Here is a 230,686-nt window from a genome sequence, read left to right as displayed (position 1 = left end):
GGTCACCACGGTCGTGATCGGAGTGTTCAGCAGTCCGCCGCCGATCGCGATCAGGATCCCCGGCCCGAGCAGCCCGAGCACGTAACCGGAGTCCGGCGTCAGCAGGCTCTGCCAGCCGAACCCGGCCGCGCTGATCGACGCACCCGTCGCGATCAGCGCGCGCGTGCCGACGTGGCGCATCAGCCTCGGCACCACGTTCACGCCCAGCAGGATGCTCACCAGCGTGTGCGGCAGGAATCCGAGCCCGGTCGCCAATGGCCCGTAGTGCAGGAGTTCCTGCATGGCCAGCGACAGGAAGTACCACATGGGATTCAGGCACGCCCCGGCCAGCAACAGCACGACATTGCCCGCCGACACCGCGCGCAGCCGGAACAGCCGCACCGGAATCAGGGCGGCATCGCTGTGGCGCGCTTCGTGCGCTGCGAACAGCGCGAGCAGGGTCAGGCCCGCGAACGCCGCCGCAACGGCGAGCGAATCCGCGTCGCGCAGTTGCGTGATCCCGTACGTGAGCGTGATCAGACCGGCCGTGGCGGTGAGCGCTCCGGGCACGTCCAGGCGTGCAGCCGTTGAGGCCCGGTCGCGCGCCAGCAGGCTCAGCGCCAGCGGCGCGGCAACGACCCCGATCGGCACGTTGATCAGCAGCGTCGCCCGCCAGGAGAGGTACTCGGTGAGCACTCCGCCCGCGAGATTTCCGGCCGTGCCACCGGCCATTCCGACGGCGGCCCAGATCGCCAGCGCTCGGGTCCGGTCGTTCCCCTCGGGGAACGTGGTGGTCAGCAGCGTCAGCGTGGCCGGGGCGAGCACGGCCGCGCCGAGCCCCTGCACAGCCCGCGCCGCGATCAGCGCGCCAGGCTCGACCGCCGTCCCGCCCACCAGGCTGGCCACGCAGAACAACGCGAGCCCGGCGAGGAACGCGCGCCTGCGCCCGATCACGTCGGCGAGCCGCCCGCCCATCAGCAGGAAACCGGCGAAGACCAGCGCGTAGGCGTTGACCACCCAGGGCAGCACCGTTTCGTCGAGACCCAGTGAAGCGCTGATCGACGGCAACGCCACGTTCACCACGGACACGTCCAGCACGACGATGAACTGCGCCGCGCAGGCCAGGGCGAGCAGGAGCCTCCGGCGATCCAAGATTCCCCCTTTTTGATACAGCAGTATCATATACAGCAGTATCACGTAGGAGAAGCTAGGAGAAGCATTGCCGAAGACCGTCGATCACGCCCAGCGCCGAGCCGCGATCGCGGACGGCCTCGTGCGGGTGGCCGCGCGGGAAGGGCTGCACGCGGTCACGATGCGCGCCGTCGCCGCCGAGGCCGGCGTCTCGTTGCGGCTGGTGCAGTACTACTTCCACAGCAAAGCCCAGCTCATGCACTCCGCTCTGCTGCACCTGGAAGAACGCAGCCACCAGCGGTGGGCGGAGCGGATGCGCGCTCGCGGCGGGTCGACCCGCGAGCTGGTCGCGGAACTGCTCGCCGAAGCGCTGCCCACCGACGAGGCGAGCCGGGCGTTCCACCTGGTGTGGACTTCGTTCGCGGCGCTGGCGATGACCGACGCCGAGCTGTCCGCGCAGCCGTTCGTCGAGGGCCCGCAACGGCTGGAGGAGCAGCTCACCGGCCTGCTTACGCGGGCGCGGGAGAACGGCGAACTGCTCGCGAGCGCCGACCCGGCGATCGAATCCGCCCGGCTGTTGGCCCTCGGCCACGGCCTCGGAACCACGGTCCTGGTCGGCCAGCGCACCGCCGACTCCGCCCGAACCGTGCTGAACTACCACCTGAACGCGCTGTTCGGGTAGAGCCTCGGCCTGTCGCGGATGCCGCCTGTCGCTCTACTCGCGTTGATGTGTATTGTTGGTGTATGAGCCGCACAAACATCGATATAGACGATGAACTGGTCGAAGCCGCGATGCACCGGTACGGCCTGACGACCAAGCGCGAAGCGGTCGACGTCGCGTTGCGCAGACTTGTCGGTCCTAAAGTGACCAGCGAGGAGTTCTTCGCGCTGGAAGGGATCGGCTGGGATGGCGATCTCAACGAGATCCGCGACGATGCTCCGGAGCAGGTATGAAGCAGTATCTCGTCGATACGTCGGTCTGGATCGACTTTCTTCGCGGGATTCCCGGTGGATCCCACGACGTCATGAAGGACTTGGGGCAGGACACCGACTGCATCGCCACCACAGAGCCTGTGATCATGGAACTGCGAGCCGGAGCCGTGGGAACTCGGCTGGCTCGGATCGAAGGGACGTTGAACCGCTTCGCGCAGCTTGGCGTTCAGCCGACCACAGATTTCTTCGTGGCGGCCGACCTCTACAGGCAGGTGCGCCGCAACGGGAACACTGTCCGCTCCATGGTCGACTGCCTGATCGCTGCGGTCGCCATCCGAACTGGCGCAACGCTGGTTCATCGAGACCGTGACTACGCGTTGCTGGCGGATATCGCTACCGAGCTTCGGGTGCGGTCTGCACTGGACTGATCAGTCGTCCAGGACCACCGAGACGATGCCCGCCAGGTGCGCGAGGCGCGCGACCTCGGCGGCGCGGAACATCGGGCCACCGGGGCGTCCGGCCAGCAGCACGCGATCCGGTTTGCCGATCGGGGTCGCCGCCAGTTCGGTGCCGAGTTCCTGCCAGGTTTCCGGCACCCAGCCCTCGTCGCCGTCCAGGATCGTGGCGCGCGGCAGCGGCAGCCACGGCAGCTCCAGGTAGCCCTGCTGCGGTGCGGACGAACTCGCGGCCAGTTGTTCGGCACCGCCCGAGTGGTGCCCGAACACGATCGCCCAGCCGGAGCGGATGATCTTCGGCACGCCCTCGGCGAAGATCTGCAGGCCGTTGCCGGGCTCGGCGGCGATGTCCTCGACCAGCTCCAGCTCGCGGTGGGTGTCCAGCACGCCCGCGTACGGCCGGACCGCGTCGACCTCGACCCCGTCGATGGACTCCGCGGCGGTGATCAGGATGTCCGGCAGGCGACCGGACGGCAGTTCCACCACCATGTCGTCGATGGCCACGTCCGAGGCCCGCTCGACCACGTCGACGCTGAGTATGTCTGCTCCGATCTCGCCCAGCGCACTCGCCACCGCCCCGAGGATCCCCGGGCGGTCCGGTATCTGAACCCGGATCAGGAAGGACACCGGACTCAACGCCTCCAGCTTCGTGCGCGGCACCTCGCCGTCCGCGCTCCCCGCGACGCACGGCCGCTCACCAGGGCCGCCGTGCGAGCAGCAGGCGGGCCAAATTGTGGCAGACACCGCACCCTAGCGGTGCGCCCGCCGTTCGTGTAGTGCAACGCGAGGTCGTCGTTGCACCTTCCCGCGCTGCCCGGCTTACCCGCGAAGGCCGCATTGACCCCGATGAAGCGGTCCGCCGCTGCTGTTCCGGAGAGGGCGGCCGACACGCGCGGCCGTCAGCCGAGGGGGGCCGATGCGGCGAAGTGGCGAGCAGGCGGAAGGGGCCTGCGCTGCCGCTCCGCGGCGCAGCGGTGACACGGGGTGACGACCGGGTTCGCCCCCTGGCCGGGGCCATGCGGGCTCGGCAATAGACTGAGGACAACCCGTGATACCGGACATGACCAGGGAGCCTTCGCAGTGTCCAAGATCTCCCGCGACGAGGTCGCGCACCTCGCCGGCCTGGCCAGGCTGGCGGTCACCGAGCAGGAGCTCGACACCTTCGCCGGTCAGCTCGACGTGATCCTCGAATCGGTGGCCCGCGTCGGGGAGGTCGCCGCGCAGGACATCCCCCCGACTTCGCACGCGGTGCCGGTGACCAACGTGTTCCGCGAAGACGTGGTGCGGCCCAGCCTGCCGCGCGAGGCCGCGCTGGACGGCGCGCCCGCGGCCGAGGAGAACCGGTTCCGCGTCCCGCGGATCTTGAACGAGGAGGCGTGATGACCCAGACCGCGACCGGCGGCGACTCGGCCCTGACCGGCCTGACCGCCGCGGAGCTGGCAGCCGAGCTGGCCGCCGGCGAGGTGAGTTCGGTCGAGGCCACCCGCGCCCACCTGGACCGCATCTCCGGCGTGGACGGCAACGTGCACGCCTTCCTGCACGTGGACGCCGACGGTGCGCTCGATGCCGCGAACAAGGCCGACGAGGACCGCGCCGCCGGCCGGTCGGCTTCCCCGCTGGCTGGCGTGCCGCTGGCGCTCAAGGACGTGTTCGCCACCGGCGACATGCCCACCACCTGCGGCTCGAAGATGCTGGAGGGCTGGGTCCCGCCGTACGACTCCACGGTGGCGCAGCGGCTGCGCGAGGCCGGTGTGGTGGTGCTCGGCAAGACCAACATGGACGAGTTCGCGATGGGCTCGTCCACCGAGAACTCCGCCTACGGCCCCACCCGCAACCCGTGGAACACCGAGCGCATCCCCGGCGGCTCGGGCGGCGGTTCGGCGGCGGCGCTGGCCGCGTTCGAGGCGCCGCTGGCGATCGGCACCGACACCGGCGGCTCGATCCGCCAGCCGGGCGCGGTGACCGGCACGGTCGGCGTGAAACCGACCTACGGCGGCGTTTCCCGCTACGGCCTGGTGGCGTTCTCGTCCTCGCTGGACCAGCCAGGGCCGTGCGCGCGCACGGTGCTGGACGCGGCGATGCTGCACGAGGTGATCGCCGGGCACGACCCGATGGACTCGACCTCGATCAACGCCCCGGTGCCGCAGGTCGCGGCGGCCGCCCGCGAAGGCGCGGCCGGGGACCTGACCGGCGTGAAGGTCGGCGTGGTGCGCGAGTTCGCCGGTGAGGGCTACCAGCCCGGGGTGGAGCGTTCGTTCCGCGCCGCGGTGGAGCAGCTGTCGAAGCTGGGCGCTGAGGTCGTGGAGATCTCCTGCCCGCACTTCGACTACGCGCTCGGCGCCTACTACCTGATCGCGCCGAGCGAGGCGTCGTCCAACCTGGCCCGGTTCGACGCGATGCGCTACGGCCTGCGCGTCGGCGACGACGGGGAGCGCAGCGCCGAGCAAGTCATGTCGCTGACCCGCGAAGCCGGGTTCGGTGCCGAGGTCAAGCGCCGGATCATGCTCGGCACCTACGCGCTGTCGTCCGGCTACTACGACGCCTACTACGGCCAGGCGCAGAAGGTCCGCACGCTGATCTCCCGCGACTTCACCGCCGCGTTCGAGCAGGTGGACGTGCTGGTCTCGCCGACCACGCCGACCACCGCGTTCGAGATCGGTGAGCGCTCCGACGATCCGCTGGCGATGTACCTGGCGGACCTGTGCACGATTCCGGTGAACCTGGCGGGCAACGCCGCCATGAGCGTCCCCAGTGGACTGTCCGATGAGGACGGAATGCCGGTGGGACTGCAGATCATGGCCCCGGCGCTGGCCGACGACCGGCTCTACCGGGTCGGCGCGGCCTACGAGACCGCCCGCGACGCCGCCCAGGGCGGCCCGCTGATCGACCGCATTCCCGCCCTGGAGGTGGCGTGATGAACTCGAAGATCAAGGCAGTGATCCAGCTCGCGTCGGTGCTGTCGGCGGCCTTCGGGCTGCGCGCGAGCATCCGCGACGCCAAGGCCAACAACGACAAGCTGGCGATGGCCGACTCGATCATCACCGCGCTCGGCCTGGTCACCGGCACCGCGCTGGCGATCCGCACGCTGCGCAAGGGGGAGGACGCGAAGTGACCGCGGTCGCCGAGATCATGGACTACGAGGAGGTCCTGGAGCGGTTCGACCCGGTGCTGGGCCTCGAGGTGCACGTGGAGCTGTCCACGGCCACCAAGATGTTCTGCGGCTGCGCCAACGCCTTCGGCGCCGAACCGAACACCCAGGTCTGCCCGGTGTGCCTGGGCCTGCCCGGTGCGCTGCCGGTGGTCAACGGCAAAGCGGTGGAATCGGCGATCCGGATCGGGCTCGCGCTGAACTGCCAGGTCGCCGAGTGGTGCCGGTTCGCGCGGAAGAACTACTTCTACCCGGACATGCCGAAGAACTTCCAGACCTCGCAGTACGACGAGCCGATCGTCTTCGACGGCCACCTCGACGTGGCGCTCGACGACGGGGAGACCTTCCGCGTCGAGATCGAGCGCGCGCACATGGAGGAGGACACCGGCAAGTCGCTGCACGTCGGCGGTGCCACCGGGCGGATCCACGGCGCCGAGCACTCGCTGCTGGACTACAACCGGGCCGGGGTGCCGCTGATCGAGATCGTCACCAAGCCGATCACCGGCGCAGGCGAACGCGCGCCCGAGGTGGCGCGGGCCTACGTGGCCGCGCTGCGGGACCTGCTGCGCTCGCTGGAGGTCTCCGACGTGCGGATGGACCAGGGCTCGCTGCGCTGCGACGCGAACGTGTCGCTGATGGCCAAGGACGCGGCGGAGTTCGGCACCCGCACCGAGACGAAGAACGTGAACTCGCTGCGCAGCGTCGAGCGGGCGGTGCGCTACGAGATGCGGCGGCACGCGGCGGTGCTGGTCTCCGGCGGCGAGATCAAGCAGGAGACGCGGCACTTCGACGAGGCTTCCGCGGCGACTTCGGCCGGTCGGCCGAAGGAGACCTCGGAGGACTACCGCTACTTCCCGGAGCCGGACCTGGTGCCGATCGCCCCGTCCCGCGAGTGGGTCGGCGAGCTGTCCCAGACGCTGCCGGAACTGCCCTGGGAGCGGCGCAAGCGCATCCAGCAGGAGTGGTCGCTGTCCGATGAGGAACTGCGCGACCTGGTCAACGCGGGCGCGCTGGACCTGGTCGCATCCACTGTGGACGCCGGTGCGGCGCCGTCCGAGGCGCGGTCCTGGTGGGTGGCCTACCTGTCCCAGCAGGCCAACACCCGCGGCGTCGAGCTCGGCGAGCTGCCGATCCAGCCCGCGCAGGTCGCGCGGGTGGTCGAGCTGGTCACCGAAGGAAAGCTGACGCACAAGCTGGCGCGCCAGGTCGTCGACGGCGTGCTCGACGGGCAGGGCGAGCCGGACGAGGTCGTGGCCGCCCAAGGGCTGGAGGTCGTCTCCGACGACTCCGAGCTGCAGGCCGCGGTGGACGAGGCGCTGGCCGCGCAGCCGGACGTGGTCGAGAAGATCCGCGGCGGCAAGGTGCAGGCCGCGGGTGCGGTCGTCGGCGCGGTCATGAAGGCGACCGGCGGCAAGGCCGACGCCAAGCGCGTCCGCGAACTCATCCTCGCCGCCTGCGGGCAGTGAGCCGCCACTCCGGCGCTCCCGCACCGGTGACTTTTTCCGAGTGAACGGCCTGTTGGTCCGACCAGATTGGACCAACGGGCCGTTCACTCATTGCGGACCCGCGCACGCGCTACCCGGCCGGCGGAGAGCGGTTCCGAGCGAGCGGCTCGTTGGTCCGGCTGGAGTCCGTTCACTCGTCGAGGGACCGGGTCAGTCGGGGTCGCCGTATTCGCCGAACCAGTGGGCCAGGCGGCCGCGGCGGCCCACCGCGCGCAGTCGGCGCTCGGTCGCGGTGCGGACCGCGGCCGTCGTCATGATCAGCAGTTCGTCGCCGGTGGACAGGCGGGTTTCCGGGCTCGGCACGAACGAGGTCTCGCCGCGGATGACCAGCGTGATCACGCTCGGCTCGGGCAGCCGCAGCTCCAGCACCGTCACGTAGTGCAGCTGCGAGCCCGGCGGGATCGACACCGTCAGCAGCTCCGCGTCGAGCACGTCCAGCGGCGCCACCTCGACCTGGATCTCCTGCGCCGCGTCCGCCCGGATCAGCCCCAGCAACCGCGCCAGCCGCAGCAGTCCCGGCCCCTGCACCAGCGTGAACACCGCGACCAGCACGAACACCAGGCCGAGCACCCGGCTGCTGCCCGGCACCCCGGCCACCACCGGGAACGTCGCCAGCACGATCGGCACCGCGCCGCGCAGGCCCGCCCACGACACGAAGACCTGCTCGCGCCACGGCAGCTTGAACAGCACCAGCGACACCGCCACCGACAGCGGCCGCGCCACCAGCAGCAGCACCAGGCCCACGACCAGTGCGGGCAGCAGCTCCGGCAGCAGCTCGTGCGGCGTGACCAGCAGTCCCAGCAGCACGAACAGGCCGATCTGCGCCAGCCAGCCGAGCCCTTCGGCGAACGAGCGCAGCGAAGCCCGATGCGGCAGGCCGGAGTTCGCCAGCACCAATCCCGCGACGTAGGCGGCGAGGAAACCGGAAGCGGCGATCGCTCCGGACGTGGCGAACGCGACCACTCCCAGCCCGAACATCGCCAGCGGGTACAGCCCCGAAGCGGGCAGCTCGATCCGCCGCAGCCCCCAGGCGCCGAGCTTGCCGACGGCGAACCCGACCACGGCGCCGACGACGAGCTGGTAGAGCAGGTTCGCGGCCACCCCGACCGGTTCGATGCTCAACGGGATGCTGCTGAACAGCAGCACCAGGATCACCGTCGGCGCGTCGTTGAACCCGGACTCCGCCTCCAGCAGGCCCGCCACGCGCCGCGGCACCGGCAGCGTGCGCAGCACGGAGAACACCGCGGCGGCGTCGGTGGACGACACGATCGCCCCGAGCAGCAGCGCGGGCTGCCAGTCCAGCCCGATCAGCAGATGCGCGCCGGTCGCGGTGACCGCCACGCTCACGCCGACGCCGACCGTGGCCAGCATCCCGGAAGGCGCCAGCAGCGCGCGCACGTCCGCCCACCTGGTGGTGAGCCCGCCTTCGACCAGGATCACCGCCAGCGCGGCGGTGCCGAGGTTCTGCGCGAGCTGGGCGTCGTCGAAGCGCAGCCCGAGCCCGTCCTCGCCGATCGCGAGCCCGACGACGAGGAACAGCAGCAGCGCGGGCAGTCCGACCCGGGAAGCCGCGCGGGTGGCCACGATGCTCGCCAGCAGCACGAGTCCACCTGCCAGCAGCGCCACGTACAGCTGCTGCAAGTCCATCGCGGGTCCCCGTCCGGCATCGCGCCGCGGTCCCGATCACGCGCGGCGGAGTGTCCTGAGTGGACCACGAGCGGCGCGGCCGCGTCAGGTGCGCCACGCATGGCGGCGCGAGCTCGCTGCCTGCCGGGTGAACGACGGGGGAGCCTTCCGCTGCGGTGGCCCGTCAGCGAGGACGGTGATTCCGCCGGGTAGCCGAATCTTCGGCGAAGACCTCGAACGCTCAGTCCTTGCCCGCGGTGCCGCCGCTCGGCGGGTCGATGCGCAGCACCCGGTCGTCGCTGGGTACCGGGCGGCCACCGGATTTGTTCGCGGTGCCCAGCCAGAGCTGCCCGTCCTTGCTCATCGCCGCGGCGGAGAACCGGCCGTAGGTGTTCTCCATGACCTTGGCGGGTTCCCCGGTGATCGAACCGCCGGGCCCGGGCGTGAGCGTGTACAGCGCCGCGGCCTCGCGCAACGCCACCACGATCCCGTTCGGCGCCGCGGCGCATCCGGCGACTCCGGGCCGGTCCGGCCAGCTCCACACCGCCGACCCCACCGGCTGACCCGGTTGCACGCGGTGCAGCGAGTCGCGGGAGGCGTCCCGGTCGGTCAGCCAGATCCCGGCCGCGGCCGATCCGCACAGCCCGCCGGGACTGGTCACCCCGGAGGCCACCACCGGCGACGCCGGATCGGGGTTGCCGGGCGCTGGCGCGCCGAACGCGTCGATGCGCAGCACCTTGCCCGCCAGCGAAGCCGGGTCCGCGGCGTTCGCCGGATCGCCCGCATCGCCGGTGGCCACCAGCAGCCCGCCCTGGCCGTCGTCGAGCAGCGCGCCGGAATTGCCGGAGCCGCCCTTCGGGATGCCGGTCAGCACCGGTTTCGGCCGGTCGCCCGGCGCCACGCGCAGGACCTGGTTGCCGCCGCCGGTGCTGGCGTAGGCGTAGAAGAGCTCGTCCTCCTGGTAACTGGGGGACAGCGCGAGCCCGGTCAGCCCTCCGTCGCCGGACGAGTCGACCGGGACGCGGGCGACCTCCACCGGTTCGCTGTCCTTGCGCACTCGCAGCACCCGGCCGGTGTCGCGTTCGGCGACCAGCGCGCTCTGCCCGTCCGGCAGCACCGCGACCGCGCCGACCGGGGACAAGCAGGTAGCGACGACCGACGGATCAGGGTCCACGCAGCCTTCCGGAACGGCCGGTTCCTCGGGCACCGGCTGCCCGGGCGGTGGCGGTGGTGGCGGCGGTTGCTCGATCGACGGCTGCGGTCCGGCCTGCGGTTCCAGCGACGGCTGGTCTTTCCAGGCGTTCGGGTGCTCGTTCGGGAACTGGGCGCAACCGGCGAACGCGGCCGCGACGAGCAGCGCACCCGCGGCCGTCCGCAGGCGGCGGGTCGTGCGGTTCGCGCGGTTCGAGGCTGCCACGGGGCACGAGGGTATCGGCCGGTCCGTGAACGTCCGGTGAGCAGCCCCGGCGTTCCGCCTCCCGGAAACCGAATGGAATTCGTCCGCGCTCTGCCCGGCCGCCGGGTTAGGGCCGAATGCAGCAAATACACCTGGTGGCGGGTTGCAACCTTCTACGGCGGGAATGCGAACCGATACGAGCAGTGCGCGGGCGCGCTGCGGAATGCGGCGAATGCGGAGGCTTTCGGCGGGATTCCGCCAAGCGTCGGAACCCGGCGCAAGGACGTCGCGAAATCTTCACTCGAAAGGGTCGCTTTTTGTGCTTGGGATGGCTTAACCTCCAGCGCCGTGAGCATTCACGACGAGCGCCCGAGCGGCGGGGGCGCACACCGCGACGATCGCGTGCGGGACACCGAAGGTTCGGGTCCCGGAACGTACAACTACTACGACGACGCCGCCTACAGCGACGGCACGGCAACGTCGGTGGTCGACCGCCGCTACGAGGACGACTACTACGAGCCGCTGCCGCCGCAGCGAAAGCAGTTCGGCTGGAACGCGGGCGCGGACTTCGGCCTGCTGGTCATCCGGCTGGTGCTCGGCGGGATCTTCGCCGCGCACGGCGCGCAGAAACTGTTCGGCGTGCTCGGCGGCAGCGGCCCCGAGGCATTCGCGCAGTCGCTGGCGAAATCCGGATTCCAGCAGAGCCAGATCCTCTCGCTGGTCACCGGCGGCACCGAACTCGGTGCGGGCGCGCTGCTGGTGCTCGGCCTGTTCACCCCGCTGGCCGCGGCCGGCATCGCAGGGGTGATGGCCAGCGCGGTGATCGGCACCAGACTCGGCGACGGATTCTTCTCGCCGGACGGTTACGAGTACAACGTGGTGCTGGCCGCGCTCGCGGTCGGCCTGATGTTCATCGGACCGGGCAGGGCCGCGCTGGACAACGGCCGTTCCTGGTTCCGGCACCCGGTGGTCAGCGGAATCATCTGCCTGCTGATCGCGGCCGGTTCTTCCGCCGGAGTGCTGTTCTTCCTGCACTGAGGCGCCGTACGCACCGAGTGAACGGACCGTTCGACCGATCTTCCCCGGACGAGCGGTCCGTTCACTGCCGGCGGAGTTACTTGCTGATGTCGCGGACCGCGCCGTAGGACGCCGAAGTCGCGAGCTTCGCGTAGGCCCGCAGCGCGGTGGTCACCGAGCGCTCCCGGGCGACCGGCTGCCACGGGTGCTCGGCGGCGTCCATCTTCGCCCGCCGCTCGGCCAGCACCTCGTCGTCGACCAGCAGCTCCAGGCCGCGCTCGCGCACGTCGATGCGGATCGGGTCGCCGTCCTGCACCAGCCCGATCACGCCGCCGTTGGCCGCCTCCGGCGAGATGTGCCCGATCGACAGTCCCGAAGAACCGCCGGAGAACCGGCCGTCGGTGATCAGCGCGCACTTCTTGCCGAGGCCGGAGCCCTTCAGGAACGCGGTCGGGTGCAGCATCTCCTGCATCCCGGGCCCGCCCGCGGGGCCTTCGTAGCGGATCACCAGCACGTCACCGGCCTGGATCTCCTTGTTCAGGATCGCCGAGACCGCCTGCTCCTGGCTCTCCAGCACCCGCGCCGGGCCCTCGAACAGCCACAGCTCCTCCTCGACACCGGCGGTTTTGACCACCGCGCCGTCCTCGGCGAGGTTGCCGCGCAGCACCGCCAGCCCGCCGTCGGCGGTGTAGGCGTGCTCGACGCTGCGGATGCAGCCGTTCGCCGCATCGGTGTCCAAAGAGGACCAGCGGTTCTCGGTGGAGAACGCCTGCGTGGTGCGCACTCCGCCGGGCGCGGCGTGGAACAGCTCCACGGCCTGCTCGGACGGCGACTCGCCGCGGACGTCCCATGTGGACAGCCAGTCGGTGAGGCTGGGGCTGTGCACCGAGGAGACCTCGCGGTGCAGCATCCCGCCGCGGTCCAGCTCGCCGAGGATCGCGGTGATCCCGCCCGCCCGGTGCACGTCCTCCATGTGGAAATCGGAGTTCGGCGCGACCTTCGACAGGCAAGGCACCTGCCTGCTGATCCGCTCGATGTCCTCCAGGGCGAAGTCGATGCCGCCCTCCTGCGCAGCGGCCAGCGTGTGCAGCACCGTGTTCGTCGAGCCGCCCATCGCCATGTCCAGCGCCATCGCGTTCTCGAACGCCTGCTTGTTCGCGACCGAGCGGGGCAGCACCGAGTCGTCGTCCTGCTGGTACCAGCGCTCGGCGGCGCGCACCACGGTGCGCCCGGCCTCCTGGAACAGCGCGCGGCGGGCGGCGTGCGTGGCCAGCGTCGAGCCGTTGCCGGGCAGCGCCAGGCCGAGCGCCTCGGTCAGGCAGTTCATCGAGTTCGCGGTGAACATGCCCGAGCAGGACCCGCAGGTCGGGCAGGCGGAGCGCTCCACCTCGGACAGGCCCGCGTCGTCCACCGCGGCGTTGGCCGATGCCGAGATGGTGGTGATCAGGTCGGTCGGTGCCTGCGCGACACCGTCCACGACCACCGCCTTGCCCGCTTCCATCGGGCCACCGGAGACGAACACCGTCGGCACGTTCAGCCGCATCGCCGCGTTGAGCATCCCGGGCGTGATCTTGTCGCAGTTCGAGATGCACACCAGCGCGTCGGCCTGGTGCGCGTTGACCATGTACTCCACCGAGTCCGCGATCAGCTCGCGGGACGGCAGCGAGTAGAGCATCCCGCTGTGGCCCATCGCGATGCCGTCGTCCACGGCGATGGTGTGGAATTCCCGCGGCACGCCGCCGGATTCGCGGATCGTGTCGGCCACCACGTCGCCGAGGTCGCGCAGGTGCACGTGCCCTGGCACGAACTGGGTGTAGGAGTTGGCGATGGCCACGATCGGCTTGCCGAAGTCGTCGTCGGTCATGCCGGTGGCACGCCACAGCGAACGGGCGCCTGCGGCGTTGCGGCCGTGCGTGGTGGTGCGGGAGCGCAACTGGGGCATGGTCTTCTCGGTTCCTCTGCGAGACCCGCGTCGGGGCGGGGAGAACGGCACCTTTTGGGTGCGAGCACAGCGCGGTGACCGCGACGTTACTCCTGCCGCGGTGCTGGTCGTGCGCCCGGTTCGCGCCGTTCGCGCGAGGTGTTCAGCCGCGGCGGTCGTCCGGGGAGTCCTCGCCCGGAGCGGATTCGCTTGCGGCGGCCGAGGGATCCTGCTGCGCGGCGGTGGATTTCCCGGTGTCGTCCGCGGATTCGGCGGCGGAGTCCGATTCGGAGTTCGCGGATCCGGTGCCCTGCTCGCCGTCCGACACCGCGCCGGTCTCCGCCGGGCGTTCCAGCGGCTCGTTCGGGTCCGGCAGCCGGCCGCCGCTCATCAGCGCCAGGTGGGACAGGTCGCGCACCCGCACCGCCGAGAGCCGGACTTCCCGCGTCCGGCCTTCGCCGCCGGACTCCAGCACCGCGCGCACCCAGCGGCGTTCGTTCAGCCGCACCGAGGCCAGCTCGTCCCAGCCGAACGAGGTCTCGCCCGCCAGCAACCGGGTGCGGATCCCTTCGTCCGTGGCGATCGTCCGCGGCCACAGCACGGCGTAAGCCAGTGCCGCGGGGATCAGGAAGGCGGGCAGCAGGTAGGGGAACGGCTGCGCGAACGCGATCGGCGTCGTGCAGACCGCCACCACGGCCACCGCCAGCAGCGAGGTTCGGGTGAGGTGGAAGGTGAGCGACTTCGGGACCGCCTTCGCGGTCGGGCGGGCCGCGCCGCCATCCGGAGTCCGCGCGGTGTTCTCCGAGTCCGGCGCCGTGCTTTCCGGCGCGGCCTGCGGCTGCTCGGTCGTGCCCGGCTCCCGCACGGCGGTCGAGCCTTGGTCCTCGGTCGTGCTCACTTCGGGGGTCCCCTCGTCGTTCGGGCTCTCTGCGGCCGGGCGTTCGCCGGTCTGCCGCCGCGAGCCCTCGGCCGCCGCGTGCGCTTCGTTCGCGCCGGCGCCGTCCGGTCCGGAGGACTTGGGGGACTCGCTCACGTCCCGATGGTCTCACCCGCGTGCGCGACGGATCGCGGGGCAGGTGAGAACCGGCGAGCGGCCCGCTCCGCGGACATCGGACACGCGGGATGCGCGACGTACGCCACAAATTCGCCCGCCCGAAGGCGAATGCGGGATCGGTAAGCTGCGGAAACGCACTGCCGATCGACGTGCGAGCGGGGCGCAGCGCGTCCACTGGCTGGGAAATCCTTCCCGCATGGTTTGACCCGGCGACATGGCTGCCGTTAACGTCCTGGCCATGCTGCGAATCGACGACATTCTCGTACTTCCCCGGCGCGTCCACGCCTGAGGAAGCTCGCAGCGTCGACGCGCCAACCCTCGTACGGTCCTGTGTTGACCGGCGGGGGTTTTTTCGTGCCCAACGCATCGACAGTCCACTCACCGATCAACACCGCTCGGACAGAGGCGAACCGATGACCAGCGCCAACACCAGGCAGAACCCCGTCCCGGCGCCGCCGCCGGGGCACCGTCCCAAGCCCGCCCCGCCAAGCGGCGCCCCGGTGCAGGCCACCGGCGCGCAGTCGCTCGTGCGCTCGCTCGAGGCGGTAGGCGCCGAGGTCGTGTTCGGCATTCCCGGCGGCACGATCCTGCCGTCCTACGATCCGCTGCTGGACTCCACGAAGGTCCGCCACGTGCTGGTCCGCCACGAGCAGGGCGCCGGGCACGCGGCGACCGGCTACGCGCAGGCCACCGGCAACGTCGGGGTGTGCATGGCGACCTCGGGGCCGGGGGCGACGAACCTGGTCACCGCGCTGGCCGACGCGCAGATGGACTCGGTGCCGGTGGTGGCGATCACCGGCCAGCAGGCCACCACCCTGATCGGCACCGACGCCTTCCAAGAAGCCGACATCTGCGGCATCACGCTGCCGGTCACCAAGCACAACTTCCTGGTCACCAAGGCCGAGGACATCCCGCGCACGATCGCGGAAGCGTTCTACATCGCCAACAGCGGCAGGCCCGGCCCGGTGCTGGTGGACATCCCGAAGGACGTCCAAACGGCTACCACCTCGTTCTCCTGGCCGCCGGAGATGAAGCTGCCCGGCTACCGGCCCACCAGCAAGCCGCACGGCAAGCAGGTCCGGGAGGCCGCGAAGCTGATCACCGCGGCGCGGCGCCCGGTGCTCTACGTCGGCGGCGGCGTGCTCAAGGCCGAGGCGACCGAGCAGTTGCGCAAGCTCGCCGAGAGCAGCGGCATCCCGGTCGTCACCACGCTGATGGCGCGCGGCGCGTTCCCCGACTCGCACCCGCAGCACCTGGGGATGCCCGGGATGCACGGCACCGTCTCGGCGGTCGCGGCGATGCAGCGCTCCGACCTGCTGATCGCGCTCGGCACCCGGTTCGACGACCGGGTCACCGGCCAGCTGTCCTCGTTCGCCCCGGAGGCGAAGGTGGTGCACGCCGACATCGACCCGGCCGAGATCTCCAAGAACCGCAACGCCGACGTGCCGATCGTGGGCGACTGCAAGGACGTCATCACGGAGCTCATCGACGCGCTGGCGACCGCCACCGGAGAGGACGGCACCGCCGACCTCGGCCCGTGGTGGGACCAGCTCCGGCAGTGGCGCGACACCTTCCCGCTGGGCTACGAGTGGCCGTCGGACGGCAGCCTCGCGCCCGAGTACGTGATCGAACGGCTCGGCAACATCGTCGGCCCGGAAGCCTGCTACGTCGCCGGTGTCGGCCAGCACCAGATGTGGGCCGCGCAGTTCATCGGCTACGAGCACCCGCGGACCTGGCTGAACTCCGGCGGCCTGGGCACGATGGGCTACGCGGTGCCCGCCGCGCTGGGCGCCAAGGCCGGGGTGCCGGACAAGCCGGTGTGGGCCATCGACGGCGACGGCTGCTTCCAGATGACCAACCAGGAGCTGGCGACCAGCGCCATCGAGGAACTGCCCATCAAGGTCGCCGTCATCAACAACGGCAACCTCGGTATGGTCCGGCAGTGGCAGAACCTCTTCTACGCCGAGCGCTACTCACACAGTGACCTCGGCACCCACAAGCACCGCATCCCGGACTTCAAGCTGCTCGCCGAGGCGCTGGGCTGCGCAGGCCTGCGGTGCGAGTCCCGCGAGGACGTCGACAGCGTCATCCAGCGGGCGATGGAGATCAACGACCGACCCGTCGTGATCGACTTCGTGGTGGGCAAGGACGCGCAGGTGTGGCCGATGGTGGCCGCGGGCACCGGCAACGACGAGATCATGGCGGCGCGCGGCATCCGCCCGCTGTTCGACGAGGACGAGGGGTGAGCGCCTCCATGAGCCGACACACGCTGAGCGTGCTGGTGGAGAACGTGCCGGGCGTGCTGGCCCGCGTTTCGGGCCTGTTCTCCCGCCGCAGCTTCAACATCGAGTCGCTGGCGGTCGGGCCGACCGAGCACCCGGAGATCTCCCGGATGACCATCGTGGTCGCGGTCGGCGAGCAGCCGCTGGAGCAGGTCACCAAGCAGCTCAACAAGCTGGTCAACGTGATCAAGATCGTGGAGCTGGACCCGGAGTCCTCGGTGCAGCGCGAGCTGCTGATGGTCAAGGTCCGCGCGGACGCCTCGGTGCGCAGCCAGGTGCTGGAGACGGTGCAGCTGTTCCGGGCCAAGGTCGTCGACGTCTCGCCGGAGGCGCTGACCATCGAGGCCACCGGTGACGGCGAGAAGCTGGGCGCGCTGCTGCGGATGCTGGAGCCCTACGGTGTCCGGGAGATGGTGCAGTCCGGGTCGATCGCCATCGGCCGCGGCCCGCGCTCGATCACCGCGACCGCGGTTCGCTGAACCCGGCCGTCCGCCGCCCGCCCGCGCGTGCCGGGCAGGACGAACGAATCAAGTCCGAAAGGAAGACCGAACACATGGCTACTGAGATCTTCTACGACGCCGACGCCGACCTGGGCATCGCGCAGGGCCGCAAGGTCGCGATCATCGGCTACGGCAGCCAGGGCCACGCGCACGCGCTGAGCCTGCGCGACTCCGGTGTGGACGTGCGCATCGGCCTGCCCGAGGGGTCGAAGTCCCGCGCCAAGGCCGCGGACGAGGGCCTGCGGGTGGTCACCCCGGCGGAGGCTTCCGCCGAGGCCGACCTGATCATGATCCTCGCCCCGGACACCAAGCAGCGGGAGATCTACGCCAACGACATCGCGCCGAACCTCAAGTCCGGCGACGCGCTGTTCTTCGGGCACGGCTTCAACATCCGCTACGGCCTGGTCCAGCCGCCGTCCGATGTGGACGTCGCGATGGTCGCCCCGAAGGGCCCGGGCCACCTGGTGCGCCGCCAGTTCGTCGACGGCAAGGGCGTGCCGTGCTTGATCGCGGTCGAGCAGGACGCCTCCGGCAACGCTCAGGCGCTGGCGCTGTCCTACGCCGCGGGCATCGGCGGGGCGCGCGCCGGGGTCATCAAGACCACCTTCACCGAGGAGACCGAGACCGACCTCTTCGGTGAGCAGGCGGTGCTCTGCGGCGGCGCCAGCGCGCTGGTGCAGACCGGCTTCGAGGTGCTGGTGGAGGCCGGCTACCAGCCGGAGATCGCCTACTTCGAGGTGCTGCACGAGCTGAAGCTGATCGTGGACCTGATGTTCGAGGGCGGCATCGCCGGGCAGCGCTACTCCTGCTCGGACACCGCCGAGTACGGCGACCTCACCCGCGGCCCGCGGATCATCGACGCGCACGTCAAGGACAACATGCGCAAGATCCTCGGCGAGATCCAGGACGGCTCGTTCGCCAAGGAGTGGGTCTCCGAGGACGAGGGCGGCCGCCCGAACTTCAACAAGCTGCAGCAGGCGGGCAACGACCACCAGATCGAGGAGGTCGGCAAGAAGCTGCGCGCCCTGATGTCCTGGACGAAGTGAGGGACGGACTGGACGAGGCAAGGAACGGTCCTGGCGAAGCAAGGAACGGTCCGGGCGAAGCAAGGCACGGCCCGGACGAAGTGAGCGCCCTGCGCTGCGCATGATCTCCCGCGCAGGCCCGCCCGACCGGCGGTCCGCGTGGTCGGAAGGCCCGGTTGTCCCCACGAGGGATCGCCGGGCCTTCGGCGTGTTGTCCCTGCCGGTCGCTTGGATGGCAGCTGACGCCGCTCGGAGTGGACGCGGTCCCTTCCCGGCGCGGTTTCCCAGCGTTCTCCTTGCACCGCAGGAAGTTTCCGCGCGAATCGATGCCCGGCCACCCGTTCACGCGATCGAGTCGCGGGCGCTGCCGCGGGTATCGTGCCGGTCGTGAACGACGAAGCCAGCACGACAACGCAGACCGGCGGCGATACCACGCGGACCGCGGACGCCCCGGTGGACGACAAGGCGCACATCCGCCACGAGCTCGACTTCACCGACGCGGAGTGGATCACCAGCACCGAGGACGACGACGAACCGGGCGTGGAGATCGCTTTCGTGGACGGCTACATCGGGATGCGCAACGGCGCCGAGCCGGAAGGCCCGGTGCTGGTGTTCACGCCCGAGGAATGGGACGCGTTCGTGGCCGGGGCGAAGGACGGCGAGTTCGACGAACCCTGATCCGCGAGCTTCGGGATGCTTCGCGTGGGCGGCCGGGCGGTGGAACCTCAGTCAGGCGTCCGCTCGCTCCGGGAGATCCTCGGAGGCGTAGTGCCCTACGCGCGTCGGAGCCGTCCTCGCGAGCGAACGGCTGAGAGCCCGCGGCGGTGCCGTTGCTCAGGCGTTCGGCGCAAGCGGCTTCGCCGCTGCACGCAGGCGAACCGAAGTCCGAGCGATTGTTCGCTGCGCAATCATCGCGCTGACCTGCGACGAAGGGCCCGGAAACGGGCCTTTCCGACTTCTGCGGCGGGTTTGTCGTGCGTCACACCCTTGTGAACGAGTTCTCAAACTCCGGTTAAACTGCCTCACCGTCCGGGTACAACGCCGTGCCCTGCTACGACCGTGATCCCTCTCAATGGAGCGCGCCCGTGACCAATCGTCCTGTCGTCCTGATCGCCGAGAAGCTGGCCCCCTCCGTGCTCGAAGCGCTCGGAGCCGAGGTCGAGATCCGTCACGTCGACGGCACGGACCGCCCGGCGCTGCTGGAGGCCGTCGCCGACGCAGACGCGCTGCTGGTCCGCTCCGCCACCAAGGTCGACGCCGAGGTGCTGGCCGCGACCAGCAAGCTCAAGGTCGTCGCCCGGGCCGGGGTAGGACTGGACAACGTCGAAGTGCCCGCGGCCACCGAGCGCGGCGTGATGGTGGTCAACGCCCCCACGTCCAACATCGTCTCCGCCGCCGAGCACGCCCTGGCGCTGCTGCTGTCGGTGGCCCGCAACGTGGCCGCCGCCGACGCGAGCCTGCGCGCAGGGGAGTGGAAGCGCAGCTCCTACAGCGGCGTCGAGCTCAACGGCAAGACCGTCGGCGTGGTCGGCCTCGGCAAGATCGGCCAGCTGTTCGCGCAGCGCATCGCCGCCTTCGGCACCAAGCTGATCGCCTACGACCCGTACGTGTCCGCCTCCCGCGCCGCGCAGCTGGGCATCGAGCTGGTCAGCCTCGAAGACCTGCTGGCGCGCGCGGACGCGGTGTCGATCCACCTGCCCAAGACCGCCGAGACGCTGGGCCTGATCGGCGCCGAGGAGCTGAAGAAGGCCAAGCAGGGCCAGCTGATCGTCAACGCCGCGCGCGGCGGGCTGATCGACGAGGAGGCGCTGGCCGAATCGATCCGCTCCGGGCACATCGGCGGCGCGGGCATCGACGTCTACAAGTCCGAGCCGACCACCGAGAGCCCGCTGTTCGAGCTGGAGAACGTGGTCGCCACCCCGCACCTGGGTGCCTCCACCGCGGAGGCGCAGGACCGCGCGGGCACCGACGTGGCCAAGTCGGTGCTGCTGGCGCTGGCAGGCGACTTCGTGCCGGACGCGGTCAACGTGCAGGGCGGCGCGGTCGGCGAGGAGGTCCGCCCGTACCTGCCGCTGACCCAGAAGCTGGGCCAGCTGCTGGCGGCGGTGCTGGGCAGCACGCCGACCTCGGTGACCATCGAGGCGCGCGGCGAACTCGCCGACGAGGACGTCTCGGTGCTGCAGCTCGCGGCGCTGCGCGGGGTGTTCTCCGGAGCGGTGGAGAACCAGGTGACCTTCGTCAACGCCCCGCAGCTGGCCGAGGACCTCGGAGTCAGCGTCGAGGTGCAGAAGGCATCGGAGAGCCAGAACCACCGCAGCGTGGTGTCGGTGCGCGCGGGCCTGGCCGACGGGCGCCGCGCCGTGGTCTCCGGCGCGCTCACCGGCGCGAACCTGGTGGAGAAGCTGATCGAGGTCAACGGCAGGCACTTCGACCTGCGCGCCGAGGGCAACGTGCTGCTGCTGGAGTACCCGGACCGCCCTGGCGTGATGGGCAAGGTCGGCACGCTGCTCGGCGAGGTCGGCGTGAACATCGATGCCGCCACGGTCAGCCAGACCACCGAGCGCTCCGACGCGATCATGCTGCTGCGGGTGGACCGGCCGGTCGACACCGGTGTGCTGGAGCCGATCGGCGCTGCGGTGGGCGCGACCACCGTCCGCACCGTCAGCTTCGAGTGAGCCGCATCAGGCGTGCTTGAGCGGATTGCGTAGTGGGTCACCCAGCGGAACCTCGGACGTCTTCTGGCTCCGGGATCTCGTCCTGACGTAGCGTCCTACGCGGCGTCTTTATAGGTCCGGGCCGCTGTCCTCGCCAGAAGACGCCTGAGAACCCGCCGGTGGTCCGGCTGCGTCCTCGGGCGCCGCAAGCGGCTGACGCCGCTCATGAAACGGCCTCGTAAGCACCGCTGATGATCCCCCGGCCGGGCATCGCGTGATCCGCTGGATCGTGGCAGGCTGCGGGGGATCCAACGGATCATGGGGAGCTCGCCGTGATCCGCCGGGTCGTGGCACTCGGCGAAGGACCGCCGCGCGCGCCGCGGCGGTCCTTTTTCGTCGTCCCGCCCGTCGTCGTTCACCCCTATGGGTGTCCCGCCGGCCGGGATGGTTGGACCACTTGGTGGGTGCGGCGTGCCTGCCCGCGAAGGCTTGCCGGTAGCCTTCGCCGCAACAGATCGAGCCCCGCGGTTTCGGGGTCGCCTAGTCGGGAGGTGTGTTCATGCGGCTCGCTGTGATCCCCGGTGACGGGATCGGGCCGGAGGTGGTCGCCGAGGCGCTCAAAGTCCTCGGAGAGGTCGTTCCCGATACCGAGATCACCCGGTACGACCTGGGAGCCGCGCGCTGGCACGCCACCGGCGAGCTGCTGCCCGAGTCGGTGCTGACCGAGCTGCGCCAGCACGACGCGATCCTGCTCGGCGCGGTCGGCGACCCCTCGGTGCCCAGCGGGATCCTGGAGCGCGGGCTGCTGCTGCGGCTGCGCTTCGAGCTCGACCACCACGTCAACCTGCGTCCCGGCAGGCTCTACCCCGGGGTGAAGAGCCCGGTGGCCGATCCCGGCGACGTGGACATGGTCGTGGTGCGCGAAGGCACCGAAGGGCCGTACGCGGGCAACGGCGGTCTGCTGCGCAAGGACACGACGCACGAGATCGCGACCGAGGTCAGCATCAACACGGCCTTCGGCGTGGAGCGGGTCGTGCGCGATGCCTTCGCCCGCGCCGCGGCCCGCCCGCGCAAGCACCTGACGCTGGTGCACAAGACCAACGTGCTCACCCACGCCGGCTCGTTGTGGTCCCGGGTCGTCGAAGAGGTCTCGCTGCAGCACCCCGACGTCACGGTCGCCTACCAGCACGTGGACGCCACGACGATCCACATGCTCACCGACCCGAGCCGGTTCGACGTGATCGTCACGGACAACCTGTTCGGCGACATCATCACCGACCTGGCCGGGGCGGTCACCGGCGGCATCGGGCTCGCCGCCAGCGGCAACATCGACGCCACCCGGCGCAACCCGAGCATGTTCGAGCCGGTGCACGGCAGCGCCCCGGACATCGCCGGGCACGGTGCGGCCGACCCGACGGCCGCGGTGCTGTCGGTGGCGCTGCTGCTGGACCACGTCGGGCAGGCCGAGGCGGCCCGCCGGGTGGAGGCTTCGGTGGCGTTCGACCTGGCCACCCGGGACCACTCGGCGCCGGGTGCGACCTTCGCCATCGGCGACCGGCTGGCGGCGCTGGTGTCCTCCCGCGAGGTCGCCCAGCAAGCCTGACAGTCCAAGCGTGACCGGCCGGCAAGCCTGGTCGACTTCGAGTTTCCTGCGCTGCGGGCGCCTTCCTGCCGGGAGGGCGCCCGTTTCGCATGTCGGGACCGCGCGCCCGTCCGGCAGCTGGGAATGGCAGCCCACCTGGTGGCGCCGCGAGCGGTTGTGGCAGCATACGGGCGTGGCCATCAGCTTCCGCATTATTGGACGGCGCGCCGGGTGACGACTCGCACCCCCGGCGCGCAGACCTCTCGCATTCGCGGGGGGTCTTTTTTGTGCCCGGAGGAACCCGCCACCAGCGCGGCGAGACGGCCGCTTCGAGGCATCGATACCGAAGCCGACAGGAGAATCCAGTGACTCGCACGACCCCGGCCGGGACCCCCCTGGGCGACGACTTCCACGTCTACGACACCACGCTGCGCGACGGCGCCCAGCGGGAAGGGATCTCCTACTCGGTCCCGGACAAGATCGCGGTGGCGAAGCTGCTGGACTCGCTCGGGGTCGGTTTCATCGAAGGCGGCTGGCCGGGCGCGCTGCCGAAGGACACCGAGTTCTTCGCCCGCGCCGCCGCGGGCGAGCTGCGGCTCGACCACGCCGCGCTGGTCGCGTTCGGCTCCACCCGCCGCGCGGGCGCGCAAGCGCACGAAGATCCGCAGGTGCGGGCGCTGGTCGATTCGCAGGCGCCGGTCGTCACGCTGGTCGCCAAGTCCGACCGCAGGCACGTGGAGCGGGCGCTGCGCACCACGGTCGAAGAGAACTGCGCGATGGTCGCAGACACCGTGCGCTACCTGGTGGGGGAGGGGCGCCGGGTGTTCGTGGACGCCGAGCACTTCTTCGACGGCTACGCCCACGACCCGGACGCCTCGCTGCGGGTGCTGGAGGCCGCGATGACCGCGGGCGCCGACGTGTCGGTGCTGTGCGACACCAACGGCGGGCAGCTGCCGATGCAGCTCGCGTCCACGGTCGAGGAGATCGTCGCGCGCACCGGGTTCCGGGTGGGCATCCACTGCCAGGACGACACCAGCTGCGCGGTCGCCAACTCGATCGCGGCGGTGCAGGCCGGTGCCACGCACGTGCAATGCACCGCCAACGGATACGGCGAGCGCGCGGGCAACGCCGACCTGTTCGCGGTCCTCGGCAACCTGGCGACCAAGCTGGACATGCCGGTGCTGCCGGAGGGCAAGCTGACCGAGCTCACAACCGTCTCGCACGCGCTGTCCGAGATCGCCAACCTCGCCCCGGACACCCACCAGCCCTACGTCGGGTCGTCGGCGTTCGCGCACAAGGCCGGGCTGCACGCCAGCGCGATCAAGGTGGACCCCGAGCTCTACAACCACCTGGACCCCGACGTGGTCGGCAACCGGATGCGGGTGCTGGTCACCGAGATGGCCGGGCGGGCGAGCCTGGAGCTCAAGGGCGCCGAGCTCGGGCTGGACCTGTCCGACTCGCCGGAGGCGGTCTCCGGCGCGGTGCGCAAGGTCAAGGAGCTGGAGGCCCGCGGCTGGTCGTTCGAGGGCTCGGACGCTTCGCTGGAACTGCTGCTGCGCCGCGAGATGGATGCCGCGGGGGAGGCCGAAGCAGGCGCCGTGGACGCCCCGTTCGAGCTGGAGTCCTACCGGGTGCTGCTGGATCACCGCCCGGACGGGACGGTCGTTTCCGAGGCGACGGTGAAGATCCACGTGGACGGGGAGCGCGTCATCGCCACGGCGGAGGGCAACGGCCCGGTCAACGCCCTCGACGCCGCGTTGCGCAAGGCGCTGGTTCCGCACCTGCCTTGGGTGGACTCGGTGGAACTGGTGGACTACAAGGTCCGCATCCTCACCGACGCCGCGGGTACGGACGCGGTCACGCGGGTGCTGGTGGAGTCCCGCGACGATCAGGACGAGTGGACCACCGTCGGGGTGCACGGCAACATCGTCGAGGCGAGCTGGCTGGCGCTGTGCGACGCGCTCGCCTACAAGGCGCTGCGCCGCACCGTCCTCAGCGGCGCTGACTGACGGCTCTTTCCGAGCGGACGGCCTGTTGGCCCGATCTGTTCGGACGAACAGTCCGTTCACTCCTCGCTAAACCGCGCTCCGCAAGCCCGCGGGCCCGGAGGCTTAGGGTGGCCGGGGAAAGCAACGCCGCAACGAAAAGAGGTCGTCGTGCGCCTGGCCCGAGTCGCCCACTCCGACGGGGTGTCGTTCGTCGCGCTGGAACCCGACCCGTCCGCCCCGCAGGAGAAGGTGCTGGCCATCGAGATCGACCAGCACCCCTTCGGCGAACCGACGTTCACCGGGCGCAAGTGGCCGATGGCCGACGTCCGGCTGCTGGGGCCGATCCTGCCCAGCAAGGTGATCTGCGTCGGCAAGAACTACGCCGAGCACGCCAGGGAGATGGGCGGCGAGGTGCCGCAGAACCCGATCATCTTCATGAAGCCGTCCACCTCGGTCACCGGCCCGAACGCGGCGATCAAGCTGCCGCCGAACTCCGAGCGGGTCGACTACGAGGGCGAGCTGGCCGCGGTCGTCGGCCAGCCGTGCAGGGACGTCCCGGAGGCGCGCGGCGCCGACGTGCTGCTCGGCTACACCGTCGCCAACGACGTGACCGCCCGCGACCAGCAGCAGGCCGACGGGCAGTGGACGCGGGCGAAGGGCTACGACACGTTCTGCCCGCTGGGCCCGTGGATCGACACCGAGCTCGATCCCGGTGACCTGGGACTGCGCACCGAACTGGACGGCGAGCTCAAGCAGGAGTCGCGGACTTCGCTGCTGCTGCACGACGTTCCGGCGCTGGTGTCGTACATCTCGCGGATCATGACGCTGCTGCCGGGCGACGTGATCCTCACCGGCACGCCCGCCGGGGTCGGGCCGATGCAGGCGGGCCAGCAGGTCTCGGTGTCCATCGACGGGCTCGGCACCCTGACCAACCCGGTGCAGGACCGCTGAGTCCCTGTCTTCGAGCTCGTCTTGCGCAGGTGGTTCGGGCAATGGCGCCGCAGGCGCCTGCTCGCTGCCGGATCTCCTCGGAGACGCAGCTCCGTGGTCGCTGCTGGAGCGGCTGCGCCGCTGGCCCGGGCCGAGACCGGGTGCAGCGGCGCGCTCAGCGCAGCGCCTCCTGCGGCGGGCGTTCCCGCAGCGCGCCGTAGGCGAGCACGTACGGCGGCACGACCCGCAGCGCCGGCGCGTTGGTGACCAGCCGGACCGGAGCGGGCAGGCTCTTGTAGAAGTCCACCTCGCCGCGCAGCGCCGGGGCGACGGCGTTGCGGTGCAGCACCCGCTGGAGCTGCTGGATCAGCACCGTCGTGGGCCACCGCCGCCGCTGGATCGCCGCGACGTGCTTGCGCCGCAACCGCCCCTCGCGCAGCGGCGTCGCCAGGTACCGCGCGGCGGCGACGCCGTCCTGCACGGCCAGGTTGATGCCGATCCCGCCGACCGGTGACATCGCGTGCGCGGCGTCTCCGATGCACAGCAGCCCCGGCACGTGCCACTTGCGCAACCGGTCCAGCTTGACGCTGAGCAGCCGCACGTCGTCCCAGTCGCGCACCAGGTCGCGGCCGTCGTCGAGCCACGGCAGGAACCGGCGCAGCCGTTCGTTGAACTCCGCCACCGGCCGGGCGCGGCGTTCCGCGTCGGTGCCCTTCCCGATGATCGAGGCGGCCTGGTAGTAGTCGCCGCGGTCGATCAGCGCCTGGAAGGTGCGGTCCGCGATCAGACCGAGCAGCCCGGCCGGGTCGTCCGCGCGGCGCGGGATCTTGAACCACTGCACGTCCATCGGCGTGGCGAAGTCCCGCAGCCCCAGCTCCGGAAGCTGCCGCACCAGCGAGTCCCGCCCGTCGCAGGCGACCGTGATGGTGGCGCGCAGCTCGCCGGTGCTGCCGTCGGATTCGCGGTAGCGCACCCCGTTCACCCGGCCGCCCTCCCGGACGAGCCCGGTGACTTCGGTGTTCATCCGCAGGTCGAAACCGGGTTGCTGCTTGGCCTCGTCCGCGAGCAGGTCCAGCAGATCCCACTGCGGCACCAGCGCGATGTAGTTGTACTTGATCGGCAGCCTGGTGAAGTCGGCGATCGTCAGGAACTGGTCCTCGCGCTGCCCGACCGGCAGCCGCACCCGGTCCACCCTGCGGTGCGGCAGCTCGGCGAACCGCTCGGCCAGGCCCAGGTCGTCGAGCAGTTGCAGCGTCGTGGGGTGCACGGTGTCGCCGCGGAAGTCGCGGAGGAAGTCGCCGTGCTTCTCCAGCACGGTCACCTGCACACCGGAGCGGGCCAGCAGCAGGCCCAGGACCATCCCGGCGGGGCCGCCGCCGACGATGCAGCACGTCGTGCGTTCCGTTCGCGTCATCGCGATCCCCTCCCGAGCGAGTATTCAACGTCTGTTGAATAACCTCACCATCCTCCTACCGGAGTCGCTGGTCAACCACGGAACCGGGCTCGCTAAGCTGGACCGCGTCATGAGCACGTCAGAGGTCACCGCCACGCCGCACAGCACCGTCCGCGCCCGGTTCTGCCCGTCGCCGACCGGCACACCGCACGTCGGGCTGATCCGCACCGCCCTGTTCAACTGGGCCTTCGCCCGGCACCACGAAGGCACCCTGGTGTTCCGCATCGAGGACACCGACGCCAGCCGGGACAGCCAGGAGTCCTACGACGCGCTGCTGGACGCGCTGCGCTGGCTCGGGCTGGACTGGGACGAAGGCCCCGGGGCCGGGGGTGAGCACGGCCCGTACCGGCAGAGCGAGCGCAAGGACATCTACGCCGACATCGCGCAGCGCCTGCTCGCCGCCGGTGAGCTCTACGAAGCCTTCTCCAGCCCGGAAGAGGTCGAAGCCCGGCACAAAGCCGCCGGCCGCGACCCCAAGCTCGGCTACGACAACCACGACCGGCACCTCACCGAGGACCAGAAGGCCGAATTCCGCGCCGAAGGCCGCAACCCCGTGCTGCGGCTGAAGATGCCCGAGCACGACCTCGCGTTCACCGACCTCGTCCGCGGCGAGATCACCTTCCCCGCGGGCAGCGTGCCCGACCCGGTCCTGGTGCGCGGCAACGGCGAACCCCTCTACACCCTCACCAACCCCGTCGACGACGCGCTGATGCGGATCACCCACGTGCTGCGCGGCGAAGACCTGCTGTCCTCGACGCCCCGCCAGATCGCGCTGTACGAATCGCTGCGGCGCATCGGCGTCACCGACTTCACCCCCGAATTCGGCCACCTGCCGTTCGTCATGGGCGAGGGCAACAAGAAGCTGTCCAAGCGCGACCCGCAATCCGACCTCTTCCACCACCGCGCACGCGGATTCCTGCCGGAAGGGCTGCTGAACTACCTCGCGCTGCTGGGCTGGTCCATCGCCGACGACCGCGACGTGTTCACCCTCGACGAGATGGTCGAAGCCTTCGACATCGGGCGGGTCAGCGCCAACCCCGCCCGGTTCGACCAGAAGAAGGCCGACGCGATCAACTCCGCGCACCTGCGGGCGCTCGCACCCGACGACTTCGTGCAGCGCGTGGTGCCGTACCTGATCGACGGCGGCGTGCTGCCCGCGGAACCCACCGGCGAGCAGCTCGAAACCGTGCGCGCCGCCGCGCCGCTGGTGCAGGAACGGCTGATCGTGCTCTCCGACGCGGTGAACATGATGGGATTCCTGTTCGCCGGCGAAGACTTCGAGCCCGACGAAGCCTCCGCGCAGAAAGCGCTCGGCGAAGACGCGCGCCCGGTGCTCGAAGCGAGCATCGGCGCGCTCGAGCAGCTGCCCGAATGGGACACCGACTCCATCGAAGCGGCGCTGCGGGCCGCCGTCGTCGACGGGCTCGGCATCAAACCGCGCAAAGCCTTCGCGCCCGTGCGGGTCGCCGTCACCGGCCGCACCGTGTCCCCGCCGCTGTACGAATCGATGGAACTGCTGGGCCGCGAAGTGTCCCTTAGCAGACTCCACCGCGCACTGGACGGGAACACCGCGGAAATGCGCTGAACGGGTGGCGGTCGGAGCGCCGCCACCCCCAACGGCCCCAGCGGCACTAAACCGTGCCAGGGAACCGAGTATCACCGGCTTGGTCGAGTCGGGTACGCCCGGTGATCACCTAGCCTCTCGGGGTGACAACCGCGCCTGAACCGCCGAACGCACCCCCGCCCGGCCCGATCAAGGCCGTGTGCCTGGACATCGACGACACCCTGCTGGACAACGCCACCTCGTCCCGGATGGGCCTGCGCGCCCTCATCGGCAACGACGCCGCCTGGCCGGTGTGGCGCAGCACCACCGAGCAGCACTACGCGCGCTTCGTCGCCGGCGAGTACGACTTCGCCACCATGTGCCGAGAACGCACCCGGGACTTCTTCGCCGCCTTCGGCGAACAACTCGGCGACACCGAAGTCGCCGCCCGCGAGGACTACCGGATGGCCGCCATGCAACGCGCCTGGCAACTGTTCGACGACGCGCGCCCCTGCCTCGACTGGATGCGCGCCAGCGGCCTGCGGCTCGCCGTGATCACCAACGCGGACAGCGCCTACCAGCGCAAGAAGATCAGCGACACCGGGCTCGCCGGAACCTTCGACGACCTGGTCATCTCCGGAGAACTCGGCGTCGCCAAACCCGACCCGCAGATCTTCCACGCTGCCTGCACCGCCGTCGGCGCCGAACCGCACGAAACCGTGCACGTCGGCGACCGGCTCGACACCGACGCGCTCGGCGCCGCCAACGCCGGAATGCACGGCGTTTGGCTCAACCGCAACGGAACCGAACACGCCCCGCCGGACGGGGTGTCGATGATCACCAGTCTCGCCGAGCTGCCCGAACTGCTCGTCTGCGACCTGCCCGGCATCCCCGAAGCAGCGGCCCCGCAGGACGAAACGAGACACGAGCGCGCCCTCGCCTGAGCCCCGGCCGGGCCGCCACCGGACCCGGCCCGGCCACCACCGCGCCCACCAGCGAAAACGACCCGAGCAGGGGGTGCCTTACAGCGCCCCCGCGAGGATGTTCTAGTATTTAACACCAGCAAGACGGACAGCGGCCGCCGAGCCGGACTTTCCCCAGAAGCCCGGACGAACAACGCTGAACGTCAAAGCCCTTGGGGTATGGTGTAATCGGCAGCACGACTGATTCTGGTTCAGTTAGTCTAGGTTCGAGTCCTGGTACCCCAGCGCGAGGATCAAGACCGAGTGCGTTGATCACGATCAGCGCGAAGGTCGCGATCGTTCGCCGAGGCCCCGTCGTCTAGCGGCCTAGGACACCGGCCTCTCACGCCGGCGGCGCGGGTTCGAATCCCGTCGGGGCTACACGCGCGTGTTCAAGGCCCGCCCCTTTGGGGGCGGGCCTTTTCCCGTTTTTGTCTGTCTATCTGGGGGGCGACCCCCCAGACCCCCACGGTGCGGTGGTTGCGTGGGGAGGGCTCCTCGCCATAGGTGTGTGGAGGGGCTGGGTGGGGACCAGCACTTGTGTGGGGCCACTCGCGTGTGTGGTCGCCTCCGCATGTGTGGTTGCCACTGCTTGTTTGGGGCCTCCGCATGTGTGGTCGCCACCGGCGCTTGTTTTGAGCCACCGCAGGTGTGGTCGGCCACTGCTGTGTGGGCGCTCGTGCTTCGCACATTGAGTTGTGGGGTCGGCTTTGTGTGGTGGCGGGGAGTGCGTGGCTCGTGCTTCGCACATCGAGGTGAGTGGGGGCTCGTGCTTCGCACGTCGAGGTGAGTGGGGGCTCGTGCTTCGCACGTCGAGGTGAAGTTGGGGCTCGTGCTTCGCACGTCGAGTGTGGGAATGGGGGTGGGGGTCTTGGTGGTGTGGGGGTGTTGTAGAGTTCTCGGTGTAGCGCGGTCCCGTCGTCTAGCGGCCTAGGACACCGGCCTCTCACGCCGGCGGCGCGGGTTCGAATCCCGTCGGGACTACCAAAGCAAACATTGTGCGAACCGCTCCTTCCGAGGTCGTTCCCGCTGGTGAGGTGGGGGCGGCCTCGTTTTGTCGCGGGGCTGGGGGAGTGGGACCGGGACGAGCCGGCTCGGGTCGGTGATCTCGGTCCGGGGCGCTAGGGCTTCGGTGCGAGCCTTGCGCTCGTCGGGTGTGCCGCTGTTGGTGGTCTCGTCGATGTGGTCGGCGACCTGTCGATGCGGTTGGACAGGGCACGACGGACTTGACGGACTGAGCACCTCCGTCGGAGGTGCGGTGTCCGTGTTCGTTGCGCAGGTCGGCGACGGTGTTCGCGCTGGAAAACGGATGCTCGGTCACCAGCGGGCGTGTCCGTGATCGAGCGTCGTGTCGACGGAGTGGTCGCCGCACGGCGACCCCGGACTCCTGCGGGACGCCGTTGCCGAGGGCTGGACCAGGGCAGGACGTCGTCGATTCCGGTCGGCGAACTCCATCCGCCGGAGTGTCTGATCGGCTCGCATCCCGCGATGCCGAAAATTGTCGGAATTTGTGCAAATCCTGCGCATCATTTCACCCGAACGGGAATGGCGGCTGCAGGTATCGTGCCAGGACATGGAATCATCGGGAAAAGAGTCCATTGCTGCGCGGTCCGCGGAAGTCGGCGCGCTTTTCGACGACGTGGCCGAACACTTCGACCGGATGGCCACCCGGATGATCGACGCGGAAGGCCCGTTCCGCACCTGGCTGGACGCCCAACTGCCCGGCGGTGACCGAGCGCTCGACGTCGGGTGCGGTACCGGCAGGCACTGCCCGCTGCTCGCGGAACGCTACGCGCAGGTGCTCGGCGTCGACCTGTCCGAAGCGCTGATCCACATCGCGCGGCGGACCCGGCCGGCCGCGAACATCCGCTACGAGGCGCGCAGCGCCTACGACGTCGAGCCCGCGGCGGATGGCGTGTTCGACGTCGTTTTCGCCTTCAGCGCCGTGTTCCACATGCGTCCCTACGAACAGATCCTGCCGCACCTGCGCTCGCTGGTCGCCCCGGGCGGGCGGCTGGTCGTGCTGGAACCGCAGCGGACCGACCTGCACGCCCGGAAGGGCCGGGACGCGGACTGGCACATCCCGGTCGCGTTCCAGAACGCCGAAGCCGTGTACCGGGCCACCGCCGATGCCGGGGCGGCCACGGACGCGTTGAACCTCTTCCTGCACCCCAGCTGGCACAAGCTGGGCGAGCTCAACACGCTGCCGAGTTCGCAGGAATTCCGGGACGCCTATTCCGGGTGGTTGCCGGGTGCGCAATTCTTCGACGGGGTGGCCGTCGCAATGGCCGCCGCCGTCTGGCAGGCCCCGGACCCGAATTGAACGAGGCTTCGTCGATCTGATCGCGGCGGCATCGATCCGCTCGGCAACCCGACCGCGAATGCGCACCGGGAATTCCGCGAGACCATCGCGGTCACGGTGCCGACCCGCGGAACTCCGCGGCGTAGGAGCGCATCAGCTCTGCGACCCGCGCGGGCAGGCCGGGTTGTTCCGCAGCCTGGCGAGCGAGGTGGTCGAAGCGGCCGCCGAGCGAGCGCAGCGCGACATCGGGACGGGCGAGGAAACCCGGCTCCTCCTCCAGCTCGAAGGACGGCCCGGCGGTGCGGCCGGGCCGTCCGGACGGCAGCGTCACCAGGTGCTCGGCGATGGGCCGCAGCATCCCCGTCATCACGTCGATAGCCGCGTTCATCAGCCGGGAGCGCCGCAGGCTGGCGTCGGCCGCGCCGTGGAAGTGCTGCAGCATCAGCTGGTGCATCAGGAAGTACGAGCGGTTGAACAGCACCATGGCCGAGCGCGCCTCCGGCGCGGTGACCGGTTCCCTGGCGCCGTCGCCCGCGTGCAACGTCGGATTGCGCAGCACCGGGTACGCGGGTGTCCACGGTGGACACCGCTGGCCGGGCGCCTCGACGCGGTGCGCCATCAGCAGGTCGGACATCCGCAGGAAGGTGTCGTAGTGCGAGTCCTCGTCCGCGGGCCCGGGCAGGACGTTGCCCTCGCCGTGCTCGGTGACGAAGTCGATGGCGAACAGCGCGCTGGGGACGTCGTCCACCTCCAGCTGGTAGTCGGGGTGGACGTCGTTGAGCGACCTGCGCATGAACAGGTGGTGCTCGCCGCCGCCCCGCCCCCGCTGCACCAGGAAGAGGTCCGGCACCGCGCCGATGCCCTCCCGGATGGCGGCGTAGAGGTCGCTGAGCGACTGGTACGGGTACGCCTTCCCGGCCGCGTCCGGCGCGACGTCGCCTGCGATCTCCCTGGTCAACGAGTGCGGCTGCTCCAACGCGATGAACCGCTGCACGCTCCCGAGCCCGAACCCTTCCAAGGCCAGGTCGAGCGGCACCTGCAGACGGTGGTTGACGCGGCCGAAGTCGATGTCCGGCAAGTGGAACGGCAACCCCATCGCCGTGATGATGTTGTTGATCACCAGGAAGTGCACCATCTCTTCCCGCGCCACGCTCAGCAGCTCGCCGCGCATCCCGTTGCGCAGCGTCTCGGTGCCGTCGCCGCAGGCCAGCCGCAGCTGCTCGGCGGTCCACTCGCCGCGCCGCACCAGCTGCTGCCCGGCCTCGTGCGTCGGGATCGACCAGGCGGCGTACAGGTACTGCAGCATCCCGGCGAGTTCGACGCTCGCGGCCTCGCGCAGCGCGTCGCGCAGCTGACCGCGGGTGGTGATGGCGCCGGGGCGATCTCGCCGGGCCACGAGCTCCGGCGGAGCGGGCGCCTGCTGCCTGCGCAGGTGGGCCAGCAGCAAGCGGCCCTGCGGCCGGGTCAGGTCGCGGGTCGGCGGCATGTAGAACGTCTTGTCCCGGTGGCGCGGGTCGGACATCAGCCAGATCAGCCGCGCGTAAGTGCCCACCTTGCTCTGCTCGGCCAGGCTGAAGACCTCGTCGGCCATGAACGAGTACAGCAGCTCGTAGGGCGCGAAGACCTCCCGGTAGAGCAGGTCGTGGGTGACCTCCGCGCGCGGAATCTCGTCCAGGTGCCGGGTGTCCGGCAGCACGCGCACGTCCGCGCAGCCGACGGCGGGCCAGTAGCCCGTGCGGTCGTCGTTGTCGTACGCGCGGGCCGCTGAGCCGGGCTCGTCCGGATCGCACGGCGGGAGTTGGCCTTCCGGGAGCAGCAGCAGCCGGGTGGCGCCGGCGGTGGCGCAGCGCACCGCCAACACGGCTCGGCCCTGTTCGTCGGTGTCCAAGGTGCAGGATTCGGCCCAATCCGCGGCGCCTTCGTCCGGCCGGACCTGCACGATCTGCACCGCACCGCACCGGGCGTCCGCGGCCTGGGCCCGCGGGTCCCGCGGCAGTGCGCGCGGGTTGAAGAACTGCACCACCCGCAGGCCGTTCAGCGGAGCGGGGCGTCCCAGGTGGTACGTGCGGACCGGTACCCGCGCGGTGCCGTCCCCCGCACTGCCGTCCCGCTCGGTGCTGTCTCCCTCGGTGCTGTCTCCCTCGGCGGGGTCGAGGAACAGGCAGGAGTCGTCGATCCGCACGACCGACTCCTCCTCGGCGAGCAGCACCGCGGACTCCTGCCCCTCGCGGACGAGCACCAGCGGCTCGTCCTCGGCTGCGGCGCATCCCGGCTCGGTCGCAACGGTGACCAGCCCGCCGGTCCGCTCGGTGTCCGCGCGGTAGGCGCTACTGGGCAACCGCGCGACCAGCTGCCCGGAGCCGCGCGTGCGCAGCTGCAGATCTCCCAGGTCCAGCCGCGGCCCGAGCCGGTGCACCCCGTCCGGACCGGGCTCCGGGCTCCGTCCCAGCGCGGGCACCGCGGTGATCAGGTCGAAGGTCGTGTGCTCGCCGGTCACCTGCACCGCGGCGTTGTGCAGCGGAGCCGGTTCACCGCGCCGGCGGGGTTCGCGCGCGGTGAGCAACCGCCCCGCCGGACAAGTGCGCTCTTCCGCGGGGTCGCGGGCAGCGATGGTGCCGCGCACCTGCCAGACGTTCGGGGTGTCGTTGTCTCGCGGTGCGGCCATGTTGCTCAGCGCGTAGCGGACGACCAGACCGCCTGGGCCCGCCGCGGCGCGCAGCAGCCGTACCGCCTCGGAAATCTCCGCCTCGGGTAACCACTCCAGGCCGTCGGCGTCCACGGCGAACTGATGCACGACAGAGCGCCGGAACCAGGATTCCAGCGGGTGCTCGCCGACTCCGTGCACGTGCTGCGAGTTCTGCCAGCGAGGTGGCTGCGGGCCGTCGACCGCGCCGACCGCCATGTACCCGGTGTCGTGCGAGCGACCCTGGCGGCCGAAGCAGAACTGACCCGCCAGCACGGTGGTGGTCCAGTCGGACGCCGGGTCGACGTCGAAGACGCGAGCCCGGTTGTGCGTGGTCGCCAGGTGCTCGTTGAAGTGCCCCCACAGGTCCACCGCCCGCCCGAGCACCGGATCCTGCGCACCGGCCGCGCCCGGCACGCGCTCCCACCCGGTGATGCGGGCGTCCAGCCAGAAGTGCCCGTTGCCGCCGAAGTTCCAGCCCTTGGCGGTGCCGAACCGCCCGTCCGGCCGGAGCCGGCCGTCGGGTTCGAAGCGCTCGCCGAGCCCGTCGAGGTGCTCGTGGTACTCCGCGGCAGGCCGGTCCCGCGGGAACGGCGTGCCGTCCGCGGTCAGCGCCTCGTTCGCGGCCAGGTCGTAGTGCCCGCTGCGCGGGCCGGTGGGCAGTCGGGTGATCGCCGTACCGGCGAAGTGCAGCCGGGGCAGGTCGAAGATGCTCACTGTTTCCCCCTGTTCACCGCTGCGCCGCGCGGGCGCTCACGATCGTTGCGCGCGGTCGGCCGCACCGGTCCGCAACGCCGCGTCCACGGCGCCGGTGACGGCCAGCGCCGCCTCGATGGCCCCGTTGATCCACGCCGGAGTGGACGAGCAGTGCTCACCGGCGAAGAACAGCCCTCCCTGCGGGCGGGCCGCGCGCATTCCCTCGGCCCTGGCCGCCGCCGCGTCCTTGCCCCACCGCCAGCGGTGCGCGGCGCAGCCCTTGCTCCAGCGGTGGTCGCCCCAGGAGATGCTCGCGGCGCCGAGCACGGCGCCCGGCGCCTTGAGCTCCGGGTGCAGCCCGGCCAGCTCCTCCAGCGAAGCGGCGTGCCTGCGGTCGGCGGGCAACCGGCCGAGCGGGGCGGCGTCCTCGGCGATCGCGTAGGAGCCCAGCAGCACGGCGCCCAACGCCGGGTCGCCGTCCTGCGGCAGGTAGTACGTCTGGCGCAGCCGCCCGCCGGTCGCGGACGCGCCGCCCGAGACCGCGGCGCGTTTCCAGAAGGGCTCCCGGCAGTGCAGTGCGATCTTCGTGGCCGCCGCGTACTCGACGCTGCGGATCACCTCCCGCTTGTCGTCGTCCAAGCCCGCCAGCTGCAGCTCGCGCAGCACCGAGAACGGCAGCGTGCACACCGCGACCGGATATCTCGAGAGCACGTCGACGCCCCGGTGCCGCAGCCCGACGAGCACCTGGTCGCCGCGGACGTGCAAGCTCACGACCTCCCGGTCCAGCAGGACCGGGCCGCGGAGCCGGGCGGCCAGCCGGTCGGTGATCCGGCCCATCCCGCCCGCCAGGTACCGCAGCCGGGTTCCGGTCTCCAGCAGCAGGTCGTCGATGAACCCGGCCAGCCGGACGCCGCACGCCTCGCGCAGTTGCGGATGGGTGTCGAAGGCGCCGACCAGGTCGAACCGGTCGGCCGGCCCGTGCACGTACGACGACAGGTCGACGCGGTCGGCTGCGCGCAGCATCGGGGTGATCTCCGCGGCCAGGCCCGTGCGCAGCGCACGCGGGCCCACCGCCCGGGCGAGCGCGGCCAGCCAGGCGCAGAACAGCACGGTGTCCCGCCGGAAGGAATCCACCGGGACCGCGCACCGCAGGTCCTCGACCACCGGCCCGGCCGCGTCCCGCACCCGGACGAAGCCGCGGCCGGTCGCCAGGTAGTTGTTCGGGTCGCTCAGGATCGTGCGGAACGGGCGCAGCGCGGGCGTGAGGCCGAGTTCGTCCACGTAGCGCATGGTCAGCGCGTGACCGGTCGGAATGCGCATCGCGCCCAAATCCGCGTAAGGGGCGTTGTCGGCGGAGCCGAACCGGTGGGTGAACACGCGTCCGCCGATGCGGCCGCTGCCCTCCAGCACGATGACCGAATGCCCCAGCCTTTCCAATTCGTGCGCCGCCACCAGTCCCGCGATCCCGGCGCCGAGAATCGCCACGGCGGGCGGTTCCGCCGCCACGTGAGATCTTCCCCCAGCTGTTCGCACAAAACGGATTATGTCGCAGTTCGCCGGTTCGCCACATCCATGATCACCCGGAAGGGCGATCGGTAGCGGAAACATTTCGCCGGGGTTTTTCAAATCGCGGGGAAAGCGCAAAAGCGCCGCGTCCTCAGCGGCGCACCGCGCTCACGAACCAGGCAGGCGCGGAAATCCTTCCCCGGTCGTCGACCGCCGCCCTGCCCGGGTCGATGCCGACCCCTTTCCGCGCGAACAGGGCGATGTCCGCCTCGGTGAGCGCGTCCCGGATCAGCGCGGTGGAAATCTGCGCGGTGCGCACTTCCAGAACTTCCCAGCGAGCGTCCAAGGTGGCCCGGATGCTCTGCTCGCCGACGCCCATCGGATGCCGCACGGCCGCGTCCTCGCCCGCCACCGCCCAGCACAGCAGGTGCAGTCGCGCGCCCGGTTCGGTGACCTCGTGCAAGGCGGCGGCGTATCGGTGCTGCTGCTGCGCACCGAGGCAGTGGTACAGCGCGCTGTCCACGACGGTGCCGAAGCGGCGCCCGCTGAGCTCGCCGAGCCGAGTGGCGTCCGCCTGCACGAACTCGACCTGGGCGGCGCATTCGCGGGCCCGCGCGCGGGCGCGGTCCAGAGCTGTCGGCGAGCAGTCGAACGCGGTCACCCGGTAGCCACGACCGGCCAGGAAGATCGCGTTCTCGCCGAGCCCGCAGCCGGCGTCGAGGACATCGCCGGAGAACGCGGTCCGGTCGGCCAGCTCCACCAGGGCGGGCTGCGGTTCGCCGATGTCCCAGGGGGCCACCGGGAAGGTCAGATCGGTTCCCGCCAGAAAGCGCTGACCCTGGTAGCAGGCTTCGAAATCGACGTTCTCCTTGACGAATTCGGGCGCGCCGGACTGTTCTGCCACGATGACCTCCTCGTCCGAACCGGCCTCCGTGCCGCACGCCGGTTTCGGCGCGATCTTCCTCCTGGGGGTTCGGGTTCGCAATAGGCGCGGCGTCCGGAACATTTCGGCTGGATTTTTCATGTCGCGATCAAAATTTCGGCAGGGCTGGTTTTCTCGCGCCACCATCGAGCGGTATCGCGGGCAACCGCGACCACCAGGCGAAATCGCGGACTACTTTGGTGCTCGCCAGATATGTGCGACCCGCGAGCCGGTGCCCGGGCTGTGCAATGCAGCCACACCTGCCGGTCGTGCGGCAGGGCCGAAGAAGGGGCGAGGCGATGGCCGAATCCACCGGAACGAATGAACCCGGCGCTTGGGAGTCCTATTGGCAGCTGGCCGGGACCAGCCCGGACCTGCCGGTGCCGTGGCACTTCGGCACCGCCGAGGACATGGCCCCCTACCTGCCGATGCTGCTCGCGGGGTTCGACTCCCGGCTGCCGCTGGTCGACGCCGGTTGCGGGAACGGCGGGTTGACCGAGCACTTCGCCGAGCACTTCGAGACCGTGCTCGGCACCGACGTCGCCGCCGCGGCGCTGGAGAAGGCGCACACCGGGAACGGGAACACCTGGATCGGGCGCACCAGGATCGGGCGCACGGGGAACGGGCACACCGGGGTCCGCTACGAACAGCTCGACAGCACCGACTTGGCCGCGGTCCGGGCGCTGCACGAGCGCATCGGCGACGCGAACGTGCACCTGCGCGGCGTGCTGCACGCGATGGCAGCGGAGCAGTGGCCGAACGCGTTGGCCGGCCTCGCCGTGCTGACCGGGCAGCGCGGGCGGGTCTTCGACGTCGAGCTCTCCGAACGCTTCACCGAGTCCCTCGCCGAGTTGGCGGAGTGCTTCGGCGAGTGGCCCGAAGCGATCCGGGAGGCGGCGACGACGGGCCTGTGGCCCGCCGAGCTCCCCGCTCAAGGGCTCACCGGGCTGTACCGGCGGCACGGGTGGCTGGTGCTGGAGGCCGGGGAACTGGCGCTGTCCTCCCGCGTCCCGTTGCCCGACGGAACCTTCCTGCACTTGCCCTTCGAGTACGCGCTCGTGCGCCGGCACGCCTGAACCATCCGGCCGCTCGGCCCAGAGCGGTCCGTCCGGTCCGATGTGCCGTCCGCACGGCGTCGCTGCGCCGGGTCAGCGGTTCGCCGCTCACTTCGTCGGCAGCGGCGGGAAGGACCGAGCGACATCTCCCGTTGCGCGGAAGGCCGACGGCGCCCGGAAATCCGCCAGCGCCGCGAAGGTCGACGGGCCCCGAGAGTCGATGAGCCCCGAAAGCCGACGGCCCCGAAGACGGATGGGCCCCGAAGGATCAGATGCGGTTCTGCAAGGCATCCGCGGCCGCCAACAGGTCGGCGGCCCAGCGGGCGCCCGGTCGGCGGCCCATGCGGTCGATCGGGCCGGAAACGCTGATGGCCGCCACCACCGTGCCCTGCGAATCGCGGACCGGGGCCGAGACGCTGGCCACACCCGACTCGCGTTCGGCGACGCTTTGCGCCCAGCCGCGGCGGCGGACCTCCAGCAGCGTGCGCTCGCCGAAGACGGCCTCGGCCAGCACCGCTCGTTGGGTGGCCGGATCCGCCCACGCCGCAAGGACTTTCGCGCCCGAGCCCGCCATCATCGACACCGTCGAGCCGACCGGGACCGTGTCCCGCAACCCGCTCGGCGGTTCCGCGGAAGCGATGCACAGCCGCTGCAAACCGTCCCTGCGGTAGAGCTGGACGCTTTCCCCGGTGACTTCCCGCAGTTTGGGCAGCACCGTGGACGACGCCTCCAGCAGCGGATCCACCGCGCCACCGGCCAATTCCGCCAGCGACGCACCCGGGCGCCACCGGCCGTCCGAGCCGCGGCGCAGCATCCGGTGCACCTCCAGGCCCACCGCCAACCGGTGCGCGGTGGCCCGCGGCAGACCCGTGCGGCTGCACAACTCCGTGAGGCCGCAAGGTTCTTCGGCCACGGCCTGCAACACGGCCACTGCCTTGTCCAACACTCCGATGCCGCTATGCTGTCCCACGTACCGATACTAACTTCTCGTCATCTGAGAAGTCCACTTCTTGGGACAGTGCCGCTGCGCAGGGTCTGCTTGCCCGCTGGGCAGCGGTGCGACCACCACCTTTCGATCGGGAGGAGCGATGGGCAACACGCTCGCGGAGAAGGTCTGGGACGGCCACATCGTGCGCCGAGGCGAGGGCTACGAGCCCGACCTGCTCTACATCGACCTCCACCTCGTGCACGAAGTCACCAGCCCCCAGGCGTTCGAGGGGCTGCGGCTGGCGGACCGGCCGGTCCGGCGACCCGACCTGACGATCGCGACCGAAGACCACAACGTGCCCACCACCGGCACCGAGCTGCCGATCGCCGATCCGGTCTCGCGCACGCAGGTGGACACTTTGCGGCGCAACTGCGAGGAATTTGGCGTCCGCCTGCACCCCATGGGCGACGCCGAGCAGGGCATCGTGCACGTGGTGGGGCCGCAGCTCGGGCTCACCCAGCCCGGCACGACGGTGGTGTGCGGCGACAGCCACACCTCCACGCACGGCGCGTTCGGCGCGCTGGCGTTCGGCATCGGCACCTCCGAGGTGGAGCACGTGCTGGCCACCCAGACGCTGCCGCTGCGCCCGTTCAAGACCATGGCCATCAACGTCGAAGGCACGCTGCGGCCCGGTGTCACGAGCAAGGACATCATCCTCGCGGTCATCGCCAAGATCGGCACCGGCGGCGGGCAGGGCTACGTCCTGGAGTACCGCGGCGAAGCCATCCGCCAGCTGTCCATGGAAGCCCGCATGACGATCTGCAACATGTCCATCGAAGCGGGCGCGCGGGCCGGGATGATCGCGCCGGACGAGACGACCTTCGAGTACCTGCGGGGCCGTCCGCACGCGCCGCAGGGCGCCGACTGGGACGCGGCCGTGGCGTACTGGAAGACGCTGCGCACCGACGAAGATGCCGAGTTCGACGCGGAAGTCACCCTGGACGCCGACGAACTCACGCCGTTCGTCACGTGGGGCACCAACCCGGGCCAAGGGCTGCCGCTGGGCGAGCGGATTCCGGATCCCGAGGCCATCGCCGAGGATTCCGAGCGCTACGCGGTCGAAAAGGCGTTGGCCTACATGGGCCTGCAGGGCGGCACTCCGCTGCGTGAGGTCGTCGTGGACACCGTTTTCCTCGGTTCCTGCACCAACGGCCGCATCGAGGACTTGCGGTCCGCAGCGGCCATCCTGGACGGGCGCAAGGTGTCCTCGGACGTGCGGATGATGGTGGTGCCCGGCTCGATGAAGGTCCGGCAGCAGGCCGAATCCGAAGGGCTCAACGAGGTCTTCACCGCCGCGGGGGCGGAATGGCGCTCGGCGGGCTGCTCGATGTGCCTCGGCATGAACCCCGACCAGCTGGCCCCCGGCGAGCGCAGCGCCTCCACGTCCAACCGCAACTTCGAGGGCAGGCAGGGCAAAGGCGGCCGCACCCACTTGGTCTCGCCGCTGGTCGCCGCGGCGACCGCGGTGCGCGGCACGCTGTCCTCCCCGGAAGACCTCGACTGACCGCCCGCGCAACAGGAGGAACCAACGATGGAACCGTTCACCACGCACACCGGTGTCGGCGTCCCGCTGCGCCGGTCCAACGTGGACACCGACCAGATCATCCCCGCCGTGTACCTCAAGCGGGTCGCGCGCACCGGGTTCGAGGACGCGCTGTTCGCCGCATGGCGCGGCGACGAGACCTTCGTGCTCAACAACGAGGCGTTCCGCAACGGCAGCGTTCTGGTCGCAGGCCCCGACTTCGGCACCGGATCGTCCCGCGAGCACGCGGTGTGGGCGTTGAAGGACTACGGCTTCCGGGTGGTCATCTCTTCCCGGTTCGCGGACATCTTCCGCGGCAACGCGGGCAAACAGGGCCTGCTGGCCGCCGAATGCGAGCAGTCCGATGTGGAACTGCTGTGGAAGCTGCTGGAGAACGAGCCGGGCACCGAAGTCACCGTGGACCTGCAAGAGCGCACGGTGCAGGCGAAAGACCTCACCGTCGGCTTCTCGCTCGACGACTACACCCGCTGGCGGCTGCTGGAAGGTCTCGACGACATCGGCCTGACGATGCGCCACGCCGAGACGATCGACACGTACGAGCAGCACCGCCCGGCGTTCAAACCGGCCACACTGCCCGCTCGCGAAGGCTGATCGGGAACCCGCCGGAGAACGCATTTCTCCCTGCTGTGCGGGAAAAACAATGTTTCCCGGCGGTCGCCGGGACGGCGTCGCGAAGCGCGGCGAGCAACGCCCAGGACAGCCGAAAGTCCCACGCCCCAACGAAAAAATGAGGCGTGGCGAATGGCATTCGGCTGTTCTGGGCTTTACCGTGGGCTTTGAGTCGGCCCGACGGGGCCGTTGTTGTCCTGGGAGGGACTGAAGTGAACAAGGCCCAACTCATCGAGGCACTGGCCGAACGCCTCGGCGACAAGAAGACCGCCAGCCAGGCGGTGGAAGGCGTCGTGGACCTCATCGTCCGCAACGTCAACAAGGGCGAGAAGGTCAACATCACCGGATTCGGCGTCTTCGAGAAGCGCGCCCGCGCCGCGCGCACCGCGCGCAACCCGCGCACCGGTGAGGCCGTGAAGGTCAAGAAGACCAACGTTCCGGCGTTCCGCGCAGGCACCCAGTTCAAGGAAGTCGTCGGCGGCAGCCGCAAACTGCCCCGCGCCACCGCGACGAAGTCCGCCGGAACCCGCAGCACCGCCACCAAGACCGCGGGCACCGGCCGCAGCACGGCCAAGTCCACCGGCACCGCGGCCAAGTCCACCGGCACCGCCGGCAAGGCCACCGCGACCAAGACCGCGGGCTCGCGCAGCACCGCCGCCAAGTCGGCGACCACCACCAAGGCGGCGCCGAAGAAGGCCGCCACCACCCGGTCCAGCGCCAAGACCGGTGCCACGACCAAGGCGACCACGAGCAAGGCGGCGACCACCGGCAAGTCGACGGCGAGCAAGGCCGCGACGACCGGCAAGGCTGCGACCACGAGCAAGGCGACCACGAGCAAGGCGACCACGAGCAAGGCGGCGCCGAAGAGCACCACCGGCAAGGCGAGCACTGCGAAGGCGAGCACCGGCAGCAAGTCCACCGGCACCAAATCCGCGACGAAGTCCACCAAATCGACCGCTTCGGCAGCGAAGACCTCGGCCGCGAAGACCTCCACCGCCAAGACGAGCACGGCGCGCAAGACCACCAAGAAGTGAACGCTCGCCACCTGAGCGAGCCGAACTTCCCAGGTGGGCCAGAGTGGTCACGTGCACTGCACGGCGTCATCCGCCTGCACCGCACGGGAGTGATCCGCGTGCACCGCACGGGAGTCTTTCGCGTGCACCGCACGGAAATCCTTCGCGTGCACCGCACGGCACCACTCGCAGCCGCGCGCGGCTGCGGAGGCGGAACCGGTCAGCGGCAGCGGAAACGGTGCCGCCGAATCCGGTCCACGCGCTCCGCGATGTTCATCCGATGATCCCGGCGCGATCCGATCGCGCCGGGATCATCGCCGTTTTCCACCGGGTTCGCGCGGCATCGGCGACGCGATGCGCCGCGGCCTGCTCCGAAGAGCCGCCGGGAAACCGGAAAAAGCCCGAGCCGCCGCTACCGGACCGCTGCGCAAAGCATTTCCCCGCTCAACCCCTCGGGTCGGGGAGGTAATCCGCGGCCACCAGCCGCAGCAGCGGCCCGGAACCGTTGCCGGAATTCGCATCCGGGCAGAACCGCAACGTCCACACGCTGCCTTTGCTGCTGAGCACCTCGTCCGGGCGCAGGCCCGCGGATTCGGTCAACCGCCCGACCAGATCCGGGATGACACCGCCCTGGCTGCACACCACCGAAGTGCCGGAACCGCCCGCGATGCGCAGCAGCCTGCGCACCGCCGCGGCGGGATCGGCCTGGTACTGCTCTTCGGTCAGCAGCGGCTCGTCGGCGACGGCGATGCCGAGGTCGTCGGCCACCGGCTGCACCGTCTGCGTGCAGCGCACCCGCGGCGCCGAGTAGACCCGCTGCGGGCCGAACAGCGGCAGCAAGGTGTGCAAGGCGTCCCGCTGGCGCAGCCCGGCCGCGGACAGCGGGCGCTGCGTGTCGTCGCCGGTGAATTCCGAACGCTTGCCCGCTTTGGCGTGCCGGACCAGCAGCAGCGTCCGGGATTCCAGCGGCAGCGCGTCGAAGGCGTCCAGCACGTGCCCGTCGTGCGGGTAGGTCAGCAGTTCCCGTGCGGCCGCGGTGCTCAGCCAGCGCAGCTCGTCGACTTCCTCGTTCACCGCGAACAGGCCCTGCCCGGCGCGGGCGGCGAAGTAGTCCACCCGCTTGCCGGTGTACCCGCCCGGAGCGGGTACCGAATAGCGGATCTGCGCGAGTTCGCCGGAGAGCACGCAACCGAACCCGGTTTCCTCCAGCACTTCCCGCGCCACCGCGTGCGCGGGGGTCTCGCCGGGATCCAGCTTGCCCTTCGGCAGCGTCCAGTCGTCGTAGCGCGGGCGGTGCACCAGCGCGATCCGCGGAGTCCCGTCGTCGTCCGGGCGCCACAGCACCGCACCGGCGGCGCGGACCGTCACCGAATCGCTCGCGCTGGTCGCGTGCTCCGGTTCTTCCTGCGTCGTCATGAAACCTGTGCCCCGTGCCTGCGCAACATCTCGGTCTGGTGGTCGCGGACCTGCGCCCCGCTGCGCGGCGAAGCCTCCCAGTCCCCCTTGGAATTGAGCACCCAGCAGCGCGTCTGCGGGTGCAGCGCCGAATCCAGCAGCTCGTCGAGCTGCTCGGTCAGCTTCGGGTCCACCACGCGCACCTGCGCCTCGATCCGGCGGTCCAGGTTGCGGTGCATCATGTCCGCGCTGCCGATCCAGCGCTCGTCGATGCCCGCGAAGTGGAACACCCGGGAATGCTCCAGGAAACGGCCCAGGATGGAGCGGACCTCGATGTTCTCGCTCAGGCCGGGAACCCCTGCCTGCAGCGCGCAGATGCCGCGCACCACGATCCGGATCGGCACGCCCGCCAGCGAAGCGCGGTAGAGCGTGTCGATGATCTGCTCGTCGACCAGCGAATTGACCTTCATCCGGATGCCGCAGGGCAATCCGGCGCGGGCGCGTTCGGCCTCGGCCTCGATGCGTTCCACGATCCCGGAGCGGATGCCCTGCGGGGACACCAGGACGCGGCGGTAGGTGCCGTGCCGGGCGTAGCCGGTGAGCACGTTGAACAGGTCCGTCAGGTCCGCGCCGACCGCCGGCTCCGCGGTCAGCAGCCCCAGGTCCTCGTAGGTGCGCGCGGTCTTCGGGTTGTAGTTGCCGGTGCCCAGGTGGCAGTAGCGGCGGATCGTCGAACCTTCCTGCCGCACCACCAGCGCGGTCTTGCAGTGCGTTTTCAGCCCGACCAGGCCGTAGACCACGTGCACCCCGGAACGTTCCAGGGTGCGCGCCCACTGGATGTTGGCCTGCTCGTCGAAGCGGGCCTTGAGCTCCACCAGCGCGACCACCTGCTTGCCCGCCTCGGCCGCGTCGATCAGCGCGTTCACGATCGGCGAGTCGCCGGAGGTGCGGTAGAGCGTCTGCTTGATCGCCAGCACGTGCGGATCCGCGGCGGACTGCTCGATGAACCGCTGCACCGACGTGGAGAACGCGTCGTAGGGGTGGTGCAGCAGCACGTCGCCGTCGCGCAGCGTCGCGAAGATGCTCCGCGGCGTCTGGCCCTCGGCGAAGGCGGGGTGCGTGGCGGGCACCACCGGCGCGTTCTTCAGATCCGGGCGTTGCAGCTTCTCCAGCTGGAACAGGCAGGACAGGTCGAGCAGGCCGCGCACCTCGACCACGTCGTGCTCGTCGACCTCCAGCTCCCGCAGCAGCAGCTCCAGCATGGTCTCGCTCATGGTGTCGGCGATCTCCAGCCGCACCGGCGGGCCGAACCGGCGCCGCGCGAGTTCCCGCTCCATGGCCTGCAGCAGGTCCTCGTCGCGGTCCTCCTCGACCTCCAGATCAGCGTTGCGGGTGACCCGGAAGATGTGGTGCTCGCTGACCTCCATGCCGGGGAACAGCTTGTCCAGGTGCGCGGCGATGAGCTCTTCCAGCGGCAGGAACGTCGCCTGCTCGTCCTCCCGGTCGGCTTCCACCCGGATCAGCCGCGGGACGTTGTCCGGCACCTTCACCCGGGCGAAGCGGCGCAGGCCCTCCTCCGGGGCGGTGACCATCACCGCGAGGTTCAGCGACAGCCCGGAGATGTACGGGAACGGGTGCGCCGGGTCGACCGCCAGCGGGGTCAGCACCGGGAAGATGTGGTCCTCGAAGTAGCGGCCCAGCGTGCGCTGGTGGCCCTCGTCGAGCCGCGCCCAGCTCATGATGCTGATGCCGGACGCCTCCAGCTCCGGCAGCAGCTCGTCGGTGAACACCCGGCCCAGCTTCTCGGTCAGGTCCTGGTTGCGGGCCGCGATGCGGGCCAGCTGCTCGTGCGGGGTGAGCCCGTCGGCGCTGCGCACCGACAGCCCGGTCTCCTCGCGGCGCTTCAGCCCCGCGACCCGGACCATGTAGAACTCGTCCAGGTTGGACGCGAAGATCGCCAGGAACTTGGCGCGCTCCAGCACCGGCTGCGAGTGGTCCTCGGCCACGGCGAGCACTCGCGCGTTGAAGTCCAGCCAGGACAGTTCGCGGTTCAGGTAGCGGTCGTCGGGCAGGTCCGTGCTGGCCGCGGCGCGGGTCACTGCCGGGGGCGCTTCGGGAACCCGGGCGCCGGCACCGTCCGGCGGGGTGTCGCCGTTGCGCCGCGGTTTGGCGGGCTCGCTGCTGTCCGTGCTCACGCCACCATTGTCACTCATCAAGCGCCGTCCGTTCGAGCACTGTCACCCGGAACACCACCCGGATCCGCGTGCTCCTGCGAGGCTCGCGCGAGCCATGCCGCGGTTCGCGGGCCGAGGCCGATCCGGGCCGCCCGGCGCAGATCGGCTGCGGTGTCCACATCGCAGCGCAACGACTCCCAGCGTCCCGCCAGCCGGCGCGCACCGGAAGCCTCGTGCGCCAACGCGGAGCCGTTGCCGAACCGGGGCGCCAGTGCGGCCCCGGCGGCGGCCAGCAGCAGCGTCGTACCGGTCCGCTGCCGGTCCGGTGTGAACGCCCGCTCCGGGCCGGCCGCGTGCAACGCCCGCGCCAGGTCTTCCGGCCGCAGCGCGGGCAGATCCGCCTGCAGCGCCCCGATCCGGTCCGCGCCGCGGTCGCGCAGCACGCGCTCGCCGTGCTCCAGCGCGGGGTTGAGCCCGGCGTCCGGGTCATCGGCGACGACTTCCACGCCCGCCGCCGCGAACGAGTCCGTCAGCTCCGGGTCGGAGGTCACCACCAGCACTTCGCGAACGCCCGCGGCGCGCCGGGCCGCCTCGACCGTGTCGTGCGCGACCGCGCTCACCAGCGCGGCGTGCGCGTCGGCGGGCCGGTCGCCGCGCAGCCGGGTCTTCGCCAGCCGCAGCGGCTTGATCGGCACCAGGAGGGAGGCGGGAACGCTCATGCCGCCATCCTCCGCCCGCGGCGACCCCCGCCCGGGCAGCGGTGCCGGGGAGGTAACTTGACAGCCGCTCTGGCGAGAGGAGATGGGCGTGGAACCGGGAAATCTCAAGCGGCCGCGCAGACGCACGAAGGAGCGGCCGGCCACCGGCATGGGCCGGTTCTGGCTGCGGTTCGCGGCGATCGTGTTCTACCCGCTCACCGCCCTGCTCGCCCGGGTGCGGGTGCACGGGCTGGCGAACATCCCCGCGACCGGTCCGGTGGTGCTGGTGCTCAACCACGTTTCGCACCTGGATCCGCTCTACGACGCCGTGACGGTGCACCGGGCTGCGCGGATCCCGCGGTTCATGGCCAAGAACACGCTGTGGAACGTGCCGGTGCTGCGCAACGTGCTCGACGGCGTCGCCCAGATCCCGGTCGTGCGGCAGACCACCGACGCGCAGAAGAGCCTGCAAGCCGCGCACGACGCCTTGGAAACGGGCAAGGTCGTGATCATCTACCCGGACGGGACGGTCACCAAGGATCCCGACGGCTGGCCGATGGTGCCGAAGGCCGGTGTCGCGCGGCTCGCGCTGGAGCACGACGTGCCGATCGTTCCGATCGCCCGCTGGGGAACCCGGGACCTCTACAACCACTACGAGAAGAAGTTCCGCCCGTTCCCGCGCAAGACGGTGCACCTGCGCGTCGGTGAGCCGTTGGACGTTTCGGAGTTCCGCGGCAAACCGGCCGACAACGCGACGCTGCGCGCGGTGAGCGAGTTGGCCATGGGGCGGGTGCGGGAACTGCTCGGCGAGATCCGCGAGCAGCAGCCGCCCGCCGAGTTCTACTCGCCCGCTCGGCGGCGGGTGCAGGGCGGCTCCGCGGGGGGTTCGCGGGACGGCGCCGCGGGGGAGACTCCGCAGAACGACACCGCGGGGGAGACTTCGCAGAACGGCGTTGCGGGGGAAACCTCGCAGAACGACACCGCGGATGAATCCCCGCAGAACGGCGCCACGCGTGGGCGGGACGGATCGGCCGGGAGCCCGCGCGAGGACTCGGACGATCTCCCGCAGAACAAGCGCGAACGCCTGCAGGGCGACGATGAGCGGGCCTGAACCGCTGCGCCGGGTCACCGTGCTCGGCGCCGGTTCGTGGGGCACCACGTTCGCCAAGGTGCTCGCCGACGCCGGGTCGGAAGTGACGTTGTGGGCGCGCCGCGCCGAAGTCGCCGAGGAGATCAACCGGCAGCACCGCAACGAGGACTACCTGCCCGGCGTGACCCTGCCGGATTCGCTGCGCGCCACGGATGACGCCGCCGCCGCGGTGCACCGGGCGCAAGCCGTGGTGCTGGCGGTGCCCAGCCAGAACCTGCGGGAGAACCTGGCCGGTTGGCAGCCGCTGCTGCCGGACGAGGCGACGCTGGTGAGCCTGGCCAAGGGCGTCGAACTGAGCACCCTCAAGCGGATGAGCCAGGTGGTGGCCGAGGTCGCGGACGTGCCGATGCAGCGCGTGGCCGTGGTCTCCGGACCGAACCTGGCCAAGGAGATCGCCGCCGGTGAGCCCACCGCGACCGTCGTGGCCTGCGCCGATCACGACCGCGCCGTCGCGTTCCAGGCGGCGTGCTCCACCGGCTACTTCCGCCCCTACACCAACACCGATCTGGTCGGCATCGAGCTGTCCGGGGCGTGCAAGAACGTGATCGCGCTCGCCTGCGGCATGGCCGCCGGGCTCGGGCACGGCCACAACACGATGTCCTCGCTGATCACCCGCGGGCTGGCGGAGACCACCCGGCTCGGGGTGGCGCTCGGCGCGGAGCCGATGACGTTCGCCGGGCTGGCCGGGATGGGCGACCTGGTGGCCACCTGCACCTCGCCGCTGTCGCGGAACCGGACCTTCGGCGAGCGGCTGGGCCGCGGCGAATCCGTGCTCGCCGCGCAGCAGGCCGCGCACGGGCAGGTCGCGGAAGGCGTGAAGTCGTGCTCGTCCATCCGGGAGCTCGCCGCGCGGTGCGGGGTGGAGATGCCGATCACCGAGGTGGTGCACCAGGTCTGCCACGCGGGCCTGGAACCCGGCCCGGGGGCGGCGCTGCTGCTGGGGCGGGAACGCAAAGCCGAGTGACGGGAGGGAAATGACGGCGTTCAGCGCGGATTCCGGGGCGGATTCCGGGGCGGAGTTCGGCGACGGCACGCGTTGCGTGCACGGCGGGCACGGCGGGGAACGACCCGGTGAGCCGCTCGCGCCCGGGCCGGTGTTCGCGGCGCCTTACCACCTCGGCGGTGACTCGGCGGATTTCTACGGCCGGGCGGGCAATCCCACCTGGCGGGCGCTGGAAGCCGCGATCGGCGACCTCGACGGCGGGCCCTGCGTGCTGCTGCCCTCCGGCATGGCCGCGATCAGCACGTTGCTGCGCAGCGTGCTGCGGGCGGGGGATTCGCTGCTGCTGCCCAGCGACGGCTATTACGCGACCCGCCAGTTCGTGCAGGACGAGATGGACGCGCTTTCGTTGCGCGTAAAGGAAATCCCGACCACCGGTCCGTGGCCGGAAGGGATCTTCGACGGGGTCCGGCTGGTGCTGCTGGAAACCCCGTCCAACCCCGGGCTGGACGTCTGCGACATCGCCGAACTCGCGCGGCGCGCGCACGCGGCGGGTGCGCTGCTGGCGGTGGACAACACCACGGCGACGCCGCTGGGGCAGCGGCCGCTCGAGCTCGGCGCGGACTTCGCGATCGCCAGCGACACCAAGGCGTTGTCCGGGCACAGCGATCTGCTGCTGGGGCACGTGTCCACTGCGGACGGCGAGTGGGCCGAGCGGTTGCGCAAGGCGCGCACGCTTTCCGGCTCGATTCCCGGGCCGTTCGAGACCTGGCTGGCACACCGCAGCCTCGGCACGCTCGACCTGCGCTTGGCGCGGCAGGCGCAGAACGCCGCCGCGCTGGCCGAGGCGCTGCGCGGGCGCGTGCGCGGGTTGCGCTGGCCCGGGCTGTCCGACGATCCCGCGCACGCGGCCGCGCGGGCGCAGATGCGGCGTTGGGGCGGGGTTTTCCGCTTCGAGCTGGCCGACGCCGACGCGGTGGCGGAGTTCGTGCGCCGCAGCCGGCTCGTTTCGCAGGTGACCAGTTTCGGCGGCGTGCACAGCACCGTCGACCGGCGGGCTCAGTGGGGCGATCCGGTGTCCGAGGGATTCGTGCGCTTCTCCGCCGGGTGCGAGGACACCGATGATCTGGTCGCCGACGTGCTCGGGGCGCTCAACTGAGGCCCGCGGGGTTTCCCGTTCTCGCTCGTCGCGGTCGCACCGCTCGCAAACCCCGGTTAAGCTGCGATCCCGCCCCTGCCCGAGGGTGTGAGATGGGCGGAGTCCGCTTGACGGGTAACCCGGCGTGCTGGTTGAGTACTCGCCGTGTTGCCGCGAGCCATGACCGTCAGCTGGGGTCACATCGACCTTCGCCGGGTGGCGAGCGCGCTTTGTCCGCTGCGGTGATCCACCCGGCGTCCCGGGCCTGAGCCCGCATTCCCCGGCCGCTTCCCGGCCACCGCAGCGCTTTCCGGCGCATTCCGCGCGAACTCCCGCGCGACGCAGCCGATCCCGCGACGCCGCAGAACCCGAGGGTGGGCACCGCGCCGCCGCGCGATCCCGATCAATTCGACCGATTCACGAGGACATCCACGTGTTCGCAGTACCTCCCAACACCGTCGCCGCCGAAGCGGACCGCTCTCTGGCGCACCCGGCGCGGATCGCCCGCGAGTTCGCCGCCGACCGGCAATCGTGGGCGCACCGGCTGCGCTACGACCCGCAGCAGCGCTGGTCCGGCCTGCTGGAACGCACCGCCGGGTACGAAGCGTGGCTGCTGAGCTGGTTGCCGGGGCAGCACACCGAACTGCACGACCACGGCGGCGCCACCGGCGCTTTCACCGTCGTGTCCGGTTCGGTCGACGAACGGGTGGTCCGGTCCACCGCCACCGGCCCGGCCGAGGAGTGGCGCACCATCGAGACCGGTCAGTCGCGGGTGTTCGGCCCGGACTACGTGCACCAGGTCGTCAACGACGGCCCGGATCCGGCGATCACCGTGCACGTGTACCGCCCCGCCCGCACCCGCATGACCCGCTACTCCCTCGACCCGGTCCGCGGCCTCACCACTGCTTGACTCCGAAACCCTTCGGGTCGGGTGGAGGTCGCGCCCGACCGAACCAAGGGGGCCGATGGGGAAGCGGTGCGGGGTTGCGGCGCACCGCACAGCGCAGCGGGTGGCAGCATCGCAGGTGACGACCCAGGAGAGTCCTCCGCGATGCCCACTTCGCTGCCCGCGGCGAGTTCGCCGCTGCTGGAACCGGCCGTCGAGCTGCGCCGCGACGACCACCGCCCGCTGGCGGTGCAGCTCGCCGACGCGCTGCGGCACGCCGCCACCCTCGGCCACCTGCGGGGTGGTGACCGGCTGCCGTCCACCCGTGCGCTGGCGCGGCACCTCGGCGTGAGCCGCACCGTCACCGCCGCGGCCTACGAGCAGCTGCACGCCGAAGGCTGGATCGTCGGCAAGCACGGCTCCGGCACCTACGTCACCACCACGCCGCCCGGCTCCCAGCCCTCCTCGCCGGTTCCCGGTTCGGCGACCACCGAGCAGGAAATCGTCGCCGAGGTGAACCTCACGCCCGGCGCCCCGTGGGTGGGCGGCATCGACCGGGCCGCCTGGCGCCGCGCGTGGCGGGCGGCCGCCGACCGCGAACCGGACGAACGAGTGCACCGCGCGGGCCTGGCCGAATACCGCGAGGCCGTGGTGGAACACCTGCTGCGGCACCGCGGCATGGTCACCGGCGGTTCGCACCTCGGCACCGTGCTCGCCACCGGCGGCACCACGGCGGCCGTGGTGGAGCTGGCGGCGGCGGTGCTGGAACCCGGCGCGGTCGTCGCGGTGGAGGAGCCCGGTTACCAGCGCGCGGTGCAGACCTTCCTGGCCGCCGGGATCCGCGTGGTGCCCGCGCCGGTCGACCACGGCGGCATCGTCGTCGAGGAGATCCCGCAAGGGGTGCAGGCGGTCTACTGCTCACCGGCGCACCAGTACCCGCTCGGCGGCCGGTTGCCCGCCGAGCGGCGGGTCGGGCTGGTGGAGCGGGCGCGCGCCGAGGGCTGGCTGATCGTGGAGGACGACTACGACGGCGAACTCCGCTACGACGTGGCGCCGCTGCCGGTGCTGGCCTCGATGGCCCCGGACGTGGTCGTGCACCTCGGCACCACCAGCAAGATCCTCACCCCGACGCTCGGCGTGGGCTGGATGCTCGCCCCGGACCGCGTCGCCGCCGCGGTGCTGGACCACCGCGAGCGCACCGGCACCCGACCTGCCGCGGCCGGACAGCGCGTGTTGGTCGAGTACGCCAGGAACGGGGACCTCGGCAGGCACCTGCGCAGGCTGCGCCGCGAGCTGTCGCAGCGCCGAGTCCTGGTGGTCGATCAGCTGGCGGGATCGGGCGTCGAGGTGTTCGGCGACGAAGCGGGCGCGCACGTGGTGCTGCCGCTCCCGGACGCCGGCGCGGAGCGGCGGGTGGTGCACCGCGCAGCCGGGCAGGGACTGGTGCTCGACGGTCTGCGGCGGCACCACCACGGGGCTCAGCAGTGGTGCGGCATCGCCTTCGGCTACGCCTCGTGTTCACGCGCTGACCTGGAGCGTTCGGTCCGGGAGCTGGCGCGCTGGTGCGCCGAGGAGGCCGGTGTCCGGACCGGCTCGGCCCGGTAGGGTTCCGCGCATGACTCAGCGCAAGATCCGGGTGGCCGTCGTCTTCGGCGGGCGCAGCACCGAGCACGGCGTTTCCTGCCTGTCCGCGGGCAGTGTTCTGGCCCATCTGGATCCGGAGCGCTTCGAGGTGGTGCCGGTCGGCATCACCCGCGAGGGCGCGTGGGTGCTGGGTACCGGAGACCCCGCCGAGCTGGAGATCCGCGACCGGCGCGCCCCCGAAGTCACCGCGGGCACTGCCGTGGCGCTGCCCGGCGACCCGACGCGGCGCGACCTCATGCTGGTCGAACCGGGCCGCGGCGGCGAGATCCTGTCCGGTGTGGACGTTGTTTTCCCGGTGCTGCACGGGGCTTTCGGCGAGGACGGCACCATTCAAGGGCTGCTGGAGATGGCCGACGTGCCGTACGCGGGGCCCGGTGTGCTCTCCAGCGCGGTGTCGATGGACAAGGAGTACACCAAGAAGCTGCTGGCGGCCGAAGGGCTCGCGGTCGGGTGCTACGAAGTGCTCCGCCGCGAACAGTCCACTCTGGACGATCGGCAGCGGGAACGGCTGGGGCTGCCGGTCTTCGTCAAACCCGCCCGCGCCGGTTCGTCGCTGGGCATCAGCAAGGTCACCGGCTGGGCGGAGCTCGACGAGGCCATCGCCGAGGCCCGCCGCACCGACCCGAAGGTGATCATCGAGTCGGCGGTGACCGGCCGCGAGGTCGAGTGCGGCGTGCTGGAATTCCCGGACGGGCGGGTGGAAGCCTCGCTGCCCGCCGAACTGCGGGTGACCGGCACCGCCGACTGGTATGACTACGAGTCCAAGTACCTCGACGACGTCACCGAGTTCGACATCCCCGCCAAGGTCGGCGACGACGTGGTCGAACGGCTGCGGTCGGCTGCGGTGGCCGCGTTCCGCGCGCTGGACTGCCAAGGGCTGGCGCGGGTGGACTTCTTCGTCGCCGAGGACGGCGAGCTGATCGTCAACGAGGTCAACACGATGCCCGGGTTCACCTCGATCTCGCTGTACCCGCGGATGTGGGCGCAGACCGGGGTGGACTACCCGGCGCTGCTGAGCACGCTGATCGACACCGCGCTGTCCCGCGGCACCGGCCTGCGCTGACCCGCGCTTTCCCGAGTGAACGGCCTGCTCGTCCCACTGGATTGGTCGAACGGTCCGTTCACCCCTGGTGAACTTCGCTCCCCGGCGCCTGCCCGACACGCCCGCGCATCGTCCATTCCGAGCAGCTCCGAGCAGAGTGAACGGCCTGTTGGTCCGAATAGGTTGGTCGAACGGTCCGTTCGCTCGCGGAGTTCGGCCGGGAGGAGACCGGCGTCCGGGGAAGGCTGGCGTCAGGGGAAGACGGGCTGTTTCGGCATGGTGCGGCGGATCAGGCCGGAGAGGTCCTGCACCGGGCCGGAACCGGAGTTCGCGGGCGCGGTCAGCGCCACGTGCACCGGGCGGTCCACCGCCAGCCACGAGGTGTTGCCCGCCTCGGAAAGCCGCAGCCAGCTCACCCCGGAGATGTCGACCAGCGGCGAGGTCGGGGTGAGTTCGGCCGGTGCGGGCATCCCGCAGCGCACCGTCACGGGATCGTGCTCGGCGTCGCCCCACGCGACTGTGCCCGGCGGCGCCGGCTCGGCCAGCGGCCGCCGCGGCACCGGTTCACCGTCGAGCACCAGTTCCGGCGGCAGCGCCGCGAGCAGCTTCGAGCACTCCGGCCCGCCCGCGTCCGGCGCAGGCACCGGCGGCAACGCGAGCGGACCGCTGCGGCGGGCCTGCTGCTCGGCCACGACCGCGTCCCGCTGCTGCTTCTGCGAGTACCAGGAGACCAGTCCGAGCGCGCCGACGCCGACGGCCAGCAACCCGCTGAGCACGAGCGCCACGATCAGCACCGGACGGGGAACTCCCGGCTGTTGGTCGAACACGCCGCCCACTACAGCACGGTCCCGCGACGCGGCCGGAAGGCCCCGTCACAGGTGTACGACGGGACACGTCAGCGTGCGGGTGATCCCTTCCACGTTCTGGATGCCTGCCACCACCATTTTCCCGAGCTGGTCGACATTCTCCGCTTCAGCGCGCACGATCACGTCGTACGGGCCGGTCACGTCCTCGGAAGTGAGCACGCCCGGCGCCCCGGAGATCTCGGCGGCAACGGCGGCGGCCTTGCCGACCTCGGTCTGGATGAGGATGAATGCCTGAACCACGGCGTGCCCCTTCGTCTCGGCCTCGGCGGGGTAGGAAACTGGCAGGAAACTACCCCATCGGGCCGTGCGGTTGCTCGAGGATTCAGGAGGTCAGAGGTGGCTTCGGACACTTCGGCGCAGGAGAAGACGGTGTCCGAGGCCGGCGAGTTCGGCCTCATCCACCGGGTGACCTCCGGGCGCCCGCAGCCTCCGTCCACGCTGCTCGGTCCCGGGGATGACGCCGCGGTGCTGGCCGCGCCGGACGGCCGCGTGGTCGCCACCACCGACGTGCTGGTCGAGCAGGTGCACTTCCGCTTCGACTGGTCCAGCCCGCACCAGGTGGGCCGCAAGGCGGTGGCGGTGAACCTGTCCGACCTGGCCGCGATGGGCGCGGTGCCGACCGGGCTGCTGGTCGGCATGGGCGCCCCGCCGGAGACCGCGACCGGCGTGGTCGACGACCTGGCCGCGGGCATGTGGGAGGAGGCGCAGCGCGCGGGCACCGGCCTCGCGGGCGGCGACATGGTCGGCGCGCCGGTGCTGACGCTGTCGATCACCGCGCTCGGCGACCTGCAGGGCCGCACCCCGGTCACCCGCGGCGGGGCGCGGCCGGGCGACGTGGTGGCGGTCGCGGGCAGGCTCGGCTGGGCCGCCGCGGGATTGGCGGTGCTGGGGCGCGGATTCCGGTCCCCGGTCGCCGTCGTGGGCGCGCAGCGGGTGCCGGAGCCGCCGTACGCGGCAGGCCCGGCCGCCGCCGACGCCGGTGCCACCGCGATGATCGACACCTCCGACGGCCTGCTGGCCGACCTCGCGCACATCGCGGAGGCGTCGCAGGTGAGCATCGACGTGCGCAGCGAGCTGGTCGAGGTGCCGCAGCGGCTCACCGAGGTCGCTTCGGCGCTGGGCGCGGACGCGCGGCACTGGGTGCTCACCGGCGGTGAGGACCAGGCGCTGGTGGCGACGTTCCCGCCGGACCTGCCGCTGCCGGAGGGCTGGCGCGCGCTCGGCGAGGTCGGCGAAGGCACCGGAGTCACCGTCGACGAAGCCGGTTACGAAGGTTCTGCGGGCTGGGAGCACTGGCGCTGACGTCCTCGCCGCGCGAGCGCAGCGATCGGCCCGGCCGCCGCGCATGAAAAGGACCGGCGGAACGGATCCCGCCGGTCCTTCGCAGCCGGTGCCGCTCAGCCGGAAGTGGCCGCCTGCGGACCGCTCGTGCGGTCGTTCTCCTCCATCAGCGGACGGCCCGCCGTCTCCTTCATCAGCAAGATCGGTACCAGCGCCACCAGCGCCGCGCCCATCAGGTAGTAGCCGGGGAAGAAGGAATTCCCGGTGATCTCCACCATCGACTCGTTGATCAGCGGCGCGGTCCCGCCGAACGCGGCGGTGGAGAGGTTGTAGCCGATGCTGAACGCCGCGTACCGCACCTTGGTCGGGAACATCGCGGGCAACGTCGCCGCCAGCGGCCCGACGAGCTGGACGTGCCCGATGCCCAGCAGCGTCAGCCCCAGCAGCGTCGTGACCATGGTGCCCTGCGAGATCAGCAGGAACGCCGGGTAGGGCAGCACGATGAAGCAGATCGCCGCGGACAGGAAGACCGGTTTGCGCCCGACCCGGTCCGACAGCGCCCCGACCGGCGTGATCAGCACCATCATCACCGCCACGACCAGCAGCAGCGGCACCAGCACCTGGTATTCCTGCCCCTCCGGGACGGACAGGGTGTCTTCCAGGTAGGTCTCCATGTAGGTCAGGATCGTGTAGTTGGCGACGTTGATGAGCACCACGACGCCCATCAGGATCAGCAGCTGCTGCCAGTGCCCCTTGATCAGCGCCTTCAGCGGGGAGCGGGCGACGTTGCCGGAGGCCTCGAGGTTCTTGAACGCCGGGGTGTCCTCCAGCTTGGAGCGCAGGTAGAGCCCGATCAGGCCGAGCGGGCCGGCCAGCAGGAACGGCACCCGCCAGCCCCAGGACTCCATGGCCGCCTCGGGCAGCGCCAGGATCAGCAGCGTCGGCACCAGCGCGCCGAGCCCGAACCCGGCCAGCGTGCCGAATTCCAGCCAGCTGCCGTAGAAACCGCGTTTGCGGTTGGGCGCGAACTCGGCGATGTAGGTGGCCGCGCCGCCGTACTCACCGCCGGTCGAGAAGCCCTGCAGCATCCGGCACAGCAACAGCAGCATCGGCGCCAGGATGCCGATCGTGTCGTAACCCGGCAGCAGGCCGAGCACGAACGTCGACCCGGACATCAGCAGGATCGTGACCGCGAGCACCTTCTGCCGCCCGATCCGGTCGCCCAGCGGGCCGAAGAACAGGCTTCCCAGCGGCCGGAACAGGAAGGACATCGCGAAGACCGCGAACGTCGAGACGGTCCCCCACGGGCCGGGGAAGAACTGCTGACCCACGTAGCTCGCGACGTAGGCGTAGACACCGAAGTCGTACCACTCGGTGGTGTTGCCGATCGCTGCGGCGCCCACCGCGCGTCGTAGCAGCGACCGCTGTTCCGGCGTTACCTCGTCCGTTCCCTGTGCAGTCATGAGGGTGTGTGCCACCTCCGGGTCGTGCCGTCCACGGTGTGTGAACACGTTTGGAGTACCGAGAACTTAGCCGAGTAGCCGTTCGCTGACCACCGAATCGGCCACATCTGTGCCGTTTCGATAGTTGTGCGGAGCAGGTAAAACCTCGTTTCGGAGGCGGTCGTGCACGCACTGTCCGGCGGCCGGGCGGCGGTGCGATGCTGATCACGGGCCGCGACGAAGATCGCGAGATGGTGGACTGCATGGTCAACTCGTTCGGGGAACATGATGACGCCGTGCAGTGTCCGCCGTCACGCCGCCCCGCGCCGCTCGGGGCGGCCGCGGGCTCGGTTCCGGCCGATCGCTAGAGTGCGCGCTCATGGCACGTCCCTTGCATGAGGTCGTCGAGGCGGGCTGGGCCGAGGCGCTGGAGCCGGTCGCCGACCAGATCACGGCCATGGGTGAGTTCCTGCGCGCCGAGGTCGCTGCGGGGCGCAACTACCTGCCTTCCGGGGACAACGTGCTGCGGGCCTTCCAGCAGCCGTTCCACGACGTGCGGGTGCTGATCGTCGGCCAGGACCCGTATCCGACGCCGGGGCACGCGGTCGGCCTGAGCTTCTCCGTGGCCGAGGGCGTGCAGCCGCCGAAGAGCCTGATCAACATCTTCCGCGAGTACTGCTCCGACCTCGGCCACCCGAAGCCCTCCGGCGGCGACCTCACGCCGTGGACCGAACAGGGCGTGCTGCTGCTCAACCGCGCGCTGACCGTGCAGCCGAGCAAGCCGGCCGCGCACCGCGGCAAGGGCTGGGAGGTCGTCACCGACCAGGCCATCCGCGCGCTGGCCGCCCGCGAGCAGCCGATGGTGGCGATCCTGTGGGGCAACGACGCGCGCAGCACCCGCGGGCTCATGCCGGGCGTGCAGTGCGTCGAGTCGGTGCACCCGAGCCCGATGTCGGCCGACCGCGGCTTCTTCGGCTCCCGCCCGTTCAGCCGCGCCAACGAGATCCTGCGGGAAGCGGGCGCCGAGCCGGTCGACTGGAAGCTCCCCTGAACGCTCCGGCCGGCCGCCGCCGGTGAACGCGCTGTGATCGAACAGCCCTCCGGCGTGTCCGCGAGGCGCCGGTTCGGCGGATGGTCCGGCTCGGCATCCGGTCGTACATTGGCCGTGCGGTGGACTTGTGCGCGCCGATGGAAGAAGGCTTGTCATGGGTGCCGGAGGTGGTCTGACGCGCCTGCTGCGCAGGGTGTGGCCGGGAGCCAACCCGCTGCGGCGCCGGACCGACCTGTTCGAGCCGGCGGCACTGCTGGTCGTGCTGGTGCTGACCGCGGTGGCGGTGGTCGCCGCGCTGCTGGTCTCGCAGTCGGTGCTGCACTCGCACCTCGCCGAGGTGCGTGCCGAGCAGGCGTCCCGGCACGCGGTGCAGGCGCGGGTGCTGGCTCAGCTCAACGGCGACGATCCAGTGACGCGGCCCGTCGCGGTGGGTTGGAGCCCGAGCCCGCAGCAGGAGCGGTTCGCGGTCGTCGAAGCGCCGGTGAACGGCCCGCTGCCCGCGGAGCTGCCGATCTGGGTCGACCGGGAGGACCGCCCGGTCCCGCCGCCGCGCCCGCCTGCCGAGGCGACGCAGGCGGCCGGTACCGCGGGGGCCGGAGTGCTGATCGGCTCCGTGCTCGGGTTGTCGGTGCTCTACGGCGGCGCCCGCTGGGTCGTGCGCAGGCAGCGGCTCGCGGCCTGGGAAGCGGAATGGGCGCAGGTCGGCCCCAAGTGGCGGCACTACTGGCCGTGACGCCCCGCAGACCGTGCGGGCGCGAGACGCGAAGAACCCCGGGGCGGTCGGACCACCCCGGGGTTCTTCGTGCGATTCGAGCGTTCAGCCGCGAACGACCTTGCCCGCCTTCAGGCAGGAGGTGCACACGTTCATCCGCTTGCGCCCGGAAAGACCGATCTTGGCGTGCACGGTCTGGATGTTCGGGTTCCACCGGCGCCTGGTCTTCCGGTGGGAGTGCGAGACCAAGTTGCCGAAGCCCGGCCCCTTGTTGCAGACGTCGCAGACGGCAGCCACGTCAGACACCCCTAACTTTCGCGTTCGACGTGCTCCCACGCCGGCGGCGGGGAAGCCTGGGTTTCGGTTGCGGCGATGGTCCGCACGAGCGCTGCCCGCTTGGTGGTCCCGCCGGCTGCGCGCCGAGGAGGACCGCGTCCCGCTGGGCCTGCTGCTCGCCAGGGTCGCGCCGCGCCTCCCGGCAGTGCCCTCCGGCGGGATCGTCGATGCGATCCGCCGGTACCGTCCTCGCGCGGAGGCCGGGCCGGGCGTACAGCCATGCGGATGCCCTGGGCCATCGCCGCCCAAGACCCGGACAGCTTACCCCACGGTCGTCGTGCCCCTTCGCCCGCCTGGCGAGTGCGGATCGCACGGGGACGGATCGCCGGGCCGTGGCCGCGACAGCACCGCCCGGCTCCTACGCTGCCCGCGTGGCAGGGAGTCCGGAAGTGCTGCGGGTGTTGGACGAAGCGGCGGCCCGCCGGTGGGCGCGCGAGTCGGTGACGGCACTGGCCGCCGACCGCGCTGCGCTGGACCGGATCAACGTCTACCCGGTCGCCGACGCGGACACCGGCACGAACCTGCTGCACACGATGCGCTCCGCGGGCTCGGCGCTGGACGCGTCGGAGGCCGCCGCGCCGGACGGGCTGCTGGCGGTGCTCGCGGAGGGCGCGCTGGCGGGCGCGCGCGGCAACTCCGGAATGTTGTTCTCGCAGGTCCTGCGCGGGCTGGCCGAGGGAGTGCGGGGCGTCGGCAAGATTGACGGCGCCGCGTGGCGGGATGCTTTGCACCGCGCGGAGTCGCTCGCGCGCCGAGCGGTGGCCGAACCTGTGGAGGGCACCCTGCTGTCGGTGCTGCGCGCCGCCGTTCTCGGCGCCGCGAACTGCACCTCCGACGAACTCGCCGACGTGGTCCGGCTGTCCACGGCGGATGCGGTGCTGGCGCTGGAACGCACCACCGCACAGCTCCCGGCGCTGGCGGCGGCGGGGGTGGTCGACGCGGGCGGGCGCGGCCTGGTCGTGCTGCTGGACGCGTTGCACGCGGTGGTGCACGACGGTGCGCGGCTGGCGCCCGAACCTCCGGAGGGGGAGCTGCGCGAACCGGCAGCGCCGGGCGGTCCCGCCTACGAGGTCATGTACCTGCTCACCGGCGCGGAGCCGGAGGGTCTGGAGCGGCTGCGCGACGCTCTGGCGGAACTCGGCGACTGCGCATCGGTGGCCGGTGACGGCGCGGACTCGTGGGCGGTGCACGTGCACTGCGACGACATCGGCGCGGCGATCGAGGCGGGCATCGAGACCGGCCGCGTCCGCCGCATCCGGGTGGTGCGCTTCGCGGATCAGGCCGCCGCGCCGCACGCCGCGAGCGGACAGGGGGTGCTGGCGTGCGTGCGCGGCGGCGAACTCGCCGAGCTGTTCCGCGGTGAGGGCGCAGATGTCCTGGAAGTGGGTGCCGAACCACCCGCGGCGGACGAGCTGGTCGAAGCGATCGATGCGACCGGTGCCGCGCACGTGGTGGTGCTGCCCAACGACGCGGCGGTCACCGCCGTCGCCGAACGCGCCGCCGAGCACCTCGTCCGCGCGGGCCGCGACGTCGTGGTCGTGCCCACCGGCTCACCGGTCCAGGGCTTGGCCGCGCTCGCGGTGCACGACACCTCGCGGCGGCGCCCGGACGACGTGGTGGCGATGGCGGAGGCCGCGGCGGCGACCCGGCGGGGCGAGCTGCGCATCGCCGATTCCGAGGCGCTGACCTGGGCGGGACACTGCCGCCCGGGTGATGTGCTGGGGCTGGCCGATGGCGAGGTCGTGCTGCTGGGCCGAGATTTCTTCGCGGTGGCCCGGGACCTGGTGGACCGGATGTTCACCGCGGGCGGGGAACTGGTCACGGTGCTGATCGGTGCGCGGGCGCCTGCCGGGGTCGGCGACGAGCTGACCGCGCACCTGGCGCGGCACCGGCCCGAGGTCGAGTGCGTCTGCTACCCGGGAGGGGAACTCGGCTCGGCCGTGCTGCTCGGTGTGGAGTGAGCGAGCCGGGTTCGCGCCCCTCGCCATCTGGCACGGTTACTACCGCGAAGACGATCGAGGGGGCGCGATGACGATCCGCAAGCGGATGCGGCCGGAGGAGCGGTCGGTGTGGACCTCGGCGGTCTCCAGCGCGGTGCTGCTGGTGCTCGCGGTCGTGTCGCTGCTCGCGGGCGCGTTGTTCGCGGTGTGCACCGCGATCGATGTGCTGCCGGGACTCTGGTTCACCGCCGCGACGTTCACCGTGGTCGGCCTGACGCTGCTGCTGTTCTCGTCGGTGCGGGTGCTCATCGGCGATCGAGGGCTGACGATCATGTACGGCCCGTTGCGCAGGCCGGTGCAACGGCTGGCGCTGGCGGAGATCGAAAGCGCGCGGGTGGAGAACCGGCGGCCCGCCGAGGTCGGCGGCTGGGGCTACCGCGGGCTTCCCGGCAAGGCCACGATCATGTTGCGCGCCGGGGAGTGCCTCGTGGTGCGCTACCGCTCCGGCCGGGAGGTCGGCATCAGCGTGGACGACGCGGAACGCGGCGCGGCGCTGCTGAACGCGATGCTGTGAGCGCGCAGGCGGCGGGTTTCGTCGGTGGCGTCCGATAATCTCGCCAGCGGAAGCTCAGCGGGAACGCCCGAAACCGATGAGGTTCACGACCGGTGGGCCGGAAATCTTGGGGCACAGGACGAGCGGGGCACGGATGACCACTTTGGAGACCGGGCTGGAGCGGGTGCTCGGCGGCAAGACCGGCAAGGCGCTCGAGTCCGCCCTCGGTCTGTCCACTGTGGGCGACCTGGTGCGGCATTATCCGCGCCGCTACGCCGAACGCGGCGAACTCACCGCGATCGCCGGGCTGGAGATCGACGAGCACGCCACGGTGCTGGCGAAGGTCGAGCGGGTCACCAAGCGCAGCATGAAATCCCGCCGCGGAACCATCGTGGAGGCCCGCATCACCGACGGGCACCGGCCGCTGCTGTGCACGTTCTTCAACCAGGCGTGGCGGGAACGCGAGCTGTTGCCCGGCCGCCGCGGCATGTTCGCGGGCAAGGTCACCGCCTACAAGGGCGCGCTGCAACTCGCGCACCCCGAGTACCAGCTGTTCGACGAGCAGGAGCAGGACGCTGGTTCGGCGGCCGAGGAGTTCGCCGCAGCGCTCATCCCGGTCTACCCGTCCGCGCAGGGCCTGCCGTCCTGGTCGATCGCCCGCTGCGTGCGCCAGGTGCTGGACACCTGGGACGGGGCCGAGGATCCGCTGCCGGAGCCGCTGCGCGCCGAGCACCGGCTGATGGGCCTGGAGTCCGCACTGCGCAAGATCCACCAGCCCGCCGATCACGGCGAGGTGGCCGCCGCGCAGAACCGGCTCAAGTGGGACGAGGCGCTGGCGGTGCAGCTGGTGCTGGCGCGGCTGCGCGAAACCGCGCACGAGCACCCCGCCCCGGCCAGCCCGCGCCGCGATGACGGCCTGCTCGCCGAGTTCGACCAGGGGCTGCCGTTCCGGCTCACCCAGGGCCAGACCGACATCGGCGAGCAGATCGCCGCCGACCTGGCCACCGAGCACCCGATGAACCGGCTGGTGCAGGGCGAGGTCGGTTCCGGCAAGACGCTGGTGGCGCTGCGCGGCATGTTGCAGGTGGTGGATTCCGGGCGGCAGGCCGCGATGCTGGCGCCCACCGAGGTGCTGGCCGCGCAGCACGCCCGCTCGCTGGCCGAGCTGCTTGGCGACCTCGGCAGGGCCGGTGAGCTCGGCGCGGCCGAGCACGCCACCGGCGTCACGCTGCTGACCGGCTCGCTGCCCGCCGCGCAGCGCAAGAAGGCGTTGCTGGCGGCGGCTTCCGGCGAGGCGGGGATCGTCGTCGGCACCCACGCGCTGATCCAGGACCGGGTGTCGTTCGCCGACCTCGGCATGGTCGTGGTCGACGAGCAGCACCGCTTCGGCGTGGAGCAGCGGGACGCGCTGCGGGCGCGCGGCGGCGGTGAGGTGGCGCCGCACGTGCTGGTGATGACCGCGACGCCGATTCCCCGCACGGTCGCGATGACCGTCTACGGCGACCTGGAGACCTCGGCGCTGCGGGAGCTGCCGCAGGGCCGCTCGCCGATCAGCACGAGCGTCGTTCCCGCGGCGGAGAAACCGGCGTGGCTGGACCGCGCGTGGCAACGCGTCCGCGAAGAGGTGACCGCGGGGCACCAGGTCTACGTGGTGTGCCCGCGCATCGGCGACGACGAGCAGAACCCGCCGAAGAAGCCGAAATCCGCCCAGAAGTCCGAAGTGGACGAAGAAGCTCCGGACGAGGGCGCGGATTCCGGCGAACGCCGCTCGCCGCTGTCGGTGCTGGAGGTGGCCGAGAAGCTGTCCGCGGGGCCGTTGTCCGGGCTGCGGCTCGGCGTGCTGCACGGCCGGTTGCCCGCCGACGACAAGGACGCGGTGATGCGCGCCTTCGCCGACGGCGGTGTGGACGTGCTGGTGGCCACGACGGTCGTCGAGGTCGGTGTGAACGTCCCGAACGCCACGGTCATGGTGATCATGGACGCGGACCGGTTCGGCGTGAGCCAGCTGCACCAGCTGCGCGGCCGCGTCGGGCGGGGTTCGGCCGCGGGGCTGTGCCTGCTGGTCAGCGATGCGGTCGCGGGCACCACCACGCGCGAGCGGCTGGACTCGGTCGCCTCCACCACCGACGGGTTCGAGCTGGCGAAGCTGGACCTGGAGCTGCGCAGGGAAGGCGACGTGCTGGGCGCGACGCAGTCCGGCCGCAAGTCCGGGCTCAAGATGCTCTCGCTGCTGCGCGACGAGGACGTGATCGCCGAGGCGCGGGTGGCGGCGCAGCACCTGGTCGCCGAGGATCCAGCCCTGCGCGGCCATCCCGGTCTGGCGGCCATGGTCACCGAACTCGTCGACGCGCAAAGCGCGGGTTTCCTGGAGAAGTCGTGAGCGCGGCGGAGTCCGAACGGCGGCGCGCGCATCGGCGGACGGTGTGCGACCCGGCCGGTGGCCGGTGGTGATCGGGCGCGCTCGGCCGCCCGCGCGAAGGACGGGTGGCGCACCGGCCGAGCCGCGGTCAACTTTCGCGTCGGCGGAAAAACTCGATTCCTTCTCATCGGGACGCCTTGCATGACCGATCTTCCGCAGCAGGTCAGCGCTTTTCGATGAGGTGCATCACCGTTGCACTCTCTCGGTGGACGGAATTTTCGCGGTACGGTTTCGCCCGACGGTCCGACACCTGCCCAGGAGGTAGCCGGCATGTTCCGCAAGGTCCTCGTCGCCAACCGTGGCGAGATCGCCATCCGAGCCTTCCGCGCGGGCTACGAGCTCGGCGCCGGAACGGTGGCGGTGTTCCCGCACGAAGACCGCAACTCGCTGCATCGGCTCAAGGCCGACGAGTCCTACGAGATCGGCGAACCCGGCCACCCGGTGCGCGCCTACCTGTCCGTGGACGAGGTAGTGCAAGCCGCGCGCCAAGCCGGCGCGGACGCGATCTACCCCGGTTACGGTTTCCTGTCCGAGAACCCGGATCTGGCGGGCGCGTGCCGCGAAGCGGGCATCACGTTCGTCGGCCCCAGCCGCGAAATCCTGGAGATGACCGGCAACAAGGCCACCGCGGTGGCCGCGGCCCGCGAGGCGGGCGTGCCGGTGCTGGATTCCTCCGCTCCGTCCGCGGACATCGACGAGCTGACGTCGGCGGCCGAGTCCATGCAGTTCCCCGTGTTCGTCAAGGCCGTCGCGGGCGGCGGTGGCCGCGGGATGCGCCGGGTCGACGAGCTCGGCGCGCTGCGGGAGGCGCTGGAAGCCGCGATGCGCGAAGCCGACGCGGCCTTCGGCGATCCGACGGTCATCCTGGAGCAGGCCGTGGTCAACCCGCGGCACATCGAGGTGCAGATCCTCGCCGACAACGAGGGCAACGTGATGCACCTGTTCGAGCGGGACTGCTCGGTGCAGCGGCGGCACCAGAAGGTCATCGAGATCGCCCCGGCTCCGAACCTCGAACCCGAGCTGCGCGAGCGCATCTGCGCCGACGCGGTCGCGTTCGCCCGCAAGATCGGCTACGTCAACGCCGGGACCGTGGAGTTCCTGGTCGACGAGCAGGGCAGGCACGTGTTCATCGAGATGAACCCGCGCATCCAGGTCGAGCACACCGTCACCGAAGAGGTCACCGACGCCGACCTGGTGCAGTCCCAGCTGCGCATCGCCTCCGGCGAGACGCTGGCCGACCTGGGCATGAGCCAGGAGACGATGCGGCTGCGCGGCGCGGCGCTGCAGTGCCGGATCACCACCGAGGACCCGACCAACGGGTTCCGCCCGGACACCGGGATGATCAGCGCCTACCGCTCGCCGGGCGGCGCGGGCATCCGCTTGGACGGCGGCACCGCGTTCGCGGGCACCAGCATCAGCGCGCACTTCGACTCGATGCTGGTGAAGCTTTCCTGCCGCGGCAGGGACTTCCCGACCGCGGTGGCGCGGGCGCGCCGCGCGGTGGCGGAGTTCCGCATCCGCGGGGTGGCCACGAACATCCCGTTCCTGCAGGCGGTGCTGGACGACGAGGACTTCGCGGCGGGCCGGGTCACCACCTCGTTCATCGAGCAGCGGCCGCACCTGCTGACCGCCCGGCACTCCGCCGACCGCGGCACCCGGCTGCTGAACTACCTCGCGGACGTGACGGTGAACCGGCCGAACGGGGAGCGGCCCGCGGCCGCGGACCCGGTGTTCAAGCTGCCGGACGTGGACCTGACCACGACGGTGCCGAAGGGCTCCAAGCAGCGGCTCACCGAACTCGGCCCGCAGGGCTTCGCGCGCTGGATGCGGGAATCCGACGCGGTCGGCGTCACCGACACCACCTTCCGCGACGCGCACCAGTCGCTGCTGGCGACGCGGGTGCGCAGCAAGGACCTGCTCGCCGTCGCGCCGCACGTCGCGCGGATGACGCCGGAGCTGCTGTCGCTGGAGTGCTGGGGCGGTGCGACCTACGACGTGGCGCTGCGGTTCCTGGCCGAGGACCCGTGGGAGCGGCTGGCCAAGCTGCGCGACTCGGCGCCGAACATCTGCCTGCAGATGCTGCTGCGCGGGCGCAACACCGTCGGCTACACGCCTTACCCGACCGAGGTGACCGAGCACTTCGTGCAGGAGGCCACCGACACCGGCATCGACATCTTCCGGATCTTCGACGCGCTCAACGACATCGAGCAGATGCGCCCGGCGATCCAGGCGGTGCGCGACACCGGCAAGTCCGTTGCCGAGGTGGCGCTGTGCTACACCGGCGACCTCTCGGACCCGGGCGAGAACATCTACACGCTGGACTACTACCTGCGCCTGGCCGAGCAGATCGTCGAGGCGGGCGCGCACGTGCTGGCGATCAAGGACATGGCCGGGCTGCTGCGCGCGCCCGCGGCCACCAAGCTCGTCACCGCGCTGCGCAGCGAATTCGACCTGCCGGTGCACCTGCACACGCACGACACGCCGGGCGGGCAGCTGGCGACGTACCTGGCCGCGATCCAGGCCGGGGTGGACGCCGTGGACGGTGCGACGGCCTCGCTGGCGGGCACCACTTCGCAGCCCGCGCTCTCGTCGGTGGTGGCGGCCACCGATCACACCGAGCGGGCGACCGGGCTGGACCTGGGTGCGGTGTGCGACCTGGAGCCGTACTGGGAGTCGGTGCGCAAGATCTACCGGCCGTTCGAGGCGGGGCTGGCCTCGCCGACCGGCCGGGTCTACCGCCACGAGATCCCCGGCGGGCAGCTGTCGAACCTGCGCACCCAGGCCGTCGCGCTCGGTCTCGGGGACAAGTTCGAGGAGATCGAGGCGATGTACGCCGCGGCCGACCGCATCCTCGGCAGGCTGGTGAAGGTCACCCCGTCCTCGAAGGTCGTCGGTGATCTGGCGCTGCACCTGGTCGGCGCGGGCGTGGCCCCTGCGGACTTCGAGGCCGATCCGCGCCGGTTCGACATCCCGGACTCGGTGATCGGCTTCCTGCAGGGCGAACTCGGCGAGCCGCCCGCGGGCTGGCCGGAGCCGTTCCGCACCCGCGCGCTGGAGGGGCGCCCGCAGGGCCGCCAGCTCGCGGAACTCACCGAGGAGGACCGGAAGGGGCTCGCGGAGAACCGCCGCGACACGCTGAACAAGCTGCTGTTCGCCAAGCCCACCAAGGAGTTCACCGAGCACCGCGAGGCGTACGGCGACACTTCGCTGTTGCGCAGCAAGGATTTCTTCTACGGGCTGCGGCCGGGGGAGGAGTACTCGGTCGACCTGGAACCGGGCGTGCGGCTGCTCATCGGCCTGGAGGCGATCAGTGACCCGGACGAGCGCGGCATCCGCACCGTGATGGCGGTGCTCAACGGCCAGCTGCGGCCGATCCAGGTGCGGGACCGCTCGGTGGCCACCGACCTGCCGGTGGCGGAGAAGGCCGACCGCAGCAATCCGGCGCACGTTCCGGCGCCGTTCGCCGGGGTGGTCACGCTCTCGGCCGCCGAGGGCGACAGCGTCTCGGCCGGTCAGACCGTGGCCACCATCGAGGCGATGAAGATGGAGGCGGCGATCACCGCTGGGCAGGACGGGCAGATCAAGCGCCTCGCGATCGGTTCCGTCCAGCAGGTCGAAGGTGGCGACCTGATCGTCGAGCTGGGCTGACGCCGGTCCGCTCGTTCGCCCGGTAGGAGAACAGGCGCCGTCTCGCTGCGGAAGCTTGCCGATCGTCGGCTGTCCGCGCGGGACGACGCCTGGGAGTCCGCGGTGGTTCTTCGACGCGCAGAACCCGCTCGGCGATCTCCGAGCACTTCGACGGCCGAGCGGATTCCACCGGAAGTGAATCTTCTGCCTGCGCTGATCGGTGGGTATCGTTGCGCCGACCGTGGCAGGCGAAGATCTCCGCGCCACGTTCCGCACGATCGGGCCGCCCACCGGGGCCGGCCCCGCGAAGGAGCCGGCCGTGACACTGCTGCCCAGGGGCGCGGACATCACCAAGTCCAGCGCTTCGCGCGTCTACGACTACGGGCTGGGCGGTTCGCACAACTTCGCGGTGGACCGCGAAGTGCTCGACGCGATCAAGAAGATCTACCCGCCGACTCCGCAGCCCGCCGTGGACAACCGCGCGTTCCTCGGCCGCGCGGTCCGGTTCTGCCAGCAGGCGGGCATCCGGCAGTTCCTGGACCTGGGCTCGGGAATGCCGACCCTGGGCAACGTGCACGAGATCGCGCAGCGGGACGATCCGCTGGCGCGCGTGGTCTACGTCGACGTGGATCCGGTCGCGGTGGCCTACAGCCGGACGCTGCTGGCCGGTCAGCGCCACACCGCGGTGCTGCAGGCCGACATGCGGGATCCGGAGCACGTGCTCAACCACCCGGACACGCTGGCCGCGCTCGACTTCGAGCAGCCGGTGGCGGTGCTGATGGTGGCGATGACGCACTACATCAACGACGCGGATCGGCCCGGTGCGGCGGTGGCGGCCTACCGGCGGGCGATGGCTCCCGGCTCGTTCCTGGTCTTCTCGCACATGACCGCGGACGACTTCCCGGAGGTCCGGCGCACCGCCGAGACGTTCAACGCGGGCAGCTCCGACGAGCTGGTGCTGCGCAGCCGCTGCGAGATCGACGCGCTGCTGGGCGGTTTCGAGTACCTGGATCCGGGGTTGGTCTACCCGGCCGATTGGCGCCCGGACGGGCCGCTGTCGCCGGGGTACGAGCCTGCGCGGGCCGCTTGCTACGCAGCCGTCGCGCGACCGCGCGATTGAGCTGCCGTCGCGCGACCGCGCGATTGAGCTGCGGAGCACCGGAGTCGGCCAAACACGTTGCGTGCAAACGCAATTAGATCATCCGTGGGTGCGAACCCGTTGCCAGCGGCCGATTTTCCCGGGCCAACGTCATCTTTTTGCGGATATCGGGCGAAATCCGACCCCGCAGCGAAACCGAACACGTGTGCTTGTGGCACGGTGGAGTGACAGCGAAGATCCGGAAGGACGTGAACGACCGTGCGCAACTTGACCAAGCACGCCGGGCGACTGGCCCTGGTGACCGCACTCGCCGCGGGCGGCGCGCTGACCGGAGCCGCGGCCTACGCCGACGCCGGCGATGTCACCCCGTGCCAACCGAGCGCGAAGGCGTGCGTCGACCTGTCGTCGAAGCAGGCGTGGTTGCAGAAGGACGGCACGGGCTACTACGGCCCGGTGCCGCTCACCTCCGGTAAGGCGGGCGCCGAGACGCCGACCGGCGTGTTCCAGGTGCAGTGGAAGGACGCCGACCACCGCAGCGGCGAGTTCGACAACGCACCGATGCCGAACGCGGTGTTCTTCACCAACACCGGCGTCGCCTTCCACGAGGGCAGCCTCCAGCAGGAGTCCAACGGCTGCCTGCACTTGTCCACCACCGCCGCGAAGCGGTTCTTCGACGAGCTGAACAAGGGCGACGAGGTGCAAGTCGTGCAGTGATCCGGCACGGCGGTGATTCGCCGCGGCAGTGATTCGCCGCGACGGCGACCCGCCGCCACGGCGATCCGCCGCGACGGCGCGACTCCGCCCGGGCAGGGAACTCCCCGCCCGGGCGGAGTTTTTCGTTCGCAGCGCCCGGGCGGGCCGCGCTGCTTTCCCCGCCGCGCCGCAGCCGTCGACGACCACGCCCGGCCCGCTCCTTCTGCCGTCTCGAACCGGGGCGAGGCGGGAGTCCCCCGCACCCGCGCCCCCGCGACCGTGCGCGAAGATGACCCGGTGACTCGGATCGTGGCCGGCAGCGCGGGCGGACGCCGCATCGAAGTGCCCCCGCGCGGTACCCGCCCGACGTCCGAACGAGTCCGGGAAGCCGTGTTCAGCGCGCTGGAAGCGAGCGTGGAGCTGGACGGCGCGCGGGTGCTCGACCTCTACGCGGGCTCCGGTGCGCTCGGGCTGGAAGCCCTTTCCCGCGGAGCCGCGCACGCCACGTTCGTAGAGGCCGACCGGCGCGCCGCGCAGATCGTCCGCCGCAACGCCGGCTCCCTCGGTTTCCGGCAGATCCGGATCGAGCAGGCCAAGGCCGAGACGGCGCTGGCCGACACTGGGCAGGCCGATACTGGGCAGGCCGATACTGCGCTGGGAGCGCCGCCTGCCGGACCGTTCGACGTGGTGTTCGCCGACCCGCCCTACGACCTCGACCCGTCCAAGTTGGACTCGGCGCTGCGCGCGCTGGCGGCAGGCGGCCGGCTCGCGCCGGGCGCGGTCGTGGTGCTGGAACAGGCGGTGCGCAACGGAGATCCGAGCTGGCCGGAACCACTGGCGGCCATCCGCAGCCGCCGCTACGGCGACACCGTCGTGCACTGGGCGGGCAACGAACCCGCGTGATCGGTGACGCACGCCACGCGACGCCTGATGGGCACCCGGGCCGGTGCTAACGTCGGCGCTCATGAGGCGTGCCGTGTGTCCGGGCTCCTACGACCCTGTTACCAACGGCCATCTCGACATCATCGAGCGGTCTTCCGGGCTGTTCGACGAGGTCGTCATCGCGGTGCTGGTGAACAAGAGCAAGCGCAGCCTGTTCGGCGTCGACGAACGCATCGAGATGCTGCGCGAGGTCACCGAGCCGTGGCCGAACGTGCGCATCGACTCCTGGCACGGCCTGCTGGTGGACTACTGCCGCAACAACGGCATCGGCGCGATCGTGAAGGGCCTGCGCGCGGTCAGCGACTTCGACTACGAGCTGCAGATGGCGCAGATGAACCAGCGGCTCTCCGGGGTGGAGACGCTGTTCATGTCCACCAATCCGCTCTACAGCTTCCTGGCCAGCTCGCTGGTCAAGGAGGTCGCGACCTACGGCGGGGACGTTTCCAGCCTGGTCCCGCCGAAGATCGAGCAGCGCCTGGTGAAGCGCGTCGCCGAACGCGCGGCCGAGGACGGCTGAGGTCCGCTCGGGCGATCGGTCCCGCGGCTTCCCGCATCGGGAACGGGAGATGTACCGGGAACGACCTGGAGCCACTGCCGGGTGAACTCCGGGTGCAGCAGGCTTCGGGTTCCCGCCAAACCGCCCGGCGCGGCCGGGCGGCGGGGCTAGCGTCCGGCGCATGAGCATCTCGTCCAGAGCCATCAAGGTCGTTCTTGCCGGACTGCTCGCGATGGCGGGCCTGTTCGGCTTCTCCAGCGCCGCGGTCGCCACCGCCCCCGCGCCCGCGGCCCCAGTCCAGGTGCAGCAGGCGCCGTGCGGCGAAACCGGCGAGTTCGCCCCGGTCAAGCTCTCCGAACTGCCGCCGGAAGCCACCGACACGGTCAACCTGATCAAGCAGGGCGGCCCGTTCCCGTACCCGCAGGACGGCCAGACCTTCAGCAACCGCGAAGGGATCCTGCCGGACTGCGCCGACGGCTACTACAAGGAGTACACGGTGGAAACGCCGGGCAGCGACGACCGCGGGGCGCGGCGCTTCGTGGTCGGCGACGGCGGCGAGTACTTCTACACCGAGGACCACTACGAGACGTTCTCCATCACCGACATCAACGCCTGATCCGCTCGTTCCCCGGCACCCGCCGCGCTGCGCGGCGGGTGCCGGTCTGTTCGCACCGCGAGATGTCGATCACCCGATCGGCGGCAGCCGCTTCCGCGGTCAGGTGAAACGGGACACGCGCGGCGTAGTTGCGCCCCGCCCGCCGCCGGTCACGGCACACTGGAGATCGGCCGACCCGTGATCGCCGGGGCCGGGGTCTGGTGTCATGCTTTGCGCTCCGGACGGCTACGACGGCAGGGAGATCGAGGTGTACCGGGTTTTCGAGGCGCTCGACGAGCTCGTGACGATCGTCGAGGAGGCGCGCGGCGTTCCGATGACGTCGGGCTGCGTGGTGCCCCGCGGCGACGTGCTGGAACTGCTCGACGACGTGCGCGACGCGCTGCCGCAGGAGTTCGACGACGCGCAGGACGTGCTGGACCACCGCGACGACGTGGTGTCCAAGGCCGAGGCGCAGTCCGGCAAGGCGATCGGCGACGCCCGCACGGAGGCCGACCGCACGCTGTCCTCGGCGCGCTCCGAGGCGGAGCAGATCCTCTCCGACGCCCGCGACCGGGCCGACCAGATGATCGCCGACGCGCGCGCGGAGGCCGAGGAGTCGGTGACCGCCGGCCGCCGCGAGTACGAGGACCACGTCAGCCGCGCCCAGTCCGAGGCCGACCGGATGGTGCAGGCCGGGCGGGCCGCCTACGAGCAGTCCGTGCACGAGGGCCGCACCGAGCAGTCCCGGCTGGTCGCCGACACCGAGGTCGCCCAGGCCGCGCACAGCGAGGCGCACCGCATCGTGGAAAGCGCCAACGAGGACGCCGAGCGGCTGCGCAGCGACTGCGATGCCTACGTGGACTCCCGGCTGGCCGACTTCGAGGACCTGCTCAGCCGCACGCTGCGCACGGTCGGGCGCGGACGCCAGCAGCTGCGCAGCCCGGTGGGCGTGCCGTTCGACTACGAGGACGCCCGCTCGGCCGTCGCGACCAACGGGCAGGACCCCGAGAGCTGACCGCGCGGGTGGGGCGATTCCAGGTGGTCGCGGCGGTGGCGTAGGCTGGATCTACTGGCCGTGCGGGATTCGCCCGTTGTCCGGGGTCCGGGTTCCGGATGCTCCGGTTTCCGGATGTCCCGGTTTCTGGATATCTCGGTTTCCGGATGCTCTGCTTCCGGAGATCCGAGGCACGGACCGCCCGGGTCGCAGGCGTCCGCGTTCCAGATATCCGCGTCCGAGCTCCGGGAGTCGCGGAGTCCGGTTCCGATCGGGATTCCCGCACCACCGGCGCTCGCCGGTGCCCGGGACGTCCGCACCAGGCCAGCACACCGCCGGAACCCAGCACCAGCTGGGACCCTTCGCCGCAACGAGATTCAGTGATGTCCGAGAACCGTGATGCCGCACGCACCGCCCAGGTCGGTCCGTGGGTGCTCGACACCCGCGAGATCGGGCACCGCGCGGGCAGCAGCCGCCAGTACACCCGCAGTGCACCGGTACCTGCCGGGTTCGGCCTGGATCTGATCGGGGTGGCCGAGGGGGAGCCGGTCCGGCTGGACCTGCTGGCCGAGTCGGTGGTGGAGGGCGTGCTGGTCTCCGGCACCGCGTCCGCCGAGCTGGCCGGTGAGTGCGCGCGCTGCCTGGACCCGGTCGCCGACGAGATCGAGATCGAGCTGCGCGAGCTGTACGCCTACCCGGACAGCACCACCGACAGCACGACCGACGAGGACGAGGTCAGCCGGGTGCAGGACGAGCTCATCGACCTGCAGCCCGCGGTGCGCGACGCGATGCTGCTGGCGATGCCCAGCTCCCCGGTCTGCGCGGAAGACTGCCAGGGGTTGTGCGCCGGGTGCGGGGCCAAGTGGGCCGAGCTCGACTCCGATCACACCCATGAGACGATTGACCCTCGCTGGGCCGCGCTGCGTGAGCGGTTCGGCGGAATCGAAGAGGAGAACTAGTCGTGGCCGTCCCCAAGCGCAAGATGTCCCGCTCCAACACCCGGCACCGCCGGTCGCAGTGGAAGGCTTCCGCTCCGAACCTGGTGCAGTGCTCCAACCGGTCCTGCCGGGAGCAGAAGCTGCCGCACGTGGTCTGCCCGTCCTGCGGACAGTACGGCGGCCGCCAGGTCGTCGCGCCCGCCTGACGCCGCGGGTCGCGGAGTGGGGGGAAAGCAATCCCGGAACCGCGTCGCGGACGCGGACCGGACCCCGTTGTTGGCAGCGCTCGGCGTCGAGCTCGACGCCGAGCTGCTCACGCTTGCCCTGACGCACCGCTCCTACGCCTACGAGAACGGTGGGCTGCCGCCGAACGAGCGGCTGGAGTTCCTCGGCGACGCGGTGCTCGGGCTGGTCATCACCGACCGGCTGTACCGGGAGCACCCGGACCTGCCGGAGGGCCAGCTGGCGAAGCTGCGCGCGAGCCTGGTGAACATGAACGCGCTGGCAGGTGTGGCCCGCGGGCTCGGTGATGGCGGTCTGGGCGAGTACTTGCTGCTGGGCCGCGGTGAGGAGCTCACCGGCGGCCGGGACAAGGCGAGCATCCTCGCCGACGGCTTGGAGGCCGTGCTCGGCGCGGTGTACCTGCAGCACGGCATCGACGTGGCGCGCGGGATGATCTACAAGCTGTTCGAGCCGCTGCTGAACGAGGCGCCGCAGCGCGGTGCCGGGCTGGATTGGAAGACCAGCCTGCAGGAGCTCACCGCCGCCACCGGGCGCGGCGTGCCGGAGTACCGGGTCGAGGAGCACGGGCCGGACCACCGCAAGGAGTTCAACGCCTTCGTCTCCGTCGCGGGCGACACCCTCGGTGAGGGTGACGGGCGCACGAAGAAGGAAGCCGAGCAGAAGGCCGCCCAGGCGGCTTGGCGCTGGCTCTCCGAGCGGTCCGACGAGCAGGCCGCGCCCGCCGGGCAGGATGCGCCTGCCGAGTCCGATGCGCCCGCCGGGCAGGACCACGACGCGGGCGCTGAGCAGGACCAGGCCGCCAGCGGGGACTCGTCGCGGTGATCCGGCCGGGCGCTCGCCCGGCTCGCGGCCCCGCGGGGCCGATTGCGGTGGAGAGGTGCGCGCGTTGCCCGAATTGCCCGAGGTCGAGGTCGTCCGGCGCGGCGTGGCCGAACACGTCGCGGGCCGCACGTTGTCCACTGTGGAAGTCCTGCACCAGCGTGCGGTGCGCAGGCACGTGCCCGGTCCGCAAGATTTCGCGGGGCGGCTGGCCGGTCGCACGGTGTGGTCGGCGCAGCGCCGCGGCAAGTACCTGTGGCTGGAGCTCGGCGACGACCTGCCCGCGCAGGACGATCTGGCCGGGCGCACCCAGTCGACCGAGTTCGTCGGCACCGCAGACGGTGCGGTGCCCGGCGAGGCGTTGTTGACCCATCTGGGCATGAGCGGCCAACTGCTGGTGCAGCCGCAGGGCGCCGCGGACGAGAAGCATCTGCGGGTGCGGTTCCGGTTCACCGACGGCGGCCCGGAGCTGCGGTTCGTGGATCAGCGCACGTTCGGCGGGTTGAGCTTGGCCGACCTGGTCGACGTGGGCGGCGTGGCGCTGCCGACGCCGGTGGCGCACATCGCGCCGGATCCGCTGGAGAAGGTTTTCGACTCCGAAGCGGTCGTGGCGAAGATGCGGTCGCGGCGCACCGGTGTGAAGCGGGCGCTGCTGGACCAGTCGCTGGTCTCCGGCATCGGCAACATCTACGCCGATGAGGCGCTGTGGCGGGCCAAGATGCACTGGGCGCGTCCGACGGAAACGTTGACGCGGCCCGCGGTGCGGCGGCTGCTGGAAGCGGTGACCGAGGTGATGGCCGATGCGCTGCGGGCGGGCGGCACCTCGTTCGACGATCTCTACGTCAACGTCAACGGCGAGTCCGGCTACTTCGACCGTTCGCTGGCGGTGTACGGCCAGGCCGGACACCCGTGCCCGCGCTGCGGCGCGATCGTGCGCCGCGACTCGTTCATGAACCGCTCCTCCTACACCTGCCCGTCCTGCCAGCCGAAGCCCCGCAACGCGCACTACTGAGCCGGTAGTTACCGCCGGGCGGAGTCGATCCGCAGCAGGACCGTGCCGTGCGCGGGGACGTCGGCGGAGATCGGGTCGGTGGTGCGGTAGTGGTGGCCGGTCCACAGGTTGCGGATGCGGTGATCGCCCGGTGGCAGGCGGAGTTCGGCCGGCGTGGTGCTGATTCGGGCGGGTTGGTCGCTGCGGTTGTAGAGGGCGACGGCGGTGCCCTGTTGCAGTGGGCGCGTCCAGACCTGGTGGTCGCCGCCGGTGACGCGGTGTGCGGCGTGGCCGAGCGGGTCCTGATCGACGGCCAGGACTTCCGGGTTGGTGAGCAGGTCGTGGTCGGCCGGGCTCATCCGGCTCGGGTCGTTGCCCGCGATGAGCGGGGCGGCGAACATCGCCCACATGCTCAGGTGCGTGCGCGCTTCTTCGTGGTTCAGGCCGGGGTGGCCGTTCACGCCGACTTCGAGCATGTCCGGGTCGTTCCAATAGCCGGGCGCGGGCCGGTCGGGGAGTCCACTGAGGACTTCGATGATGTTGCGCACGCCCATCGGATGTTCGTTGGTGTGCCCGGTGTCCCAGACCGGCTGGATGTCCTCGGTGCTGCGCGCCAGGTGCGCGACGCCGCGCCAGCTCTCGGTTTCTCCCGGTGCGCCGGGGAAATTGCTGTTCGGGTTGATGCTGTAGGTGATCGGCCTGCCGGTGGCGGCCAGCGCGTCGCGCATCGTGGTGAACGCGGCGCGGGCGGTGCGGGTGGAACCTGCGCCGTGGCACCAGTCGTACTTCAGGTAGTCCACGCCCCAGGCGGCGAAGGTCCGGGCGTCGCCGAGCTCGCGGTCGCCGCTGCCGGTGCTTCCCGGATAGGCGCCGGTGAATTGCGCGCAGGTGCGCACGTTCGGCGACATGTAGAGGCCGAATCGCAGGCCCCGGGAGTGCAGGTAGTCGCCGAGGGCGGCCATTCCGCTCGGGAAGCGTGCGCGGTCGGCGCGCAGGTTCCCGGCCGTGTCGCGCTGCGGTTCGTACCAGCAGTCGTCCACGACCACGTTCCGGTAGCCGGCGTCGCGCATCCCCGAGCGTACCAGGGCGTCGGCGGCGCGCCGGACCTTGGCCTCGTCGATGTCGCAGCCGAAGGTGTTCCAGCTGTTCCAGCCCATCGGCGGAGTTTCCGCCGGGAAAACCGGAAGTTGTTGCGCCGCAACGGGTTCCCGGGGCGCGGCGGATCCCGTCGCGGACAGCACCAGCAGCAGTGCGGCGGCGATCCGCAGGATGCTCCGGCGGTTCATCAGCGCGGCTTCGCGCAGTCGTAGAGCCGCGTTTCGCCCGCCGGAACCGGCTCCGTTCCGCCGTATTCGGCGGGAGCCACGGCGGTGCAGTGCGCGGCGACCCAGCCCATCGACTCGTCGACTACCCGGGTGTCGACCTCGCCGCCCATGCTGCGGACGCCGGATGTCCCGTCGGTCCACACGAAGCGAAGTTCGCCGTCGCGGACGTATCGCTGGAGTTCGTCCACTGTGGGCGCCGGATCGTTGCCGTTGTAGCCGCCGACGGCCATCACCGGCTCGCCGGTTCGCAGGATGACCGGTGCGGCCACCATGGCGCCGACGGTGGCCACGAGCCAGGTTTCGCCGTGGTGCCGGGCGGTCAGGTAGCGCACCGCGGAGTCGGGTAGTTCGCTGCTGCCGCCCGGGCCGCCGCGGCGGGAAATCTGGCCCGGTGATTGGGCATTCGGCGATCCGCCGTCCAGGCTGGGGGAGTTCGGCGCGCTCGGGCCGTGCTGTCCGGGAGAGTTCTGCGCACGGCGGGCCTGCGAACCGTCCGACATCGGGCCGCGGCCTCGTCCCGGACCGCCCGGACCGCTCGGACCGCCGCCGGACGGTCCCGCGCTGGGGAAGGTCGACTGCACCGGTTCGCTCAGCGGAGTCAGCGCGTAGGACATCGGTCCGGACAGCATCGCCACCAGACCCGCCGTTCCTGCCGCGACCAGCAGCTTCGCCCTGCGCATCCGCCGCTGGCGCGTGAAAGCCAGCATCAGCCCTAGCACGCCGACCGACACCGCCGTGAGCACCGCGACCATCGGCGGCAGCCACGGCAGGAAATCGGAGCCGGAGAGCAAAGACCCGCACCACACGCCGGTGCAGCCGACCGACAGCGGGAACAGCGCGCCCCACCAGGACGAGACACGGTACAACCGGGCCATGCTCACCACGCCCATGCCGACTACGGCTGCCAGCGGAGGCGCCAGCGCCACGGTGTAGTACGGGTGCCAGATGCCGGAGGCGAAGCTGAACACCGCGGCCGTCACCAGCAGAGTTCCGGCCCAGAGCAGGAAATCCGCGCGCTGCGCGTCCTTGCGCGGGCGCCCGCGCAGGTAGACCAGCGCCGCGACGGTGCCGAACGCGGCAAGCGGGAACAGCCAGGCGATCTGCCCGGCGACCTGGCCGCTGACGAGCCTGGTCAAGCTGCCTTCGTCCGAGCCGGGGCCACCGCCGGGACCGCCGCCACCAGGCCCGCCACCGGGACCACCGGGACTACCGCCACCGGGCCCGCCCGGCCCGCCGGGCGGCATCTGCCCCGGCATCCCACCGGGTCCGCCGGGACCACCCGGCCCACCGCCCATCATCCCGGGCGAAGCGATGTGCTCCTGCCCGAACACGCGGCCGAGGCCGTTGTAGCCGAGCAGCAGCTCACGCACGGTGTTGTCGGTGCTGCCGCCGACGTACGGCCGCGCATCGGCGGGCGTCGCGTCCACGGCGACCATCCAGGACGCGCTCACCACCGCCAGCACGGCCGTGGCCACACCGAGATCCCGCAACTTCCGCGTCCAGCGCGGTTTCCCGGCCACCAGGTACACCACCGCGATCACCGGAAGCACGAAGTACGCCTGCAGCATCTTCACGTTGAACGCGAGCCCGACCGCGACGGCGCACCACACCAGCGGCAGCAGCTTTCCGGAGCGGATCGCGTTGGACGCCGCCCACAGCGCCAGCGCGCCCAGCAGCACCAGCAGCGCGTCCGGGTTGTTGTGCCGCGCCATGACCACCGCGATCGGAGTCACCGCCAGCACCAGCGCCGCCAGCAGCCCCGCCACGTGGCCGAACGCGCGCCGCACCACGTGGTGCACGACCCACACCGTCAGCACCGAGGCGATGGCCTGCGGCACCAGCAGGCTCCACGTGTTGAACCCGAACATCCGGGCCGACAGCGCCTGCACCCACAGCGCCAGCGGCGGCTTGTCCACCGTGATGAACGAACCCGCGTCCACCGCGCCGAAGAAGAACGCCTTCCAGCTCTGGGTCATGCCCAGCACGGTCGCCGAATAGTAGGTGTTCGCCCACTCGTTGATCGACAGCGCCCACGTGCCGAGCACCGCGGCCAGCGCGAGCACTCCGATCAACGCGGGCCGTGCCCAGGGCGGATCGGTGACCTCGCCCAGCACTAGCCGGGCTGCGCGAGACCGTTCCGGATTGCTCAACACTTCTCCTCCGCTCGCCGTTGCGGCCCGACGGTGCCGCGCGAAGCTGGGAACCGGCTGGGAACCCGGTGGGAATCCCGCGATCGATCCAGCGCCCGGCCGCCCCGGTGCGCAGCGGTGCCGCGGGGCGCGTGCCCGCGGCGGCCCGCCGATTCCCAGCCAACTCCCATTTCGTTCCGAGGTCCTGGACAACCCGGCCGTGCTTCATGGAGCACGGGTCGCCATCGGTGCCGGCCGCGAGCTACGAGCGGGAGAGGAATGAACGTGATGCCGCATGGAAGTGTCGAGACCGCGCGGCGGGGCACTGCGCCGCGCGCGACGGCCACGGTCGACCTGGTGATACCGGTCTACAACGAGGAGCGGTCCCTGCCGGGCTGCCTGCAGGTGCTGGGGGAGCACTTGAGACGGGATTTCCCGTTCGACTGGTCGATCACGGTCGTGGACAACGCGAGCACGGACGGCACGCTGCGGGTGGCGAACGAACTGGCCGAGACGATGCCGAACGTGCGGGTGCTGCACCTGGACCGCAAGGGCCGTGGTTTGGCGTTGCGCACGGCTTGGGGCTACAGCGACGCGGACGTGGTGGTCTACATGGACGTGGACCTCTCGACCGGGTTGGACGCGTTGTTGCCGCTGGTGGCGCCGCTGGTCAACGGTCATTCGGACCTGGCGGTCGGGTCGCGGCTGGCGCCGGGTTCGCGGACCGTGCGCGGGACCAAGCGGGAAATGATCTCCCGCGCGTACAACAAGGTGATCCACTGGACGCACGGCGCGCGGTTCTCCGACGCGCAGTGCGGCTTCAAGGCCGCCCGCACCGATGTGGTGCGTCCGCTGCTGCACCAGGTGCACGACGATGCGTGGTTCTTCGACACGGAGTTGTTGCTGCTGGCCGAGCACAACGGTCTGCGGGTGCACGAGGTGCCGGTGGACTGGGTGGAGGACGTCGACACCCGCGTCAACGTCACCAAGACCGCCACCGACGACCTCGCCGGGCTGCTGCGGGTCGCCCGCGCGAAAGTGACCGGTGCCGCGACGGTGACCGGGCTGCCGCGCAGGCCCGAGCCGCGCGCCGAGCATCCGCAGGCGGTGCTGGCCGAGCGGGAGAACGGGTTGCTGTGGCAGCTGTTCTCGTTCGGGCTGATCGGCATCGTGTCCACTGTGGTCACCTCGGTGCTGTACGCGCTGCTGCGCAGCTGGTGGCCACCGCTGCTGGCGAACCTGGTGGCGCTGACCGTGACGACGCTGTGGAACACCGAGGCGAATCGCCGGTTCACCTTCGTCGGGCGCGCCGCCGCCTCCGGCCGCGTGCACCTGCAAGGGCTGATCGTGTTCGCCCTGTATTACGTCGTGACCTCCGGGGCGCTGCTGTGGCTGGACGCGGCGGCGCCGGATTCCTCGCGATGGCTGGAAGTTCTCGTGTTGATCGTGTCCTCGGTGGTCGGTACGGCGCTGCGGTTCGTGCTGCTGCGCTCGTGGGTGTTCCGGCCCGCCGCCGACAACCCCGCCGGAAACCCCGCTGCTGGAAACGGGGCGGAGACCGCCTCGATGAGCGAAAAGGAAACAGCATGACCACCACGGCCGTACTCGGCGCGCCCACCGCGGGCGCGGCCGACGCCGCACACCGCAGCCGGTGGCAACCGGCGGCACTGGCGGCGATCTGCCTGCTCGCCGGCGCCCTCTACGCGTGGGGAATCGGCGATTCCTGGGGCAACAGCTACTACTCCGCGGCCGTCAAATCGATGTCGCAGAGCTTCGAGAACTTCTTCTTCGGCTCTTTCGACCCGGTCGGAGTGGTCACAGTGGACAAACCGCCGATGGCGCTGTGGGTCCAAGTGATCTCGGTGCTGCTGCTCGGCTACAACAAAGTCGCGATGCTGCTGCCGCAAGTGCTGGCCGGAGTCGCGGCCGTGTTCCTGCTGCACCGCACCGTGCGGCGATGGGCGGGTGAGCACGCGGCGCTGCTGGCGGCGCTGGTCATGGCGCTCACCCCGATCACCGTGGCGATCAACCAGGACAACAACCCGGACACCCTGCTGGTGCTACTGGTCGTCGCCGCGGCCTACGCGCTGACCCGGGCCTTGTCAGCGGAGCGTGCCTCGCGGGCCAGCTGGTGGCTGGCAGCCTCCGCCGCACTGATCGGCTGCGGCTTCCTCACCAAAATGCTGCAGGCCTGGATGGTGCTGCCAGTGTTCATCGCGGTCTACCTCGTGGGCCGCGAGACCTCGTGGACACGACGCATCGCCGATTTGGCCATCGCAGCAGCGACCGTGCTGGTGTCGTCGTTCTGGTGGGTCGCGGCGACCATGCTGTGGCCCGACCCGAAGCCCTACATCGGCGGCAGCGAAGACGGCTCCGCACTGGACCTCATCCTCGGCTACAACGGATTCGGCCGGGTCCTCGGCGGCGAGGGCAACGGCGGCGGTGGCGGCGGACCGGGCGGTGGGCCCGGTGGCGGCTTCTCCGGCGAGGCCGGGATCCTGCGCTTCGCCAACGAAAAGCTCGCGGGGCAGATCAGCTGGCTGATGCCGCTGTGCGCGCTGGTGCTGATCGGCGTCGTGGTCGGTGCCGTGCTGCGGCGGCGGGCGGGTGAGCCGTTCGACCGCAAGCGCGCGGCGGGCTGGTTGCTGTGGGGTGGCTGGCTGGTGCTGATCTGGTTCATGTTCAGCTTCGCCCAGGGCACGATGCATCCCTATTACACGACGATGCTGGCTCCGGCGATCGGTGCCGTCGCGGGCGCGGGAATCGTCGCTGCGTGGCGCGCTTACCGGGCGCCGCAGCGGAAAACCTGGCTGCTGCTGCCGGCCGGCGTGCTGCTCACGGTCGCTTGGGCGGTGGTGCTCGTTTACCGCGATCCGGAGTGGAACGTCTGGGCCGCGTACCTGGCGATCGGTTTCGGCGTGCTCGCGGTGGCGGCGTTGCTGCTCGGGCGGAGCCGGGCCGCGCTCGGCAAGGTCGCGTTGACGTTGTCGCTGGCTGCGGCGCTCGTGGTGCCGAGCGTGTGGTCGGTGGCGGCCGCGGCCTCGGGGGAGAGCGGCATGGGCGGGGCCAACCCGATGGCCGGGCCGTCCAGCGGCATGGGGCCCGGCGGGGGCGGTCCGCCCGGGATGTCCTCGCCGGGTGGTCAATCCGGGCCGGGTCGGCCCGGTTCGGGTCAGCAAGGCCAGGACGGCAAGCAGGGCGGCGACGGTCCCGGACGGCGCGGCGGGATGTCCGGCGGCCCGGGCGGCGAGGAATCGCTCAGCGCGGAGCAGAAATCGCTGCTCGCCTACGTCTCAGGCAACGCCGGTGATCGGAAGGTTCCGCTGGCGGTCGAGGGCGGTTCGCACGGCGCCGCCTCCTACCTGATCAACAGCGAGCTGCCCGCGGTCGGCATGGGCGGGTTCATGGGCAGCGACGACGCCCCTTCGGTGCAGCAGCTCACGGAGTGGAAGAGCACCGGCCAGCTCGGCTTCGTCCAGCTCGGCGGCGGCCCCGGCGGCGGCCCGGGCGGCCCCGGCGGTTCGGGCAAGCAGGGCGGGTCCGGTCAGGGCGGCCACAGTCAGGCTGGCCCCGGTCAGGGCGCCGCTGATCAGAATGGTCCCGGCGGCTCGCAGCGCTCCCAAGGCCCCGGCGGCGAAAAGCGCACCGAACGCCAGCAATGGGTGCAGCAGAACTGCACCGAGGTGCCCCCGGCGACCTACGGCGCCACCACCGAGTCCGACGAGATGGGCGGCGACTCCACCCAGCTCTACGACTGCCGCGCCTAACCCCGCCGAAGTGCGGGTCCCCTCCGCCCGACCCCCGTGCACCGGGCAAAGGGGACCTTCACGCGCTACGAGAGGCGCGCCGACACGCCCGCACGCCATCCGATCAGCGCAACGCATCCCGGAGTGAACGGCCTGTTGGTCCGGCCGGATTGGTGAACGGGTCCGTTCACTCCGGGAGAACGCGCGTGCTCGCGGCGGCGTCCGGCGGGTTCCCAGCGTCCGTTCAGCGACTGCTCAGACGAGTGAGAGACCCTGGCCAAGTGGAAGATGGAAAGACGCCCTCGGCGCGCGTGCTGGTCGTCGACGACGAACCCAACATCCTGGAACTGCTCACCGCCGCCCTCCGGCTGAGCGGCTTCGAGGTGCAGGGCGCGGCAAGCGGCGCCGAGGCGCTCAGCGCAGCGAGCGATTTCCGCCCGCACATCGTGGTGCTGGACGTGATGCTGCCGGACCAGGACGGCTTCGCGGTGGCCCGCAGGCTCCGCACCGGCGGCGATGCCGTGCCGGTGCTGTTCCTGACCGCGCGCGACTCGGTGGAGGACCGCATCGCCGGGCTCACCGCGGGCGGCGACGACTACGTGACGAAACCGTTCAGCCTCGACGAGGTGGTGCTGCGGCTGCGCGCGATCCTGCGCCGCGCCCAGCCCGCGCAGCTCGCCGAGCCCGATTCGCGGCTGCACTACCACGACCTGGAGCTGGACGAGGAGACCTACGAGGTGCGCCGGTCGGACAAGCTGGTGAACCTCTCGCCGACCGAGTTCAAGCTGCTGCGCTACCTGCTGATCAACGCGGAGAAGGTGGTCAGCAAGACCCAGATCCTGGACCGGGTGTGGAACTACGAGTTCGGCGGGGACAGTCGGATCGTCGAGTCCTACATCAGCTACCTGCGCCGCAAGGTCGATTTCGTGCAGCCCGCGCTGATCCACACCATCCGCGGCGTCGGCTACGTGCTCCGGATCCCGCCGGAGGAACGATGCTGAAGCGCTTGCTGCCGCGGACGCTGCGCGGCCGGCTGCTGCTGGTGCTGATCGGCGCGACCGTGGCGGGCCTGCTGGCCATGGGGTTCGCCAACCAGGTGATGCTCAAGAAGTCCCTGATGGACCGGCTCGACGACCGGCTGCGGGAGATGTCCCGCCCGTGGGAGCACGGCCGCCCGCCGCCGGGGCCGCCACCGGGGCAGCGCGATCCGCACGACAAGCCGGACTGGTTGCCCACGGACTTCCGGGTGTTGCTGTTCGACGCGGACGGCAGGCTGGTGCGCATCGACGGGCCTTCCGCGAGCGACCCGAAGCGCCCGGTGATCCACCCCTCCGATCTGGAGCACGAGTTCGCGACCGTGCCGGACAGCCTCGGTGGTGCGAACTGGCGGGTGCGCACGGTGACGCTGCCGGACGGGAGCGTGCGGGCGCTGGCGCTGACCACCGACAACGTCGGCATCCCGTTGCAGCTGCTGATGTTCATCGAGCTGGGCGTCGGCGCGGTCGTGGTGGCGGTGCTGGTGGTGGCCGCGTTGGTGACGGTGCGGCTGGGGCTGCGGCCGCTGACCCGGATCGAGCACACCGCCGACGCCATCGCCACCGGCGAGCTGGACCGGCGCATCCCGGACCAGGACCCGGGCACCGAGACGGGCCGGCTGGGCGCGGCGCTGAACACGATGCTCGGCCGCCTCACTTCCGCGTTGCAGCAGCGGGAGCAGTCCGAGCACCGGTTGCGCCGGTTCGTCGCGGACGCCTCGCACGAGCTGCGCACCCCGCTGACTTCGATCCGCGGTTTCGCCGAGCTCTACCGGCGCAGCGAGGACCCGGACGCGGAGACGGTGCGGATGATGATGTCCCGCATCGAAGGCGAGGCCGTGCGGATGAGCGATCTGGTGGAGGACCTGCTGCTGCTGGCCCGGCTGGACCGCGAGCGTTCCGTCGACCTGGTGGACGTGGACCTGGTGCCGTTGGCGCGCGACGTGGCGGGGGACGCGCGGGTCCGCGACGGCGATCGGGACATCGAGCTGGTCGTGCCGGAGCGCCCGGTGCGGGTGCTCGGCGACGGGCACCGGCTGCGCCAGGTGCTGACGAACCTCACGACGAACGCGCTGGTGCACACCACGCCCGGCACGCCGGTGCGGATCGAGGTCGAGCACGGTGCGGTGGACGACTCGGACGCGGTCGGTGCGGGGGCGCCGGTCGAGCCGGGCACGGCGATGGGCGTGGTCTCGATCAGCGACCGCGGCCCGGGCATCGCGCCGGAGCACGCCCGCCGCATCTTCGACCGGTTCTACCGGGTCGACGACGGCCGGGAGCGTTCCGAGGGCGGCACCGGCCTCGGCCTGGCGATCACCGCCGCGATCGCCGAGGCGCACAACGGCCGCGTCGAACTCGCCGCGAACCCCTCCGGCGGCAGCACTTTCCGCCTGTTCATCCCGCTGAGCTGAGCACGCTGTTCCTCCATGAGTGAACGGACCGTTTGCCCAATCTATTGGGACCAACAGGCCGTTCACTCCGAGAGCAGTTCCGCTGATCGAGTGGCGACTCGGGAGTGTCGGGGAGTTCCGCGCGCGGATGTGCGCGAAGTGAGCGGACCGTTCGACCAATCTTGCCGGGCGAACGGTCCGCTCACTCGGGCTTCGCTCAGACCTTGATGGTCGGGTTGTGCAGGTCGAACCACTGGGACACGTCGAGGATCCGCTCGAACATGTTCCGCGTGTTGGTGTCCACTTCGGACGGATCGAGCCGGACCGCGGACCGCGCCCACTGCTCGTTCATCAGCTCCAGCGACCGGTCCCCGGTCGAGAGCAGGTCGGCGACCTGCTTCTGCAGCTCACCCGCGTACTTCGGGTCCTGAGTGGACGGATACGGGCTCTTCACCCGGTCCACCACCGACTTCGGCAGCACGTCGGAGGTGGCGTGCCGCAGCAGGCTCTTCTCCCGGTCGTCGAACGTCTTCAGCGACCAGGGCGTGTTGAACACGTACTCCACCAGCCGGTGGTCGCAGAACGGCACCCGGACCTCCAGCCCGACCGCCATGCTCAGCCGGTCCTTGCGGTCCAGCAGGCTGCGCACCATCCGGGTCAGGTGCAGGTAGCAGATCTCCCGCATCTTGGCCTCGAACGGGCTGTCGGTCTCCTTGCGCGGCATGGCCGCCACGGCCTGGTCGTACTCGGACTGGATGTAGCCGGGGATGTCCAGCCGCTGCGCGATGCCGGGGTTGAGGACCTCGTTGCCGTCGCTCTGGGCGTGCCGGGCCATCCCGAACGCCAGCCACGGGAAGGTGTTTGCCTGCTGCACCTCGGGGTCGTGGAACCACTTGTAGCCGCCGAAGACCTCGTCGGCGGACTCGCCGGACAGCGCCACCGTGGAGTGCTCGCGGATCTTCTTGAACAGCAGGAACAGCGAGTTGTCCATGTCGCCGAGCCCCATCGGCAGGTCCCGGGAGGCCACTGCGGCGCGGCGCACCGCCGGATCGGCCAGCGACTGCGGATCGAGCACGATGTCCTTGTGCTCGGAGCCGACGTGCTTGTGCACGTCCTGCACGTACGGCCCGTCCGGGGTGTCGCGCACCGGGTCGGGCACGAAGTTCTCGGTCTGGCCGACGAAGTCGACCGCGAAGCTGCGCACCGTCTCGCCCTGCTCGCGCAGCTGTTGCGCGGACAGCGCGGTCAGCGCGCTGGAGTCCAGCCCGCCGGACAGCAGCACGCAGCGCGGCACGTCGGCGACGAGCTGGCGGGCGACGATGTCGTCGAGCAGTTCGCGCACGTGCCCGACGCTGGCGTCCTGCCCGTCGGTGTGCTCGGCGACGTCGAGCTGCCAGTAGGTGTGCTCGCGCAGGCCGTTGCGGTCGAAGGTGACGATGGTGCCGGGCTTGACCTCGTGCATGCCCTGCCACACGGCCTTGCCGGGGGACTTGGTGAAGGAGAACAGCTCGCGCAGCCCGTCGGCGTCGACGACCTTGTCGACCTCGGGGTTGGCCAGGATCGCCTTCGGCTCCGAGCCGAACAGCACGCCGTTCTCGGTGGGCTGGTAGTACAGCGGCTTGATGCCCATCCGGTCGCGGATCAGCAGCAGCTGCTCGGTCCGGGTGTCCCAGATGGCGAAGGCGTACATGCCGTTGAGCTTCTCGGCGACGTCGGCGCCCCACTCCAGGTAGCCGTGCAGCACGACCTCGGTGTCGCTGTCGGTGTCGAAGTGGTGCCCGCGGCGGCGGAGTTCACCGCGCAGCTCGGAGAAGTTGTACGCCTCGCCGCTGTAGACCATGCCGACCTTGCCGTCGGGGGTCTGGACCTCCATCGGCTGGGTCCCGCCGGGCAGGTCGATGATCGCGAGCCTGCGGTGCCCGAGGGCGGCGTGCGGTTGGACCCAGGTGCCCGAGTCGTCCGGCCCGCGGCAGGCCATGGTCTCGCACATCGCGTCGATCACGGGCTGTTCCCGGGTCAGGTCTCGGCGGAAGTCGATCCAGCCGGAGATTCCGCACATCGCTGTGCTCCCTTCGCGGAGGTGTTTACTTAGCCAAGTTAACGAGATCGTTGCATCGTGGAAACCAAACATCCAGGTGAGGCGACGTGAGATCTCCCACGGATATAACTCGCTTACCAGGCAAAACACCCGAAACAGGGGGGCGGCCGCAGCGGCGCGAAGGAGCACGCGGCAGCACTGGCGAAAATTTGCGGCTGTCGATCAAGCGTTATTAACACCGAGAGGTAGAGGCCCGGCCCGGCCTTGCTGAGAGCGGACGGCAGGTCGAGCCGGACCCGGAACCTGATCGCCGATGTCGGCGCGAACTAGTGAGCCGAGGTCTGGGCAGGCGGTTGTGGCTCGGCCCGCTGGGTCGCGGCTTGGGCGTCGTAGCGGGCGATGTCTTCCTGCGCGACCGCGATGGCCTCGTCCAGCGCGCGGCGGAACACGGCGATTTCGCTGTCGCGCAGCCGGAAGCAGCCTTGCAGCTCGGGTCCGGCGATCTCCACGTCGCCGCTGGCCGCGCCGACGGTGGCGATGTTGAACCGCTCGTCGTCGTCGACGCATCGGCACAGCCACTCCCGCTGCGGAGCGCCGTGCTCCAGCCGCGCGATCTTGTCGTCCACTGCTCCTCCTCGGGGTCGAGATCAACGTGGAACCAAGAATTGCGCAGGTGCAGTAGCCGACACAATTACGCCATCGAGTGATCGTCAGTGCAAATTTGTTCTGCCATGGTTGAAAGCAGATTCCCCCGCAACCACTGGAGATTCCCCATGGCTCGACGTGTCGGCCCTTCCGCTCGCTCCCGCAGGCTCGCGCAATCACTGCGCAAGATCCGAACCGAGAACGGCGCGAGCGCCGCAGAGGTCGGCAAAGCCCTCGGCATGTCCGGCAGCAAGCTCAACCGGATTGAAACCTGCGAGATCGGGATCTACCTGGACGACCTGGAGAAGCTGCTGGATTTCTACCAGGTCGCCAAGTTGCGCCGCGTCGAACTCCTCGACATCGCCCGGCACGCCGAACAGCGCAGCTGGCTGCGCACCCGCAACGCGCACTTCCCCGCCGACTGGCAGACCTGGAGCGACTTCGAGGACGAGGCGACAGCGCTGCGGTACTACGAGCCGATGATGATTCCTGGGCTGCTGCAAACGCCTGAGTACGCGCGTGCTGTCATCGCGGCTACCGACTGTTCTTTGACCGATCGTGAGGTCGATGAGCTGGTCAGCAGCCGGGTCGCAAAGCGTGGCTTGCTCACCGGCGCCAAGCCGCTAGAACTGCACGTGATCGTAGAAGAGGCTGCGTTGCAGCGGCCGTTCGGTGAGCCAGACTGCCGAACGCGGCAGATTCGGCACCTGATGCAGGAGGCGGAGCTCCCGAACGTGACCCTGCAGGTTCTCGCGCCCGATGCAGGACTGCATGTCGGCATGACCGGAGCATTCATCCTGGTCGAATACGGAGCAGAGCTTGGTTCCGTCTGGTTGGAGCAGATGGTGTCGAGCATCTGCCTGGAAGAGCGCGAGCATCTTGAGGTCTACCGGACCGCCTGGGAGAACCTGGTAAAGACCGCGCTCAGCACCGAGGGCTCGCTTGACCGGTTGCGACAGCTGGTCGTTCAGCTGGGGTGACGACGATGACATGCTATCGACATGAAAGATCCTCATTCGGAACAAGTGACCTGGCGTAAGTCCAGCCGGAGCGCGAGCAGCGCGAACTGCGTCGAGGTCGCCTTCGGCTGGCGCAAGTCGACCCGGAGCGCGACCACCGCGAATTGCGTCGAGGTCGCCTTGGGCGACGAGGTCGTCGGGGTGCGGGACTCGAAGGACCCGGATGGCGGTGTGCTGGTCGTCCCGGCTCGGCGGTGGGCGGAGTTCGTCGGTTCGCTCGGCGTTACGTCAGTGCGGTGAACTTCGCGGAATCCCCGTCGTGCGGCGGAATTGCGCTGCTACGGTCTGCCGCGCATTGCTGATCAACTGTCGTGCTGCGGAAATTTCAGCCCGGCAAGGAGGCGACCCGAGCATGGACGAGGAAATCCAGCACCCGCACGCCCGGCAGGCACTGTCCGAGGCGCATGAACAGCTGGACCGCATGAGCCGGACGCAGTCGGACCTGGACCAGCAGCGCGGAAATCTCGGGGAGGCGCTCGGAAACCCGGAACTCGCAGCCGTGCTCAACGGCTTCCTGGACAAGCTCGGCGGCGCCATGCAAGACCACGTGCACACCACCCGCGCCCAACTGGCCGGCATCGCCGACCTGCAACGCCGCGAAGAACAGGCCGAACGCGACCAACGCGGCACCGCAGCAGCCGGTCCGGCCCAGAGCGACCCTGCTCGAGACGGTGCTGACCGGAGCAGCGGTGCAGCGGACGCCGAACGACCTCCGGAAACCGGCAAGACCTGACGCGCGGCCGTCCGGTGCGCTCGGTGTGAAGTTCGCGGAAGTCGCACCTGCCGGGAACCTCCGCTGCTACCGTCTGCGTCGCACCGGTGATCAGCCGCCATGAGGGGGGTTCCCGCGATGACCGCACCAGCACCGCCACCCGCACCCGGCGGTCCAGGCCAACAGATCACCGTCACCCCGGAGAACGTCCTCGCGGCGCGCAAAGCGATTCTCGCGGCTGCCGAGGATGCGAGAAACAAGCTGGTGGCCAAGCAGACAGACCTCTCGGTCCGCTCTCCGGCTCGCGATGACATCAGTGTTGCGGCGAGCGCGACTTGGACGGCCAACCTGATGGGTGATCCGGACTCGCACTACAACCGGCTGATGAGCTACGTGCTGCAGGTCGAGCAATTGGGACACCGGCTCGGTGAAGCGGCGAAGCAGTACGGCTACACCGATGAAGAGATTGCAGCGTCCTTCCAAGCGAAACCGGGGAAGATGACTTGAGCACGACAACTTCTTTGGGGCGTATCGGTGTGGCGGTCGCCTGCGCGGTTCTGTTCGCTGTCACTGCGGGCGGTTGCACGGTAAACGGTGCCACGGGAACGTCGCAGCCTGCACCGACATCCGAGGCTGGTGACGAGCAGCCTGCCCGGCCGCGCGAGCTCGCAATAGCAGGTTTGACCGAACCCCAGATCTGCGGCTTGATCAAGCCCGAGCAAGAACAACAGATCGGCGCGTTTGGGCCGTCCCCGGCTCCGAAGGACGGCACGCTCGACTTCCCCGGCTGCATCTGGCAAAGCCCGGCCGGCGGTGTTCCCTACGGGATCGGCGTAGCTGTTGCTCCCATGGGCCTCGATGAACTCCTAGGGCAAAAAGATCCAGGGTCTCCGGAGACGGCCGCGACGTACACCGTTGGCGAAGGTTTCCGCGCGGTCCAGTCGCAAACACCTGGTGCCGAAGGCCTCGGTTGCGTTGTGGACGTCGATGTTGCCGAAGGGCAGGCGCTCGAGGTCAACATCGCGATGTTGCAGTCTCAAGCGCTGTCGAATCAGGAGCAGTGTGCAAAGGCCAAGCAGGCGGCCGAACTAGTCGTGACGAATCTGCAAGCGCAGGGCTGAAGGTTCTACAGGGGGCACGCATGAGCGATCTCGACCCGATTCGGGACCTGCGGTTCCAGGGGTTCGACATTCCCGAGCTGCTGCAGTGGATCGGCAAGATCAAGGAAGGGCGCGGCACCGAGTCGATGGAGCAGGCCGCGACCGCTCTGCAGCAGTGCGCGCAGATCGTCGCGGACCTGGACGAGACGCTGCGCACCGAGCTCGGCAAGTTGGAGATCGAGTGGCAGGGCCACGCGGGCAGCATCGCGCAGCAGGCCACCGCGCAGCAGACCGCGGTGATGCGCGAGTCGCAGGATCCGCTGGCGAATTCGGCCACGGGCGTGCAGGCGCAGGGACGCGGGTACGAGTCGGCGCGGAACACGCTGCCGAACCAGTCCGAGATCCAGCACCAGAAGGACGAGAACTTCTTCGAGTGGGCCGGTGGCGCGTTCGGCTACACCAGTGACTACGACGAAGAAGCCAAGAAGATCGACGGGCAGAAGCAGGTCGCGCAGCAGGCGCTGGGGTCCTACCGGGACACCACGGTCGCGCAGGCGGACGCCTTCCAGCCGTTGCCGGAGATGCAGCCCGCCGGGGTCAGCGCCCAGTCGGCGAGTCCCAGCGGCGCGGGCGGTTCCGGCGTCGGCGCGTTCTCGGGGGCCGGTGGTGGCTCCGGGTCCGGCGGCTACTCCGAGAGCGGTGGCGCGTTCGGCGGCGGCTATCCGGGTGCCGTGCCGGGGCAAAGCGGTGGTCAGCGGCCCGGCGGGCACAGCGGCAGCAGTCCCGAGGACGAGCAGTCGACCGGTGGCGGCGTGGATCGCGCCCCGGGCGAAGCTCCGCAGCAGGACGGCATCGGGCTCGGCGGTGCGCTCGGGATCGGCGCCGGTGGTGCGGCCGTCGCCGGGATCGGTGCGGCAGCGGCGGGCAAACTCCTCGGCGGCAAGGGTGCGACGCCGGGAAGTGGCTCGGGAGGTGGCTCGGGCGCAGCCGGTGGCGGCGGCAAATCCGGCGGGAGCCTGAAAGGCGGCGGCTCGTCCGGCGTCGGCGGCGGCCCCGGTGACACCACCGCGGGTCGCACCGCCGGTGGCTCGGCCACCAGCCGCCCCGGGCCCGGCTCGATGATGGGACCGGCCGCGACCCGCGGCGGGCAGCCCGACGACGACGCCGAGCACGAGGACAAGTACTACGAGCCGGAGACGCCGTTCGACGACAACCGGCTCGTGGCGCCGCCGGTGTTCGGCGCGGACCGCGTGCCCGACGACGACGAGCGGGAGTGACGGTGCGGCCCGGAGCCGACGGCGAACCGATCACGCTGTCCACATTGGAATTCGATGTGGTCTGCGAGTCGGAAGCGCTGACCGACCGGCGGCACATCGTGCTGGACGTGCCCAGCCCGGGGCGCACCCACACCGAACGCGCCGGACTCGTCGCGGAAGTCTGGCCGCAGCTGCGGTCCCGGCAGCTGGCCGAATCCCGCCGGGACCGGGTGGATCCGGACTTCGGCGACCTGCTGGTGCTGCTGGACCGCCCGAAGCTGAGCCTGGACCTGCGGATCTGGGCCGATCGCGCGATCCGGGCGCAGGCCGCGTGCAACGGCGGCACCGGCCTGCTGACCATTGTGGACGGTGACGTCGTCGAACTCACGCCGGTGCGGGGGAGTTCGCTGGCCGAAGCCGTCATCTCGGTCGCCGGGGACGCACCGCCCGGCGCGGGCCGGGCGGTGAGCGTGCCGCACGAGGTGCTCCGCGACGCGAGCGCGGGCGCCGGCCAGCACGACTCGCGCGCGTTGACCGACGAGCTGCGGGTGCGCGGAGTCGGCGCGGACGACGCGGCGACGCTGGCCGCGATGGCCGACGGGATGGGGATGCGCGGGCAGTTCGGCGTCGAATTCGCGCCGACGCGCGGCTCGAAACCGGAACGCGCGCCGCGGGTCGTCGCGTTCCACGACACCGGCTCCGGGCGCTACCTGCACGTCGTGCGCGCCAACGGCGATGGGCAGCTGTGGAGCACCGTCGCGCCTTCCAGCAACCAGCTGTTGGCCTGGTACCTGCAGGAACTCATCACCGAGACCACCGGCGACTGACGCCTTCCCGCCGGTGCCCCGGCGTGTCGGCGCACCCGATCTTTCCGAGCGAACGGCCCGTTCGACCAATCTAGTGGGACCAACAGTCCGTTCACTCCGCGAGAATCCACTGGGATGGGCGAGGCGCGGGCGTGTCGGCGCGACGTCCGCGGTCGGCGGGAGCCACCGGGTGCGGCTCGCCGGGACGGTCGGCGCTCGGTTGCGATTGCGTTCCGGCTCTGGTCCCAGCAGGGCACTTCGTCTACGGTCTCGCCCGGCCGTCGGCCGTCCACCCAGGGCAGCGCGGCACGAGAGGAAGGCGCAGCACATGAGCACACCGGCTACCCACCCAGGAGCCGGGCGGGGCACGATCATCGGCGCGTCGACGATCGCCGCGCTCGGCGGGCTGCTGTTCGGCTACGACACCGGCGTCATCTCCGCCGCCCTGCTCTACATCGCACCCGCGTTCGGCCTGAGCACCGGGATGAAGGAGGTCGTGGTCGCGTCGCTGCTGCTCGGCGCGGTCGCCGGTGCGATGAGCGGCGGCCCGGTCGTGGACCGGCTGGGGCGCAAGCGCACGCTGCTGCTGGTGTCCGCGGTGTTCACCGCGGGCGCGCTGCTGTCGGCCGTGGCGGTGGACGTGGCGATGCTGATCGTGGCGCGGGTGGTGCTCGGGCTGGCCATCGGGGCGAGTTCGCTGGTCGTGCCCGCCTACATCGCCGAGATCGCGCCGCCTGCGCTGCGCGGCCGGTTGGTGTCCATGAACCAGCTCATGATCACCATCGGGATCTTCGTGTCCTACCTGGTCGGCTATGCGTTCGCCGAGATGCAGGGATGGCGCTGGATGCTCGGGCTGGCGGCCGTGCCGTCGCTGGCGATGCTGATCGGGCTGCTGTTCCTCGGCGAAAGCCCGCGCTGGCTGCTCGCCCGCGGGCGCACCGATGAGGCCAGGGCCGAGCTGCTGCGCACCCGATCGGCGCAAGAGGTCGACGCGGAGATCGACGAGATCACCGTGGCCATGCGGGAGGAGAGCAAGTTCTCCTACCGCGACCTGTTCCGCCCCGGGCTGCGGCCCGCCGTGCTGCTCGGGTTCGCCGTGGCGGCGACCAACCAGCTCGTGGGCGTCAACGCGGTGATCTACTACGCGCCGACGATCCTGCAGCAGGCCGGGCTCGGTGCCTCGGCGTCGATCCTGTCCTCGGTCGGCATCGGCGCGGTGAACATGGTCTTCACCGCGATCGCGCTGCTGATGATCGACCGGGTCGGGCGGCGGCCGCTGCTGATCGGCGGGACCTCGGTGGTGATCGTCGTGCTGTTCGGGCTCGGCGCGCTGTACCTGCTGCCGAGCGTGCAAGGGCTCGGGTTGTGGCTCACCGGCGGGCTGATGCTCTACGAGGCGGCGTTCGCGGCCAGCCTCGGGCTCGCCATCTGGCTGATCAACAGCGAGGTGTTCCCCACCGCAGTGCGCGGCAAGGCTTCCAGCGTCGGCACGGTGACGCACTGGGCGCTGGACTTCCTCATCTCCATTTCGGTGCTCACGCTGATCAGCGCCCTCACGGAAACCGGATTGTTCTGGATCTACGGCGTGCTCGGAATCATCGGACTCACCTACCTGTACCGGAACCTGCCGGAAACGAAGGGGCGCAGTCTGGAGGACATCGAGCGGTCGTTGCGCAAGCAGCGATGAATCCTGGCGAAATGAATGGTGGTGCGGTTCCGCCGGAAATGTTCCAATGGCAGCAGACGTTCCGATTCGAAGCTGAGCGACGGCCTGCCGAAGCGGCGCCCCGCTTCCGGAATTGACCTGGCCGCCCGCCTGAATGTCTCGTGGTCAATGCGCTGACCTGCATGCACATTGGTGCGGGCGGCTCCGGCCAATGATCGCTTGTGGTGGCCGGAGCGTGGTGGTTGTGTGGTCGGCACGGCGAACCGGGGAACATCACTGAACAGGCGGGAAGCGATTATGCGCGTTCGGGAGCATCCGAATCACGAGCGCGCGACTCCGGTTCCGGCGCCATCGGCCACCCCATGGGGAATCGAAGGGCGCCTTCGTTCCGCTGGGGGTTGGACGAAGGCGCCCTTCGCCGCTCAACGCACCACCCGCCAGTCGAAGAAAACGGGGTGCAGCGCGTTCTCCGGGAAGAACAACCTCCCGGATTCGTCGACCATCTTCCACGCGATCTTGCAGCGGCCCGGTTCGTCGCCCGCGTTCACCGGGACCGCCACCCGCACCGTGCCGCCCGGCCGCACGTCCGGGATCCACACCCGCTTCGGCGCGGTGCAGGCGGAATCGCCGATGGGCGGTCCGGCCTGCTCGAGGTATCGGCCGGACCACGGCACGTCACCTGCGTTGCGCAGGTCCCAGGTCTTGACGAAACTCCCGCCTGCCTGGACCGGGCTGTCGTCGAGCAGGTTCTCGTCGACCATCAACGAGTTGTCGCCGGGAATGGGCCGCTGCGGTTCGGAAAGGAAATACGTGGCGGCGGCGATGGCCGCGACGGTCACGACGACGGCGGTTCCGGCCGGGAGCAAGGCGCGGCGGAGCCGCTCGCGGGCAGCGGGACGGCCGGTCGGAGGTTCGGGGGAGTCCGGGGTTTCGCGGGCGGCCGCGCTGCCCGGGGACGCTGCGTCTCCGGAGGGCGCGGCTTCTTCGGGGGAAGGTGCGCCTTCGGGAGACGCGGCTTTTCCGGAGAACGCTGCTTGTTCGGAGAACGGGGTTTTTCCGGAGAACGCGGTTTTTCCGGAGAACGCTGCGCCGTCGGAGGTCGTGGCGCCTTCGGGAGACGCGATGTCCTCGCCGGGCGCTGGAACGGAGTCCGGGACGCCGGTCGGTGTGCCGTTGACCGTTCCGCGGGCGCCCGCCGCCGCGGACTCCGCGCCGGCCGTCCCGTTCGCTCCGCTCGCGAGACCGCTCGAGTGCGAGCCGGGGATGCTCGCCGCGGCATCCTCGCGCGCCTGCTCCCAACGCCGGGACCACTCGCGGCGAGTCGCGCCCGCGTCCTCACCGAGCACACCGACCGCGAGGCTGCGCACGAACTCCCAAGTGGTCTCCCACGAAGGCAGGTCCTGGCCGCGCGCAGCCGACGACAACGCGGATTTCGACGCGGCCGCGCCGAAATCGCCCCGCATCCGATCGTAGGAGGGATCTCCGGCCGCCTCCTTCAACTCGCACAGCCGGTGCGCGAACGCGGCGACCGGACCGGTCGCCGGGTCCGGGCGCAGCTGCTTGCGGCCGCGTTTGCCGGGAGTGCACGGTTCGCTCATCGGCCGCGTCCGCGGCCGCACGTGGTGCCGGACATGGAACCTGTGTTTAGCACGGCGCCGCTCGGCGTCGGCGCGGCGATCGGGTGATTGCGCCGCACGACACGGCAAACCGCGCGAACGGTCCAGCGCCGTGCGCCGCAGGCCGAGCGCGTGGCCCCGGGAACCGCGCACTCAGACGTCGGTCACTCCGCGAAGGGCGCTTCGGGATCCATGTACGGAGCGTTCGGCGGAGCCGGGTCTTCCGTCGCGGGGACGCGATACGTGGTCGTGCTCGGTTCCGTCGTCGTCGAGGTCGGACCGGGCATGTCCGAGGTCGGAGCGGGCGTCCGCGAGGTCGGCCGGGAGACGGTCGGCTCCGGCGAGGTCGCCTCGGGCCCGGTCGTCGTCCGGCCGGACGTGGTCGGTGGCGGTGCAGGCGACGGCGCCGGACCCTCCGTGCGGCTGGACGTGCCGGTGCTCGGCGGGCTCGTCGGCGGCGCACTCGTCGGCGGGGGCGTGCTCGGCGGAGGCGTGCTCGGCGGAGGCTGAGTCGTCGGGGGCGGATCGGTCGTCGGCGGCGGAGGTGGCGGCTTCGGCGTGGACGGCGGCGTGGTCGGCTGCGGCGGCGTCGGCGACTCGGTCGGCGTGCCGGTGGGCCGCGGGGACTCCGAAGTCGTCTCCGGTGGCGGCGGCAACTCCTCGGAATCCTCGGAAGAACTCGTGGAACTGCTCGGGGAAGAAGTCGTGCCCGGCGCCATCGGCGGCGGAACCAGCACCGGCGGCGCCTCCGACGTCCGCGTGCCCGGATACCCGTCGGTGGTGACCAGCGTCGTCCCCGCAGGCCCTGGCGGGAGTTCGGAGCTGACGTCGTTGCGCTGCTGACCGCCCACGACCAGCGCGGCGGTGGTGGCGAAACCGGTGGCGACCACGACCCCGGTGGTCACCCACAGCACGAACCGGCGCGGCCGCGCGTCCGGGTGCTCGGCGTGGGGCTGCGCCCCATCGGCGTCCGGTGCTAAAGGGTCCATCAACGTTCCCGCCCTCGAAGTCCCACCGGCACGGACTGGCGAACCCGTGCCGCTGACCCGGTACGGACCTCGACCGGCGAAGTCGGACGTCCAGCACCGCGTGGATCACTCCTGGATCAGCGGACACGGTAGCCGCCGGTGCGCGGGCCACCGCCGCCGGGTGGGCCCCGTGCGCAGCCGGTTTGATCAAGGACGCGGGGGGTGGGTCGGCCGCATCCGCGCCGCAGCGGGCATCATGCGGGGGTGACCGACCGCAGCGATTCCGCGAGCAGTGACTCCGGGAACAGGGATGCCGGCGACGCCCGCCTCACCGCCCGGGTGCACGGCCACGTGCAGGGCGTCGGGTTCCGGTGGTTCACCCGATCGAAGGCGCTGGAGCTGGGGCTGGTCGGCAGCGCGACCAACCTGCCCGCAGGCAAGGTCGAGGTCGTCGCCGAAGGTCCCCGCCACGCGTGCGAGCAACTGCTCGCCGCGCTGCGCTCCGCGGAAACCCCGGGCCGGGTGGAGCACGTCGGCGAGCAGTGGACGGAGCCGAAAGGCGGCCTGGACGGCTTCGTCGAGCGCTGAGAGCTCCCGCGTCCTGCGTGGTTGTCCGCAATAGCCCGCACCGCGCCGGGTACGCTCGCGCGAACGCCGCACGCACAGACTCGCGGGAAGGTCGATCGCAGCCGTGCACTTGAAGAGCCTGACGCTGAAGGGGTTCAAGTCGTTCGCGTCGGCCACCACGCTGCGCTTCGAACCGGGCATCACCTGCGTGGTCGGCCCGAACGGCTCCGGCAAGTCCAACGTGCTCGACGCGTTGACCTGGGTGATGGGCGAGCAGGGCGCGAAAGCCTTGCGCGGCGGCAAGATGGAGGACGTCATCTTCGCCGGCACCTCCGGGCGCGCGCCGCTGGGCCGCGCCGAGGTCACGCTCACCATCGACAACGCCGACGGCGCGCTGCCCATCGAGTACACCGAGGTCTCGATCACCCGCCGGATGTACCGGGACGGCGCCAGCGAGTACGAGATCAACGGCAACACCTGCCGGTTGATGGACGTGCAGGAGCTGCTGTCCGACTCCGGCATCGGCCGCGAGATGCACGTGATCGTCGGGCAGGGCCAGCTGGCCTCGATCCTGCAGGCCAAGCCGGACGAGCACCGCAGGCTCATCGAAGAGGCCGCGGGCGTGCTCAAGCACCGCAAGCGCAAGGAGAAGGCGCTGCGGAAGCTGGACGCGATGCAGGCCAACCTCACCCGGCTGACCGACCTCACCGGCGAGTTGCGCCGCCAGCTCAAACCGCTCGGCAAGCAGGCCGAGATCGCGCGCAAGGCCCAGACCGTGCAGGCCGACCTGCGCGACGCGCGGCTGCGGCTGATCGCCGACGACCTGGTCAGCGCCCGCGCCGAACTGGCCCGCGACCAGGCCGACCAGGAGAACGCGAAGGCCAAGCGCGCCGAGGTCGAGCGCAACCTGCAGTTCGCCCAGTCCGAGGAGAAGGGGCTGGAGGAGAAGGTCGCCGCCGACGCGCCGCGGCTCAACCGCGCCCAGGACACCTGGTACCGGCTCTCCGCGTTGGAAGAACGGCTCAACTCCACGCTGCGGCTGGCCGAGGAGCGGCACAAGCACCTCACCGCGCAGAACGTCGAAGAACGCAGCGGCCGCGACCCGGACCAGCTCGAAGAGGAAGCCGCGGAAGCCGCCGAGCAGGAGATCGAGCTGCGCGAGGAGGTCGAACGCGCCCGGGAGGCGCTGGGCGAGGTGGAGCGCCGGCGCGCCGATCTCGAATCGCAGCTCAAGGACGCCGAGCGGGAGCACATGGCCGCGGTGCGCGCGATCGCCGACCGGCGCGAGGGCGTGGCGAAGCTGTCCGGCCAGGTCGAGTCGATGCGCAGCAAGGTCAGCGCCACCAGCGACGAGCTGGAACGGCTCACCGCCTCGCTGGCCGAGGCGCAGGAACGCGCCGAGGTCGCCGAATCCGCCTACGCCGACGCCGAAGCCGAAACCGGTGGCCAGGAATCCGACGACGCCGGGCTGGAGGAACGCCGGGTCAACGCGGCCGAAGCGCGCGACGCCGCGCGGGCGCGCGTGGAAGAGCTCGTGAAGGAAGAGCGCGCCGCCGAGCGGGAGATCGCTTCCTGGAAGGCCCGCGTCGAAGCGCTGTCGATGGGCCTGAACCGCAAGGACGGCGCGGGCGCGCTGCTGGCCGCCGGTGACCGGGTGCCCGGTCTGCTCGGGTCGGTGGCCGCGCTGCTGACCGTCGATACCGGTGCGGAAGCCGCGCTGGCGGCGGCGTTGGGCGCGGTCGCCGATGCGGTGGCGGTCGACGGCGTGGGCGACGCGGTCACCGCGCTGGAACTGCTCAGGTCCGACGAGGCGGGCAAGGCCGGAGTCCTCGTCGGCGGCACCGCGACTCCGGACCGCTCGAACTGGCCGCAGCTGCCCGGCGGTGCGCACTGGGCCGCCGACCTGGTGCGCGCGCCCGACGGGTTGCGCGGCGCCGTGACCACCGCGCTGGACCGGATGGCCGTGGTCGACGACCTCGGCGCCGCCCGCTCGCTGGTGCAGGAGCACCCCGGGGTGCGCGCGGTGACCCGCGGCGGCGACGTGCTCGGCGGGCACTGGGCCACCGGCGGCTCCGACGACGCGCAGAGCGTGCTCGAAGTGCAGGCCGCCGTCGACGAAGCCGAGCAGGAGCACGCCGCCGCGCAACGCCGCCTTGAGCAGCACTCGGCAGCGCTGGAAGGCGCCCGCGCCGAGGAGGAAGCCCGCCGCGACGAGGTCCGCGCGGTGCAGGAGCAGATCAACGAGGCCAAGGTCGCCGCGGCCCGCAGCACCGAACGGATCTCCAGCCTGCGCAAAGCCGCCCAGTCCGCCACCGCCGAGGTCGAGCGGGTGCGCGAGCAGCGGAGCAAGGTCGAGCAGTCCCGCGAGCAGGCGCTTTCCTCGCTGGCCGAGCTGGAGGAACGGCTCAGCGCGGTCAAGACCGAGCAGCAGGAGCAGGCCGAGCCGGACACCGAGCTGCGCGACCGGCTCAACAACGAGCTCGGCACCGTGCGCCAGGAGGAGATGGACGCCCGGCTCGGCCAGCGCACCGCCGAGGAGCGGGCGCGCGCCGTGCAGGGCCGCGCCGACCAGCTGCGCAGGGCCGCGCGCCAGGAGCGGGAAGCGCGGGCGCGCGCCGAAGCCGCCCGCCAGGCGCGGGAGCGCGGCGCCCGGGTGACCAGGGCCGTCATCGACGGTGCGCAGAAGGCGCTGGAGCGGATCGCCGGGTCGCTGCGCGCGGCCACCGACGAACGCGACACCGCGCAGGCCCAGCAGGCCGAGCACGACCAGGCGTTGGGCACGGTGCGCGCGCGGGTCCGCGAACTCGGCGGCGAGCTGGAGAAGCTCACCGACGCGGTGCACCGCGACGAGATGGTCCGCGCCGAGCAGCGGCTGCGCATCGAACAGCTCGAGAACAAGATCATCGAAGATTTCGGCATCGGGCTGGACGACCTCGTCGAGGAGTACGGCCCGACCGTGCCGGTACCGCCGACGCCCGCCGAGGTCGCCGAGTACGAAGCCGCCAGGGAACGCGGCGAAGAGGTCAGCGAACCGCCGTCGATGCCCTACGACCGCGGTACCCAGGAACGCCGCGCCAAGCGCGCCGAGAAGGACCTGTCGCTGCTCGGCAAGGTCAACCCGCTGGCGCTGGAGGAGTACGCGGCGCTGGAGGAGCGCTACCGGTACCTGTCCGGCCAGCTCGAAGACCTCAAGGCCACCCGCCGCGACCTGCTCGACGTGGTCAAGGAAGTGGACGAGAAGATCCTCGAGGTCTTCCAGTCCGCGTTCCACGACGTGGCCGAGGAGTTCAAGCAGGTGTTCTCGGTGCTGTTCCCCGGCGGTGACGGGCGGTTGGTGCTCACCGACCCGGAGGACATGCTCAGCACCGGCATCGAAGTCGAGGCGCGCCCGCCCGGCAAGAAGGTCAAGCGGCTCTCGCTGCTGTCCGGCGGGGAGAAGTCGCTGACGGCGGTGGCGATGCTGGTGGCGATCTTCCGGGCGCGGCCATCGCCGTTCTACGTGCTCGACGAGGTCGAGGCGGCGCTGGACGACACCAACCTGCGGCGCCTGATCACGCTGCTGGACCAGCTGCGCAGCACCTCGCAGCTGCTGATCATCACGCACCAGAAGCCGACCATGGAGATCGCCGACGCGCTCTACGGCGTGAGCATGCGCGGGGACGGCATCACGACCGTGATCTCGCAGCGGCTGCGCGGCTCGGAACCGGAGCCGGACCCGGTGGCTGCCGGGCCGCCGCCGGAGGTCGTCGCGGACGGGCCGGAAGCGGAATCGGGTCCGGAATCGGGACCGGAGCCGGATTCGGAAGCCGCTGCGGACGCCGAGCAGCAGGCCGCGGAACACCCCTGACCTAGGACGGTTCCATGTCTCGGTGTTCCCGCGCGACATCCTCGATCCGCCGCGGGTACTGCTCGAACGCAGCACCAACCTGGTGCACCTGAACCGGATGGGGACCGCGGTGGGCACTTCGCCCCGGTCGAGGAGCCGGAGCTCTACGTCGGCGAACTCCGGGACTTCTTCCGGCCTTTCCGGTGATCCGGCCCGTTCGGCCTGGCGTGAGGTCGTGCGCACCGGAGGACGGCGACGGCTACCTCGGCTCGATCGTGCTGGCCGCGGATCAGGACGGTGCGTGAGGCGCCTCGGCCACGCTCGGCCCGGGCCGGTCGCAATACCGGAGATCGGCCGAGTGCTCGCGGGCATTACGGTGTGTGCCGAATCCGCCGGACGCCGCCAGGAGGCCCGCATGTCGCAGCCGTACGGTCCGCAGGGCCAGCCGTACCCGCCCGCCGGTCAGCAGGCGCCGCACGGTCAGCAGACACCGCCTCCGAACGGATACGCACCGCAGCCTCACCCGGGCGCCGGGCCGCAGTACCAGCCGGGTTCGGGCCCGGTGCCGCAGCCGTACCCGAACTCGGGGCCGCTGCCGCAGCAGCAGCCGGGGTCGGGGCCGTTCCCGCAACAGCCCCATCCCGGGTCGGGCCCGTTCCAGCAGCCGCACCCGGGGTCGGGGCCGCTGCCGCAGCAGGGATATCCGCAGCAGCCCGGCCATCCGCAACATGCCGGTCATCCGCAGCAAGCCGGTTACCCGCCGCAGCCCGGTTATGCCGGCCCGTACGCGCAGCCGGGTCAGCCGCAGCCGGGGTTCCCGCCGGGTTTCCCGCCGCAGCCCGGCCAGCCCGGCCAGATCGGCCAGCAGCAAGGCCACCTCGGGATGACTCAGCAAATGCCCGGCAAGCCTCCGATGGGGCCGCCTCCCGGCATGGGCCGCATCGTGCTGGACTCCTCCTACCTGCCCATGGCGTTCACGCTGGCGCTGTTCAAGCCCGGCCTGACCATCAACGGACAGCCGGGACCGCCGGTGGGCTGGGGCAAGACCGCGATCGACCTGCCGCCCGGGCAGTACCAGATCGAGGTGCACGTCAACTACCTGTGGAAGTTCGGCTCGGCCACCGCGATGATCCCGCTGAGCGCGGGCCAGCGGGTCGACGCCTTCTACCGGTCGCCAGCCATGGCCTTCGGCGGCGGCAACCTCGGCCCGACACCGCAGTCCACGCCGAACGTCGGCATGACCGTCGGTGCTTGCGTCGCGGCCGCCGTCGTCGGCCTGCTGATCGTCTTGCTCCTGTTGCTCTGATCCACCGGGTCGGCTCCGCTCACTCCGCGGAGCCGACCGGTTCGGGCGCCGGGCGCGGGTTCCGCAGCGACAGCAGGCCGCCGACGAGCAGCGTCACGACCACTCCGAGCGGGGTGAGCCACGGGAACGCCAGCGTCGCCGAGCCGCCCTCGCCGTCCGGGAACATCAGCAACGCGTCCCCGTCGCCCGCGATCGGCAACGCCACCAGCAGCACCACCACCAGCGTCGCCACGAACGCGACGATCGCGTCCAGCTGCCGCGCCCGCCGCACCAGCAGTCCCAGCAGGAACGCGCCGAGCAGCGCGCCGTAGGTGTAGCTGGCGATCTCCAGCCCGAGCTCCACCACGGGGTTGTCGGTGTTGCTGAACAGCGACGCGAACACCACGAACACCAGCGCCCACACCAGCGTCCAGATCTTGCCGAGCCGCAGCACGCCCGCGTCGTCGCTGCGCCGGGTCAGCCGCCGGTAGAGGTCGCTGACCGTGGACGTGGACAACGAGTTCAGCGACGAGGACAACGTGCTCATCGCCGCGGCGAGGATGCCGGCGATCAGCAGCCCGGACAGCCCCGGCGGCAGCTCGTTCACGATGAACCGGGGGAACAGCTCGTCCTTGCTGGCCATGCCCAGCTCGGCCGGGGCGGCGCCGCCGTGGAACGACCACAGCATGGTGCCGATGAACAGGAACAGCGCGAACTGCAGCGCGACCACCACACCGCTGCCGATCAGCGCCAGCTGGCTCTCCCGCAGGTTCCGGCAGGACAGCAGCCGCTGCACCATCAGCTGGTCGGCACCGTGCGAGGCCATCGCGAACACCGCGCCGCCGAGCACGGCGGTGATGAACGCGTACTGCTCGGTGACCACCGAAGAACCGAAATCCAGCAGCTGGAACTTGCCTTCGGACCAGGCGGTGGACGCCCAGTTCCCGGGTAGCCGGGTCGAGAGCACTCCCGCGGTCAGCACCGCCCCCGCGACGTAGACCAGCATCTGGATCGCGTCGACCCACACCACGGCCTTGATCCCGCCGAGGTAGGTGTAGATCACCGTGATGATCGAGAGCACCAGCACGATCTGCCAGTAGGAGAACTGCAGGCCGAAGGCGTCCAGCATCACCTTCACCGGGATCGCGGTGGCGAACAGCCGCAGCCCGTCCGCGAGCAGCCGGGTGATCAGGAACGTCACCGACGCGGTGCCCTGCAGCCCGGAGCCGAAGCGCTGGCCCAGGAACTCGTAGGCGCTGACCAGGTTCCCGGCGTAGTAGCGCGGCAGCAGCACGAACGCGACCACGATCCGGCCGATCAGGTAGCCGATGGCCAGCTGCAGGTAGGTGAAGGTGCCGAGGTAGGCCACCGTCGGCACGCTGATCACCGTCAGCGTGGAGGTCTCGGTGGCCACCACGGAGAAGCACACCGCCCACCACGGCAGGTTCCTGCCGCCGACGAAGTAGTCCTGCGAACTGCGTTGCCGCCCGCTGAGCAGCAGGCCCAGCAACGGCATCGCGATCAGGTACACCCCGATCACGATGAGATCGACGGACCGCATTCGCCCTCCTGTGAATTCGTCGTGGGGTGGTCGGTGATGCGCAGGCGCCGCACCGGTGCGGCGGGTTCCGGAAGGTGCAGCGGTCCGGTGCCGGGCGTGATCGAGCCGAGTGGCCGCGGGTCCGCGCCGGTGGTTCCCGGCACGTTGCCCGGCAGCCCGTGCCAGGTCAGCCAGCCCAGCAGCGCCGCCAGGTACGCCTCCTTGCCGTGCGCGGGCAGCCCGAGTTCGTCGCTGGTGCGCAGTTCGATCGCGCCGAGTTCGCGGCGCAGCGCGTCCATCAGCACCGGGTTGCGGACTCCGCCGCCGGAGGCGATCACCTGCCGGGCGCCGTTCTCGCGGCAGGCGGTGGCGACGGTGGTGGCGGTCAGCCGGGTGAGGGTGGCCAGCAGGTCCGGTCCGGAGATCCGCAGGTCGTGCACGGCTCGCCGCAGGTAGTCGGCGTTGAAGTGCTCCTTGCCGGTCGATTTCGGCGCCGCGGCCGCGTAATAGGGGTCGGCCAGCAGGTTCGCGAGCAACTCGTCGTGCACCTGCCCGCGCGCGGCCAGCTCGCCGCCGACGTCGCTGTTCGCGGCGCCGCCGGTGACCTCGGCGGCCGCTGCGTCGAGCAGCGCGTTGCCCGGACCGGTGTCGTACGCGAGCGGTTCCGGCCCGCCCACGACGGTGATGTTGGCGATGCCGCCGATGTTCAGCGCCACGCCGGGGCCGGGCCGGTCGGCCAGCCACAGCGCGTCCAGCACGCCCGCCAGCGGAGCGCCGTGCCCGCCTGCGGCGACGTCGCGGGCGCGCAGGTCGGCGACCACCGGGAGTCCGGTGGCCTCGGCGATCCAGGCGGGCTGGCCCAGCTGGAAGGTGCCGCGGGCGCGCCCGGCATCGACCCAGTGGTAGAGCGTCTGGCCGAGCGAGGCGACGAGGTCCGCCGGTCCGAACTCGGCGATGCCTTGGCGGGCGGCCTGCGCGAACGCGCGTCCGACCTCGGTGTCGAGCACGCACAGCTCCCGCGCGTCGCACGGCTGCGGAGGCAGTGCGGCCAGCAGCCGTTCCCGCAGTCGCGGCGGGTAGGGGAGCTCGGTGCAGCCGAGCGGCCGCAGCTGGACCTCTCCGGCCGTGTCCGGGTTCAGCTCGGCCACCGCGACGTCGATGCCGTCCATCGACGTTCCGGAGATCAAGCCGACGACCCGGTTGGCGGACATGCCCAGTGGTCTATTGCACCCTGCCGTGGGACGCAAGCGAGTTCGCCGCATTGTTGGTCAATCGCCCACCGCGGGGCTCCTCCACCAGCGGAATCCGCAGGTGCGAGGATGGACCGGTGTCCACCTCGAACCTGATTCTGATCGCCGTCGTCGTCTTCGTGGTGTTGGTGCTCGCCGTGGTCACCGGCGTGCTGCTGGCCCGCAGGCGCCGGATCAGCCTGCGTGATCAGGAGGCGCAGCGGCAGGACGGACAGGTAGCGGGCGGCGGTTCCCAAACCGGTGGCGGCTACCAGGCGGGCGGCGGTATCAGCCTCTCCAGCGGTGGCGCGGCCACTGCGCCCGCGGAACATCCGGTCGAGGAGCGCACCGAAACCGAGGGCCAGCCCGCTGTCGGCGACGACGCCGCCGTGCCCAGGGACACCCAACGGCGCGGCATCGTGGACGTGCCGCTGCCGACCGAGACCGAGGTCGAGGCCGAGACGGGGACGCCGCGCGAACCTTCGGCGGACGCGACGGCCGTCGAGGAGCCCGACCCGGGTACCGCGACCGCGGAACCGGCCACGACCGACGCGGCAACGACCGACGCGGCGGTCCAGCCGGCCGACACCGCCGCGGACACCACCGAAGACGCCACCGGAACCGCCGAACCGGCAGGCAGCACCGCGTCCACGGGTGCGGCCACCACCGACGAGACCGCAGCAGGAACCTCGGACACGACCGCCCCCGCCGAAGTCCCCGACCAGGGCCGCGTCGAGGCACCGCCGGAACCGGCTCCGGCCGCCCCCGAACAGGTCGAGGAGATCGAGCCGACCACCGGCAGGCTGGAACGCCTCCGCGGCAGGCTGTCCCGCTCCCGCTCCACGTTCGGCCAGGGCCTGCTGGGCTTGCTCGGCGCGGGCGACCTCGACGAGGACTCCTGGGAAGAGGTCGAGGACACGCTGCTGATGGCCGACCTCGGCGCGGCCACCACCACCGAGATCGTCGAACGGCTCCGCACCGAGATCGCCTCCCGCGGCGTGCGCACCGCCGACGACGCGCGGGCGCTGCTGCGCGAAGTGCTGATCGACGCGCTGTCCACCGAGCAGGAACGTTCCGTGCGCGCCCTGCCGCACGGCGACCCGGCCGACGGCGGCAAGCCCGCCGTGTTGCTGGTCGTCGGCGTGAACGGCACCGGCAAGACCACCACCACCGGCAAACTCGCCCGGGTGCTGGTCGCCGACGGCCGCAAGGTGCTGCTGGGCGCGGCCGACACGTTCCGCGCCGCCGCTGTCGAACAGCTCGGCACCTGGGGCGACCGGGTCGGCGCCGAGGTGGTGCGCGGCAACGAGGGACAGGACCCGGCCAGCGTCGCGTTCGAGTCCGTCTCCCGCGCCACGGACAGCGGGGTGGATGCCGTGCTGGTCGACACCGCGGGCCGGCTGCACACCAAGACCGGGCTGATGGACGAACTCGGCAAGGTCAAGCGGGTGGTGGAAAAGCGCGCCCAGGTCGACGAGGTGCTGCTGGTGCTGGACGCGACCACCGGCCAGAACGGCCTCGCGCAGGCGCGGGTGTTCTCCGACGTGGTGGACGTGACCGGCATCGTGCTGACCAAGCTGGACGGCACCGCCAAGGGCGGCATCGTGTTCCAGGTGCAGCGCGAGCTCGGCGTGCCGGTGAAGCTCGTCGGTCTCGGCGAAGGCGCGGACCACCTGGCACCGTTCGAGCCCGCCGCGTTCGTCGACGCGCTGCTGAGCTGAACCTGCGCGAAGTACCGGCCGCGGAACTCGCCCGGCCGCGGTGACGATCACGAGCGCCCGAGCCATTCCGCGCAACGCATCGGCGTGTTCCACTTCGTGCCGTGACGACGCAGCTGCGGGAACGGTTCGCGATCGGAACCTCGGTGCTGGTCGTGCTGGTGGCGTTGGCGCTGCGGCCGCCGGTGACGGCCGTGGCCCCGGTGCTCGATCGGATCCTCGGAGACCTCGGCCTCTCCAGCACCTTCGGCGGCGTGCTGACCACGCTTCCGCCGGTGTGCCTGGGAGTTTTCGCGTTCGTCGCGCCGCGGTTGCGGCAGCGCTTCGGCGATGAACGAGTGCTCGTCGGCTGCCTCGTGGTGCTGCTGGCGGGCAACCTGCTGCGCGCCGCGGGGTCGGTTTGGGCGCTGGTGGGGGGCACCGTCGTGGTCGGCGCGGGCATCGCGGTCGCCAACGTCGCTCTTCCCGGCGTGATCAAACGGGACTTCCCGAGCCGCGTGCCGGGCGTGACCGCGCTGTACACGATGTGCCTCACGCTCGGCGGAGCGCTGGCCGCGAGCGTGGTGGTGCCGCTCGGCGGAGCGCTCGGTTCCGCATGGCGGCTGCCGCTGGGCCTGCTGGCGGTGCCGGTGCTGCTGGCACTGCTGCTGTGCGCGTTCGCCCTTCGCGGTGCGGTGAGCAGGCAGCGGGTCGTGCGGCCCGGACTGCTGTGGCGCAACCGGCTGGCCTGGCAGGTCACCGGCTTCATGGGTGCCCAGTCACTGATGGCCTACGTCGTGTTCGGGTGGTTGCCTTCGATGGCGCAGAGCCAGGGCATGTCCGCCGAAGCGGCCGGGGCGCTGCTCGGTGTGCAGGCCGCGGTGCAGGCGCTCGGATCGTTGACGGTCCCGGTGCTGTGCCGCCGGTTGCGGGACCAGCGCTGGGTGGCCATGGCGTTGGGAGTGCTCACCGCGCTCGGTTTCGCCGGGGTACTGCTCGCCCCCGGGACTGCCGTGGTTTGGACCGCCACCGTCGTGCTCGGCTTGGCGCAGGGCGCCGCGTTCGGTTTGGCGCTGACGTTGTTCGGGCTCCGCGCCCCGGACAGCGACACCACGGTCGCGCTGTCCGGCATGGCGCAAGGCGCCGGATACCTGATCGCGGCGACCGGTCCGCTGCTGATCGGAGTGCTGCACGGAGCCACCGGCGGCTGGAGCGTCCCCCTGGTGCTGCTGATGGTTTGCTGCGCTGGGGAAACGGTGCTCGGGGCGGTCGCGGGCCGGGATCGGCAGGTGCCGTCGGTGATCGGCGCGCAACATGCCGGTGACGGGACAACCGCGCCGTAACACCGCGCGGCCCAAGGTTCACGGCCGCGAAACAGCAGAACCGGACACTTGAAACACGCCTTCCCCAGGATGCGGGCTCGACTCGGTACGCACGGGGAGGCGACGTGAATTCAGGCGATACCGCATGGGTGCTGATCAGCGCGGCACTCGTACTGCTCATGACACCTGGGCTGGCGTTCTTCTACGGCGGCATGGTGCGCACCCGCGGTGTGCTCAACATGCTCATGATGAGCCTCGGCAGCATCGGGGTCGTCGGAGTCCTGTGGGTGCTGTTCGGGTACTCCGCGGCGTTCGGCTCCGACCTCGGCGGGCTGGGCCTGCTCGGAAACCCCGCCGAACTCTTCGGGCTCGGCGGCCTGCTCGGGCCGGATGAACTTTCCGGCACCATCCCGACGCTGGTCTTCGCCGGGTTCCAGGCGATGTTCGCGATCCTCACGGTCGCGCTGATCTCCGGCGCGATCGCCGACCGCGCCCGCTTCGGCCCGTGGCTGCTGTTCGCCGCGCTGTGGGCCGCCGTGGTCTACTTCCCGGTCGCGCACTGGGTCTTCGCGTTCGACGAGACCGATGCCGCGGGCAACGTGACCGCCGTCGGCGGCTGGATCGCCAACCGGCTCGCCGCCATCGACTTCGCAGGCGGCACCGCGGTGCACATCAACGCGGGGGCCGCCGCGCTCGCGCTGACGATGGTGCTGGGCAGGCGCACCGGCTGGCCGAAGCAGGCGGGCAAACCGCACAACCTGCCGTTCGTGGTGCTCGGTGCCGGACTGCTGTGGTTCGGCTGGTTCGGCTTCAACGGCGGCTCCGCGCTGGCCGCCGACAGCACTGCGGCCGTGGTGCTGGTCAACACGCTGGTCGCCACCAGCGCCGCGATGCTGGGCTGGTTGCTGGTGGAGCGGCTGCGCGACGGGCACGCCACCACCCTCGGCGCCGCCTCCGGAATCATCGCCGGCCTGGTCGCGATCACCCCGGCCTGCTCCTCGGTCACCCCGCTGGGCGCCATCGCGGTCGGTGCGATCACCGGTGCGGTGTGCGCGCTGGCGCTGAGCCTGAAGTACAAGCTGCGCTACGACGACTCGCTCGACGTGGTCGGGGTGCACCTGGTCGGCGGCCTGGTCGGCACTCTGCTGGTCGGGTTCTTCGCCTCCGCTTCGGCACCCGCCGGGGTGGACGGGCTGCTCTACGGCGGTGGTTTCGACCAGCTGTGGCGGCAGGCCGTGGGCGCTGTCGCGGTGCTGATCTACTCGTTCGTGCTGAGCTTGCTGCTTGCCTACCTCGTCAAGGCGCTCGTCGGATTCCGGCTGAGCCCGGACGACGAGGCCGAAGGCATCGACGAAACCGAGCACGCCGAATCCGCGTACCACTTCGGCGACGGGCGTTCCGCCCGCTCGCCGTTGCGCGCCGACGACGCCGAACGCGAGCTGGAGGGCAGCCACCCATGAAGCTGGTCACCGCGATCGTCCAGCCGGACCGGCTGGAGCCGTTGCAGGAAGCGCTGGCCCGACTGGGCGTGCTGGGTATGACCGTCAGCGACGCGCAGGGCTACGGCAGGCAGAAGGGCCACACCGAGGTCTACCGGGGCGCCGAGTACGCGGTGGACTTCGTGCCGAAGTCCCGCGTGGAAGTGCTGGCCGAGGAGTCCGCAGTGGACGACGTCGTCGAAGGCATCGTGACCGCCGCCCGCACCGGCCGCGTCGGCGACGGCAAGGTCTGGGTCACCGCGATCGACTCCGTCACCCGGGTGCGAACCGGGGAAACGGGCAACGACGCGATCTGAGCCTGCCGCCGCACAACACCGCGCCGGGCGCGGGCCGAAAGGTCCGCGCCCGGCGCTTTCGCGCGGTTGCCCGGGAGACCACGCAAAGCGGATGCGTAGCACTACGCACCCGTACTCACGGGGGTTCACGGGTCACCGGGGCCCGCCCGGACCGGCAGACTTCTGCCCGTGCCGAGGCGGAGATCTCCGGGGGAACCGCCGGTGACGGTGGGCGGAGGACCGCTCTCGGCGCGGTCGCTCGTGCTGGGGGACGAGCGACCGGGGGTCGGGAACCGGGTCGTCGCTGGGGGACGACCCGGCTGACCTGGGGGTGGATGGGGGAGCCCTGGGCGGCTCGCGCGAGGGGGGCGAGCCGCCCGGGGACTGCTTCCACGGCGGCGACCGCTCGCTCCGGCCAAGATCCGTTGCGCGTAGCCTGGCCGGGTCGTGGACATTCCGGACGAGTCCGCCGCAACGGCGGGACCACCTCCCGCAGTGCGCGTGCCCCGCCGCGCCCTCGTGGTCCTCGCGGGTCTGCCCGGAGCCGGCAAGAGCACCCTGCTGCGCAGGCTCACCGCTCCCGTGGGAACCGTCGTGCTCGACTCCGAGCAGGTCCGCGCCCGGCTGCGTGCCGCGCTGCCCGCGCAGCTGCCCTACCGCTGGTACCGGCCGCTGGTGCACGCCGTGCACCGCGCGCGCATCGCCTGGTTCTGCTGCACCGCGCGCGGCCTGGTCGTGGCGCACGAGCCGTCGACCCGCGGCGGCACCCGGCTCATGCTCGTGCTGTTCGCCGTGCTGACCGTGCGGCCCCGCTTGCTGGTGTGGTTGCACGTCGGCCCGGAAGAAGCGCTGGCGGGCCAGGAGGCGCGGGGGAGGCTGATCCGCAGCCGCGCGTTCCGGCTGCACGTGCATCGGGCGTACCGAGTGCATCGGACGCTGCTCGCGGGCGGACGGCTGCGGGGTTGGCAGCATGTGCTCTTGTTCACCCGCAAGGACATCGAGCGCGGGCTCGAGCTGCGAACGCCGAGGTGAGATTCGTCCCGAAGGCGCGGGTGGGTGCGGGGCCGGGGCGGGGTGATCGCTATCCTGGTCGGTGACGGTGCGGCGGTACGACGCCGCACTTGGCTGAGACAGCGAGCTGCGAGTGACTGGCAACAGTGTGTGTGCGTGCCAGGTGTGCGCGGCTTGAGTTGCGCTAGCAGCACCTCCCGTGCCCCTCGGGCGTCTGCCCCTCGGGTGTCGATGGCGGAGCTGCGTTCGGACCTGACTGTTGCGCCTCGCCGCGGGCACGCCGGCGGTGCAGGGCCGTGTGACGCATCCGTTCAGCCCCTGGCCACCACCGACCGAGGAGACTCGCTACATCCATGTCTCGAACCGAGGACGTAATTTCCGACCGGGCAGCGGAATTCCCGGCCGCGATCGCCGAAGCACCGGCGGCGCCGGACGCGACCGCGACCGCCGCGGAAGCCGCGGAAACCCCCGGAACAGCGGAATCCGCTCAGCCCGCTGAGTCCGCGCAAGCCGAACCGGCCGCAGCGGAAACCGCTCCCGCAACCGATCCGGAACCGGCCGAGCAGACCGAGCAAGCTGACCAGGCCGAGCAGACCGAGCAAGCTGACCAGGCCGAGCAGGCCGAGCAGACGGACCAGGCCGCGAGCCGGAACGGCTTCGACGCCCTCGCGCTCGACCCGCTGGTGCGCAAGGTGCTCGGCGAACTGGGCTACGAGAACCCGTCCCCGATCCAGGCGCAGACCATCCCGCCGCTGCTGGACGGCCACGACGTGATGGGCCTCGCGCAGACCGGCACCGGCAAGACCGCCGCGTTCGCGCTGCCCATCCTCAGCCGCATCGACCTGGACGCCCCCGGCCCGCAGGCGCTGGTGCTCGCGCCCACCCGCGAGCTGGCGATCCAGGTGGCCGAGGCGTTCGAGCGCTACGCCAAGCACCTGCCCGGCTTCCACGTGCTGCCGATCTACGGCGGCCAGAGCTACGGCCCGCAGCTGGCCGGGCTCAAGCGCGGCGCGCACGTCGTCGTCGGCACGCCCGGCCGGCTGATCGACCATCTCGACAAGGGCTCGCTGAACCTCAGCGCGCTGAACCACCTGGTGCTCGACGAGGCCGACGAGATGCTGCGGATGGGCTTCATCGAGGACGTCGAGCGGATCCTGCAGTCGGTGCCGCAGCAGCGGCAGGTGGCGCTGTTCTCGGCGACCATGCCGGGCGCGATCCGCAAGATCAGCCAGTCCTACCTGCGCGAGCCGGTGGAGATCTCGGTCAAGACCAGCACCAGCACCGCCACCAACATCAGCCAGCGCTACGTCCCGGTGCGCGGCCCGCAGAAGATGGACGCGCTGACCCGCATCCTCGAAGTCGAGAAGTTCGACGCGATGATCGTGTTCGCGCGCACCAAGCAGCTCACCGAGGAACTCGCGGAGAAGCTGCAGACCGCCGGGTTCAACGCCGCGGCGATCAACGGCGACGTGCCGCAGGCGCAGCGCGAACGAACCATCGGCCACCTGCGCGAGGGCCGCATCGACGTGCTGGTCGCGACCGACGTGGCCGCCCGCGGGCTGGACGTCGAACGCATCTCGCACGTGCTCAACTACGACATCCCGCACGACAGCGAGTCCTACGTGCACCGCATCGGGCGCACCGGCCGCGCCGGGCGCAGCGGCGAGGCGATCCTGTTCGTCTCCCCGCGTGAGCGGCACATGCTGCGCTCCATCGAGAAGGCCACCCGCCAGAGCATCGAGCAGATGGACCTGCCGACCGTCGACGCGGTCAACGACCAGCGGCTCGCCAAGTTCGCCCAGAACATCAGCGACACGCTGCAGAAGGGCAACCTGGAGCTGTTCCAGAACCTCGTCGAGGAGTACGAGCGCAACCACGAGGTGCCCGCCACCCAGGTCGCGGCGGCGCTGGCGAGCATGGTGCAGGGCGACCGCCCGCTGCTGCTGGAACCGGACCCGGAGCCGGACAAGCAGCGCCGCAACCGCGGCGGCGGGTTCGAACCGGCCGGTCCGGAGACCGACACGTACCGCGTCGAGGTGGGCCGCCGGAACCGCGTGACGCCCAGCGCGCTGGTCGGCGCGCTGGCCAACGAGGGCGGGCTGCACAGCAAGCACATCGGGCACATCGACATCCGCGACGCCCACACGCTCGTCGAGCTGCCCGCCGAGCTGCCCGAGGAGATGCTGCGCAAGCTGCGCAAGACCCAGGTCGCCGGGCGCGGGCTGCGGATCAGCCGCGCGGACGGCGAAGTGCTCGCCCGGCGCGGGCCGCGGCCCGGCGGCGGACGCGGCGACAAGCCCCGGCCGCCCCGCAAGGGACAGCGCGCACCGCAGTCGGGTCGCGGTCCCAGCAAGCGCCCGCGGGACCGCGCCTGATCCCGGCGAGGACGTGAGAGCGTCCTCGCCGCCGGAAACAAGTCCGCGCGCTGCGGCTGTGCAGCACGCGTGAAACCGACCCGGCCCGGAACGCCGCTGCTGGTGCGGCGTTCCGGGCCGCCGGTTCTCCTCGGGCGGGCGCGGTCCGGTTACCCTCGATCCCAAGTATTCAGGTACCGCAGCACTCGGGTGCCTGGTGCGCTCAGGTACCTCACTCGACTCAGGAGCGGCGAGAACCCGTGTTCGACACCCTTAGCGACCGGCTCACCTCGGTCCTGCAGAACCTGCGCGGCAAGGGCCGGCTCTCGGACGCCGACATCGACGCCACGGCGCGGGAGATCCGCATCGCCCTGCTGGAAGCCGACGTGGCGCTGCCGGTGGTGCGCGCGTTCATCGCGGGTGTCAAGGACCGGGCCAAGGGAGCGGAGGTCTCCGCCGCGCTGAACCCGGCCCAGCAGGTCATCAAGATCGTCAACGAGGAGCTGGTAAGCATCCTCGGCGGCGAGACCCGCCGCCTGGAGTACGCCAAGAACCCGCCCACCGTGATCCTGCTGGCCGGGCTGCAGGGCTCCGGCAAGACCACGCTCGCGGGCAAGCTCGCCAAGTGGCTCGCCGGCCAGGGCCACACCCCGATGCTGGCGGCGTGCGACCTGCAGCGGCCGAACGCGGTCAACCAGCTCCAGGTCGTGGGTGAGCGCGCGGGCGTGCCGGTGTTCGCGCCGGAGCCGGGCAACGGCGTCGGCGATCCGATCGGGGTGGCCCGCGGCAGCCTGGACGAGGCCAAGCGCGCCCAGCACGACGTGGTCATCGTCGACACCGCCGGCCGGCTCGGCGTCGACGAGGAGATGATGCAGCAGGCCGCGGACATCCGGGACGCGGTCAGCCCCGACGAGATCATGTTCGTGGTCGACGCCATGATCGGCCAGGACGCGGTCAGCACCGCCGAGGCGTTCCGCGACGGCGTCGGCTTCTCCGGCGTGGTGCTCACGAAGCTGGACGGCGACGCCCGCGGTGGTGCCGCGCTGTCGGTCCGGCAGGTCACCGGCCAGCCCATCATGTTCGCCTCCAACGGGGAGAAGCTGGAGGACTTCGACGTCTTCCACCCCGACCGGATGGCCAGCCGGATCCTCGGCATGGGCGACATGCTCACCCTGATCGAGCAGGCGGAGCAGGCGTTCGACGCCGACCAGGCCGAGCAGGCCGCGGCCAAGCTCGGCTCCGGGCAGCTGACCCTGGAGGACTTCCTGGAGCAGATGCAGGCGGTCCGCAAGATGGGGCCGCTGCAGAACCTGCTCGGGATGCTGCCGGGCGCGAACGGCATGAAGGACCAGCTGGCCAACTTCGACGAGAAGCACCTGGACCGGCTGCAGGCCATCATCCGCGGCATGACGCCTGCCGAACGGGACGACCCGAAGATCATCAACGCCTCGCGCAGGCAGCGCATCGCCCGCGGTTCCGGGGTCAACGTCAGCGACATCAACGATCTGGTGAACCGGTTCTTCGAAGCCCGCAAGATGATGCAGTCGATGGCCGGCCAGTTCGGCGGCTTCGGCGGCGGCGGTGGCGGCAAGAAGGGCAAGAAGGGCAAGGGCAAGAACCGCAAGGGCAAGAACAAGGGCCCGACGCCGCCGAAGGGCATGAAGGGGATGCCGGGCGGGATGCCCGGCGGAATGCCCGGGCTGCCGCCCGGCGGTGCGGGCGGTCCCGACATGTCCAAGCTGGAGGGCGGGCTCAACGAGCTGCCATCGGGCTTCGACCCGTCCAAGCTGAACTTCGGCGGCAAGAAGAAGAAATGAGCGCGGCGCTGCACCTGCGCGGGGTCCTGCTGCCCGGCGGTGAGACCGGTGACCTCTGGCTGCAGGACGGTCTGATCAGTCATCAGCCGATTCCGGGCGCGACGACCGTGTTCGACGGCGGCTACGTGCTGCCGGGCCTGGTGGACGCGCACTGCCACGTCGGCATCGGGCCGGAAGGCCCGGTGGAACTCGACGTTGCCGTGCAGCAGGCCGAGACCGATCGGGACGCGGGCACGCTGCTCATCCGCGACTGCGGCGCGCCGATCGACACCCGGCCGCTGCAGGAGCGCACCGACCTTCCGCGGATCATCCGCGCCGGGCGGCACCTGGCGAAGCCGAAGCGCTACATCCCGTACCTGGCCGACCAGCTCGAGGACGAGTCCGAGCTGCCGCGCGCCGTGGCCGAGCAGGCCGAGTACGGCGACGGCTGGGTCAAGCTGGTCGGGGACTGGATCGACCGCTCCGCAGGGGACCTCGCCCCGCTGTGGAGCGACGGGGCGCTGACCGAAGCGATCGAGGTCGCGCACGCGCACGGCGCCCGCGTCACCGCGCACGTCTTCGGCGAAGAAGCGCTGCCGGGCCTGTTGCGAGCGGGCATCGACTGCATCGAGCACGGCACCGGGCTCACCGACGACACCGTGGAGCTGATGGCCCGGCACGGCACCGCGCTGGTGCCGACGCTGGTCAACATCGAGAACTTCCCGTCGTTCGCCGCTTCGGCGAGCAAGTACCCCGACTACGCCGCGCACATGACCGCGCTGTACGAGCGCGGCGACGCGACCGTGGCCAAGGCGGTCGAAGCCGGCGTGCCGGTCTACGCGGGAACCGACGCGGGCGGCGGCATCGAGCACGGCGTGCTCGTCGACGAAGTGCTCGCGCTGCACCGCGTAGGGCTCTCCGCGGAGGAAGCGTTGGGCACGGCGTCCTGGTCGGCCCGGGAATGGCTCGGGTACGGGGGCTTGCAGCACGGCGCGGTGGCCGATTTGCTGTGCTACGACGACGATCCCCGCAAGGACCTCGCGGCGTTGCGGCATCCTCGGCGCATCGTGCTGCGGGGCGCGGTCGTCGGCTGACCCGCATCCGATTTCGGATGCTCGGCAGGAAAGCGCGAAGGTAATCTGGCGGTTCCGCCATGGCCCGCCGCGAGCGACCCGGATGCCGTTCGCCCGAGACGGAGGCGCCCGTGCAGGTACCGAACCCCGACTTCCCCGACGGCGCGGCGGAGGCCGGAGGCGCGGGAACCACCGCTTCCGCGAGCGCGACCGCGCAAGCCGACCGTCCCGGCTCCGCCCGGCCCGATCACCGCTGGGGCTTCGGCGCGTTCTTCTTCGCCGAAGCCGTGTTCATCCTGACTTCGGTGGTGCTGCCCGCGATCTACGGGAAGCCGAGCGGTGACGGCCCCCTGATCGTGTTGATGATGATGGTGCCGACGTTGCTCTCCGGCGCGGTCGCGGTGCTGATCACGGTGCTGCGCGGGAACGGGCCGCGGCTGGACTTCGGGCTGAACCTGCACTGGTGGGACATCCGGACCGGGCTGACCGTCGGCGCCTTCGGCATGATCACCACGACCGCGGCTTCGATGATCTGGATCCGCTGGGTCGGCCCGGACAACGCCACTTCGACCGTGAGCAGCCTGCTGGACGGGGTGCGGCTGTCGCCTTCGCTGGCGGTGCTGCTGTTCCTACACGTGTGGCTGATCGCGCCGATCTGCGAGGAGCTGCTGTACCGGGGCCTGCTGTGGGGCGCGATGGACCGGCTGCGGTGGAGCCAGATCAGCGCTTTCGTGCTGTGCACGGCGCTGTTCGCGATCGGGCACCTGGAGCCGGAGCGGACCGCGCTGCTGCTGGTGATCGCGGTACCGATAGGCGTGGCGCGGATGCTCACCGGCCGCCTCACCGCCAGCGTGGTCGCGCACCAGGTGAACAACTTCCTGCCCGCGCTGGGTCTGCTGCTGCTCTCGCTCGGCGTTCTCGGTTAGGCCGCCGGGAGCCTGCTGCGGCGGGGAAACCGGCGTCTGGCACAATTGTCGACTGTTCGCTGTGCGGCGGTCCCTCTCACCGTCCGCGGCCGTCTACGTATGAGCATGGAACACCGTTTTCCCCACACGGCTCGACATGCTCCCCGAGCACGAACGAGAGTCTGAGGAGCACCAGCACCCGTGGCTGTGAAGATCAAGCTGGCGCGGATCGGTAAGGTCCGCGAGCCGCACTACCGCATCATCGTCGCCGACGCGCGCACCCGCCGGAACGGCCGGGACATCGAGACGATCGGGCAGTACCACCCGAAGGAGAACCCGAGCCGCATCGAGGTCAACTCGGATCGGGCGCAGTACTGGCTGGGCGTCGGCGCGCAGCCGACCGAGCCGGTGCAGGCCATCCTGGAGGTCACCGGTGACTGGCAGAAGTTCAAGGGCCTGCCGGGCGCCGAGGGCACGCTGAAGACGCCGGAGGCCAAGCCTTCCAAGCAGGACCTGTTCAACGCCGCGCTCGCGGCCGCCGGTGAGGAACCGACCACCGAGGCCGTCACGCCCAAGAAGAAGGGCGGCAAGAAGGCCGAGGCGGACACCGCCGAAGCCGCCGCCGAGGAGCAGAAGTCCGAGGACGGCCAGGCGTGACGGTCCTAGCGGACGCGCTCGAACACCTGGTGCGCGGCATCGTCGACAACCCCGACGACGTCCGCGTCCAGCTCCTCACGACTCGGCGCGGCCGCACCCTGGAAGTCCACGTGAACCCGGACGACCTCGGCAAGGTCATCGGTCGCGGCGGTCGCACGGCGACCGCGCTGCGCACCGTGATCTCCGGCATCGGCGGTCGCGGCATCCGGGTCGACGTGGTCGACACCGACCGTTGACCATGAGCGGTCCTGCGCTGGCCGTGGGCAAGGTCGTCAAGTCGCACGGCGTGCGCGGCGAGGTCGTCGTCGAGGTGCGCACCGACAGCCCCGAGCTGCGGTTCGCGCCGGGCGCGGTGCTCGGCGTCCAGCGCCGGGCGACGGCCGCCCCGGCCACGCTCACCGTCGCAGCCGCCCGGCCGCACGCCGGGCGGCTGCTGGTCGTTTTCGAGGAAGTCTCCGGCCGCGAGGCGGCCGAGCAGTTGCGCGGATCGCTGCTGACGGTGGGTTCGGACGAGCTCGAACCCACCGCGGATCCGGACGAGTTCCACGACCACGAGCTGGAAGGGCTCCGCGTGGTCCTGGTGACCGGCGAAGAGGTCGGCGTGGTGCGCGAAGTGCTGCACACCCCGGCCGGCGAGCTGCTGTCCGTGGGTACGCCGCAGGACGAGGAGAAGCTCGTGCCGTTCGTCTCCGAGATCGTGCCCGAGGTCGATCTCGCCCAGGGCAGGGTCGTGCTCGACCCGCCGGAGGGGCTGCTCGAAGGCTGACCGAGCAGGTCAGGCCATCCAGCGCTAAGGAACGCAAGCGTTGCGCATTGACGTCATTTCCATCTTTCCCGAGTACCTGGCCCCGTTGCGGCAGGCGTTGCTGGGCAAGGCGATCGAACGCGAGAAGATCTCCGTCGGGGTGCACGACCTGCGGGACTGGACCCACGACGTGCACCGCGCAGTGGACGACAGCCCCTACGGCGGCGGTCCGGGAATGGTGATGAAACCGGACGTGTGGGGCGAAGCCCTGGACGCGGTGTGCGGTTCCGGCGCGGAGCAGCCGACGCTGGTCGTGCCGACGCCGGCGGGGCGTCCGTTCACGCAGTCGACGGGGGTCCGCTGGGCGGCGAAACCGTGGCTGGTGTTCGCCTGCGGCCGCTACGAGGGCATCGACGAGCGGGTGGTCGAGGACGCGGCCGGCCGGATGCCGGTCGAAGAGGTCTCCATCGGCGACTACGTGCTGGTCGGCGGTGAGGTCGCGGCGCTGACCATGATCGAGTCGGTGGCCCGGTTGCTGCCGGGCGTGCTGGGCAATCCCGCCTCCGCGGAGCAGGACTCCTTCTCCGACGGCCTGCTCGAAGGCCCCAGCTACACCCGCCCGGAGGTGTGGCGCGGGCGTGCCGTGCCGGACGTGCTGCGTTCCGGCAACCACGCCGCGATCGCGCGGTGGCGCCGCGATGAGGCGCTGCGGCGCACGAGCGAACGCCGCCCGGACCTGCTGGCGGCGCTGCCACCGGAGGCCCTGGACGTCAAGGACCGGGCGCTGCTGGATACACTGGGCGCGGACGAGGCGCAGTCCCCGGAGGACTCCGCGCAGCAGGGGAACGACTGAGATCGCACCCGCTGCACCGGGGCCGGTTCCGGCGGCTGCCTGCGCGTCTGGCACACTTGACCGGTTGCTGCAGCCGGATTCTGTGCTGGCGCGCACCAATGCAAGCTCACCCCCGTGTCAGGCGGTGGCCGCGGTCAGGCCGGGCCATGGAGCGCGAGAACACGGGTGCCTACGACACGGATGAGGACGGACCACCGATGAACACCCTGGACGCTTTGGACGCCCAGTCGCTGCGTTCCGACATCCCGGCCTTCCGGCCTGGCGACACGCTGAAGGTCTACGTCCGCGTCATCGAGGGTTCGCGCGAGCGGAACCAGGTCTTCCAGGGCGCTGTGATCCGGCGCCAGGGCGACGGTGTCCGGGAGACCTTCACCGTCCGCAAGATCTCCTTCGGTGTCGGCGTGGAACGCACCTTCCCGGTGCACAGCCCGAACATCGCCAAGATCGAGGTCGCTGCTCGCGGCCGGGTCCGCCGGGCGAAGCTGTACTACCTGCGCGAGCGTCGCGGCAAGGCCGCCAAGATCAAGGAGCGGCGCGAGCCCGTCTCCTCCTGAGCCCGCGCTAGCGGCGAGGATTCCGGAAACGGCCCGGGTGCTGCGGCATCCGGGCCGTTTTCGCGCGCACTGATCCACTTTTGAGTGAACGACGGGATGGGATGAGCCGCATCGCACCCCGCCGCGGACCGGTCGAACTCCGCGCGAGCGCTCAATGATCGGCGAATTCGCACGTCATCCGGTTTCCTGGGCGATCCGGACGGACCGGGCGCGCGCAGGGGGAGCGCGCCGGGCGCCGGTGCCGTTCCAGTAGCCTGGCCGCGTGGCCGACGTCATGCGCTCCACCGGACCAGAGGAAGAGCCCCAGGAAGGGCCTGCCGACAACCGCGAAGGCGGCGGCAAGGGCCGCTTCGGGCGGCGCTCCCGCCGCAAGCGGGAGCGGAAGAGCTCCTTCTGGCGCGAGCTGCCGATCCTGATCGTCACCGCGCTGGTGCTCACGGTGCTCATCCAGACCTTCCTCGCCCGGGTCTACGTCATCCCGTCCCAGTCGATGGAGCAGACGCTGCACGGCTGCGACGGCTGCCAGAACGACCGGGTGCTGGTGGACAAGGTGTCCTACCGGTTCACCGACCCGGAACCCGGCGACGTCGTCGTGTTCCGCGGGCCGGAGACCTGGGGCAACAACGAGTTCAACGTGCCGGAGGCGTCGAACCCGGTCGCCGGTTTCTTCCAGGGCGCGCTGTCGCTGCTCGGCTTCGGGTCGCCGGACGAGAAGGACTTCGTCAAGCGGGTGATCGCCACCGGCGGCCAGACCGTGTCGTGCTGCGACCCGCAGAACCGGATGCTGGTCGACGGCAAGCCGCTCGATGAGCCCTACGTCTACTGGGAGCCCGGCGAGGGGGAACGGCACGAGGCGTTCGCGCCCGTGACGGTGCCGCAAGGGCGCTTGTGGGTGCAGGGCGACAACCGCGGGAACTCGCAGGACTCGCGGTACCAAGGCGGCGGTGGCGTCAACGGCACCGTCCCGGTGGACAACGTGATCGGCAAGGCGCAGGTCATCGTGCTGCCGCCGACGCGCTGGCAGAGCATCCCCGAACCGAATCCGCAGGCCGACGCGCTGGGCGCGCCCGCGTGGCAGGCAGGAGTGCCCGCAGGCGTCGGGTTCGCCGCGGCGTTCCCGGTGTTGTGGGCGGGCCGGCGGGTCACCGCCGTGGTGTCCGACCGGCGTGCCCGGAGGCGGCACTGACCGTGGGGGCGCGGTTCGCGCCCGCTGCGGCGGAATGGCGGCCACCACGGCCGGTGATCCGCCGCAGCAGCGGCAACTGGGCGCTGCAGAGCGCGCTGGACCGCAGCGGGCTCGGGCCGGTGGCCGGCGTCGACGAGGCCGGTCGCGGCGCGTGCGCCGGGCCGTTGGTGGTGGCGGCGTGCGTGCTCAAGGCCGGGGACGGCAAGCGGTTCGCCGGGCTCACCGATTCCAAGGTGCTCGCCGAGGCGGAGCGGGAGCGGCTCTACGAGGTGATCACCCGCCGCGCGGTGGCGTCCTCGGTCGTCGTCATCCCGCCCGAGGAGGTCGACGCGCTGGGCATCCACGTGGCGAACCTGGAAGGTATGCGCCGGGCGGTGGCGCGGATGCCGGTGCACCCGGGCTACGTGCTCACCGATGGCTTTCGAGTGCAGGGGCTCGCGGCGCCGAGCGTGGCGGTGCTCAAGGGCGATCTGGTCGCGGCGTGCGTGGCGGCGGCCTCGGTGCTGGCGAAGGTCACCCGCGACCGCATCATGCGCGAGCTGCACGAGCGGTTGCCGATGTACGGCCTCGACGAGCACAAGGGCTATTGCACGCCGGATCACACGGCGCGGCTGGAGGAGCACGGGCCGAGTCCGGAGCACCGCTGGTGCTATTCGAACGTCGTCGGCGCCGCGCGCCTGCACGGCATGCGCTCGCCACGCACCGTGACCAGTAAGCCCGGTTTGTTCGATGCTTCGGACGAGGATGTGGTGGACAATGGGGGAACGTAAGGGCAACGGCGATCTAGAAGGGCGGCCCGCACTGCGATGAGCGCCGAGGATCTCGAGAAGTACGAGACCGAGATGGAGCTGCAGCTCTACAAGGAGTACCGCGACATCGTCGGGCAGTTCAATTACGTCGTGGAGACCGAGCGGCGCTTCTACCTGGCCAATGCGGTGGACGTGCAGGTCCGCAATTCCGACTCGGAGGTCTACTTCGAAGTTGCGATGTCGGATGCGTGGGTCTGGGACATGTATCGGCCGGCGCGGTTCGTCAAGAACGTCCGGGTGATCACGTTCAAGGACGTGAACGTGGAGGAGCTGGACAAGCCGGATCTGCGGTTGCCGGAGAACGGTCCGTTCGGAAGCTGAGGCTGTCCGCGGCCGGTTCGGCCGCCGCACCTGCTGGGGAAAACGGGTGGTCGCCGTGGGCGGCCGCCCGTTTTGCTGCGCGGGCTCGCCCGGTGAGTTGTCCACAGGCTTGCTGTCCATCCACAGATTTCCCAATTGAGTCTGGTGGCGCTGCGCGCCGCGGGGCAGTTTGGAGATGGCGGCCCCGGGTGATCGGGGTCGTTGCGCGGTTCGGTTTCTCCGCTGCCGCGTTCCGTCTCGCATTCCCGGAGGGAAACCATGGCTCGAACGCTCGATTACAGCCCGCTGCTCGGCGCCTTGTCCGATGTGGACGGATACGGCAAGCACGCGCTGGGGCGCGCAGGTGAACGGCTGGCGGCCGAACACCTGCAGCGGCAGGGGTTGGCGGTGCTGGTGCGGAATTGGCGGTGCCCGCAGGGCGAACTCGACATCGTCGCGACCGACGGGCAACAGGCGATCTTCTGCGAGGTCAAGACCCGATCCGGCGTCGACTACGGGGCGCCGCTGGACGCGGTGGGGCCGAACAAGGTGCGGCGGCTGCGGGAACTGGCGCGCGCGTGGCTCGCGGAGCGCGAGCTCACCGGCTGCCCGGTCCGCTTCGACGTCATCTCGATCCTGTGGCCGCCGCGTGGGCGCCCGTCCCTCGAGCATTTGCCGGGGGTGTTCTGAATGGTGCTGCGACGGACTTGGGCGGTCGCGCTGTTCGGCGTGGACGGCGCGCTGGTGGAGATCGAAGCGGACGTGCGCAAGGGCGGCCTGCCGAGCGTGCAGCTGCTGGGCCTGCCGGACACGGCGTTGCAGGAGTCCAAGAACCGCGTGCGCGCGGCGGTGCAGAACTGCCGCGAGGACTGGCCGAAGAGCTGCGTGACGCTGGCGCTGTCGCCGGCGGCGCTGCCGAAAGCGGGCACCTCTTACGACCTCGCGCTCGCGTGCGCGGTGCTCGCCGGTGCGGAACAGGTGCCGCCGCACCGGCTGGAAGGCACGGTGCTGTTCGGTGAACTGGCGCTGGACGGACGCATCCGCTCGGTTCGCGGGCTGCTGCCCGGGCTGCTCGCAGCACGGCGGGAAGGCGTGCGCCGCGCCATCGTGCCTGCGAGCGGTCTTGCGGAGGCGCAGCTGGTCGAGGACGTCGAGGTGTTCGGTGCCTCCCACCTGCGGGAGGTGATCGCGTGGCTGCGGGAGCAAGGCGAACTCGACCACTTCCCGGCGGAACCGGTCCAGCAGGACGAGTCCGCCGCGGCCAGGACGGACCTGGCGGACGTGCTCGGCCAGCCGGAGGCGCGGTGGGCGCTGGAAGTGGCCGCCGCCGGTGGCCACCACCTGCTCATGGTCGGCCCGCCGGGAACCGGCAAGACCATGCTGGCGCAGCGGCTCGGCGGCCTGCTGCCGACGTTGAGCAGGCAGGAAGCGCTGGAGGTCACCGCGATCCACTCGGTCGCCGGTGAGCTCGCCGGTGCGGCACCGCTGGTGACCGATCCGCCGTTCGTCGCGCCGCACCACTCCACCTCGATCCCGGGGCTGATCGGCGGCGGAGCGGGGCTGGCCCGGCCTGGCGCGGTCAGCCGCGCGCACCGCGGCACGTTGTTCATGGACGAGGCTTGCGAGTTCGGCACCAAACGGCTGGAAGCGCTGCGCACCGCGTTGGAGGACGGCGAGGTGCGGTTGTCCCGCCGGGACGGCACGTTGCGCTACCCGGCCGCGTTCCAACTGGTGCTGGCGACGAATCCGTGTCCGTGCGCCCCGGCCCGGGACAGCGACTGCTGTTGCTCGCAGCAGGTGCGGCGGCGGTATTTCGGCAAGCTTTCCGGGCCGCTGCTGGACCGAGTCGACATGCGGGTGCGGATGCGGCCGGTCACGGCGATGACCATGCAACCCGATCGGCAGCCGGAATCGACCGAGGTCGTGCGGGAACGGGTGTCCCGGGCGCGGGCGCTGGCCGCCGAGCGCTGGTCCGCGCACGGGTGGCGGACCAACGGGGAGGTGCCGGGGCCGCTGCTGCGGCGCGAGTTCGCCCTGCCGGAGGCGACCACGGCGTTGCTGGACCGGGGGCTCGATCTCGGTGCGGTGACGGCTCGCGGAGCGGACCGGTGCCTGCGGGTGGCGTGGACGCTGGCCGATCTGGACGCCAGCCCGGCGCCGAGCGCGGAACACGTTGCGTCCGCGCTCGATTTCCGGGAAAGGAGTGTCCATTGAACGCGGTAAGGCGGCGCCCGGGCACCTGCCCGTGCAAGCAGGCCGAAACGCGCCACTCCTTCTTGCATTGCAACGAAGGCTTCGGCGGCCCATGGGTGGGTGTTGCGCCATCGCACCTGCACACCGCGCCCCACGACCCGGAAGTCGATCGTCGTGCCGGTTCCGGCCGGGAATCACCGGGGCACCGCGAACCTGGCTCCGAGTCGCGGGCAGCTCATCCATCAGCACTCGCAGCAGGCGGGCGGGAGGTGACGTGACCATGTCGTCTGCGCAGGATCAACACGATCCGACACGGGTCGCGCGCGCATACCTGTCGGCGGTCGCGGAGCCTCCGGCACCCGCGCTCGGAGCGTTCGTGGCTGAGCACGGTGTCGTCCGCGCGGCCCTGCTGGTCAGCCGGGGAACGACTCCTTCCCCCGTAGCCGACGAGGTCGAGGCGCGCCGCGAGCACGTCTCCGGCGAGGCGGCGTTGGCGGCCGGTGCTGCCGCGGGCGCGCGGTTGCTCACTCCGGAGGATCCGGAGTGGCCGGCGGAACGTGTGGCGATCTTGGCGGCAGCGACCGAGATCGGCGTCGCGGGCGTGGCGGAGCCGTTGGCCCTGTGGGCGCGGGGCCGGGCGGATCCGTCCGTGGCCCTGCGGTTCTCGGCAGCGGTGGTCGGCGCGCGTGCGGCCTCGGGCTACGGCGAGCACCTGGCGGCCGAGATCGGCCACGGGTTGGCGTCGACCGGGTGCGCGGTGGTCTCCGGTGCCGCTTACGGCATCGATGGTGCCGCGCATCGCGGTGCGCTGGCCGCGGGCGGGACGACGGTGGCCCTGCTCGCCTGCGGTATCGACGTCGACTATCCCGCCGGTCACGGCAGATTGTTGCGCAGCGTCGCCGAGCAAGGCGTGGTCCTCAGCGAGTACGCCCCCGGGACTCCGCCGCGCAAGCATCGCTTCCTGGTCCGCAACCGGCTGATCGCCGCTTGCGGGCAGGGCACGGTGGTGGTGGAGGCCGGTGCGCGCAGCGGAGCGGCCAACACCGCGAACACCACCGACCTGCTCGGCCTGCCGCTGATGGCCCTACCCGGGCCGGTGACCTCGGCGAACTCGGTGGGCTGCCATGACATGATCCGTTCCGGCAAGGGGGTGCTGGTCACCTCGACCGCGCAGGTGCTCGAGATGATCAATCCGCTCGGTGCCGCGCCGCCGGTCGATCCCGAACCGCAGGCACGCAGCTCCGACGCACTCGATCCGTGCACCAGAAAACTGCATGATGCAGTAATTGCTCGCGATGGTGCGAGTTCGGAGCAACTTGCCCGCGAATGCGGTCTTCCATTGCGCACCGTTCGTGCATTGTTGCCAGAAATGGAACTCGCCGGACTCGTGCGGCGAAAGGAGGGTGGCTGGATGAGAAACAGCAGGTGAGCGCTCGACGGTCGGCGCGGCTCGCCGGATGCGAGCCTGTTCACGGCGTGGCCCTCTTGACCAGTTCACATCCACCGACGAGCGTTTGCGGCATGGCTCGCAGACCGTCCGACTCCACCCCGCGGCCCGACCTGCGCGCGGCACGGGCGAACCTCCCCGGCCCGTTCGGTACGGCGGTGGACGGCTTCGAACGGCATCTCGCGACCGAGCGCGGATTGTCGCCGCACACCGTCCGCGCTTACGTCGGTGATGTCGTGTCCCTGCTGGATGGCGTCGCCGCCGGTCCGGACGAGCAGTCCGGCCTGGAGGCGGTGACGCTCGCCGCCTTGCGGTCGTGGCTGGCCGGGCAACATGCCGCGGGCATCGGGCGGGCGACGCTCGCGCGCCGGGCGGCTTCCGCGCGCACGTTCACCGCCTGGGCGCACCGGGACGGCCTGCTCGGCGTGGACCCGGGCCCGCGGCTGGCCGCACCGACGCGGCAGCGGACGTTGCCCGCGGTGCTGCGCGCCGAGCAGGCGGGTTCGGCGATGGCGGCCTCGGCCGGCGGCGCTGAGCAGGGTGACCCGGTCGCGTTGCGCGATCACGCGCTGCTGGAACTGCTCTACGCCACCGGGGTGCGGGTTTCCGAGCTGTGCGGGCTGGACCTGGCCGAGATCGACCACGAGCGGCGTCTGCTGCGCGTGCTGGGCAAGGGTGACCGGGAACGGGCCGTGCCGTTCGGGGTACCTGCGGATCAAGCGCTCGGGCGCTGGTTGTCGGCCGGTCGCCCGAAACTGCGCACCGAGCGTTCGGGCGACGCGGTGTTCCTCGGCGTGCGCGGTGGCCGGCTGGATCAGCGCGCTGCGCGCCGCGTTGTGCATGACGCGGTCGACGCGGTGCCGGGAGCCACCGAGATCGGACCGCATGGCCTGCGCCATTCGGCCGCGACCCATTTGCTCGAAGGGGGAGCGGACCTCCGTAGCGTTCAGGAGTTGCTTGGTCACGCTACGCTCGCAACGACCCAGCTTTACACCCACGTGACCGTCGACCGGCTGAAGGCGATCCATGACCGAACCCACCCCCGTTCCTGACGACGCCGGGGGCGGTGCCCGCACCGCGGCCGCGGAAGCGACATCGAGATCGACCACGTCGGAGCCGTACGAGCACGGCGATCCGGCACCGCAAGACGTCCCGGACGGCCACGATCCGAACGCCTCGACCGGCGAGCGCCGAGTCAACGGCAGTCGCAACGGCGAACACACCGTCACCCAATCAAGTGGCGGAACACGAACCGGGGAAGACCGGGACGCGGCGAACGGCCGGGCCCCGAACGGCCAGGAGATCGGCAACGGCCGGGACATCGGGAACGGCCGGGACCTCGGCAACGGCGCGGACATCGGGAACATCCGGGACAAAGCGCCGACCGCTTCACCGCAGTCGTTGCCCTACCTCGTCGGTGCGGACGACCAGCGCAGCGCCGACGAGGTCGAGGCGGGGATCGTCGCGCTCTGGCAGGCGTTCGGCGAGCATCGCGATCATTCGCTGCGCGACCGGTTGGTGCTGCATTACGCGCCGCTGGTGAAGTACGTGGCCGGGCGTGTGGGCACCGGCCTTCCGTCGCACGTCGAGGTCTCCGACCTGATCCAGTCCGGCATCTTCGGACTCGTCGACGCGATCGAGAAGTTCGAGCCGGAGCGCGGCCTGAAGTTCGAGACCTACGCCATGCAACGCATCCGCGGCGCGATCCTGGACGACCTGCGCGCGCAGGACTGGGTGCCGCGCTCGGTGCGCAGCAGAGCGCGCGATCTGGAACGCGCACTGGAACGGCTGGAAGCGAAGTTGCAGCGCACTGCGACCGACACCGAGGTCGCCGACGAGCTCGAAGTCTCCCCGGACGAGCTGCGCGAGCTGTTCGCGCAGCTGCAGATGACCAGCGTGGTCGCGCTCGACGACCTGATCAGCGCGGGCAAGGGCACCGCATCGCTGGCCGAGACGCTGCCCGACGATCGGGCCGAGGATCCGGTCGCGGCGCTGGTGGACCGGGACAGCCGCAGGCAACTCGCGGAGGCGGTCGAGCGGCTCAGCGACCGGGACCGGGTCGTGGTCACCCTGTACTACTTCGAGAACTTGACGCTGGCCGAGATCGGCAAGGTGCTCGGCGTGACCGAGTCCCGGGTCTGCCAGCTGCACACCCGGGCCGTGCTGCGGCTGCGCAGCAAGCTCACCGAGCCGCAGCAGTGACCTGATCCGCCGCGTCCCACGGCAGCAGCCGCACCCGGCCACCGCCGAGCAAGCCCAACGGGTCGAGGTATTCCGGCCCGCGCCGCACGCCCCAGTGCAGGCACGCATCCGCCGGACAGCCCGGATGCCCGGGGTCCAGCGCCCCGATCGGCTGGCCGGGTGCCACCGCCTGCCCGGCCTGAACGGTGGCGCGCACCGGTTCGTAGGTGGTCCGCAGACCACCGGAGTGCTCGATCGACACGACCGGCCGGTCGGCGAGCACGCCCGCGAAGCGCACGGTGCCCGCGCCTGCCGAGCGCACCTGCTCGCCGGCCGCACCGGCCAGGTCGACTCCCCGGTGGCCGGGACCGAACTCGCTGCTGGGCGGCTCGAACGGCCGCAGCACGGGAGCCGCGGACGCCAGCGGCCGCATGAATTCCGGTGCGGGCTCGATCGTTGCCGGTGATGTTCGCTGCGCTACTCCGGCTGCGGGCAGCATCAGCAGCACGAGCAGCGGCGACACCAGGCCGAGCGCGGCGGACCATGCGCGGCACCTATCGGCGATCAACATGCTTCCAAGGTGGCCCGCTGCGGACCGGCGGGACAGGGTCCGTTCCGGAATCTGTGGACCGGCCGAGGACCTGTGGACAATCCGCTACCTCAACGGTGCGGGGTTTGCACGTCGAGTACACTGCAATCGCGGTTTCGTGTGCGCACGATCCGACTTCGCGTGTCCGCGCGTCGACATCGGGCAACCGAAATAACCGTTCTTCCATCGATCACCGCATGTCCGGTACGGCCGGGCGCGGTCGGCGGAGCGGTGCACGGGCCCGATGCGCAGCGGCGACCTCGCGGTCCCGGACCGGCAGAAGCCGGCCCGGGTGGGGAAACCGGTGCGGACACCAGGGCGGCAGGTCACCCGGCCTGCCGCGGCAACCGAATCGCGCGCCGCCCCGGCGGCGCGCCCGACACACGAGGTGCGAACAAGGCCATGGCCGTCGTCACCATGAAGCAGCTGCTCGACAGCGGCGTGCACTTCGGGCACCAGACCCGGCGCTGGAACCCGAAGATGAAGCGCTACATCTTCACCGAGCGCAACGGCATCTACATCATCGACCTGCAGCAGACCCTGTCCTACATCGACGGGGCCTACGACTTCGTCAAGCAGACGGTCGCGCACGGCGGGACGATCCTGTTCGTCGGCACCAAGAAGCAGGCCCAGGAGGCCATCGCCGAGCAGGCCCTGCGGGTCGGCATGCCCTACGTCAACCAGCGTTGGCTGGGCGGGATGCTCACGAACTTCCAGACCGTGCACCGTCGTCTCCAGCGGCTCAAGGAGCTGGAGAACATGGAGCAGACCGGTGGTTTCGAGGGTCGCACCAAGAAGGAGATCTTGATGCTGACCCGCGAGAAGGACAAGCTGGAGAAGACCCTCGGCGGCATCCGCGACATGTCCAAGGTCCCCAGCGCGATCTGGATCGTGGACACCAAGAAGGAGCACATCGCCGTCGGTGAGGCCCGCAAGCTGGGCATCCCGGTGGTCGCGATCCTGGACACCAACTGCGATCCGGACGAGGTCGACTACCCGATCCCGGGCAACGACGACGCGATCCGGTCCGCCGCGCTGCTGACCCGCGTGCTCGCCGACGGTGTCGCGGACGGCCTGATGTCCCGCAGCGGCCGCAGCAACGGCGCGGTCGAGGGCGAGGACAAGCCGCAGCCCGGCGCCGGTGAGGAACCGCTGGCCGAGTGGGAGCAGGAGCTGCTGACCACCGGTTCCAGCGAGGGCGAGAGCACGCCGCAGAGCAACGAGCAGGCCGCTCAGTCCTGATCCGCCCCGCGCCGGTCGCCCGTGCGATCGGGTGATCGGCGCGGGCGCCGAGTTCAACGGCCACACTGGTGGCCGCGGCGGCGCGGGCGAGCCCGCCCGCGCCGCCGCAACGCATCCGCACCGGGGACTCGCGCGCGGCCACGCGAGCGGCGTGCCGCCGCTGCGGCCCCGGACCTCTTCCCGCTGTGCACAACTTCCGAAGAAGGACGGACAACGCACGATGGCGAACTACACTACGGCTGACGTCAAGAAGCTCCGCGACCTGACCGGCGCCGGCATGATGGACTGCAAGAAGGCCCTGGGCGAAGCCGACGGCGACTTCGACAAGGCCGTGGAGGCCCTGCGCATCAAGGGCGCCAAGGACATCGGCAAGCGCGCCGAGCGCTCCGCGGCCGAGGGTCTGGTCGCCGCCGAGGACGGCGTGCTGATCGAGCTCAACAGCGAGACCGACTTCGTCGCCAAGAACGACGAGTTCAAGCAGCTCGCGGGCCGGATCGTGCAGGCAGCCAAGGCCGCGAACTCCTCGGACCTGGAGACGGTCAAGGCCGCGCCGCTGGACGACAAGACCGTCGACCAGACCGTGCAGGACCTCGCCGCGAAGATCGGCGAGAAGCTGCAGCTGAGCAAGGTCGCGATCTTCGACGGCCAGGTCTCCACCTACCTGCACCGCCGCGCCGCGGACCTGCCGCCGCAGGTGGGCGTGCTGGTCGAGTACACCGGTTCCTCCGAGGAGGCCGCCCGCAACGCCGCGATGCAGGTCGCCGCGCTCCGGGCGAGCTACCTGACCCGGGACGAGGTCCCGGAGGACGTGGTGGCCAACGAGCGCCGCATCGCCGAGGAGACCGCCCGCGCCGAGAACAAGCCGGAGCAGGCCCTCCCCAAGATCATCGAGGGTCGGCTCAACGGGTTCTTCAAGGAGAACGTGCTGCTCGACCAGCCTTCGGTGCAGGACAACAAGAAGACCGTCAAGGACCTGCTGGACGAGGCGGGCGTGACCGTGACCCGGTTCGCGCGCTTCGAGGTCGGCCAGTCCTGAGCCCTGCAGGCTCGGTGATCCGTCTCCGGCGTGGTCCCGCCGACCTCGCCGCCGGCGCCCGCAGCGCCGGCGGCGAGCGCGGCGACGTTGTACGCCCCGTCTCCGCCGCACCGGCGGGCGGGGCGTTCGCGCAGGGCGCGCGATGCCCGGCGCGCACCGTGGAATAACAGCCTCTCGGGAGGAACCCAGTGACCGACGACGGCCTGTCGTACGACGGCTATGGGCGTGTGCTGCTCAAACTGGGCGGTGAAATGTTCGGCGGTGGCGCGGTCGGCGTCGACCCGGACGTGGTGGGCACCGTCGCGCGGCAGATCGCCGAGGTCGTGGCCGGCGGCATCGAGGTCGCCGTCGTCATCGGCGGCGGCAACTTCTTCCGCGGCGCTGAGCTGCAGCAGCGCGGCATGGAACGCGCCCGCGGCGACTACATGTCCATGCTCGGCACTGTGATGAACTGCCTGGCGCTGCAGGACTTCCTGGAACGCGAGCACGAGATCGACACCCGCGTGATGTCGGCGATCACGATGGGCCAGGTCGCCGAGCCCTACATCCCGCGCCGCGCGATCCGGCACATGGAGAAGGGCCGCGTGGTCATCTTCGGCGCAGGCACCGGGATGCCGTACTTCTCCACCGACACCGCCGCGGCGCAGCGTGCGCTGGAGATCGGCTGCGAGGTGGTGCTCATGGCCAAGGGGGTGGACGGTGTCTACACTGCTGACCCCAAGACCAACCCGGCCGCTGAGCGGTTCGAGAGCATCAGCCACCGCGAGGTTCTTGAGCGAGGGCTCAAGGTCGCCGACGCGACCGCGTTCAGCCTGTGCATGGACAACCAGATGCCCATCCTGGTCTTCAACCTCCTGCAGGAGGGCAACATCGCCCGCGCGGTGCGTGGTGCGAAGATCGGAACCCTGGTCAGCACCCCGGCCGCAGCGCCCGTGTGAGCGTGCTGGGATCCTGATCGGGCCGTCTGCGGCACCGGAGCGCCGCGCGGCGAGCAGCGCACATCGGCCGGCACACCTTAAGGAGCAGCCGTGATCGACGAGACTCTTCTCGAAGGCGAGGAGAAGATGCAGAAGGCGGTGCAGGTGGCCAAGGACGACCTTGCCACGGTTCGCACCGGCCGTGCCAACCCCGCCATGTTCTCCGGCATCGTCGTCGACTACTACGGTTCGCCGACTCCGTTGAACCAACTGGCCAGCATCAACGTGCCGGAGGCGCGGCTGGTCGTGATCAAGCCGTACGACGCCAGCCAGCTGGGCGCGATGGAGAAGGCCATCCGCGACTCCGACCTGAGCGTCAACCCGAGCAACGACGGCCAGCTCATCCGGATCGCGATCCCGCAGATGACCGAGGAGCGCCGCAAGGAGATGGCCAAGCTCGCCAAGCAGAAGGGCGAGGAGGGCCGGATCAGCGTGCGCAGCATCCGGCGCAAGGCCAAGGAGGAGCTCGACCGGATCGTCAAGGACGGCGAGGCCGGTGAGGACGAGGGCACGCGCGGCGAGAAGGAGCTGGAGAACCTCACGCACCGCTACACGGCCCAGATCGACGAGCTGGTCAAGCACAAGGAAGCCGAGCTCCTCGAAGTTTGAGAGGCTGTCTTGCAACTGTGGTTCGCGGCTGCCGGGCCGCCTTCGCCGGTGGCGCCCGCGTGGCCGGGTGGCCGCCGCCCGCTCCCGGTGGCCGCGTGGTCCCGCGCCTTCGGCGCGCCGGCCGTTGGCGGGCCGTGGTGACGACCAGCCGGCGCGAAGGTGAGTCGTGGATGTCCGCTGCCGCACCGGACCCGCCCTCGCGTCCTTCCCGGGCTGGCCGGGACCTGCGCGCGGCGATCGCGGTGGGCGTGGTGCTCGGCGCCGCGATCATCGTGTCGCTGCTGATGTTGCGGCAGTTGTTCATCGGCATCGTCGCGGTGGCCGCGGCGGTGTCGACCGTGGAGCTGGCGGGCGCGTTGCGCCGCGGCGCAGGCATCCGGGTTTCGCTGCTGCCGGTGCTGGCCGGTGGCCAGCTGATGGTGTGGTTGTCCTGGCCGTTCGGCCTGCGCGGTTTGCTGGTCGGTTTCGCGATCACCACGCTGGCTTGCCTGGCGTGGCGGTTCCGGCTGGGCGTGGACGGTTATCTGCGCGACGTGTCGGCTTCGGTGCTCACCGCTGCTTATGTGCCGATGTTCGCGGCGTTCGCGGCGATGCTCGCGGTGCCGGAGGACGGGGCGTTCCGCGCGTTGTGCTTCATGATCGGCGTGGTCGCTTCGGACACCGGCGGCTACGCGGCCGGGGTGCTGCTGGGCAAGCACCCGATGGCTCCCTCGATCAGCCCGAAGAAGTCCTGGGAGGGTTTCGCGGGCTCGATGCTGACCGGCACCGTCGCGGGCGGGCTGTCGGTCTCGCTGATGCTGGGCGGGCATTGGTGGCAGGGCGTGTTGTTCGGCGCCGCGCTGGTGTGCAGCGCAACGCTGGGCGACCTGATGGAGTCGGTGATCAAGCGCGATCTGGGGATCAAGGACATGGGCAACCTGCTGCCCGGTCACGGGGGCTTGATGGATCGGATGGATTCGCTGCTCCCGTCGGCGGTGGTGGCCTGGATGGTGCTGTTCTGGCTGCTGCCGCAATGAATTCGCCGCCCGCGCCGAAGATCACCCCGAGTCCGAACATCTGGCGCTGGCCGGACCTCTACGAGCTGGAGAACCGGGCGCAGGACTCGACCGGCGCGCTGTGGGAGGCGCTGCGCGGGCACTGCGATTGGGCGGGCCGCGACGTGGTGGACATCGGTTGCGGCGACGGTTTCCACCTCGAGGTGTTCGGCGCTTCGGCCCGTTCGGTGGTCGGCGTCGAACCGCATCCGCCGCTGGCGCGGCGGGCGCGAGAACGGGTCGCGGGACGCGCGGGGGTGGACGTGCGGCAGGCCCCGGCGCAGCGGCTGCCGTTGGCGGACGCGGGCGCGGACCTGGTGCACGCCAGGACGGCATACTTCTTCGGCCCCGGCTGCGAGCCCGGATTGGCGGAGGCTGAGCGGGTGCTGCGTCCCGGCGGCACGCTCGCGATCATCGATTTGGACGCGGCCTGCCCGCCGTACGGCGACTGGATGCGCGCCGACGCGCCGCACTACGACCCGGTCGCGGTGGAGTCGTTCTTCCAGCGGCGCGGTTTCGACAGCGTCGGGGTGCGCAGCGAATGGCGGTTCGACGCGCGGGCCGAGCTGGAGGCGGTGCTGGGCATCGAGTTCTCGCCGAAGGTCGCGCGGCGTGCGGCGCGCCAGGTCACCGGGTGCGCGTTCGAGGTCGGTTACCGACTGCGGGTCCGGCGTCGGCCGGTGGGGCTGCTCCGCAGCCGCTGAGCCGGTTCCGCGCCGCTTGATCACTCAGAGTGAGACGGTTTCCTGTCCGGTTCGGAACTGCAGCCGACCGGCCGATCAAGGCCGGATCCCGGCCGGTGAGCCGTTACGTTTCAGTGCTTCTTCCGCAACGCGAACGCCCCCGAATGCCGCCTTGCTTCGGGCGCGCGCTGCGTGATCGACTTGGATGGATCACGGAGTGTGCCCGCGTGCGGCCGGTGCCGACACCTCGGCGGTGCTGCGCAGCGCGGGCGTTGTTGTGCGCCGCGGCGGTGCGGTGCCACCGCTGCGGCGGGCGCACCCAGCGCTCGGCGCGGAGGCGGACACCCGGCGCTTCGGACGAACTGAAACCGAGCGCTCAGCGCGACGTTGAAACCGAGCGCTCAGCGCGGCACGGGCACCGAGCGACTTGCGCGAAGGAGGGAACGCATGGCCTTTCACGCGGGCAAACCGGTGACCGCGGGGTTGAGCCAGGTCGCGCAGATGGACCGCAAGGAACGTTCCCGCCTGGTGCGCGAGTTGTCCCGCCAGCACCCGGCGTTCCGCTCGCTGCTGCGGCAGGTCGCGTTGACCAGGGCGACGGCGTTCGCCTCCGGCCTGGTGCTGGCGGTCGCGGTGGTCCTGCTGGTGCAGGAGGTCTCCGTGGTCTGGGTGTCGGTGCTGGTGTTCGGCGGCCTGATCGGGTTCGCCTACGTCGCGGTGGTGCTCACGGATCACCGCTTCGATCTGCTGCTGGCGGTGCTCGGCGCGCATCGCACCGATGAGCTGCACGGGGTGCTGCTCGCCGAGCAGCTCTACGGCGCGGAGCCCGCAGATTCCCAGCAAGCCGCAGGTTCCCAGCAAGCTGCCGATACCGAGGAGACCGCCGAACCGGACACGGCCGAGGAACCGGTGTCCACTTCGGACGAGCAGCGCCGGGCTTGCTGAACCGCTTCCGGGTCGGCCGTTCGCGGACTCGCCGAGCTCAGGTGCGGATGGACAGCGTGGCGGCGATCTCGCTGCCGAGGAAGTGCGTCTCCGCCTCCGGCGGTTCTCCGATCCGCACCACCAGCGGGCCGCCGAACGGTTTGCGCTCCACGACCTCGATGCGCGCACCGAGGGTCATGCCGTGGTCGGTCAGGTAGCGCAGCAGCTCCGAATCGGTGTCCCAGACCCGCGCGATGGTGCCGACGGTGCCCGGCTCGACTTGGTCCAGCAGCCGGGTCGCGGGTTTCTCCACGTCTCCGTCGGCGGTGGGGATCGGGTCGCCGTGCGGGTCGTGCGTGGGGTGGCCGAGCTTCGCGGCGATGTGCGCGACGAGGTCGTCGGAGACGGCGTGCTCCAGCGCGTCGGCTTCGGTGTGCACCTCGTCCCAGGTGTAGTCCAGCTCCTCCACCAGGAACAGTTCGATCAGCCGGTGCCTGCGCAGCACGTCGTAGGCCAGTCGGCGGCCGTCCGGAGTGAGCTCGACGCTGCGGTACCGGATGTGCGTGACCAGTCCGAGCTGGGCCAGCTTGGTGATCATCCCGGAGACCGAGGACGGGCTCAGGCCCAGCCGCTGGGTCAGCGTCGCGTTGGTCACCGCGACCCCGCGTTCGCTGAGCCCGTAGATCGCCCGGACGTAGTCCTCGACGGACGGCGACGGGCGCTCGGCCATGCTTGTCATGGTTTCCACGATAGGAGACCTCCACCGCCCCGGGTGAGTGGACTATTCGGCCACGACCGGCGCTGCCCGCCTGCGCCGGCGCACCGCTTCCCACAGCAACCCTTGCGCGGGTGCGAACAGGTAGGTGAGCAGGAACAGCGCCGCCTGGCAGACCACGATCATCCCTCCGGTGGAGGTGTCCAGGTGGAAGCTGAGGTAGGTGCCCGCGATCCCGCTGAACACCGCCAGCCCCGATGCGGTGCCCAGCATCGCCGGGAACCGGCGGGTGAGCAGGAACGCCGTCGCTCCCGGCGTGATCAGCATCGCGGTGACCAGGATGACCCCGACGGCTTGCAACGCCACGACCACGGTCAGCGCGAGCATGGTCAGCAGCACGGCCCCGATGCGCTTCGGATTGAGCCCGATGGCGTGCGCATGCGTGGGGTCGAAGGCGTAGAGCGTGATGTCGCGCCGCATGATGACCGCCACCAGCAGCGTGATCGCGCTGATCACCAGCACTTGCAGGATGTCCGAGTCGGTCACGCCGAGGACGTTGCCGAACAGGATGTGGTTGAGGTCGACCTGGCTGGGGATGCGCGAGATCAGCACGATGCCCAGCGCGAACAGCCCGGTGAACACCACGCCGATCGCCGCGTCGCCCTTGAGCCGGGTCGTGTTGCGCACCGCGCCGATCAGCGCGACCGCGAGCCCGCCGAACAGGAACGCGCCCACCGAGAACGGCAGCGCCAGCACGTAGGCGAGCACGACACCGGGCAGCACGGCGTGCGAGACGGCGTCGCCCAGCAGCGACCAGCCGATCAGCGTCACCCAGCAGGACAGCACCGAGCACACCAGCGCGGCGACCACGCTGACCAGCAGCGCTCGTTGCATGAAGCCGAACTGCAGCGGTTCGGCCAGCCAGATCAGCACGTTCATCGGGTTCCTTCCGGGACGCCGAAGGTGCGGGCCAGGGTCTCCGGCGCGAGCACCTCGGCGACCGGGCCGTGCGCGAGGACGCGCTGGTGCAGCAGCACCGCCTCGTCGCACAGCGCGGGCGCCGCGGCGAGGTCGTGGGTGGAGATCATGATCGTCCGGCCGTCGTCGCGCAGTCCGCGCAGCAGCTCGCTGAGCACCGCCTCGGAACCCTTGTCGACACCCGCGAACGGTTCGTCGAGCAGCAGCAGCTGCGCCTCCTGCGCGATGCCGCGCGCCACGAAGGCCCGTTTGCGCTGGCCGCCCGACAACGCGCCGATCGGGTTGCGGGCCAGTTCGGTCAGCCCCACGCGGGCGAGCGCGGCGGCCACCGCCGTGCGGTCGGCGGACTTCGGTCGCCGCATCGGCCCGAGCCGCCCGTAGCGGCCCATCATCACCACGTCGGCGACGGTGACCGGGAACGTCCAATCCACCGCCTCGGACTGCGGCACGTAGGCGACCAGGCTCCGCGCGCGGGCGCGTCTCGGTTCCATGCCGAGCAGCCCGATCTCGCCGCGGTCCGGGCGGACCAGCCCCATCAGGGACTTGAACAGGGTGGACTTGCCGGAACCGTTGACCCCGAGCAGCCCGCAGACCTTGCCCGCACCGACCTCGACGGTGACGTCGTCGAGGGCCAGGGTGTCCCGGTAGCGCACGGTCACGTGCTGGGCGTGGACGCTCATCGAGCACCTCCGGAGAGCCCGCCGACGATGGTTTCCGCGTCGTGGCGCAGCAGGTCGAGGTAGGTGGGCACCGGCCCGCCGGGTTCGGACAGCGAGTCCACGTAGAGCGTGCCGCCCATCCGCGCGCCGGTCTCGGCCGCCACCTGCTGCTGGGCCTTGTCGTTCACGGTGGATTCGCAGAACACCGCGGGGACGCGCTGGTCGCGCACCAGCCGGGTGGTGTTCTTGATCTGCTGCGGGGTGCCTTCGGAGTCGCTGTTGACCGGCCAGAGGTAGTCCTCCCGCAGTCCGACGTCCCTGGCCAGGTACGAGAAGGCGCCTTCGCAGGTCACCAGCGCGCGTTGCTGCTCGGGCAGCTTGCCGAGCTCGGTGCGCAGGTACTGCTCGATCTCGTCGATGCGCCGGGTGTAGTCCGCGGCGTTGCGCCGGAACGTCTCCGCGTGCGCCGGTTCGATGCGGGTGAGCGCGTCCCGGATGTTCGCGACGTAGCTCTTGGCGTTGCGCGGGGACATCCAGGCGTGCGGGTTGGGCGCGCCCTGCTGTCCGGCCGCGCGGATCGGGATCGGCTCGACGCCGCGGCTGAGCGTCACGTGCCTGGCCTCGCTGCGCTGCACGAACTGCTGGAACCAGCTCTCCAGGCCGAGCCCGTTGTCCAGCACCACATCGGCCCTGGCCGCGCTGAGCATGTCGCTCGGAGTCGGCTCGTAGCCGTGCACCTCGGCCCCGGGCTTGATGATCGATTCGACCGGCAGCACCCCGCCGGAAACGGCGCGGGTCATGTCCGCGAGCACGGTGAACGTGGTGACCACGGTGCGCCGTCCGTCGTCGGGCAGGCGCAGGCCGGTGCCGCAGCCGGTCAACAGCGGTGCTGCGGCCAGCAGGGCGATGAGCGCGGCCGCACCGCGCCGGCCGCGTTTTCGCCAGATCGGCAGTCTGAGTTTCGGCACACCGAAACATTACGCCCGCGAAGCCGCGCTGACCAGTGGACTCGGTCTCCGGCCCCGGATTCCGCCGTGGGAGAATGGTGAGCGCTATGTCGACTTCACTCCCGCTGGTCTTCGACGCGCCGAAGCGCGGTATGCCACCTCGCCACCTCGCCGACATGTCGGCCGAGGAACGTCGCACCGCCGTGGGCGAGGCGGGGGAGAAGCCGTTCCGGGCGCGGCAGCTCGCGAACCACTACTTCGGCAGGCTCAACGCCGACGTCGAGTCGATGACCGACATCCCCGCGGCCAGCCGGGCCAAGCTCGGCGCGGACCTGCTGCCCACGCTGCTGAGCCAGGTCCGAACCGTGGACACCGACGAGGGCACCACCCGCAAGACGCTCTGGCGCGCGCACGACGGCACGCTGATCGAAAGCGTGCTGATGCGCTATCCCGAGCGGGCGACGGTGTGCATCTCCAGCCAGGCGGGCTGCGGCATGGCCTGCCCGTTCTGCGCCACCGGGCAGGGCGGTCTGCAGCGCAACCTGTCCACGGCCGAGATCGTCGACCAGGTCCGCACCGCCGCGGCGATGCTGCGCGACGGCGAGGTTCCGGGCGGCCCGGGCCGGTTGTCGAACGTGGTGTTCATGGGCATGGGCGAGCCGCTGGCGAACTACAAGCGCGTGCTCGACGCGGTGCACCGGATCTGCGACGACGCGCCGGATGGACTGGGGCTGTCGCAGCGTTCGGTCACCGTCTCCACGGTGGGCCTCGCCCCGGCGATCCGGAAGATGACCGCGGAGAACCTGCACGTCACGCTCGCGGTCTCGCTGCACACTCCGGACGACGAGCTGCGCGACACGCTGGTGCCGGTGAACAACCGCTGGCCGGTGGCCGAGGTGCTGGAGGCCGCGCGCGGCTACGCCGACAACACCGGGCGCCGGGTCTCGATCGAGTACGCGCTGATCCGGGACATGAACGACCAGGGCTGGCGCGCGGACCTGCTCGGCAAGCTGCTGCACCGGCACCTCGGGCAGTTCGCGCACGTCAACCTGATCCCGCTGAACCCGACTCCGGGCAGCAAGTGGGACGCGAGCCCGAAACCGGTGGAGCGCGAGTTCGTCCGCCGCGTCCGGGCGGCCGGAGTGCCGTGCACCGTCCGCGACACCCGCGGGCAGGAGATCTCCGCGGCCTGCGGGCAGTTGGCCGCGGAGGGCTGAGCGCCCACCGGGCGACGAGGGTTCCCGAGCGCACGGACCAGGCGCGCTGCGACCCGGGATCGGCCGAGCGCGGCGCGAGCAACGGCCGGGTGGCCGCGGCTTCATCACTACGGATGATCCGGTCCGCTCCGGGCAACGGATCACGAGCTGATCACGAAGCGTCGGCGGTTGCTCCGGCGGGTCCGCCCGGCATTTCGCCATTGCGTTTCTGACCTGCGTGTTTCGCCGGAATCGAAGGCGCTCGCCTGGCTCGTCCGCATGATCGCGGAGCGGTTCGCCGAGCCCCGTGCAAGGGGTGTCCATCGGTCGGGTTGGGACTCTGGAAAACCGTCCAGCGCGAGATCACCCTGGTGATCGCGGCCCTCGCGGAACTCCCACGAAACCCCCGCCCGGGCCGGCCCGATGCCGACACCCCCGACCGGTGTCGGGTCCGCGCCGGCCGGACAGCGCCCCTTCCCCTCGCACCGCGCTGCCCGGCCGGCTCCGGGCGGTCTCAGCTCACCTCGCCCAGCCGCCCGTCTGCCACGTCGAACACGAAGCCCCGCACGGAATCCTTCTTCGGAATGAACGGGCTGGTCAGGATGCGCTGCACGGATTGCCGCAGATCGGTTTCGAGGTCGCCGAACGACTCCGGTGACCAGTCCGGTTCGACGCCCACGTCCTGCTGGATCGCGGCGGTGAACTCGTCGTCGGTGAAGGTCAGCATCCCGCAGTCGGTGTGGTGGATCAGGATGATCTCCTCGGTGCCGAGCAGCCGCTGGCTGATCGCCAGCGAGCGGATCTCGTCGGCGGTGACCACGCCGCCCGCGTTGCGGATGACGTGCGCTTCGCCTTCGGCGAGCCCGAGCGCGCGGTAGACGTCCAGTCGCGCGTCCATGCACGCCAGCACGGCCACCTTCTTGGCAGGGGGCAGCGGCAGCGGACCGGAGAACCCGGCGGCGTAGGACTCGTTGTTCTTGAGCAGTTCGTCGGTGACCGACATGGTGTCCCTCCTGTTCATGCTTCCCGCCGGGGCGGGCTGGATCACGTTCGGAGGCGGCCGCGCACGACAAGCGCGGCCCAAGGACACGCCTGGTCGAAAAGGGACATGCGCCGCGACGGCCAGAACGGGTCGAGCGGCACGTGGTTCATGCGCACACGTCTATTGGTCGACCGCGGGTGAGCGCAAGGGGACACCACGTGACGGGATGATCGCGGTCAGCCGGGGCGAGCCGGGACGATCTCGCCCGCGGTGCCCAGCTGGGCCGGTGCCTCCGGTGGCCAGATGACGCGGCCGCCCGGCAGACCCGGTGCTGCGGCCGCCCACGGCACCGTGATCTCGCCGCGCGTCACGGCCTCGTGCAACCTGATCAGCACGCACAGCTCGTAGGCGACCCGCTCGATGCGGCCGCGCTCATCCACCAGCACCTCGCGCCAGCCGTGCGGGACGACGCCGCGCACCGGAATCTTCTGATCGGCGGAGTAGTAGCGGTCGTCGCCCCAAACCTGCGTGCCGCCGCCGAGCAGCTCTCCCAGCGCGGCCAGCAGGGGCCAGCAGCGGTCATCGGAGCAGCGGAACTCCAGTGCGCGCAGCAGCGGCTCGACCACCTGCCGGTAATCCGAGGAGTAGGAGGTGTGCAGCGCCGTGCGCGAGTTCCGGGCGCCTGCGCTCGCATCCGCCTCGCGCAGCAGGTCGCGCAGTCCGGGACCGATCGACGAGAAGCGCTCCGACCGCCCGTGCGCGGTCGAATCCACGAGCCGCAGCAAGACGCGCTCGCGGGACTCGGCACTTGTCCGGTGCAGCCGCGCGAGCGCGCGGGAATGCAGCTGTTCGATCATCGCCAGCAGCACGAGCAGCAGCTCCTGGGCGAGTTCCGCCTGCCTGCACCAGCACAGCGCGGCCAGCAGCGACAACCGCGCGGCGGCGGGTTCGAGGTGCAGGCCGGTCAGCGCCCGATGCCGCCAGCAATCGATCGTGGCGTCCGGCACGCCGTCGAACATTTCGTCCGGAAGCTCCAGCGCACGCAGCCGGTCGAGCCGTTCGACATCGCCGAACAGCGCGTTGAGCTGCTCCAGCCGCGGCGCGCCGTCCGATTCTCCGAGGAATCCCAGCGGCAGTTGCAGCGCGCGAAGCGCACTGAGGCGGTCGAGTTCGTGGCAGAGCCCGCGTGGATCGACGCCCACCGGTGCGGCCAGCAGCGCGGGCGGCACCCGGTTCCGCGCGCGGGAACCGATCAGCCCGGCCAAGTTCTCCGCGGCCGGACCCAGTTGCTCCCGCACCCGCCGGTGCAGTTGTGCCTCCGGTATATCCCCCACGGGCCGAAAGCTAGTACTTGCCCGAGCTACCCGATCGGGCGACCACCTGCGGAGACGTCCGGGAGGTGCCGCGGAGGGCGGGTCAGCGGCGCCAGGCGGTGCGCTTCCGGCGCAGGTCGAACAGCAGCCCGACCGCGACTCCCGCCGCCAGCACGATCAGCCAGATGTCCTCGGTCTTGAACCCGCTGCCGCCGCTGAGGATGCCCTGGTGGTTGCCGTGCAGCATGATCAGCAGCGCGAACACGGTGAACCAGCCCGCGACCTGGGTGGCCTTCGGAAAGCCGCCGTGCCAGCCCCACTCGGCCGACGGCTCGTCCGCCGGATCGACGTCCTGGCCGGGCTTGGTCTCGAGTTCCGTGCTCGCCACGTGGCCCTCCTGCGTCCCAACCGGCCACGAGGTCGGTTGCGCCTGCACCTGCACGCGACCCCTGGTCACGCGCGTTCATCTTCGCACACCGGGGCGAACGGCCGGGCGGCGCGGTGGCGGGAATCGCATCCGGGTCCGCGGAGGTCGGCGAAGGCTCGCCGCGGCTGACCCGAGCCCGGAAACAGCACTGCGGAACGGGAGCGAACCCGTTCCGCAGCGCCCTGGGAGTGGACCGGGGCGCAGCGCCCCAATCGGTCGGCGGCACGACGTCGCCGCACGACGTTCAGCCCGGTCATCGGCCGGACGACCGGGACTGACCCCCGCGATCCTGCCGCCGCGCGTGGCGTCGCGCACCGCGAGCGTCCGGCGCTCACCTGCTTCGGGGACAATGGCGGCGATGAACACCGCGACCCCCACTCCTGGCGAGCCGGCCAGCGCCCGCGGCGGCGCACCCGGCGGTCCGGCGGCAACGAGCGTGTCGGCGACGAACGAGCAGGGGGCGGGAGAGCCGCGCACCGTGCTCATCCTGGGCTCGACCGGCTCGATCGGCACCCAGGCGCTGGAGGTGATCCGGAACGATCCCGGCCGGTTCCGCGTAGCCGGCCTGGCCGCCGGCGGCAGCGACCCGGGCGCACTGGCCGCGCAAGCCCTGGAATTCGGGGTCGAAGCGGTCGCGGTTGGCAAGGGGACCGCGGCGGAGGACGTGCAGCTCGCGCTCTACGCCGAGGCGCAGCGGCTCGGCTACTCGACCGGCGAGTTCAAGCTGCCGCGGCTGCTGGCGGGCCCGGAGGCCGCCACCGAGATCGTGCGCAGCACCCCGGCCGACGTGGTGCTCAACGCGGTGGACGGGTCGCGGGGACTGGGCCCGACGCTGGCCGCGCTGGAGTCCGGCGCGAAGCTGGCACTGGCGAACAAGGAATCGCTGGTCGCGGGCGGCGCGCTGGTGCTGGCCGCGGCCGCGCCCGGGCAGATCGTGCCGGTGGACTCCGAGCACTCCGCGCTCGCGCAATGCCTGGTGGGCGGCCGGGGCCACGAGGTCGACAAGCTGGTGCTGACCGCCTCCGGCGGCCCGTTCCGCGGGAGCACCAAGGAAGACCTGGAGGGCGTCACGCTGCAGCAGGCGCTGGCGCACCCGACCTGGAACATGGGCGACGTCGTCACGATCAACTCGGCGACGCTGATGAACAAGGGCCTGGAACTGATCGAGGCGCACCTGCTGTTCGGCGTCGACTACGAGCGGATCGACGTGGTGGTGCACCCGCAGTCGATCGTGCACTCGATGGTGACGTTCGTGGACGGTTCCACGCTGGCGCAGGCCAGCCCGCCGAACATGCGGCTGCCGATCGCGCTGGGCCTGGACTGGCCGCGGCGGATCGCCGGGGCCGCGCCCGCGCTGTCGTTCACCGAAGCCTCCGCGTGGACGTTCGAGCCGCTGGACGACGATGTCTTCCCCGCGGTGTCGCTGGCCAGGCACGCGGGCAGCACCGGCGGTTGCCTGCCCGCCGTCTACAACGCGGCCAACGAGGAAGCGCTGGCCGCGTTCGTCCGAGGTGACACCGGTTTCACGTCCATCGTGCAGACTGTCGAGCGGACGCTGGCCGCCGCCGACGACTGGCACGACGCGCCGCGCAGCGTCGAAGAGGTCTTCGCAGCCGAGGAGTGGGCGCGGATGAAGTCTCGCGAGCTGGTCGCGGAGGTGCGGTAAATGCTGATCGTCGTTGGCATCGTGATCTTCTTCTTCGGGCTGCTGCTGTCCATCGCTTGGCACGAGCTCGGGCACCTGCTCACCGCGAAGATGTTCGGCATCAAGGTCACGCAGTACATGGTCGGCTTCGGCCGGACCGTGTTCTCCCGCAAGCGCGGGGACACCGAGTACGGGGTGAAGCTGATCCCGCTGGGCGGCTACATCCGGATGATCGGCATGTTCCCGCCGAAGCGGGACGAGGAGTACGGGCGCACCGCATCGTCCTCGCCGTGGCGCGCGATGATCGAGGACGCCCGCGAGGCAGATGCCGAAGAGGTCCCGCCGCAGGACGCGCACCGGCAGATGTACCAGCGCAAGCCGTGGAAGCGGATCATCGTGATGGTCGCCGGGCCGTTCATGAACCTGATCCTCGCGGTGGCCCTCTTCGCCGGGATCCTGATGGGCTACGGCACTCCGCAGCCGACGACCACCGTAAACACGGTCAGCGAGTGCGTGGTGGCCGCGGACACCAAGGACACCGGCAGCTGCCCGCCAGGCGCTCCGCCGTCTCCGGCCGCTGCCGCCGGGTTCCAGCAGGGCGACAAGATCGTCGAGTTCAACGGCCGCCGCTACGACTCGTGGAACCAGTTGCAGCTCGCGATCCGCGAGTCCTCCGGCACCGTCCCGGTGGTCGTGGAGCGCGGCGGGCAAGAGGTGCCGTTGCAGGCGAACCTCATCCAGGACGAGCGGCCGTCGCTGCAGGACCCGGACGAGACCGAGCGGGTCGGGTTCCTCGGGCTCTCACCCACGCAGGTCTACGTGCGCCAGGACGTCGGCGGGGTGGCGCGCACCATCGGCGGGTTCGTGACCCTCACCGCGCAGAAGGTCGTGGAGCTGCCGCAGCGCGTTCCCGGCCTGGTCAGCGCGATCGGCGGCGAGGAGCGGTCGAAGGATTCCCCGGTGGGCATCGTGGGCGCGAGCAGGCTCGGCGGCGAGGTGCTGTCGATGGACCAGGCCCCGGTGGGCGCCCGGCTGATCATCCTGCTGCAGCTGCTGGCCGCGGTGAACCTCTCGCTGTTCGTGATGAACATGCTGCCGGTGCTGCCGCTGGACGGCGGGCACATCGCGGGTGCGCTGTGGGAGTCGATCCGGCGCGGGTTGGCGAAGCTGGTTCGCAAGCCCGACCCGGGTCCGTTCGACACGGCGCGGCTGATGCCGCTGGCCTACGGCGTGACGCTGGTGTTCATCGCCTACTCGTTGCTGGTGCTGGTCGCCGACGTGGTCAATCCGGTCACGTTCCTCTAGGGAAGTAAAGGGTGTGCGTAGTGGGTCACGCCTGAGAACCCGCCGGTGGTCCGGCTGAGTCCTGGGGCACCGCAAGTGGCTGGCGCCGCTTATGAAGCAGCCCATGGTGCGGTCGGCACTGTTCACGCGCCGGACAACGGCGGGTGAACAGCGCGTCTCCGCAGGCGGGCGGGCCACTGACGGAGCAATGTCGATCACTGCCGGTGATCAAATCAGTGCCGAACCTTGCCCAGCCGGGTGAGAGACGATCGGTATCGTGGGAGCGGGACGGCTCCGCCGTCACCGGCCGGCCGGGAGCATCGTGGCCCCGGCGGACAGCCGGTCCCGGCGCAGTCGCCGGCACCGGCAGGCGCAGCCCATCGGTGGCTACCGGCCCCGCGAAACCGGCCCGTGAGGGCGGAACCAGTCAGCGCACCCGTCGCAGAGGTGGAGAGGAATCGATGACCGTCGACCTGGGAATGCCCGGCGCTCCGGACCCGGTGCTGGCCGAACGGCGCAAGACCCGCCAGTTGCAGGTCGGCGCGGTCGGGGTGGGCAGTGAGCACCCCATCTCCGTGCAGAGCATGACCACCACCAACACCACCGACATCAACGGCACGCTGCAGCAGATCGCCGAGCTCACCGCCTCGGGCTGCGACATCGTCCGGGTGGCCTGCCCCAGCGCCGACGACGCCGAAGCGCTGCCCGCGATCGCGCAGAAGTCCAAGATCCCGGTCATCGCCGACATCCACTTCCAGCCCAAGTACGTTTTCGCCGCGATCGAGGCGGGCTGCGCGGGCGTGCGGGTCAACCCTGGCAACATCCGCAAGTTCGACGACCAGGTCAAGGAGATCGCGCACGCCGCGAAGGACCACGGCACGCCGATCCGGATCGGGGTCAACGCGGGCTCGCTGGACCCGCGGCTGATGAAGAAGTACGGCAAGGCGGTGCCCGAGGCGCTGGCCGAGTCGGCGCTGTGGGAGGCGAGCCTGTTCGCCGAGCACGACTTCAACGACATCAAGATCTCGGTCAAGCACAACGACCCGGTCGTGATGGTGCGCGCCTACGAGATCCTCGCCGAGCAGTGCGACTACCCGCTGCACCTGGGTGTGACCGAGGCCGGTCCGGCGTTCCAGGGCACCGTGAAGTCCGCGGTGGCCTTCGGCGCGCTGCTGCGCCAGGGCATCGGCGACACCATCCGGGTCTCGCTGTCCGCGCCGCCGGTCGAGGAGGTCAAGGTCGGCGCGCAGATCCTGCAGTCGATGAACCTGCGCCCGCGCAAGCTGGAGATCGTCTCCTGCCCGTCCTGCGGCCGCGCCCAGGTCGACGTCTACAAGCTCGCCGACGAGGTCACCGCGGGCCTGGAAGGCATGGAGGTGCCGCTGCGGGTGGCCGTGATGGGCTGCGTCGTCAACGGGCCGGGCGAGGCCAGGGAAGCCGATCTCGGGGTGGCCTCCGGCAACGGCAAGGGCCAGATCTTCGTCAAGGGCGAGGTCATCAAGACCGTGCCGGAGGCCAAGATCGTGGAGACGTTGATCGAAGAGGCGCAGCGCATCGCCGAGGACATGGAGGAGACTCCGGAAGGCGAAGGCGACCCGGTCGTCACCGTCGGTTGATCGCGCGGCTGCGCGGACATCGCCCGCGGACATTGCCGCACGGCCCCGCCGAGGTGCATTGCTCGGCGGGGCCGTTCCGTTGCGCTGGTTTTTGAACCGGTCGCTGGAGCAAATCGCCGTCGCGGTGACGCCGATCGATCGAACGTGGGTGGCGACACGGACGGTGGCGACTGCTGCGCGTGCAGTCGGCCGCACCTGCGCCGGTCGGCTGATCCACGTTCGGATTGCGCTGCGCACACCGGGTAGGGGAGCCGGGACGCGGGGTCTTCTGGCACTCTTTTAGCCGTGCTCAAGCTCGTCGGTGCCCGCCTGTTGGAGGACCGGGACGCGGCCAGTGTCCACACGGCGCTGGCGCGGGACCCGGTCGCGGCCTGCATGGTCGCTTCCCGCGTGGAAGCCGCCGGGCTGCGGCCGAGCCGGCTGGGCGGTGAGGTCTGGGGCTACGGCAGCGGGCTGGACGGGCTGTGCTTCTCCGGGGTCAACCTCATCCCGCTGGCCGGCGGCCCGGAGGCGATGCGCGCGTTCGCCGATCGGGTACTGCGGCGCCGCCGGGTGTGCTCGTCGCTGGTCGGCCCGTCCGAGCAGGTGCTGGCGCTGTGGGACGAGCTCGCCGGGCAGTGGGGCCCCGCGCGCGAGGTGCGTGAGCAGCAGCCGCTGATGGTGCTGTCCGGCCCGCCGCTGGTGCGACCGGATCCGCTGGTCCGGCAGGTGCGCCCGGAGGAGCTGGACCGGTACCTGCCCGCGGCGGTGGCGATGTTCACCGAGGAGGTCGGCGTCGACCCCTCCCGCGACGGCGGCGCCGCGGGCTACCGGGCGCGCGTTGCGGAGCTGATCGCCGCCGGTCGCGCGTTCGCCCGGTTCGACGGCGGTGAGGTCGTGTTCAAGGCCGAGATCGGGGCGATGTCCCGCTCGGTCGGGCAGATCCAGGGCGTGTGGGTGCATCCGGACCGGCGCAGTTCGGGGCTCGGCACCGCGGGAACGGCGGCCATCGCGGACCGCCTCGTGCGCGGTCTGGGGCGCACCGCGAGCCTGTACGTGAACGGCTTCAACATCTCCGCGAGGGTGGCCTACGGCAAGGTGGGTTTCCACCAACTGGGCACGTTCAGCACGGTGCTGTTCTGAATCCTTTCTTCCGCGGGAGACCCCGCACCAAGGCGTACCGGCGGGTGCTGTGCTGCGCCGTTCGGCCCAGGCGAAGCGGGAGTGCCCGGCGACGATCGGCTCAACGCCTGCGGCCGGTGCCGGGACCGGATGATCTGACGGTGGGTGGGCGCCCGGAACGGTCGTACCCCTTCGGCATACTTCCCACGTGATTTCCTCCCGGATCTTCTACCCGCGGACCTCGCGAGCCGTGACCGCACTGGCCGGGCTGGCGCTGGCGGTGCCCCTCGCGGGCTGCGGCGCGTTCGACTCCGGCCCGTCCGCCCATGACGTCGCCACGTCGTTCCTCGGATCGCTCTCGGCCGGGGACGCCGCGGCCGCCGCGGGGCGCACCGACGCGCCGGGACAGGCGCAGCAGACGCTTGAACGCTCGTGGACCAACTTGCACCCGCAGGGCGTGCGGACCGAGGTGCGCAACGTGAGCGAAGGCGAGGGCCCGAACCCCGCCTCGGTCAAGTTCTACGCGACCTGGGACCTCGGCGGCGGCCGGGTTTTCGAGTACGAGGGCCACATGCGCCTCGCCGACACCGACCAGGGCTACAAGGTGCACTGGGAGCCGTCGGTGCTGCACCCCAAGCTCGGGCCGGGCCAGGCGCTGACGCTCAACGAGCAGCCGCCGCAGCCCGAGCCGGTGCTCGACCGCGACGGCAAGCCGTTGATGACCCCGGAGCAGATCGTCAACGTCAACCTGGACCCGCAGGCGGCCGGGGACCTGCCCGGCGTGGCCGCGCAGCTCGCGGACGGCATCAAGCCGGTGGAGCCGGAGATCTCCCAGCAGTCCATCTTGGACGGTGCCGCGAAGACCAAGCCCGGGCAGCCGTACTCGGTGATCTCGTTGCGGCAGGCCGACTACGAACGGGTGCGCCCGGCGATCTACGACCTGCCCGGGGTGCAGTTCCCGGCCAAGCAGCAGCTGGTGACCCCGGAACGCGGCTATGCCTCGCAGGTGCTCTCCGGTGTGTCCAAGCAGGCCGACGAGCAGGTCAAGGCGGGCACCGGTTGGAGCGTGGCGACCGCGAACGCGGACGGCGCCCCCGCCCAGGTGCTCCAGGAGCAAGCGCCGAAACCGGTCGCGCAGGTGAGCACCACGCTCAGCGATCAGGTGCAGCGGGCCGCCGAGCAGGCGGTGCAGCCGGTGCCGCAGGCCGCGATGGTCGTGGCGATGCGGCCGTCCAACGGCGACGTGCTGGCGGTGGCGCAGAACGACCCGGCCGACGCGCAGGGTTCGCTCGCGCTGACCGGCCAGTTCCCGCCCGGCTCCACGTTCAAGATCGCCACCGCGGCGGCCGGGCTGGAAACCGGCAAGGTGACCAAGGACCAGCCGGTGGACTGCCCGGCGAGCAAGGTCTTCGACGGCCGCACGGTGCCGAACGACAAGAACTTCGCGCTCGGCATGGTGCCGCTGCACACCGCCTTCGCCAAGTCCTGCAACACCACGTTCGCGCAGCTGGCCGTGGACATGCCCGCGCAGACGCTGACGAACACGGCCCAGCAGCTCGGCGTCGGCGTGGACTTCGTGATGCCGGGTGCCACCACGATCACCGGGCAGGCTCCGCCCGGGCAGAACATCACCGGCCGCGCGTCCAACGGTTTCGGGCAGGGGCAGGTGCTGACCAGCCCGTTCGGCATGGCGCTGGCCTCGGCCAGCGTGGCGAACGGTTCGATGCCCACGCCGAAGCTGATCCAGGGCGAGCAGACCAAGGCCGATTCGACTCCGCAGCCGCTGTCGCCGCAGACGGTGGAGCAGCTGCGGCCGATGATGCGCGAGGTCGTCACCGACGGGACGGCCAAGGGCGTCGCAGGTGCCGGTGAGGTGTTCGGCAAGACCGGCACGGCGCAGTTCGGCGACGGCACGCACTCGCACGGCTGGTTCGTCGGCTACCGCGGCGACATGGCCTTCGCGGTGCTGCTGACCGACGCGGGCTCCTCCACCCCCGCGGTGGACGTCGCGAACAACTTCCTGACCAACACCCCTTGATCCGCTAGCACTTCCCCAGGAGTGAACGGACCGTTCGCCCCAATAGCCTGGTCGAACGGTCCGTTCACGCAGTGCTCCTGCCGGGAGTGAACGGCCTGTTCGTCCCACTAGATTGGTCGAACGGTCCGTTCGCTCAGTGCTCCGTTCGCTTGGGAGAGCGCCAGGGGTGCCCGGCGCTGCCCGGGCGAACGGTCCGTTCACCCGGTGCGCCCCCGGCCGCCACCGGGCCGTGACCGCACGTTCTAGAGTGAGGACATGCCGGTACGAGCCCCGTTGCAGCCAGGAGTGCAGACCCCCCGTCGGCCGGTGCCGGCGTCGATCCAGCGCCCCGAGTACGTCGACAAACCCGCTCCGCAGCGCAACACCGACCCGGACGTGCAGCCGCCCGAGGTCATCGCCGCGATGCGGGAGTCCTGCAAGCTCGCCGCGCAGGCGCTCGAAGAGGCGGGCAAGGCCGTGCAGCCGGGCGCGACCACCGACCAGGTGGACGAGGCGGTGCACCGGTTCTTCGTCGACCACGGCGCCTACCCGTCCACGCTGGGCTACCGCGGTTTCCCGAAGTCCTGCTGCACCTCGCTGAACGAGGTGATCTGCCACGGCATCCCGGACTCGACGGTGATCGAGGACGGCGACATCGTGAACGTCGACGTCACCGGCTACATCGGCGGCGTGCACGGCGACACCAACGCCACCTTCCTGGCAGGCGACGTCTCCGAGGAGGCGAAGCTGCTGGTCGAGCGCACCCACGAGGCCACGATGCGCGGCATCCGCGCGGCCAAGCCGGGGCGCCAGCTCAACGTCATCGGCCGGGTCATCGAGTCCTACGCGAAGCGCTTCGGCTACGGCGTGGTGCGCGACTTCACCGGGCACGGCATCGGGCGCGCGTTCCACAGCGGCCTGGTGGTGCTGCACTACGACGAGCCGTCGGTGCAGACCGTGCTGGAACCGGGCATGACGTTCACCATCGAGCCGATGATCACCCTCGGCACCCACGAGTACGACATGTGGGACGACGAGTGGACGGTGACCACCCGGGACAAGAGCTGGACCGCCCAGTTCGAGCACACCATCCTGATCACCGAGGACGGCAACGAGATCCTCACCCTGCCGTGAGCGGGCTGCTGGTCGCCGGGACCACCTCGGACGCGGGCAAGAGCGTCGTGGTCGCCGGGATCTGCCGGTGGCTGGCCCGCGCCGGGGCCCGGGTGGCGCCGTTCAAGGCGCAGAACATGTCGAACAACTCGGTGGTGTGCCCGGACGGCGGCGAGATCGGCCGGGCGCAGGCCGTGCAGTCCGCGGCCTGCGGGCTGGAGCCGTCGGTGCGCTACAACCCGGTGCTGCTCAAGCCGGGCGGCGACCGGAGTTCGCAGGTCGTGGTGCTGGGCCGGGCGGACGGTTCGGTGACCGCGCTGTCCTACCGGCAGCGCAAGGCCGCGCTGCTGGAAACCGTGGCGGCGACGCTGGAGCAGCTGCGCGGCGAGTACGACCACGTCATCTGCGAAGGCGCCGGCTCGCCCGCGGAGATCAACCTGCGGGCCACCGACATCGCGAACATGGGCTTGGCCCGGGCTGCGGAACTACCGGTGCTGGTGGTCGGCGACATCGATCGCGGCGGGGTGTTCGCCTCGCTCTACGGCACCTTGGCGCTGCTGGACGCCGCCGATCAAGCGCTGGTCAGCGGGTTCGTGATCAACAAGTTCCGGGGCGATCCGGCGCTGCTGGAACCCGGTCTGGAACAGGTGCGGGCGCTGACCGGCCGTCCGGTGCAGGGCGTGCTGCCGTGGGCCGAGGAGTTGTGGCTGGACGCGGAGGATTCGCTGTCCTACGTGGCCGACGGTGTCGTCGGCAGGCCGCAGCCGCCGCGCGGTGACCAGTGGCTGCGGGTCGCGGTGCCGAAGCTGCCGCGCATCTCCAACGCCACCGACATCGAGGCGCTGGCCGCGGAGCCGGGGGTGGCCGTCCGGTTCGTCACCGAGCCTTCGCGGCTCACCGACGCGGATCTGGTCGTGCTGCCCGGGTCGAAGGCGACCGTCGAGGACCTGGCTTGGCTGCACCGCACCGGCCTGGCCGACGCGGTGCTCGCGCACGCGCGGGCGGGACTGCCGGTCTTCGGCATCTGCGGCGGTTTCCAGATGCTGTCGCGGCGCATCGTCGACGAGGTCGAATCCGGTGGGGGAGTAGTCGACGGCCTCGGCCTGCTGGACCTGGAGATCGAGTTCGCGCCGGAGAAGACGCTGCGGCGGCCCGCGGGCACCGCGTTCGGCGAACCCGTTTCCGGCTACGAGATCCACCACGGCCTGCCGGTGCGCAGGGGCGAGGCGCTGGAACCGCTGTTGACCTCGGACGACGGTGTTCCGGAGGGCGCGTTGGCCGGGTCGGTCGGCGGCACGCACTGGCACGGGCTGTTCGAGAACGACGAGTTCCGCCGCCGGTTCCTCGCGTTCGCGGCCGAGCGGTCCGGCCGGGACGGGTTCGCCGTCGCCGCGGGCACCTCGTTCGCCGCGCTGCGCGAAGCCCAGCTCGACCTGCTCGGCGATCTGGTCGAGCGGCACCTGGACACCGGTGCGCTGCGCAAGCTGCTCGACGGCGGTGCGCCCGCCGGGATGCCGGTGATCGGACCGAATGCGGTGCCGGGAGGATCTCCACGGGCGTAGCGTCTGCGTCATGAGCACCCGATTCTCCGCGGAGGAAGCGCAGGCGCGGCTGCCCGAGCTGCTCGACCGGGCCGAGTCCGGCGAGGAGATCGTGATCACCCGGTTCGGTGCCCCGTCGGCGGTGCTGCGACGTGCCGACTCCGCGGACGGCGCGGCGAGTTCCGGCGTGCTGCGCTCGGGAAGCTACGGCGTGCTGGGCGCGGCGTGGGCGGCGCCCGTCGGTGGTGAAGCGGCCGGCGAGGTCTTCGACGTGGGCACCGACTACGGGCAGCCCGATTGGGGGCAGCTGGACTACGGGGACGCCGGCTGCTCCGGCTGAGCGCCGATCTCCGCCAGCAGTTCTTCCAGGAACCCGCAAGCCTCGCCCGCGGCCCGCTCCGGTTCGCCCGCGCGCACCGCGTCGAGCAGCGCGGTGTGCGACACGGGCGGCGGCTGCGCCGGGTCGTGCGTGGTCGCCACGCTGGACTGCACCGCCTCGCTGACCCCGTCGTAGAGCCCGATCAGCACCGGGTTGTGCGAGGCGGCCACCATCCGCAGGTGGAACCGGGTGTCGGCGGCGCTGAAGTGTTCGCGGTCCCGGCCTGCCGCGGCCTCGTCGCGGGCGGCCAGCAGGGTTTCCAGCTCCGCGAGGTCCTCGTCGGTGCGGGCGGTGGCGGCCAGCCGGGCGGCTTCCACTTCCAGCGCGCGGCGCACTTCCAGGATCTGGCGCAGTTCCGAGCCGTACAGCCTGCGCACCGCGCCGGAGAGCTCGTTGGTGGCCCGGACGAACGTGCCGTCGCCCTGCCGGACCTCGAGCAGTCCCGCGTGCGCGAGCGCGCGCACCGCCTCGCGGACGGTGTTGCGGCCGACGCCGAGCGCGGTGACCAGTTCGGCCTCGGTGGGGATGCGCCGGCCGAGCGGCCACTCGCCGGAGCTGACCAGTTCGCGCATCTGCGCGATGACCTGGTCGACCAACCCGGTTCGCTGGGTGTTGACCAGAGGCAAGGGGACATCCTTTCGTCCGAACATCCTACGTTTGACAGAATAGGTGGCGATGTCTGCCGAGTCGCACACCCAGCACGCCCACGACCGCGGGAACCGCGGCGTGACGGCCCAGGATGCCAGCACCGCCGACGGTTCCGGACCGCTGTCCCGGGCCGAAGCGCTGCCGAACGAGGGCGCCGCGGAGAACGTGGTCAACACCCGGCACCGCGCGTTGGCAGGAGGCGCGCTGCTGCTGGCGGGAGTGGCGCTGGCCTCGGCGAACATGCGTCCCGCGGTGACCAGCCTCAGCTCGATCCTCGGCGAAGTGCGCGACTCGGTCGGCGCGAGCAGCACGTGGGCCAGCGTCGTGACCGCGGTGCCCACGCTGTGCTTCGGTGTCGCGGCGCTGGCCGCACCGGTGCTGTCCCGGCGTTGGGGCATGAACCCCGTCGTCGGCGGTTCGCTGGCGTTGCTGACGGTCTCGCTGGTGGTCCGCGTGCTCGGCGGATCGTGGGTGCTGCTGGGCGGGACCGTGCTGGCCTGCGTGGCGATCGCGATGTGCAACGTGCTGATCCCGGTGGTGGTCAAGGAGTCCTTCCCGAACCGGGTCGGCGCCGCGACCGGGCTTTACACGACGGCGCTGGCCGCAGGAAGTGCCGCCGGATCGGCGGTGACGCCCTGGCTGGACTCGCTCGTCGGCAGCTGGCGGCTCGCGCTGGCGACCTGGATGGTGCTTGCGCTGGCGGCGCTGCTCGTGTGGGTGCCCGGCAGTCGCCGGACCGGCAGGACGGTGGCCGCGGCCGAGCCGGGGACCGGCATGCGTTCGATGCTGCGCAGCCCGCTCGCCTGGCTGGTCACCGGCTACTTCGGCCTGCAGTCGACCACCGCGTACATCGTGATGGGCTGGCTGCCCGAGGTGTTCAAGGGCGCCGGGATGGACGCGACCACGGTCGGCGTGCTGATGGGGGTGCTGCTGCTGGTCGGCGTGCCGATCAACATGGTGCTGCCGCCGCTCGTGACCCGGACCCGAGGCCAGTCGTGGTGGGCGGTGCTGATGGGAGTGCCGCCGTTGGCCGGTGTGCTCGGGTTGCTGCTCGCGCCGCTGGCGGCGCCGCTGCTGTGGGCGCTGCTGATCGGCGTGAGCGTGAGCGCGATCTCGCTCGCACTGGCGTTGATCTCGCTGCGCACCACCAACGCCGCCGACACCGGCCAGTTGTCGGCCATGTCGCAGAGCATCGGCTACGTCGTCGCCTCGGTGGGCCCGTTCCTGTTCGGCGTGCTGCACGAGATCACCGGCAACTGGTCGGCCTCGCTGACCGCCGTGCTCGGCTTCATCACCGCGCAGACCGTGATCGGATTCCTGGCCGGGCGGCCCCGAACGATCTGAGCCCGCACGATCCGGACGGGCGGCTCACCCGCGCCCGGGCAGCCGGTGCAGCTGCACCTCGCCGAGGCCGCCGGCGGTGAGATCGGCGGTCAGGTAGGTGCAGTGCGGTTGCCGCCGCTGATCCGTCGGCGAACCGGGGTTGAGCAGCCGCATCCCGGCCGGCGTCACGCTGTCCCACGGGATGTGGCTGTGCCCGAACACCAGCACGTCGACGTCCGGGTACGCCTTGTCGCAACGCCGCTCCCTGCCTTGCGCTGCGCCGGTCTCGTGCACCATCGCGAACCGCAGCCCACCGAGTTCCGCGCGTGCCACCTCCGGCAACCGGCGCCGCAACTCGTCGCCGTCGTTGTTGCCGTGGACGCCGATCAGCCGCGCGCTGCGCTCGGCCAGCTCGTCGAGCAGGTAGGGCTCGACCCAGTCACCGGCGTGGAAGACCACGTCGGCCGCATCGACCTGCGACCACACCTCGTCCGGCAGCGCCTTGGCCCGTTTGGGCAGGTGCGTGTCCGCGATCAGCAGCAGGTGCAACGGCACTCCTCGCGACCGGGTCATTCCGCGAGCGGCAGGCCGAGCAGCGCGTTCTCCAGCAGTTCCGGCATCGCCGGGTGGATCCAGTACTGGCCGCGCGCCATCCGGCGGGCGTCCAGGCCGAACTCCATCGCCTGCACCAGCGGTTGCAGCAGCGTCGGGGCCTGCGGCCCGATGATGTGCGCGCCGAGGATCCGGCCGCTCGCCGGGTCGGCGAGCAGCTTGGCGAAACCGGTGGTGTCCTCCATCGCCCAGCCGTAGGCGATCGCGCCGTACTCCTGGACCTTGCTGACGTACTCGACGCCGTGCGCCTGGGCGTCCTGCTCGGTGAGCCCGACCGCGGCGATCTGCGGCGCGGAGAACACCGCGTGCGGCACGTGCGCGTGGTCGGACTCGATCTGCTCGTCCGGGTGCAGCAGGTTGTGCTGCACGACCCGCATCTCGTGGTTGGCGACGTGCTTGAGCTCGTGATCGGAGCTGATGTCGCCCAGCGCCCACACCCCGTCCACGGAGGTCCGCTGCCGGGAGTCGACCTCGATCTTGCGGTCGGCGCGCAGCCGCAGCCCGCCGGTCTCGGCATCGATCAGGTCGCTGTTGGGTTCGCGGCCGACGGCCACCAGCAACTGCTCGGCCTCGACGGTTTCCGCGCCGTCCGGGCCTTCCAGGTGCAGCCGCACGACGTCGCCGTCTCGTTCGGCCGCGAGCGCCTTGCGGTTCAGCCGCACGTCCCAGCGTTCGGCGGCCAGCTCGGTGAACCGCTCCGAGACGTCGACGTCCTCGGCGCGCAGCAGCCGCCCGGATCGCCCGATCACGGTGACCTCGACGCCCAGCGCGGAGAACACGTGCGCGAACTCGGCGCCGACGAACCCGGTGCCGAGGATGATCATCCGCGGCGGCAGCGCGTCCAGCCGCATCACGCTGTCGCTGGTGTGGAAACCGGTGTCGTCGATGCCGGGGATGTCCGGAGTCGTCGGCCGCCCGCCCGCGGCGACCACGAACCGGTCGGCGGTCAGCGTCTCGGGCCCGTCCGCGGTCTCGACGGTGAGCTGCTTGATACCGGTGAACCGCGCCTCGCCCTCGAACAGCGTCACGTTGTCGCTGCCCGCTGCGCGGTAGCGCCTGCCGCCGTCGGAGATCGCGTCGATCCGGCCGAAGATCCGGTCCCGGACGTCGCGCCAGCGCACGTCCCGCAGTTCGAGGTCGACCCCGAGCCTGCTCCCGGCACCGGGTGCCGCGGCGACGTCGGCGGTGTGCACCAGCATCTTCGTCGGGATGCAGCCCACGTTCAGGCAGGTCCCGCCGTAGGAGGAGGCGCTGCCGATGCCCTTCTCCACGAACGCGACGTTCCAGTCGGCGAACCGCTCGTCGGCGATCGAGTTGCCGGAGCCGCTGCCGATGATGACCAGGTCGAAGTGGGGCATGTCCATCCTGTGCTGTCGGGTGCGTGCCGGGGCCGGTCGGTGTTCGGGCCGCTGCGCGTTTGGTTCGCCGGTCCTGCGGGGTAGTCGCCGGACGATGTCCGCCGCGATCCGTTCAACTTCCGCGGCGGCCCGGGGATTCCCAGCGGCCGGAGCCGAGCCTGCCGCTCCCGCGCCCGCCGGTGGGAATACCGCGAAGGTTTACCCGGTATCTCCACCGCTGGTTTGTCGACCGGCACCGGCCGTGATCATTAACTTGGGCGAGCGCATCATTGTGCGCGATGCCGAAGAGGGTGCGGCCGCATGATGTGCACGGGGAGGCAGAGGTGGGGGTGGCCCCCGGGGGTGGTCATCTCCACCTGCCCACCGAGCATTCCCGAGGCCCGGCCGCGATCCTGACCGGCTGGCTGCATCGGCACCCGCTGCTCGCGGACTTCGCGCTGGCCATGGCCTTCGTGGTAGTCGTGGCGATCGGCCCGGAAGACGTGGTCGAAAGCGGTGCGGCCGGAGCGCTGGCCCACGTGCTGGTCTTGCTCAGCGGTGTGCCGCTGGTGCTGCGCCGGAAGTTCCCGCTCGGGGTGCTGCTGGTGGTGACGGTGGCCCTCGCGGTGTTCTACGGAATCGGCTGCAAGACCTCCCTCGGCGTGATCGGGCCGCTGCTGGCGGCTTACACGGTCGGAGTGCACAAACCGTTTCCGCTGGCCGCCGCGGGCACCGGGGTCGCCACCGCGGTGATCTACACCGGGGCTGCTGTCGGTACGCCCGCCGACCTGATGCCCTCCGCCGTGCTGTTCGGCACGACGCAGGCGGCGATCGCGCTGACCGCCGGTCACGTGGTGCGGCTGCGCCTGCGGCAGGCCGAACAGCTGCGCCGGGATCGGGACCGGGAAGCCGAACGTGCGGTCACCGAAGAACGGATGCGCATCGCGCACGAGTTGCACGACGTGGTCGCGCACCACCTGTCGGTCGTATCGGTGCAGGCCGGTCTGGCCCGCTACGTGTTCGACTCGGATCGGGAGACCGCCCGCGACGCGCTCGGCACGATCTCGACGGCGGCCCGCGGCTCGCTCGACGAACTGGCGAGGCTCCTGAGCGTGCTCCGGCCGCAAGCCGAGGACGGTCCCGCGGACGCCGACCGGTTCCACCCGCAGCCGGGGCTGGCGGACCTGCCCGCGCTGGTCGAGAGCATCCGCGCCGCAGGCGTGCAGGTCGAGCTGAGCAGCGAGGGCGAACCGCGCCCGCTGTCGCCGGGGGCCGAACTCTGCGCCTACCGGATCGCGCAGGAAGCGCTTACCAACGTGCTCAAACACGCTCCGGACAGCGCCGTCGCCGTGGTGCTGCGGCACCAGGGCGAGCAGCTGGAGCTGCTGGTCAGCAACAGCGCAGCGGCCGCCCCGGCGTCCGCAGGCTCGTCCGGGCACGGTTTGATCGGCATGTGCGAACGCGCGAAGATGTACGGCGGCACGGTCGAGAGCGGGCCGCGCCGCGAAGGTGGTTTCCAGGTGGTGCTGCGGCTGCCGCGGCCGCGCGAGGAGCACTGAGCGGTGCTGCCGCGGCCGCGCGAGATACACCGGGCGGTGCTGCGGCGGCCGCGCGAGAAACACCGGGCGGTGCTGCCGCGGCCGCGCAAGAAGCACTGACCGCTCCGGGAACGAACGCATGACCAGCGTGTTGGTCGTCGACGACCAGGATCTGCTGCGGGCGGCGTTCGCCGCGCTGCTGCGCGCCGCCCCGGGGATCGAAGTCGCCGGCGAGGCCGCCGATGGCCGCGCCGCCGTGGAACTCGCGGCGCAGCTGCGGCCGGACGTGGTGCTGATGGACATCCGGTTGCCGGAGATGGACGGGGTGCGCGCCACCGAACTGATCCTGGCCGAACCGCCGCGGCCGGGCGTGCTGGTGCTGACCGTTTTCGACCTCGACGAGTACGTCTACGCTGCGCTGCGCGCGGGCGCCTCCGGCTTCCTGCTGAAGGACGGCCCGCCGGAGGAGCTGATCAACGGGGTGCGCGCGGTCGCCGACGGCGGGATGTTGTTCGGCCCCACCATCACCCGTCGTCTGGTGGAGACCTACACCCGCGGGCCGCAGCCCCGCGGTGGCGTGCCCGCGGAACTGTCCGCGCTGACCCGGCGGGAGCTGTCGGTGCTGGAGCTGATCGCGACCGGAGCGACCAACGCGGAGATCGCCGAACGCCTCGGCGTCGGCGAGGCCACGGTGAAAACCCACGTCAACCGCGCCATGACCAAGATCGGCGTGTCCAGCCGCGCGCAGGCCGTGGTCGTCGCCTACGAAACGGGCCTGGTCGTGCCGCGGCACTGCCACGAGTGATCAGCGGTAGCACGGTGAGCGGCTGCGCCGCCTCGGCCGTTCGGCCGATCTTGCCCGGGTGCGGGCGAACGCCGGAACGGCCTCGGCGTCGAGGTGCCGGGAGGTCGTTGTCGTTCGGCCGGTCAGCGGATCGGTTCGCGCGCTCGCCCGGTGGCTTGTGGTGCGCGATCCGGCTTGTCCCGAAGTACGACCGAGCCCGGGCCGATGTGCCGATCCGCGCCGGAACGCGTCATGCCAAGATCTTTTATGTCCGGCGGCACGGAGCCGCCGGCGCGGAACCTACGGGAGATGGGGACAACGATGACGGACCAGGCTTCTTTGCTCGCACAGCAGAACAACCTCGCCGAAGGCGCCGGCGTGGGCGACTACATCGCCGGGGGCGCTGTCGGCCTCGGCATCACCGGAATTCTGATCGCGCTGGCCGTGCTGTTCATCGCCGCACTGGTCAGCGTGCTCCGTTCGCCGCTGACCGGCGGGATGAAGCTGGTGTGGATCGTGATCGCGTTCGTGGCGCCGTTCCTGGGCAGCTTGGCCTGGTTCGTGTTCGGCCGTCGCGACGCCTACGACAGGAAGTCGCTCGCCGCGTCCTGAAGGTCCACCGGATCGTCAGCGGTGTTGCGCCGCTGACCCGGTGCGGTCCGCGGGATCGCCGGGGCGGGCATCGGCCACCGCCGTCCCGGCCGCTCTGCCGCTGATGCCGCGATGGTTCCGGGTGCGCAGGACGCCGAACGCGTGCGCCGCGCACCACAGGACCGCCAGCGCGGCACCGGCCTGCGGCCACACCAGGTTCGCGAGCGCTTCGAGCAGCGCGAGCCCGCCGAGTCCGGACAGCCAGCGCACCAGCACCGCCCGCGCACCCGGGCTCCGATCGCCCGCGACGGTGCGCAACAGGACGGTGCGCTGGCCCAATGTGGTGCCGCCCCCGGCCAGCGGGACGAGCAGCAGCACCAGCGCGGGCAGCAGCCACAACGCGGCCGACTCGACCAGCTCGCCCAGCCCGGGCGGCACCTGAGCGCCCGTCGCGCCCAGCGCGAGCTGCGTGCCGCGCCCGATGATGAGTCCCAGCCACACCAGCGCCAGCACGTCGCAGCTCATGCCGAGCAGCCTGCGCCGCGCGGTGACCGGCCGGGGCGTTCCCGCGTCCGCCGCGCTGCGCTGGCCCGGCAGCAGCCGCAGCAGCGGGGCCGCGACCGCTCCGGCCAGCGCTCCGGTGGTGTTGGCGAGCAGGTCGTCGACGTCGAACAGCCGGTAGGGGCACGGGTACAGGAACCAGATGCCGGTGATCTGGGTGACTTCGACCAGCAGTGAGGCCGCGAACCCGGCCAGCACCGTCCACGGCAGGCTCAGCCGCCCCAGGTACCGCCCGAACATGCCCAGCGGCACGAACAGCAGCACGTTGAACCCGAACTGCTGCACCGAGCCGTCCGCGAGCAGCCCGGTCAGCTCCATCCAGTGCTGCGGGCGCCGGAGGCCGTCGAAACCGGCCAGCGGCCGCCATTGCGGCTCCAGCTCGCCGAAGACCTCGCAGAACCCGGGAGCCACCGGCGGCAGCGGCACCAGCACGTAAGCCACCAGCCCCAGCGCGTACAGCAGGGCCGCGAGGAACAGCAGCAACGTGCCGGGGCGCAGCTCACCGCGCCTGCGGTGCTCGCGTGCGACGAACGGGACGAACAGCAGCACCGCCAGCGCCACCGCCACCAGCGAGGCGACGACGGCGGGCAGCACCCGGACGCTCACCGGGACCTCCGCGCGGGATCAGTGCGCGTAGGTCGGCGCGAGCACCGCCCGCGCCAGCGTGTTGAACGCCACGTTGAAGCTGACCACGGCCGGGGTGACCTGGTCGTCCACCCCGAGCTTCTCCACACCCAGCGCGTGCACCGCGAAGATGTAGCGGTGCGCGCGGTCGCCGGGCGGCGGGGCGGCGCCCGCGTAGGCGCGCTCGCCCAGGTCGTTGGGCACCTGGAAGGAACCGGAAGGCACGCCGGAGCCGGTGCGCCCGCCCGCGCCCGCGGCCAGTTCGGTCACCGTCGGCGGCACGTCGACCAGCACCCAGTGCCAGAACCCGCCGGGGATCGGGGCGTCCGGGTCGAAGCAGGTGACCACGAAGCTCTTGGTGGCTTCCGGGAAGCCTTCCCAGCTCAGTTGCGGGGACACGTTGCCGCCGTCGGCGCCCATCCCGTCGTAGGCGTGGGTGAGCGCCATCTGCTCGTCCTCGGCCACGTCCTTGGAGGTGAGCGTGAACGCGGGGACCTCGGGCAGCAGCGAGTACGGGTCCGGGTCGACGGGGCGTTCCAGGCTCATCGGTCTCCTCCTCAGCCGATACGGGTGGCGGGCGGTTCTTGCGTTCGCCCGCGCGCAGCTTAGTAGGCGGCTGTCGGGCCTCTGCGCGGTCCTGCCGGGCACGGGTGAGGCTGCAAGAATCTGCAAGTCTTCACTTGATCGAGTTATTGTCGGCGCGCGCCGCCCTCGAGATCATGGGCGCAGCACGCCGGTCTTGGTCGACGCCGGAAATCTCCGGCCGCTCGCCGGATCCGCACCCGCCGGTCCCGAAGTGGTGGGAGGATCCGCAGCGGCGCCGAGAACGACCGGCACCGCACCGGATCGCGGCACGATCAGAGCGGGCAGGCCCGCCGATCTGGCCGCCCACGGTTTCGGGGAGATGCCCGTGGCAGGTGCGACCGGGGCGGACCAGCACTTCCGGCCGGCGTGCGCAGTTCCTGTCCGTGCTTGCGGGCGCCGAAGGTTCGGCGTCCTCGTCGGGGGATGTCGATGCTGGGGGAAACCGCAGCCATGCCGGGTAACCGTCACACGTCGGTCCGTTCACGCCAACTCGCCACCGAGCTGCGCAGATACCGCGAGCGCAGCGGCTTCAGCTGCACCGACGCGGGCGCCCGCCTCGGTGTTTCCGGCAGCAAGATCAGCCGGATCGAGACCGGTGCCAGCGGGGTCCAGCTCGCCGATGTGCAGGCGTTGCTGGGCTTGTACGAGGTGGCCGAGCAGGAGCGCACTGCGCTGGTTGAACTCGCCCGCAACGCGGGCCGCACCGCGTGGTGGCAGCGCCCTTCGGCCGCCCCGCAGAGCTGGCGGGAGTTCTTGAACTACGAGGGCAAAGCGGTCCGGATGCACAGCTTCGAGCCGCTGCTGGTGCCGGGCCTGCTGCAGACCGCGGAATACGCCCGCGCGGTGATCTCCGGAATGGCCCCGGAGCATTCCGAGGCCGAGCTGGACGACCTGGTAGCCACCCGGATGGCCCGCCAGATGATCCTCAGCCGCAGCCGGGCGCCGCTGTTCCACGCGGTCGTGGAGGAACACGCGCTGCGCCGCCCGATCGGCGGGCCGGGCGTGATGAAACGACAACTGCTGCACCTGCTGGTGATGATGGAGTCCGACCACGTCTGCCTGCGCGTGGTGCCGCGCCAGGTGGGGGCGTATCCGGGGCTGCACGGCTCGTTCCTGCTTTTCGAGTACGACGGCGAGCCGGACATCGTGTTCCAGGAGAACCACCACGCGTCGGTGTTCCTCGACTCGGACAGCGCGGTCAGCTGCTACCGCCAGCTCCTGCGCAACATCGTGCGAGCCGCGAACCCCCCGGACACCAGCGCCGAGCTGATCCGCGAGGTCCTGCACGAGCAGTGAGCGATCGCTGCGCGCGGGTGCCTCCGCGGTTGGGCTCCGGAAAGTCCACATAGGACTAATTCGTGCTGCTCCGATCGAGGAGTTCTCCCGCTATATCACCTGTTCAGGTAAAGACGATCGGCCGTTGTGGACTGTGACCGAGCCGTGATCCGCTTTGTCCGCGACACTGTCCGCGCACCGGGGCAGCGCCGGTTGACCACCGCGCCGCGATACCGGCTGATCCATGCAGGACGAGCGGGATGACAGGGCGATTCGGAGGACAGCGGGATGACAGGAATTCGCGGGAAGACCGGACCTTCGGGGCTGGCCGGAACTTCGGAGACGGCCGGGAAACCGACTTCCCGGTGGTGGTCGGCGGCCGGAGCGCTCGCCGCGGCGGCGTTCGCCACAGCGGCGATCAGCGCACCGGTCGCGGCGGCCCCGCAACAATCGGCCCCGCAACAGCAGGCCCCGCAACAGCAACCGCCGCCCACCAGCAAGGTCGTCGGCGGCGAACCCGCCAGCACCGATGACTTCCCGTGGGTCGTCTACCTCACCGACGCCTCGGGCAACCAGTTCTGCGGGGGCACGCTGGCCGCGCCGGACAAGGTCGTCACCGCCGCGCACTGCGTCACCGGCGGGCCGCCCGAGATGACCGTCGTGGCCGGTCGCGACGACAAGCTCAGCAGCGACGGCGACGAAGTCGGCGTCCGCGGCACCTGGGTGCACCCGGATTACCAGCAGGCCACCAGCGGTTCGGACGTCGCGGTGCTGACCCTGGAACGGGACCTGCCGCAGACTCCGCTGCAGCTGGCGCAGCCGCAGGATTCCGGGCTCTACGAGCCGGGCCAGGAGGCCACGGTGCTCGGCTGGGGCAGCACGAGCGAAGGCGGCACCCCGTCCCGCACGCTGCGCCAGGCGACCCCGCCGATCACCACCGACCAGCAGTGCTCCGATGCCTACAACGGGCAGTACGACCCGGAGGCGATGGTCTGCGCCGGGCTGCCCGCGGGTGGCGTGGACAGCTGCCAGGGCGACTCGGGCGGGCCGCTGGTCGTCGACGACCGGCTGATCGGGATCGTGTCCTGGGGCAACGGTTGCGCCCGGCCCGGCCAACCGGGGGTTTACACCCGCGTGGCCAGCTACTACGACGAGGTGCAGGCGCAGTTGAGCTGATCCGGGTTCAGCCGGAGCAGGGCCGGGGCGCGCGCCGGGCGCCCCGGCCTTCGCATGTTCCGGGGCGGTGCCTGAGAAATCGGCCGGAAGCGGCTCAGCTCGCGACGAGGCCGACCGAGATGGTCAGGAACGCGGCTGCGCTGACCATGTCCAGCGAGCGCGCCACCCGCGGATGCCGCAGCCGGTCGGCGATGCGCGCGGCGGCCAGCACGACGGTGATCTCCCAGATCGCGGCCACCACCAGGAACACCGCGCCGAGCATGATCAGTTGCAGCGTCGGCGCGGTGGCGCCGCCCACGAACTGCGGCAGGAACGCGAGGCTGAACAGCAGCATCTTGGGGTTCGTGATGTTGCTCAGCAGCCCCTGCAGGTACGGCCGCCGCACCGGGGCGCCGCCGCCGAGTTCTTCGCCGCTTCGCTTCCGCGTCAGCCACAGCCCGCGCACGATCGTCGCCGCCAGGTAAACGAGGTACGCCGCGCCCGCCCATTTCAGCGTGGACAGCACCGCCGGGTTGCTCGTGATCAGCGCGCCGAGCCCGCAGATCACCAGCGCGACCTGCGCGATGCTGCCGCTGTGGATGCCGGCCAGCGCCCGCAGCCCGGCTCCGGTGCCCTGCCGCAGCGAGGTCCGCAGCAGCAGGAACGCGTCCACACCGGGCGTGAGCACTACTACTGCACTGGCGAGCAGGAACGCAGGCAGCGTCGTGAAGTCCAGCATGGCGGGTTCGCTCCTCCTACTCGGGCGCGCGAAGGCACGGCGGGCCGCGCGGCCGCCGGGCAAGATTCACCGGATCGTGGGTGATCTCGGGAGTCCGCATCGTCGCGGTCTCCGGATCAACGAAATGAGTGGCTGGATGAACGGTGGATGAAGAGCTTGATCGACGTTCTTTTTCCTGCCGATGACCATACTAACGAAAAATTTTGCCGTCTGGATGTGAGTTCAGCCTCCTGACCTCTACGTGACCGGGCCGCTACGGTGTGCCGCCGTAGATCCCCGCGACCATGGAGGCCGACGTGTTCAACGGCAGCGCTCGCAAGTTCCGGCTCCCGCTGCGAAGGCTGTTCGCGGGGTGCTCCGCGGGAGCCGCTGCCGTGGCGCTGATGAGTCCGGTCGCGTCCGCCGAAACACCCGGCGGCGGCAAGGAACGCGTCGTCGGCGGGGAGGGCACCGGGATCGAGGCCGCGCCTTGGGCGGTCGCGCTGACCGACCCGGACGGCAACCAGTTCTGCGGCGGGACGCTGGTCGCCCCGGACAAGGTCGTCACCGCCGCGCACTGCACCTTCGACACCGCCACCGCGCAGCCGCGCGCCGTGGGAGAGCTGCGCGCGGTGACCGGGCGGGAAGATCTGCGCACCTCCGCCGGGACGGTTTCGGAAGTTCGCGAAGTCTGGGTGCACCCCGAGTTCCGGGACGTCGGCCACGGCCACGACGTCGCCGTGCTGACCCTGACCGCTCCGGCGCCGCAGCCGCCGCTGCCGATGGCCGGGGCCGGAGAAGTCGAGCCCTACCGGCCCGGAACTCCGGCCCGCGTCTACGGCTGGGGCCGCACCACCGAGTACGGGTCCACTTCGGACACACTGCGCTCCGCCGACGTGCCGATCAACAGCGACGAGCAGTGCCGCAACACCTACCCGGAATACGACGGCACGACCATGGTCTGCGCCGGACTCCCCGAAGGCGGCCGGGACGCGTGCACCGGCGACTCCGGTGGCCCGCTGGTCGCCGAAGGCAGGCTGGTGGGAGTCGTCTCCTACGGCGCGGGATGCGGGCGCCCCGGCGCCCCCGGCGTCTACGCCCGGATTTCCGGTGTCGCCGCCGAGATGGCGTCGCAGCTGTGACGACGACAGTGGCGTTTACTACTTCGCCGCAGGTGAATGCGGGTCGCGCGGCCCGCGTGTGATATCCCGGAGTGGTGACGCTGCAACCGCTTGCCACCGCTGTGCAACGCGCCTACACGGCCGACCTCGACGCCGAGGACTTCTACAGACTGCTGCGCCTGCGGGTGGACGTGTTCGTGGTCGAGCAGCAATGCCCCTACGCCGAGCTCGATGGCCGAGACTTGGACAGCCGCACCCGGCACTTCTGGATCGACTCGGCCGACGGCTACGTGCTCGGCTACCTGCGGCTGCTGGAGGACGCCGGTGGCGGTTTCCGGATCGGCCGGGTGGCCACCGCGAAGAACGCCCGGGGGATGGGGCTCGGCGCGAAGCTGATGCGCGCGGCGCTCGCCGAGGTGCGCAGTTCGCCCGCGGTGCTCTCGGCGCAGACCCGGGTGCTGGAGTTCTACCGCCCGTTCGGCTTCGAGCCCTCCGGTGAGGAGTACCTCGAAGACGGCATCGCGCACATCGACATGTTGCGCTGCCCGGCGTGATCGCTGCCGCAGCGAGGTTCCTCGGCATCGGCTGATCTGCGACGATGCTCGCTGGTCCCAGCCAGGGCAGGTCAGGAAGCCGGTGCGAGTCCGGCACGGTCGGCGCCACTGTGACCGGGGAGCGGGTCCCCTTCGCGAGCCACCGGGACGCCTGGGAAGGCCGGGGAAGTTCCGCGCGGATCCGGGAGTCAGGACACTGCCTCGCCCCGGCACAGCCGACATCGGGGCGTCCGAGACCCGAGGAAGGAACTCCTGGCATGACTGCTCCCGCGAGGGCGCGCTTTCCGTTCTCCGCCGTGGTCGGGCACGACGACCTGCGGCTGGCTCTGCTGCTCAACGCGGTGCACCCGCGCATCGGCGGCGTGCTGGTGCGCGGCGAGAAGGGCACCGCGAAGTCCACTGTGGTCCGTGCGCTGGCTGCGCTGCTGCCCGCGCTGGACGTGGTCCCGGACTGCCGGTTCGGCTGCTCCCCGCAGCAACCCGACCCGGAGTGCCCGGACGGCCCGCACGCGGCGACGGCCGCCGAGCAGCGGTCCGCCGAGCTGGTGGAACTGCCGGTCGGGGCCACCGAGGACCGGCTGGTGGGGTCGCTGGACTTGGAGAAGGCGCTGACCGAGGGAGTCCGGGCCTACCAACCGGGTCTGCTGGCCGCCGCGCACCGCGGAGTGCTCTACGTCGACGAGGTCAACCTGCTGCACGACCACCTGGTGGACCTGCTGCTGGACGCGGCGGCGATGGGGCGCGCGCACGTCGAGCGGGAAGGCGTGTCCATCACGCACGCCGCCTCGTTCCTGCTGGTCGGCACGATGAACCCGGAGGAAGGTGAGCTGCGTCCGCAGCTGCTGGACCGCTTCGGCCTCACCGTGCAGGTCTCGGCTTCGCGGGAGGTAGCCACGCGCACCGAGGTGGTGCGGCGGCGGCTCGAGTTCGAGGCCGACCCGGCGGGTTTCGCGCAGCAGTGGGCCGAGCAGGACGCCGAGCTGGCCGAGCGGATCGCGGCCGCCCGCGCCCGCGTCGAGTCGGTGGTGCTGCCGGATTCCGAGCTGCGCCGGATCTCCGCGCTGTGCGCGGCGTTCGACGTGGACGGGATGCGCGCGGACCTGGTGCTGGCCCGCACCGCTGTCGCGCACGCCGCTTGGCGCGGTGCGGACGCGGTCGAGGAGGTCGACGTCGAGGCGGGCTCCCGGCTGGCGCTGCCGCACCGGCGGCGCCGCGATCCGTTCGACGAGCCGGGTGTGGACGAGGAGCAGTTGCAGCAGGCGCTGTCCGATGCCGCGGAGCACGCCGAGGACTCGGGCGACGACTCCGGGGACGCTGGGGATTCGGGCGACGCTGGGGATTCGGGCGACGACGAACCGCCGGACGGACCGGACGACGGGCCGGGCGGCGGATCTCCGGACGGCGGTCCGGACGACGGCCCGGACGGTCCCGGTGGCGGACAAGCCCAGCAGCCGCCGGAGAGCGCTGCTGATCAGCAGAACGGGCAGCAGCAGGAGAAATCCGGCGGCAACGGCCCGGCGCCCGCGGGCAAGCCGCCCGCCGCGCCCGCTCCGGCCTTCCGCGCCCGACTGCTGGAAGTCCCCGGGGTCGGCGAAGGCGCGCCCGGCCGCCGTTCCCGCGCGCGCTCCCGCACCGGCCAGACCATCCGTTCCTCCACAGTGGACGGAAATGGCGTGCACCTGCCCGCCACGCTGACCGCCGCCGCCCCGCACCAGCTCGCGCGCGGGCGCAGCGGCCCGGGACTCGTGCTGCACCAGGAAGACGTCCGCCGGTCGGTGCGCGAAGGCCGCGAGGGCAACCTGGTGCTGTTCGCCGTGGACGCCTCCGGCTCGATGGCCGCCAGGGAGCGGATGTCCGCGGTCAGCGGCGCGGTGCTGTCCCTGCTGCGGGACGCCTACCAGCGGCGCGACAAAGTGGGCGTGGTGACGTTCCGCGCCGGTGCCGCGGAACTGGCGCTGCCGCCGACCTCGTCGGTGGAGATCGCCGCCTCCCGGATGCGCGATCTGCGCACCGGCGGCCGCACTCCGCTGGCCGACGGCCTGCTGAAAGTCCGCAAGGTGGTGCAGACCGAACGCACCCGGGACCCGCGCAGGCGCCCGCTGCTGGTGCTGCTCACCGACGGCAAGGCCACGATTCCGGCCGGTGAAGCGGCCGGCGGTGGGCGCTCCGGCGCGCAGCGCGCGGTGCGGGATTCGTTGCGTGCGGCCGGATTGCTGGCCGGGCTCGGAGTGGCTTCGGTGGTCGTCGACTGCGAGCAGGGCATGGTCCGGCTCGGCTTGGCCGGGCAGCTCGCCACCGCGCTCGGCGGGGCCTGCCTGCGGCTCGAGGAGCTCTCCGCGGACGCGGTCGCTGGAGTGGTGCGCGCGGCCCGCGACGGCGTGGCAAAGGCCGCCTGATTCCGATTCGGTCACAACACGCGCGGGCAGGTGTAGGAATATCCCGGCGAACTTGGTAAGGTGTTCTTCGTCCACCTGACCCCCAGGGGTGGACCACGAGGCGCCCTCGCGCTCCCGATGACCCCCAGGTCGGTTGAGCGCGGGGGTGCTTTCTACGCACCTCGGCGAATCTCGCGCACCAGCCGCAATCCCGCGGCGTACCGGTGGAATCCGGGCAAACGATTTCGTCGCCGAGGCCGTTCGGGCGCGGTGCAACGGGTGCGTCGCCGGTTGCAGTGTGCCGGGCCGCTCTGCGACCTCGGCCGGTTGCGCGCGCAACGGTGTTCCGGCGCACTCCGCCGAGCTGGTCCTGCGATCTCGGCCGCGCCGTGGCTTAGGCTCGGGCCATGCCGCAGGGAAAACCATCGACCGTCCCGGACGACGGGCTGACCACCCGCCAACGCCGCAACCGCCCGCTGCTGGTCGTGCACACCGGCGAGATGAAGGGCAAGTCCACCAGCGCGTTCGGCATGGCGCTGCGCGCGTGGAACCAGGGCTGGCCGGTCGGGGTCTTCCAGTTCGTCAAGTCCGCCAAGTGGAAGGTCGGCGAGGAGAACGCGTTCCGCGCCCTCGGGCGGCTGCACTCCGAAACCGGTGAAGGCGGGCCGGTCGAGTGGCACAAGATGGGCGAAGGCTGGTCGTGGGCCCGCAAGCAGGGCACCGAACAGGACCACGCCGAGGCCGCGCTGGAGGGCTGGCACGAGATCGCGCGCCGGCTGGGCGAGCAGCGGCACGGCATGTACGTGCTGGACGAGTTCACGTATCCGCTGCACTGGGGCTGGGTCGACGTCGCCGAAGTGGTTTCGACGCTGCAGGACCGGCCCGGCCACCAGCACGTGGTGATCACCGGCCGGAACGCGCCGCCGGAACTCGTCGAGGCCGCCGACCTGGTGCTGGAGACCGGCAAGATCAAGCATCCGATGGACACCGGGCAGAAGGGCCAGAAGGGCATCGAGTGGTGAGCCCGCGGGTCGTCATCGCCGCGCCCGGTTCCGGGCAGGGCAAGACGACGGTGGCGACCGGCCTGCTCGGCGCGCTGCGCCGCCGGTCGCTGCGGGTGGCGCCGTTCAAGGTCGGCCCGGACTACATCGACCCCGGCTACCACCGGGTGGCGGCCGGGCTGCCGGGGCGGAACCTGGATCCGGTGCTGGTCGGGCAGCAGCGGATCGCGCCGTTGTTCCGGCACGGCAGCGCGGGCGCGGACATCGCGGTGGCCGAAGGCGTGATGGGGCTTTTCGACGGCAAGCTCGACGCGGGCGCGGACGGGCCCGCGTTCGGTTCCACCGCACAGGTCGCGGACCTGCTGCGGGCTCCGGTCGTGCTGGTCGTGGATGCCCGCGGGCAGAGCCAGAGCCTCGCCGCGCTGCTGCACGGGTTCCGCAGCTTCCAGCCGGGAGTGCGGCTGGCCGGGGTGATCCTCAACCAGGTGGGCTCGGACCGGCACGAACAGGTGCTGCGGGACGCGGCGGAATCGGTGGGGCTGCCGGTGCTGGGCGTGCTGGGGCGCACGGACGGGCTGAGCGTGCCGTCGCGGCACCTGGGCCTGATCACGGCCGCGGAGCACGGCGGCGCCGCGTCCGAGGCCGTGGACGCGATGACCGACGCCGTGGAAGCAGGCGTGGATCTGGACGCGGTGATCCGGCTGGCCCGCGAAGCGCCGGAGCTGCCGGACGAGCCGTGGCGGCCCGCGGACGAGGTCGCCGCGCCGGCGGATCGGCCCGGTGCGGATCGGCCAGGCGCGGATCTGGCGTCCCGGCCGGTGATCGCGGTCGCCGGCGGTCCGGCGTTCACCTTCGCCTACACCGAGCACGTCGAGCTGCTGACCGCGGCGGGCGCCGAGGTCGCGGTGCTCGACCCGCTGCGCGACGAGCGGCTGCCGGAGGGAACTCGCGGACTGGTGCTCCCGGGTGGATTTCCGGAGCAGCACGCGGCCGAGCTGTCCGCGAACTCCGCGCTGCGCGCGGAGATCACCCGCTTCGCCGAGACCGGGGCGCCGATCCACGCCGAGTGCGGCGGGCTGCTCTACCTCGCCGAGGAGCTGGACGGTCATCCGCTGTGCGGGGTGCTGCCCGCGCGTGCGGAGATGTCCCCGACGCTGACGCTGGGCTACCGCGAGGCGGTCGCGGCCACGGACTCGCCGTTGTGCCAGCGCGGTTTCCGGCTCAACGGGCACGAATTCCACCGCACCAGGCTGCAGCCGGGCAGCGGCCCCGAGCCTGCCTGGTACTGGCGTGCGGGCACGGCGGTGTCCGAGGGTTTCGTGCGCGGCGGGCTGCACGCCTCCTACTTGCACACTCACCCGGCCGGGGCGCCGGAGCTGGTGTCGCGCTTCGTGGCCTCCTGTTCGCAGCGGGTCACCGGGGATGCAGACACGGCAGTGTGAACGCCGGTCGACCACCAGGTACGGTTTCTGCGGCTGCGCGGCTGCGCTGGGTGACCCCGGGCGGGCCGCGCATTGTCCTCAGTGGACTGATCGGGCCCGGTTCCGCGGCCGCGCACCGGCGAGGCGACAAGAGGAGAGCAACAGTGAGTGGGCGGATCTCGTTCATCGGAGCCGGACCCGGCGCGGCCGACTTGATCACGGTCCGCGCGGCGCGGCGCATCGCCGAGGCCGATGTCGTGGTGTGGTCCGCCAGCGTGCTCGCGCCCGAGTGCGTGCGCGAACACGCCGCAGCCGACGTCGAGCTGATCGACTCCTCGCAGCTCAACCACGAGCAGGCCGTGGAGGTCTACCGGCGCGCCGAGCGGGACAAGCTCCGCGTGGTCCGGTTGCACGCGGGTGATCCGGCGCTGTGGGGCGCGGTGCAGCAGCAGTACGACGCGTGCACCCGGATGGACCTGGAAGTCGAGATCGTGCCCGGCGTCGCCGGGTTCACCGCGGCCGCGGCCGCCGTCGGCCGCGAGCTGACCGCGCCGGAGAGCGCGCAGTCGGTGGTGCTGACCCGGCTCGGCGGCACGACACCGGAATCCGAGCAGGTGCGCGAGTTCGCCCGGCACGGCACGACGATGGCGGTGACGCTGCCCGCCTCCCGCGCCGGGCACTTCGTGGAGGAGCTGCGCGCCGGGGGCTACTCCGACGACGTGCCGGTGCTGGTGGCCTACAAGGTCAGCCTGCCCGACGAGCTGCTGGTGCGGACCACCATCGGTGAGCTGGAGCAGGCGGTGAAGTCCCGCAAGCTGTGGCGCAACGCGCTGTTCCTGGTCGGCAAAGCGCTCGATTCGGGCAAGCGGGCGGACTCCGGCTACCGGCGCGGCGACCCTTCGGCCAGGCGGCGTTCCTACCGCCCGTCGGGTTCGCGGCGCCGCGGTGCGCGGCCGGAAGCGGATCCGGAGGACCTGCCGCAGCAGCGTGCGGTCGGCGATGCCTCCGACGCCCCGGTGCGCGATTCCGCCGAGCAGGGCCGTGCGGGCGCGGTGCCGAACATCGCTTGGTGGGCGGTGCGTGAATGGCAGGAGGCGGCGCGCGGTTCGGCCCGGGTGGCTTCCCGCTCCCGGCGCGCCGAGGACCCGGGGCAGTCGGATCTGTTCGGTTCGCAGCGCAACACCGATGCGGCCGAGGAACCCGAACCGGCCGACGAGCCCGCGCGGCCCGCGCTCTCCTTGGTGCGCTCGGAAGCGGAACTTCCCGCCGCTGCGGAGGAATCCGGTGTCGAGGACCAGGACGCGGCGTCCTCCGCGGAGCAGGTTTCGGAGACGCAGGAACAGCAAGCCCGCGAGTCCGCGGAACCCGAGACGGTCGATGCCTCGGAGGTGACCACCGGGTCGGAGGCCGGCTCCGGAGCCACCGGCGAGCCCGAGGTTTCCGACGACACCCAGGTTTCCAGTGGTGCCGAAACCTCGAGCGGATCCGAGGACTCCAGCGAGCCGGACACGCCCGCCGGGGCCTCCAGCACGGCCAACGGCACGCGCACGACCGCGAAAACCCGCTCGCGCAGCACCAAGTCCACGAAGTCGCAGTCCAAGACGCCCGCGAAGTCCTCCGGCCGATCCCGTTCCGCCGGGACCAAGTCGGCCAAGCGCAAGAACGACTCCGCCGACTGACTCCACTGTGGACCGGGACGCCGCGGCTGCGCGGCGCCCCGGCCCGTGCGACAGGCGGGCACGCGGCCTCCGCGTGCCCGGCCACCACGTCCCCGCTCCCGGCGGCCGGGCGTGGCAAGGTGGTGATGTTCGTGCGATGAGACGGCGTGCACGCCGGGACGAGGTGGGTGACGTGACGGTCACGGTGGTCGGGATCGACGGTGCGGGGCTGCCCGCGGGTGCCGCGGAGGCGCTGGGGTCGGCGCGACTCGTGGTGGGAGCGCGCAGGAATCTCAACGCGCACGCCCCCGAGCAGGCCCGGACGCTGGAACTGGAACCGCTGGAGTCCGCGCTCGGCGCGCTGTCCGCATTGGCCGGTGCGGAGACCGGCGTGGTGCTGGTGGACGGCGACCCCGGTTTCTTCGGCGTGCTGCGGTCGTTGCGGGACCGCGGGATCCGCTGCTCGGTGCTGCCCGCCGCCTCGGCGGTGGCGAAGCTGATGGCGCACATCGGCCGCCCGTGGGAGGACGTGCCGGTGGCCGTCCCCGGCGAGCAGGACCTGCCGAGGGTGATCAACCTGTGCCGGGCGCGCCCGGCCGTGCTGGTGCTGACCGCACCGGACGCCGGTCCGGCGCAGCTGGCCTCCGGACTGGCGGGCTGGCGGCGGACGCTGCTGGTGGGCGAGGACGTCGGCGGTCCGGACGAGAAGTTCACGCCGGTCGATCCGGCCGAGGCTGCCACTCGCACTTGGGCGGCGAATTCGGTCGTGCTGTGCACGAACCAGGCGCACGAGCAGGGGCCGCGCAGCTGGCTGTTCGGGGGTGAGCGGCTGCCCGACTCGTGGGGCCTGTCCGAGGACGAGTTCTCGCACCGCGACGGCGACATCACTCCCGCCGAGGTGCGGGCGGTGGCGCTGGCCGAGCTCGCCCCGCGTCCCGGCACGCTGGTGTGGGACGTCGGCGCCGGTTCCGGTTCGGTCGCGGTGGAATGCGCCCGGATGGGCTCGGCCACGGTCGCGGTCGAGTCGGACGAGGCGCAGGTGGTGCGGCTGGTGACGAACGCGGCCGGGCACGGCGTGGACGTGCGGGTCGAGGAGGGCGAAGCTCCGAAGTCGTTGCGGGAACTGCCGAAACCGGACGCGGTCTTCGTCGGCGGCGGTGGCGCCGACGTGGTCACCGCCTGCGCGCACGCCGGTGCCTCGCGGGTCGTGATCGAACTGACGGAGCTGGAGCGCGTCGGCCCGACCCGGGACGCGTTGCGCGCCGCGGGCTACGAGGTGCGGGGCGTGCAGCTGGCCGCGAGCCGGCTCGTCGAGCTGGACGACGGCGGCTCGAAGCTGGAACCGGCCGCCGCGGTGGTGGTGGTCTCCGGCCGCCGGAAGGAGCCGTAGTGCTCGGGCTGTTCCCGCGCACCCCGCAGGAGCAGCGCACCGCCGCCGACCTGGCCGCCCGCCTCGGCCCGGATGCGGTGCTGGTGGACGGCTCGACCGGACCCGCGCTAAGGCGGAATTGGTCCTCTTTGGACGCTGTGGTCCTGTTCCTCCCGGTGGGCGCGGCGGTCCGGTCGGTCGCGCCGCTGCTGCGCGACGAGGCGTCGGATCCGGACGTGGTGTGCGTGGACGAGCGGTTCGCGGTCACCGTTTCCGGCGGCTCGCGTGCCTTGGCCGAGCGGATTTCCGAGGTGCTGGGCCTTGTTCCGGTGGTCACCGCGGGTGCTGCGGTCGATCCGCTGGACGAGGTGCTGGACTCGCTGGACGCCACTGCGGACGGTTCGCTGGCCGAATGCGGCGCGGCGATCGCCGGTGGTGCGCCCGTGCTGCTGCGGAATCCGCGCGGATTCCCGATGCCTGCGCTGCCCTCGAACGTCTCGACCGACTGCGACGAGCCACTGTGGACGATCGTGGTGGATGATCGGCGCCCTGGTGCGGAACCGGGCGAGCACGAGGTGCGGATCCTCCCGCGCACGCTCGTGGTCGGGATCGGTTCGGTGCGCGGAGTTTCGCGCACCGCGGTTACCGGGCTGATCGCGAAGCTGGATCGCGAGCACGGGCTCGATCCGCGGGCCGTCCGCGCGTTCGCCACCGCGGAAGCGAAGGCCGACGAGAGCGGAATCCTGGAAGCGGTGCAGGACCTCGGGTTCTGGCACGCGACCGACGTCGAGTTGCCGCTGCGGCTCTACCCGGCGGACGAGTTGGCCGGGGTGCCGGTGCCGAATCCCAGTTCAGCGGTGCTCGCCGAGTCGGGAACGCCCAGCGTCGCCGAAGCGGCCGCGCTGCGGGCGGCGGAAGATGCGGCGGTCGGCGACGGGGATGCTGCTTCCGGGGCGGACCTTACGGCTGTCGTCCAGGAAGCTGCCCCCGATTCCGAGCCGGTCGTCTCCAACGGGCGCGACCTCTCCACCGGACCCGGCGAAGTGGCGGAACTGGTGGTCCCCAAGATCAGCGACGGCGGGGTCACCGTCGCGGTCGCCCGGGTCCGCCCGCGCGGGCGGCTCACCGTGATCGGCCTCGGTCCCGGCCCGGCGGACTTGCGCACGCCCCGCGCCGAGACCGAACTCCGCCGCGCTGCGGCGATCGTGGGTCGGGCCGAAGACCTGGACCTGGTGGGAGACCTCGTGCATCCAGGCGCGGTAACGCACGCGGCGGACTCCGGCTGCGCGGCAACCGCCGCGGCTCTCGCCCGCGAGGGCCGTCTGGTCGCCCTGGTCACGACCGGCGACGGGCTTCCGCTGCACACCGCCGCCCGCGCGGCAGCGGGCTCGAACTCCGTGCAGCTGCAACTGATCCCGGGCGTGCGCGCCTGAACGTCGGATCAACGCCGAACAGCCGACCGTGACGCGGGCAGTTGTCGGCGACCGTGCCCGTTGGGGCAGCACGGCGGGCACTTTCGGGCAACGGCGCTTCGCCCGATGGCGACGTGTCGGCTCTGGCGAGGGCAGGGAAATCCGGGCCACGCTGGTTCGACCGGCCTCGTGCGGCGATTGATCCGGGGAAAGTCTCCGTGCGGCGGCATTGCGTTGGGGTCGACCTTGCAGGAGGCAACGATGCACGCCCGTCACGAGATCGACGACAACGCGCGCCGGAAGCCGTCGAGCCGCCCGACGCCGGGCCGGGGACCGGCGACTCCGGCGTCAGCGCTGCTGGATCTGCAGCAGAAATTGGGCAACGCGGCGGTGGCGGACATGATCGCTCGGCGCTCGTCGCCCCATGCGCCGGCCGCTCCGGTCGGGGAGGAGACGACACGTTCGACACATGGCGATACCGGAGCGCTGCCGACCGCGCCGGCTGCCGTCCAGCGGTTGGCGTTCGTCAATGGGCAGAAAATTCCGTCGACCGACGGCACTCTCAATGACGAGCAGAAGAAACTAGTGGATGACGATCTCGTTCACGACTACACGTCGCTGCAGGAGTTCGAGGACCACGCAGCTGGGAACACTGATTACTTGGGCAACCTGCCGGGGGCCGCGAGTGAGGGGACCTGGGTCCGGTTCGACCAAAACCTCACCAATGTGCTCGGGGAGCGCCACAGCAAGGTTACCTTGCCGCACGTGCTCAACGCGGTCGATTCGGACCGTTTCTTGTACGAGCCCTTCGTCACCGACGGCTTCGCGGGGGAGCCGCACACGAAGAAGGCATACGAAGACGAATTGGGTGCGACCCTCGAAAGGGTCGGCATGTCCGAGCCGCAGTCCGATGTGGTCGCACACGGTGCCGAATCGCTGTATCCCAAGTTGGGTGAGGTCGCGGCAATTCTGATTAAGCAGCTGCAACGCCCCGGGGAACGTCCTCCCGGGCCGACGGATGAAGTCGATAAATACGGGCGGATGTTGCAGGGGTATCTGAAGATCGCGTGGCAGTACGGCAAGGATGTTCGAAGTAAGGAGCCCAAGAAACCTGCGCAGGAAAAGTTGGTTGCGGAGTACGCGGCCACCAAGAAGACGAAATCCGACAGAACCGGAGTCGCCAAGGCTGCCGACCTCCTCAGGGACGATGTGAACCATTTCGTCAAAGGCCTTCCCCGTGGTGGTTCCCTCTGGGAAGCATTTGCCGACGAGGATACGCATCGTTTCGCGGGGCCGCTGGAGAGCTACCTCAAAGTCCTCCTCGAAGAACTACGGGAACGTGGCAAAGAGGACGAAACGGCCAAGACTGATGCGACCCGGATGGGCGACCATTCCGGCATGACGCTGGACGATAAGGAAATCGAGATGCGAAACCGGAGGAACAAGCACTTCAAGAAGGCGGTTGAGGGTGCTGTTGCAGACGGTGTCCGCTACGTAGGAATGGGCAAAGATCATTACGATGCGCTCGATAGAGTACCTGGCGCGCGATACTACGACATGGTGGATGTCGATCTCCGGCAGTTCGAGAGGGATACCGCGAACCGCAAGAATCAGCAGTAGTGCAGCCCCGGCGGTGGCGCTGTCCGCAACGTCATCACCGGGCGCAGTGGGCGTGCCGCGCTAAGCCATCAGGTGCACCCGGCGGTGCTGGCGTTCGCCGATGTCGGTGGCCGCGGTGTCCAGCAGCTTGTGGCCGAGCTCGAACAGCGTGCGGGCGATCGCGATCTCGTCGCCGATCTGCGGGACGTCCGCGTCGTCCGGGTGCCGCCGCGCCGTGCCGTGCCCGTGCAGCGCCCGGCCGTCCCCGGTGATCATCCCGATGTCCGCCGTCGTTTTCGCGCCGGCCTCGAGGACTTGCATGTCCAGCGTGAGATTGCGGTTCGCGTGCATGACCGCCTCCCGGAGTGCGGACTTGGAGTTCGTGTCCCAAGGATGCGCCGCCTCCCGTGCCGAGGCAACGAAACCAGCCGGTGACCAGGTGGTTCCGCGGCGCGACGGAGATCGGTGAGCGAATTCACCGGAGTTTGACCTTCGTCGCCGGGCGGGTGAGGATGCTGCGGCCGAAGCCGCGGACACCGGTGGTGCCGATGGGGCCGCCGGGACTGCCCGCGGACTCCACTGTGGCCGGTCTCGGGACCACGCTGAGCTGCTCGGTCCTTCGGTGCCTGCGGCTTCCATGACAAGATGGGACGGCTGGCGGAGGCGACGCGAGTCCGAACCCGCCGGACGCCTCTCGCGCGTCACTCCGGCCCCGGCGACGTCGCCGCGGCGAACAGCTACTCGAACGACGGACGGCATGACCACGCACTCAGCTACCCCGGAACCTGCCGAGCACCACTACTTCGCGGGCCTCGATCTCACCGGCAAGCGGGTGGTGGTGGTCGGCGCGGGCACCGTGGCGCAGCGGCGGGTGCCGCGGCTGATCAACGCGGGCGCGCGGGTGGAGATCGTCTCACCGGAGGCGACCCCGGCCGTTGAAGCGATGGCCGAGGCAGGGGAGCTCACCTGGCATCGCCGCCGCTACGCGGACGGTGACCTCGCGGACGCTTGGTACGCGGTGGCATGCGCGACGGGCAGCGAGGTGAACGCGGCCGTCGCCGCGGAAGCCGATCGGGAGCGGATCTTCTGCGTGCGCGCCGACGACGCTTCGCAGGGCACCGCGGTCACGCCCGCGGTCGCCGAGCACGACGGCCTGCTGGTGGGCGTGCTCGCCGGCGGGGCGCACCAGCGTTCGGCGGCGGTCCGGGACGCGCTGGTCGAGGCGCTGCGCACGGGCGTGGCCGACGACCGCGCCGAGCCGCCCGCACCCGGTGTCGCCCTGGTCGGCGGCGGTCCCGGCGCACCCGACCTGATCACGGTGCGCGGGCGGCAGCTGCTCGGCCGCGCCGACGTGGTGATCACCGATCGGCTCGCGCCGCGCGAACTGCTCGAAGAGCTCGGGCCGCACGTGGAGGTCGTCGACGCCTCGAAGATCCCGTACGGGCGCGCGGCGAACCAGGACGTGATCAACTCGCTGCTGGTCGAGCACGCGCGGGCCGGGAAGTTCGTGGTGCGCCTCAAAGGCGGCGACCCGTACGTGTTCGGCCGCGGCTACGAGGAACTGCTCGCCTGCGTGGAAGCGGGCGTGGCGGTGACCGCCGTACCCGGAATCACCAGCGCGTTCTCGGTTCCCGCGGTGTCCGACGTGCCGGTGACGCACCGCGGGGTGGCGCACGAGGTCGTCGTGGTGTCCGGGCACGTCGGGCCGCACGACGAGACTTCACTGGTGGACTGGCCCGCGCTGGCGAAGCTCAAGGGCACGCTGGTGCTGATGATGGCGGTCAAGCGCATCGGCGAGTTCGCGGCGGTGCTGCTGGAGCACGGCCGCGACCCGAAATCGCCGGTGGCGATCGTGCAAGAAGGCACCATGCGCACCCAGGCCACGGTGCGCAGCACGCTGGCCGAGGTCGCCGACGCCGTCGCCGAGCAGGACGTGAAACCCCCGGCCGTGATCATCATCGGCCCGGTCGCCGACCTGACTCCGCAATCGCGGCGCTGAACTTCGAGTGAAGGAGCTCCGCACTCCATCTATCGGGGCGAACGACCCCTTCGCTCGGTTCCAGAGCCGACGCCCGACGTGCGCGGCCACCACCCGCCAGCCGCAACCCCGGAACAAACCCGCGTTGAGCTAGGGAGGCGCGGTGTGTCGGTCCGGGGTCAGCTCTCGGCTGGTTCGGCGCCGAAGCGGGTGCGGTAGTCGGCCAGCTCATCGTCGGTGATCTTCTTGAACAGCACCGGCGGGATGGTGAAGCCGGTGCCCGCTTCGACGAGGCCGAACGAGGTGGCTTCGTCGGTGGTGACCCAGCGCCGCGCCGGGTCGTCGGCGGCGAACGCCTCCCGCATCGACTGCGCCGCGCCCGGAATCAGCGGCTCCGAGACCACCGCGTACAGGTAGATCAGGTTCATCGCCGTGCGCAGCGTGAGCGCGGCGGCTTCCTGATCGGTGCGGATCTCGATCCACGGGGCCTTCTCCTCCAGGTAGGAGTTGCCCGCGCTCCACAACGCCCGCAACGCCTGGGCCGCCTTGCGGAACTGGTTGGCCTCCAGGTTGTCCTGGTAGTCGCCGAGCAGCCGCGCGACCTCGCCGGCCAGCCGCCGCTCCGGTTCACCCGGCTCGCCACCGGCGGGCACCTGCTCGCCGAACCGCTTGCGGCTGAACGAAAGCACCCGGTTGACGAAGTTGCCGAGGGTGTCGGCGAGGTCCTTGTTCACCACCGAGGCGAACAGTTCCCACGAGAACGACGCGTCGTCGGACTCCGGCGCGTTCGCGATCAGGAAGTACCGCCAGTAGTCCGCGCCCATCAGCTCCAGCGCCTGGTCGGTGAAGATGCCGCGCTGCTCGCTGGTGGAGAACTTCCCGCCGTAGTAGGTGAGCCAGTTGAACGACTGGACGTGGTCGACCTTCTTCCACGGCTCGCGGGTGCCCAGCAGCGTGGCCGGGAACATCACGGTGTGGAAGGGGACGTTGTCCTTGGCCATGAACTCCGTGTAGGTCACGTCGTCGGCCTCGTACCACCAGGACTTCCAGTCCCGCTGCTCCGGTGCCTCGTCGGCCCATTCCTTGGTGGCACCGATGTATTCGATCGGGGCGTCGAACCAGACGTAGAAGACCTTGCCCTCTTCGGCCAGCTCCGGCCAGGTGTCGCCGGGCACGGCGACGCCCCAGTCCAGGTCGCGGGTGATGGACCGGTCGTGCAGGCCTTCGGTGAGCCATTTCCGCGCGATCGAGGAGGACAGCGTGGGCCACGAGGCGCTGTTGGCGTCCAGCCACCGCTCGACCTCGTCGGTGAGCTTCGACTGGGTGAGGAACAGGTGCTTGGTCTCGCGCACTTCCAGCTCGGTGCTGCCGCTGATCGCCGAACGCGGTTCGATCAGGTCGGTCGGGTCCAGCACCCGCGTGCAGTTCTCGCACTGGTCGCCGCGCGCCCGCTGGTAACCGCAGTAGGGGCAGGTGCCGACGATGTAGCGGTCCGGCAGGAATCGCCCGTCGGCGGCCGAGTAGACCTGCCGCACCGCGTGCTGCTCGATGAAGCCGTGCTCGTGCAGCTTCCGCGCGAAGTGCTGGGTGATGTCGCGGTTCTGCGGTGAAGAGCTGCGGCCGAAGTGGTCGAAGGACAGCCCGAAACCGCGGTAGATCTCGGCCTGCACCTGGTGCTGCTGCGCGCAGAACTCGGCGACCGGCAGGCCCGCTTCGGCCGCGGCCAGCTCGGCGGGCGTGCCGTGCTCGTCGGTGGCGCAGATGAACAGCACCTCGTGGCCGCGTTGGCGCAGGTACCGGGCGTGGACGTCGGCGGGGAGCATGGACCCGACCATGTTGCCCAGGTGCTTGATGCCGTTGATGTACGGAAGCGCACTGGTTACCAGGTGGCGGGTCATGCTGGAAAGCTCCAATACCGTTTTCGGTGAGGATGGTCGCGCTCGTCGCGCGGGATGCGCGGCTTCCGGTCGGCGGGACGCCGGTCCTGCCTTCGGCAGAAGGCCTGCGCACGCGGCCGCGGATGGTAACCGCGAATCGGCGCCATCCTACCGGGCGGGCGGTCCCGTCCCGGCAGCCCTCGCGGTGCGGCGGCGATCCGGGGCGCGGGGAGTTCGCGCGTTCCCCGCCTCGGTGGCCGCGTCGCCGTCTAGTCTCCGCTCGTGGACGAACCGGGTTTCCTGCGCAGCACGCGCGAGTCGTACGACGTGCTGGCCGCCGACTGGGCCGGGCACTTCCGCGACGAGTTGGCGGGCAAGCCGCTGGACCGAGCGCTGCTGGCGGCGTTCGCGGAACTCGTCCCGGAGGGTGGTCGGGTCGCCGATGTCGGCTGCGGGACGGGCCGCACCACGGCGCACCTGCGCGAGCTGGGTTTGTCGGTTTTCGGGATCGACCTCTCGCCGGGGATGCTCGAGGTGGCCGCCCGCGCGCACCCGGACATCCGGTTCGAGGTGGGCTCGATGCTGGAACTGCCCGTGCCGGAGGATTCCTTGGGCGGCGTGGTCGCGAGCTACTCGATCATCCACGTCCCGCCGGAACGACTCCCGGAGGCTTTCGCGGAGTTCCACCGCGTTCTCGCGCCCGGTGGCCACGTGCTGCTGGTCTTCCAGGTCGGCGACGAGCCGTTGCGCTTCACCGAAGCGTTCGGCCGCGCGATCTCGCTCGAGTTCCTCCGGCACCAGCCCGAGCACGTCGCCGAACTGCTGGCGGCGGCCGGACTTCCCGTCCACGCCCGGCTGCTGCGCGAACCCGTCGCGGGAGCGGAGCGAACGCAGCAGGGCTACTTGTTGGCGAGCAAGCCCGGCTGACCGCGCGGAGCTGCAGGGCGGCTCGAAGCACCTGCTGTGTCCACATCGGACAACGATGCCCCCGAAACGTCCCCGCGAAAGCGCCCGCAGCGCGGCGGTGCTCTGCTACCTTGCCGCGTTGGCAGCGCGATCAGGGGGAGGGCCGAGTGACAGACCTGCGGAAACGTCCCGCCGTGTTCGATCCGGACGAGACCGCGGAACTCCCGGAGCGGCTGTATTTGGCCTGTCATCCGGCAAGCGGTGCCGGTGACGTCATGTTCGAGGTGCGCGAGTGGTCCGGGCAGCAGGTGGTGCTCGCCTACTCCTCGCTGGACGAGTTCTTGGCCGGGTGCGGCAACGACCAGCCGTGGATCATGATCCCGGCTGCGCGGCTGGCCGAGCTCGGAAGCGAGAAGTCCGGTGGCGCGCTCGGGAATGCGTCCTTCCGGTTCGGGGTGTTGCTCGATGCGCCGCTGCCCGTCGAGGCCCGCGGCACGGCCGGTGGGCCGGCCGATGCGGAAGCCCGCTGGGATGACCCCGATTCCGAGGACTGGACGATGGTGCACCTCGCTTCCCAGCCGTTCGAGCCGGGCGACGAACAGGCGAAGCTGGAGCTGCAGCCGATGCCGGGGGAGCACTTGGCCGTGATGGCCTACTCGTCCCCGGAGGCCGTGCAGGCCGGTTGCGGCCCGCACCAGGCTTCGGTGCGGATTCCCGCGGGCTTGCTCGGCGAAGCCCGCCGCCAGGCGGGTGCGGACACGATCTGCCTGGACACACCGTTGCCGCAGCGGCTCCGGCACACCTCGAACGAAGGCAGGTAGGCATGGCCGAGGAAGTCAAGGCCGATCGCGAGCAGCTGACCGGGATGGCCGGTGCACTGCGCGATTCCACGTCCGAGCTGGACAGCTCCGCCAAGACCGATCCGCCGATGCCGGAAGTCTCGGTCTCGGCGGACAAGGTGGGCCACACGCTCTCCGAGCTGACCAAGACGGTCGGCGGCTTGGTCGCCGCGGTGCACCAGACCGCCGACAAAATCCACGCGAGCAGCGGCAGCTACGGGGAAGTGGAAAACCACGCCGCCGACGAGCTGCGCCGTTCGGGTAGCGGGCTCGGGTATTGACCGGAGGCGCCCGGCGATGACCATCGGGTGCGAGGAAAGCGGGGGACCATGAGCGGTGAGCTGAACACCGAGGTGCACGACGAGCCGGAATCCTGCCGGCGGGCGGCGGACTGGGTGGGCGGACTCCAGCCCGGGGTCAGCGGTGTCGGCGACGCAGTGCACCGGCAGCGTTCGGCTTCCGAGTCGTTCTGGCAGGGCACCGCCGGGGACGCGTGCAGACGGTCGCTGTCCGAGCACGGCGACGACGCCGACGAACTGGAAGAGCAACTGGGCAAGGTGAAAAGCGCCCTGCTGGTTTTTGCCGCCGCGATCGACGGCGTGCGCAGGAGCATGGCCGACGCCCGAGCGGATGCCACGGCGGCGCGGCTGATCGTCACGCCGACCGCGATCCTGCCGCCGGAGCCGGCGAGCCCGAACCTGCCGGGAGGGCCGCACGGCGACAGGGCGATCGAGCAAGGGCGGCAGGAGTTCGAGCGCAAGCACAAAGCTTTCGAGGAGGCCAAGGGCGCCGTCGAAGCCGCGCGAGATCGGCAGAAGGAGGCTCACGATGCCCTGCAGAAGGACATGGAGGACCCGCTGTCCGCGGTGAAGGCGACGAAGACGTGGACCATGTTCGCGATCGGCCACGGCCTCGGGACGCTCAAGGGGTCCTTCGAGACGGCGAACCAGTTCGTTGAAAAGGCGGCCGACTACGAGAAGGCCGCCACGGTGATGCGAGGTCGCGCGGAGACCATGCATGGGCACATGCGAACGATCGCCATGAACGCGGCGGACAAGGGCGACGAGCTCGCCAAAGATGCTGTACGGCGCGGGGCTGCGGCCGGGAAGTTCGGTGGGGGCGCGCTTTCCGAGGGGATCGGCGGGTTCGTTTCGAAGAATGCAGGAGACTTGGTCAACGGCAGCGGCCGGGCCGCCAAGTACGGGTCGAAGTTCCTGCGTGGTGTTCCGTTCCTGGGGACTGGTGTGTCGGTGGTGTCCGGGGCTGGCGATGTCTTGATGGGCAAGGACCCTGTGGAGGCAGCCGAAGACACGACTGCGAACGTGGCCGGTGGTGCCGCCGGTGGTTGGGCGGGTGCTGCACTCGGTACTGCCATCTGTCCCGGGGTGGGAACGGTAATCGGCGGTGTCGCCGGTGGCATCCTCGGGAGCATGGCCGCCACTGAAGGTGTCAGCGCTGCCAGAGGAGACTGACCGCAATCATGAACTCATGTCGTGATCGGGGAAACTCGTGACGGAACAGCCTTTCCTAACTGTTGCGGAACTTCCGCCTAAACCGGATCGCGAGACCGGTGAACCACGGCCGCCTCGTGCTCCAGGGCTGCTGTTCAAGGAGAAGACGGCTGAGGCTGAGGATCGTGGTCGCGTGACCGACCTGTCGAAGGCACCGGCGGCCCCGGAAGGGGAGGGGCCCTTGCTGGCCTGGTTCAAGTCGTCCCGGTGGCGAGCTTTGCAGTTGACCGCCTGGGGCGTCCCAATTTTTCTGCTCGGTGTCACGATTCTCCAGGGTTTTAGCATTGAGTGGATGAAGTTCTGGCAGCTTTGGGCTCTCATCCTGTTGTTCTTGGCTGGCTTGTACGGCCTGCAGCGGAAGGTGGAGTGTGCGGTTGGCGCCGAGTGGTTGAAGGTCGGCAAGACCTGGGTTCGCCTCTACGAGCTGGTCGAGGTCAAGGCGAAGCATCGCAGCAACGCGATCTACCTGGATTTCGAGGACAGCTCCGGCCGCTGGGTCATGGTCAGGGCACACGACCTACAGGGCAGCCGCGACCTGTGGGATCTCGTCTACAACGGCATCCTGCACTCGGTCATCGCAAATGGCGCGGCGACGAATGGTCTCGTGCACAAGGCGTTCAAGGTTCCGCACGCCGATCCTCGGTCCGACAGCTAGCAGACGATCGCCCGTCGACATCGTCCTGATCGGAAGACTGCGTGGAGCGCCCGAATTTCCTTGCGGTGGAGGAACTCCCACCGAAACCGAATCGCGAGACGGGGACGCCGTGGCCGCCTCGGGCTCCGCTGCGACACGATGCCGAGCCGTTGTCCAAGGACCATCGGCACCGCGTGACTTCGCGCGCCATGAAGCCCTTGCCGCCTGATGGTGAGGGACCGGTGCTGGCGTGGTTCAAGTCCTCCGCGTACCACGCTGTGATCACCGCTGCGTGGATGATTCCGTTGATGGTCGTCGGTCTCACCGCTGAGCAGGGCGGCAGCGTCGAGTGGATGAAATTGTGGCCGGTGTGGGCATTTGTCTTGTTGTTCGTCGTGGCCATGTACTTCGGTGTGGTGCGGTCGGCGGAGTGCTCGGCAGGTGTCGAATGGCTGCGAGTCGGAAACAAGTGGGTGCGGCTCTACGAACTCGTCGAGGTTACGGCGCAGAAGCGGGACCTGGACTACCTCCTGGCGCTCAAAGACGGCGCGGGCCGCGAGCTGAAGGTGCGGGACAAAGACCTGCAGAATGACCAGGACGTGTGGGATTTGGTGTACAACGGCATCCTGCACTCGGTCATTGCGGGCGAGGCTGAATCCAACCGCGCCGCCCGCAGCGCCTTCGATATCCCCCGACAGAAGCCGCATTGGATGGAGTAGCACGCGCTGCTCGTGCCCTTCACTCCGCGGGCCAAGTCCAGTTAATCGCTTCGCGGAGAGCTTGCAGCAGCAGATGAGCTTGGGCGTGGTCGAGGGATTCGACGTGGACGTGGCCCGTGGTCAGCAGCAGATCCGAACGCGGACCGCGGCGGCCGGTAACGGCCAATTGGTTGTGCGGGGACGCCGCGACCTTCCAGGTGCGCACCGAGCCGAGTCCGGGCCGTCGCGGCGGCTGGTCGGAATCTTTCCACAATGGACGAATGTTGTCGTGCTGATCTGCCATGACGACCTCTATCACCGGTTGCGCTGCTCGCCCGCGAGCTCGCGAACGGATTCCCTTGTGTGCTCCCGTTCTCCCAAGTTGCCGGCGGTGCTGGCCGGCATCGACCGGCCCCGGCCGGGCGGCGAGGAGGGCACCGCCCGACCGGGTTTCGGGCGCGGCAGGGAGAGGACCGCGCCCGGCAGGTCCGGCCGCGACACCGGCGGTGTCGGGGAGGTGGCGGCGTGGCCGGACCTTCGACCCGAGCCCTGTTCGGGGCAGCGACACCGGGTCGTCTGCACGGGCACCCGGAGGTGCCCGAAGTTCACGCCGCCATCGGCGGGCTCACCGCCTCCGCGCACTCGCCGCACACCGCGCGCTCCAGCGCGGCGGCCGGTCGAGGTCCGCGTCGCACGTGGAACGGGCCGCAGACCCATTCGCCGCATTCCGTCGGCAACACCCAGCCGCCGAGCTTGCGCACCGCGTGCCATGCCGACCCGGCGTTGAGCGCCGATGCGGTCCACATCGTTCCGGTCATGAAATGCACCCCCGCAGATTTCCGCGTGCACGGAGAAATTTCCTTCTCGGTCACGTCCATGCGCCGATCGCGTCGATGGTCCGTCCGGTGCGAACCATCATGGACCACAGCGATCAACTCGACAATATCTACGATCGGGCGACTCTATGAACAGGGAATATGCCGATATGATCTGGTGCATGGCACGAACCAACGGAGGCAGTCCGAAAGCGCGAGTGGTCGGCGCTGAACTGCGCAAAGCAAGGCAGGAAAATGGCGTGGGAGTGCGCGAATTGGCGCGTCGTCTCGGCACGACCCACTCGAAGCTGTCCCGTTACGAGAACGGGCAGAGCATCGCTTCGTCCGAATTCGTGGCGAGCACGCTCACCGCATTGGGGGTACCGGAAGCGGAGCGTGAGCGCGTGCTCGATTTGGCCCGCGGGCGGCAGTGGACGAACTGGCTGGCGCCGAACGCGCCCGGCCTGCATCAGGAGCTGACGACGCTGATCGAGTTCGAACGGAGCGCGAACCACATCGTTGAGGTGTCCGCGATGGTGATGCCTGGGCTGCTACAGACCAGTGACTACGCCCGCGCGGTGATGGCCGACCTTCCATCCGCTGACTTGGAAACCAGGGTCACGCTGCGGGTGGGCCGACGAGAGGTCCTCAATGCGAAGTCGGCCCCGCGGCTCGAGTCGCTGATCATGGAAGCCGCGCTGCGGACGAGGATCGGCGGGAAACCGGTGATGGCTGAGCAGCTCCGGCACCTCTGCAAGATGGCAGAAAAGCCGAACATCACCGTCCGGGTGGTGCCCGAAATGGACGTGTGGCATCCAGGGCACGCCGGTTCCTACATCTTGTTCGGCTTTCCGTCGTCCGCTCCGATCGTGCACTTGGAGCACTACAACTCCCGAGTCTTCCTGCACGAGCCCGAGGACACGTGTACTTACCAGTCCGCCACGGATAGGCTCCGGAACTTGGCGATGAGTGAGCAGGAGTCCAGCGCGCTCATCGTCGAGGCCGCCAGAGAGATGGAGACCTGAGCATGAACCAGCAGGCCTACGGATGGCGCAAGTCCAGTCGTTCTCAGCAACAGACCGCGTGCGTCGAGGTAGCCCGCACAGGAAGCGGCGCGGCGGTGCGCGACACGAAGGATCGTGGCGCCGGGTTCTTCACCGCGGGCGCTACGGAGTGGTCGTCGTTCATCGGCGCGATCAAGTCCGGTCGTTTCGACCGCTGAGCCCGGAACGAGCGGACCGTTCGCCCCATCCAGCCGGTCGAACGGTCCGCTCGCTCACGAGTCGCGGCGCGGTTATCAGGACGCGCGCCGCCCGTCGATGGTCTCGCGCAGGATGTCGGCGTGGCCGGCGTGCTGAGCGGTCTCGGAGATCACGTGCGTGAGCACCCGCCGCACGCTGCGCACCTCGCCCGGCCGGTGCCACGGCGCCTCCGGCAGCGGGAACTCGGCGTTCAGGTCGGGGAGTGCGGCGACGACCTCCGCGGTGCGGGCCGCGACCCGCTCGTAGCGGGCGAGGATCGCGGCCAGCGTGTCCTCGGGCGACATCCGGAAATCCCGGCCGTGCTCGATCATCCACTGCGGATAGCTGCTCGCCGTGCCGGCCATGATGTCGGCCCACGTGACGCCGTCGGGCAGCTCGAAGCTCATCGCGGCGGGGCCGTCGACCGCGAAGCGCAGCCACTGCTCCTCCACAGACGCGACGTGCTTGATCAGCCCGCCCAGGCACAGCTCGCTGACCGTCGGGCGCGAACCGGCCTGCTCGTCGTCCAGCCCGTCGGTGGTGGCGATCAGTGCTGCACGGGCGTCGGTGAGCTGGGCGAGCAGATCGGCGCGTTCGGCGTCGAGGGTCGATTTCGTGGTCACGGTGCGTCCTTCCGGTCCTGCTCGGTTGTCGGTACGGAGGAACCTTCGCACCGGTAGCGGACAGGTAGTGGCCGCTTCTGCGGGCAGGATGGGACTCATGCCGAAGACCTCAGCGCGGTTGCTGTCGCTGCTGTCCCTGTTGCAGGCGTGCCGGGACTGGCCGAGCGAGCGGCTCGCCGAACGACTGGGCGTCAGCCCGCGCACCGTACGCCGCGACGTGGACCGGTTGCGGGAGCTGGGCTATCCGATCGCGGCCAGCAAGGGGCCGGACGGCGGCTACCGGCTCGGTGCGGGCAGCGAGCTGCCCCCGCTGCTGTTCGACGACGACCAGGCGGTCGCGCTCACACTCGCGCTCCAGCTCGCCACCACCGCCGGGGCCGGGATCGAGGAGGCGGCGGAGCGGGCGCTGCACACCGTCCGGCAGGTGCTGCCCGCCAGGTTGCGCCACCGCGTCGACACTCTCCAGATCACCGCGGTTCCCGTGCCGCAGGGCCGGGCTGAGGTGGAACGCGATGTGCTCGTGGCGCTGAGTGCGGCAGTGCACGCGCGGGAGGAATTGCGCTTCGACTATCGGCGCCCGGTCAACGGCGACGGCTCGCGCCGGGTGCAGCCGCACCACCTCGTCACCTGGGGCGGACGCTGGTATCTCGTCGCCTGGGACCTGGACCGGGAGGACTGGCGCACCTTCCGCGCCGACCGGATCACTCCGCGCACGCCCACCGGGCCGCGCTTCACCCCGCGCGAACTGCCCGGGGGAGACGTGGCGGCGTTCGTGACCGCCAAGTTCCGGGGCGTGGAAGGCTGGCCGTGCCGCGGGGAGGTGATCCTGGACCGGCCCGCCGATGAGATCGCCGAGTTCGCGGACGACGCCCTGGTCGAACCGGTCGACGACGGCCGCTGCCGCTTCGTCGCCGGATCCTGGTCGTGGCCGGCGCTGGCGGCCTTGATCGGCCGGTTCGACGCCGACTTCCAGGTCATCGGACCACCCGAACTCCACGAGGCGGTCGCAGCTCTCGGCCGCCGCTGCGCGGCCGCGCCCGGTTCTCCCGCGGAATGAGTCAGGAGTGCTCGGTCCGCTGCGCCAGCGCCACCGCGGCGGCAGCCAGCAGGATCGCCGCCGAGAGCAGCATCCCCGCGCCGATCCCGCCGCCGGTGTCCGACAGCCACCCGGCCAGCACAGGACCCGCGCACTGCCCGATGGCGAACACCGTGGTCAGCGCGCCGATCGCGGCCGCCCAGCGGTCCGGCGGGAGGGCGTTGCGGGCGACCGTGGTCACGGCCGTGACCACGGACAGGAACGAGCAGCCGAACAGCAGCGCCGAGCCGAACTCCGCGACCACCCCGGTCGAGAGCAGTGGCAGCACCGCGCCGACCGTGACCACGACCAGCAGCACCGCCAATCCCCGGCCGCCGCGCAGCTTTCCCAGCATCGGGCCCCAAAGGAATCCGCCGCCGACCGCGGCCGCTGCGAGCAGCGCCCAGAACGCCGAGATCTCCGCGGAAGAGGCTCCGCCGGATTTCAGGAACGCCGCGATGAACGTCATGTAAGCGATGTAGCCGACGCCGAACAGGCCGTAGGCGACCACCGCCGGAGCGATCGGTCGCGCGCTGAACCCGCCTCCGTCCGCGGCGGGCGCAGGTGCCGCCGTGCGCGCCGAAGCGGGGATCACCAGCGCGGCCGAGACCGCAGCCAGCACGCCCAGCACGATCCAGCCCCAGCGCCAGCCACCCGCGACCACCGCGGGAGGCAGCACCAGCCCGGACAGCATCGTGCCCAGCCCGCCACCGGCGAAGTAGATCCCCAGCAGCACCGCCGACCGGCCACCCGGCCGCCCGTGCCCGAGGTGCGTCGCCAGCACTCCGCCCAGCACGAACGCCACCGCACCGGCGATCCCGGTCAGCAGCCGCAATGCGAACAGCAGCGCCACGTTCGCGGTCAGCGCCGAGGCCGCCAGGAACATCGCCGTGGCGACCAGTCCGCCGAGCATGAGCCGCTTGGTGCCCCAGCGGCGCCCGACCGGTGCCGCCACCAGCGCGCCCAGCAGGTATCCGGCGGCGTTCGCGGTGTTGAGCAGTCCGGCGGTGGCGAAGGACCAGTGCAGCGCCTCGCTCATCGACGGCAGCAGCAGCCCGTAGGCGAACCGTCCCAGGCCCTGTGCTGCCGACGATCCCAGTGCCAGCCCGAACGCGACCAGCACGTCCGCTCCGAAGGAGCGCGGTGGCGCGGCGGTGGCCGGGGTGAGTTCCTGTTCCCGCGGCATGGGTCCTCCCTTCCCCGCCGCTCAGCTGAGCAGCCCCGACTTCCCCGCACCAGTCTTGCGTGCGCAGCACCACGTTCCGTTCGGCGCGAAGCGGATTTTCCGGGCGGTGCAACGCGAAACCGGGCGGGCGTCAGTCGTGGCGGGGCGCAGACCCGTGAACCCGCAGATCACCTCGTGCCGGTGGGCAGCCGTGGCGAAGCTCGACAGGACGAGCTGTGCCGGTTCCGGCCCGGTGGATGGCTCGAACGAGCCGGACAACGTCCTCGCATCGCTGATCCGGCCCAGCCGGAAGGGTCGGTCACCGTCTGCCGGATTCCGGGGCGAGCGGCGAGGTGCGGACCATGCCGGAATTGCTAAACCTATAACACAGGGGTTATCATCGCAGGATGCGATGGGAAGTCCTGCTGCACGCGGACGTCGAAGCGTGGTTCCTGGATCTGGTGCGATCAGATTCCAGGTCCGCTGATTTGATCGAAGCGGCGTTGGACCTCCTAGCAGCCAAGGGGCCTGCGCTGGGCAGGCCGTTGGCGGATCGCATCAAAGGTTCGACCGTCCACCACCTCAAGGAGTTGCGGCCGGCATCAGCTGGAGCGAGCGAGGTCCGGATGCTGTTCGCCTTCGATCCGGAGCAGCAAGCGTTCGTCCTGGTGGCCGGCGACAAGGCCGGCAACTGGCGCGGCTGGTACGAGCAGGCCATCCCACTCGCAGAAAAGCGTTATGCCCAGCATCTCGCCGAGCTCATCGACAGGAGAGGGGAGAACCGATGAGTCGTTCGTGGAAGGACATCAAGGCCGACAAGCAGGCGATCGACGAGGCTGCCGGGCGGGACGTCGAAGCTTCCCGCGAGCGTGCCCGCGCTCGAACCCAGTCCTACGTTCTCGGCAACCGCCTCGCCGGTCTGCGCGAGCGGGCCGGACTCTCCCAGTCCGCTCTGGCCGAACGAATGGGAATCAGCCAGGTCCGCGTTTCGGCGATCGAGCGGGGTGCGTCCCTTGAGCCGATGGAGGTCGCCACCATCCGCCGCTACATCACCGCGCTCGGGGGGCAGATGCGTGTGGTGGCCGACTTCGACGACCACGACATCACCGTTTCCTCCGTCGAAGTAGATCGGGGGGACGACCTCGCGAACGCGCGCTGACACCGGCCCGCGCACACTGCGATCCAGGAGCGTGGCCCATGATCGGCGCGAGCTGAGTGCCGAGTGCGCACCCGCGCGGGAGTATTTCTCGCGGAGAGAACGGACCGTTCGCCCGATCCGGTGGGGCGAACAGTCCGTTCACCCGGAGCTCAGGATTGTTGCGGGCCGTCCTCCAGGTCACCTTCGGCCTGCAGGTAGACCTCGTGCAGGGCGGCGATGGTGTCCGGGTCGGGGGATTCCCACATGTTCCGGTTCGCCGCTTCCAGCAGGCGTTCGGTGATGCCGTGCAGCGCCCACGGGTTGGACTCGGTGAGGAACTTCTGGTTCTCCTCGTCGAGCACGTAGGTCTCGGCCAGCTTCTCGTACATCCAGTCGCCGACCACGCCGGTCGTGGCGTCGTAGCCGAACAGGTAGTCCACTGTGGCCGCGAGCTCGAACGCGCCCTTGTAGCCGTGCTTGCGCATCGCGTCCAGCCAGCGCGGATTCACCACGCGCGCCCGGAAAACGCGCGAGGTCTCCTCGGTGAGCGAGCGGGTGCGGATCGAGTCCGGCCTGCTGCTGTCGCCGATGTAGGCCGCCGGTGCCTTGCCGGAAAGCGCGCGCACCGTGGCGATCATGCCGCCGTGGTACTGGAAGTAGTCGTCCGAGTCGGCGATGTCGTGCTCGCGGGTGTCGACGTTCTTCGCTGCCACCGAAATCCGCTTGTACGCCGACTCCATGTCGCCGCGCGCCTCGGTGCCTTCCAGCCCGCGGCCGTAGGCGAAACCGCCCCACACCGCGTAAACCTCGGCGAGGTCGGTGTCGTCGCGCCAGTTCTTGCTGTCCATCAGCGGCAGCAAACCGGCCCCGTACGCGCCCGGCTTGGAGCCGAAGATCCTTGTGGTGGCACGACGTTCGTCACCGTGCTCGGCCACGTCGGATTGCGCGTGCGCGCGCACGAAGTTCTGCTCGTGCGGCTCGTCGAGCGCGGCGACCTTGCGCACCGCGTCGTCGATCAGCGTGACCACGTGCGGGAAAGCGTCGCGGAAGAAGCCGCTGATGCGCACCGTCACGTCCACGCGCGGGCGCCCCAGCTCCTCCAGCGGGATCACTTCCAGGCCGTTGACCCGCCGCGAAGCCTCGTCCCAGGTGGGCCGCACGCCCATCAGCGCGAGCACTTCCGCGATGTCGTCACCGGAAGTGCGCATCGCCGAGGTGCCCCACACCGACAGCCCCACCGAACGCGGGTATTCCCCGGTCTCGTCCAGGTAGCGCTCGATCAGCGAGTCCGCGATGGCGTGGCCGGTCTCCCAGGAAAGCCGGCTCGGCACCGCCTTCGGGTCCACCGAGTAGAAGTTCCGGCCGGTCGGCAGCACGTTGATCAGGCCGCGCAGCGGCGAACCGCTCGGGCCCGCCGGGACGTAGCCGCCTTCCAGCGCGTGCAGCGCCGCGGTCATCTCGTCCGTTGTGGACGCCAGCCGCGGAACGAGTTCGGAAACCGCGAACTCCAGCACTCGCACCACGTCGTCCGGTGCTTCGCCGAGCACCGAACGGCAGACCTCCGGCACCGCCGAGAGCTCCCAGTCGTGCTCCTCCATGCCGGAAACCAGGGCGTGCGCGCTGGTTTCCACGTCGTCCACGGTGCCGCGGGCGACGCTGCCGTCCTCCAACATGCCCAGCGCCTCGCGCAGGCCGGGCAGCGCGGCGGACTGCCCGCCCCACATCTGCCGCGCCCGCAGCATCGCCAGCACCAGGTTCACCCGCGGCTCACCGGTCGGCGCGCCGCCGAGGATGTGCAGGCCGTCGCGGATCTGCGCGTCCTTGATCTCGCAGAGCCAGCCGTCGACGTGCAGCAGCATGTCGTCGAATTCGGCTTCGTGCGGGCGTTCTTCCAGCCCGAGGTCGTGGTCGAGCTTCGCGGCCTGCATCAGCGTCCAGATCTGGCTGCGGATCGCGGGCAGCTTCGCCGGGTCCATCGCGGAGATCTGCGCGTGCTCGTCGAGCAGCTGCTCCAGCTTGGCGATGTCGCCGTAGCTCTCCGCGCGCGCCATCGGCGGCACCAGGTGGTCCACCAGCGTGGCGTGCACCCGCCGCTTGGCCTGCGTGCCCTCACCGGGGTCGTTGACCAGGAACGGGTAGATCAGCGGCAGGTCGCCCAGCGCCGCGTCCGGCGCGCAGGACGCCGACATGCCCGCGGTCTTGCCCGGCAGCCACTCCAGGTTGCCGTGCTTGCCCAGGTGCACCATCGCGTGCGCGCCGAACTCGTGGTTGAGCCAGCGGTAGGCGGCCAGGTAGTGGTGGCTCGGCGGCAGGTCCGGATCGTGGTAGATCGCGATCGGGTTCTCGCCGAAACCGCGCGGCGGCTGCACCATGATCACCACGTTGCCCGCGCGCAGCGCGGCGAGCACGATCTCGCCGTCCGGGTCGTGCGAGCGGTCCACGAACTGCTCGCCAGGCGGCGGACCCCAGTGCTGCTCGATGCTCTCGCGCAGGTCCGCGGGCAGCGTCGCGTACCACTCGGCGTAGCGCTTGGCGGGAATCCGCACCGGATTCCCGGAAAGCTGCTCCTCGGACAACCAGTCCGGGTCCTGCCCACCCGCCGCGATCAGCGCGTGCACCAGCGCGTCACCGTCCTGCGCGGCGACGCCGGGCAGCGCGTCCGGGCCGTCGGCCGGGCCGATGTCGTAGCCCGCGTCGCGCAGCGTGGCCAGCATCTTCACCGCGCTGGCCGGGGTGTCCAGCCCGACCGCGTTGCCGATGCGGGAGTGCTTGGTCGGATACGCCGAGAGCATCAGCACCAGCCGCTTGTCCTGCGGCTGCACGTGCTTGAGCTGCGCGTGCCGTACCGCGGTCCCGGCGACGCGCGCGGTGCGCTCCGGATCGGCGACGTAGACCGGCAAGCCCTCGGAGTCGTTCTCCTTGAACGAGAACGGCACCGTGATCAGCCGCCCGTCGAACTCCGGCACCGCCACCTGCGTGGCCATGTCCAGTGGGGAAAGTCCCTCGTCGTTCTCCTCCCACGCCGCGCGGCTGGAGGTGAGCGTGAGCCCTTGCAGGATCGGGATGTCCAGCTCGGCCAGCGCACCCACGTCCCACGCCTCGTCGTCGCCACCGGCCTGCGCGGTCGCGGGTTTCGTGCCGCCCGCCGCGAGAACCGTGACGATCAGCGCGTCCGCCTGCTCGAGCGTGTCCAGCAGTCCCGGCTCCGGAGCGCGCAGCGAGGCGCAGAACACCGGCAGCGCCTGCCCACCGGCGTCCTCAATGGACTCCGAGAGCGCGTGCGCGAACGCGGTGTTCCCGGCCATGTGGTGCGCGCGGTAGTACAGCACCGCCACCGTCGGGCCCTCGGTGCGGCGCGGCTCGCGCTCCAGCACGCCCCACTTGGGGGTCTCCACCGGCGGCTCGAAGCCGTGTCCGGTGAGCAGGATCGTGTCCGACAGGAAGTGGAACAGCTGCGTCAGGTTCTGCGGCCCGCCCTGGGCGAGGTAGCTGTGCGCCTGCGCGCAAACCCCGCCGGGCACCGTGGAGCACTCCATCAGCTCCGCGTCCGGGGCCTGCTCGCCGCCGAGCACCACCACCGGCCGCGGCCCGGCCAGCAGCGCGTCCAGGCCCTCCTCCCAGGCGCGGCGGCCGCCGAGCAGGCGGACCACGACGAGGTCGACGCCTTCCAGCAGCGGCGGCAGGTCGTCCACGCCGAGCCGGGCGGGGTTGCCGAGCCGGAACTGCGCGACACCGGAGTCGGCGTTCGCGGCGCGCGCGCTCAGCAGATCGGTGTCCGATGTGGACAGCAGCAGGATCACGCGGCACGCTCCCCGGTTCGCGGGGACACGGACGTCGCAGGACGCATGGTCAACCTTCCTCGGGGTCGTCCGCCCCGGAGTCGTCGGGCACCCGGTCGTCGGGCCCCGGCTGGCAGGCATGGCGGCGGCGGAGTGTCCTGGCTCCCGGATCGCTGCTCGCCCCGGCCTTCCCGCCCGCAGGCAGTGGCCGCCGTTGCCCGCAGGCAGTGGCCGCGAAGTGCTCGACTTCGCCCATCGGAGTCCGCTCCCCGGTGACAGTGGCGGGACCGCGCCGGATTCGCACCGGCTTCCTCCACTCGTCGCCGTCGACCACTCTCCGCAACGCCGCGATCGTTAGTCAAGTGCGGCGTGGTGAAGCGCTCGTGTTTTGCCCCCGCAACCACCCCTGGTCGTAGTATCGACGATCGCCGGTGTGCGCCGATGGTCCGCGCGCTACCGAGCGCCGACGCCGTGCGCAGCGGATTCCGGTGTCGGGACGACCACGATCAGTGAAGGCGGGAAGCTGTGCCGGAACGAGCCGAGCCCGATGCGTGCCCCGGCGCGCTGCGGGTGCACGAGGCCGCGGACGGCGGACTGGCCCGGGTGCGGGTGCCCGGCGGGCGGCTGACCGCGCACCAGGTGCGGGCGCTGGCCGATGCTGCGCAGCTCGGCGACGGCGGGTGGGAGCTGACCTCGCGGGCGAACCTGCAGGTGCGCGGGCTGGCTTCCGGGGCGGAGTTCGCCGGGCGGCTCGCCGGCGCGGGATTGCTGCCGTCCGCGACGCACGAGCGAGTACGCAACGTGATCGCCTCGCCCGGTAGCGACGGCGCACTGGACGTGCACGCGGTGTCGCGGGAGCTCGACGAGCGGTTGTGCGCGGTTCCGGGCTTGGCCGAGCTGCCCGGCCGGTTCCTGTTCACTGTGGACGACGGGTGCGGTGACGTCACGGGGTTGCGCGGTGACGTCGGGTTGTTGCCGGTGGGTGACTCGGTCGCGGTGCTGCTTTCGGGCGTGGACAAGGGGATTCGGGTCACGGCGGATGCTGCCGCGCAGGCCGCGGTGCTGGCCGCGGAGGCGTTCCTGGCCGAGCGGGCGCAGCAGCGAGCGGCGAGCTGGCGGCTCGCCGAACTCACCGATGGTGCTTCGCGCATCACCCAGCGGGTCCTCGCTGCGCTGGGGATTTCCGCGGCAGAGCCGGTCGCCGTGCCCGAGGAGGTGGTGCCGACGCACGCCCACCTCGGGCTCCGGCAGCTCGGCGACGGGCGGGTGAGCGTCGCGGCCGGGGCTCCGCTGGGCCGGTTGAGCCCGGCCCAGGTCGCCTGCGTCAGCGCCGCGGCGGAAGTCGCCGGGCAGCTCCGGCTCACTCCGTGGCGGAACCTGGTGCTGCCGGGAATCCCGCGCGGCGAAGCCGCAACGCTACTGTCCGAACTGGACTCCGCGGGGCTGGTCGTGGACGAGTCCGCGCCACTGGCCGGAATCACCGCGTGCACCGGCAGCCCCGGCTGCGCGAAATCCTTGGCGGACGTCCGCACGGACGCCGCGCGCACCGCGCGTCCCGGGGAGCTGCCGGTGCACTGGGCGGGCTGTTCCCGCCGGTGCGGGCGGCCCGCGGGGCGCGGAGTGGAAGTGCTGGCCACCGAGGCCGGCTACGAGGTCGGCGGGAAACCGGCCGGCAGCGAACCGACCGCCGCGCTCGAAGCGGCACGGAGGGCACTGTGAACACCGGTCGCTACGAGTACGTCCGCGAAGGCCCGGAGATCTACCGCCGTTCCTTCGCCACGATCCGCGCCGAGGCCGAACTGGACGGGATGCCGCCGGAGGTCGCCGGGGTCGCGGTCCGCATGATCCACGCTTGCGGCATGGTCGACCTGGTCGCCGATCTGGCCTGGTCGCCGAACGCGGTGCTGGCCGCTCGCGAGGCGTTGCGCGCGGGCGCGCCGGTGTTCTGCGACGCGGAGATGGTCGCCGCCGGAATCACCCGGCGCCGCCTCCCGGCCGCCAACGACATCGTCTGCACCCTCGGTGACCAGCGAGTTCCCGAGCTGGCGCAGCAACTCGGCACCACCCGCAGCGCCGCCGCGATGGAGCTGTGGGCCGACCGCCTGGAAGGTTCCGTCGTGGCCGTGGGCAACGCGCCGACCTCGTTGTTCCGGCTGCTGGAGATGGTCGACGAAGGCGCCGGGCGGCCCGCGGCCGTGCTCGGTCTGCCGGTCGGTTTCATCGGCGCCGCCGAGTCCAAGCAAGCACTGGCCGAACATCCCGCGCTGGAGCACCTGGTGGTGCACGGCCGCCGGGGTGGCAGCGCGATGGCGGTGGCCGCCGTCAACGCGATCGCGAGCGAACAGGAGTGAGCAGCACCGTGGAGCAGGCAGGCAGGTTGTTCGGCGTCGGACTCGGACCCGGTGATCCGGAGCTGGTGACCGTGAAGGCCGCGCGGCGCATCCGCGAAGCGGACGTGATCGCTTACCACAGCGCGCGGCACGGCCGCAGCATCGCGCGCGGGGTCGCCGAACCGTACCTGCGGTCCGACCAGGTCGAAGAGCCGCTGGTCTACCCGGTGACCACGGAGACCACGAACCACCCGGGCGGCTACCAGGGCGCGATCGACGAGTTCTACGCCGACGCCGCCGAGCGGCTCGCCGCGCACCTGGCCGCGGGCCGCGACGTGGCGCTGCTGTGCGAGGGCGACCCGTTCTTCTACGGCTCCTACATGCACATGCACAAGCGGCTGGTGGACCGGTTCGAGGTCGCCGCGGTGCCGGGGGTGACTTCGGTCAGCGGAGCCGCCGCGTCGCTCGGGCGCCCGCTCGCCGAGCGGGACGAGGTGCTGACCGTGCTGCCCGGCACGCTGGAGCCGGAGAAGCTCGCCGAGCAACTGGCCGCGACCGACGCGGCCGCGGTGATGAAGCTGGGCCGCACGTTCGAGGGCGTGCAGCAGGCGTTCGAGCAGGCCGGACGGTTGGACGAGGCGTACTACGCGGAGCGCGCCACCACTGACCGGCAGCGCTTGCTGCCGTTGCGCGATGTGGATCCGGAATCGGTGCCGTACTTCTCGCTGGCGCTGCTGCCGAGCCCGGTGAACGCGGACAGCCCGATCAACCTCACCGCGGCCGATGGCACCCCCCACGTGCGGGAAACCGTTGCGGCTGAAGAACTTCCCGCGCCGAGCGGGCCCGGTGAGCTGGTGGTCGTCGGCCTCGGTCCCGCTGGTCCGCAGTGGACGACTCCGGAGGCGGCCACCGCCGTCGCCGCCGCCGACGACCTCGTCGGCTACGGCCCTTACCTGGACCGGCTGCCGTCGAATCCGCGGCAGCGCAAGCATTCCTCGGACAACCGCGTCGAGTCCGAACGCGCGGAGTTCGCCCTCGACCTGGCGCGGGCCGGATCGCGGGTCGCCGTGGTTTCTTCCGGTGATCCGGGGGTTTTCGCGATGGCCACGGCAGTGCTGGAGGTCGCCGCCGAGGAGCGGTTCGCCGACGTGCCGGTGCGGGTCCTGCCCGGACTGACCGCTGCGCAAGCGGTGGCGAGCCGGGCCGGTGCGCCCCTCGGGCACGACTACTGCGTGCTGTCGCTCTCGGACCGGTTGAAGCCGTGGGAGGTCATCCTCGAGCGCTTGGAGGCCGCGGCGAAGGCGGATCTGGCGCTGGCGATCTACAACCCGGCTTCGCGCAGCCGCACCTGGCAGGTCGCCGCGGCCCGCGATGCGCTGCTCAAACACCGTTCGCCGGAGACGCCGGTGATCGTCGGCCGGGACGTGGGCGGGCCGGAGGAGTCCGTGCGCACGGTGCCGCTCGGCGAGCTTGATCAGTCCGATGTGGACATGCGTTGCCTGCTGGTGGTCGGTTCTTCGATGACTCGCGAGGCGAGCGGCAGGGTGTTCACGCCGCGCCGCTACCCGTCGTGAATCCAGCGCACCGCTTCATCCACTGTGGACACAGCCGGTACCGGCGGTTCCGGTGGGCGTTGCACCAGCACGACCGGGATGCCGAGCTCGTCGGCGGCGTCCAGCTTCGCGCTGGTCAGCTGCCCGCCGCTGTTCTTGGTGACCAGCACGTCGATGCGCTGCTCGCGCAGCAGCGCCACCTCGTCGTCGAAGCTGAACGGGCCGCGTGCGAGCAGCGTCGTGGTGTTCGGCGGCAGCGGCGGGTCCGGCGGATCCACGGCGCGCACCAAGAAGTTCAGGTCCAGGTGTGCGAAGCGGCTCAGCCCCTGGCGCCCGGTGGTGAGGAAGATGCGTTCGCCGAGCGCAGGCAGCGCAGCGGCGGCTTCGTCCAAAGAGGTCACCAGGTGCCAGCCCGGACGCGGTTCCCAAGCCGGTCGGCGCAGCACCAGCAGCGGCACGCCCGCCGCTGCACAGGCGCGCGCGGCGTTGCCGGTCATGACGTGAGCGAACGGATGCGTCGCGTCGATCACGGCGTCGACCTGCTCGGCGCGCAGCCAGCCCGCCAGCCCGTCCGCGCCGCCGAAGCCGCCCACGCGCACCTCGCCTTCCGGCAGGTTCGGCTGCCGCACCCGTCCGGCCAGCGAGGACGTCACCCGCACACCGGGTTCGGCTTCGAGCCGCGCCGCGAGCGCGCGGGCTTCGCCGGTGCCGCCCAGCACCAGCACCCGGGTCGCGCCGCCGTCCTGCACACGTGCACCCTTCCACAGTGAAGGAGGCGGCATCATGACCGGTCAGGAAGGCGCCCCGCTGCGCTACGGGTGGACCACCGGCGCGTGCGCGACCGCGGCCACCGCCGCCGCGCACACCGCGCTGCTGACCGGCGAGTTCCCGGACCCGGTCGAGATCGTGCTGCCGAAGGGGCATCGGCCCGCGTTCGCCCTGGCCCGCGAAGCCCTCGGCGACGACTACGCGACGGCGGGCATCGTCAAGGACGCAGGCGACGATCCGGACGTGACGCACGGCGCGCTGGTGTCGGCGACGGTGCGCCACGGCGAACCCGGCTCGGGAGTGGTTTTCCGCGCCGGTCCCGGGGTCGGCACCGTCACCAAGCCCGGTCTGCCGCTGGATGTGGGCGAGCCCGCGATCAACCCGGTGCCGCGCAGGCTCATCCGCGAGGTCGTCGAGCGGACCGCCGCCGAACACGGGGGCTCGGGCGATGTGATCGTTGAAGTGTCCGTTGTGGACGGTGAAGAACTTGCCCGCCACACCTGGAATCCCCGCATCGGCATCCTCGGCGGACTGTCCATCTTGGGAACGACCGGAGTGGTGGTGCCGTACTCGTGCTCGGCGTGGATCGACAGCATCCGCCGCGGTGTGGACGTGGCCCGCGCCGAAGGGCTCCCGCACGTGGCCGGATGCACCGGCAGCACCTCGGAAAAGCTGGTCACCGACCGCTACGGCCTCGCGCCGGAGGCCTTGCTGGACATGGGCGACTTCGCCGGTGCGGTGCTGAAGTACCTCCGGCGGCATCCGGTCGAGCGGCTGACCATCGCGGGCGGCATCGGCAAGCTCGCCAAACTCGCCGACGGCCACATGGATCTGCACTCCAAGCGCTCCCAGGTGAACTTCGGGCTGCTGGCCGGATTCGTGCGCGATTCCGGCGGCTCCGACGCACTCGCCCACCGGGTCCGCAACGCGAACACGGCCCTGGAAGCGCTGACGCTGTGCCAGGAGTCCGGCATCGCACTCGGCGACCTCGTCGCCACCCGCGCCCGCGAGGTCGCACTGACGACGCTGCAAGGTGCACCGGTCGAGGTTGAGATCTTGGTGATCAACCGGGGCGGGGACTTGGTGGGCCGGGCGGCTTTCGCCTGAGCTGGTGCTACGGCTAACAAGGAAGCAACCCGCTGTTCAGCAGGGCAGGCGTCCTGCTGGTGATCAGTGCGCATCGTCCTCGGCGGCCTCGTCGTCACCCGCGCCCGCGATGTCGCACTGACGACGCTCAAGGCGCACCGTTCGAGGTGGAGATCTTGATGATCAACCGGGGCGGCGATCTAGCTGGGCGGACTTCGAGTAGGTCGCCGACGCTACCCGCACACCGCGGCCACGGGTTCTCTCTATTCGCAACGCTCCTTGCCGCTACAAGGTGGCAGTGTCGAACCAGGCTGTGGTTTTGCTGCAGCGGTGGGCTTGAGCCTGTCGGTTCCGTTCGTCAGGCACCGGCTCTCCGGCCGTCGAGTCCGAGGACGGCGGCGGTCACCGGGGCCGGGTGGCCCGCTTGCCGCCAGTGCAGGTGCGCGGGGCCGGAAAGCAGGGGAGTGCGCGGGTCGATTCCGCTTGCGCGGTAAGCGAAAGCCTCTTCGTGCGAGTAGACGATCACGACGTCGACCACCCCGGAAGGCCAGTACCGCGCGTACAGCAGCGCGTCGAGCTCACCCGCGTCGTTGTGCACCGGGACGCAGCGGAATCCTTGCGAGACCAGCGAACGCAGGTTCTCAATCGCGTCCATGCGCACGAACTCCGTTCCACACGGGGAGATTCAGCGGAGGTAGGCGGGGCCGGGCCGTGTCGGGGGAATCCGGTCCGGCCCCGCCAGGGGCGCCGGTCGCCGCGGAGGGAGGGAGCCGCTGACGTCCGGCTGAACGGTGATCTTCGATACCGGCGACTCTGTGATCTCCGTCTGATTGAGCACACTACAGTTGATGTAGATCAGTCATCTATTCCTCGATCGGGTGATCAACGATCAGTGCACTATCGTCAGGCGACGCCGCAGAGGAGGAGGCCCGTGCCGAATTCGCCCAGTCCGACCGTGCTCAAGCGGTGGATCGCCTTCGAGCTGCGCAAGCTCCGGGAGAACGCCGGAGTGACGCGCGATCAAGCTGCGAAGGCGGTGCGCGGTAGCGAACCCGGCGTCGGCCACTTCGAGACCGGCCGCTCGTTGCCTTCGGCGTTGCAGTTGGACAAGCTCCTGGAGACCTACGGTGTTCCGGAGCGCGCCGAGTTCTTCCAGCGCATCCGCAACCAAGCGAAGAAGGGCAAGGACTGGTGGATCAAGTTCGACTTCACCGGTGAAGTTCTGCCCGAGTACTTCAAGCTGTTCCTCGGTCTCGAATCCTGCGCCGCCTCGATCGAGAGCTTCGACGCGCAGCTCGTCCCCGGTCTGCTGCAAACCGACGCCTACGCGGAAGCGGTGGTGCGCGGCATCAATCCGGAGCTGCCGGACGACGACGTCTCCCGGCGCGTCGAACTCCGCATGGCCCGCCAGCGGCAGGTGCTCAACCGCGACGGCGGCGCACCCGTCGTGTGGTCAGTGATCCACGAATCGGTGCTGCGCCTGCAAGTCGGCGGTTCGGACGTGATGCGCGAACAGTTGGAGTATCTGATCGATGTGATGAAGGAACCAAACGTCACCGTGCAGGTTCTTCCGATGGCCGCGGGCGTGCACACTGGCGCTGATGGGACGTTCGTCTACCTACAGTTCCCGCCTGAGCTGGAGAACGATCCGGGAACCGTGTACGTCGAGACTCGAGTGAAGAGCTACTACTACGAGCAACCCGCCGAGATCGCGGACTACCGCGCGGCGCTACGACGGTTGCAGGTGCAGGCGTGCAAACCGGAGGAGACCGAAGCGTTGCTCCGCGAACTGTTGAAGGAATCGTGATCGCATGACCACCGATCCTGCCGGGTCGCTGACCGACCGGTCGATGAACTGGCGCAAGTCCTCCCGCAGCCAGGCGAACGGCTGCGTCGAGGTCGGTTCCGCACCGGGTGTCGTCGGCGTCCGCGACTCGAAGCTCGGCTCGACGAGCCCGATCCTGGTGTTCGCGTCGAGTGACTGGGGTACTTTCATCGGCGGTATTCGCGACGGTCGCTTCAGCGGCCGATCTTGAGAGGACACGATCTTGATCGAACCCTCTTCCCACATCTCTCCCGAGGTCTGGCACAAGGCCACCTACAGCCACGCGGCGAACGGTTGCGTCGAGGTCGGCTCCGCACCGGGCGTGGTCGGTGTCCGCGACTCCAAACTCGGCTCAACCAGCCCGATCCTGACGTTCACCCGCGCCGAGTGGACGGCGTTCACCGCCTCCCTCCGCGAGTCGTAACCCCTCGCTCATGAGTGAACGGACCGTTTGACCAATCTGGTGGGACGAACGGTCCGTTCACTCGGAAGATCATGCTGAGGTGAGCCGATGAGAGGGATTCCGTCGCGGTTCCTGATGGCCGCGGCAGTTGTGCTGGGGCTGGTGCTGGTCGTGTTGGTCTCGGCGAGCGCTTCGTCCTCGTTGCTGCCCAGGCCGGTGTTGTGGGCGCTGGTAGTGCTCGACGCGATTGTGCTGTCGGCGAGCGTGTTCGAACTCGCTCGGCGCCGAGCACGCGGTCCGGAGCGTGGCTGAAACCGGGGGCCGGCCGAGCGCTCACCGCTGCTCGCGGACCGTCGCCACCGGGCACGATCACCGGAGTAATGGGCCCCTTCGCCCAATTTGTCGGGGCGAACGACCCCTTCACTCCGAAATGGCCGAGTCAGTCGCGGCAGCGCGCGGTCGAATACAGGTGGCTGTCCGGGAAAGTCGAAGCGGTCAGCACCGAACCGACCACGATCACCGCGGTGCGCTTGATGCCCGCCTCGCGCACGGCGGGAGCGATGTCGGCGAGCGTGCCGCGCAGCACGATCTCGTCCTCGCGGCTGGCGCCCGCGACGACCGCGACGGGGCAGTCCGCGCCGTAGTTCGGCAGCAGTTGCTCGACCATCGACTCGATCCGGTTGACCGCCAGGTGCAGCACCAGCGTCGAACCGCTCTGCCCGAGCGTGGCGAGGTCTTCGCCCTCCGGCATCGGCGTGGCCTGCGCGGACGTGCGGGTGAGCACCACGGTCTGGCCGACGCCGGGCACGGTCAGCTCGCGGTTGAGCGTCGCGGCAGCAGCGGCGAACGCGGGCACGCCGGGGACCACGTCGTAGGGCACCCCGGCCGCGTCGAGGCGGCGCATCTGCTCGGCCACGGCGCTGAACACCGAAGGATCGCCGGAGTGCAGCCGCGCCACGTCCAGCCCGGACTCGTGCGCGGCGATCAGCTCGTCGAGGATCTGGTCCAGGTTCAACTGCGCGGTGTCGACCAGCCGAGCATCCGCGGGGCAGTGCGCCAGCAGCTCGACCGGCACCAGGCTGCCCGCGTACAGGCACACCGGCGAAGCCGCCAAGACATCCCGTCCGCGCACCGTGATCAGGTCCGCCGCGCCCGGCCCGGCGCCGATGAAGTGCACGGTCATCGCTTGGTCACCGCCCACTGGGTGATCCGCATCGCGGGCCGCCAGCCGGTGAAACCACCGACCGGCGAGGCGTGCTCCGAGGAAATCCGCACCAGCTCACCGCCGCAGCGGCCGTACCAGTCCGCCACCAGCACCTCCGATTCGATCGTCACCGCGTTCACCACCAGGCGGCCGCCCGGGCGCAGCGCGTTCCAGCACGCATCGAGCACACCGGGCGCGGTCGAGCCGCCACCTACGAAGATCGCGTCCGGAGGGTCCAGCCCGTCCAGCGCCTCCGGCGCGGCACCGACGACCAGTCGCAGGCCGGGGACGCCGAGGCTCAACGCGTTCGTCGTCACGCGGGCCGCGCGGTCCTCGCGGTGCTCGATCGCCACCGCCCGGCAGGACTCGTCGGCGCGCATCCATTCGATCGCGATGCTACCGGCGCCCGCACCCACGTCCCACAACAGCTCACCGGGCATCGGGCCGAGCCGGGCGAGGGTCAGCGCGCGCACGTCCCGCTTGGTGAGCTGGCCGTCGTGCAGGAACGCCTCGTCCGGCAAGCCCGGCGTGCGGGGGAGGCGCTGCGCGTCCGGATCGGCGCGGCAATGCACGGCGACCACGTTCAGCGCGGAGACCTGCGGGCTCGGCCATTGCGCGGCGGTGCAGTCCAGGCGGGACTCCTCCGGCGCGCCGAGGTCGCCGAGCACGGTGATCTCGCTGCTGCCGAAATCCCGTGCGACCAGCAGCGCCGCCACCTGCGCGGGAGTGTGCTCGTCCGAGCTGAGCACCAGCAGCCGGCTGCCCGGCTGGACCTGCGGGTGCAGCAGCTCGGTGTGCTTGCCGACCAGACTCACCACCTGCGTGTCGTGCGCGGGCCAGCCCATCCGCGCGCAGGCCAGCGACACCGACGACACGTGCGGCAGCACCCGCAGCCGCTCCGCGCCGAGCACCCGGGCCAGCGTGGAGCCGATGCCGTGGAACATCGGATCGCCGCTGGCCAGCACGCAGATCGCGCGGCCTTCGTACTGCTCGAACAGGCCGGGCAGTGCGGGCAGCATCGGCGATGGCCACTCGACGAGTTCCTGCGCGGGCTCGGGAACCAGGTCGAGCTGGCGGCGGCTGCCGAACAGCACCTCCGCGTCCCGGACACGCCGCTGGGCCGCCGCGGACAGGCCGTCCCAGCCGTCCGCGCCGATGCCCACCACGTCCACCGGTTTCCGCTGCGCACTCACGCCCGCAACCTCATCACGGCAGCGCGGTCCGGCGCGCTAGGTGGTGCCGAAGCGCACGGCCACGCCCGGCGACCACAGCACGCTGCACGGCGGGCCGGAAACCGGGAAACCAGCTCCCGCCAGCAGCTCGTCCTCGCATTCCAGCAGTTCAGCGCGGTGCAGCGGCCAGGTCGGATGTTCGTTGGGGACGTAGATCGTGCGGCCGTACCAGGGCACGTGCATCCCCCATCGGGCGGTGAGGAAGTGCTCCAGCTTGCTCGGATGCGCGATCCGCTCGCCGACCCGGACGGTGATGTCGCTGCGCAGCCCGCGGATCCGACGCCGGGCGGTGTAGCGGACCGCGTCGCCGTCGCGGTGCAGGCGCATCGATGCCCACCTGTACGGCAGCCGCAGCGAGGCTCTCGCGATCAGCACGGGTAGCAGCGGCGCGGCCTCCAGCGAACGGAACACCACACCTCGCCGCCCCTGATCGTCCACTGTGTACAGACGGACGTTGGTTTCCGCGAAATCGCCGAAGTACGGGACTCCGAAACCAGGCCCCACCCGGTGCATCCGGAACGGCACCAGCCCGACGTAGGACCGCCCGTCGAACAGGTCCGGCCGGGTGCCCGCGGGCAGGAACCGCGCGACCCGTTCCGGATCGGCCTCCCAGTGCAGGAACGTCAGATCCAGCCAAGACTGGCCCAGCAGCATCCGCCGGATCGGGCGCGGCGCGAGCTCAGTGATCTCGTCCATGCGCGCAACGTACCGGCGGGTTCGCCGTTGGTGCGCGGGCGTTCCGGCGCGTTCAGTGCACGCGCGGTGTCGCGCTGCTGAGCGGGCCGAGGTCGGCGGAGTCCTCACTCCGTGACGCGGCAGAGCGAGATCGCCGTCAGGTCCTCGCGGGTCGCGTGGCCGCCTTCGAGGGCTCTTCCGGCGATGCGGGAATCGAGGATGCGCTCCGCCCACATGCCGCCCCACCAGGCCCGTTCGTTCGGGCTGGAGTGGCACCAGATCGACGCGCTCGGCGTCACGTCGACGGCTCCGGCGGCGTGCGCCCAACTGATGATCCGGCGGCCGGCGTCCGGCTCGGTGCCCCCGGCCCGCGCGACCGCCTGGTACACCTCGCGCCAGCGCTCCAGCCGATCGTCCGCGGGCCACCAGATCGCTCCGGAGTAGTCGCAGTCGCGCACCGCGACAACGCCGCCGGGGCGGGTGACCCGCAGCATCTCGCGCAGCGCGGCCACCGGGTCGGTCAGGTGCAGCAGCACCTGGTGGGCGTGCACCACGTCGAACGAGTCGTCGGGGAAGTCCAGCGTGTAGGCGTCGCCGCACCGGAATTCGACGTTGTCCAGGTCAGCGGCGTTGTCCCGGCCCTGGGCCAGCACCGATTCGACCGCGTCCAAGCCGATCACGCCGCCCGGCGCCACCCGCCGGGCGAGGTCGACCGTGATCGTTCCCGGGCCGCAGCCCACGTCGAGCACGGATTGCCCGGGGCGGAGCTCGGCGGCCAGGTGCGGCGCGGAATTGTCCACAGTCCGCCAGTGCTGCGAGCGCACCACGCTTTGCGCGTGGCCCTGGCTGTAGACCTCGTCGGATTCGGTCACGGTCGGCTGGCTCCTTCCCGATGTGCACCCCCGGCCCCCAAGGCCGACGCTGTCTCAAAATCTGAAACAGAGTGCTCAACATTAGAGACACTACGGGTGGCGCTGTCGGGGCGGCAAGCAGGAAAGACGGCCGCGCGGCCATCCGTTGCCGCAACGGATCGGGCGCGCGACGCGTCAGAGGTTGCTGAGCACCCGGGTGGCGGTGATCTCGAGGACCACTCGCCGCGGGTTCGGCCGGGGCGGGCGGCCGTAGCGGTGCGTGGCGCGGGATTCCGCGTCGGCTACCGCACCCGGATCGTCCCGGACCACCGCAACACCCTCCACAGTGGACCAACGTCGTCCGTCCGCTTGGCACAGCGCGACCCGCGCACCGGATTCCCCGGCCGCGCGGACCTGCCGCACTTTGTGCGAAGTGGACGAAGACAGCACCCGGGCGATTCCCGTTGCGGCGTCCAGCGTCGAGTTCACCGGCACCACGTGCGGAGTACCGTCCGGCCGCACGGTCGTGAGCGTGCAGCGGTGCGGCTCGGCCCAGAACTCCAGGAATTCCGGGCTCGGAGCGGAAAGCGCGACCTTGCGGGACGGCACGGCTCAGCCCGCCGAGGACTGCCGGGGGCGGCGCGGGCCGCGTCCGGAGCCGCCTCGCCTGCCGCGCCCACCGCCTGCCGGGCGTCCCCGCTGGTCGTCCCGCGGACGGCCGCGTTCGCCCGACCCGTGGCCGCGCTGCTCGTCGCGCGGTGGGCGGTGCTCGTCGCGACCCTGCCCGCGCCGGTTGTTCCGCGTGCCGCGGCCGCCGTGGTCGTCCCGGGGCTTGGCCGCGCGCTCGTGCCCGCGCGCGGAATCCCGCCGCTTGCCGCCGGTGTCCTTTTGGGACTGAATCGGTTCCCCGCTCGGCTCGCGCGCACCGGTGAGTTCCGCCAGTTCGGCCGATTCCGGGGAGATATCGGTGGTTTCCGCCGTCACTCCGGCCTTCGAGGCCATCTGCCGGAACGCCTGCCGCTGGTCCTCGGTCACGATCGTCACGACCGTGCCGGTCGCCCCGGCGCGCGCGGTCCGCCCGGCGCGGTGCAGGTAGTCCTTCGGGTCAGCGGGTGGCTCGACGTGGACCACCAGGCTCACGTCGTCCACGTGGATGCCGCGGGCGGCGACGTTCGTGGCGACCAGCGTTTCCGTTGCGCCAGAACGGAATTCGTCGAGGATTCGGGTGCGCGCGTTCTGCGCCTTGCCGCCGTGCAGCGCGCCAGCGGGGACTCCCGCCGCGCGCAGCTTCTTCGTCAGCCGGTCCGCGTGGTGCTTGGTGCGCACGAACATGATCGTGCGCCCGTCGCGGGCGGCGATGCGCGCGAGCACCTGCTGCTTTTCCTGCGCGGCAACGAGGAACTGGTGGTGATCCATGCGGTCCACGCTGGCCGCCGGCGGTGCCAGCGAATGCACCACCGGCTCCGACATGTACTCGCGCACCAGCCGGTCCACGTCGCCGTCCAGCGTCGCGGAGAACAGCAGCCGCTGGCCACCCGGCGGGATCAGGTCCAGGATCTGCCGAACCTGCGGGAGAAAACCCATGTCGGCCATCTGGTCGGCCTCGTCCAGCGCGGTTCGTTCCACATCGGACAGCACGCAGGTGCCCTGCCGCACGTGGTCGGACAACCGGCCGGGCGTGGCCACGAGCAGGTCCACCCCGCGCCGCAACGTCTCGGCCTGCCGGTTGAACGGCATCCCGCCGACGACCTCGCGCACGTACCTGCCCTGCGCCTTGGCCAGCGGTTTGAGCGCGGTCGTGACCTGCGTGGCCAGTTCGCGGGTCGGCACCAGCACCAGGCCGCGCGGGTGCAGCGGACGCGCCGACTCCTGCTGCATCGCCAGCAGCGGCAGGCCGAACGCCAGCGTCTTGCCGGAGCCGGTCTGCCCGCGCCCGAGCACGTCCCGCCCGCTGAGCGCGTCCGGGATGGTCGCGGCCTGGATGGGGAACGCCTCGGTCATGCCCGCGTCCGCCAGCTCGCGGACCAGCCGCTGCGGCAGGCCGAGCGAGTCGAACGGCGCCGGGTCGACCGCGGTCACCCCGGCCTGGTCGAACAGGCTCGGCGCGGGCGCGGCGGCGGGCTTGCCGCCGTTGCGGCGACGCGGGCGCCGGGAACGTGCGGGCGCGGAGTCGGGCACTGTGAACCTCCGGAAACTGGCACGTCTCGGGGAGGTCGCGCAGTGGCGGATCACAAGGACGAGCCCGGCGCCTGCGGGCGCCGCTGGTGGGTTTCGGGACCGATCGGGGCTCCGGCCGCGGTGCGGCGGGCTGTCTGGACCGGCTCGATGTCGGGGCGCAGTCTAGCCGACGGGTGCGGTGCGGCCGTCGCGCGCCCCCAAAGTCAAGATCAACTCGTTACGACCACGCAGAGCGCGCTGTCGCCTTCCTGCTCCACGCGCATCCCCGCATCGCAGGCGATGGTGCGCACGTCCTCGATCGTCGCGGGTTCGTCGTCCGCGGTCGCCAGCGCGCGGGCCAGCCGTCCCTTGTGCGACTTGTTGTGGTGGCTGACCACCTTGCGCTTGCCGCTCGCGTCCTCGGACAGCACGCGCACGCTCACGGCCTCCGGAACCCGCGCGAGCGCGGCGTAAGCACCGGAACGCAGATCCACCACCAGCTCGTCCGAGCCTTGCAGCACCGGCGCCAGCACCGGCCGCCACATCCCCCGCAACGGCCCGAATCCGGGCAGCGAACTACCCGCCGACAGCCGATACGCCGGGATCCGGTCGGTGCCCCGGACCAGCCCGAACAGCGCGGAAGCCACCGCGAGCCGGGAGTCCGCCCGCGCCCGCTGATCGGCGCCGAGCGAACCGATGTCCAGCGCGTCGAACAGCACGCCGGTGTAGCGCTCCAGCGCGGGCGCGGTGGGGGAGTCGAGCAGTTCGGCGTTGCGCTCGACCTCGCCTGCCTGGCGTTCGGAGAGCCCGAGCGCGGCCAGGCTCGCGGGCAGGTCGGCGGCCAGCGAGCGCACCGCGTCGACCAGCTTGCGCCGGGTGGGCGTCAGTTCCGGGCACGACAGCGCGTCCAGGTCCAGCGGCGGCCCGTCGCCGCCGGCGGCCTTGGTCTCGGAGGGAGGCAGCAGCACCAGCACGGCACGCCAGCGTAGACAACGCGGTTGCGTAGTCGGCGCCCCGCCACGGGCACCGATTCCGGTGGCCCGCTGCACCGGCGCCGCGCGGCTCGCTGATCCGCGCGGCCGGGGAATCCGCTGGCACCGGCCCCGCCCCCGGCCGCTACCCTGCGAGGATCGGAAGTTGGTGAAACCGGCGTTTCACGAAGAATCCGTCCGCCCCGAGCTTGCCCGACCCGCACCGAGGAGCGCCCGCCGTGATCACGAGGATGTCGACGTTGTTCTTGCGTACGCTGCGCGAGGATCCGGCCGACGCCGAGGTGCCGAGCCACAAGCTGCTGGTGCGCGCCGGCTACGTGCGCCGCGTCGCGCCCGGCATCTACTCGTGGCTGCCGCTGGGCCTGCGAGTGCTGCGCAACGTCGAAGAGGTCGTGCGCCAGGAGATGGCCGCGATCGGCGCGCAGGAGATCCACCTGCCCGCGCTGCTGCCGAAGGAGCCCTACGAGGCCACCGGCCGCTGGACCGAGTACGGCCCGACCATGTTCCGGCTCAACGACCGCAAGGGCGCCGAATACGCGCTGGGGCCGACGCACGAGGAGCTGTTCGCGCTCACCGTCAAGGGCGAGTACAGCTCCTACAAGGACTACCCGGTGATGCTGTACCAGATCCAGACGAAGTACCGGGACGAGGAGCGGCCCCGCGCGGGCATCCTGCGCGGGCGCGAGTTCGTGATGAAGGACTCCTACTCGTTCGACCTCGACGACGAGGGCCTGGCCGCGTCCTACCGGCTGCACCGGGACGCCTACGTGCGGATCTTCGACCGGGTGAACCTGCGGTACGTGATCGTGCAGGCCACTTCCGGGGCGATGGGCGGTTCGGCGTCGGAGGAGTTCCTCGCCGAGAGCGAGACCGGTGAGGACACCTTCGTGCGCAGCACCAGCGGCGACTACGCGGCCAACGTGGAGGCGGTGGCCACGCCGGTGCCCGCGCCGCTGTCCATTGCGGACAAACCGGCCGCGCAGGTGCACCACACGCCGGGCACGCCGACGATCGAGACCCTGGTGGCGTTCCTCAACGCCGCGGAGCTGGGCCGCACCTTCACCGCCGCGGACACGCTGAAGAACGTGCTGGTCAAGATCCGCAAGCCCGGTGCGGACGAGTGGGAACTGCTGGCCGTGGCGGTGCCCGGCGACCGCGAGGTCGACATGAAGCGGCTGGAGGCCGCCGTCGAACCCGCCGAGGTGGCGCTGCTGGAGGAGGCCGACTTCACCGCGAACCCGTTCCTGGTGAAGGGCTACATCGGGCCGAAGGCGTTGCAGGACAACGGAATCCGCTACCTCGCCGACCCGCGCATCGTGGCCGGGACGGCGTGGGTCACCGGCGCGGACCGGGACGAGCACCACGTGGTGGACCTGGTGTGCGGCCGCGACTTCACCCCGGACGGCACCATCGAGGCCGCCGAGGTCCGCGAAGGCGACACCGCGCCCGACGGCAACGGCACCCTGGTCGCCGCCCGCGGCATCGAGATCGGGCACATCTTCCAGCTCGGCCGCAAGTACTCCGACGCGATCGGGCTGGACGCGCTCGGCCAGGACGGCAAACCGAAGCGGATCACCATGGGCTCCTACGGCGTCGGGGTGTCCCGGATGGTCGCCGCGATCGCCGAGCAGAGCCACGACGAACTCGGCCTGGTGTGGCCCCGCGAAGTCGCCCCCGCCGACGTGCACGTGGTCACCGCGGGCAAGGACGACGCCGTCCGCGAAGGCGGCGAGCGGCTGGCCGCCGAGCTGGACCGCGCAGGGGTCCGGGTGCTGCTGGACGACCGCACGGCCTCGCCAGGGGTGAAGTTCGCCGACGCGGAACTCGTCGGGGTGCCCACGATCCTGGTCGTCGGCAAGGGCCTCGCGAACGGCGTGGTGGAGATCAAGGACCGCCGCACCGGCGAGCGCGAGGAGATCGGCGTGGACAAGGCGGTCGGGCACCTCACCGAGCTGGTCCGACGCTGACGCAGCGGACGCGGGGCATCGAGTGAACGGCCTGTTCGCCCAATCTATTCGGACCAACGGTCCGTTCACTCGGTCCACTCGCCCGGGGCCGGGCGGTGCGCGGGTGTGTCGGCCGGTGTGTCAGCAGGGCGCCCGAACTGGTGCACAGGTGCGGTTTCTCCAGGAGTGAACGGACCGTTCGACCAATCTAGTGGGGCGAACAGGCCGTTCACTCGGGTCGGCCCGCGCGGGTCTCCGGGGCAGCGGGCGAAGCGCGTCGTCGGACTATCCACTCCGGACGGCGGCGAGGACGGCTCCGGTGTCGGTGAGGTCCGGCAGCACCACGTGCGCGCCCGCCTCCCGCAGTTCGTCCTCGCCGTTGCGCCCGGAGGCGACGCCGACGGCGACCGCGCCGTGCCGAAGCGCCCCGGCCACATCGCGCGGCGTGTCACCGACCACGACGACGGCCTCCGGAGCGAATTCGCGACCGTGCTTGGTGCCGGCCTTGCGCACCGCCGCGGCGATCAGGTCGTGCCGGTGCACCGAGTCGCTGCCGAATCCGCCGATGTCGAAGTCCACGTGCCGGTGCAGGCCGAAGGCGTCGAGCTTGTGGAACGCCACTTCCGGCAGGTTGCCGGTGACCAGGCCCTGCAGCACGCCCGGAGTCTCGTCCAGCGCGGCCAGCGCCCGCGCCGCGCCGGGCATCGCGTTGCCGCGCAGCGACAACCCGTCCCGGTCGGCCGCCACGGCGGTGTTCAACGCGGTGAACATCGCATCGACGGTGTCCGCGGCCGCCTCGACGTCGTGCGCGGCCAGCACTTCGCCGGTGATCGCCAGCTCGGTCTTGCCGGCCATGTCCGGCACGTGCCGCAGACCGAGCCCGGTGACCTCGGCCAGCGCCCGGCGGTACCAGTCGGTGCCGATGCCGCGCGCGTCGATCAGCGTCAGGTCCACGTCCCAGAGCACCAGCCGGCCGGTCATGCGCACATCCTGGCAGCCGGCGCCGTCCGGATGATCAAGATGTGATCGATCTCCGGGACCGTCCCGGCCGCGCCGCGGCATCGGCTCAACCGGCCAGGAAGCTGAACCGCACGCGGCGCACCGGGTTGTCCGCGTTCGTGTCCACCAGGCACACCGACTGCCACGTGCCCAGCGCGAGCCGCCCGCCCAGCACCGGGATCGTCGCGTACGGCGGCACCAGCGCGGGCAGCACGTGATCGCGCCCGTGGCCCGGGGAACCGTGCCGGTGCCGCCACCGGTCGTCGGCGGGCAGCAGCTCGCGCAGCTGCGCGAGCAGATCTTCGTCGCTGCCCGCGCCGGTCTCCAGCACCGCCAGCCCCGCGGTGGCGTGCGGTACCCAAACGTTGAGCAGCCCGTCGCCGGCGCCCGCGGAACGCAGGAAGCGCTCGACCTCGCCGCTGAGATCCTGCACGACCTCGGTGGAACCGGTCCGGATTTCGACTTCCGTGCTCTCCATACCCCCACGGTAGGACCGGAGGAACTCGCCAGTGCTCCGGTAGCGGGTTCCGGAAAACCACCTGGCGCTCGCGGCTGTCGATCGACGACGATGCGGGTATGCGTTCCGCGTTCGGCATGACCTTCGAGGTTCCCGGCGGCTACCTCAACACCCCGTCCATCGGCGTCCCGCCGACCGAGGCCGTCACCGCCATGAACGAAGCGGTGGCCAAGTGGGGCCGGGGCGGTGACGCACCCGGCGACTTCGACGGGTACATCGAGCGGACGCGCGAGCTGTACGCGCACTTCGCCGGAGTTCCTGCGGAGCGGGTAACGGCAGGCAACTCGCTGTCCGGGCTCGTCGCGCTGGTCGCCGCGAGCCTGCCCGACGACGCTCGGGTGCTGGTCGCCGATGGCGACTTCACCAGCGTCGTCTTCCCGTTCGCCGCGCACGCCGACCGCGGGGTCACCGTCACCGAAGCGGAGCTGAGCGCGCTGCCCGAACTCGCCGCCGGATACGACCTCGTCGCGGTCAGCGTCGTGCAGTCCGCCGATGGCCGGATCGTCGACCTCGACGCGCTGCGCGAAGCCACCGCCGGCATCCCGACCCGGGTGCTGCTGGACACCACGCAGGCCGCCGGATGGCTGCCGCTGCAGCTGGAGTGGGCCGACTACGTGGCGGGTGCCTGCTACAAGTGGCTGCTGTCCCCGCGCGGAGCGGCCTGGATGGCGGTGCGGCCGGACATCCGGCTGCGGCCGATCTACGCCAACTGGTTCTCGGGCACGCCCGACGAGGACACCAACTACGGGCTGCCGCTGCGGCTGGCCGACGGGGCTCGCGGGCTGGACCAATCACCGGTCTGGTTGCAGCAGGTCGGCGCGGAAGCGGCGATGCGCGAACTCGCGAAGGCCGATCTGGAGCAGGTGCGGCGGCACTGCGTGGGTCTCGCCGACGAGCTGCGAGCGCAGCTCGGGATGCCGCCCGGCGGGTCCGCGATCGTCGGCGTGCCCGGTGCCGAAGCCGGGGACCGGCTCACCGCCGCGGGAGTGGTGAGCTCGCCGCGCGCGGGCAAGGCGCGGGTCGGGTTCCACCTCTACAACACCGCCGACGATCTCGATCGAGTGATCTTCGCGCTGCGTGCCTGAGCTGCCCGAACGTCATCGCTGCACACGTGCTGTTCTGCGATCGATCGGCAACCGCTACCGTAGGTGCTCGTGCCGGATCCCCAAGGTGCGCCCGAAGAGATGAATGACTCGCAGCAGACTCCGCGCGGCGACACAGCGCCACTGCAGCGCGACAACTCCCGGGTGAACCACGAGCAGCGCGCGGCGACAGCCGCCGACTTCGCCCCCGAAAACACCTCCGGTGCGCCCGGGGACGCGACCCGGCCCGCGTTCCAGCAGCCGTCCGCCCGCGACGAACAGTCGCAGCACGGGCAGTCGCAGCACGGGCAGCACGGCAACGGCCCGGACAACCAGCACAGCGGCTGGGGCGGCGGGAACCAGCAGTGGAACGGGACCGCGCACCAGCCGCAGCAGCAGCCGACCCAGGCGTACTCGGCGCATCCGTACCAGCAGCCCTATGCGGCGCAGGGTTATTGGCCGCAGTCGAATCCCGGTGGTGCCTACGCCGGGGCGAACCAGTACCCCGCCCAGCACCCCGGAGCGGCCCAGCAGCCCGGAACCGCTCAGCACCCCGGAACCGCCCAGCATCCCGGAACCGCTCAGCATCCCGGAACCGCTCAGCACCCGGGAATGGCCCAGCAGCCGGGGCCGCAGTACCCGGGAACGGCCCAGCAAGCCGCTCCGGCCCAGCAGGCCGCCCCTGTTCAGCGCGCCCACCCCTCCACCAGCAGGCAGGCCCCGGCCGAGCCGAACCCGGCGAGCGGGAACGGCGGCACCAAGATCACCCCGTCCGGCTGGTTGCTGCGCGGGCTCGTGCTGTTCGGCGTCTCGCTGCTGTCCGGACTGGTGTGGCTGTTGGTCAAACCCTCCGACCCGGCCGATGACCAGGCCCAGGGACCGCAGCCGCCGCAGGGGAAGTTCCAGTTCCACCCCGAACTGCGGGAAGAGGGCTTCCGCGGCTGCGCGAACGTCTCCACCGAGCAGATCAAGGCATATTTCCAGCAGCACCAGTGCGAGCACCTCACCAGGGCGCTGTACTCCACCACGCTGCCCGGCGGGCAGCGGGCACTGACGTCCGTGGTGACCGTCCGGATGCCCGACGCCGCTTCCGCCGCGCAGCTGAATTCGCTGGTGTCGACCGACAGCACCGGCAACGTGATGGACCTCGTCTCCGCCGGGCGGGACCTGCCCGACGACTTCCCGAAGCTCAGCCAGGACGTCGGCTACTACTCCGAGCAGCAGGACCGCCTCGTCGTGGTCGGTGAGTCCGGCTACTTCGGCAAACCGGCCACTTTCGAGGACGCCCGGCTCTCCGAGGTCACCCGGGACGCGCTGCGGCTCGGCTGGCCGCAGGACAGCACCGGGAGCTGACCCCGCGGGGCAACGGGAGCTCGCTCGGGGATCAAGGCTGCCCGGGGAACGCCTTCGCCGCCGGTTCCTCGCCGATGGTGATCCGCCAGCGGGTCGCCCGGCTCGCCGCGGTGGTAAGCGCGTCCAGCGCCAGCTGCCGCACCGCGGGGTCGCCGCTGTCCGGTTCGGTGCGTTCCAGCACCGCCCGCCAGCCGACCGCGCATTCCTGCTCCGCCAGGGCCAGCACCCGGATCGCCGAGTTCTCGTCGGTGACCTGCTGCGGCAGCTCGTAGGCGGGCGCGGCCACCGCCGGTGCCGAGCCCGCGGCCCGGATCAGCCGCTCCGCGTCGTCCCGGTGCCGCTCGTGCAGCTCGGTGGCCTGCTGCACCGCCGAGCTGACCGCGGACTGCTCGGCGAACGCCGTCGCCAGCCCGTAGGTCCACACCGCGGCGTGCTCCGCCTGCAAGGCGGTGCGCAGCGCCTGGGCCGCTTGTTCGGGCAGCTCGCTGCTCATGCCAGCACCTCCGTCAGGCCCGCGCAGCCTGCCGAGACCGAGCCGGTCAGCCCGGCGCGGTAGCCGGGCAACCGCGGGCAAGCCTTCGCGGCCTCCTGCTGCCCGACGGCCAGCGATCGCCGCAACGCCTCCTTGGCCGCAGCGGACGAACCGGGTACCTGCGGTGCGGAAGCGCCCCGCCGTTTCGGGCGGTCCGGGTCCGGCGGGTCCAGCCGGTCGATCTCTTTCTCCAGGGCTCGCGCGTGCTCACCGCGCATGGCGGCGACCGCACCCGCCTGCCCGGCCAGTTCCGCGTGCGCCCGCGCGATGCCCTGCGCGAGCGCGGCGTCCGAACGGGCCGAGGCGGCCAGCGGCTCCAGCGGATCCGGCGCGTCCTGCCCGCTCCCGCAGGCGGTGGTCAGCGCGCTCACCGCGGCCGCGGCGGGCAGCGCGGCGAGCAGGCGCAGCACATCGCGGCGACCGGTGCACGCGGCCCCGGTGGGGCGGTGGTTGCTGAAGGGGGCTCGCACGCTGATCCATCCTGCCAGGCAGCCCTGCGGCGGCCGCGTTCGCCCGGCGCCCGCCCATGCCGCGCTGAGCGGCGGACCGACGAGATAAGCTGGACGACCGCGGCCCGTGCGCCGAGCTCGAGTGCCGCGAGCCCGGCCGAGCGCGGGCCCGTATCGGCCCACCGGGTGCCACGACGGAATCGGCCGGAGCCGCGCGGCGGATCCGCCCCGAACGGAGCCGCCCCGCCGGGAAGCTCCGGCACGGAGTCCGGCCGCGGAGATCCGGCCGCCGACCACCCAGCCCCCGACCGCCCAGCCCACCGACCACGACCCGCCGAACCCCCCGAACCTAGGAGTGCCAACGTGTCCAGCCCGCCGCGCGATGAACTCGTCGCGCTGCTGGAGCCCGTCGTCGCCGACGCCGTCTCCGCCGCCGGCTACGACCTGGAGGAGCTCGACGTGCAGCAGGCGGGCAGACGCCGCCTGGTGAAAGTCGTCGTGGACTCCGACGAAGGGGTCGGTCTCGACGAGATATCCCAGCTCAGCCATGCCGTGTCGACCGCGCTGGACGCGCACGAGCACGTGCTGGCAGGTGCTTACACGCTGGAGGTGACCTCACCCGGCACCGACCGCCCGCTGACCCGGCCGCGGCACTGGCGCCGCGCCCGGCACCGGCTGGCCAAGATCCGGCTGACCGACGGCACCGAGCTCACCGCCCGCGTCGGCGCGGCGGGCGAGCAGGACGTGCAGGTCCTCGAGCGCAAGCAGGTGCGCACGCTCGCCTACCGGGACGTCGCGCGGGCGGTGGTCGAGGTGGAGTTCCAGCAGCCGCCGGCGCAGGAACTGGTCCAGCTCAAGCGGGCGGCGGGCGGCCGGGAAGATGCCGACGAGGACAACGCCGAGCAGGCCGACGGCGACCGGACGAATGCAGAGGAGTCGAGGTGAACGTCGACATCGCCGCGCTGCGGGCGATCGAACGCGACAAGGACATTCCGTTCGAGACCGTCCTGGAAGCGATCGAATCAGCGCTGCTGACGGCATACCGCCACACCGAGGGGCACCAGCAGCACGCCCGGGTGGAAGTGGACCGCAAGACCGGCATCGTGCGCGTCATCGCGCACAGCCTGGACGACGAGGGCGGCGTCGCCGAGGAGTGGGACGACACGCCGGAGGGCTTCGGGCGGATCGCGGCGACCACCGCGCGGCAGGTCATCCTGCAGCGGCTGCGCGACGCCGAGCACGAGCGCACCTTCGGCGAGTTCTCCACCAAGGAGGGCGAGATCCTCGGCGGTGTCGTGCAGCGCGACGCCAAGGCCAACTCGCGCGGCATGGTGGTGGTGCAGGTCGGCGACAGCGAAGGCGTCATCCCGGCCGCCGAGCAGGTGCCCGGTGAGCGCTACGAGCACGGGATGCGGGTCAAGTGCTACGTCGTCGGCGTCTCGCGCAGCGCCCGCGGACCGCAGATCACGCTCTCGCGCACCCACCCGAACCTGGTGCGGCGGCTGTTCGCGCTGGAGGTCCCCGAGATCGCCGACGGCACCGTGGAGATCCCCGCGGTGGCCCGCGAGGCCGGGCACCGCTCGAAGATCGCGGTGCGCTCCGCGGTGAGCGGCGTCAACGGCAAGGGCGCCTGCATCGGGCCGATGGGCGCGCGGGTGCGCAACGTGATGAGCGAGCTCGGCGGCGAGAAGATCGACATCATCGACTTCTCCGAGGACCCGGCGACGTTCGTGGGCAACGCGCTGTCCCCGGCGAAAGTGGTCTCGGTCGAGGTCGTCGACGAGCGGGCGAAGACCGCGCGGGTGGTCGTGCCGGACTTCCAGCTGTCCCTGGCGATCGGCAAGGAAGGCCAGAACGCGCGGCTCGCGGCCCGGCTCACCGGCTGGCGCATCGACATCCGCAGCGACGCCGACCCGTCCTCGCCGACGACCACGGCGGGGCATCCGCACGCAACGGCACCGAGCGAGCACGTCCAGCAAGGGGTCGGTGACCTGCCCGCGGTCGGTTCCGCGGAGTGAGTGCGGCGGCGCGACCGGGAAGCCGGCCGGTCGCGCCGGGCGAGGAACAACCACTGGCGGGCACGGGTTAGAATCATTGGTGGCTCGACGCGAGGGAGCGAGAATCCGCACACGTTCGCCCGGTGATCACGGCTGTGGCCGTGCGCAAGGACCGGTTCGCACCTGTGTGGGGTGTCGTACCCGGACGTCGGCCGCCGAGCTGCTGCGAGTGGTGGCCGGGAGTGGTGCGGCAGAGTTCGCCGCCGAGCCCGATCCGCGAAAGCGGAAACCGGGCCGGGGCGCATGGCTGCACTCCGATCCCCGTTGCCTTCGGCTCGCCGAGCGCCGTCGAGCGTTCCCCCGGGCACTGCGCGTGCCGGGGCCGCTGGACCTCTCGGCCGTGCGGGCGCACCTGGATTCCGCGGATTCCGGGACACCACCGGACGGCAGTTCATCCCCAGACCGACGCGGGACCCTCCCGCGCGGACGCAGTTGAAGGAAGCAGGTCGACCCGTCATGAATCAGCCGTGAAGCTGAAGCCATGAACGCGCATCGGCGATAGGACGAGGTCGTGCGGGACTGCCGCCCGGCCTCACCAGATGAGGAGAGCAGTGGCAGGCAAGGCCCGCGTGCACGAGCTCGCTAAAGAGCTCGGTGTGACGAGCAAAGACGTTCTCAACAAGCTCGCCGAACAGGGCGAGTACGTGAAGTCCGCGTCCTCCACCGTGGAAGCCCCGGTGGCGCGTCGGCTTCGCGATGCTTACCCGAAGGCAGGCAAATCCAACGGTCGCGGTGGCGGCAAGCCCGCATCGCCGCCCAAGTCCGACGATGCGGCCGCGTCCGCAGGGTCGGCTGGGCAGGCCGCGCCCAAACCCGGTCCGAAGCCCGGCCCCCGCCCGCAGCAGGCCCCGTCCGACGGCGGCCAGGGCGGCGAGCAGGCGGCTCCGGCAGGCGGCGAAGAGCGTTCCAGCGCGCCCAAGCCCGGCCCGCGGCCCGGTCCGCGCCCGGGTCCGAAGGCGCCGGCGCCGAAGCCCGCCGAGCAGGAACCCGCCGCGCAGGCACCTGCCGCGCAGGGACCTGCGGAACAGCAGGCACCGGCCGAGCAGGCGCCCGCGGCGAAGGCGGACTCCCAGTCCAGCGGTCCGCAGGGCGGCTCCGCGGACACCGCGCAGCGCCCGGCGGCGCCGAAGCCCGGTCCGAAGCCCGGTCCGAAGCCCGGCCCGCGTCCGGAATCCAAGCCGCAGGGCGGCGACGGCGAGGGCACCGTGCCGCCGAAGCCGCAGGGCGGCAAGCCCAAGCCCGGCCCGCGCTCGCCGCGCGTCGGCAACAACCCGTTCGGCGTCGGCAGCGGTGCGCCCGCGCAGCGCCCGCCCAAGCAGGGCGGTGGCGGCCAGCGCCAAGGCGGCGGCCAGGGCGGTCCCGGCCGCGGCGGCCAGGGGCAGCGCCCGGACCGCGGTGGTCAGGGCGGCGCAGGCACCGCTCCCGCGGGCGGCCAGCAGGCCCCGCGCGGTGGCGGCGGCGGTGAGAGCGGCGGCGGCTCGCGCCCGAACCCGGGCATGATGCCGCCTCGGCCGAACCCCGGCATGATGCCGTCCCGCCCGGCCCGCTCCGGCAGCGGTTCCGGCGGCCCCGGCGGCGGTCGCGGCGGTGGCCGCGGCGGCCCGGGCGGTGGCCGCGGCGGTGGCGCCGGTGCCGGCGGCGGTGGTCGTCCCGGTGGCGGCGGTGGCTTCCGCCCCGGTGGCGGTGGCGGCGGCGGGGGCGGTGCCCCGGCCGGTGGCCCGCCCGGTGGCGGCTTCCGCGGTCGTCCCGGTGGTGGCGGCCGTCCCGGCGGCGGCCGCGGCAGCACCGCGGGTGCTTTCGGTCGTCCCGGTGGTCCGGCGCGTCGCGGCCGCAAGTCGAAGCGGCAGAAGCGCCAGGAGTACATGGACAACATGCAGGCGCCGTCGGTGGGCGGTGTCCGGCTCCCGCGCGGTGGCGGCGAGATCCTGCGCCTGCGCCGCGGTGCTTCGCTGACCGACTTCGCCGAGAAGATCAACGCCAATCCGGCCTCGCTGGTGCAGGCGATGTTCCACCTCGGTGAGATGGTCACCGCCACCCAGTCGGTCTCCGACGAGGTGCTGGAACTGCTCGGCCAGGAGATGAACTACCAGGTCGAGATGGTCAGCCCGGAGGACGAGGACCGGGAACTGCTGGAGTCGTTCGACCTCAGCTTCGGCGACCCGGACAGCTCCGACGAGCAGCTCGCGTCCCGCCCGCCGGTCGTGACCGTGATGGGCCACGTCGACCACGGCAAGACGCGCCTGCTGGACACCGTCCGGAAGGCGAACGTGCAGGCGGGCGAGGCCGGTGGCATCACCCAGCACATCGGCGCCTACCAGGTCGAAACCGAGCTGGAGGGCCAGGAGCGGCCGATCACCTTCATCGACACCCCCGGTCACGAGGCGTTCACCGCCATGCGTGCCCGCGGTGCGAAGTCCACCGACATCGCCGTGCTGGTGATCGCCGCGGACGACGGCGTGATGCCGCAGACCGTGGAAGCGATCAACCACGCGCAGGCGGCGGGCGTGCCGATCGTGGTCGCGGTCAACAAGATCGACGTCGAGGGCGCCAACCCGGACAAGATCCGCCAGCAGCTGACCGAGTACAGCCTGGTCGCCGAGGAGTACGGCGGCGACACGATGTTCGTGGAGATCTCCGCCAAGCAGGGCACCAACATCGAGGGCCTGCTGGAGGCGATCGTGCTCACCGCGGACGCCTCGCTGGACCTGCGGGCGAACCCCGGCATGGAGGCCCAGGGCGTGGCGATCGAGGCGCACCTGGACCGCGGCCGCGGTCCGGTGGCCACGGTGCTGGTGCAGCGCGGCACGCTGCGGGTCGGTGACTCGGTCGTGGCGGGCAACGCGCACGGCCGCGTCCGCCGGATGATCGACGAGCACGACAAGGACGTCACCGAGGCGACGCCGTCCCGGCCGGTGCAGGTCATCGGGTTCACCTCGGTGCCGGGCGCCGGGGACACGTTCTTGGTGGTCGACGAGGACCGGGTGGCCAGGCAGATCGCCGACCGGCGCGGTGCCCGGTTGCGGGAGGCGCAGAACGCGGCTCGGCGCAAGCGGGTCAGCCTGGAAGACCTGGACAAGGTCATCAAGGACACCAAGCAGCTCAACCTGATCATCAAGGGCGACAACTCCGGCACCGTCGAGGCGCTGGAGGAATCGCTCGGCAAGATCGACGTGGGCGAGGAGGTCGAGCTCCGGGTGATCCACCGCGGTGTCGGTGGCATCAACGAGTCCGACATCAACCTGGCCACCGCCGAGGACACCATCGTGCTGGGCTTCAACGTCCGCGCCGAGGGCAAGGCGGCCGAGGCCGCCAACCGCGAGGGCGTGGAGATCCGGTACTACTCGGTGATCTACCGGGCGATCGAGGACATCGAGCAGGCGCTCAAGGGCATGCTCAAGCCGATCTACGAAGAGGTCGAGCTGGGCAGGGCCGAGGTCCGCGACGTGTTCAAGTCGTCCAAGGTCGGCACGATCGCGGGCTGCATGGTCACCGAAGGCATCATGCGCCGCAACGCGAAGGCGCGGTTGCTGCGGGACAGCGTGGTGGTCGCCGAGAACCTCTCGGTGAACTCGCTCAAGCGGTTCAAGGACGACGCCACCGAGGTCCGCGACGGGTTCGAGTGCGGTTTGACCCTCGGGTCGTACTCCGACATCAAGGTCGGCGATTTCATCGAGACCTACGAGATGCGGGAGAAGCCGCGCACCTGATCCGCCACCACCGGGGCCGTCCGCACGGGCGGCCCCGGTGGGTGTCGGCGGCGGTTTCGGCGATGGGGGTGCGTTGTGTACGTCGGTGCGCTGGAACTGGACGTGCTGCTCGGGGACGTCCGGTCGTTGAAGCAGAAGCGCGGCGTGGTGCGGCCGGTCATCGCCGAGCTGCGCAAGAAGTTCGAGGTGGCCGCGGCGGAAGCGGGCGATCAGGACCTGTACCGCCGCGCGCTGCTCGGGGTCAGCGTGGTCTCTGGCGACGCTTCGCACGTGCAGGAAGTGCTGGAGGCGTGTGAACGCCTCGTCGCGGGGCGTCCAGAACTGGAGTTGCTCTCCGCCCGCCACCGAATGCTCGGGCCGGAGGACTAAAGGTTGTACGGACGGCTGCGCGGCTTCGTTGGCAGAACCTAGCGCGGAACACGGCGGCCTCGGCGTGGCGTTGTCGAGGTGGCGCACCTGTTCCCCAGCGCTGGAAGGGAAGTCCGAGGTCCGGGCGGTTCGACCGCGGCGGCCCGGCCAATGCTCGCGCCCGGTGCGCCGGGTGCCGGATCGACGGAGGAGGTGCGCCGTGGCGGATACGGCGCGCGCCCGCAGGCTCGCCAAGCGCATCGCGCAGATCGTGGCCTCGGGACTGGAGTACGAGGTCAAAGACCCCCGGCTGGCGATGGTGACGATCACCGACGCGCGGCTCACGCCGGACCTGCGGGACGCCACGGTCTACTACACGGTGTTCGGCGACGAGGCCGACTACTCGTCCACGGCCGCGGCGCTGGCCAGCGCGACCGGGGTGCTTCGTTCCCGGGTGGGGGCGCAGACCGGGGTGCGGTTCACCCCGACCCTGACGTTCGTGGCCGACACCGTGCCGGACGACGCGCGGCGGCTCGAAGACCTGCTCGACCGGGCCAAGGAGGCCGACGCGGAGGTCGCTCGGCTGGCTTCGGGTGCCGAGCACGCCGGGGAGGCGGACCCTTACCGCCAGCAGCCGGACGACGAGGAGGAAAACGACCGGGAAACTCCCGGTTCCGACTCGGTGACCAGCGCGGACGCGGATGTGCGGCGTCGGCCACACAACGGTTGAACCCATTGGTCCGATCGGGTGCGTTGGGGGTGGCGCCGGGAGCTCGGCGTGTTCGGCGTGGAGGTGAGACCGAGTGAGCGGGCGATCCGGAACCACCTTGGGTAGCGAGGACGACTCGCTGACCGGTGCCGTGCGGCGCGCCGCCCGGCTGGTCGCGGACGCCCCCGACGTCACGCTGTTCGCGCACATCAACCCGGACGCCGATGCGCTGGGCAGCGCGTTGGCGCTGGGCCGGGCGCTGCACGCGCGGGGCGCGGCGGTGCGGGTGTCGTTCGGTTCGCCCGAGGTTCCGCCGCGCTCGCTGCGCGATCTGGACTCCGACGGCCTGGTGGTGCCCGCGAAGCAGGTGCCCGCGGCGCCGCCGCTGCTGGTGGTGTGCGACGCGGGAAGCCTGGAACGGCTCGGTGCGCTGGGCGGCCGGGTCGCGGCCACGATCGCCGCCGGTGGTGAGGTGGTGGTGCTCGACCACCACGCCGGGAACACGATGTTCGGCACCCACCACGTCGTCGACGAGACCGCCGAGGCGACCGCGGTGCTGGTGCTGAAGCTGCTCGACGAGCTCGGGGTGGAGCTGGACCAGCCGATGGCGCGGTGCCTCTACGCCGGGCTGGTCACCGACAGCGGCATGTTCCGCCGCGCGAAGGTCTCGACGCACCTGATGGCGGCGCGGCTGCTGCAGGCCGGGGTGGACCCGTCGGCGACGACGCGCTCGCTGATGGACACGCACCCGTTCGCCTGGCTGCCGATGCTGTCCGGCGTGCTGGACCGGGCGCGGCTGGAGCCCGCCGAGGCGCAGGGCTTGGGCCTGGTGCACGCGGCGGTGACGCTGGCCGATGCAGCACAGGTGCGCAGCGAAGAACTCGACAGCGTGATCGACATCGTGCGGACCGCGGAAGAGGCCGAGGTGGCCGCGGTGCTCAAGGAGGTCGCGCCGGGTCGCTGGTCGGTGTCGCTGCGGGCGGACAGCAGGATCGACGTGGCGCGCGCGGCGAACGCCTGCGGAGGCGGCGGGCATCGGCTCGCCGCCGGGTTCACCACCGGTGGGACCGCGCAGGACGTGCTCGCGCGGCTGCGGGCAGCGTTGCGCGAGGCGCCGCTGCTCTGAGGAGCCCGGTTGCGCAGCGGTGCCGGTCGGGGTCGCTGCTGGAGGCGGCTGCGCCGCTGACCGGACGAACATGCTCGAACGACCCCTGAGCGCCCGCCCCTGCGTCTAGTGGAAACCACCGAGCGGACGGCGCGTTGAGCGCGGTCATGCGGAGCAGGAGCGACCGGGGATGCACAGCTATCAGGAGGACTTGTGAACGAGGTCGCCGAGCGGGTGCCGGTGCGCCGGGTGCTGGGGCTCGCCGTGCCCGCGCTGGGCGTGCTCGCCGCCGAGCCGCTGTACGTGCTGGTCGACACCGCGGTGGTCGGGCACCTGGGCGCGGTGCCGCTGGCGGGACTGGCCCTGGGCGGCACCCTGTTCACCCTGGTCTCCAGCCAGCTGACCTTCCTGTCCTACGGCACCACCGCGCGCACGGCCCGGCTGCACGGCGCCGATCGTCGCGCGGACGCCGTGCAGGAGGGGATGCAGGCCACCTGGCTCGGCATCTCGGTCGGCGTGCTGCTGCTGATGCTCGCGCAGCTGTTCGCGGTGCCGGTCGCGGAGCTGCTGGCCGGTCCCGGCCCGGTCGCCGACGCGGCCGCCCGGTGGCTGCGGGTCGCGCTGCTCGGCGCGCCGCTCGTGCTGATCACCATGGCGGGCAACGGCTGGATGCGCGGGGTGCAGGACACCCGGCGCCCGCTGTACTACGTGCTCGCGGGCAACGGCGTCTCCGCGCTGCTGTGCCCGCTGCTGGTCTATCCGCTGGGCTGGGGCCTGGAAGGTTCGGCGGTGGCGAACCTCGTCGGCCAGTCCATCGCCGCGGCGCTGTTCCTGCGCGCGCTGTTCGCCGAGCGGACCGGGCTGCGGCCGAACCCGGCGACAATGCGCGCCCAGCTGGGCATGGGGCGCGACCTGGTGCTGCGCACGCTGGCCTTCCAAGCCTGCTTCCTGTCGGCGACGTCGGTGGCCGCGCGCACCGGGGCGGGAGCGGCGGCCGCGCACCAGGTGGTGTGGCAGCTGTGGTCGTTCCTGGCGCTGGTGCTGGACTCGTTGGCGATCGCGGCGCAGTCGCTGGTCGGTGCGGCCCTCGGCGGTGGTTCGGCGAGCAGGGCCAAGGGCATCGCCCGCCAGGTCTCCTGGTACGGGCTCGGCTTCGGGGTGCTGCTCGGGACGTTGTTCGCGGTGCTCGCGCCGGTGATCCCGGGGCTGTTCACCACCGACCGGGCGGTGCTGGCGGAGGTTCCGCACGCCTGGTGGTTCTTCGTGCTGCAGCAACCGGTCGCCGGGGTGGTGTTCGCGCTGGACGGGGTGTTCCTCGGCGCGGGCGATGCGCGCTACCTGCGGACCGCCACGCTGATCAGCGCCGCTGCGGGCTATCTGCCGCTGATCTGGCTCTCGCTCGGGTTCGGCTGGGGACTCGCCGGGATCTGGACCGGGCTGAGCCTGTTCATGCTGCTGCGGCTGGGCACGCTGCTGCTGCGGATGCGATCCGGGCGCTGGGCGGTGGTGGGCGCCGAAGTCGCGTGATTCAGGACTGCCAGAACCAGTCGGTATCGCGCACCTGCCGCATCGCTTCCCGCCGCGTCGCCGGGTCCAGGCGTTGCAGGTAGACCACGCCGTCGAGGTGGTCGCACTCGTGCTGCAGGCAGCGCGCCATCAGCCCGCTGCCGGAGACGGTGATCGGCTCGTTGCGCTCGTCGACGCCGCGCACCACGGCGTGCTCGGCGCGTTCGGTCTCGAAGCCGAGCCCGGGCACCGACAAGCAACCTTCCGCACCGTGCTGGCGGGCGTCGGACAGCTCCACGATCTCGGGGTTGAGCAGGTAACCCGGCTCGCCGTCCACGTGGTAGCTGAACGCCCGCAGCGGCACCCCGATCTGCGGTGCCGCGACCCCGGCGTGACCGGGCACGTCGACGGTGTCCAGCAGGTCGCGGATCAGCCCGCGCAGGCCGTCGTCGAACTTCGTCACCGGCTCGGCGACCCCGCGCAGCACCGGGTCTCCGAAGCGGCGGATCTGCCGATACGGCACCGCACCCTCCTCGTCTTGCGCGCCGCTCAGCTTAGGGAGTGTTTCGGGAGGCGTTGCGCAGCGGGCCGCCCTGCAGCCGATTGACCGGCCGAGTCCCGCGAGGCAGGCGGCCGGCGCCGCTCGGGCAACAGCGCCCAGCCCGGGGCCGCTGCCGCACTGCGCGGCGGGTCGGGGAGGATGAGTCGCCGTGTCCGAGCGTTCCCGCACCGCCCGCAACCGCCCAGCCGTACCGCCCGGCCTGCTGATCGTCGACAAGCCGGCGGGCATGACCTCGCACGACGTGGTGTCGCGAGTCCGGCGCATCATGGGCACCCGCAAGGTCGGGCACGCGGGCACGCTGGACCCGATGGCCACCGGGGTGCTGGTGCTGGGCCTGGAGCGGGCGACCAAGCTGCTCGGGCATCTCGCGCTGGACACCAAGGCGTACTTGGCGACCATCCGGCTCGGGGTCGCCACCAGCACCGACGACGCCGAGGGCGAGGTGCTCTCCAGCACCGACGCGTCCGGCGTCGCCGAGCAGGCGATCCGGGACGGCATCGCCGAGCTGACCGGCGAGCTGCAGCAGGTGCCCAGCGCGGTCAGCGCGGTCAAGGTCAACGGCAAACGCGCCTACGAACTCGCGCGGGCCGGGCAAGAGGTGGAACTGGACGCCCGCCCGGTGACGGTGTCCCGGTTCGACCTGCTCGCGCTGCGGCCCGAGAGCGACGATCCGGACGCCGGAACGGTGCTCGAACTCGACGTGCTGGTCGAATGCTCCTCCGGCACCTACGTGCGCGCGCTGGCCCGCGACCTGGGGCAGCGCCTCGGCGTAGGCGGGCATCTCGGCCGGTTGCGGCGCAGCCGGGTCGGACCGTTCGGGCTGGCCACCGCCCGCACGCTCGACCAGCTCGAAGCCGAACCCGGCCTGTCCATGGGTTTGGACGAGGCCATCGCCACGGCTTTCACCCGCTACGACACCGACGAGGGCACCGTGCGCGCGCTCGCGCACGGCCAGCAGATCCCGCCGACCGGGCTGGCCGGGACCTGCGGCGTGTTCGGACCGGACGGGCGCGCGGTGGCGCTGGTGCGCGACCAGGGCCGCACGGCACGCCCGGTCCTGGTGCTCACCCCGGCGGGTTGAACCGGGTACCCGGGGCAGGCATTACGCTTGCCAGCCGTGCAGCGTTGGCGCGGTTTGGAGCAGCTTCCCGGCGGCTGGGGCCGGTGCGTGGTGACCATCGGGGTCTTCGACGGAGTGCACCGCGGCCACCAGCAGTTGATCAGCCATGCGGTGCGCACCGCCCGCGAGCGCGGACTCCCGTGCGTGCTGATGACCTTCGACCCGCACCCCGCGGAGGTGGTGCGCCCCGGCAGCCACCCCGCGCAGCTGACCACCCTGCGCCAGCGCGCCGAACTCGCCGAATCGCTCGGAGTGGACGTGTTCTGCGTGCTGCCGTTCACCGCCGAGCTGTCCCGGATGGCCGCGGACGAGTTCGTGCACGAGCTGCTGGTGGAACGGCTGCACGCGGCGCTGGTCGTGGTGGGGGAGAACTTCACCTTCGGGCACCGCGCGGCCGGTGACATCGGGATGCTGCACCAGCTGGGCGAGCGGTTCGGTTTCGAAGTCGCCTCGGACAGCCTGCTCAGCGGCAAGGCCGAGAATTCCGGCGGCGTGGTCGACGCCCCGGTGACGTTCTCCTCGACCTACATCCGCTCCTGCATCGACGCCGGTGACGTGGTGGCCGCCGCCTCCGCACTGGGCCGGTACCACCGGCTGGAGGGGATCGTGGTGCGCGGCGCCGGCCGCGGCGGCAGCGAGCTGGGATTCCCGACCGCGAACCTGTCCAGCCCGGCCTACTCGGCGATCCCCGCCGACGGGGTCTACGCCTGCTGGTTCACCCACCGCCACCGGGGCTCGACCGGGCCCGGCGAGACGTTGCCCGCGGCCGTCTCGGTCGGCAGCAACCCGACCTTCTCCGGGACCGAGCGCACCGTGGAGGCGTTCGTGCTGGACGTGCACACCGACTTCTACGGCGAGCACGTGTCGCTGGACTTCGTGCGGCGGCTGCGCGGGATGGTGCGCTTCGATTCGGCCGACGAGCTGATCGAGCGGATGAACCAGGACGTCGCCGAGACCCGCGAGATCCTCGGCGTCCGGCAGTGAACCGACGATTGAACGAAATTCGCGTTCCACTCCGCGAACGCACGATGACCTGGCAGTATTCAGGACCGGCCGGGCCCGGACTCGCTCCGGGCGCGTCCAGCACGACCGAGGGCACCGGGGGAGCTGAAGTGGCGGAGCACAAGAGCGTCCAGCGCAATCTGGACCTGCAGCGGCAGTGGTACGGGGAGCCGCTGGGGGATCGGGTGCGCCGCCTCGTGGTCGCCTTCCGGACCTCGCAGGCCCAGCTCGCCGAGGTGCTGGGCATCAGCGCCCCGATGCTCAGCCAGGTGATGAGCGGCCGCCGCGCCAAGATCGGCAACCCGTCGGTGCTGGCCAGGCTGGTGATGCTGGAACGCAAGGTGCTCATCCCCGGGGTGACCGCGGGCGAGTCGGAGGCGATCGAGCAGGCGCTGGCCGACGTGCGGGACTCGCACCCGTCGGTCGGCCGCGACACGCTGCCGGTGCCGGGCAACGGTGAACAGGTGGCGTGGCCGGTGCTCCGCGAAGTCGCCAAGCCCAGCGAGCTGGAGCAGGCGGCCGCGCTGATCGACGGGCGCTACCCGGCGCTGGCCGGACTGTTACGCCGGGCCGCGAACGGGGAATCTTGAGGTAGTGCCGGGCGAGTCGGAAGCGGATCGGGCGCCGCGCCTGTTCACGGCGTTGTGGCCGTCGCAGGCCGCGGTCGAGCACCTGGCGGGCGCCGTCTCCGGGCTAGCGGCCGCGCGGGTGGCGGCAGCCTCGGAAGGACTGCGGCGGTTCCGGTTCGTTCCGGCCTCCAAGTGGCACCTGACGCTGCGCTTCCACGGCAGCGCCGAACCCGGGCCGCT

Annotated in this window: 212 protein-coding genes, 3 tRNA genes and 2 riboswitches (2 of these 217 only partly in view); of the genes, 154 read left to right on the top strand and 61 right to left on the bottom strand. The window is 71.1% G+C overall.

What is annotated here, in order from left to right:
* Window positions 1-1,131 carry the 5' portion of an MFS transporter gene (locus INP57_RS12230; protein WP_233627359.1) on the bottom strand. The gene continues 243 nt to the left of window position 1, outside the view, so only the first 1,131 of its 1,374 coding nucleotides appear in the window; the start codon lies at window positions 1,129-1,131; its stop codon lies off the left edge, out of view.
* A gap of 67 nt (window positions 1,132-1,198) precedes the next feature.
* Between INP57_RS12230 and INP57_RS12225 the strand changes: the two genes are divergently transcribed.
* The 3 genes from INP57_RS12225 to vapC all read left to right on the top strand — a co-directional run bounded on the left by INP57_RS12225 (window position 1,199) and on the right by vapC (window position 2,471).
* Entirely contained in the window at window positions 1,199-1,792 is a 594-nt protein-coding gene (locus tag INP57_RS12225) for a TetR/AcrR family transcriptional regulator (RefSeq protein ID WP_200070256.1), read from the top strand.
* A 62-nt stretch (window positions 1,793-1,854) separates the two neighbouring features.
* A complete protein-coding gene (locus INP57_RS12220) occupies window positions 1,855-2,064 on the top strand; it encodes a type II toxin-antitoxin system VapB family antitoxin (RefSeq protein WP_200070255.1) in 210 nt (69 codons plus the stop codon).
* On the top strand, window positions 2,061-2,471 hold the full coding sequence (gene vapC, locus INP57_RS12215) for a type II toxin-antitoxin system VapC family toxin (RefSeq protein ID WP_200070254.1): 411 nt from the start codon (window positions 2,061-2,063) through the stop codon (window positions 2,469-2,471). Before INP57_RS12220 ends, vapC begins: the two co-directional genes overlap by 4 nt.
* Here the strand turns inward: vapC and INP57_RS12210 are convergent, their stop codons facing one another.
* On the bottom strand, window positions 2,472-3,125 hold the full coding sequence (locus INP57_RS12210) for an ACT domain-containing protein (RefSeq protein ID WP_200070404.1): 654 nt from the start codon (window positions 3,123-3,125) through the stop codon (window positions 2,472-2,474).
* A gap of 453 nt (window positions 3,126-3,578) precedes the next feature.
* On the opposite strand from INP57_RS12210, the gene gatC reads away from it, so the two are divergent.
* The 4 genes from gatC to gatB are packed head-to-tail and all read left to right on the top strand — an operon-like array spanning window position 3,579 to window position 7,112.
* Entirely contained in the window at window positions 3,579-3,878 is a 300-nt protein-coding gene (gene gatC, locus INP57_RS12205; RefSeq protein ID WP_200070253.1) for an Asp-tRNA(Asn)/Glu-tRNA(Gln) amidotransferase subunit GatC, read from the top strand.
* The gene (gene gatA / locus INP57_RS12200; RefSeq protein ID WP_200070252.1) at window positions 3,878-5,413 is read left to right on the top strand and encodes an Asp-tRNA(Asn)/Glu-tRNA(Gln) amidotransferase subunit GatA; all 1,536 of its coding nucleotides are present in this window, start codon (window positions 3,878-3,880) and stop codon (window positions 5,411-5,413) included. The genes gatC and gatA overlap by 1 nt, the downstream gene beginning before the upstream one ends.
* Complete coding sequence (locus INP57_RS12195) at window positions 5,413-5,610, top strand: hypothetical protein (RefSeq protein WP_200070251.1); 198 nt, start codon at window positions 5,413-5,415, stop codon at window positions 5,608-5,610. The genes gatA and INP57_RS12195 overlap by 1 nt, the downstream gene beginning before the upstream one ends.
* Window positions 5,607-7,112, top strand: a complete 1,506-nt coding sequence (gene gatB / locus INP57_RS12190; protein ID WP_200070250.1) for an Asp-tRNA(Asn)/Glu-tRNA(Gln) amidotransferase subunit GatB — start codon at window positions 5,607-5,609, stop codon at window positions 7,110-7,112. Before INP57_RS12195 ends, gatB begins: the two co-directional genes overlap by 4 nt.
* 189 nt (window positions 7,113-7,301) lie before the next feature.
* Here the strand turns inward: gatB and INP57_RS12185 are convergent, their stop codons facing one another.
* Together INP57_RS12185 and INP57_RS12180 are read right to left on the bottom strand one after the other, a co-directional pair.
* Window positions 7,302-8,792 (bottom strand): potassium/proton antiporter, encoded by a 1,491-nt coding sequence (locus INP57_RS12185; protein ID WP_233627467.1) that lies wholly within the window; start codon window positions 8,790-8,792, stop codon window positions 7,302-7,304.
* Between the two features lie 226 nt (window positions 8,793-9,018).
* The gene (locus INP57_RS12180; RefSeq protein WP_307850030.1) at window positions 9,019-10,194 is read right to left on the bottom strand and encodes a PQQ-dependent sugar dehydrogenase; all 1,176 of its coding nucleotides are present in this window, start codon (window positions 10,192-10,194) and stop codon (window positions 9,019-9,021) included.
* 327 nt (window positions 10,195-10,521) lie between these two features.
* Here INP57_RS12180 and INP57_RS12175 point away from each other — a divergent pair, with 327 nt between their 5' ends.
* A complete protein-coding gene (locus tag INP57_RS12175; protein WP_200070248.1) occupies window positions 10,522-11,211 on the top strand; it encodes a DoxX family protein in 690 nt (229 codons plus the stop codon).
* 76 nt (window positions 11,212-11,287) lie between these two features.
* On the opposite strand, the gene ilvD is transcribed toward INP57_RS12175, so the two are convergent.
* Window positions 11,288-13,132, bottom strand: a complete 1,845-nt coding sequence (gene ilvD, locus INP57_RS12170) for a dihydroxy-acid dehydratase (protein WP_200070247.1) — start codon at window positions 13,130-13,132, stop codon at window positions 11,288-11,290.
* 142 nt (window positions 13,133-13,274) lie between these two features.
* The gene (locus INP57_RS30320; RefSeq protein WP_200070246.1) at window positions 13,275-14,144 is read right to left on the bottom strand and encodes a PH domain-containing protein; all 870 of its coding nucleotides are present in this window, start codon (window positions 14,142-14,144) and stop codon (window positions 13,275-13,277) included.
* Window positions 14,145-14,578: 434 nt separating this feature from the next.
* Here INP57_RS30320 and INP57_RS12160 point away from each other — a divergent pair, with 434 nt between their 5' ends.
* From INP57_RS12160 to INP57_RS12125, 8 genes are all read left to right on the top strand, one after another.
* Window positions 14,579-16,411, top strand: a complete 1,833-nt coding sequence (locus tag INP57_RS12160) for an acetolactate synthase large subunit (RefSeq protein ID WP_200070245.1) — start codon at window positions 14,579-14,581, stop codon at window positions 16,409-16,411.
* Between the two features lie 8 nt (window positions 16,412-16,419).
* Window positions 16,420-16,926: an acetolactate synthase small subunit gene (gene ilvN / locus INP57_RS12155; RefSeq protein WP_200070244.1), complete on the top strand. Its 507-nt coding sequence runs from the start codon at window positions 16,420-16,422 to the stop codon at window positions 16,924-16,926.
* Between the two features lie 74 nt (window positions 16,927-17,000).
* A complete protein-coding gene (ilvC, locus tag INP57_RS12150) occupies window positions 17,001-17,993 on the top strand; it encodes a ketol-acid reductoisomerase (protein ID WP_200070243.1) in 993 nt (330 codons plus the stop codon).
* Between the two features lie 432 nt (window positions 17,994-18,425).
* Window positions 18,426-18,650, top strand: a complete 225-nt coding sequence (locus tag INP57_RS12145; RefSeq protein WP_200070402.1) for a DUF397 domain-containing protein — start codon at window positions 18,426-18,428, stop codon at window positions 18,648-18,650.
* 407 nt (window positions 18,651-19,057) lie between these two features.
* Entirely contained in the window at window positions 19,058-20,647 is a 1,590-nt protein-coding gene (serA, locus tag INP57_RS12140; RefSeq protein ID WP_200070242.1) for a phosphoglycerate dehydrogenase, read from the top strand.
* A gap of 538 nt (window positions 20,648-21,185) precedes the next feature.
* Window positions 21,186-22,229, top strand: a complete 1,044-nt coding sequence (locus INP57_RS12135; RefSeq protein WP_200070241.1) for a 3-isopropylmalate dehydrogenase — start codon at window positions 21,186-21,188, stop codon at window positions 22,227-22,229.
* Window positions 22,230-22,573: 344 nt separating this feature from the next.
* Window positions 22,574-24,217, top strand: a complete 1,644-nt coding sequence (gene cimA / locus INP57_RS12130; protein WP_200070240.1) for a citramalate synthase — start codon at window positions 22,574-22,576, stop codon at window positions 24,215-24,217.
* A 147-nt stretch (window positions 24,218-24,364) separates the two neighbouring features.
* A complete protein-coding gene (locus tag INP57_RS12125) occupies window positions 24,365-25,147 on the top strand; it encodes a fumarylacetoacetate hydrolase family protein (RefSeq protein WP_200070239.1) in 783 nt (260 codons plus the stop codon).
* A gap of 154 nt (window positions 25,148-25,301) precedes the next feature.
* On the opposite strand, the gene INP57_RS12120 is transcribed toward INP57_RS12125, so the two are convergent.
* On the bottom strand, window positions 25,302-26,540 hold the full coding sequence (locus tag INP57_RS12120; protein WP_200070238.1) for an FAD-dependent oxidoreductase: 1,239 nt from the start codon (window positions 26,538-26,540) through the stop codon (window positions 25,302-25,304).
* 109 nt (window positions 26,541-26,649) lie between these two features.
* Between INP57_RS12120 and gltX the strand changes: the two genes are divergently transcribed.
* From gltX to INP57_RS12090, 6 genes are all read left to right on the top strand, one after another.
* Window positions 26,650-28,164, top strand: a complete 1,515-nt coding sequence (gene gltX, locus INP57_RS12115; protein WP_200070237.1) for a glutamate--tRNA ligase — start codon at window positions 26,650-26,652, stop codon at window positions 28,162-28,164.
* A gap of 122 nt (window positions 28,165-28,286) precedes the next feature.
* Complete coding sequence (locus tag INP57_RS12110; RefSeq protein ID WP_295141012.1) at window positions 28,287-29,066, top strand: HAD family hydrolase; 780 nt, start codon at window positions 28,287-28,289, stop codon at window positions 29,064-29,066.
* Between the two features lie 192 nt (window positions 29,067-29,258).
* Window positions 29,259-29,330, top strand: a tRNA-Gln gene (locus INP57_RS12105).
* A gap of 62 nt (window positions 29,331-29,392) precedes the next feature.
* Window positions 29,393-29,465, top strand: a tRNA-Glu gene (locus tag INP57_RS12100).
* A 530-nt stretch (window positions 29,466-29,995) separates the two neighbouring features.
* Window positions 29,996-30,071, top strand: a tRNA-Glu gene (locus INP57_RS12095).
* 586 nt (window positions 30,072-30,657) lie between these two features.
* Window positions 30,658-31,407: a class I SAM-dependent methyltransferase gene (locus INP57_RS12090; RefSeq protein ID WP_200070236.1), complete on the top strand. Its 750-nt coding sequence runs from the start codon at window positions 30,658-30,660 to the stop codon at window positions 31,405-31,407.
* A 91-nt stretch (window positions 31,408-31,498) separates the two neighbouring features.
* On the opposite strand, the gene INP57_RS30315 is transcribed toward INP57_RS12090, so the two are convergent.
* The 3 genes from INP57_RS30315 to INP57_RS12075 form a co-directional block, all read right to left on the bottom strand.
* Window positions 31,499-34,786, bottom strand: a complete 3,288-nt coding sequence (locus INP57_RS30315) for a ferritin-like domain-containing protein (protein WP_200070235.1) — start codon at window positions 34,784-34,786, stop codon at window positions 31,499-31,501.
* Window positions 34,787-34,822: 36 nt separating this feature from the next.
* A complete protein-coding gene (locus INP57_RS12080; RefSeq protein ID WP_200070234.1) occupies window positions 34,823-36,271 on the bottom strand; it encodes a flavin monoamine oxidase family protein in 1,449 nt (482 codons plus the stop codon).
* Between the two features lie 151 nt (window positions 36,272-36,422).
* Window positions 36,423-37,175: a class I SAM-dependent methyltransferase gene (locus tag INP57_RS12075; RefSeq protein ID WP_200070233.1), complete on the bottom strand. Its 753-nt coding sequence runs from the start codon at window positions 37,173-37,175 to the stop codon at window positions 36,423-36,425.
* A gap of 317 nt (window positions 37,176-37,492) precedes the next feature.
* Here INP57_RS12075 and INP57_RS12070 point away from each other — a divergent pair, with 317 nt between their 5' ends.
* Window positions 37,493-38,269 (top strand): class I SAM-dependent methyltransferase, encoded by a 777-nt coding sequence (locus INP57_RS12070; RefSeq protein ID WP_200070232.1) that lies wholly within the window; start codon window positions 37,493-37,495, stop codon window positions 38,267-38,269.
* A 247-nt stretch (window positions 38,270-38,516) separates the two neighbouring features.
* Here INP57_RS12070 and INP57_RS12065 read toward each other — a convergent pair whose 3' ends face one another.
* Window positions 38,517-39,218: an IclR family transcriptional regulator gene (locus INP57_RS12065; protein ID WP_200070231.1), complete on the bottom strand. Its 702-nt coding sequence runs from the start codon at window positions 39,216-39,218 to the stop codon at window positions 38,517-38,519.
* Window positions 39,219-39,336: 118 nt separating this feature from the next.
* Between INP57_RS12065 and leuC the strand changes: the two genes are divergently transcribed.
* The 3 genes from leuC (at window position 39,337) to INP57_RS12050 (ending at window position 42,422) form a co-directional block, all read left to right on the top strand.
* Window positions 39,337-40,740 carry a 3-isopropylmalate dehydratase large subunit gene (gene leuC, locus INP57_RS12060; protein ID WP_200070230.1) on the top strand — a complete coding sequence of 468 codons (1,404 nt, stop codon included), beginning with the start codon at window positions 39,337-39,339 and terminating at the stop codon, window positions 40,738-40,740.
* Between the two features lie 27 nt (window positions 40,741-40,767).
* On the top strand, window positions 40,768-41,370 hold the full coding sequence (gene leuD, locus INP57_RS12055; RefSeq protein ID WP_200070229.1) for a 3-isopropylmalate dehydratase small subunit: 603 nt from the start codon (window positions 40,768-40,770) through the stop codon (window positions 41,368-41,370).
* 230 nt (window positions 41,371-41,600) lie between these two features.
* Entirely contained in the window at window positions 41,601-42,422 is an 822-nt protein-coding gene (locus tag INP57_RS12050) for an HU family DNA-binding protein (RefSeq protein WP_200070228.1), read from the top strand.
* A 423-nt stretch (window positions 42,423-42,845) separates the two neighbouring features.
* Here the strand turns inward: INP57_RS12050 and INP57_RS12045 are convergent, their stop codons facing one another.
* Genes INP57_RS12045 through cofC form a run of 3 tightly spaced genes read right to left on the bottom strand, consistent with a single transcriptional unit; the run spans window position 42,846 to window position 46,689 of the window.
* Entirely contained in the window at window positions 42,846-43,817 is a 972-nt protein-coding gene (locus INP57_RS12045; RefSeq protein WP_200070227.1) for an NUDIX hydrolase, read from the bottom strand.
* Window positions 43,814-45,991, bottom strand: a complete 2,178-nt coding sequence (locus INP57_RS12040) for an RNA degradosome polyphosphate kinase (RefSeq protein WP_374220940.1) — start codon at window positions 45,989-45,991, stop codon at window positions 43,814-43,816. The genes INP57_RS12045 and INP57_RS12040 overlap by 4 nt, the downstream gene beginning before the upstream one ends.
* Before the next feature lie 17 nt (window positions 45,992-46,008).
* A complete protein-coding gene (gene cofC, locus INP57_RS12035; RefSeq protein ID WP_200070225.1) occupies window positions 46,009-46,689 on the bottom strand; it encodes a 2-phospho-L-lactate guanylyltransferase in 681 nt (226 codons plus the stop codon).
* 88 nt (window positions 46,690-46,777) lie between these two features.
* Between cofC and INP57_RS12030 the strand changes: the two genes are divergently transcribed.
* The 6 genes from INP57_RS12030 (at window position 46,778) to INP57_RS12005 (ending at window position 53,489) form a co-directional block, all read left to right on the top strand.
* Window positions 46,778-47,779: a lysophospholipid acyltransferase family protein gene (locus INP57_RS12030; RefSeq protein ID WP_307850028.1), complete on the top strand. Its 1,002-nt coding sequence runs from the start codon at window positions 46,778-46,780 to the stop codon at window positions 47,777-47,779.
* Window positions 47,766-48,782 carry an NAD(P)H-dependent glycerol-3-phosphate dehydrogenase gene (locus INP57_RS12025; RefSeq protein ID WP_200070224.1) on the top strand — a complete coding sequence of 339 codons (1,017 nt, stop codon included), beginning with the start codon at window positions 47,766-47,768 and terminating at the stop codon, window positions 48,780-48,782. The genes INP57_RS12030 and INP57_RS12025 overlap by 14 nt, the downstream gene beginning before the upstream one ends.
* 10 nt (window positions 48,783-48,792) lie before the next feature.
* Window positions 48,793-49,917, top strand: a complete 1,125-nt coding sequence (locus tag INP57_RS12020) for a cystathionine gamma-lyase (protein WP_200070223.1) — start codon at window positions 48,793-48,795, stop codon at window positions 49,915-49,917.
* 412 nt (window positions 49,918-50,329) lie between these two features.
* On the top strand, window positions 50,330-50,806 hold the full coding sequence (locus tag INP57_RS12015; protein WP_200070222.1) for a cysteine dioxygenase: 477 nt from the start codon (window positions 50,330-50,332) through the stop codon (window positions 50,804-50,806).
* Window positions 50,807-50,947: 141 nt separating this feature from the next.
* Complete coding sequence (gene pdxR / locus INP57_RS12010) at window positions 50,948-52,387, top strand: MocR-like pyridoxine biosynthesis transcription factor PdxR (RefSeq protein WP_200070221.1); 1,440 nt, start codon at window positions 50,948-50,950, stop codon at window positions 52,385-52,387.
* Between the two features lie 10 nt (window positions 52,388-52,397).
* On the top strand, window positions 52,398-53,489 hold the full coding sequence (locus INP57_RS12005) for a D-alanine--D-alanine ligase family protein (RefSeq protein ID WP_200070220.1): 1,092 nt from the start codon (window positions 52,398-52,400) through the stop codon (window positions 53,487-53,489).
* Between the two features lie 230 nt (window positions 53,490-53,719).
* Here INP57_RS12005 and INP57_RS12000 read toward each other — a convergent pair whose 3' ends face one another.
* Window positions 53,720-54,295, bottom strand: a complete 576-nt coding sequence (locus INP57_RS12000) for a DUF3515 domain-containing protein (protein WP_295149520.1) — start codon at window positions 54,293-54,295, stop codon at window positions 53,720-53,722.
* A 45-nt stretch (window positions 54,296-54,340) separates the two neighbouring features.
* A complete protein-coding gene (locus tag INP57_RS11995) occupies window positions 54,341-54,574 on the bottom strand; it encodes an Lrp/AsnC ligand binding domain-containing protein (protein WP_200070219.1) in 234 nt (77 codons plus the stop codon).
* A 96-nt stretch (window positions 54,575-54,670) separates the two neighbouring features.
* Here INP57_RS11995 and INP57_RS11990 point away from each other — a divergent pair, with 96 nt between their 5' ends.
* The gene (locus INP57_RS11990) at window positions 54,671-55,636 is read left to right on the top strand and encodes a thiamine-phosphate kinase (protein ID WP_200070218.1); all 966 of its coding nucleotides are present in this window, start codon (window positions 54,671-54,673) and stop codon (window positions 55,634-55,636) included.
* A 95-nt stretch (window positions 55,637-55,731) separates the two neighbouring features.
* Here INP57_RS11990 and INP57_RS11985 read toward each other — a convergent pair whose 3' ends face one another.
* Window positions 55,732-57,078, bottom strand: a complete 1,347-nt coding sequence (locus INP57_RS11985; RefSeq protein ID WP_200070217.1) for an MFS transporter — start codon at window positions 57,076-57,078, stop codon at window positions 55,732-55,734.
* 358 nt (window positions 57,079-57,436) lie between these two features.
* Between INP57_RS11985 and INP57_RS11980 the strand changes: the two genes are divergently transcribed.
* Window positions 57,437-58,108 carry a uracil-DNA glycosylase gene (locus INP57_RS11980; RefSeq protein WP_200070216.1) on the top strand — a complete coding sequence of 224 codons (672 nt, stop codon included), beginning with the start codon at window positions 57,437-57,439 and terminating at the stop codon, window positions 58,106-58,108.
* A 154-nt stretch (window positions 58,109-58,262) separates the two neighbouring features.
* Entirely contained in the window at window positions 58,263-58,841 is a 579-nt protein-coding gene (locus INP57_RS11975; protein ID WP_200070215.1) for an Rv1733c family protein, read from the top strand.
* Window positions 58,842-58,925: 84 nt separating this feature from the next.
* On the opposite strand, the gene rpmB is transcribed toward INP57_RS11975, so the two are convergent.
* Entirely contained in the window at window positions 58,926-59,117 is a 192-nt protein-coding gene (gene rpmB, locus INP57_RS11970) for a 50S ribosomal protein L28 (RefSeq protein WP_200070214.1), read from the bottom strand.
* Window positions 59,118-59,527: 410 nt separating this feature from the next.
* On the opposite strand from rpmB, the gene fakA reads away from it, so the two are divergent.
* The 14 genes from fakA (at window position 59,528) to mutM (ending at window position 75,526) form a co-directional block, all read left to right on the top strand.
* On the top strand, window positions 59,528-61,117 hold the full coding sequence (gene fakA, locus INP57_RS11965) for a DAK2 domain-containing protein (RefSeq protein ID WP_307850027.1): 1,590 nt from the start codon (window positions 59,528-59,530) through the stop codon (window positions 61,115-61,117).
* A 67-nt stretch (window positions 61,118-61,184) separates the two neighbouring features.
* On the top strand, window positions 61,185-61,670 hold the full coding sequence (locus tag INP57_RS11960) for a hypothetical protein (protein ID WP_200070212.1): 486 nt from the start codon (window positions 61,185-61,187) through the stop codon (window positions 61,668-61,670).
* A 133-nt stretch (window positions 61,671-61,803) separates the two neighbouring features.
* Window positions 61,804-64,029, top strand: coding sequence for an ATP-dependent DNA helicase RecG (recG, locus tag INP57_RS11955; protein ID WP_200070211.1), 2,226 nt, complete (start codon window positions 61,804-61,806; stop codon window positions 64,027-64,029).
* Between the two features lie 309 nt (window positions 64,030-64,338).
* Complete coding sequence (locus INP57_RS11950; protein ID WP_200070210.1) at window positions 64,339-67,716, top strand: pyruvate carboxylase; 3,378 nt, start codon at window positions 64,339-64,341, stop codon at window positions 67,714-67,716.
* 298 nt (window positions 67,717-68,014) lie between these two features.
* Window positions 68,015-68,815: an SAM-dependent methyltransferase gene (locus INP57_RS11945; protein WP_200070209.1), complete on the top strand. Its 801-nt coding sequence runs from the start codon at window positions 68,015-68,017 to the stop codon at window positions 68,813-68,815.
* A 246-nt stretch (window positions 68,816-69,061) separates the two neighbouring features.
* Window positions 69,062-69,508: a L,D-transpeptidase gene (locus tag INP57_RS11940; protein ID WP_200070208.1), complete on the top strand. Its 447-nt coding sequence runs from the start codon at window positions 69,062-69,064 to the stop codon at window positions 69,506-69,508.
* A 276-nt stretch (window positions 69,509-69,784) separates the two neighbouring features.
* Window positions 69,785-70,390, top strand: coding sequence for a 16S rRNA (guanine(966)-N(2))-methyltransferase RsmD (gene rsmD, locus INP57_RS11935; RefSeq protein ID WP_200070207.1), 606 nt, complete (start codon window positions 69,785-69,787; stop codon window positions 70,388-70,390).
* 61 nt (window positions 70,391-70,451) lie between these two features.
* The gene (gene coaD / locus INP57_RS11930; protein WP_200070206.1) at window positions 70,452-70,946 is read left to right on the top strand and encodes a pantetheine-phosphate adenylyltransferase; all 495 of its coding nucleotides are present in this window, start codon (window positions 70,452-70,454) and stop codon (window positions 70,944-70,946) included.
* A 160-nt stretch (window positions 70,947-71,106) separates the two neighbouring features.
* On the top strand, window positions 71,107-71,541 hold the full coding sequence (locus tag INP57_RS11925) for a guanyl-specific ribonuclease (protein WP_200070205.1): 435 nt from the start codon (window positions 71,107-71,109) through the stop codon (window positions 71,539-71,541).
* Window positions 71,542-71,788: 247 nt separating this feature from the next.
* Window positions 71,789-72,535, top strand: a complete 747-nt coding sequence (locus tag INP57_RS11920; protein ID WP_200070398.1) for a DivIVA domain-containing protein — start codon at window positions 71,789-71,791, stop codon at window positions 72,533-72,535.
* A gap of 362 nt (window positions 72,536-72,897) precedes the next feature.
* Window positions 72,898-73,473: a YceD family protein gene (locus INP57_RS11915; protein ID WP_200070204.1), complete on the top strand. Its 576-nt coding sequence runs from the start codon at window positions 72,898-72,900 to the stop codon at window positions 73,471-73,473.
* A gap of 2 nt (window positions 73,474-73,475) precedes the next feature.
* Window positions 73,476-73,658 carry a 50S ribosomal protein L32 gene (rpmF, locus tag INP57_RS11910; RefSeq protein ID WP_200070203.1) on the top strand — a complete coding sequence of 61 codons (183 nt, stop codon included), beginning with the start codon at window positions 73,476-73,478 and terminating at the stop codon, window positions 73,656-73,658.
* Window positions 73,659-73,674: 16 nt separating this feature from the next.
* Window positions 73,675-74,517, top strand: a complete 843-nt coding sequence (gene rnc / locus INP57_RS11905) for a ribonuclease III (protein WP_200070202.1) — start codon at window positions 73,675-73,677, stop codon at window positions 74,515-74,517.
* A gap of 64 nt (window positions 74,518-74,581) precedes the next feature.
* Window positions 74,582-75,526, top strand: coding sequence for a bifunctional DNA-formamidopyrimidine glycosylase/DNA-(apurinic or apyrimidinic site) lyase (mutM, locus tag INP57_RS11900; RefSeq protein WP_200070201.1), 945 nt, complete (start codon window positions 74,582-74,584; stop codon window positions 75,524-75,526).
* Between the two features lie 8 nt (window positions 75,527-75,534).
* Here the strand turns inward: mutM and INP57_RS11895 are convergent, their stop codons facing one another.
* Together INP57_RS11895 and INP57_RS11890 are read right to left on the bottom strand one after the other, a co-directional pair.
* The gene (locus INP57_RS11895) at window positions 75,535-76,791 is read right to left on the bottom strand and encodes a glycoside hydrolase family 27 protein (RefSeq protein WP_233627354.1); all 1,257 of its coding nucleotides are present in this window, start codon (window positions 76,789-76,791) and stop codon (window positions 75,535-75,537) included.
* The gene (locus INP57_RS11890) at window positions 76,791-78,980 is read right to left on the bottom strand and encodes a glycosyltransferase family 39 protein (protein ID WP_200070200.1); all 2,190 of its coding nucleotides are present in this window, start codon (window positions 78,978-78,980) and stop codon (window positions 76,791-76,793) included. The genes INP57_RS11895 and INP57_RS11890 overlap by 1 nt, the downstream gene beginning before the upstream one ends.
* A gap of 267 nt (window positions 78,981-79,247) precedes the next feature.
* On the opposite strand from INP57_RS11890, the gene INP57_RS11885 reads away from it, so the two are divergent.
* The 4 genes from INP57_RS11885 to INP57_RS11870 all read left to right on the top strand — a co-directional run bounded on the left by INP57_RS11885 (window position 79,248) and on the right by INP57_RS11870 (window position 85,151).
* Window positions 79,248-80,549, top strand: a complete 1,302-nt coding sequence (locus tag INP57_RS11885; RefSeq protein ID WP_200070199.1) for a bifunctional glycosyltransferase family 2/GtrA family protein — start codon at window positions 79,248-79,250, stop codon at window positions 80,547-80,549.
* Window positions 80,546-82,726 (top strand): ArnT family glycosyltransferase, encoded by a 2,181-nt coding sequence (locus INP57_RS11880; RefSeq protein WP_200070198.1) that lies wholly within the window; start codon window positions 80,546-80,548, stop codon window positions 82,724-82,726. Before INP57_RS11885 ends, INP57_RS11880 begins: the two co-directional genes overlap by 4 nt.
* A gap of 260 nt (window positions 82,727-82,986) precedes the next feature.
* Complete coding sequence (locus INP57_RS11875) at window positions 82,987-83,706, top strand: response regulator transcription factor (protein ID WP_295149641.1); 720 nt, start codon at window positions 82,987-82,989, stop codon at window positions 83,704-83,706.
* Complete coding sequence (locus INP57_RS11870) at window positions 83,700-85,151, top strand: sensor histidine kinase (protein WP_233627353.1); 1,452 nt, start codon at window positions 83,700-83,702, stop codon at window positions 85,149-85,151. The genes INP57_RS11875 and INP57_RS11870 overlap by 7 nt, the downstream gene beginning before the upstream one ends.
* A gap of 196 nt (window positions 85,152-85,347) precedes the next feature.
* Here the strand turns inward: INP57_RS11870 and asnB are convergent, their stop codons facing one another.
* Both asnB and INP57_RS11860 read right to left on the bottom strand, forming a co-directional pair.
* A complete protein-coding gene (asnB, locus tag INP57_RS11865; RefSeq protein ID WP_200070196.1) occupies window positions 85,348-87,189 on the bottom strand; it encodes an asparagine synthase (glutamine-hydrolyzing) in 1,842 nt (613 codons plus the stop codon).
* Between the two features lie 305 nt (window positions 87,190-87,494).
* Complete coding sequence (locus INP57_RS11860) at window positions 87,495-87,794, bottom strand: hypothetical protein (protein ID WP_200070195.1); 300 nt, start codon at window positions 87,792-87,794, stop codon at window positions 87,495-87,497.
* 147 nt (window positions 87,795-87,941) lie between these two features.
* On the opposite strand from INP57_RS11860, the gene INP57_RS11855 reads away from it, so the two are divergent.
* From INP57_RS11855 to INP57_RS11820, 8 genes are all read left to right on the top strand, one after another.
* Window positions 87,942-88,793, top strand: coding sequence for a helix-turn-helix domain-containing protein (locus INP57_RS11855; RefSeq protein ID WP_200070194.1), 852 nt, complete (start codon window positions 87,942-87,944; stop codon window positions 88,791-88,793).
* Between the two features lie 45 nt (window positions 88,794-88,838).
* Window positions 88,839-89,072, top strand: coding sequence for a DUF397 domain-containing protein (locus tag INP57_RS11850; protein ID WP_307850026.1), 234 nt, complete (start codon window positions 88,839-88,841; stop codon window positions 89,070-89,072).
* A 112-nt stretch (window positions 89,073-89,184) separates the two neighbouring features.
* A complete protein-coding gene (locus tag INP57_RS11845) occupies window positions 89,185-89,565 on the top strand; it encodes a hypothetical protein (protein WP_200070192.1) in 381 nt (126 codons plus the stop codon).
* Window positions 89,566-89,682: 117 nt separating this feature from the next.
* Window positions 89,683-90,051 (top strand): hypothetical protein, encoded by a 369-nt coding sequence (locus INP57_RS11840; RefSeq protein WP_200070191.1) that lies wholly within the window; start codon window positions 89,683-89,685, stop codon window positions 90,049-90,051.
* On the top strand, window positions 90,048-90,665 hold the full coding sequence (locus INP57_RS11835) for a DUF3558 domain-containing protein (protein WP_200070190.1): 618 nt from the start codon (window positions 90,048-90,050) through the stop codon (window positions 90,663-90,665). Before INP57_RS11840 ends, INP57_RS11835 begins: the two co-directional genes overlap by 4 nt.
* Before the next feature lie 20 nt (window positions 90,666-90,685).
* Window positions 90,686-91,921: a PPE domain-containing protein gene (locus tag INP57_RS11830; RefSeq protein ID WP_200070189.1), complete on the top strand. Its 1,236-nt coding sequence runs from the start codon at window positions 90,686-90,688 to the stop codon at window positions 91,919-91,921.
* Window positions 91,918-92,727, top strand: coding sequence for an ESX secretion-associated protein EspG (locus INP57_RS11825; RefSeq protein ID WP_307850025.1), 810 nt, complete (start codon window positions 91,918-91,920; stop codon window positions 92,725-92,727). The genes INP57_RS11830 and INP57_RS11825 overlap by 4 nt, the downstream gene beginning before the upstream one ends.
* Entirely contained in the window at window positions 92,636-94,393 is a 1,758-nt protein-coding gene (locus INP57_RS11820; protein ID WP_255520825.1) for a sugar porter family MFS transporter, read from the top strand. Before INP57_RS11825 ends, INP57_RS11820 begins: the two co-directional genes overlap by 92 nt.
* A gap of 401 nt (window positions 94,394-94,794) precedes the next feature.
* Here the strand turns inward: INP57_RS11820 and INP57_RS11815 are convergent, their stop codons facing one another.
* Entirely contained in the window at window positions 94,795-95,970 is a 1,176-nt protein-coding gene (locus INP57_RS11815) for an NBR1-Ig-like domain-containing protein (RefSeq protein ID WP_200070187.1), read from the bottom strand.
* A gap of 210 nt (window positions 95,971-96,180) precedes the next feature.
* On the opposite strand from INP57_RS11815, the gene INP57_RS30015 reads away from it, so the two are divergent.
* The 5 genes from INP57_RS30015 (at window position 96,181) to INP57_RS11790 (ending at window position 102,655) form a co-directional block, all read left to right on the top strand.
* Window positions 96,181-96,498: a hypothetical protein gene (locus INP57_RS30015; RefSeq protein ID WP_200070186.1), complete on the top strand. Its 318-nt coding sequence runs from the start codon at window positions 96,181-96,183 to the stop codon at window positions 96,496-96,498.
* A gap of 48 nt (window positions 96,499-96,546) precedes the next feature.
* A complete protein-coding gene (locus INP57_RS11805; RefSeq protein WP_200070185.1) occupies window positions 96,547-96,831 on the top strand; it encodes a hypothetical protein in 285 nt (94 codons plus the stop codon).
* Between the two features lie 389 nt (window positions 96,832-97,220).
* Window positions 97,221-97,544 carry an acylphosphatase gene (locus INP57_RS11800; RefSeq protein ID WP_200070184.1) on the top strand — a complete coding sequence of 108 codons (324 nt, stop codon included), beginning with the start codon at window positions 97,221-97,223 and terminating at the stop codon, window positions 97,542-97,544.
* Between the two features lie 103 nt (window positions 97,545-97,647).
* On the top strand, window positions 97,648-101,370 hold the full coding sequence (gene smc / locus INP57_RS11795; RefSeq protein ID WP_200070183.1) for a chromosome segregation protein SMC: 3,723 nt from the start codon (window positions 97,648-97,650) through the stop codon (window positions 101,368-101,370).
* A gap of 394 nt (window positions 101,371-101,764) precedes the next feature.
* On the top strand, window positions 101,765-102,655 hold the full coding sequence (locus INP57_RS11790; RefSeq protein ID WP_233627352.1) for a hypothetical protein: 891 nt from the start codon (window positions 101,765-101,767) through the stop codon (window positions 102,653-102,655).
* 19 nt (window positions 102,656-102,674) lie between these two features.
* Here INP57_RS11790 and INP57_RS11785 read toward each other — a convergent pair whose 3' ends face one another.
* Both INP57_RS11785 and INP57_RS11780 read right to left on the bottom strand, forming a co-directional pair.
* Window positions 102,675-104,195 carry a sodium:solute symporter gene (locus INP57_RS11785; protein WP_200070182.1) on the bottom strand — a complete coding sequence of 507 codons (1,521 nt, stop codon included), beginning with the start codon at window positions 104,193-104,195 and terminating at the stop codon, window positions 102,675-102,677.
* Window positions 104,171-105,385, bottom strand: a complete 1,215-nt coding sequence (locus INP57_RS11780; protein ID WP_200070181.1) for an anhydro-N-acetylmuramic acid kinase — start codon at window positions 105,383-105,385, stop codon at window positions 104,171-104,173. The genes INP57_RS11785 and INP57_RS11780 overlap by 25 nt, the downstream gene beginning before the upstream one ends.
* A gap of 116 nt (window positions 105,386-105,501) precedes the next feature.
* Here INP57_RS11780 and ftsY point away from each other — a divergent pair, with 116 nt between their 5' ends.
* The 22 genes from ftsY to whiG all read left to right on the top strand — a co-directional run bounded on the left by ftsY (window position 105,502) and on the right by whiG (window position 128,281).
* Window positions 105,502-107,124, top strand: a complete 1,623-nt coding sequence (gene ftsY / locus INP57_RS11775; RefSeq protein WP_200070180.1) for a signal recognition particle-docking protein FtsY — start codon at window positions 105,502-105,504, stop codon at window positions 107,122-107,124.
* Between the two features lie 101 nt (window positions 107,125-107,225).
* Window positions 107,226-108,443, top strand: coding sequence for a CynX/NimT family MFS transporter (locus tag INP57_RS11770; RefSeq protein WP_200070179.1), 1,218 nt, complete (start codon window positions 107,226-107,228; stop codon window positions 108,441-108,443).
* Window positions 108,444-108,547: 104 nt separating this feature from the next.
* Complete coding sequence (locus tag INP57_RS11765; protein ID WP_200070178.1) at window positions 108,548-109,882, top strand: ammonium transporter; 1,335 nt, start codon at window positions 108,548-108,550, stop codon at window positions 109,880-109,882.
* Window positions 109,879-110,217, top strand: a complete 339-nt coding sequence (locus tag INP57_RS11760) for a P-II family nitrogen regulator (protein WP_200070177.1) — start codon at window positions 109,879-109,881, stop codon at window positions 110,215-110,217. Before INP57_RS11765 ends, INP57_RS11760 begins: the two co-directional genes overlap by 4 nt.
* A 426-nt stretch (window positions 110,218-110,643) precedes the next feature.
* Window positions 110,644-111,228, top strand: coding sequence for an AAA family ATPase (locus tag INP57_RS11755; protein WP_200070176.1), 585 nt, complete (start codon window positions 110,644-110,646; stop codon window positions 111,226-111,228).
* Window positions 111,229-111,560: 332 nt separating this feature from the next.
* Entirely contained in the window at window positions 111,561-113,582 is a 2,022-nt protein-coding gene (locus INP57_RS11750; protein WP_233627351.1) for a DEAD/DEAH box helicase, read from the top strand.
* A gap of 239 nt (window positions 113,583-113,821) precedes the next feature.
* Window positions 113,822-115,378, top strand: a complete 1,557-nt coding sequence (gene ffh / locus INP57_RS11745; RefSeq protein WP_200070175.1) for a signal recognition particle protein — start codon at window positions 113,822-113,824, stop codon at window positions 115,376-115,378.
* On the top strand, window positions 115,375-116,451 hold the full coding sequence (locus tag INP57_RS11740) for a metal-dependent hydrolase family protein (protein WP_200070174.1): 1,077 nt from the start codon (window positions 115,375-115,377) through the stop codon (window positions 116,449-116,451). The genes ffh and INP57_RS11740 overlap by 4 nt, the downstream gene beginning before the upstream one ends.
* Window positions 116,452-116,561: 110 nt before the next feature.
* Window positions 116,562-117,356 carry a CPBP family intramembrane glutamic endopeptidase gene (locus tag INP57_RS30310; protein WP_295149142.1) on the top strand — a complete coding sequence of 265 codons (795 nt, stop codon included), beginning with the start codon at window positions 116,562-116,564 and terminating at the stop codon, window positions 117,354-117,356.
* 180 nt (window positions 117,357-117,536) lie between these two features.
* The gene (gene rpsP, locus INP57_RS11730; RefSeq protein ID WP_200070172.1) at window positions 117,537-117,992 is read left to right on the top strand and encodes a 30S ribosomal protein S16; all 456 of its coding nucleotides are present in this window, start codon (window positions 117,537-117,539) and stop codon (window positions 117,990-117,992) included.
* Window positions 117,989-118,228 carry an RNA-binding protein gene (locus tag INP57_RS11725; protein WP_009943617.1) on the top strand — a complete coding sequence of 80 codons (240 nt, stop codon included), beginning with the start codon at window positions 117,989-117,991 and terminating at the stop codon, window positions 118,226-118,228. The genes rpsP and INP57_RS11725 overlap by 4 nt, the downstream gene beginning before the upstream one ends.
* 2 nt (window positions 118,229-118,230) lie before the next feature.
* Window positions 118,231-118,758 carry a ribosome maturation factor RimM gene (gene rimM / locus INP57_RS11720; protein WP_200070171.1) on the top strand — a complete coding sequence of 176 codons (528 nt, stop codon included), beginning with the start codon at window positions 118,231-118,233 and terminating at the stop codon, window positions 118,756-118,758.
* Between the two features lie 40 nt (window positions 118,759-118,798).
* Complete coding sequence (gene trmD, locus INP57_RS11715; protein WP_200070170.1) at window positions 118,799-119,590, top strand: tRNA (guanosine(37)-N1)-methyltransferase TrmD; 792 nt, start codon at window positions 118,799-118,801, stop codon at window positions 119,588-119,590.
* Between the two features lie 197 nt (window positions 119,591-119,787).
* Window positions 119,788-120,144: a 50S ribosomal protein L19 gene (gene rplS / locus INP57_RS11710; RefSeq protein ID WP_200070169.1), complete on the top strand. Its 357-nt coding sequence runs from the start codon at window positions 119,788-119,790 to the stop codon at window positions 120,142-120,144.
* 262 nt (window positions 120,145-120,406) lie between these two features.
* Entirely contained in the window at window positions 120,407-121,330 is a 924-nt protein-coding gene (gene lepB, locus INP57_RS11705) for a signal peptidase I (protein ID WP_295149482.1), read from the top strand.
* Between the two features lie 2 nt (window positions 121,331-121,332).
* Window positions 121,333-122,100 (top strand): ribonuclease HII, encoded by a 768-nt coding sequence (locus INP57_RS11700; RefSeq protein ID WP_295149479.1) that lies wholly within the window; start codon window positions 121,333-121,335, stop codon window positions 122,098-122,100.
* Window positions 122,101-122,136: 36 nt separating this feature from the next.
* On the top strand, window positions 122,137-122,460 hold the full coding sequence (locus tag INP57_RS11695) for a DUF2469 domain-containing protein (RefSeq protein WP_200070168.1): 324 nt from the start codon (window positions 122,137-122,139) through the stop codon (window positions 122,458-122,460).
* Between the two features lie 258 nt (window positions 122,461-122,718).
* A complete protein-coding gene (locus INP57_RS11690; RefSeq protein ID WP_200070167.1) occupies window positions 122,719-123,129 on the top strand; it encodes a YraN family protein in 411 nt (136 codons plus the stop codon).
* Window positions 123,130-124,653, top strand: a complete 1,524-nt coding sequence (locus INP57_RS11685) for a YifB family Mg chelatase-like AAA ATPase (RefSeq protein ID WP_200070166.1) — start codon at window positions 123,130-123,132, stop codon at window positions 124,651-124,653. It begins immediately after the preceding gene.
* A 355-nt stretch (window positions 124,654-125,008) separates the two neighbouring features.
* The gene (dprA, locus tag INP57_RS11680; protein WP_307850023.1) at window positions 125,009-126,061 is read left to right on the top strand and encodes a DNA-processing protein DprA; all 1,053 of its coding nucleotides are present in this window, start codon (window positions 125,009-125,011) and stop codon (window positions 126,059-126,061) included.
* A 92-nt stretch (window positions 126,062-126,153) separates the two neighbouring features.
* Entirely contained in the window at window positions 126,154-127,131 is a 978-nt protein-coding gene (locus tag INP57_RS11675) for a tyrosine recombinase XerC (RefSeq protein ID WP_200070164.1), read from the top strand.
* A 349-nt stretch (window positions 127,132-127,480) separates the two neighbouring features.
* Window positions 127,481-128,281: an RNA polymerase sigma factor WhiG gene (gene whiG / locus INP57_RS11670; RefSeq protein ID WP_200070390.1), complete on the top strand. Its 801-nt coding sequence runs from the start codon at window positions 127,481-127,483 to the stop codon at window positions 128,279-128,281.
* Here the strand turns inward: whiG and INP57_RS11665 are convergent.
* The gene (locus tag INP57_RS11665; RefSeq protein WP_233627350.1) at window positions 128,262-128,831 is read right to left on the bottom strand and encodes a murein hydrolase activator EnvC family protein; all 570 of its coding nucleotides are present in this window, start codon (window positions 128,829-128,831) and stop codon (window positions 128,262-128,264) included. The genes whiG and INP57_RS11665 overlap by 20 nt on opposite strands.
* Window positions 128,832-129,251: 420 nt before the next feature.
* On the opposite strand from INP57_RS11665, the gene rpsB reads away from it, so the two are divergent.
* From rpsB to INP57_RS11630, 7 genes are all read left to right on the top strand, one after another.
* Entirely contained in the window at window positions 129,252-130,091 is an 840-nt protein-coding gene (rpsB, locus tag INP57_RS11660; RefSeq protein WP_200070163.1) for a 30S ribosomal protein S2, read from the top strand.
* A gap of 220 nt (window positions 130,092-130,311) precedes the next feature.
* Window positions 130,312-131,127: a translation elongation factor Ts gene (gene tsf / locus INP57_RS11655; protein WP_200070162.1), complete on the top strand. Its 816-nt coding sequence runs from the start codon at window positions 130,312-130,314 to the stop codon at window positions 131,125-131,127.
* A 188-nt stretch (window positions 131,128-131,315) separates the two neighbouring features.
* Window positions 131,316-132,065: a UMP kinase gene (pyrH, locus tag INP57_RS11650; protein ID WP_200070161.1), complete on the top strand. Its 750-nt coding sequence runs from the start codon at window positions 131,316-131,318 to the stop codon at window positions 132,063-132,065.
* A gap of 90 nt (window positions 132,066-132,155) precedes the next feature.
* Window positions 132,156-132,713: a ribosome recycling factor gene (frr, locus tag INP57_RS11645; RefSeq protein WP_200070160.1), complete on the top strand. Its 558-nt coding sequence runs from the start codon at window positions 132,156-132,158 to the stop codon at window positions 132,711-132,713.
* Window positions 132,714-132,883: 170 nt separating this feature from the next.
* Window positions 132,884-133,729: a phosphatidate cytidylyltransferase gene (locus INP57_RS11640; RefSeq protein WP_200070159.1), complete on the top strand. Its 846-nt coding sequence runs from the start codon at window positions 132,884-132,886 to the stop codon at window positions 133,727-133,729.
* Window positions 133,726-134,451, top strand: a complete 726-nt coding sequence (locus INP57_RS11635) for a class I SAM-dependent methyltransferase (protein ID WP_200070158.1) — start codon at window positions 133,726-133,728, stop codon at window positions 134,449-134,451. Before INP57_RS11640 ends, INP57_RS11635 begins: the two co-directional genes overlap by 4 nt.
* Window positions 134,452-134,877: 426 nt before the next feature.
* Window positions 134,878-135,375, top strand: a complete 498-nt coding sequence (locus INP57_RS11630; RefSeq protein ID WP_200070157.1) for a hypothetical protein — start codon at window positions 134,878-134,880, stop codon at window positions 135,373-135,375.
* 37 nt (window positions 135,376-135,412) lie between these two features.
* Here INP57_RS11630 and INP57_RS11625 read toward each other — a convergent pair whose 3' ends face one another.
* From INP57_RS11625 to INP57_RS11610, 4 genes are read right to left on the bottom strand one after another with little or no spacing between them, the layout of a single operon-like run.
* Entirely contained in the window at window positions 135,413-136,084 is a 672-nt protein-coding gene (locus INP57_RS11625; RefSeq protein WP_374220942.1) for a metal-dependent transcriptional regulator, read from the bottom strand.
* A gap of 51 nt (window positions 136,085-136,135) precedes the next feature.
* On the bottom strand, window positions 136,136-137,008 hold the full coding sequence (locus INP57_RS11620) for a metal ABC transporter permease (RefSeq protein ID WP_200070155.1): 873 nt from the start codon (window positions 137,006-137,008) through the stop codon (window positions 136,136-136,138).
* On the bottom strand, window positions 137,005-137,727 hold the full coding sequence (locus tag INP57_RS11615) for a metal ABC transporter ATP-binding protein (RefSeq protein ID WP_200070154.1): 723 nt from the start codon (window positions 137,725-137,727) through the stop codon (window positions 137,005-137,007). Before INP57_RS11615 ends, INP57_RS11620 begins: the two co-directional genes overlap by 4 nt.
* Entirely contained in the window at window positions 137,724-138,674 is a 951-nt protein-coding gene (locus INP57_RS11610; RefSeq protein ID WP_295150940.1) for a metal ABC transporter substrate-binding protein, read from the bottom strand. Before INP57_RS11610 ends, INP57_RS11615 begins: the two co-directional genes overlap by 4 nt.
* Window positions 138,675-138,760: 86 nt before the next feature.
* Here INP57_RS11610 and rlmN point away from each other — a divergent pair, with 86 nt between their 5' ends.
* The gene (gene rlmN, locus INP57_RS11605) at window positions 138,761-139,870 is read left to right on the top strand and encodes a dual-specificity RNA methyltransferase RlmN (RefSeq protein WP_200070153.1); all 1,110 of its coding nucleotides are present in this window, start codon (window positions 138,761-138,763) and stop codon (window positions 139,868-139,870) included.
* A gap of 493 nt (window positions 139,871-140,363) precedes the next feature.
* Here rlmN and INP57_RS11600 read toward each other — a convergent pair whose 3' ends face one another.
* From INP57_RS11600 to INP57_RS11590, 3 genes are all read right to left on the bottom strand, one after another.
* Entirely contained in the window at window positions 140,364-140,852 is a 489-nt protein-coding gene (locus INP57_RS11600; protein ID WP_200070152.1) for a beta-class carbonic anhydrase, read from the bottom strand.
* 215 nt (window positions 140,853-141,067) lie between these two features.
* Entirely contained in the window at window positions 141,068-142,165 is a 1,098-nt protein-coding gene (locus tag INP57_RS11595) for a hypothetical protein (protein ID WP_200070151.1), read from the bottom strand.
* Window positions 142,166-142,247: 82 nt separating this feature from the next.
* Window positions 142,248-142,532, bottom strand: coding sequence for a DUF2631 domain-containing protein (locus tag INP57_RS11590; RefSeq protein ID WP_200070150.1), 285 nt, complete (start codon window positions 142,530-142,532; stop codon window positions 142,248-142,250).
* A gap of 388 nt (window positions 142,533-142,920) precedes the next feature.
* Between INP57_RS11590 and dxr the strand changes: the two genes are divergently transcribed.
* From dxr to INP57_RS11550, 8 genes are all read left to right on the top strand, one after another.
* A complete protein-coding gene (gene dxr / locus INP57_RS11585; RefSeq protein WP_374220939.1) occupies window positions 142,921-144,237 on the top strand; it encodes a 1-deoxy-D-xylulose-5-phosphate reductoisomerase in 1,317 nt (438 codons plus the stop codon).
* The gene (locus INP57_RS11580) at window positions 144,238-145,521 is read left to right on the top strand and encodes a M50 family metallopeptidase (RefSeq protein ID WP_200070148.1); all 1,284 of its coding nucleotides are present in this window, start codon (window positions 144,238-144,240) and stop codon (window positions 145,519-145,521) included.
* Between the two features lie 440 nt (window positions 145,522-145,961).
* Window positions 145,962-147,116, top strand: a complete 1,155-nt coding sequence (gene ispG, locus INP57_RS11575) for a flavodoxin-dependent (E)-4-hydroxy-3-methylbut-2-enyl-diphosphate synthase (protein ID WP_200070147.1) — start codon at window positions 145,962-145,964, stop codon at window positions 147,114-147,116.
* Window positions 147,117-147,401: 285 nt separating this feature from the next.
* Window positions 147,402-148,238, top strand: coding sequence for a GNAT family N-acetyltransferase (locus INP57_RS11570; RefSeq protein ID WP_200070146.1), 837 nt, complete (start codon window positions 147,402-147,404; stop codon window positions 148,236-148,238).
* Window positions 148,239-148,425: 187 nt separating this feature from the next.
* Window positions 148,426-150,255, top strand: coding sequence for a penicillin-binding transpeptidase domain-containing protein (locus tag INP57_RS11565; RefSeq protein WP_307850022.1), 1,830 nt, complete (start codon window positions 148,426-148,428; stop codon window positions 150,253-150,255).
* Window positions 150,256-150,510: 255 nt separating this feature from the next.
* Window positions 150,511-151,368, top strand: a complete 858-nt coding sequence (map, locus tag INP57_RS11560) for a type I methionyl aminopeptidase (protein ID WP_200070145.1) — start codon at window positions 150,511-150,513, stop codon at window positions 151,366-151,368.
* A complete protein-coding gene (locus INP57_RS11555) occupies window positions 151,365-152,909 on the top strand; it encodes a cobyric acid synthase (protein WP_200070144.1) in 1,545 nt (514 codons plus the stop codon). Before map ends, INP57_RS11555 begins: the two co-directional genes overlap by 4 nt.
* Window positions 152,910-152,919: 10 nt before the next feature.
* Window positions 152,920-153,228: a type II toxin-antitoxin system Phd/YefM family antitoxin gene (locus INP57_RS11550; protein WP_200070143.1), complete on the top strand. Its 309-nt coding sequence runs from the start codon at window positions 152,920-152,922 to the stop codon at window positions 153,226-153,228.
* Here the strand turns inward: INP57_RS11550 and INP57_RS11545 are convergent.
* Window positions 153,201-153,893 (bottom strand): FadR/GntR family transcriptional regulator, encoded by a 693-nt coding sequence (locus tag INP57_RS11545; protein ID WP_200070142.1) that lies wholly within the window; start codon window positions 153,891-153,893, stop codon window positions 153,201-153,203. The genes INP57_RS11550 and INP57_RS11545 overlap by 28 nt on opposite strands.
* 49 nt (window positions 153,894-153,942) lie before the next feature.
* On the opposite strand from INP57_RS11545, the gene INP57_RS11540 reads away from it, so the two are divergent.
* Entirely contained in the window at window positions 153,943-155,259 is a 1,317-nt protein-coding gene (locus INP57_RS11540; RefSeq protein ID WP_200070141.1) for a CynX/NimT family MFS transporter, read from the top strand.
* 24 nt (window positions 155,260-155,283) lie between these two features.
* Here INP57_RS11540 and INP57_RS11535 read toward each other — a convergent pair whose 3' ends face one another.
* On the bottom strand, window positions 155,284-155,787 hold the full coding sequence (locus tag INP57_RS11535; RefSeq protein ID WP_200070140.1) for a metallophosphoesterase family protein: 504 nt from the start codon (window positions 155,785-155,787) through the stop codon (window positions 155,284-155,286).
* A 20-nt stretch (window positions 155,788-155,807) separates the two neighbouring features.
* Window positions 155,808-157,208 (bottom strand): mycothione reductase, encoded by a 1,401-nt coding sequence (locus INP57_RS11530; RefSeq protein WP_200070139.1) that lies wholly within the window; start codon window positions 157,206-157,208, stop codon window positions 155,808-155,810.
* Window positions 157,209-157,486: 278 nt separating this feature from the next.
* On the opposite strand from INP57_RS11530, the gene INP57_RS11525 reads away from it, so the two are divergent.
* The 3 genes from INP57_RS11525 to INP57_RS11515 all read left to right on the top strand — a co-directional run bounded on the left by INP57_RS11525 (window position 157,487) and on the right by INP57_RS11515 (window position 160,121).
* Complete coding sequence (locus tag INP57_RS11525) at window positions 157,487-158,746, top strand: sensor histidine kinase (RefSeq protein WP_200070138.1); 1,260 nt, start codon at window positions 157,487-157,489, stop codon at window positions 158,744-158,746.
* 118 nt (window positions 158,747-158,864) lie between these two features.
* The gene (locus INP57_RS11520; protein WP_200070137.1) at window positions 158,865-159,530 is read left to right on the top strand and encodes a response regulator; all 666 of its coding nucleotides are present in this window, start codon (window positions 158,865-158,867) and stop codon (window positions 159,528-159,530) included.
* A gap of 288 nt (window positions 159,531-159,818) precedes the next feature.
* A complete protein-coding gene (locus INP57_RS11515; protein WP_233627349.1) occupies window positions 159,819-160,121 on the top strand; it encodes a PLD nuclease N-terminal domain-containing protein in 303 nt (100 codons plus the stop codon).
* Window positions 160,122-160,136: 15 nt separating this feature from the next.
* Here the strand turns inward: INP57_RS11515 and INP57_RS11510 are convergent, their stop codons facing one another.
* Both INP57_RS11510 and INP57_RS11505 read right to left on the bottom strand, forming a co-directional pair.
* A complete protein-coding gene (locus INP57_RS11510) occupies window positions 160,137-161,267 on the bottom strand; it encodes a VanZ family protein (protein ID WP_200070136.1) in 1,131 nt (376 codons plus the stop codon).
* 18 nt (window positions 161,268-161,285) lie between these two features.
* The gene (locus INP57_RS11505) at window positions 161,286-161,831 is read right to left on the bottom strand and encodes a YbhB/YbcL family Raf kinase inhibitor-like protein (protein WP_200070135.1); all 546 of its coding nucleotides are present in this window, start codon (window positions 161,829-161,831) and stop codon (window positions 161,286-161,288) included.
* 489 nt (window positions 161,832-162,320) lie between these two features.
* Here INP57_RS11505 and INP57_RS11500 point away from each other — a divergent pair, with 489 nt between their 5' ends.
* Together INP57_RS11500 and INP57_RS11495 are read left to right on the top strand one after the other, a co-directional pair.
* Window positions 162,321-163,166 carry a helix-turn-helix domain-containing protein gene (locus INP57_RS11500; protein WP_200070134.1) on the top strand — a complete coding sequence of 282 codons (846 nt, stop codon included), beginning with the start codon at window positions 162,321-162,323 and terminating at the stop codon, window positions 163,164-163,166.
* Window positions 163,167-163,433: 267 nt separating this feature from the next.
* Entirely contained in the window at window positions 163,434-164,321 is an 888-nt protein-coding gene (locus INP57_RS11495; RefSeq protein WP_200070133.1) for a S1 family peptidase, read from the top strand.
* 94 nt (window positions 164,322-164,415) lie between these two features.
* Here INP57_RS11495 and INP57_RS11490 read toward each other — a convergent pair whose 3' ends face one another.
* Complete coding sequence (locus INP57_RS11490; RefSeq protein ID WP_200070132.1) at window positions 164,416-165,039, bottom strand: LysE family translocator; 624 nt, start codon at window positions 165,037-165,039, stop codon at window positions 164,416-164,418.
* 383 nt (window positions 165,040-165,422) lie between these two features.
* Between INP57_RS11490 and INP57_RS11485 the strand changes: the two genes are divergently transcribed.
* The 9 genes from INP57_RS11485 (at window position 165,423) to INP57_RS11445 (ending at window position 177,549) form a co-directional block, all read left to right on the top strand.
* On the top strand, window positions 165,423-166,160 hold the full coding sequence (locus INP57_RS11485; RefSeq protein WP_233627348.1) for a S1 family peptidase: 738 nt from the start codon (window positions 165,423-165,425) through the stop codon (window positions 166,158-166,160).
* Between the two features lie 74 nt (window positions 166,161-166,234).
* Window positions 166,235-166,693, top strand: coding sequence for a GNAT family N-acetyltransferase (locus INP57_RS11480; protein WP_200070130.1), 459 nt, complete (start codon window positions 166,235-166,237; stop codon window positions 166,691-166,693).
* A 72-nt stretch (window positions 166,694-166,765) separates the two neighbouring features.
* A riboswitch (cobalamin riboswitch) is annotated at window positions 166,766-166,892 on the top strand.
* A 58-nt stretch (window positions 166,893-166,950) separates the two neighbouring features.
* Window positions 166,951-169,089, top strand: coding sequence for a magnesium chelatase subunit D family protein (locus INP57_RS11475; RefSeq protein ID WP_200070129.1), 2,139 nt, complete (start codon window positions 166,951-166,953; stop codon window positions 169,087-169,089).
* A gap of 386 nt (window positions 169,090-169,475) precedes the next feature.
* Complete coding sequence (cobO, locus tag INP57_RS11470; protein WP_200070128.1) at window positions 169,476-170,090, top strand: cob(I)yrinic acid a,c-diamide adenosyltransferase; 615 nt, start codon at window positions 169,476-169,478, stop codon at window positions 170,088-170,090.
* Window positions 170,087-171,511, top strand: a complete 1,425-nt coding sequence (locus tag INP57_RS11465; protein WP_200070127.1) for a cobyrinic acid a,c-diamide synthase CobB — start codon at window positions 170,087-170,089, stop codon at window positions 171,509-171,511. Before cobO ends, INP57_RS11465 begins: the two co-directional genes overlap by 4 nt.
* Before the next feature lie 143 nt (window positions 171,512-171,654).
* Entirely contained in the window at window positions 171,655-173,169 is a 1,515-nt protein-coding gene (locus INP57_RS11460; protein WP_200070126.1) for a cobalt-precorrin-4/precorrin-4 C(11)-methyltransferase, read from the top strand.
* Window positions 173,170-173,305: 136 nt separating this feature from the next.
* Window positions 173,306-174,538 carry a bifunctional cobalt-precorrin-7 (C(5))-methyltransferase/cobalt-precorrin-6B (C(15))-methyltransferase gene (locus tag INP57_RS11455; protein ID WP_233627347.1) on the top strand — a complete coding sequence of 411 codons (1,233 nt, stop codon included), beginning with the start codon at window positions 173,306-173,308 and terminating at the stop codon, window positions 174,536-174,538.
* Window positions 174,538-175,950: a cobalamin biosynthesis protein gene (locus tag INP57_RS11450; RefSeq protein ID WP_200070125.1), complete on the top strand. Its 1,413-nt coding sequence runs from the start codon at window positions 174,538-174,540 to the stop codon at window positions 175,948-175,950. The genes INP57_RS11455 and INP57_RS11450 overlap by 1 nt, the downstream gene beginning before the upstream one ends.
* Before the next feature lie 240 nt (window positions 175,951-176,190).
* Window positions 176,191-177,549, top strand: a complete 1,359-nt coding sequence (locus INP57_RS11445) for a hypothetical protein (RefSeq protein WP_200070124.1) — start codon at window positions 176,191-176,193, stop codon at window positions 177,547-177,549.
* A gap of 60 nt (window positions 177,550-177,609) precedes the next feature.
* Here the strand turns inward: INP57_RS11445 and INP57_RS11440 are convergent, their stop codons facing one another.
* Window positions 177,610-177,879: a DUF1876 domain-containing protein gene (locus INP57_RS11440; RefSeq protein WP_200070123.1), complete on the bottom strand. Its 270-nt coding sequence runs from the start codon at window positions 177,877-177,879 to the stop codon at window positions 177,610-177,612.
* Between the two features lie 124 nt (window positions 177,880-178,003).
* Window positions 178,004-178,129 carry a hypothetical protein gene (locus INP57_RS30010; protein ID WP_255520824.1) on the bottom strand — a complete coding sequence of 42 codons (126 nt, stop codon included), beginning with the start codon at window positions 178,127-178,129 and terminating at the stop codon, window positions 178,004-178,006.
* Between the two features lie 156 nt (window positions 178,130-178,285).
* Between INP57_RS30010 and cobA the strand changes: the two genes are divergently transcribed.
* Window positions 178,286-179,527: a uroporphyrinogen-III C-methyltransferase gene (gene cobA, locus INP57_RS11435; protein WP_200070122.1), complete on the top strand. Its 1,242-nt coding sequence runs from the start codon at window positions 178,286-178,288 to the stop codon at window positions 179,525-179,527.
* Window positions 179,528-179,685: 158 nt separating this feature from the next.
* Here the strand turns inward: cobA and metG are convergent, their stop codons facing one another.
* On the bottom strand, window positions 179,686-181,404 hold the full coding sequence (metG, locus tag INP57_RS11430) for a methionine--tRNA ligase (protein ID WP_200070121.1): 1,719 nt from the start codon (window positions 181,402-181,404) through the stop codon (window positions 179,686-179,688).
* A 261-nt stretch (window positions 181,405-181,665) separates the two neighbouring features.
* Here metG and INP57_RS11425 point away from each other — a divergent pair, with 261 nt between their 5' ends.
* The 6 genes from INP57_RS11425 (at window position 181,666) to INP57_RS11400 (ending at window position 185,992) form a co-directional block, all read left to right on the top strand.
* Window positions 181,666-182,310, top strand: a complete 645-nt coding sequence (locus tag INP57_RS11425) for a class I SAM-dependent DNA methyltransferase (RefSeq protein WP_200070120.1) — start codon at window positions 181,666-181,668, stop codon at window positions 182,308-182,310.
* A gap of 146 nt (window positions 182,311-182,456) precedes the next feature.
* A complete protein-coding gene (locus tag INP57_RS11420) occupies window positions 182,457-183,110 on the top strand; it encodes an SAV_915 family protein (protein ID WP_200070119.1) in 654 nt (217 codons plus the stop codon).
* A 2-nt stretch (window positions 183,111-183,112) separates the two neighbouring features.
* The gene (locus INP57_RS11415) at window positions 183,113-183,409 is read left to right on the top strand and encodes a hypothetical protein (protein ID WP_200070118.1); all 297 of its coding nucleotides are present in this window, start codon (window positions 183,113-183,115) and stop codon (window positions 183,407-183,409) included.
* A 48-nt stretch (window positions 183,410-183,457) separates the two neighbouring features.
* The gene (locus tag INP57_RS11410; RefSeq protein WP_200070117.1) at window positions 183,458-184,600 is read left to right on the top strand and encodes a glycine zipper domain-containing protein; all 1,143 of its coding nucleotides are present in this window, start codon (window positions 183,458-183,460) and stop codon (window positions 184,598-184,600) included.
* A gap of 172 nt (window positions 184,601-184,772) precedes the next feature.
* Window positions 184,773-185,294 carry a hypothetical protein gene (locus INP57_RS11405; protein ID WP_200070116.1) on the top strand — a complete coding sequence of 174 codons (522 nt, stop codon included), beginning with the start codon at window positions 184,773-184,775 and terminating at the stop codon, window positions 185,292-185,294.
* A 149-nt stretch (window positions 185,295-185,443) separates the two neighbouring features.
* Window positions 185,444-185,992: a hypothetical protein gene (locus tag INP57_RS11400; RefSeq protein ID WP_200070115.1), complete on the top strand. Its 549-nt coding sequence runs from the start codon at window positions 185,444-185,446 to the stop codon at window positions 185,990-185,992.
* 19 nt (window positions 185,993-186,011) lie between these two features.
* On the opposite strand, the gene INP57_RS11395 is transcribed toward INP57_RS11400, so the two are convergent.
* Both INP57_RS11395 and INP57_RS11390 read right to left on the bottom strand, forming a co-directional pair.
* Entirely contained in the window at window positions 186,012-186,245 is a 234-nt protein-coding gene (locus tag INP57_RS11395; RefSeq protein ID WP_200070114.1) for a hypothetical protein, read from the bottom strand.
* A 331-nt stretch (window positions 186,246-186,576) separates the two neighbouring features.
* Window positions 186,577-186,789: a hypothetical protein gene (locus tag INP57_RS11390; RefSeq protein ID WP_200070113.1), complete on the bottom strand. Its 213-nt coding sequence runs from the start codon at window positions 186,787-186,789 to the stop codon at window positions 186,577-186,579.
* A 179-nt stretch (window positions 186,790-186,968) separates the two neighbouring features.
* Between INP57_RS11390 and INP57_RS11385 the strand changes: the two genes are divergently transcribed.
* Together INP57_RS11385 and INP57_RS11380 are read left to right on the top strand one after the other, a co-directional pair.
* Window positions 186,969-187,811 (top strand): helix-turn-helix domain-containing protein, encoded by an 843-nt coding sequence (locus tag INP57_RS11385; protein ID WP_200070112.1) that lies wholly within the window; start codon window positions 186,969-186,971, stop codon window positions 187,809-187,811.
* Window positions 187,812-187,813: 2 nt separating this feature from the next.
* A complete protein-coding gene (locus INP57_RS11380; protein WP_200070111.1) occupies window positions 187,814-188,008 on the top strand; it encodes a DUF397 domain-containing protein in 195 nt (64 codons plus the stop codon).
* A 75-nt stretch (window positions 188,009-188,083) separates the two neighbouring features.
* Here the strand turns inward: INP57_RS11380 and INP57_RS11375 are convergent, their stop codons facing one another.
* Complete coding sequence (locus tag INP57_RS11375; RefSeq protein WP_307850021.1) at window positions 188,084-188,650, bottom strand: DinB family protein; 567 nt, start codon at window positions 188,648-188,650, stop codon at window positions 188,084-188,086.
* Between the two features lie 97 nt (window positions 188,651-188,747).
* Between INP57_RS11375 and INP57_RS11370 the strand changes: the two genes are divergently transcribed.
* Window positions 188,748-189,707: a helix-turn-helix transcriptional regulator gene (locus INP57_RS11370; RefSeq protein WP_200070109.1), complete on the top strand. Its 960-nt coding sequence runs from the start codon at window positions 188,748-188,750 to the stop codon at window positions 189,705-189,707.
* A 1-nt stretch (window position 189,708) separates the two neighbouring features.
* Here INP57_RS11370 and INP57_RS11365 read toward each other — a convergent pair whose 3' ends face one another.
* Window positions 189,709-190,911, bottom strand: a complete 1,203-nt coding sequence (locus INP57_RS11365) for a YbfB/YjiJ family MFS transporter (RefSeq protein WP_200070108.1) — start codon at window positions 190,909-190,911, stop codon at window positions 189,709-189,711.
* Window positions 190,912-191,297: 386 nt separating this feature from the next.
* Here INP57_RS11365 and INP57_RS11360 point away from each other — a divergent pair, with 386 nt between their 5' ends.
* Window positions 191,298-191,678 carry a type II toxin-antitoxin system RelE/ParE family toxin gene (locus tag INP57_RS11360; RefSeq protein ID WP_200070107.1) on the top strand — a complete coding sequence of 127 codons (381 nt, stop codon included), beginning with the start codon at window positions 191,298-191,300 and terminating at the stop codon, window positions 191,676-191,678.
* Window positions 191,675-192,049 carry a helix-turn-helix transcriptional regulator gene (locus tag INP57_RS11355; RefSeq protein ID WP_200070106.1) on the top strand — a complete coding sequence of 125 codons (375 nt, stop codon included), beginning with the start codon at window positions 191,675-191,677 and terminating at the stop codon, window positions 192,047-192,049. Before INP57_RS11360 ends, INP57_RS11355 begins: the two co-directional genes overlap by 4 nt.
* Before the next feature lie 149 nt (window positions 192,050-192,198).
* Here the strand turns inward: INP57_RS11355 and cobN are convergent, their stop codons facing one another.
* The gene (cobN, locus tag INP57_RS11350) at window positions 192,199-195,828 is read right to left on the bottom strand and encodes a cobaltochelatase subunit CobN (RefSeq protein ID WP_200070105.1); all 3,630 of its coding nucleotides are present in this window, start codon (window positions 195,826-195,828) and stop codon (window positions 192,199-192,201) included.
* 110 nt (window positions 195,829-195,938) lie between these two features.
* Window positions 195,939-196,171, bottom strand: a riboswitch (cobalamin riboswitch).
* 161 nt (window positions 196,172-196,332) lie between these two features.
* Here cobN and cobG point away from each other — a divergent pair.
* From cobG to INP57_RS11335, 3 genes are read left to right on the top strand one after another with little or no spacing between them, the layout of a single operon-like run.
* The gene (gene cobG, locus INP57_RS11345; protein WP_200070104.1) at window positions 196,333-197,526 is read left to right on the top strand and encodes a precorrin-3B synthase; all 1,194 of its coding nucleotides are present in this window, start codon (window positions 196,333-196,335) and stop codon (window positions 197,524-197,526) included.
* Entirely contained in the window at window positions 197,523-198,158 is a 636-nt protein-coding gene (locus INP57_RS11340; RefSeq protein ID WP_200070103.1) for a precorrin-8X methylmutase, read from the top strand. The genes cobG and INP57_RS11340 overlap by 4 nt, the downstream gene beginning before the upstream one ends.
* 8 nt (window positions 198,159-198,166) lie before the next feature.
* Window positions 198,167-199,711 carry a precorrin-2 C(20)-methyltransferase gene (locus INP57_RS11335; protein ID WP_200070384.1) on the top strand — a complete coding sequence of 515 codons (1,545 nt, stop codon included), beginning with the start codon at window positions 198,167-198,169 and terminating at the stop codon, window positions 199,709-199,711.
* Here INP57_RS11335 and INP57_RS11330 read toward each other — a convergent pair.
* A complete protein-coding gene (locus tag INP57_RS11330) occupies window positions 199,699-200,439 on the bottom strand; it encodes a cobalt-precorrin-6A reductase (protein ID WP_374220938.1) in 741 nt (246 codons plus the stop codon). The genes INP57_RS11335 and INP57_RS11330 overlap by 13 nt on opposite strands.
* 34 nt (window positions 200,440-200,473) lie before the next feature.
* Between INP57_RS11330 and INP57_RS11325 the strand changes: the two genes are divergently transcribed.
* Window positions 200,474-201,565, top strand: a complete 1,092-nt coding sequence (locus INP57_RS11325; protein ID WP_200070101.1) for a cobalt-precorrin-5B (C(1))-methyltransferase — start codon at window positions 200,474-200,476, stop codon at window positions 201,563-201,565.
* 337 nt (window positions 201,566-201,902) lie between these two features.
* Here INP57_RS11325 and INP57_RS11320 read toward each other — a convergent pair whose 3' ends face one another.
* Window positions 201,903-202,199: a hypothetical protein gene (locus INP57_RS11320; RefSeq protein ID WP_200070100.1), complete on the bottom strand. Its 297-nt coding sequence runs from the start codon at window positions 202,197-202,199 to the stop codon at window positions 201,903-201,905.
* Window positions 202,200-202,475: 276 nt separating this feature from the next.
* Between INP57_RS11320 and INP57_RS11315 the strand changes: the two genes are divergently transcribed.
* The 4 genes from INP57_RS11315 (at window position 202,476) to INP57_RS11300 (ending at window position 204,084) form a co-directional block, all read left to right on the top strand.
* A complete protein-coding gene (locus INP57_RS11315) occupies window positions 202,476-203,351 on the top strand; it encodes a helix-turn-helix domain-containing protein (RefSeq protein ID WP_200070099.1) in 876 nt (291 codons plus the stop codon).
* A gap of 4 nt (window positions 203,352-203,355) precedes the next feature.
* A complete protein-coding gene (locus INP57_RS11310; RefSeq protein ID WP_233627345.1) occupies window positions 203,356-203,580 on the top strand; it encodes a DUF397 domain-containing protein in 225 nt (74 codons plus the stop codon).
* Between the two features lie 12 nt (window positions 203,581-203,592).
* On the top strand, window positions 203,593-203,793 hold the full coding sequence (locus INP57_RS11305) for a DUF397 domain-containing protein (protein ID WP_233627344.1): 201 nt from the start codon (window positions 203,593-203,595) through the stop codon (window positions 203,791-203,793).
* A gap of 87 nt (window positions 203,794-203,880) precedes the next feature.
* Entirely contained in the window at window positions 203,881-204,084 is a 204-nt protein-coding gene (locus tag INP57_RS11300) for a hypothetical protein (RefSeq protein WP_200070098.1), read from the top strand.
* Window positions 204,085-204,211: 127 nt separating this feature from the next.
* Here the strand turns inward: INP57_RS11300 and cobM are convergent, their stop codons facing one another.
* The 7 genes from cobM to yaaA form a co-directional block, all read right to left on the bottom strand.
* On the bottom strand, window positions 204,212-204,955 hold the full coding sequence (gene cobM / locus INP57_RS11295; RefSeq protein WP_200070097.1) for a precorrin-4 C(11)-methyltransferase: 744 nt from the start codon (window positions 204,953-204,955) through the stop codon (window positions 204,212-204,214).
* Window positions 204,952-206,169, bottom strand: a complete 1,218-nt coding sequence (cbiE, locus tag INP57_RS11290; protein ID WP_307850019.1) for a precorrin-6y C5,15-methyltransferase (decarboxylating) subunit CbiE — start codon at window positions 206,167-206,169, stop codon at window positions 204,952-204,954. The genes cobM and cbiE overlap by 4 nt, the downstream gene beginning before the upstream one ends.
* A 36-nt stretch (window positions 206,170-206,205) precedes the next feature.
* Complete coding sequence (locus tag INP57_RS11285; protein ID WP_200070096.1) at window positions 206,206-206,904, bottom strand: YqjF family protein; 699 nt, start codon at window positions 206,902-206,904, stop codon at window positions 206,206-206,208.
* Between the two features lie 104 nt (window positions 206,905-207,008).
* A complete protein-coding gene (locus tag INP57_RS11280) occupies window positions 207,009-207,755 on the bottom strand; it encodes a methyltransferase domain-containing protein (RefSeq protein ID WP_200070095.1) in 747 nt (248 codons plus the stop codon).
* A 174-nt stretch (window positions 207,756-207,929) separates the two neighbouring features.
* Window positions 207,930-208,343, bottom strand: coding sequence for a pyridoxamine 5'-phosphate oxidase family protein (locus tag INP57_RS11275; RefSeq protein ID WP_200070094.1), 414 nt, complete (start codon window positions 208,341-208,343; stop codon window positions 207,930-207,932).
* 3 nt (window positions 208,344-208,346) lie between these two features.
* Window positions 208,347-209,912, bottom strand: coding sequence for a DEAD/DEAH box helicase (locus INP57_RS11270; protein WP_200070093.1), 1,566 nt, complete (start codon window positions 209,910-209,912; stop codon window positions 208,347-208,349).
* A gap of 209 nt (window positions 209,913-210,121) precedes the next feature.
* On the bottom strand, window positions 210,122-210,865 hold the full coding sequence (yaaA, locus tag INP57_RS11265; protein WP_200070092.1) for a peroxide stress protein YaaA: 744 nt from the start codon (window positions 210,863-210,865) through the stop codon (window positions 210,122-210,124).
* 236 nt (window positions 210,866-211,101) lie between these two features.
* Here yaaA and INP57_RS11260 point away from each other — a divergent pair, with 236 nt between their 5' ends.
* Entirely contained in the window at window positions 211,102-212,850 is a 1,749-nt protein-coding gene (locus INP57_RS11260; protein ID WP_200070091.1) for a proline--tRNA ligase, read from the top strand.
* Between the two features lie 264 nt (window positions 212,851-213,114).
* On the opposite strand, the gene INP57_RS11255 is transcribed toward INP57_RS11260, so the two are convergent.
* A complete protein-coding gene (locus INP57_RS11255) occupies window positions 213,115-213,810 on the bottom strand; it encodes an HAD family hydrolase (RefSeq protein WP_200070090.1) in 696 nt (231 codons plus the stop codon).
* An 85-nt stretch (window positions 213,811-213,895) separates the two neighbouring features.
* Window positions 213,896-214,306, bottom strand: a complete 411-nt coding sequence (locus tag INP57_RS11250; protein WP_200070089.1) for a secondary thiamine-phosphate synthase enzyme YjbQ — start codon at window positions 214,304-214,306, stop codon at window positions 213,896-213,898.
* Between the two features lie 98 nt (window positions 214,307-214,404).
* On the opposite strand from INP57_RS11250, the gene INP57_RS11245 reads away from it, so the two are divergent.
* Together INP57_RS11245 and INP57_RS11240 are read left to right on the top strand one after the other, a co-directional pair.
* A complete protein-coding gene (locus INP57_RS11245) occupies window positions 214,405-215,430 on the top strand; it encodes an aminotransferase class V-fold PLP-dependent enzyme (protein ID WP_200070088.1) in 1,026 nt (341 codons plus the stop codon).
* A 99-nt stretch (window positions 215,431-215,529) separates the two neighbouring features.
* Window positions 215,530-216,780, top strand: coding sequence for a hypothetical protein (locus INP57_RS11240; protein WP_200070087.1), 1,251 nt, complete (start codon window positions 215,530-215,532; stop codon window positions 216,778-216,780).
* A 31-nt stretch (window positions 216,781-216,811) separates the two neighbouring features.
* On the opposite strand, the gene INP57_RS11235 is transcribed toward INP57_RS11240, so the two are convergent.
* The gene (locus INP57_RS11235; RefSeq protein WP_200070086.1) at window positions 216,812-217,273 is read right to left on the bottom strand and encodes a ferritin-like domain-containing protein; all 462 of its coding nucleotides are present in this window, start codon (window positions 217,271-217,273) and stop codon (window positions 216,812-216,814) included.
* Entirely contained in the window at window positions 217,270-217,782 is a 513-nt protein-coding gene (locus INP57_RS11230) for a hypothetical protein (protein ID WP_307850018.1), read from the bottom strand. Before INP57_RS11230 ends, INP57_RS11235 begins: the two co-directional genes overlap by 4 nt.
* Before the next feature lie 342 nt (window positions 217,783-218,124).
* On the opposite strand from INP57_RS11230, the gene rimP reads away from it, so the two are divergent.
* The 8 genes from rimP to INP57_RS11190 all read left to right on the top strand — a co-directional run bounded on the left by rimP (window position 218,125) and on the right by INP57_RS11190 (window position 227,214).
* Window positions 218,125-218,706 carry a ribosome maturation factor RimP gene (gene rimP / locus INP57_RS11225; RefSeq protein ID WP_200070085.1) on the top strand — a complete coding sequence of 194 codons (582 nt, stop codon included), beginning with the start codon at window positions 218,125-218,127 and terminating at the stop codon, window positions 218,704-218,706.
* Window positions 218,703-219,779 carry a transcription termination factor NusA gene (nusA, locus tag INP57_RS11220; RefSeq protein ID WP_295143168.1) on the top strand — a complete coding sequence of 359 codons (1,077 nt, stop codon included), beginning with the start codon at window positions 218,703-218,705 and terminating at the stop codon, window positions 219,777-219,779. The genes rimP and nusA overlap by 4 nt, the downstream gene beginning before the upstream one ends.
* Entirely contained in the window at window positions 219,748-220,254 is a 507-nt protein-coding gene (locus tag INP57_RS11215) for a YlxR family protein (RefSeq protein WP_307850017.1), read from the top strand. Before nusA ends, INP57_RS11215 begins: the two co-directional genes overlap by 32 nt.
* Window positions 220,255-220,369: 115 nt before the next feature.
* Window positions 220,370-223,525 (top strand): translation initiation factor IF-2, encoded by a 3,156-nt coding sequence (infB, locus tag INP57_RS30005; protein ID WP_200070084.1) that lies wholly within the window; start codon window positions 220,370-220,372, stop codon window positions 223,523-223,525.
* 75 nt (window positions 223,526-223,600) lie between these two features.
* Window positions 223,601-223,894 carry a DUF503 domain-containing protein gene (locus tag INP57_RS11205; RefSeq protein WP_200070083.1) on the top strand — a complete coding sequence of 98 codons (294 nt, stop codon included), beginning with the start codon at window positions 223,601-223,603 and terminating at the stop codon, window positions 223,892-223,894.
* A 199-nt stretch (window positions 223,895-224,093) separates the two neighbouring features.
* On the top strand, window positions 224,094-224,603 hold the full coding sequence (rbfA, locus tag INP57_RS11200) for a 30S ribosome-binding factor RbfA (protein ID WP_200070082.1): 510 nt from the start codon (window positions 224,094-224,096) through the stop codon (window positions 224,601-224,603).
* Window positions 224,604-224,676: 73 nt separating this feature from the next.
* The gene (locus INP57_RS11195) at window positions 224,677-225,708 is read left to right on the top strand and encodes a DHH family phosphoesterase (RefSeq protein WP_374220937.1); all 1,032 of its coding nucleotides are present in this window, start codon (window positions 224,677-224,679) and stop codon (window positions 225,706-225,708) included.
* 192 nt (window positions 225,709-225,900) lie between these two features.
* Window positions 225,901-227,214: an MATE family efflux transporter gene (locus INP57_RS11190; protein WP_200070081.1), complete on the top strand. Its 1,314-nt coding sequence runs from the start codon at window positions 225,901-225,903 to the stop codon at window positions 227,212-227,214.
* Window position 227,215: 1 nt separating this feature from the next.
* Here the strand turns inward: INP57_RS11190 and def are convergent, their stop codons facing one another.
* Window positions 227,216-227,716 (bottom strand): peptide deformylase, encoded by a 501-nt coding sequence (gene def / locus INP57_RS11185; RefSeq protein ID WP_200070080.1) that lies wholly within the window; start codon window positions 227,714-227,716, stop codon window positions 227,216-227,218.
* A gap of 187 nt (window positions 227,717-227,903) precedes the next feature.
* Here def and truB point away from each other — a divergent pair, with 187 nt between their 5' ends.
* From truB to INP57_RS11165, 4 genes are all read left to right on the top strand, one after another.
* A complete protein-coding gene (gene truB / locus INP57_RS11180; protein WP_200070079.1) occupies window positions 227,904-228,836 on the top strand; it encodes a tRNA pseudouridine(55) synthase TruB in 933 nt (310 codons plus the stop codon).
* 36 nt (window positions 228,837-228,872) lie between these two features.
* On the top strand, window positions 228,873-229,859 hold the full coding sequence (locus tag INP57_RS11175) for a bifunctional riboflavin kinase/FAD synthetase (RefSeq protein ID WP_200070078.1): 987 nt from the start codon (window positions 228,873-228,875) through the stop codon (window positions 229,857-229,859).
* 128 nt (window positions 229,860-229,987) lie between these two features.
* Complete coding sequence (locus tag INP57_RS11170; RefSeq protein WP_200070077.1) at window positions 229,988-230,467, top strand: helix-turn-helix domain-containing protein; 480 nt, start codon at window positions 229,988-229,990, stop codon at window positions 230,465-230,467.
* A gap of 4 nt (window positions 230,468-230,471) precedes the next feature.
* Window positions 230,472-230,686: the beginning of a 2'-5' RNA ligase family protein gene (locus INP57_RS11165; protein WP_200070076.1), read on the top strand. The gene runs 454 nt beyond the window's last position; 215 of the gene's 669 nt are visible here — the first part of the coding sequence; the start codon lies at window positions 230,472-230,474; its stop codon lies beyond the right edge, outside the window.

Origin of the sequence: Saccharopolyspora galaxeae, from assembly GCF_016526145.1 — a bacterium.
Lineage (GTDB): Bacteria > Actinomycetota > Actinomycetes > Mycobacteriales > Pseudonocardiaceae > Saccharopolyspora_C > Saccharopolyspora_C galaxeae.
The sequence above is the reverse complement of the archived record's forward strand: the minus strand, read 5'-3'. Positions and strand labels throughout refer to the sequence as shown.

Bases quoted from the DNA above. Each gene is read 5' to 3' on its own strand.
- INP57_RS12220 (WP_200070255.1), top strand. From the start codon at position 1,855: ATGAGCCGCACAAACATCGATATAGACGATGAACTGGTCGAAGCCGCG.
- vapC (WP_200070254.1), top strand. From the start codon at position 2,061: ATGAAGCAGTATCTCGTCGATACGTCGGTCTGGATCGACTTTCTTCGC.
- gatA (WP_200070252.1), top strand. From the start codon at position 3,878: ATGACCCAGACCGCGACCGGCGGCGACTCGGCCCTGACCGGCCTGACC.
- INP57_RS12195 (WP_200070251.1), top strand. From the start codon at position 5,413: ATGAACTCGAAGATCAAGGCAGTGATCCAGCTCGCGTCGGTGCTGTCG.
- ilvD (WP_200070247.1), bottom strand. From the start codon at position 13,132: ATGCCCCAGTTGCGCTCCCGCACCACCACGCACGGCCGCAACGCCGCA.
- INP57_RS12160 (WP_200070245.1), top strand. From the start codon at position 14,579: ATGACCAGCGCCAACACCAGGCAGAACCCCGTCCCGGCGCCGCCGCCG.
- ilvN (WP_200070244.1), top strand. From the start codon at position 16,420: ATGAGCCGACACACGCTGAGCGTGCTGGTGGAGAACGTGCCGGGCGTG.
- ilvC (WP_200070243.1), top strand. From the start codon at position 17,001: ATGGCTACTGAGATCTTCTACGACGCCGACGCCGACCTGGGCATCGCG.
- INP57_RS12135 (WP_200070241.1), top strand. From the start codon at position 21,186: ATGCGGCTCGCTGTGATCCCCGGTGACGGGATCGGGCCGGAGGTGGTC.
- INP57_RS12120 (WP_200070238.1), bottom strand. From the start codon at position 26,540: ATGACGCGAACGGAACGCACGACGTGCTGCATCGTCGGCGGCGGCCCC.
- gltX (WP_200070237.1), top strand. From the start codon at position 26,650: ATGAGCACGTCAGAGGTCACCGCCACGCCGCACAGCACCGTCCGCGCC.
- INP57_RS12090 (WP_200070236.1), top strand. From the start codon at position 30,658: ATGGAATCATCGGGAAAAGAGTCCATTGCTGCGCGGTCCGCGGAAGTC.
- INP57_RS12070 (WP_200070232.1), top strand. From the start codon at position 37,493: ATGGCCGAATCCACCGGAACGAATGAACCCGGCGCTTGGGAGTCCTAT.
- leuC (WP_200070230.1), top strand. From the start codon at position 39,337: ATGGGCAACACGCTCGCGGAGAAGGTCTGGGACGGCCACATCGTGCGC.
- leuD (WP_200070229.1), top strand. From the start codon at position 40,768: ATGGAACCGTTCACCACGCACACCGGTGTCGGCGTCCCGCTGCGCCGG.
- INP57_RS12045 (WP_200070227.1), bottom strand. From the start codon at position 43,817: ATGACGACGCAGGAAGAACCGGAGCACGCGACCAGCGCGAGCGATTCG.
- cofC (WP_200070225.1), bottom strand. From the start codon at position 46,689: ATGAGCGTTCCCGCCTCCCTCCTGGTGCCGATCAAGCCGCTGCGGCTG.
- INP57_RS12025 (WP_200070224.1), top strand. From the start codon at position 47,766: ATGAGCGGGCCTGAACCGCTGCGCCGGGTCACCGTGCTCGGCGCCGGT.
- INP57_RS12020 (WP_200070223.1), top strand. From the start codon at position 48,793: ATGACGGCGTTCAGCGCGGATTCCGGGGCGGATTCCGGGGCGGAGTTC.
- pdxR (WP_200070221.1), top strand. From the start codon at position 50,948: ATGCCCACTTCGCTGCCCGCGGCGAGTTCGCCGCTGCTGGAACCGGCC.
- INP57_RS12005 (WP_200070220.1), top strand. From the start codon at position 52,398: ATGACTCAGCGCAAGATCCGGGTGGCCGTCGTCTTCGGCGGGCGCAGC.
- INP57_RS11985 (WP_200070217.1), bottom strand. From the start codon at position 57,078: ATGACTGCACAGGGAACGGACGAGGTAACGCCGGAACAGCGGTCGCTG.
- INP57_RS11980 (WP_200070216.1), top strand. From the start codon at position 57,437: ATGGCACGTCCCTTGCATGAGGTCGTCGAGGCGGGCTGGGCCGAGGCG.
- INP57_RS11975 (WP_200070215.1), top strand. From the start codon at position 58,263: ATGGGTGCCGGAGGTGGTCTGACGCGCCTGCTGCGCAGGGTGTGGCCG.
- INP57_RS11960 (WP_200070212.1), top strand. From the start codon at position 61,185: ATGACGATCCGCAAGCGGATGCGGCCGGAGGAGCGGTCGGTGTGGACC.
- recG (WP_200070211.1), top strand. From the start codon at position 61,804: ATGACCACTTTGGAGACCGGGCTGGAGCGGGTGCTCGGCGGCAAGACC.
- INP57_RS11950 (WP_200070210.1), top strand. From the start codon at position 64,339: ATGTTCCGCAAGGTCCTCGTCGCCAACCGTGGCGAGATCGCCATCCGA.
- coaD (WP_200070206.1), top strand. From the start codon at position 70,452: ATGAGGCGTGCCGTGTGTCCGGGCTCCTACGACCCTGTTACCAACGGC.
- INP57_RS11925 (WP_200070205.1), top strand. From the start codon at position 71,107: ATGAGCATCTCGTCCAGAGCCATCAAGGTCGTTCTTGCCGGACTGCTC.
- INP57_RS11915 (WP_200070204.1), top strand. From the start codon at position 72,898: ATGTCCGAGAACCGTGATGCCGCACGCACCGCCCAGGTCGGTCCGTGG.
- INP57_RS11895 (WP_233627354.1), bottom strand. From the start codon at position 76,791: ATGAACCGCCGGAGCATCCTGCGGATCGCCGCCGCACTGCTGCTGGTG.
- INP57_RS11885 (WP_200070199.1), top strand. From the start codon at position 79,248: ATGCCGCATGGAAGTGTCGAGACCGCGCGGCGGGGCACTGCGCCGCGC.
- INP57_RS11880 (WP_200070198.1), top strand. From the start codon at position 80,546: ATGACCACCACGGCCGTACTCGGCGCGCCCACCGCGGGCGCGGCCGAC.
- INP57_RS11870 (WP_233627353.1), top strand. From the start codon at position 83,700: ATGCTGAAGCGCTTGCTGCCGCGGACGCTGCGCGGCCGGCTGCTGCTG.
- asnB (WP_200070196.1), bottom strand. From the start codon at position 87,189: ATGTGCGGAATCTCCGGCTGGATCGACTTCCGCCGAGACCTGACCCGG.
- INP57_RS11855 (WP_200070194.1), top strand. From the start codon at position 87,942: ATGGCTCGACGTGTCGGCCCTTCCGCTCGCTCCCGCAGGCTCGCGCAA.
- INP57_RS11845 (WP_200070192.1), top strand. From the start codon at position 89,185: ATGGACGAGGAAATCCAGCACCCGCACGCCCGGCAGGCACTGTCCGAG.
- INP57_RS11840 (WP_200070191.1), top strand. From the start codon at position 89,683: ATGACCGCACCAGCACCGCCACCCGCACCCGGCGGTCCAGGCCAACAG.
- INP57_RS11830 (WP_200070189.1), top strand. From the start codon at position 90,686: ATGAGCGATCTCGACCCGATTCGGGACCTGCGGTTCCAGGGGTTCGAC.
- INP57_RS11820 (WP_255520825.1), top strand. From the start codon at position 92,636: ATGGGCAGCTGTGGAGCACCGTCGCGCCTTCCAGCAACCAGCTGTTGG.
- INP57_RS11815 (WP_200070187.1), bottom strand. From the start codon at position 95,970: ATGAGCGAACCGTGCACTCCCGGCAAACGCGGCCGCAAGCAGCTGCGC.
- INP57_RS30015 (WP_200070186.1), top strand. From the start codon at position 96,181: ATGTACGGAGCGTTCGGCGGAGCCGGGTCTTCCGTCGCGGGGACGCGA.
- INP57_RS11790 (WP_233627352.1), top strand. From the start codon at position 101,765: ATGTCGCAGCCGTACGGTCCGCAGGGCCAGCCGTACCCGCCCGCCGGT.
- INP57_RS11785 (WP_200070182.1), bottom strand. From the start codon at position 104,195: ATGCGGTCCGTCGATCTCATCGTGATCGGGGTGTACCTGATCGCGATG.
- INP57_RS11780 (WP_200070181.1), bottom strand. From the start codon at position 105,385: ATGTCCGCCAACCGGGTCGTCGGCTTGATCTCCGGAACGTCGATGGAC.
- INP57_RS11760 (WP_200070177.1), top strand. From the start codon at position 109,879: ATGAAGCTGGTCACCGCGATCGTCCAGCCGGACCGGCTGGAGCCGTTG.
- INP57_RS11750 (WP_233627351.1), top strand. From the start codon at position 111,561: ATGTCTCGAACCGAGGACGTAATTTCCGACCGGGCAGCGGAATTCCCG.
- INP57_RS11740 (WP_200070174.1), top strand. From the start codon at position 115,375: ATGAGCGCGGCGCTGCACCTGCGCGGGGTCCTGCTGCCCGGCGGTGAG.
- rimM (WP_200070171.1), top strand. From the start codon at position 118,231: ATGAGCGGTCCTGCGCTGGCCGTGGGCAAGGTCGTCAAGTCGCACGGC.
- rplS (WP_200070169.1), top strand. From the start codon at position 119,788: ATGAACACCCTGGACGCTTTGGACGCCCAGTCGCTGCGTTCCGACATC.
- INP57_RS11695 (WP_200070168.1), top strand. From the start codon at position 122,137: ATGAGCGCCGAGGATCTCGAGAAGTACGAGACCGAGATGGAGCTGCAG.
- INP57_RS11690 (WP_200070167.1), top strand. From the start codon at position 122,719: ATGGCTCGAACGCTCGATTACAGCCCGCTGCTCGGCGCCTTGTCCGAT.
- INP57_RS11685 (WP_200070166.1), top strand. From the start codon at position 123,130: ATGGTGCTGCGACGGACTTGGGCGGTCGCGCTGTTCGGCGTGGACGGC.
- INP57_RS11675 (WP_200070164.1), top strand. From the start codon at position 126,154: ATGGCTCGCAGACCGTCCGACTCCACCCCGCGGCCCGACCTGCGCGCG.
- INP57_RS11665 (WP_233627350.1), bottom strand. From the start codon at position 128,831: ATGTTGATCGCCGATAGGTGCCGCGCATGGTCCGCCGCGCTCGGCCTG.
- rpsB (WP_200070163.1), top strand. From the start codon at position 129,252: ATGGCCGTCGTCACCATGAAGCAGCTGCTCGACAGCGGCGTGCACTTC.
- tsf (WP_200070162.1), top strand. From the start codon at position 130,312: ATGGCGAACTACACTACGGCTGACGTCAAGAAGCTCCGCGACCTGACC.
- INP57_RS11640 (WP_200070159.1), top strand. From the start codon at position 132,884: ATGTCCGCTGCCGCACCGGACCCGCCCTCGCGTCCTTCCCGGGCTGGC.
- INP57_RS11635 (WP_200070158.1), top strand. From the start codon at position 133,726: ATGAATTCGCCGCCCGCGCCGAAGATCACCCCGAGTCCGAACATCTGG.
- INP57_RS11630 (WP_200070157.1), top strand. From the start codon at position 134,878: ATGGCCTTTCACGCGGGCAAACCGGTGACCGCGGGGTTGAGCCAGGTC.
- INP57_RS11625 (WP_374220942.1), bottom strand. From the start codon at position 136,084: ATGGCCGAGCGCCCGTCGCCGTCCGTCGAGGACTACGTCCGGGCGATC.
- INP57_RS11620 (WP_200070155.1), bottom strand. From the start codon at position 137,008: ATGAACGTGCTGATCTGGCTGGCCGAACCGCTGCAGTTCGGCTTCATG.
- INP57_RS11615 (WP_200070154.1), bottom strand. From the start codon at position 137,727: ATGAGCGTCCACGCCCAGCACGTGACCGTGCGCTACCGGGACACCCTG.
- rlmN (WP_200070153.1), top strand. From the start codon at position 138,761: ATGTCGACTTCACTCCCGCTGGTCTTCGACGCGCCGAAGCGCGGTATG.
- INP57_RS11600 (WP_200070152.1), bottom strand. From the start codon at position 140,852: ATGTCGGTCACCGACGAACTGCTCAAGAACAACGAGTCCTACGCCGCC.
- dxr (WP_374220939.1), top strand. From the start codon at position 142,921: ATGGCGGCGATGAACACCGCGACCCCCACTCCTGGCGAGCCGGCCAGC.
- INP57_RS11580 (WP_200070148.1), top strand. From the start codon at position 144,238: ATGCTGATCGTCGTTGGCATCGTGATCTTCTTCTTCGGGCTGCTGCTG.
- ispG (WP_200070147.1), top strand. From the start codon at position 145,962: ATGACCGTCGACCTGGGAATGCCCGGCGCTCCGGACCCGGTGCTGGCC.
- map (WP_200070145.1), top strand. From the start codon at position 150,511: ATGCCGGTACGAGCCCCGTTGCAGCCAGGAGTGCAGACCCCCCGTCGG.
- INP57_RS11550 (WP_200070143.1), top strand. From the start codon at position 152,920: ATGAGCACCCGATTCTCCGCGGAGGAAGCGCAGGCGCGGCTGCCCGAG.
- INP57_RS11540 (WP_200070141.1), top strand. From the start codon at position 153,943: ATGTCTGCCGAGTCGCACACCCAGCACGCCCACGACCGCGGGAACCGC.
- INP57_RS11530 (WP_200070139.1), bottom strand. From the start codon at position 157,208: ATGCCCCACTTCGACCTGGTCATCATCGGCAGCGGCTCCGGCAACTCG.
- INP57_RS11525 (WP_200070138.1), top strand. From the start codon at position 157,487: ATGCCGAAGAGGGTGCGGCCGCATGATGTGCACGGGGAGGCAGAGGTG.
- INP57_RS11520 (WP_200070137.1), top strand. From the start codon at position 158,865: ATGACCAGCGTGTTGGTCGTCGACGACCAGGATCTGCTGCGGGCGGCG.
- INP57_RS11515 (WP_233627349.1), top strand. From the start codon at position 159,819: ATGGGGACAACGATGACGGACCAGGCTTCTTTGCTCGCACAGCAGAAC.
- INP57_RS11505 (WP_200070135.1), bottom strand. From the start codon at position 161,831: ATGAGCCTGGAACGCCCCGTCGACCCGGACCCGTACTCGCTGCTGCCC.
- INP57_RS11500 (WP_200070134.1), top strand. From the start codon at position 162,321: ATGCCGGGTAACCGTCACACGTCGGTCCGTTCACGCCAACTCGCCACC.
- INP57_RS11495 (WP_200070133.1), top strand. From the start codon at position 163,434: ATGACAGGAATTCGCGGGAAGACCGGACCTTCGGGGCTGGCCGGAACT.
- INP57_RS11490 (WP_200070132.1), bottom strand. From the start codon at position 165,039: ATGCTGGACTTCACGACGCTGCCTGCGTTCCTGCTCGCCAGTGCAGTA.
- INP57_RS11485 (WP_233627348.1), top strand. From the start codon at position 165,423: ATGAGTCCGGTCGCGTCCGCCGAAACACCCGGCGGCGGCAAGGAACGC.
- INP57_RS11475 (WP_200070129.1), top strand. From the start codon at position 166,951: ATGACTGCTCCCGCGAGGGCGCGCTTTCCGTTCTCCGCCGTGGTCGGG.
- cobO (WP_200070128.1), top strand. From the start codon at position 169,476: ATGCCGCAGGGAAAACCATCGACCGTCCCGGACGACGGGCTGACCACC.
- INP57_RS11455 (WP_233627347.1), top strand. From the start codon at position 173,306: ATGAGACGGCGTGCACGCCGGGACGAGGTGGGTGACGTGACGGTCACG.
- INP57_RS11445 (WP_200070124.1), top strand. From the start codon at position 176,191: ATGCACGCCCGTCACGAGATCGACGACAACGCGCGCCGGAAGCCGTCG.
- INP57_RS11440 (WP_200070123.1), bottom strand. From the start codon at position 177,879: ATGCACGCGAACCGCAATCTCACGCTGGACATGCAAGTCCTCGAGGCC.
- cobA (WP_200070122.1), top strand. From the start codon at position 178,286: ATGACCACGCACTCAGCTACCCCGGAACCTGCCGAGCACCACTACTTC.
- metG (WP_200070121.1), bottom strand. From the start codon at position 181,404: ATGACCCGCCACCTGGTAACCAGTGCGCTTCCGTACATCAACGGCATC.
- INP57_RS11415 (WP_200070118.1), top strand. From the start codon at position 183,113: ATGGCCGAGGAAGTCAAGGCCGATCGCGAGCAGCTGACCGGGATGGCC.
- INP57_RS11410 (WP_200070117.1), top strand. From the start codon at position 183,458: ATGAGCGGTGAGCTGAACACCGAGGTGCACGACGAGCCGGAATCCTGC.
- INP57_RS11390 (WP_200070113.1), bottom strand. From the start codon at position 186,789: ATGACCGGAACGATGTGGACCGCATCGGCGCTCAACGCCGGGTCGGCA.
- INP57_RS11385 (WP_200070112.1), top strand. From the start codon at position 186,969: ATGGCACGAACCAACGGAGGCAGTCCGAAAGCGCGAGTGGTCGGCGCT.
- INP57_RS11380 (WP_200070111.1), top strand. From the start codon at position 187,814: ATGAACCAGCAGGCCTACGGATGGCGCAAGTCCAGTCGTTCTCAGCAA.
- INP57_RS11370 (WP_200070109.1), top strand. From the start codon at position 188,748: ATGCCGAAGACCTCAGCGCGGTTGCTGTCGCTGCTGTCCCTGTTGCAG.
- INP57_RS11365 (WP_200070108.1), bottom strand. From the start codon at position 190,911: ATGCCGCGGGAACAGGAACTCACCCCGGCCACCGCCGCGCCACCGCGC.
- INP57_RS11360 (WP_200070107.1), top strand. From the start codon at position 191,298: ATGCGATGGGAAGTCCTGCTGCACGCGGACGTCGAAGCGTGGTTCCTG.
- INP57_RS11355 (WP_200070106.1), top strand. From the start codon at position 191,675: ATGAGTCGTTCGTGGAAGGACATCAAGGCCGACAAGCAGGCGATCGAC.
- INP57_RS11325 (WP_200070101.1), top strand. From the start codon at position 200,474: ATGACCGGTCAGGAAGGCGCCCCGCTGCGCTACGGGTGGACCACCGGC.
- INP57_RS11320 (WP_200070100.1), bottom strand. From the start codon at position 202,199: ATGGACGCGATTGAGAACCTGCGTTCGCTGGTCTCGCAAGGATTCCGC.
- INP57_RS11310 (WP_233627345.1), top strand. From the start codon at position 203,356: ATGACCACCGATCCTGCCGGGTCGCTGACCGACCGGTCGATGAACTGG.
- INP57_RS11300 (WP_200070098.1), top strand. From the start codon at position 203,881: ATGAGAGGGATTCCGTCGCGGTTCCTGATGGCCGCGGCAGTTGTGCTG.
- cobM (WP_200070097.1), bottom strand. From the start codon at position 204,955: ATGACCGTGCACTTCATCGGCGCCGGGCCGGGCGCGGCGGACCTGATC.
- INP57_RS11285 (WP_200070096.1), bottom strand. From the start codon at position 206,904: ATGGACGAGATCACTGAGCTCGCGCCGCGCCCGATCCGGCGGATGCTG.
- INP57_RS11255 (WP_200070090.1), bottom strand. From the start codon at position 213,810: ATGACCGGCCGGCTGGTGCTCTGGGACGTGGACCTGACGCTGATCGAC.
- INP57_RS11250 (WP_200070089.1), bottom strand. From the start codon at position 214,306: ATGGAGAGCACGGAAGTCGAAATCCGGACCGGTTCCACCGAGGTCGTG.
- INP57_RS11245 (WP_200070088.1), top strand. From the start codon at position 214,405: ATGCGTTCCGCGTTCGGCATGACCTTCGAGGTTCCCGGCGGCTACCTC.
- INP57_RS11240 (WP_200070087.1), top strand. From the start codon at position 215,530: ATGAATGACTCGCAGCAGACTCCGCGCGGCGACACAGCGCCACTGCAG.
- INP57_RS11235 (WP_200070086.1), bottom strand. From the start codon at position 217,273: ATGAGCAGCGAGCTGCCCGAACAAGCGGCCCAGGCGCTGCGCACCGCC.